Here is a 227,339-nt window from a genome sequence, read left to right on the forward strand (position 1 = left end):
CGGCCTCGTGCGCGCCGCAGCCGAAACCACCCAATCCACCGACCAAATCGTCGGCACCGTCGCTTACCTCTCGCCCGAGCAGGTCGACGGCGGCGCACTGACCGCGGCCTCCGACGTCTACTCCGCCGGGATCGTGCTCTTCGAGCTACTCACCGGCCGCACCCCATTCGGCGGCGAGACTCCCCTGGCCCACGCCTACGCCAGGTTGCGCGATGATGTACCCGCGCCGTCGTCGTTGATCGCGGGGGTGCCAAAGCTTTTCGACGAGCTCGTGGCCACCGCCACCGCCCGCAACCCACACGACCGGTTCCACGACGCCGCAGAATTCTTGGCGGCGCTGGACGACGTGGCCAGCGAACTGCGACTGCCCGCCTACACCGTGCCGGCGCCGCGCAACTCCGCCGCACACCGCGCCGCCGAGCACCCGACCAATTTTGGGCTGGCCGCCGAGGTTGGCGGTGGTGCTGGCGGTGCCGTCCCGAGCGCTCCGGGCGCCCAGAGCGCCGCCCACCAGCGCCTTTTCCCCGGCGACGACGCCCCCACCCGAGTCTCCCCGTTTCCCGCCAAGCCGGCCCAGCCAGCACCCGGCCCGGCGCGCGGCCAGTGGCCCACGGCGGGTACGGCAGCTGGTCCGACAGTAAGTCCCGCACCTGTTCAGAGACCTGACCCGAGACAGCTCTCCCCTAACGGCCCGGATATTCCTCCCACCCGCGAGCCCGCTTCCCAGCGTCCCTCCGTTAAACCCGTGTCGAACCGTTCCCCGTTCGGCGTGGCCCTGTACACCGTCTTCGTCATCATCGCGATCGTCGCCGTGGCGCTGGGGGCTTGGTGGTTCGGCTCCGGCATGTACGGCGAAATCCCCGAGATCATCGTGCCCCAGGCTTAGCCGGGCGACTTCGGCTATGCAGCTGCATAGTGTTACTGGGTCAACGGGTGGAAACAAGCCATCAACCAACTAGCCGTGGCATACCCCGACCGATTCGCGGACTACTCGGAAACCAAGCCCCCGCACACAAACAATCGGACACTCTCTCTTCTGCGGTTACAGCGGTTCCATATCTATAGGCTATGCGAAGTTTCCATAGCCAGAAATGGTGCTCACCCATAAGAACGCTGTTACGACGAAAGCCGCGGCGAATGTGAAGGCAAAAGCACGCCATGATCGGTCGCTAAGCCGATCCTTTTTCAACATGTAGACAGACATGGCTGATACACCCAACGCCACCAATGAAGGTAGAGGTAGCCCATAGAAGACGAAAGGTATTGGAAGCCATGTGGACAGGAGCACTCCGCCATAAAGGATTGCGACACCCAAGACAATTCCAAAAAGCATTCCCGGAATGATCGTTCTTTCTTTCACAACAAATTCCTTAGGTGAAGACCAACTATTGGCACCGGCCGAATAGTCCGCAATGCAGAGCCCGCACCCAACAACCCATTACTATGCAGCTGCATAGTGCTACTGGATCCGGGCCAATTATTGGAGCCGGCTGAATTGTCCACAAAGTGAAGTCCGCAAACGCCCCTTCGGCCCGGGAACCCCGGCTTCTCGTAAGATTTGACGACCGCCTTACATTTCCGCAGGTCACGGAGCGCGAAACTCGGCAAACTGTCAACTTTTGCGAGAGCGGCCACCGCCAACCACTATGCAGCTGCATAGTGGTACTGGGTGCGGACCAACTATTGGCGCCAGCCGAATAGTCCGCAATGCGGAGACCGCAAGCGACCCCGCCGTTTTACGAATGGGCAAACGCCACCGCGGGCGACGCCAACAACTAGTAGCGCAGCATCTCCGCCACGAGGAAGGACAGCTCGAGGGCCTGCTCGGTGTTGAGTCGGGGGTCGCAGGCGGACTCGTAGCGGCCCGGCAGGTCGACATCGGTGATGTCCTGGGCGCCACCGAGGCATTCGGTGACGTTCTCGCCGGTGAGCTCAATGTGGATGCCGCCCGGGTGGGTACCCAGTTCGCGGTGGACCTCGAAGAAGCCCTGCACCTCGTCGATGATTTTGTCGAAGTGGCGGGTCTTGTAGCCGTTCGAGGAGGTGAAGGTGTTGCCGTGCATCGGGTCGGACTGCCAGACCACTTTGTGGCCGGAAGCCTCGACGGCCTTGACGATGCCCGGCAGCACCTCGCGGACCTTGTCCTGGCCCATGCGGATGACCATGGTCAACCGGCCCGGCACGCGTTCCGGATCGAGCTTGTCGGCGTAGGCGACGGCCTCCTCGGGGGTGGTGGTCGGGCCGAGCTTGATGCCAATCGGATTAGAGATCAGGGCGGCGAAGTTCACGTGGAAATCGTCGATGCCGCGGGTGCGCTCGCCGATCCAGAGCTGGTGGGCGGACAGGTCGTAGAGCCTGGTATCGCCGTTGGAGTCGGCGGCCAGGCGCAGCATAGCGCGCTCGTAATCCACCAGCAGCGCCTCGTGCGAGGCGTAGACGTTGGAGGTGCGCAGGTTGTCGTCGCGCACGCCGCAGGCGTCCATGAAGGCCAGAGACCGGGAGATCTCGCGGCCGAGCGCTTCGTAGCGAGCCCCCGCTGGGGAGTTGGTGACGAACTCGCGGTTCCAGTCGTTGATGTGGTGCAGGTCGGCGGTGCCGGACGCGGTCAGGGCGCGGACCAGGTTCATCGCCGCGGACGAGTTGGCGTATGCGCGGACCATGCGGGCCGGGTCGTGGCGGCGGGCCTCCTCGGTGGGCTCAACGCCGTTGACGATGTCGCCGCGGTAGTTGGGTAGGCCATTCGCGTCCAGGTCTGAGGAGCGCGGCTTGGCGTATTGGCCGGCGATGCGGGCCAGTTTCACCACCGGCATAGACGCGCCGTAGGTCAGCACCGCGGCCATCTGCAGCAGGGTGCGGACGTTGGCGCGGATGTGGGGCTCAGTGTTGGACTCGAAGGTCTCTGCGCAATCGCCGCCCTGCAGCATGAACGCCTTGCCGTTAGCGACATCCGCGAGCTGGGTCTTCAGCTCCTCCACCTCGGGCCCGAGCACAACAGGGGGCACAGACTCGAGGATCTTGCGCACATACTGCGCCTGGGTGGGGTCCCAGGAGGGTTGCTGCTTCGCGTCGCGGGAGAGTGCGTCCTGGAACTGCTCGTTCAGGTCGCCCGGCAGCGGGGGCAGGTCCGGCAGTACGTCTTTGGGGATGTCAATTGTCCAACTCACCTATTCAGTAGTAGCACGAATCCCCTCGCGCTACAACCGTTTTCACCTGCAATTTCCCAATATATGAAGAACGCATCTCACTATTTGGACACGGAGCCGGAGGCGTCGATAGGCAATGTCTCCATGCACACGCGGAATTTACGCAGGTTGTGGCGCGCATCCACGAGCGCGTCATGGCTGCCGTCCGGCACCTTGGGCAGCCGCGGGCGCCCCGCCATCTGCCAGTACTGCTTCAGCTCGCGCGTGTAGCGCGGCAGGTCCTTTGGCAAGCCGGCCATGTCACCCCAGAGCTGGGCGAACACGACGTGATCGTAAGCGCCGACCCAGGCCCACAGCTCCGGCTTGCCGCGGCCGGCGGTGAGAAACGCGTGGGCCTCGTCGCGGATCTGCTGCAGCGGCTTCCACGCCGGGTGCGAAGCGCGCGGCAGCTTGTTCAGCACGTTCTCCCGCACCCATTCGTTGGCGTTGGAGGCATTAAACTCCGTGCTCACGGCGTAATATTCGCGTCCGTCTTCGGCGACGATGCCGATGGAGACAAGCTCGATGGTGGAGCCGTCCTCGATAAATTCAGTGTCGTAGAAATACCGCATCTACTTGCGCTGCTCCGACCGGATGTCGTCGAGAAGCTCGCGTCTCGACGGCCCCTTCGGCCCGCCGCCGCCGCGGGGCCAGAACATCACCGCGGCCACCGCCAATACGGCAAGAGGCCCGGCCAGTTTCGGGTACCAGCCGGCCTCGGAGGCGACCAGGTAGATCGCCACCACAACCGCTACCAGCGCAAATCGGATAATCAGGGGTTTATTCACGGGCGTGCCTCCTCCGGGTATTCCCCCGTCTCGGCCAAGGACTTCTTCACGTCCGAGGCGTAGACATCCACGTAGTCCTCCCCCACCATGTCCGCGAGGCGGCGCATGCAGTAGTCCGTGAACGGCCGCATGACCTCGCGCGAGTCGGGGTCGAAGCCGTTCTCGGCGGCCCAGGCGTGCGGGTGGATCTGTTCAGAGACCTTGATGCGCACCCTCACCGGCCGCGGGATTGTGGTGCCGATCGGGTTGGCCTTCCCGGAGCCGATCATGCCGATAAGCACGATGGGTGCGCCGGTAGCCATGGCCACGCGCGCGATGCCGGTGCGGCCTTTGTACACGCGCCCGTCCGGGGACCTGGTGCCCTCCGGGTAAATGCCGAACAGGTCGCCCTTGGACAGCACGCTTTCGGCCGCGTTCTGCAGCGCGTCGCCAGCGTCCTTTGCTCCGCGGTCCACGGGGATTTGGCCCACCGAAGAGAAGAAGAACTTCTGGATGCGCCCGGACAGGCCCGGCGAGGTGAAGTACTCCTTCTTGGCGGGGAAGGTGATCTGTCGCTTCACCAGAAGCGGCAGGTAGAACGAATCAAGCACGGCTTGGTGGTTGGACACCAAAATCGCGGCGCCTTCGTCGGGGATGTTTTCCGCGCCCTCGATGGTGGGGCGGTTCCACACGAGTAGCGGCGGCCCGAGAATAACCTTGAACAGGGAATACCACTTGTTGTTCATCGTTTACTCGCCTTCTACAGCAGTTCACGGGCCAGATCAGCGACCCCGATCATACCCGCCCGTGACCCCATCTCAGCGCACAGGATCTCCGGTTGCGGGCGGTAGCCAGCGCCGACGATGTTGGCCTCCATGGACGCGCGGGCGTCGTCGAGGTACAGGTCCGCGTCCTCGCTCACGCCGCCGCCGAGGACGATGTGCGCGGGGTCCAGCACGTCGGCGACGATTGCCAGCCCTCGGCCCAGCCAGGTGGAGAAGCTGTCCAGGGCGGCCTGCCCCAGGGGGTCGCCGGCGCGGGCTGCGGCCATGATGTCGTGTCCGCTCGCCCGCTTCTCGACGACCGCCCGGTATACCGCCGAGTCCCGAAAACTCCCCTTGGTGGCGATTTCAATCGCACAGTCCACCAGCGACGTGCCTGAGGCGTAGCGTTCCAAGCACCCCTGCTTGCCGCAGGAGCACACTCGTCCGCCGGGCACGACGGTGATGTGGCCGAACTCGGGCGCGGTGCCGAACGCGCCACGGTAGATCTCACCGTGGTGCATCAGTGTCGCACCGATGCCGGTGCCGACGGCGAGAAACACCCAGGTGTCCAGCTCGCGTCCCGCGCCGTAGCGGTACTCGCCCCAGGCAGCGGAGTTCGCGTCGTGCTCCAGTCGAACCGGCAGGCCCAGCGCCTGCTCGAGATCGCGGCGCACAGGTTGGTCGTCGCGCCAGGCCAGGTGCGGTGCGAAGCGCACGATCTCGCAGTCCGGGTCCAAAAATCCCGCCACGGCCACTCCTACCGCCCCGATGTCGTGGGATGCGCGCAGCTCGTCGACCATCTTCACGATCGTGCGGGTAAGCCCCTCCGTGTCGTGCGGCGTGTGGGTGCCGAGCGAATCGACGATCACCCCGTCAGCGTCCACCACTGCTGCGCGTGCGTTCGTGCCGCCGATGTCGAATCCGACGGTCATCGGTGAGTGAGCAACCATGGGAACGCAGTCTAGTCCCGCCGCGTTTCAGCGCCGCATAGCGCAGCCAACCGCGCCCCGAGCACCTCCCAGGAGAAGTGCTCGGCCACATGCGTGCGTCCGGCTCGGCCCATACGTGTGCGCCTTTGGTCGTCGAGAAGCAGCTGCGAAATCGCCCTGGCGACGGCACCGGCGTCGCCGCCGTCCACCACCACCCCGGTTTCCGCGGTGACTGTCTCGGGCGCGCCGCCGGACTCGCCCGCGACGACGGGCACGCCGCACGCCTGCGCCTCCAGGTAGACGATGCCCAAGCCCTCGACGTCGAGACCGCCCAAGCGGGTGCGCGCGGGCATGGCGAACACGTCCGCGGCCGCGACGATGTCGCGCAACCGCTCCCCCGGCACCGCACCCGTGAATGCGACGCCTTCGCCCGCCATCGCCCGCAACTTCCGCCCGTACGGCCCGGAGCCGACGATGATCAACCGGGCGCTTTTTGCTTGTCGACGAACCTCCGGCCACGCCCGAATCAGCACATCTTGCCCTTTCCTGGCCACCAGCCGCGAGGAGCAGACCACCAACGGGGCGTCGCCGACGCCGAGACTCTGGCGAGTGGCTGCGCGCTGGGACACGCTGGCGGGGCGGAAGAACTCGGTGTCGACGCCGGAAGGCAACGCCACAAACCGGGGCCTTGCGCCGAATGCCGTCAGCCGCCGGCGGGTGTAGTCGGAGATGTAGGTGACCGTGTCGGCGCTGCGGCCGATGGTGCTCAAGACCCGGCGGGCGACGGGCAGCATGCCCCAGCCAACTTCGTGTCCGTGGGTAGTGGCGATGACGTTGGTGGCTCCCGCGCGTTTCGCGGCAGCGCCCATCAGCGCCAGCGGTGCTGCGGCGCCGAACCACACCGTGCCAATGCCATGCACGCGGATCAGGCGCTGCATCTCCCGCGCCGTGGCCGGGGTGGGAAGCATGACGCGGCGCGGCCAGCGCACGACCGTGTAGGGCACGGAGGCATCCCACTGGTGTGCAGCGTCGGCGTCCTGCGTGGAGGCGAACACCACGAGGTTTTCCGGGCCTACACGTTTTGCAAGTTCTGCGGCGAAGTCCCGCAGATACGACTGAATCCCGCCCACGGTGGGCGGGAAGTCGTTGGTGACCAGCAGCGTCCTAATAGCGGACTGCACCTTGGACCGGCATGGAGTTCAGCGGCACCACCTGGATCGGGATGCCGTAGTCCGAAGAATGGACCACCATGCCGTCGCCGATGTACATGCCGACGTGCGTCACACCCGGGTAGTAGCCGATGATGTCGCCGGGCTGCAGGGCGTCCATGGACACCGGGGTACCGCCTGCGAGCTGCGCCTGAGAGGTGCGCGGAATGCCAATGCCGTTCTGGGCGTAGGCCCACACCATCAGACCCGAGCAGTCGAACGCGTCCGGACCGGCAGAGCCCCAGCCGTACGGCTTACCCAACTGCGCCATGGCAGCGGCGACGATGCCGGAGTCCACGCCCGGAAGGGACGCGGAGTCCACCGGGTTGTCCTTGTTCACCCAACGCTGGCGATCCGCCTCGTTCAGGCTGTCCACGCGGCGTTCGATGTCGGCGACGCGCAGATCGAGCTCCTCACGCTCCCCCTCGAGCTTCTTGCGCTTGCCGTCCAGCTCGTTGCGGGCGTGCTGCGCCTCCGCCACCGCAATGCTGGCCACACTTGCGCGCTCGCCGGCAGCGCGGTTGGCGTCCTCCAGCTCCGTCAGCGCACGCTGCGAGTTACGCCCCAGAGCAGCCAGGTACGCCGAGCGGTCGATCGCCTCCTGCGGATTGCCGGAATCCAGGGTGGTCAAAATCGCGTCGGACTTCGGGATGCGGTAGCGGGACTGCGCGATGTCGCCGACATTCTTGCGCTGCGCATTGGAGACGCCGCGGAGCGATTCCAGCTGCGACTTGGCCTCAGACGCGCGGGCGTTCGCCGACCGCAGCTTCGCCTCGGACTGGGCGATCTCGTCTTCCAGCTCCTTGATCTCCTCCGCCTTCGCCGTGGCGTCGTGGGAGACGGACTCCATTTCCTCGATCAACGCGTCAACGTCGTCCGCGTGCGCAACGGGAGACACCGTTGTGGCGATGACGCCACCAGCGACGGCGGCCGCGAATGCCGCGCGGGGGCGGTTGGAGTGCAGCGAGTGTTTACCCACGTTGGACACCTCTTCAGATTTCGGCGAGAACGTACAAACTATAGCTGTTCCAGAGGCCGCGGCCAAGCAAAATGCTCAACGTGTGACTTGAGTGATTACTGAGTTAAAAGAGAAAAATGCCCCGCCCGCACGATGCGGAACGGGGCAAAAAGTCTGCTGTTAGAAACGGACCACGGAGTGGATCGGCATCATGTGCAGATCACGGTAGCCGACAGGGATACCGGAGTTCAGCGCGTCGATGATCTGGCCGTTGCCGGCGTAGATAGCGACGTGGGACGCGCCACCGTAGTAGGCAACGATGTCACCCGGCTGAATATCGCTCAAAGCGACCTGCTGGCCGGCGGAAGCCTGAGCCTGGGAGGTACGCGGGATGGACTTGCCAGCCTGAGCGTAAACCCAGGAGGTGAAGCCGGAGCAGTCGAAGGCGTTCGGGCCGGAAGCGCCGTAGACGTACGGGGAGCCGATCTTGGACTGCGCGATGGAAACGATGCGCTCGCCAATCGACGGCTGCGGAGCCGGTGCCGGAGCGGCAACCGGTGCGGAGTAGGTCTGCTTGACCGGAGCCGGAGCTGCCGGGCGGACCTGCTGCTCAACGTTTGCAAGGAACTGGCTGAATCCCGGAACGTTAGCGACTCCCGGCATTGCCTTCACGGAAGCGATTGCGTTCTGGACGTTGCCGCTTGCAGGTGCGCCTGCGAGCGACGGGATCCAGGCGTCGATGCCCGGAATGGAAGCGATACCCGGGACATTTTCAATGCCCGGAACCTGGACGGAAACCGGAGTGTTGGGAACACGGACCTCTGCTGCGGAGGCTGCGGCCGGCGCGACCAGTGCAGCGCCTGCTGCGACGGCTGCGGTAGCCGCTGCTGCGCGTGCTGCGGTGTTGTTCTGGCGACGGTGCTTTGCCACGATAGTTTTCTCCATATCTTCTCTTCGCCAACCGGGTTAGCTGTCGGGCGGGGTGCTGAGAAATGGCCCTGCGCCCCAAGGGAGCATCTGACTTCCCTTTGGTTCCCCGGTCCCCGTGGCGCGCGTTCCGCGGGTGCGGACCGCCGCTTCGGGTTACGGCTCATATGTTGTTTTCGGTACATGCTGCCAACGGCTGTTGTCGCAATGTCTCGAACAGGTTACGAAACGGCAACAACGGTGTCCACCCGCCACGCCGTTACAGTTCCGTTACCAAGAAAAAATGCGTGTGACGTGTCCGCATCTTAGCTTCGTTCACCTGACACCCAGGCAGCCAGAAATACCCTATTTACCCCAGTTACGCTGCATGTTTAACCCACCACGATGCCGGCCATACGAGTGCGCAAAACTTGCACGCAGACACAACCTGAAAATCTCTGTGGTCTTTGTCACATGGCCTTGTTTACGGGTTTGTAACCAAGAAAAAGCCCCTTTCCCGGAGCCGGGAAAGGGGCTAAATCGCGACCGCTAATGCGTTACAGCTACTCCGCGCTCTCGTTGGTGGCGTCGCGGTCGGAACGGTCCTTCGTGGCCTCGAGGGCGCGCAGCGTCTCGACGGCCTCGTGGTGGTTCTGCTCCTCTGCGTCGCGCACACGCTCGGTGACGCCGAGCTCTGCCGGGGAGAACTTGCCGATGGTGTCGGAGTCTGCAAAACCGAGCTGGTTCATCTGCTTCGGCACGCGGGCACCGGCGTACTCCAGCGGCACCGGGTGGCCGTGCTCGTCCACCGGACCCAGCGGCTGGTGGATCTCCACGAACGCACCGTTAGGCAGGCGCTTGATCACGCCGGTCTCGATGCCGTGCTCCAGAACCTCACGGTCCGAGCGCTGCAGACCGATGCACAGGCGGTAGGTGATGAAGAAGGCCAGCGGCGGCAGAACGATCAGGCCGATGCGGCCGACCCAGGTCATCGCGTTGAGCGAGATCTGGAAGAAGTGCGCCACGTGGTCGTTACCACCGGAGATGGTCAGCAGCAGGAAGAAGGTCAGGCCCATGACACCGACACCGGTGCGTACAGGAACGTCACGCGGACGCTGCAGCAGGTTGTGGTGGGCGGTGTCGCCGGTGACCTTCTGCTCGATGAACGGGTAGGTGATCAGCAGGACAACCATCAGGCCGCAGAGCAGGGCCACCCAGAACGCGCCCGGGATGGTGTAGTTGCCTAAGTAGAGCTCCCACGCCGGCATGACACGGGCAGCGCCGTCAGTCCACAGCATGTAGATATCCGGCTGGGAACCAGCGGAGACCTGGGACGGGTTATAGGGGCCCAAGTTCCAGATTGCGTTGATGGAGGTCAGACCAGCCATAGCGGCCAGGACCGCGAACACGACCATCATGTAACCGATTGCCTCGGTGGCGAACACCGGCATGATGCGCACGCCGACAACGTTGTTCTCGGTGCGGCCCGGACCCGGGAACTGGGTGTGCTTCTGGAACCAGACAAGTGCGAGGTGAGCCGCAACCAGGGCGAGAATGATGCCCGGCAGGATCAGCACGTGGAGGATGTAGAAGCGGTCCAGCATCAGGTCCGACGGGAAGTCGCCGCCGAAGATCGCCCAGTGAATCCAGGTGCCGATGATCGGCAGGCCAAGGATGATTGCGGACATGATTCGCAGGCCGACGCCGGAGAGCAGGTCGTCCGGCAGGGAGTAGCCCATGAAGCCCTCGATCATGCCCAGCAGCACGAGGGTGACACCGATGAGCCAGTTGGCCTCACGCGGGCGACGGAAGGCGCCGGTGAAGAACACGCGCATCATGTGGGCGAACATCGCCATCATGAACATCAGTGCGGCCCAGTGGTGCATCTGGCGGACAAACAGACCGCCGCGCACGTCGAAGGAAATATCCAGCGCGGTTGCGTACGCGCGGGACATCTCGACGCCATTGAGCGGCAGGTACGCACCGTCGTAGATGACCTTGGTGATGGACGGGTCAAAGAACAGTGCCAGGTAGATACCGGTCAGCAGCAGGATGATGAAGCTGTACAGCGCCATCTCGCCGAGCATGAAGGACCAGTGGGTCGGGAAGACCTTGTTCAGCTGCGGGCGCAGGACGCCCGAGATTGTGTAGCGCGAATCAACGTTGTCCGCGGCTTGCTCAAGTTTAGTGCTCATTAGGACTGACGCTCCCAGAATGCCGGGCCGACGGGCTCGATGAAGTTCCCGTTGGCGATGAGGTAACCGTCTTCGTCAACAGTCACAGGCAGCTGCGGCAGTGCACGGGCGGCCGGGCCGAAGACCGGCTTGCCGTACTGCAAAGCATCGAACTGCGACTGGTGGCACGGGCACAGGATGCGGTTGGTCTGAGCCTCGTAGAGAGAGGTCGGGCAACCGATGTGCGTGCAGATCTTGGAGTAGGCGTAGTAGTCGCCGTAGTGGAAGTCCTCCTGGCCCTCACGCTCGATCGCCTTCTTCGCGTCCTGAGAACGCAGACGGATGAGCATGACAGCGTTGCGCGGGCCGTGGATGGAGTGCATGTGGTGCTCGTAGACGTCGCGCTCCGGGTCGAAATCCTTGCCGTCGTTGACGTCCTCCGAGTAGAGCGGGAACACCGTCTCCATTGCACCGGCCGCGAGGTCCTCCGGGCGCATACGCACGAGGCGGGACACACCAGCGGTGGTGTAGTGGGAACCGGTCACGCCCTCGTGCAGCTCGGCGATAGCGCCGGTGTCGCGGCCGAGGTAGACCTTCACGCCCTTGTCCTGGATGGTCCAGCCGTGGGTCCACAGGGTGCCGTCGCCGTGGTAATCCAGCTCGTGGCGGACCTTCCACGGGTTCTTGATCATGCCGGCGAGCGGGGCAATGACCATCAGACCGGCCAGAACACCCGCGGTGCCCAGCAGGCCCTTCAGGGCCGAGCGGCGGCCCAGGGTCGAGGTCTCCCACGCGTCGTTCAGCAGCGCCGTGGTGGTGCGACGGTCCAGCTCGCTGGAGCGGCCGTCGTGGCGGCGCTGCACCGCGATCTCTTCCGGCACGAACTTCTTCACGTACTGGATGATTGCGACGCCGAGACCGCAGAACGCCAGAGCGGCGGTCAGGCCGAGCAGCGGCGTGTAGAGGGTGTAAATAAACAGGCCCTCATCGCCGTGGAACTTCGGCTCCCACGGCCAGAACAGGTAAACGCCGAGGAAGGCCAGCGCGGAGATGATCGAGATGGTCAGCCAGATACCAATGCCGGTGGCAGCGGACTTCTCGCGCGGGTCGCCCTCGACCGGGAAGCGCTCCTTGCGGTACGCCACCGTGACGTCGTCGAGCTCGGTGCCCAGGGCGGCCAGCTCCGCATTGCTCATGCGGTCCAGCTCTTCCTTCGTGTAATTCTTCTTCACATCACTCATGAGCGAGATCCAATCCACATAGCAGCGGCAGCGACCAGGGTCACGCCGATGATCCACATCGCCATACCTTCAGAAACCGGGCCGAGGCCACCGAGGGCGTAGCCGCCCGGGGACGGGGTTTCCTTGGTGGACTTGATGAAGGCGATGATGTCCTTCTTCTCGTCAGCGGAGAGCTGACGGTCAGAGAACTTCGGCATGTTCTGCGGTCCGGTGAGCATTGCCTGGTAGATCTCCTGCTCGTTGGCCGGATCCAGCTCAGGTGCGTACTTACCGGACGACAGCGCGCCGCCGCGACCGGTGAAGCTGTGGCAGGACGCGCAGTTCAGGCGGAACAGCTCGCCGCCGCGGGCGACGTCTGCTTCCTGGATCTTGCCGTCGTAGTCCTTGCCGCGCAGCTCGTCCATAGCCAGCGAGCCGTCCTCGTTGTACACCAGCTCCGGACCGCCGCCGTTCGCCGCAACGTAGGCGGCGAGGGCGAGAGCCTGCTCTTCGGTGTAGCGCGGACGCTTGCGCTCAGCCTGAGCGTCGTTGGACATCATCGGCATACGGCCGGAGTTGACCTGGAAGTACACGGCGCCTTCGCCGGTACCGATGAGCGACGGACCGCGGTCCTCAACGCCCTGCAGGTTCGCGCCGTGGCAGGTGATGCAGGCGACGTCGTAGAGGTCCTTGCCCTCCTGGATCAGCGCCTGATCATCACGGGCCGCCGTCGCCACCTGTGCGTTCGGGGTGAGAGCAGATGCGAGCAGACCCGCACCAGTCAACCCCAGCGTCAGGGCCGCTGCGCCAGCGAGCGTGCGCTGCGTCTTGCGTCCCTGGCGCTTCTTCTTGGGTGTGTTTTCCATTGTGTTCCCTTTATCGACTTTTCAGAACTTTTCCGCTCCCCCAGGCAATCGCCTGGAAGCGCACTACTGAACGAGGTAGATGGTGATGAACACGCCGATCCAGATGGCATCGACGAAGTGCCAGTAGTAGGAAACTGCCATTGCGGCGGTTGCCTGAGCCGGGGTGAACTTCGACTTGGCCACGCGCAGCAGCACCACGATGAACGCGAGGATGCCGGCAGTCACGTGGGCCATGTGGAAGCCGGTGATGATGTACACCACCGAACCGAATACGGAAGACTGCGGCGTTACGCCGGCTGCCACCAACTCGGACCACTCGTAGGCCACCAGGCCGAGGAAGATGACGCCCAGCACAATGGTCACAGTGAACCACTTGCGCAGGCCGAACACGTCACCCCTCTCGGCGGCGAAAACGCCGAACTGGGAGGTGAAGGAGGACGCGATCAGCACGACGGTGATGATGCCGCCGAACAAAACGTTGATGTGATCGGTCTGGGTGCTCCAGTCACCATTAGCGAGGCCGTTTGCACGCGACGTGAAGTACATCGCGAACAAACCGGCAAAGAACATGAGCTCTTGGGCGAGGAACGCAATCGTGCCCACGCTGACCATGTTCGGACGGTTCAGCGCTGGGACGCGATTCTGCGGCGTCGCCATATCTTGGTTTGTCATTGCGGTCGTCACGGGTGAGATTATCCCCTATTTCGTCCTGATATTCATCTCACTCACCCCCGAAATTTCCCTGTGAAGTCGTGCGCAACCAGCGCCTTTTAGATACACGCGTATGACGGAAAAACTTTTTCATTTTTTCGGGAACTTTTCTGCCCCAAATCCGACTAGATCAATGCTGGTCATCGCGTCAGGCGGCGATCCCCCTCCCCCACCGAGAGGTTTCATCTCAATTTTTCGCGCAGTTTTCGGCGGACGGTAAAGTTCCCGAGTGTGCCTGATCTCACACCCACAGCGGTCCGTCCCGGCGGGCTAAATGGGGGACAAACTTTCGGATGATCGGGAGATGAACTGCACCATAACGACAGAAAATTCCCCCGTCGCGACTACTCGCGGCGGGGGAATTTCTGTTTCAGCGTTTAGTGCTTCTCACGCGGAATGCCGTACTGCAGGCTCAGCATGGTGGTGGCCCAAATCAGGAACACTGCGCCAAGGGCGAGCAGCCACAGTTGCCAGAAGGCAATACCCAGGCCGAGCACGCAGATGGCCATAGCCATCGTGAACGGCCAGATGGAGCTCGGGGAGAAGAAGCCGAGCACACCAGCGCCGTCCTCGATCTCCGCCTCTTCCCAGTCCTCCGGAACGATGTCCATGCGGCGCTCGGTGATGTCGAGGTAGCCGGCGAGCATGAAGGACATGACAGCAGCCAGCACGAGGCCGACAGCGCCGACCCACTCCACGCCGAAGAGGTACGCGTCCTCACCGATCCAGGCGGTGGCGAGGATGTAGAACACGGCCATCAAAGCAAGGAAGGTGCCGATGGCGTAGAAAACCTTTGATCCAGTTCCCATGGCTTCGCTCTCTCTTTCTTAAACGTTCGCGTTCGGGTCGACAGTGTTGTTGCCGCCGCGGGTGTCAGTGCGGCCCGTGACGAACGGACGGGTGGAGGTGGCGTACGGGTCCTCGCCGATGGACTTCAGCGCCTCGGAGTTCGGGGCACCCGGGTTGTCGCGGCGGAACTGGATGTACTGCTCGAACTTCTCCGGGCTCACGGCACGGACCTCGAAGTTCATCATTGCGTGGTAGGTACCGCACATCTCGGCACAGCGGCCGACGAAGGCGCCCTCTTCCTCAATGCGCTCGATCTGGAACGCGCGCTGCTGCTGGTTGTTCTCCGGGTGCGCGTAGACGTCGCGCTTGAACAGGAACTCCGGAACCCAGAACGCGTGGTTCACGTCGCCGGACGCGAGGCGGAACTCAATCGCCGTGTCGGTCGGCAGCACCAGCACCGGCACCTCTTCGGTGGAGCCGATGGTCTCGATCTCGTTGAAGTTGAGGTAGGACTGGTCGCCCATGGACGTGCCGTGGATCGGGTTCGCGTTGTGCATGTCCTCCGGGTCGTACTTGGTCTCCTCGGCGAGCGCCTGACGCTCAGCGTCCAGACCGTCGTAGTCCTGGCCGTCCGCGGTCAGCTCTCCGGCAACGTTGGCGTAGCCGAACTTCCAGTTCCACTGGTAGCCGGTGACGTCCACGGTCACCTTCGGATCCTTGTCCAGGGCGGTGGTCTTCGTCTGCGCCTGGACGGTGAAGAAGAACAGCACCATCACGATGATGATCGGCAGGACGGTCAGCCCCAGCTCGAGGCCGATGTTGTACTGCGTCTGGCGCGGGAACTCGCCGGCGCCGCTCTTCGCGCGGGCCTTAGAGTTCCAGCGGACGATGGCCATGATGAACAGCCCCCACATGATGATGCCGATAATCCAGGCGGCAACCCAGGTCCAGACCCAGAAGTTGTACATCTGGGTGCCCTCCGGGGTGACCGGGTCCGGCCAGCCCATGTCGAGGATGTTTGCGACCGCCTCCGGCGCAGCGACGTCACAGCCAGCGAGCCCGAAGCTGCCGAGCAGGAGTGCTGCCGCGACGCCGGCCTTCTTGGCGAAACCGCGGTTTACTTCCTTATCCACGTGTGTCTGCCTTCCTGTCCACACTAAAAACACTGAATGCCCATGTTCGTGACAGAACATTCCTACGGGGTCAGAATAGTTCATCCGGCCTGGCCCGTCGGAATCTTGAAAGTGGGGGTTGCGGTGAGGGCCGGAGGCTCGTCGATAAGCAAGTGCTTAGCGACGATAATGCTTCGCTAAGCAAACGAGACCGCGAAAAAGTTCATCCTTAAGTTGGCCCCCTTATGGGGCACGGCGAAAGTTGGGCGGTTCCGGTTCACGAAAACGGGGTGCAAAACCTTATTGTTGAGGGGACTTCCCGCCGCGTGAAAACGGCGCACCTTATATATACGGAGAGGTTTGAGTATGTGTGGCCTTCTTGCCCTGCTAACCGCGGACGCAAACGCAGCCAAGTTCGTTGATTCTGTCGAGCGCGCCCTGCCGTGCATGTACCACCGCGGCCCGGACGCGGCCGGCACCTGGAACGACGACTCGGCCGTGTTCGGGTTTAACCGCCTGGCCATCATTGACCTCGAGCACTCCCACCAGCCGCTGCGTTGGGGCCCGGCAGACAACCCGGAGCGCTACGCGCTGACCTTCAACGGCGAGATTTACAACTACATCGAGCTGCGCGAAGAACTGCAGGCCGCCGGCCACACCTTCAACACGTCCGGCGACGGCGAGCCGATCGTGGTGGGCTTCCACCACTGGGGCGCGAACGTGGTGGAGCACCTGCGCGGCATGTTCGCCTTCGTCATCTGGGACACCGAGACGCAGACGATGTTCGCGGCGCGCGACCAGTTCGGCATCAAGCCGCTGTTCTACGCCACCACCGACAAGGGCACGGTCTTCGCCTCCGAGAAGAAGTCCATCCTGGAGATGGCGCCGGAGCTCGGTCTAGGACTCGACCTTGACCGCCGCGCGATCGAGCACTACGTGGACCTGCAGTACGTGCCCGAGCCGGAGAGCCTGCACAAGGAGATCCGCCGCGTCGAGTCCGGCTGCACCGTCACCTTGAAGCCGGGCGGCAAGGTGCACTCGGACCGCTACTTCAAGCCGCACTTTAGGTCCCAGCCGGTGCCGAAGGGCAAGGAGCAGGACCTCTACGACCGCATCGCGCGTGCGCTGGAGAACTCCGTGGAAAAGCACATGCGTGCCGACGTCACCGTGGGTTCCTTCCTCTCCGGCGGCATCGACTCCACCGCGATTGCCACCCTGGCGAAGCGCCACAACCCGAACCTGCTCACCTTCACCACCGGTTTTGAGCGCGAGGGCTACTCCGAGGTGGATGTGGCCGCCGAGTCCGCCGAGGCGATCGGTGTGGAGCACATCGTGAAGATTGTCTCCCCGGAGGAGTACGCCGACGCCATCCCGAAGATCATGTGGTACCTGGACGACCCGGTGGCGGACCCGTCCCTGGTGCCGCTGTTCTTCGTGGCGCAGGAGGCACGCAAGCACGTCAAGGTGGTGCTCTCCGGCGAGGGCGCCGACGAGCTGTTCGGCGGCTACACTATTTACAAGGAGCCGCTGTCGCTCGCGCCGTTTGAGAAGCTGCCGAGCGCGCTGAACAAGGGCCTGAACCGTTTGAGCCGCGTGCTGCCGGAGGGGATGAAGGGTAAGAGCCTGCTCGAGCGCGGCACCACCCCGATCGAGGACCGCTACTACGGCAACGCCCGCTCCTTCAACTTCGACCAGCTCAGCCGCGTGCTGCCGTGGGCGAAGCGCGAGTGGGACCACCGCGAGGTCACCGCCCCGATCTACGCCGCCTCCACCGAGATGGACCCCGTGGCGCGCATGCAGAACCTGGACCTGTTTACCTGGATGCGCGGCGACATCCTGGTCAAGGCCGACAAGATGAACATGGCCAACTCCCTGGAGCTGCGCGTTCCCTTCCTGGACAAAGAAGTTTTCGAGGTCGCACAGACCATCCCGTTCGACCAGAAAATCGCCAACGGCACCACCAAGTACGCACTGCGAAAGGCGATGGAGCAGATCGTGCCGCCGCACGTTTTGCACCGCAAGAAGCTGGGCTTCCCGGTGCCGATGCGCCACTGGCTCGCGGGCGACGAGCTCTATGGCTGGGCGCAGGACACCATTCGCGAGTCCCAGACCGACGACATCTTTGCTAAGGACCAAGTCCTGGAGATGCTCAAGGAGCACCGCGACGGTGTCTCCGACCACTCCCGCCGACTGTGGACGGTGCTGGCGTTCATGGTCTGGCACGGCATCTTTGTCGAGCACCGCATCGACCCGCAGATCGAACACAAGGACTACCCGATCCAGCTCTAACGCAGCCATTTTCCGACGGATCCGGCTGCCTACAGCACGGCTGCCTGGTTGAATAGGTTGCATGTCAACTGCACGGAAAGTCCTCATCGCAGTAGGCGGTGTCCTCGCCGCGCTCATGCTTGTCGCCGTCGCCGTCGCGTTCGTCTACGGCCCCACCATGACCGCGAAGGTTTCGGGAACCGCGCGATTCTGGGGCACAGACACGCCAAGCCGCTACGCAAAGACAGTGTTGGATCTGTCGGAGGAAGGCATCTACGGCGACTCCGCGGAGTTCCGGGCCGCGCGCGCCGCAGCTGAAGATGCGGTTCAGGGGGCATCTTCGCGTGACGACGTCCGCTCCGCCCTCGACGATGCCGTGGAGGCTGCCGGCGGCAAGCACTCCAAGCTCATCGAGCCTGGTGCCGAGCAGGACAACGCAAGTGAAGCGGACACCCGCTCCCCGTCTGTGAATGTCAGAGACGGCGTGGCCTGGGCGACGGTGCCCGGTGTGGACCGTCACGACGACGGCCAGCACTACGCCGACACGCTTGCCAAGGGGTTGACTGCCGCTCGCGACGGCGGTGCCTGCGGCGCGGTGGTGGACCTCCGCGGAAACGACGGAGGCGACATGGGGCCGATGCTCGCCGGGGTCTCTCCCCTGCTACCGGACGGCACGGCGCTGGAGTTTGTCTCCAACGCATACTCCAGCCCCGTAACGATCGAGGGCAACGGGGTGCGCGGCGGCGGTAGTCCGACGACTACCTCCGGCGGCAAGTGGGACGCGCCGGTCGCAGTGCTTGTCGACGGCGACACCGCATCCTCCGCCGAAGCGACCATGCTCGCGTTCCGAGGCTTGGACAACTCGAGGAGTTTCGGGGCCCCGACAGCCGGCTACGCCTCAGCCAACATGGTCTACGACTTCCCCGATGGCAGCGCACTGATGCTGACCATTGCGAAAGATAAGGCACGCACCGGCGAAATTTTCTCCGAGGACCCGGTTCAGCCCGATGAGCCCGGCGACGAAGACGCAGCCCTCGCGTGGCTCGCCGAGGAACACGGCTGCAGCTAAGGCGTGAAAAAACTCCGCACTGTTTGACGGTGCGGAGCTTTAGTCGTCGATAAGCAGGGAGTGCTTAGTTGAAGCTGTCGCCGCAGGCGCATGCGGAACCGGCATTCGGGTTATCGATGGTGAAGCCCTGCTGCTCGATGGTGTCCGCGAAATCGATGGTGGCGCCCATGAGGTAGGGCACGCTCATCTTGTCCACGACCAGGCGCACGCCGCCGACCTCGTCGGCCTTGTCGCCGTCCAGGTCACGGTCGTCGAAGTAGAGCTGGTAGCGCAGGCCGGCGCAGCCGCCCGGCTGGACAGCGATACGCAAGGACAGGTCGTTGCGACCCTCCTGGTCAAGCAGCGCCTTCGCCTTCGCTGCGGCGGCCTCGGTCAGGTTCACGCCGGTGGTAGAAGTGGGGGCAGTCATTGCAGTCTCCTTCGTGCGTCGACTTCAAGCTTCGATTTGGAGTGTGCGCCCATGCTACGCGCCACTCGCTACAGACTGTGCAACCGCCCGCCCCGCCGGTCTATTCCACTTGGGCTCGCGCGCCTTGTAGCCTAAAGAGCGTGAAACTTCCCTGGCAGAAATCCGAGCACAACGCCGGCGCAGCGAGCGCGGCGGGCTCCACGAAGGTTGAATTGCCCGACGCGAAGCCTGAGGCAGAGCAGGCGGAAAAGAAGCTCCCCAAGGGCTACACCCCGCCGAAGGGCCGCCCGACACCGAAGCGCATCGACCAAGAGATCAAGCGCGGCGTGGTGCGCGACCCCAACGCCGCCACCCCAGCGCAGATCCGTCAGCGCGAAAAAGAGCTGAAAAAGACCATGTCCAAAGAGGAGTGGAAGGCGCACAAGAAGAAGGTGCGGGAGGAAAACCGCGCCCGCAACCGCGAGATCCAGGCCCGCATGGACGCCGGCGACGAGCGCTACCTCACCGAACGCGACCGCGGCGAGGTGCGCGGGTTCGTGCGCGACTGGGTGGACTCCAAGCGCTTCTTCAACAACTACGTCATGCCGGCGGCGCTCGTGCTGCTGCTGATCATGCTGATTGGCACCTGGTTGCCGCGCGTGTCCGCCGTGCTGTCGCTGCTCAGTCTGCTGTTCATGCTGACTATCTTCATCGAGGGTGTCATCATCGGCATCCGGGCCAACCGCGCAGTGCGCGAGAAGTTCCCTGAGGCCAACACCGGCTTCGGCCTGGGCATGTACGCCTTCTCCCGCGCCACCCAGCCGCGCAACTGGCGCACCCCGAAGCCGCGCGTCGCCGTGGGAGCAAAGGTCTAGGCCATGCAGTTTCCGCCGGTTGAAGCCCCGAAGCAGTCCCACGGCCACGCCGTCGCCGACGCGTTGGCGGGCTCTGCCGCAGGGCTGGCGCTGGGCAGGCTCGGCTCGCTGGCGTCCTGGACCGCCTCCGTGCAGGGCAAGGACATCCCCGCCCCGTTCGTCCGCCCGCGCGTTGTGGTGGTGGCGGGCAAGCACGGCGTCGCCGCACGCGAGGTGTCTGCGTGGACGCAGGACGCGGGCGACGCCCAGGCGCAGCAGCTGTGCGCAGGCGGCGGCCCGGCCCATGCCGCGGCACGCCTGGCGGGAGCGACGGTGAGGTTCATCGACGACTACCTCGACGCCCCCACCGGCGCCATCGATGTGGAAGCCGCCACGTCCCCCGAGGTGTTCGACGCCGCGCTTGCCGCCGGCGCGGAGGTGGCCGACAACGAGATCGATTCGGGCGCGGACCTGATCATCCCCGGCGACATCGGGGTAGGCAACACCACCGTCGCCGCGGCCGCCTACGGCGTGTTCACCCGCACCGAGCCGGTCAAGGCCATCGGCCGCGGCTCCGGCATCAACGACAAGGTGTGGAAGGTCAAAGTCACCGCGGTGCGCGACGCGATGTTCCGCGTGCGCGGCTTCCGCGAGGACACTGAGCGCGTCTGCGCCGAACTCACCGGCCCGGACTTCGCCTTCCTAGTGGGCCTGATCGCCCAATCGGCGGCGCGGCGCACCCCGGTGCTGCTCGGCGAGGCCTACCCCACCCTCGCCGCCTACGTGGCCGAGCGCCTCGCCCCCGGCACGAAGGACTGGCTCATCGCCGGCCAGTCCACCGCGGAACCGGCCCACGCCGGCTGCCTAGAGGCGCTCGGCCTCACGCCGGTGTTGGCGCTGGAAATGAAAACGGGCCAGGGCGCAGGGGCCCTGGCCGCGCTCGGACAGCTCAACCTCGCGGCGGAGTTGGCGGGTGAGGTGCTGGCCGAAGGGGCGTCGACTAGCGACTAGCCCTCAATGAGCACGGTGTTCCAGCCGTGGGTGTCCTCGACGTCGCCGGTCTGGATGCCGCGCAGGCGCTCGCGCATAGCCATGGTGATCTCTCCGGCCTCGTTGTTGTTCACCGTGAATTCGCCCTCGTTGGATTTCACGGTGCCGACCGGGGTGATCACGGCTGCGGTGCCGCACGCCATGGTCTCGGTGATGGTGCCGTCTTCCACGCCTGAGCGCCACTGCTCGACGGTGATCCGGCGCTCCTCCGCCTCGTAGCCTAAGTCCTTCGCCACCTGCAGCAGCGACTTGCGGGTGATGCCCGGCAGCAGCGAACCAGTCAGCTCAGGGGTGATGATCTTCGCGTCCTCGCCGGAGCCCTCGACGAACATGAGGTTCATGCCGCCCATCTCCTCGATGTACTTGCGCTCAATCGCATCCAGCCAAACCACCTGGTCGCAGCCCTTCTCCGCGGCCTGCTGCTGCGCGAGCAGGGACGCGGCGTAGTTGCCGGCGAACTTCGCGTCACCGGTGCCGCCGGGGGCCGCGCGGACGTAATCCTCGGAGATCCACACGCTGACCGGCTTGATACCGCCTGAGAAGTACGCGCCGGCCGGGGAGGCGATGATGTGGAAGCTGTAGCTCGACGACGGCTTCACGCCCAGCGTCTTTTCCGTGCCGATCATGAACGGGCGCAGGTACAGCGACGCCTCGCCGCCGGCCTCCGGAACCCAGTCCTTATCAATGTCCACGATCTGGCGCACCGCCTCCAGGAAGACCTCCTCCGGCAGTTCCGGCATCGCCATGCGCTCGGCGGAGTTGTTCAGGCGCTTCGCGTTCTGCTCCGGGCGGAACGCGGTGATGCTGCCGTCAGTGTGGCGGTAGGCCTTCAGGCCCTCGAAGATGGCCTGGCCATAGTGGAACACGTTGGACGCGGGGTCTAGCGAGATCGGCTCATAGGCGCGCACCTGCGCGTTGTGCCAGCCCTCGTCCTCGGTCCACTCGATGGAGACCATGTGGTCCGTGAACTGCTGGCCGAATGCCGGGTCCTCGAGGATCTTCGCGCGTTCCGCGTCGGGGGTGGGATTCGCAGTGGGGGTGATTGTGAATTCGATCTCAGACATGGGGCCCAGGGTACTCCCTATTTCAGTACGCTCACAGGGTGTAATTGCCCGCACAACGAAAGGACATCCATGGCCTTCGACATCAGCCTCCCCGCCCGCGGCACCACGGTGCGCACAACCCTCGGCGAAAGCGCCCCGTCCGGCGCGGCGCTGCTCATCCCCGTCGCTCACGGCGAGGATGGCATCGAGGTTCCCGTCACCGCTCTCGCCCCGAAGGGCCTGCTGGAGGCGCTGGTTGCGGTCGGTGCCAAGGGCACCGAGGGCGAGGTGACGCGTCTGCTTATCGACGACCACGTGGTCACCGCATTCGGCCTCGGCGACGCCTCCGAGATCGACGACGAAGCTGTCCGCCGCGGCGTGGGCGCGGCCGCTCGCACCTTGAACGACGTGGAGCGCGCCGCCATCTCCGCCGAGTTCGGCGTCGCCCCCGTGGTAGAGGGCCTGCTGCTGGGCGGCTACACCTACACCGGTCTGAAGTCCCAGACCGAGGTCGATAACGACGAGAACTCCGATGCCGAGACGCCGCAGACCACCGAGGTCACCGTCGTCCGCGCCGACGAGGCCGAGTACAACGCCGCGGTGATTGTCGCCGAGTCCGTGAACCTGGCGCGCGACCTGGTCAACACCCCTGCGAACTACCTCTACCCGGAGTCCTACGCCGGCGTCATGGGCGAGGTCGCCTCGACGGCCGGCCTGGACATCGAGGTGCTGGACGACACCGCGCTGGAAGAGCAGGGCTTCGGCGGCATCCTGTCCGTGGGCCGCGGATCCTCGCGCGCGCCGCGCCTGGTGCACCTGACCTGGGCACCGTCAGATGCATCGACGAAGGTCGCGCTGGTTGGCAAGGGCATCACTTTCGACACCGGCGGCATCTCGCTCAAGCCCGGCTCCGGCATGGAGGACATGATCTCGGATATGGGCGGCTCCGCAGCACAGCTCGCCGTCATCGCCGCGGCCGCGCGCCTGGAGCTGCCGGTGCGCGTCGACGCCTGGCTGCCCCTGGCGGAGAACATGCCGTCCGGCACCGCCACCCGCCCGGGTGATGTGATCACCCACTATGGCGGCATCACCAGCGAGGTCATCAACACCGACGCCGAGGGACGCCTCGTGCTTGCCGACGCCGTCGCCCGTGCCTGCGAGGACGCCCCCGCCTACCTCATCGAAACGGCGACGCTCACCGGCGCGCAGCTGGTGGCGCTGGGCAACCGCACCGCAGGCGTGATGGGCTCCGATAAGTTGCGCGACCTCATCGCCGAGACCGGCCGTGGCGTGGGCGAGCAGGCCTGGGCCATGCCGCTGCTGGAGGAGCAGGAGGACGAACTGAAGTCCCCCATCGCCGACATCCGCAACACCCACAACGCGCGTACCGGCGGCATGTTGTTCGCGGGCCTGTACCTGTCCCGCTTCGTGCCGGAAGACATCGAGTGGGCGCACATCGACATCGCCGGCCCCGCCTGGAACGGCGTCGCTCCCTACGGATACACCCCGAAGCGTGCCACTGGCGCGCCTGTGCGGACGATTGTGGAGACGTTGTCGCGCCTCGTCGATAAGCAATAGCGCTCTCGCAAAAGTTGACATGCGCGCCCGGCAATAAGCCCCTGACCTGCAGGTGAAGATCTGCTAGTTCGGGGCTTTTGTCAGATTTTGCGAGTTTCGTTTACCTGCTGGGGTCGCCGTAGGGATTCTCGCCGCGCTCGAACCGGGCGCGGCGCTGCCTTTGTTCCTCGCGCTTGCGCAGGATGCGCTCCTGCTCGATTTTACGGCGCATGCGGTCGGGGTAGCCGGTCTCCTCGACGTCGTAGAGCATGATGCCCAGCATGTCGGCCACCTGGTCGATGCCCTTGGGCCCGCCGATGCGGCGGCGGGTGTAGTTGCCTTTCTCGTCCACGAGGACGACGGACATCTCGTTGACCATCGTTTCCGGCTCGACAAAGCCCTCGACGTACGCACGGCCGGTGACCCAGTCGCGCAGGTACTGCGCATCGTCCGGACGGATCGTCTCCCCCGGCGCGCGGGGCGGTTTAAACGTCGTGGACTTCTTGCCTTTGCCGAACAGGTTGAACACGTCCCACATCATACGGTGCACCTCGGGCAGGAAAGGTCACCCCTTGGGCAACGTGCGGGGCGTGTTACAGGTACGCTTTGTGCCTGTATAGCTTCCAACGTTTCAATGAGGAGACTTAAGAAATGGCGCACTCAGTTGAGATGCCCGAGCTGGGCGAATCGGTCACCGAAGGCACGATCACCACGTGGCTGAAGGAAGTCGGCGACACGGTCGAGGTGGACGAGCCGCTGCTCGAGGTCTCCACCGACAAGGTCGACACCGAGATCCCGTCCCCGGTCGCAGGCGTGATCCTGGAGATCAAGGCCGAGGAGGACGACACCGTTGAGATCGGCGACGTGATCGCCGTCATCGGCGAGGAGGGCGAGGAAGCAGACTCCTCCTCCGACAAGAAGGAAGACAAGGAAGAGGCTGAGGAGCCGGCCGAGGAGAAGGCTGAGGCGCCGAAGAAGGAAGAAAAGCCCGCCAAGAAGGCCTCCGGCGACGCCACCGACGTGGAGATGCCGGAGCTGGGCGAGTCCGTCACCGAGGGCACCATCACCACCTGGCTGAAGGAAGTCGGCGACGAGGTCGAGGTCGACGAGCCGCTGCTCGAGGTCTCCACCGACAAGGTCGACACCGAGATCCCGTCCCCGGTCGCGGGCACCCTGATCGAGATCCTGGCTGAGGAGGACGACACCGTCGAGGTCGGCGATGTCATCGCCCGCGTCGGCGACGCTGATGCCGCCGGCTCCTCCGATGACGAGGATGAGGACGACGGCGCTGCCGAGGAGAACGTCGCAGACGAGGACGAGAAGGTCGAAGAGGACAACTCGGCCGAGGGCGAGGGCGACAACCCGGAGGACGCCCCGAAGAAGGACGAGAAGAAGTCCTCCCCGAAGAACAAGAAGGGCTCCGGTGAGGGCACCAAGGTGGAGATGCCGGAGCTCGGCGAGTCCGTCACCGAGGGCACCATCACCACCTGGCTGAAGGAAGTCGGCGACATGGTCGAGGTCGACGAGCCGCTGCTCGAGGTCTCCACCGACAAGGTCGACACCGAGATCCCGTCCCCGGTTGAGGGCACCATCCTGGAGATCCTCGCCGAGGAGGACGACACCGTCGAGGTCGGCGATGTCATCGTGATCATCGGCGACGCTGAGGCTGCTGCGGAGGCCGACGACACCGACGAGCCTGAAGAGGCTGAGGAGCCGGCCGAGGAGAAGGCTGAAGAGAAGCCGGAACCGAAGGAAGAGAAGAAGCCGGAGCCGAAGAAGGAAGAGCCGAAGGCTGAGAAGACTGAGAAGGCCGAGTCCAAGAACGCTTCCGCGAAGGTGAACAACGGCGACAACGTCCCGTACGTCACCCCGCTGGTGCGCAAGCTCGCCGACAAGCACGGCGTTGACCTGAACTCGGTTGAGGGCACTGGTGTCGGCGGTCGCATCCGCAAGCAGGACGTCCTGGCGGCTGCCGAAGGCAGCAAGCCCGAGGGCACATCCGCTTCCTCGTCTGCGACGAAGGGCGACGAGAAGGCGGCACCGAAGGGCGAGCGCGCCAACTGGTCCACCAAGTCTGTGGATCCGGCGAAGGCGGAGCTCATCGGCACCACCCAGCGTGTGAACCGCATCCGCGAGATCACCGCAGCGAAGATGGTGGAGTCCCTGCAGACCACCGCGCAGCTGACCCATGTGCAGGAAGTCGACGTGACCCGCGTTGCGGAGCTGCGCAAGAAGGTCAAGCCGGCATTCGTCGAGAAGCATGGCGCAAACATCACCTACCTCGCCTTCTTCATCAAGGCCACGGCCGAGGCGCTGGTCTCCCACCCGAACGTCAACGCTTCTTACGACGCTGACGCGAAGGAGATCACCTACCACTCCGACGTCAACATCGGCATCGCCGTGGATACCCCGATGGGTCTGCTGGTTCCGGTGATCAAGAAGGCGCAGGACATGAACCTGGCCGAAATCGCGAAGGCGATCACCGACCTGGCGTCCCGCGCACGCGACAAGAAGCTGCGTCCGGACGACCTGTCCGGTGCTACCTTCACCGTGACCAACATCGGTTCCGAGGGCGCGCTGCTGGACACCCCGGTGCTGACCCCGCCGCAGGCCGGCATCCTGGGCACCGCCGCGATTGAGAAGCGCCCGGTCATCGTGACCGAGGACGGCATCGACTCCATCGCGATCCGCCAGATGTGCTACCTGCCGTTCACCTACGATCACCAGCTGATCGACGGTGCGGACGCGGGCCGTTTCGTCACCACTATCAAGGACCGCATCGAGGAGGGCGATTTCGAGGCTGACCTCGACATCTAACCCCTGAACGCGCTGAACCCGGCACCGTTTTTCGGTGCCGGGTTTCGTCGTTTTTTGGCATACAGTGGTGGTATGCCTGACACGTTCAAATCATTTCGTAACGCCACCGACCACTTCATGCGGGAGGCCCTCGGCGGCCTTGTCGCCGCGCACCCGTGCGCGCAGTGGCACGACGAGGGCTTCGTGGGGCTTTTGCTTGACGACGCCACCAAAGGCGAACAACGAGTAGCCGTCATCTCCGGCGGCGGGTCCGGCCACGAGCCGATGCACGCCGGCTTCATCGGCTCCGGCATGCTGGATGCGGCCTGCCCGGGCCTGTTGTTCACCTCCCCCAACGCGGTGCAGATCGGCGCTGCCACCGAGTGGGCGGACCGCGGCAAAGGCGTGGTGCACGTGGTGAAGAACTACACCGGCGACGTGATGAACTTCACCGTGGCGGCCAACCACGCCGACGTCGAGGTGGCGCAGGTGCTGGTGGACGACGACGTTGCAACAGAGATCGACAACGATGATTCGCCGGGCCGCCGCGGCACCGGAGCGACGGTGATTGTGGAGAAGATCGCCGGCGCGGCCGCCGCGCGCGGCGACGACCTGCAGGCGGTGGCGGAGGTAGCCCAGCGCGCGGCGGATCAGTCCCGCAGCATGGCGGTGGCGCTGCAGCCAGGCCACTCCCCGACCTCGGACCGCGCCACGTTCGACTTGGCGGACGGCCAGATCGAAATCGGCGTGGGCATCCACGGCGAGCCGGGCGTGGAGCGCCGCGACATCGCCGGCGCGCAGCCCACCGCGGCGGCTCTCGTGGAAGAGCTGCTGGACGGCATCCTCTCATCACTCGGCAACCCCAGCGGCGAGGTGATGCTCTTCGTCAACGGTCTCGGCGGCACGAGCCAGCTGGAGCAGGACTTGATCTTCGGCGAGGCGCTCAAGCGGCTGACGGACCGCGGGCTGAAGGTGCGCCGCGGCATGCGCGGCACGCTGGTGACCTCGCTGAACATGGCGGGCATCTCGCTCACGCTCACCGTGCTCGACGACGAGCTCATCGAGCTTATCGACGCCTCTACCGCCGCCCCCGCCTGGCCCGGCACCGTCAACAACCCGGAGTATGCCGAGGCGATCCTGGTGGACAACGAGACCCAGCCGGACAGCGGCGAGGAGAACGCGTGGCTGACGCGCTTTGTCGAGCGCCTGGGCGCCAGCTACGACGACCTGACTGCCCTGGACCGCGAGGCCGGCGACGGCGACTTCGGCCAGAATATGGAGGCGGCCTTTGGTGACGTCGACACGCCTGTGCGCGGCGCGGACGCGGACGTGTTGAACTTTTTCGCCCACCGCATGCTGGTGCGCGCCGGCGGCACCTCGGGTGCGGTGCTGGGCACCTTCTTCCGCCAGATGGCCGACGCGTTCGAGGGCGTGGATTCGCGCGACGCGGACGGCAGCGCATTCGCCAAGGCGCTCGCGGAGGGGCTTGAGCGCGGGGTGGACGCCATCACGCAGCTCGGCGGCGCGAAGGAGGGCGACAACACGCTCGTCGACGCCCTCGCCCCCGCCGCACGCGCCGCGAAGGACGCCTCCGGCAGCGTCGACGAGGTGCTCGCACAGGTCTTCGCCCCGGCGGTCGAAGGTGCGAAGGCGACCCGCGGCATGCAGGCGACAAAGGGCCGCGCGTCGTATCTCGGCGAGAGCGCGAAACACGTGCCGGATCCGGGTGCGATCGCGGTGACGTGGCTGTTCGGTGAAGCGGGTGTGGACGAGTTCTAAAACGGGCTTTCGGCAGCTGAGAAACAGCTAAGCTGTCGCGTGGTTGTACGACCCGATTTTTCAAGGAGCCCTCTTTTGGATTACATCTCCCGTCATATCGGCCCAGACCCGGCAGAACAGCAGAAAATGCTGGATACGCTGGGCTACGATTCCATCGATGCGCTGATCACCGCGGCGGTGCCCTCCGGCATCCTGGCGGACAAGCCGCTCGACCTGCCGGAGGCGTTGACGGAATACGAGGCCCAGGACCGCCTGCGCGAACTCGCTGACAAGAACACTGTGCTGCGCGCGTTTTACGGTCAGGGGTTCTCCTCCACCCTGACCCCGCCCGTGATCCGCCGCGGCGTGGTGGAGGACGCCGGCTGGTACACGGCCTACACGCCGTACCAGGCCGAGATTTCGCAGGGCCGCCTCGAGGCGCTGCTGAACTTCCAGACCATGGTGCAAGATCTCACCGGTCTGGACATCGCGAACGCATCGCTTCTCGACGAAGCATCCGCCGCCGCCGAGGCAGTCGGGCTGATGTCCCGCGTGGTGAAGAAGGGCCGCCGGGTACTTCTGGATTCGCGTCTGCACCCGCAGGTGATCAAGGTCGCCTCCGAGCGTGCCCGCGCGATCGACCTGGAGGTCGAGGTGGCCAACCTGGCTGAGGGCGTGGTCGGCGAGGACCTCGTCGGTGCAGTTTTCGCCTACCCGGGCACCGAGGGCGACATCGTGGACCCGCGCCCGGTGATTGAGGCGATCCACGAGCGCGGCGGCCTGGTCGCCGTCGACGCCGACATCCTGGCTCTGACGCTTCTTGAGTCCCCCGGCGAGTTCGGCGCGGACATCGCAATCGGCACCACCCAGCGCTTCGGCGTGCCGCTGTTCTACGGCGGCCCGCACGCGGCCTACATGGCGGTGCGCGAGAAGCTGCAGCGCCAGATGCCGGGCCGCCTGGTGGGCGTGTCCAAGGACACCGAGGGCTACCCGGCCTACCGCCTGGCCCTGCAGACCCGCGAGCAGCACATCCGCCGCGAGCGCGCCACCTCCAACATCTGCACCGCCCAGGCGCTTTTGGCGGTGACCGCATCCATGTACGCCGTCTACCACGGCCCTGAAGGCTTGAAGGACATCGCGCACGCCGTGCACCAGCGCGCCGCGGACTTCGCGGCGTCGCTTGAGGCCGCCGGCGTAACAGTCAAGCACGCCGAGTTCTTCGACACGGTGGCGGTTGAGGTTGCGGGGGCACCGGAGGTCGTCGCAAAGCTGGCGGATGCTGGGTACCTGGTCCGCGCAATCGACGAGACCACCGTCGGCGTGTCCTTCGGCGAGGACACCACCGACGCCGACGTCGAGGCGCTGCTGGCGGGCTTCGGCGCTTCCGTCGCCGAGGGCGCCGCTCGCATCCCGGCGGCGCTCGAGCGCACCACCGAGTTCCTCACCCACGAGACGTTCAACCGCATCCACTCCGAGACGCAGATGATGCGCTACATCCGCACGCTCGGCGACAAGGACCTCGCGCTGGACCGCACGATGATCCCGCTGGGCTCGTGCACCATGAAACTCAACCCCACCGCCGGCCTGGAGGCGATCACCTGGCCGGGGTTCGCCAACGTGCACCCCTACACCCCCGACGAGTACACCGAAGGCTGGCGCGAGCTTATCGACGAAATCCGCGCCTGGCTGGTGGCAATCACCGGCTACGCCGAGGTGTCAGTGCAGCCGAACTCCGGCGCGACCGGCGAGCTGGCCGGCCTGCTGGCCATCCGCGCGTACCACGTGGCCAACGGCGACGCCGAGCGCGACATCTGCCTCATTCCGGCCTCCGCGCACGGCACGAACGCGGCGTCGGCGACGCTGGCGAACCTGCGCGTCGTGGTGGTGAAAACCGCGGACGACGGCTCCATCGACCTGGCGGACCTGGACGCGAAGCTGGAAAAGCACGCCGACTCCGTGGCCGCGATCATGCTCACCTACCCCTCCACCCACGGCGTCTACGAGGAAGACGTGCGCGTGGTTTGCGACAAGGTGCACGCGGCCGGCGGGCAGGTCTACATCGACGGCGCGAACATGAACGCTTTGACCGGCATCGCCCGCCCGGGCGACTTCGGCGGCGACGTCAGCCACCTGAATCTGCACAAAACGTTCACCATCCCGCACGGCGGCGGCGGCCCAGGCGTGGGCCCGATCGGCGTGGGCGAGCACCTGATCCCGTTCCTGCCCGGCGACCCGACCGCAGCTGACGGCGAGGGCGGCGTGCCGGTGACCTCCACCCTGTACGGCTCCGCTGGTGTGCTGCCGATTTCCTGGTCGTACATCGCCATGTCCGGTGCCGCGGGACTGCGCAGCGCCACCGAGCACGCCGTTTTGGGCGCGAACTACATCGCGCGCGAGCTGAACGATTCTTACCCAGTGCTCTACACCGGCAACGACGGCCTGGTCGGCCACGAGTGCATCCTGGACCTGCGCGAACTCACTGACGCCTCCGGGGTCACCGCAGCGGATGTGGCCAAGCGCCTGATCGACTACGGCTTCCACGCACCCACCCTCGCCTTCCCGGTCGCCGGCACGCTGATGGTGGAGCCGACCGAGTCCGAGGATGTAGCCGAGCTGGACCGCTTCGTCGAGGCGATGCGCGCCATCCGTGCGGAGATCCAGGAGATCATCGACGGCGAAGTAGAGTACGAAAACTCCGTCGTGCACAACGCGCCCTACACCGCCGAGAGCGTGATCCGCTCCGAGTGGCCGTACGAGTTCACCCGCGAGAAGGCCGCCTACCCGGTGGATTCGCTGGTGCACGCGAAGTACTTCCCGCCGGTGCGGCGTATCGACGAAGCCTTCGGCGACCGCAACTTCCAATGCTCCTGCCCGCCGCCGGAAGCCTTCGACACCGAAACCGAATCCTAAGGAGGAACACACATGCCACAGACCCCGCTGCACGCCACGCACGAAAAGCTCGGTTCGAGCTTCACCGATTTCGGCGGCTGGGAGATGCCGCTGAAGTACGGCTCGGAGCTGGAGGAGCACCGCGCGGTACGCACCGACGTGGGCATCTTCGACCTGTCCCACATGGGCGAGATCACCATCCAGGGCCCCGACGCCGCCGCGTTTTTGGACTACGCGCTGATCTCCAACTTCACCGCGCTCAAGGACGGCAAGGCGAAGTACTCCATGATCGTCGCCGAGGACGGCGGCATCATCGACGACCTGATCACCTACCGCTTCAGCAAGAACCACTTCATGGTCGTGCCCAACGCCGCGAACACCAACGCGGTGTGGGCGGCGTTTGAGGCGCGCCAGGGCGACTTCGAGGTGCAGCTCAGCAACAATTCCGAGGCGTTCGCGCTGGTTGCGGTCCAGGGCCCGCGTGCCCTCGAGGTGTTGGAACCTTTGCTTAGCGACGACGCCTCCGCCCTTTCCTACTACTCCGGCGCGTGGATGACCCTCGACGGCGTAGAAACGTTCGTCGCCCGCACCGGCTACACCGGCGAGGACGGCTTCGAGCTGTTCTGCGCCCGCGAGGACGCGCAGAAGGTGTGGGACGCCGTGATCGGCTCCGGCACCCCGTGCGGCCTGGCGGCGCGCGACTCGCTGCGCCTGGAGGCCTCAATGCCGCTCTACGGCCACGAGCTGACCGCCGAGATCACCCCGGTGGAGGCCGGCATGGGCCGCGCCTTTGCCAAAAAGGAGGCGGACTTCGTGGGCAAGGACGCGCTAACCGGCCGCGAGCCGAGCGTGGTCATCGCGGGCCTTACCTCCGAGCAGCGCCGCGCCGCCCGCGAGGGCGCCGAGGTCTTCCTCGCAGGCTCGGACGAGAACATCGGCGTGGTCACCTCCGGCCAGCCGTCGCCGACGCTGGGCCACCCGGTTGCGCTCGCGCACCTGGACCCGGCGCATGCTGAAGAGGGCACGGAAGTGGAAATCGACATCCGCGGACGCCGTTACCCGTTTACTATTGCACCGACCCCGTTTTACTCCCGAAAGGACGCATAACCATGGAGCTGAAGCAGGACTTCTACTACTCCGAGGACCACGAGTGGATCAACTCCACCCCGGACGAGGCCGCCGGCAAGACCGTGCGCGTGGGCATCACCCACGTCGCCGCTGACCGCCTCGGCGAGGTTGTCTTCGCGGAGCTTCCGCAGGTGGGCGACACCGTCACCGCCGGCGAGACCTGCGGCGAGATCGAGTCCACCAAGTCCGTCTCCGACCTGTACTCCCCGGTCACCGGCACGGTCACCGCGGTCAACGAGGACATCGACGGCGCCTACGAAGCCATCAACAACGACCCGTACGGCGAAGGCTGGCTCTTCGAGGTGGAGGTCGAGGAAGTCGGCCCGCTGATGACCGCCGACGAGTACGCCTCCTCCAACGGCGTGTAGTTCCCGCCGGGGACTAGGGTTGGAGGGCATGACTGCCCCGCGCGACCCGTTTTTCCCCGCCGACAAATCCATCCGAGCCTCAGCCGCGCCCATTGATGTGCGCGAGCTGGGGCTCGTGGACTATCAGGAGGCCTGGGATCTCCAAGCAGACATTGCTTCTCGACGGGCCAAAGGCGAACTGCCCGACACCGTGCTGGTCCTCCAGCACCCCTCCACCTTCACCGCCGGCAAGCGCACGCAGCCGGAAGACATGCCCGACCCCGCCTACCCCGTGCCCGTGGTGCCGGTGGACCGCGGCGGGCGCATCACCTGGCACGGCGAGGGCCAGCTGGTGGTCTACCCGATTATCAAGCTCGCGGAGCCGGTGGACGTGGTCGACTACGTGCGCCGCTTAGAGGAGGCGCTCATCCAGGTCGTGCGCGACGCGGGCGTGGCCACGGCGGGCCGGGTCGACGGCCGCTCCGGGGTCTGGGTGCCGGAGGAGACGAAGGCGGTGGCCCCGGAGGCGTCGACACGCGAGCGCAAAATTGCTGCCCTGGGCATCCGCATCACCCGCGGCGTGACCATGCACGGCCTCGCCTTGAACTGCAACAACACCCTCGAGCACTACGAGCACATTGTCGCCTGCGGCATCGACGACGCCGACGTGACCACCCTGTCACTCGAGCTCGGCCGCGACATCACCCCGGCCGATATGGCCGCGCCGATGGTGCGCGAACTGGAGCGGGCGCTGTCCGGCGAACTGGTCGTGGCGGACCACACATTCGCCACCCGACCGGACCCCTCGAAGGGTTTGACACGGAAGGTACGGTAAGTGGCGTGACTGTAGCACCAGAAGGCCGCAAGCTCTTGCGCGTTGAGGCGCGCAATTCCGAAACACCGATTGAGAAGAAGCCGCGGTGGATCCGCAACTCCGTCAAGACCGGTCCCGAATACGAGGACATGAAACAAAAGGTCAAGGGCGCGGGTCTGCACACCGTGTGCCAAGAGGCGGGCTGCCCCAACATCCACGAGTGCTGGGAATCGCGTGAGGCGACCTTCCTCATCGGCGGGTCCCGCTGCTCCCGCCGCTGCGACTTCTGCGACATCGCCTCCGGCCGCCCGGACCCCCTGGACCGCGACGAGCCGCGCCGCGTGGCAGAAGAGGTGCAGAACCTCGAGCTGAACTACTCCACCATCACCGGTGTCACCCGCGACGACCTCGACGACGAGGGCGCCTGGCTCTACGCCGAGGTCGTGCGCAAGATCCACGAGCTCAACCCGCACACCGGCGTGGAAAACCTCACCCCGGACTTCTCCGGCAAGCCGGACCTGCTCCAGGAGGTCTTCGAGGCCCGCCCCGAGGTCTTCGCGCACAACGTGGAGACTGTCCCGCGCATCTTCAAGCGCATCCGCCCGGCGTTTCGCTACGAGCGCTCCCTCGACGTCATCCGCCAGGCCCGCGACTTCGGGCTGATCACTAAGTCCAACCTGATCCTCGGCATGGGCGAGACCCGCGAGGAAGTCCTCGAGGCACTGCACGACCTGGTGGACGCAGGCTGCGACATCATCACCATTACCCAGTACCTGCGCCCCGGCCCGACCTACCACCCGATCGACCGCTGGGTGAAGCCGGAAGAGTTCATCGAGTACCGCGACGCCGCCTACGAAATGGGCTTCGGCGCCGTCATGTCCGGCCCGCTGGTGCGCTCCTCCTACCGCGCCGGCAAGCTCTACGTCGAGGCGATGGCGCACCGTGGTCTCGAGCTGCCGGAGAACCTGAAGCACTTGGCGGAAACGTCGCAAGGCGACACTGCGCAAGAAGCCTCCACCCTGCTGAAGAAGTACGGCGCATCTGCCGACCACCCAGTGGAGACCCGCTAGGGTCTTTGGCCCGCGTCTTAGCTGTGGCATACAGTTATGTCCATGGCTAAGACGCAGGACAAGGAAGCGGCGAAAGCCGCCAAGAAAGAACAGCGCGCCGCGAAGCGCGCCAAGGGCAAAGCAACCCGCTCGCAGCTCAAGCAGGCGTTTGACATCCAGCGCAAGCGCGACAAGGCGCTCATCCCCATCATGCTCGCCTGCGTGCTGGGTGGCGGGCTGCTGTTCTTCCTCCTCGGCCTGTGGTGGGGCGCGAAGTGGTTCTGGCTGATCATGGGCCTGATCCTGGGTGCCGTGCTGGCGATGTTCATCTTCTCCCGCCGCCTGGAAAAGTCCATGTACGACGAGGTCGGCGACACCCCCGGCGCCGCAGGCTGGACGCTGGAGAACATGCGCAACACGATGGGCATCGTGTGGCAGACAAAAACCGGCGTACAAGCCAACACCCATATGGACACCGTGCACCGCGTGGTGGGCAACCCGGGTGTCGTGCTCGTCGGCGAAGGCAACCCGAACCGCCTTAAGTCGCTGATGAGCAAGGAGCACAAGCGCGTGGAGCGCTTGCTTGCGGGCGTGCCCGTCTACGAGGTCTACGCCGGCGAGGGCGAAGGCCAGGTGCGCAACCGCGACCTGCAGAAGCACCTGCTCAAGTTGCCGAAGAACTACCAGAAGAACGAGGTGTACAGCCTCGCCGCGAAGCTTGACGCGATGGATTCCCGCGGCCGCGGCGCCCAGGCCGCTGGTCTGCCGGGCGGCCCCCTGCCGAAGCAGGCACAGAACATGGCGGGCATGAACCGCAAGATGCGCCGCATGCAGGAGCGCAAGGGCGGAAAGTGATCGAGCACAACCCCGGCATGGACGCCGAAGCGAACACCTGTCTTCGCTTCGGCGTCTTGTTGTTGTCCGCCGGCGCGTCCGGCTACCGCGTGATCCGCGCGGTGAAGCGCTGCGCGCGCTCGGTGGGCTTCGACGACGCCGACGTCATCGTCGGCTTCAACACCATCAGCTGCACGTTCCACCGCGGCCAGCAGTTCCGCACCGCCGTATCCGACGTGCCGCTGCCGGGTGTCAACGCCTCGCGCATCGAGGCGTTGGAGACCGCGGCACACTCGCTTCTGCAGAGCTACCGCACGCCCGAGGTCATCGATGCGGTACTCGACGAGATCGAGCGCATCCCATCTCCACGCTGGGGCCTTTGCCTATCGACGTTCGCCGCCGGACTCGCCTGCGCCGGATTCGCAGTACTGAACCAGTTCGGGCTCGCCACCGCCGCGCTGGTGTGCGTCGCGGCGATGCTGGGCCAGCTGGTGCGGGCGTTTTTGCACAAGGCGCACTTCAACCTCATCGGCATTACGATGGCTGCGTCGTTTGTGGCATCGTCAGCGTTCTTGCTGCTTGACCGGGTTTTGCCGCTTGCGAGCGTGGCCTCCCCCGGTTTCATCGCCGCGGTGCTGTTTCTCATCCCCGGCTTCCCGCTGTTCACCTCGTTTGTGGACCTCGCCCGCTTCGACTTCACCGCCGGGATCCCGAGGCTGTTTTTCGCCCTCGAGATCATCGTGGTGATCATGCTGACCGTCTCCGTGGTCGCGATGCTCTCCGGCACCCCGGAGCTGCCGTCGGCGGCGGTGCCGAGGTCGGCGGAATTCATGGCCGCAGGGGCGCTCGCCAGCTTCGTCAGTGTGGGCTGCTTTGCGTTGCTGTTCAACTCGTCGAGACGCATGGCGCTCATCGCCGCCACCCTCGGGATGGCGGCCAACGTCGCACGGCTCGCCCTGCTTGCGGATGGGGTGCGCTCGTATCTGGCCGCCTTCGTCGCCGCCCTGATCATCGGCGTCGCCGGCGGGCTTTTGGGCCGGGTGGCGAAGGTGCCCCGCACCACCGTGACCATCCCGGCGGCGGTGGTGATGATCCCCGGCCCCGTCATCTACGCCGCAGTGCACAACTTCGCCGACGGCGACATCCTCAACGCGCTGTCGAAGTTCACCGAGGTGTCGTTCGTGGTGCTGTTCATCGCCGGCGGGCTCGCCGTGGCGCGCATGCTCACCGACCCGAACTGGGCGATGTACCGCTACATCGACTTCGACCACGAACTCGTCGGCGAGGAACGCCCCATCAACAACTAGGTGCGGATGACCGTCGTGGTGGTCGCGCGGTCGTGCATGCCGCGCCCGTCGGCGTCCACAAGCGCCGCCGGCAGCACAAAACCGGTGAGGATTGTGCGCACGGCCGCGCGCCACAGCCCCACCGGGGCCTCCTTGTCCACGCGCGCCACACCCATGCCCAGCGCCGCCATGCCCGGCGTGCGGGAGAACAACCAGCCGCACACGATGCCCAAAACGATCCACAGCAGGTACGTCGCGGTGTAACGGTCCCCCAGCGCCGACGTGTTCGCCGTGATCAGCGACGCAGCCACCGCGCACAACGCCCAGTCGATGAACACCCCGCCCATACGGCGCAGCACCGACGCCTGCGAGCCCGTCCCCTCCTTCGGCATCCCTAAAAACTGCCCCGGGTACTCAGGCAAGGTGTCCTTGCCGGAGAATTGGTTCGGGATTTCGGGGCCGTCGTGCCAGTTTTGTCGTCGAGAAGCAGCCATGCCTTCCGAGCGTAGTGTCACGCGCGCGTAGACTTGAAACCGTTATGTCCGACACACAACGAGGAGTACCACCCGTGTCCTTCGACAACATCGAAGATGTCAAAAAATTCATCGCTGACGAGGAGGTGGAATTCGTCGACGTGCGCTTCACCGACGTGCCCGGCATCGAGCACCACTTCTCCATCCCGGCATCGATGTTCGACGAAGACGTGATGGAAGAAGGCCTCGCCTTCGACGGCTCCTCCATCCGCGGCTTCACCACCATCGAAGAATCCGACATGACCCTCATGCCGGACCTCGCCACCGCCAAGCTCGACCAATTCCGCGGCTCCAAGACCCTGAACGTGAAGTTCTTCGTCAACGACCCGTTCACCCACGAGCCGTTCTCCCGCGACCCGCGCAACGTGGCCAAGAAGGCGGAGGAATACCTGCGCTCCACTGGCATCGCCGACACCTGCTCTATCGGCGCCGAAGCGGAGTTCTACCTGTTCGACTCCATCCGCTACGAGGTGGAGGGCCACTCCGCGTTCTACGAAATCGACGCCGAAGAAGGCTGGTGGAACCGCGGCAACGAAGTCGAAGCCGACGGCTCGCCGAACCTCGGCTACAAGAACCGCTGGAAGGGCGGCTACTTCCCCGTCGCCCCGCACGACAAGACCGTCGCGGTGCGCGACGCGATGGTGCGCAACCTCGCCACCGCCGGCTTCGACATCGAGCGCTTCCACCGCGAGGTGGGCAACGGCGGCCAGCAGGAAATCAACTACCGCTTCAACACCCTGCTGCACGCGGCCGACGACCTGCAGGACTTCAAGTACATCATCAAAAACACCGCCACGCTGTACGACAAGACCGTCACATTCATGCCCAAGCCGCTCGCCGGCGACAACGGCTCCGGCATGCACGCCCACCAGTCGCTGTGGAAGGACGGCGAGCCGCTGTTCTACGACGAGTCCGGCTACGGCGGCCTGTCCGACATCGCCCGCTGGTACATCGGCGGCCTGCTCGAGCACGCCGGCGCGGTGCTGGCGTTTACCAACCCGACGCTGAACTCCTACCACCGCCTCGTGCCGGGCTTCGAGGCGCCGATCAACCTGGTGTACTCCCAGCGCAACCGCTCCGCCGCGATCCGCATCCCGATCACCGGCGCGAACCCGAAGGCCAAGCGCATCGAGTTCCGCGCACCGGACCCGTCGGGCAACCCGTACCTCGGTTTCGCGGCGATGCTCATGGCGGGCATCGACGGCATCAAAAACCGCATCGAGCCGCACGCCCCGGTGGACAAGGACCTCTACGAGCTGCCGCCGGAGGAAGCCAAGGACATCCCGCAGGCACCGACCTCGCTGGAGGCCGCGCTGAAGGCCCTGGAGGAGGACCACGACTTCCTCACCGAAGGCGACGTGTTCACCGAGGACCTCATCGAGACCTACATCAAGCTCAAGTACGACAACGAGATCACCCCGGTGCGCCTGCGTCCTACCCCGCAGGAGTTCGAGATGTACTTCGACTGCTAGGTTTGCATAGCCTGACCTGCACTAAGGCAGGCCGAACTTCCTTGCGGGGGTGCCCCGGCGGGGTGATGATTGGATCATGACTGATCTGATGAACCGTCCTCACCCCGACTGCCCCGGGGATTGTCCGGGGACGGCGGAACGGGGCGTCGATAGGCATGAGCCCGGCACCGGCGAGCGGCTGAACCGCCTGCGCGCCGCTGTGTTGGGCGCGAACGACGGCATCGTCTCCACCGCCGCCGTTGTCGTCGGCGTGGCGGGTGCGACGTCCGATGCGACCACGATCGCGATGTCCGGCCTGGCCGCGGTGATCGGCGGCGCGGTGTCGATGGCGCTGGGCGAGTACGTCTCGGTCTCTTCACAGCGCGACTCCGAGCGGGCCATCGGGCTCGCTGAGGAGATGCAGGTCAACCCGTGGTCCGCAGCCATCGCGTCGTTCCTGTCGTTCCTGCTCGGTGCCGCACTGCCCTTTGCGACGGCGCTGCTCGCCCCCGCATCGTGGCGCATCGCCGCGATCTTCGTGCTGACCCTGGTGGCACTCGCGTTGACGGGCGCGCTGTCCGCGAAACTCGGCGAGGCCCCGGTCGCACGCTCGGTTACCCGCATCGTGGTCGGCGGCACCATGGCACTGGCGGCCACATTCGCCATCGGCTCGCTGTTCGGGGCGAACGTGGGTTAGAAACACACCGCGGTCCAACAGTGACCTGCCCAACCAGCTCCCGGCCTCATCGGTGCAAAACCGCAGGTCGGGTTTTGTGCGTCCGGGGGTTGTTTCGGTACAACGGGGCCCGCCTGGTGAGCCGCGCAAGCACCTTTGCCAAAAAGGGATTACCATGCGCTGAGTGACTGACAAGTTCCGCCAACTGCCCCCGCCCGGCCCCGCATGGGGCGGCAGCCTCATGGGCACCTCAATCGTGTCGCGACTGCTCGTGGAGATGGACCACCAGTTCTTCGCCGCCGTCTTCGCCGCGATCGCATGCTTCATTCTCGTTGTGCTCGTGTTCGGGTTCGCGCGCTACCGCCACCCCAGCTTCGAGCGCACCACCATGGCGGAATGGTCGATGTTCTTCATCGGCATCCTCGCACTCGGCGCGGCGCTTTCCGGGCTTACCGACGAGGGCGTCTACCGCCTCATCGGCTTCTGGATCGGCGCCCCCGTCACCACCATCACCTGGGCCATCCAACTCAGCCGCTTCGAAGGCGCGCCGAAGTTCACCTGGGGCCTGCCGTTGGTCGGCCCGATGATTTCCGCGTCGGTGGCCGGCTGGCTCGCCCGCGACTACGGGCAGTTCTACCACGTGCTCGGCACCGTGTTCTTCCTCATGTCCCTGTTCACCGCGGTGCCGACGTTCGCCCGCGTGTACTGGGCGGCGTGGCACGGCAAGGTGGACCTTTCGGGGCCGCTCTCGGCGACAGCTTGGGTGCCCCTGGGCGTGATCGGGCAATCCACCACCGCGATGCAGATTCTCTACCCGGGCAAGGTCTCGATCTACTACGGCTACGTCGCGCTCGTGCTGGCCATCCCGCTGGGTATTTGGGCGATGTGGAACTTCTACCCCAATGTCGCGCGCTGGGTGGAGTACACACCTGCCTGGTGGGCGTGCACCTTCCCGCCCGGCACGGTGAGCATGGGCGGACACCAGGTGGCGCTTGTCAACGGTTCGCACTGGCTCGACGTGGTGGCGCTGACTCTCCCGTTCTTGCTCATCGTGCACTGGTCGCTGTGCTCCGGTCGTTTCATCAGCTGGGTGCTTGAGGGGCGGCGCTAAAAACGGCATGCCGGTATGTCCCGCCGCGTGGGGCGGGGTGTCTGGGGTGCGGTTTAGTCGAAGAGCAGCTCCATCGCGCCTGGGGTGGTCATGGGGACTCGTGTGCCGTTGGGTGCGACCCAGTGGATGCGGGCGTTGGGGTTGTCGATGTAGCCGAACGGGCCGTTTTTGTTGTCGGCGTTGACCCCGTTGTGGAAGGGGCACAGCTCGGCGAGGTTGTCCATGTTGGTCATTCCCCCGTAGCGCCACGCGTTGATGTGGTGCGTTTGTGTGGTTTCGGCGGAGTGTTTGCAGTCGGGAAACGCACAGGCCGGGCAGAGTAGTTTCGACATGGTTTTTTGTTTGGGGTTGGCGCAGCGCTTTGTGTGGTAGAGGTTGACGGGTCCTTCTTGTGGGTGGAACGCGGCGACTTCGAGTATGTCGCCGAATTCGTGCTCCATGTATTCGGCACCGGTCATGGTGGTGCCGTCGGTGCAGATAAGCGTGACTTCGTCTGCGTGGCCGGATTGGATGCGGGCCCAGTCGGCGATCGGCACTAGGATGATCGGCCGGAAGTTCGCCTTCGGTATGCCTTTGCCGTTGCGGAGGATCCCGATGAGGGTGTGGGCCATTTGGGCGGCTGGGTCGTCGGCGTCGATGAGTTTGCGCATCAGGTGCTCAAGATCGGCCAGGTCGCGCTCGTTATAGGTCAGGATCATGGTGCGCATGCCCGCCTTCGAGCGGGAGAACTTACACGAGGGTGGGGCTGGTTTGACGGGTTGTTTGATCAACCGTTTGATGCGCTTGGTCAGTGCCCTATACGAGCCGCGGTGGCGCACCAGGTCGAGGCGGATGCGCCAGCGTTCGGCGGCTCCTTCGACGTGTAAGAGCTTTTTCTCGATGTGCACGAGTTGGTCGACCGGCAGACCATGAGCAGCCTCGAGTGCGTCGCGTTGTTTGCGGGTGAACTGGGTCGGACCAAAGTAGGTGTGGTGCACCCGCGCCAAATCGCGCACCCGCCCGGTGGACAGGCCGGCGGCCATAGCTACATCGCGGTCGAAGTCGGCGAGCGTCGAGACGCCTGCGGAAACAAAGTCGGTGAAGTTCATGGCCCGAAAGCTAGGGCAGCGCAACCCCCAAAACTAGACCCGCGGCGAATTGTGGATAACTCAACCTGTGAAATTCACAATGCGCAGGTCAGCGCGACAAATTTAAATCGACGTCCACCCCGTCGACGCGCCCGCGGGAGGTGAACTGCCACACCGTGGGCTCTGGGAAGCCGAGGGGGCGCGGCCAATCCCCCAGCTCCGGCAATGCAGAAACGTCCACGGCCGGGTTGGTGCCCCACTGGGCGAGCCACAGCGAGCCGAACTCGGACACGGAAGCAAACAGCATGTGCCGGCGCCAGTACCAGGCGGACGTGTAGATCCCCGCCACCTCGACGCCTGCGGAGGTGAAGGCGTGGTGGGCGGAGTGGACGTCGAGAAGCGAAAGCCCCGCGGGGGACTCGACGTCGAGCCACATAGGCAGGCGGCAATCCCCTAAAACCTCGAGCGAGGCGGCAACTTGCGAGGCGACGGACGTGCCTTCGGACGGGGCGCGCAGGTAGTGGTACGCCGCCGTCGCATGCGGGGCGAACGACGAAAACGCGGCGTCCTGGTACGTGCCGTCGGTGGTGCGGGCGATGACGAAGTCGAAGCCGGAAACGTCCAGCCCGGCCTGGTGCTCGGAGACGTCGAGCCCCAGCCTCACCGCTTGGTCAGTCCCATGCGCGGCGCGAAGCTGCCTGGGTGGCGGCGCTGCGAGGCGGCGTCGGCGATGGCCAGACGCCATTTCGGGTCGCGCACCGGCATCTGGGAGATGGGGAACCAGCCGGCCTCGGTGTTTTCGTCGTCGCCGACAACAGGGTCCACGGTGGGGTCGAGCGGTTCGCAGCGCAGCTGCACCGTCATGTAGCTGGCCTTGTCCCCGTTCGCGTGAGTGACCGGGCCGTGCGCGCCGACGCCCAAAATCGCGGCGGCGGTCACGCGCACGCCGGTTTCCTCCAGCACCTCGCGCACAGCCGCGACGTGCGGTTCTTCGCCCGGGTCCGCGATGCCGGTCACGGGGGTCCACTCGCCGTTGTCGGCGCGGCGCACAAGCAGCACTTCGGGGACGGCCCACGGGGAGGCAACGGTGGCGTCGCGAAGCACGACGGCGCACACGGCCGGCACCCACATCAGGTCGGTGCCGATCTTCTTGCGGGTTTCCACGATGAACTCCGGGATAGGCATGGTGGCAAGTGTACAATCCCCAGAGTTATGAGCACCGCCGTTTCCGACACGCAGCCCTGGGTCAGACGCGTCCCCGCTCCCCTGTTCGTCGCGGTGTACGGCGCGCTGGTCATCCTGGTGATTTTCGGGGTGGTGATGGCGGCGAGCCGCACCACGGCGAGCACCCCAGCGGACGCGGAGCTGCCGCAACCGGAGCGCCCGTTCAACCCGGCGCCGGCGGATCCGGGCAACGTCGCGGCGAGCATCCGCCCCCACCTGATCGAGAACGTGCGCGTGGGCGAGACGAACACGGGCGCGATGATGCGCGGCGACGTCGTGGTCGGAGCCCTGGACGACACCACCGAGATCGCGGGCCACCTGTCGCGTCTGCTGGAGCAGAATTGTTTGGATACGGTGACGTTGACGTCGAAAAGCGGTATGCGCTTTAACTTCTGGGGCTTTTGCTTCTCGACGCTGCCTCCGGAGACCATCGCCCAGTTCATCGATTTCGGCGTGGCTGAGGGCGCCGATTCCGTGTCATTTATCGACTACGCCTCGCACGACCACTTCCGCTTGATCACCCTGAACTGGCTTGATGTAGACGACGCCGACGCGATGTCCGAGCGCTGGCTGGACGTAGAGCGCCCCGACGAGATCGACCGCGTGACGTTCAACGGCTACACCGACGACGAAGTCGTGGTGGTGGACAACGACAAGGAAACCGGCGAGCAACTCAAGCGTTGGCCGCTGCTCACCAACGCTGAGGAATAAACTCCGCGTCCGGCACGGCGTGCCGGATCACGGCCATGACCTGCTTGACGTTGGAGTAGCTCATCAGGTGCGGATCCTCCATGTCCTCGTAGCACTCCTCGCCCGCACGGCCGGCTTCGGTGCCGGAGACGACGCCGATGACGGTGGCGCGGCCGCCCACGTCCGCGAACACGGGCCCGCCCGAATCGCCGGAGGCGGCGCATACGGCGGCGATGTCGCCGAACGTTTCGTCCTCCACGCCGGGGTCGAGGTTGACTATCTGCACCCGCTCGGTGGCCTCGAAGGTGCCGCAGGTGTAGCCGGTGGTCGCCCCCGTTTTGCATAGCCTATCGACGGGCCCAAGGCCCTCCCCGATCCCAGTCGGAATCGGCGCACCGACCACGTCCATGAACCGGTCGGGGTCTGTGATCTCGATGATCCCCACGTCGGTGCCCTCCGTGGCCGGGGTGTGCTGCGAGTACAGCCCGGAGAAGATGAAGTGGCCGACCTCGGAGGCGTAGTCGATGGCCGTGGACGCGTTGGTGGGCCACACCAGGTCGCCCTCGCGGCCGCAGTGCCCGGCGGTCACCGCGTAGGCGCGCCCGTCCTTGCCGGTGAACGAGAACGCCGCGGTGCACGACTGCGCCGTGAAGTGCTCGCCGGGCGCCGGGCGGTGGTCCGTGGTCTGGATCTTCGTGCCCGGCGCCCATGGGGCGAACGCGGGCACGAGCACGTTGTTTTCGCTGTCCGGCGCGGGTGAGGCGTCGCCAGGCGTTTGCACCTCGGACAGTGCCTCGCGCTCCTCCACGGTGCCGGTGGGCACCCTGGATGCATTCAGGCCCAGCCACACCACGATGCCCACAATCATCGAGGTGGCGACGATGACGGTGATCCATCCGCCCGTTTGCAGCCCGCTGCGGCGCGCGCGGGCCGTGGAGGCCGGCTGCGGCATTTCGGGGAACTTCAGCGGGTGCTGCGGGTACTGCTGCTGGGTTTTTTGCGCAGGCTCACCCGGCATGTCTGGGAAGCGCCACTGCTGCCCTTGCTCGGGCTGGTAGCGCTTGGCCGAGCTGGGCCGGTGTGGCTGGTTACTCGGAGGCGTCAACCGCCGAGCCCTCGTCGCCGGACTCGCCGTCCTTTGCTTGGTCCTTTTCTTCGGCCATGATCTTCATGTCCCGGATGAACTTCTCCGGGTCGAAGTCGGTGTAGTGCTCCGGGCCTGCGAACTGCTCCTGTGCCATTTTCGCGCGCTCCTTTCTGTCGCCCTAGACGTTAGTGCCCTCGATGGCCTCGGCGATAAACGCCTTGACGGCCTCGGCGTCGTTGGGCAGGTCGGTCACGTGGCGCTCGGCGTCCATGATGCCCGCGAACCGCTCCGGCACCTCGGGAGCCTCACCGATCGCCTCGGTAATAGTGTCGGCGAACTTCACCGGCAGCGCGGTCTCCAGCACCACGATCGGGGTGTCCACCTCGCCCGCGAGCTGCTCGGCCACGTACACGCCGTCGGCGGTGTGAGGGTCCACCAGCACGCCGAACTCGTCGCTCATGCGCTTGATGGTGGCAACGCGGTCGGCGTGAGTGGAGGTGCCGGAGGCGAAGCCGAACTCGCCGCGAATGCGCTCCATCACCTCTGCCCTACCCAGGTCGGAGGCAGCGAAGCCTCCGTTTTTCACCCTGTTAGCGAACAGCTCGGAGGTGAGATCGGAGTCGCGCAACGTGGCGTCGAAAAGCATCCGCTCAAAGTTGGACGCCTTGGAGATGTCCATGGACGGCGAGGACGTCGCGTGGGTCTCCGCGGCGGAGCGGGGGCGGTACTCGCCGTTGACGAAGAAGTCGTGCAGCACGTCGTTTTCGTTGGTGGCCACGATGAGGCGGTCGATGGGCAGTCCCATCTGCTTCGCAATGTGCCCCGCGCACACGTTGCCGAAGTTGCCCGTGGGCACGCAGAACGAGACGCGCTCGTCGTTCGTCTCGGTGACTTTCAGGTAGGTGGCGATGTAGTACACCACCTGCGCGAGCAGGCGCGCGAAGTTGATGGAGTTCACCGCGCCGATGGAGTACTTCGACTTGAACGCCGCGTCCGCGCTGACGGCCTTGACCACGTCCTGACAGTCGTCGAACACGCCGGCAAGCGCGATGTTGAAGATGTTCGGATCGTCCAGTCCGAACATCTGCGCCTGCTGGAACGGGGTCATGCGCCCGGCCGGGGTGAGCATGAACACCCGGATGCCATCGCGCCCGCGCATCGCGTACTCGGCCGACGACCCAGTGTCGCCCGAGGTCGCGCCCAAGATGTTGAGCTCCTCGCCGCGGCGGGCCAGCTCGTACTCGAACAGCTCGCCGAGCAGCTGCATCGCCATGTCCTTGAACGCGGCGGTCGGACCCTCGGACAGGTGGCCGATGTGCAGCGTGTCATTCAGGCGGGTCACCGGCACGATCTCTTCGTCGGCGAAGACGGGCGTGCGGTACGCCCGGCGCGCGATCGCCTCGAGGTCCGCCTCGGGGATGTCGTCGACGTAGAGCTTCAGTACTTCGGCGGCGAGGGCTGCGTAGCCGTCGTCAAGCAAAAGCTCGCGCCACTCGCCCAAAAGTTCCGGGGTGATGGACGGGTACACCGCCGGCATGAACAAGCCGCCGTCGGGGCTTAAGCCTGTGAGCAGGATGTCTGTGAAGGAGCGCGACTGCGCCGATGCGTCGCGAGTTGAGATGTAGTCCACCCCGCGAAGTCTACGGCATGGGCGCCTCTGCCCGGCCTGTTCCGGGGATTTACTTACATTCCCGGCTGGCCTCCTCTCCGAGCGAGAACTCAATCCGCCAATCCGAGCTCGTTTTCTAGCTCCTCGAGGGAGATAGTTGGAAGCTCGCCACGCCGAATCGCATCGGCTTCCGCTTCAAGTTCGTCGACATACTCCAGCTCCGCGCTTAGTGCTTCGCGCGCGTAATCAGAGGTCGGGCTACCTGATCTGCTCATGTGTATATCCGGAAGCCCCTACCGGCGGGGCGGTTCCTGTCGACCGGTCAAAATATCCACCACCGAGCGAATCGCGGCGTCGCCGAGCGGCGGCACGGTGCGCTCCTTCTCGGGCGCGTGCTCGCGCGCGGGCGTGCGGGTAGTCGGTTCGACGGTGATGCTCAGCGTCTCGGCGTCGAGCTCCAGGGCGGTCTTCGGGTCAACGCCGGCCACGCGCGCGGCGTCCACCAGCGCGACAAGGTCCGCGAAGGTGGCGTTGTTCAGGTCGATGGTCATGTTCACTGCCATGGGCTCGAGCATATTGCCTATCGACGCCACTCCGCCTCCCCGTCCCCTCTTTGCCAGCGCCCGCGCCCGGCCTTTCCGCGCCCCCATCCGCGGATCCAGCTAGTCGCACCTCGTTTTTCGCCCCCCTGGGGGCGTTTAGCTGGCTCCTGATAGCTGGATCCGCGCAACGGGCCGGGCCGCCCTCCCCTGCCCTAGTCGAACTCGAGCGACGGCACCTCACCCCAGAACGCCTCCTCCACCACCTGGTGGGCGTGGCGGGTGATGCGCAGGTAGTCCTCCAGGAACTCCTGCTGGTCGTCGGGGTCGTAGCCGGCGGAGCCCGCCACCTGCGCGAGCTGCGGGCCCGGCGCGGGCAGCTGATCGGTGCGTTTGCCGGCGACCAGCACGATGGCGTTGCGGGCGCGGGTGGCCGTCAGCCACGCGGTGCGCAGCACCTCGGCATCCGAGCCGCGGATGACGGACGGGTCGTCGAGCTCGGCGAGGAAATCCAGCGCGTCCAGGGTCGAGGGGGTGCGCAGTTCCTCGTGGGTGTCGGCGTGCTGCATGGTCAAAAGCTGCACGGTCCACTCCACGTCCGCGAGCGCGCCGCGGCCGAGCTTGGTGTGGGTGGCGCGGTCGGCGCCGCGGGGCAGGCGCTCGTTGTCGACGCGGGCTTTGATGCGGCGGATTTCCCGGATGTCCGCGGGCTTGGCGCCGCCGACCGGGTAGCGGAAGGCGTCGATGGCCTCCAGGAACGCATCCCCCACGCCGCGGTCGCCGGCGACGACTGCGGCGCGCAGCAGCGCCTGGCGTTCCCAGACTTCGCCCCACTGGCGGTAGTAGCGCTCGTAGCTGGCGATGGTGCGCACCACCGGGCCGGAGCGGCCCTCGGGGCGCAGTCCCAGATCCACCTCGAGCGGTGGGTCGCCGGAGGGTTTGGACAGCCGCGCGCGCATCTGGTCGACGATCTTCGCCGCCCAGGCGATGGCGCTGGCTTCGTCGGCTTCCTCGCTCGGCTCGGCGACGATCATCACGTCGGCGTCCGAGCCATAGCCGAGTTCGGCGCCGCCGAGGCGGCCCATGCCGATGACGGCGATGCGGGCCGGCGGCTCGTCGTGAGGCGAGGATGCGAGATCCGCGTGCACCTCGGCGCGAAGCGCCGCCTCGAGGACGGCCTCCCACACGTAGGTCAGTTCGAGGCAGACCTGGCGCGGCTCCATCAGGCCGAGCAGGTCGGCGCTCGCGATGCGGGCGAGCTCCGCGCGGCGCAGGGAGCGCGCCACGGCGACGGCTTTGTCGGGGTCCGCCTGGTGGCGCTTGGCGGAGGCGATGATGGCTTTATGCACTTGGTCTGGGGCGGCGTCGAGCAGCCGGGGACCGTTGGAGCCGTCGCCGAGGAGTTTGACCACGTCGGGCGCGGAGATGATCAGGTCGGAGGCGTACGGCGAGGTGCCCAGGATGTGCATGAGGCGTTGCGACGCCACGCCCTCGTCGCGCAGCATGCGGAGAAACCAGCTGCGGTCGACGGCGGCGTCGGAAAGCTTGCGGTAGTTCAGCAAGCCCTGGCCGGGGTCGGCGGTGTCCGCGAGCCAGTGCATCAGGCTCGGCAGCAGGATCGCCTGCAGCTTGGCCTTGCGCGAGGTGCCCTTGACCAGCGCGGAGAGGTGGTCGAAGGCGCGCGCCGGGTGGCGGTAGCCAAGCGCGGCCAGCTGTGCTTTCACCGCGTCGGCGGAGAGGGTGGCCTCGCCGACGGACATGTCGGCCACCGCGCCGAGCAGCGGGCGGTAGAACAGCCGCTCGTGCAGGTCGGAGACGTCGCGGCGCACGCGTTTGAGCTCGCGGTACATCGCGTCCGGGGCGGTGCCGCGGTGGTTCGCAGTGAACCCGGCGGCGCGGGCGAGCCAGCGGTTGCGCTTCTCGTCGTCCGGCTCGGGCAGCTGGTGGGTGCGCTTGAAGCGCTGCAGCTGCAGCCGGTGCTCCAACAGGCGCAAAAACTCGTAGGCCTCGGTGAGCACCCGCGCGTCTTCGCGCCCCACGTAGCCGGCCTTAGCCAGGGCAGCGAGTGCCTCCAAAGTGTTGCGGGCGCGAAGGGTGTCGTCGATGCGCCCGTGCACGAGTTGCAGAAGCTGCACAGCGAACTCGACGTCGCGAAGCCCGCCGGGGCCGAGTTTGAGCTCGCGGCGTCGCACCTCGGCCGGCACGTTTTCCAACACGCGCCGGCGCATGGCTTGAACGTCCTCGACGAAGGAGTCGCGCTGGGAAGCCTCCCACACCAGCGGCGCGATCGCCTCGGAGTACGCCCGCCCCAACTCCATCGTCCCGGTCTGCGGACGCGCCTTCAGAAGCGCCTGGAACTCCCAGGTCTCGGCCCATTTCCGGTAGTACGCCTGGTGCGATTCCAAGGTGCGCACCAACGCGCCCGAGGCGCCTTCCGGCCGCAGGTTCGCGTCCACGTCGAAGAAGCACGCGGAGCCGATGCGCATCATCTCCGCGGCCACGCGCGTAATCTTCGGCGAGGCGGGCTCGGCCACGAACACCACGTCCACGTCGGAGATGTAGTTCAACTCGCCGGCGCCGCACTTGCCCATGGCGATCACGGCGAGCTGCGCGTCCGGTTCCTCGTCGCCGTAGACGTCGCGCACCGCCACCGCGAGCGCTGCTGTCAGTGCCGCGTCCGCGAGCCAGGTGAGCCGCTCGGTGGTGTAGCTGTAGCTCATGGATTCGCCTTCGCCGTAGCCCTTCACCGCAGCGAACGTGCCGGCGAGGTCGGCGGCGGCGATGCGCATTACAAGGTCGCGGTGGGTGGCGCGGAGCTTTTGCTTAGCGACGTCAACGTCACCCTCCCCCGCCGTGTACAGCCCCGGGCCGTCAGCGTCGACCCCCACGGCGGCGAGCATGGTGCGGTAGAGCTCAGCCTCATCCGGCAGGTCCTCGAGCAGCAGCCGCCACTGCTGCGGGTGCGCGATCAGGTGGTCTGACAGCGCGGTGGAACCGCCCAGCAGGGCGAAGAACCGGGTGCGGAATACGGGAAAGTCGCGCAGTGCGGCGAGCAGCTCCGCCCAGCCGTCGCCTAAGGCGTCGAAGAGCCGGTGGGCGTTGTTGAGCGCCAGGTCCGGGTCGCTTGCGCCGGCGAGGGTGTAGAGCGAAGCTTCGTCGATAAGCGAAAGCTCCTCGATGTCCTCGGCGGCGCGCGGGCTGGTCAGTCCGAGCTTGGCGGGTGAAATCACAGGTCAATCCCCGTATCGATCTCCCAGGGGGTGATCTGGGCGGTGTAGTCGTGCCACTCGGCCCACTTGGCGCGCAGGAAGAACTCGAAGACCTGCTCGCCTAGGACCTCGGCCATGAACTCGGAGCGCTCCATCTGGCGCAGCGCCTGGTCAAGTGAGTTGGGCAGGTCGCGGTAGCCCATCGCGCGGCGCTCGCGGCGGGTCAGGGCGAAGACGTCGTCGCGGGCGGGCTCGTCCAGCTCGTAGCCCTCCTCGATGCCCTTCAGGCCTGCGGCAAGGATCGCTGAAAACGCCAGGTAGGGGTTGCAGGCCGAGTCCAGCGAGCGCACCTCCGCCCGGCGCGAATCCGCCTTGTGCAGGCGGTAGGTGGGCACGCGCACCATGGCGGAGCGGTTGGAGATGCCCCAGGTGGCGGCGGTGGGCGCCTCGGAGCCGAACTGCAGGCGCTTGTAGGAATTGACCCACTGGTTGGTCACCGCGGAGATCTCGCCCGCGTGCTCGATGATGCCGGCGATGAACTGGCGGCCGGTTTTGGACAAGCTGATTTCGTCGTCCGGGTCGTGGAAGGCGTTGGTGTCGCCCTCGAACAGGGAGAAGTGGGTGTGCATCGCCGAGCCCTCGAGGTCCTTGAACGGCTTGGGCATGAACGTGGCGTGCACGCCGTTCATTTCCGCGACCGTTTTCACGATGTAGCGGAAGGTGACGATGTTGTCGGCCATGGTCAGCGCGTCGGTGTGGCGCAGGTCGATCTCCTGCTGGCCCGGCGAGCCCTCGTGGTGGGAGAACTCGGTGACAATGCCCATGTACTCCAGCGCGGAGACCGCCATGCGGCGCAGCTTCGGCGCCTCGTTGCGTTTGGCCTGGTCGAAGTAGCCGCCCTTGTCCGCTGGGGTGGGCGGCTGGTCGCCCTGGCCGGGTTTGACCACGTAGAACTCGATCTCCGGGCTGGCCACGAACTCGAAGCCCATGTCGCGGGCGTTGGTGATCTGGCGGCGCAGCACCTGGCGCGGGTCGGCGTAAAGCGGGTCGCCGTCGGGCATGGTGATGTCGCAGAACATGCGCGCGGTTTGCAGGCCCGCCTCTTCGTCGAACGGCAGCGGCTGGTACGTCGACGGGTCGGGCCGCAGCAGGGTGTCCGACTCGGAGACGCGGGAAAACCCCTCGATGGAGGAGCCGTCGAAGCCCACGCCCTCCTCGAAGGCGCTTTCCAGCTCCGCCGGCGACATCATCACGGTTTTCAGCGAGCCGAAGATGTCGGTGAACCAGAGGCGGATAAAGGCGATGTCCTGCTGCTCCACCATTCGCAGCACGTTGTCGGTTTGGGCGCTCATGCTCCTCAACTGTAGCGGCCTTTGGGCGTCGGAAAGCAGGCTAAGCTTGGGGGTGACTAACCATTGAAGGAGGACAACGATCATGGCTGCACAAGCACCCGAGCAGTTCCTCGAGGTGGAGATCAAACTCGCCGTGGACGAGGGCACCGGCATGCCGGACCTGACGCAACTGCCCGGCGTGGAGGAGATCGCGAGCATGCGCGAGCACAACCTCTCCGCCGTGTACTACGACACGAAGGATCTGCGCCTGACGCGTTCCAAGATCACGCTGCGCCGCCGCACCGGCGGTGCGGATGACGGCTGGCACCTGAAGTTGCCGAAGGAGGGCGGCCGCAACGAGGTGCGCATGCCTCTCGACGACCCTTCGGCCGTGCCCGAGGAACTTTTGGCCCAGGTCCGCTCGATCGTGCGCACCGAGGAGCTGATTCCGGTGGCGCAGGTGGATAACCGCCGCGTGGAGATCGCCCTGGCAGGCGACGAGGGGCAGGTCGCGGAGTTTTGCGACGACCACGTCACCGCCTGGTCGCTGCTGCCCGGCGGCGAGCGCACCAACTGGCGCGAGTGGGAGCTCGAGCTTGCTGACGCGCTGGCCGGCACCGACGAGGGCAACACGCTGATCAACCAGGGCACCAGCTTTTTGATCTCGGCGGGCGCGCGCAAGTCGTCCTCGCCGTCGAAGCTGGCCACCGCGTTGGGCGATTCCGTCAAAACCGCTCCCCTGCCGCCGCACATGCAGGCTGAGCTCGAGGAGGACTCCCCGGCGGCGGCTGTGGTGGATTCCCTGCGCAAGCAGCGCGACGCCATCGTCGCCTGGGAACCGCGCGTGCGCGCCGACGAGTTCGACTCGGTGCACCAGCTGCGTGTGGCCACCCGCGAGATGCGCTCCCTGCTGGAGACCTTCGAGGGCATCTTGGAGGGCGAGCAGCTCACCGCGCTTGAAGACGAGCTGAAGCACGCCGCCGGGGTTTTGGGCGTGGCCCGCGACGCCGAGGTGGTGGAAGAGCGCTTCCTGGAGCTGTTGGATTCTGACGAGTCCGGGCTCGTGGACGACGCCGCCCGCGCGCACATCGCCGGCGACATGCGCCGCGACTACAACGAGGCCCACGCCGAGATCGTGGCCATGCTCGACTCAGAGCGCTTCATGGAGCTGCTGGACGAGATTGATGGGTTGTTGGCGCAACCGCCCGTCGCAAAGCAGGAGGCTTCTGAGGAGGCCCCGGCGGAGTCGAAGGAGGTCCTCTACGACCACCTCAAGCGCGGCTACAAGAAGCTGAAGAAGCGCCACGACAAGGTCGACGAGCACTACCACGACACCGACCTGCCGCTGCACGAGCGCGAAGACTACGTCCACGACGTGCGCAAGGCCGCGAAGAAGCTGCGCTACTCCGCCAACGCCGCGGCCGACGCGGGTTTGAAGGCGCGGCGTTTGGCCAAGGCCTGCAAGGCGCTGCAGTCCAAGCTGGGCGACTTCCAGGACGCCGTGACCTCGCGCGACCGCATCCAGCGCCTGGCCGAAGAGGCCCGCGAGCGCGGCGAGGACACCTTCGCCTACGGCATGCTCTACCAGCGCGAACTCGACCGCGGCGAGCAGGCCTTAAGCGGCTACGACAAGGCCGTGCGCGAGGTGCGCAAGGCGTTTAAGAAGATCAAGCCGTAAGCGGGTTTACTTCTCCCAGGACGGGGCCTCGCCCCAGTTGTCGTCCGCCTCGTCCTGGTTGTCGGCGCTCTTGTTGCGCTGCGCGGCAATCTGCAGCGCGGACTCCGCCTCCTCGCGGGTGGCGTACGGGCCCATGCGGTTGTCCCAGGCGGCCTCCTTGCCCTGGGTGACCTCGCCGGTGGACGGGTTGTAGTAGTACTGCTCGTCTGCCATTTTCGTTCCTTTCGGGTGTTGTTTACCCGTCCGACTGTACCGGGGCGGTTGGTAGTGTGGGTGCGGTTAAAAGGAGCGTGACATGGCATTGTTTGAAACCCCCTCGAAGTCGCCTGTGGAGCGCGTCCGCGCAGCGTCCGGGCGTGTCGCATCCGCGCCCGGCACGTGGGTGCTCATCGGCGAAAACGTCGACCACTTCGGCGGCGTGACGCTGGCGGGAACGTCGTCGCTGCGCGCCGCGGCGGCGGTGTCCCCGCGCACGGACGGCGTGATCTCCATTGCGGCCCGCGGCCCGCTCGGCCAGGAGTTCTCGGAGCAGTTGCCTTACAGCGACGAACCTGCCGACGGGCTTGCCCGCCGCTGGTGGGGGCTGGTGCACACACTCGTGCAGCGCCAGGTCCTCTCCCGCGACACGTCCGGGATGGACATCACCGTGGAGTCGGACGTGCCGGTCGGCGCGGGCCTCGGCGCGCTCTACGCCGCGGACGCCGCGATCGCGCTGGCCCTGGCCGGCGAGCACGACGACGTGGACACCGCCCCGTTTCGGGCCCGGCTGGCGGAGATCTGCTCGCACGCCGTGGCCACCTACTCGTCGCTGCCGGTGCTGCGCGCCCGCCACTCGGTGGCCCTGCGTGGGGCCGAGGGCGTGTCGGTGGTGGATTACGCCGACGGCTCGCTGACCCAGGCGCCGCACCCCTCGCGCCACGGCGTGCGAGTGTTTTCCGTGTCCCAAGAGCTGGGCACGCCGTTTACGCAGTCCCGCGAGGCGATCGCTGAGCGCCGCGCGTTCATCGACGCCGCCTGCTCCAACTTCGGCGTCTCCTCGCTGCGCCAGCTTCCCGACGCCTCCGGCCGCGCCGTCCAATGGGTCGAGGCACGCCGCGCCGCCGGCGACACGAACGCGCCGGAGCCCGAGGCCGCGCGGCGCTGGGTAACGTTCTGCGAATCGGAGACGTTGCGCTCGCTTGCCGCAGCGAAGGCCCTGCGTTCGCGCCGCGCCAACGAGCTGTTCACTCTGCTCAACTCGCCTTCCGAGTCCCACGACCTGGCCTCCCCCGACGCCCTGGTCGCCCTGGCCCGCAAGCGCGGCGCCGTCGCCGCCCGGCCTGCCGCCATCGGCACTTCCGATGCGGTGATCGCGTTCGTGCCGGTGCAGGAGGCGGACTCGTTCGCGGCCGCGATGGCGCGTGAGTTCGAGGTGGTGGAGGTAGCCGCCGGCGAACCCGCCCGCCTCGAGGGGTAGGTGCCGCCGTTCGGCCTAGTCCGCGGGCCAGGCGAAGCCGACCTCGCGGGCGCCAGGGTCCGCCCGCACGAGGGAGAACTTCGTCTCCGCACCTTCCTCCGGCGCGCCTGCGGACGGCGCGAGCACCGGCGGGTCCACGATGAACACGCGCGCGGCGTCCTCCCCGCTCTTTAAGGTCACGCCGTCGAAGTTGTGGCCCACCCACGGCTCGAGCACCGTCGCCTCCGTTAAGTGCAGGCAGGCCTTCTCCACGGTGTTGGCGAGCTGCGAGGACCGGCCCATCGTCTTGATCACGCGCGGGGCGTCGCGCTCGACCCACTCCGGCACGTCCTCGCCTGCGCAGATGGCGAGGCAGACTTCGGTAGCGTAGCGGTCGATCAGCCGCCGCAAGGGTGCGGTGACGTGCGAGTAGAACCCGCCGATACCGGCGTGCACCTCGGCCTGCTTTTCGGATAGGTCCACGTAGCCGGATCCGCGCAGGAGTTTCTGCGCCTCGCGCATCACCGCCATGCCGCGCGGGGTGTCGGCGTCCACGCCGGCGAGGAACTCGCCGATGTCGCCGGCTACTTCGTAGCCCAGGTTGCGTGCTTCTCGACGAAACTCCGCCTCCCCCTCCTCATCCGCCGGGCCCAACGTGCGCAAGAAGCCCACCCCGGCGTCGACCATCATCCGGCCCGCCACCATGCCGGTGAGCAGCGAGATTTCCGAGTTGTAGTCCATGACCGGGTGGCGCGGCTCGATGACCAGCTCGAACGTGTCGCCGTCGCCGACCACGCGCACCGAGGGCAGGCGCAGGTTGATCGCGTGCCTGCGCAACGAGGACTGCTGCCGCAGCTGCCCCACTTCCTCCAGCAGCGCAATCGACGGGTGCACTGACCCTGACTGCATGTCTTTGTGCACGCCCTCGTAGTCCAGCCGCGCCACGGAGCGCACCAGCGCGCGCTCCACGTGCGCCGAGTCGACCTCGCCGCGCTCATCCAGCTCGAATGTCCAGAGCACTGCGGGGCGGTCCACGTCGGGAAGCAGCGAGGCGGAGCCTTCCGAAAGCTCCTCCGGGTGCAGGCGTGCGGGCTCGTCGGGCAGGTAGATGGTCTGGCCGCGCTCCAGCGATTCGTCCGCTACCGCAGAATCCGGGTCCACGAACGCCGCCACATCCGCGATGGCGTAGCGCACCACGTAGCCGCCGCCAGAGCGGGCCTCGATGTGCACCGCCTGGTCCAGGTCTTTTGAGCCGGCGGGATCGATGGTGACGAGGGGCACGGAGCGGGCGTCGATACGCGACTGCGAAAAGCGGTCCTGAAGCTGCGAGGCTTCCGTGTGGAGCTCCGGCGCGAAGGTTGTGCGCACGTCGAATTCGCGCGCAATCGAGCGGAAGTTTAAAGGCGCGGCGTAGAGCTTCATAAGCAGCCATCGTGCCACGAAAAGGGCGAATGAGTCGGCCTATGAGCCGGATTCTGTTCCCCTTGCGAGGCGGCGACCATCCATCTGGACCACCCATCGCTGGGGGCCTCAAGCAGCTACCTTCGGACTGGGCGGGCAGCCTACATCCGACGACCTCCGCCTTGCGGCGGGGGCTCTTGCCTTGCTCCCGGTGGGGTTTACCTGGCCACCTACGTCACCGCAGATGCCGGTGCGCTCTTACCGCACCCTTTCACCCTGACCTCGTTGCCGAGGCGGTCTACTTTCTGTTGCACTTTCCCGCGGATCGCTCCGGGTTGCTGTTAGCAACCACCGTGCCCTGTGGAGTCCGGACTTTCCTCGACCCGCGCCTGCCCCAAGGTTGGGGTGGTTCGCGGCGCCGCGGCCGCCCGGCCGACTCATTCGCGAGGTACAGCATACGCTTTTCGCCGGTCGGAACGGAACTGCCGGGCATCGTTCGAGGATGCTTACCCCAGGATGCTTATTCCTCGAGAGGGTTGCCGAGCATTTCTCGCGGCCACTCGAGAAGTAAGCTTCCTGGGTTAAGCATCCTCCCCCGGTAAGCATCCTGGGGTAAGCATCTAGCGCCGGAACCTACCCGCGGTGGTGTGCGACGTCGTTGACGCAGCGCACCACGCCGAAGTCGCCGTAGTAGTCCACGACGCTGATGCTCGCCAGGTCCAAAAACACGTGCTTGAACAGCACAGGCCCGGCGCCGAGGGCCTGGCGCAGGAACGACTTCACCGGCGTCATGTGCGTGACCACCAGCACTGTTTGCCCCTCGTAGCGCTCCTGCAGCTTCTCCCGCGTCCGCGACACCCGCCGGTGCAGCGCGGTCAGGGACTCGCCAGACGGGGGCGCGTTGTTCGGCGAGGACTGCCACGTCTCAAACGCCTCCGCGTCGCGCGCCACGGCTTCCTCGCGGGTGAGTCCCTCGAAGTCGCCGAAGTCGAGCTCGCGCAGCCCCTCGTCCACCACCACGTCGAGCCCCAGCGCGCCGGCGGCGATGCGGGCGGTGCCCTGCGCGCGGGCCTGAGGCGAGGCGACGAGGGCGTCGATGTGCCCGAATTTGCGCAGCGCATCGGCGGACCGGCGCGCCTGGTCGCGGCCGGTGTCGGTCAGCTCCGGATCGGACGTGCCGGAGAAGCGCTGCTCGGCGGAGTGCTGGGTCTGCCCGTGGCGCAACAGGATGAACCGGGTGCGCGGGGCGTCGGAGCCGGCCCAGTGCGCGGGGCTGGCGGTCTGGTGCGAGGATTTATCGACGTCCTCCGGTTCCCCGGCCTTCTCCCCCACCCACACGCCGGTGCCTTTGACGATGCCGGGGGCGTCGCCGCGGGCGGCCGCGTCCATGGCAACATTCGACAGCTCGTCGGCCTTTTTGTTCTTGGCGCGCGGTACCCAGGTGTAGGTGACCTTTTCAAACGACGACGCGAGGTCGCGCGCCTCGCGCGCCAGTTTCTGCATGTCGGGGTGTTTGATTTTCCATCGGCCGGTCATCTGCTCGACAACCAGCTTGGAGTCCATGAACACGTCCACGTGTGTGGCCCCGACCTCGCGGCACGCCTCCAGGCCGCGCACCAGGCCGTAGTACTCGGCGACGTTGTTGGTGGACTTTTTGCCCACGACGTAGGCGATCTCGCCCAAGGTCTCCCCGGAAGCGTCGTAGACCACGGAGCCAGATCCGGCAACACCCGGGTTACCGCGGGAGCCGCCGTCGCAGTACATCGATACCTGCATCGGCTACTCCGCCGGAGAAACCCGCACCAGCAGCGTGCCGCAGTTCGGGCAGGTGGGCAGTTCGTCTTCCGGCTCGCCGAGCACCTCGGCGCGCTCGGCCGGCGGCAGCTGGATGAAACAACCGCCGCAGGCGCGGCCGTTGAACTTGGCGGCGCCGATGTCGTCGTATCCGCTCAACACGTCGGCGGGCAGCTTCGCGCGTAGCGCATCCACGTCCACGTCATCTTCCTCCGGCAGCGCGTCGACGGTGCGCTGGGCGGCCTCGACCTTGCGGTTGGCCTCGTCGACGCGGGCGGCGTGCACATCGCGGTTGTTGCGCAGCGCAGCGATCTCGTTGTGCGCCTCCTTCAGCTCGGACAAAAGGTCCGCGATGCGGGACTTCGCGGCGTAGCGGTCGTGCTCGAGGTCCTTGCGGCGCTCCGGGTCGGTCTCGGCGGACAGCTGGCGCTTGTCGTCCAGCTCGCGCTTCTTCAGCTTCCGCTCGTCTTCCTGGATGCGCAGGATTTCCAGCTCCATGTCGTCGACTGCGAGTTGGGCAGCGGCGGAGGCGTCGGTCAGGCGCTTGCGCTCGTCGATAAGCTTTTTCAGCTCCTGCTCCTCGGGGCGCACGCGCGGCTGGGAAGACGCGGCGTCTGCCTGCGCGAGCTGCAGGAGGACGGGCTGCAGGTCTTTGGAAAGGTGCATCGTTTCTCCTTACTCGGGGTGCGCGGAGATGGTCCACGGGTCCGTGCGGATGTGCAGGATCTCGGTGTCCACGCTCAACGGAGCCACGATACTCTCCGCCTGCTCGGTCCAGGGAAACTCGCTGGCCCAGTGGGCAGTGTCGATCACGGCCGGCCCGCCGGCGCGCAGGTGCTCGTCCACCGGGTGGTGGCGCAGGTCGGAGGTGACGTAGACATCCACGCCGAGCTTCGCCACATCCGACAGGAAGCTGTCGCCAGAGCCCGAGGACACCGCGACGCGTCGCACCATCTGCTCCGGGTCGCCCGCGGCGCGCACGCCCCACGCGGTTTCCGGCAGCGCGTTTGCCACCTGCTGGGTGAACTCGCGCAGCGTCATCGGCTCCTCCAGCTCGCCGATGCGCCCCAGGCCGGTCGCTGTTTCAAGGTCGCGGGTGTCGGCCATCTGCACCACATCGAACGCGGGTTGTTCGTAGGGGTGCACCTCGCGCAGCTTCTCGACGATCCTCCGGCGGTCCGCCGCCCTCGCTACAAACTCGACGCGGATCTCGTCCGCTGTGTAGTGCGCCCCCACGGCCCCGTCGGTGGGGTTCGCGCCCTCGACGGGGGTGAATTCGCCGGTGCCCTCGAAGGAGAAGGCGCACTCGCGGTAATCCCCGATTGCGCCGGCGCCTGCTTCGAACAAGGCGCGTTTCAGGTCCGCGGCGGCTGCCGGCGGGACGTGCACGCCCCAGCGATCGGTGGCGTCCAGGGTGACGGGTTTGATCGGGCGGCCGGGCGTGATGCCGACGAGCTCCGCCAGCTTGTCCGAGACACCCGGGCGGGCCGAATCGGCGTTGGTGTGCGCGGCGAACAGCGCGCAACCGCCGGCCAGCAGAGTGTGGATGACCTTGCCCTTCGGCGTGTTCGCCGCCACCGAGTGCACGCCGCGAAGCAGCAGCGGGTGGTGCACGACCAGCAGCTGGGCACCTGCGGCGACGGCGCGCTCGGCCACCTCCTGGGTGCAGTCGAGCGCGAAGGCCACCTTGGTCACCTTCGCGTCCGGGTCGCCGCAGATCAGCCCCACCTGGTCCCAGCTTTCCGCCAGCGCAGGCGGGTAGGCCGCCTCGAGCGCGTCAACAACTGTCTGCACTGTTACGTCTGTCATGGCAGCCAGCCTACAAATTTGGAACAGTGGGCAGGTGTGAACGCCACTTTGCTTTTCGACGTCGACGGCACGCTGATCGATTCCTTCCCCGGCATCAGGCACGGCTTTCTCGTCGGGCTGGAGGCCGTGGGGTGGGACGCGCCCGATGAGGACTTCATCCGCCGCATCCCCGGCCCGCCGATGCCCGAGACGATGCGCTCGCTCGGCATGACTGCCGCGCAGGTAGATCAGGCCATGCGCGCTTACTCGGACTACATGTCCAACGAGGGGTGGCAGCGCTTCGAGGTTTACCCCGGCATGGATGCGCTGGTGCAGCGGCTGGCTGGGGAGGGCTACCGCGTGTGCACGGCGACGTCGAAAAGCGAACGCTTCGCCCGCGCCGCCCTTGAGCGCGCGGGGCTGTTGGAGCACATCGACTTCCTTGGCGCGGCGTCCAACGACGGGGTACGCGCGAAGAAGGTCGACGTGATCCGGCACGTGCTGGACAATGTTGCGCCCGAGCGCCCGCTGATGGTCGGCGATCGGCTGCACGACTTCGAGGGAGCGAACGAGTTTGGCATCCCGAGCGTGGCCATGACCTGGGGCTACGGCGCTGACCAAGAGTGGGAATTGGCCGACTGGGTGGCGCGCGACGCCGACGAGCTAGAAAGGATCATCCGTGAGTTCTAAATTGCATATCGACTTTGTGTGCACCGGCAACATCTGCCGCTCCCCAATGGCGGAGGTGATTGTGCGGGAGAAATTGGCGCAGGAGGGGCTTGCGGACGCGGTCACGGTGACGTCGTCAGGCATCGGCGGCTGGCACGTCGGACAGAAGGCGGACGAGCGGGCGCGACGCGAGCTGGCAGCCCACGGCTACGACGGCGAGGCGCACCGCGCGCAACAGTTCGGGTTCGAGCAGGAACAGGCGGACCTCATCGTCGCGCTGGACACGAACCACGTCTCCGAACTCGTCGCGCGTGGCGTGGACGAGGACAAGGTGCGCCTCATCCGTTCGTTCGACCCCGCTGCTGAGGAAGGCGCCGGCGTGGCCGATCCCTACTACGGCGGGCCGGAAGGCTTTGCGGTGGTGCGCGAGCAGATCGAGTCCGCAGCTGACGGCATTATTGCTTGGGTGCGCAAGCGACTAGACTGACCCGGCGTGAGCGCCAAGAATCAAACGTCGAAACCGTGGTGGCGGCAGATGCTTACCCCCGGCTGGGTCATCGCGGCGCTGTTGATCGGGGTGTTCTCCTACTACGCGTTTACGTTCCTGGCGCCGTGGCAGCTGGGCAAAAACGAGGCGCTGGTGGAGCGCAACGAGCACATCTCCGCCGCCTTCGAGCACGACCCGGAGCCGTTGTCGTCTCGCGTCGGCGCCGACGGTTCCCTGGGGGCGGACGCCGAGTGGTCCCGCGTGGTCGCCACCGGCCACTACACCGGCTCCGACGTGCTGCTGCGCCTGCGGCCCGTCGACGGCACACCCGCCTTCCAGATCCTCACCCCGTTTGTGCTGGACGACGGGCGCGCGATCGTCGTCCACCGCGGCTGGGTGAAAGCCGAAAACTCCACCCAGGTACCCGCCGTGGAGCCTGCGCCTTCCGGCGAGGTCACCATCACCGGCCTGCTGCGCGCCGACGAAGGCGAGCACCCCAACCCGCCCATGCACGAGCAGGGCTACGACATGGTTTACTCCATCAGCCCCGCGCAAGTCGGCTCGCTGACCGGCACCGATGTGGTCTCGCCATACTTGCAGCTCCTCGGCGGCGAAGCGGGCGTGCTCGACCCCATCCCGCTGCCGCAGCTCGAAACGGGCAACCACCTCTCCTACGGGCTGCAGTGGATCCTGTTCGGCCTCGCCGCCCCCGCCGGCCTGATCTACTTCCTCTACTCCGACTCCCGCGAGCGGCGCCGCTTCGAGGCCGAGCAGGAGCAATTGCTTCTCGACGACTCCCCCGCCGGTAGCCCCGACCCTTCTGGCGAGGCTGCCTCGGCCGCCTCGGCTCCGGCGGCCCCGGCTGCGCCGGCTTCCCGGTCTCGGCAGCGCTACGGCTCCTCCCGCGCCAACCCGTGGGCCAAGGCCTACGATAAGGAAGAAGAACGCTAGCTTCGCCCGCCTGAAAGGGGACGGTTGACCGTGATTGATGCCGAACAGCTCCACTCCGCCCTGTTCACGCTGGAAACCGCAGGTGTTGGTTTGGCGGACGGCATCGAAACCGATGACATCGACGACGCCGTCGCCGACCACCCGGCCTTGTTCCCCACCCGCCCGTTCGCGGTGTTGTCCCAGGTGGCGCTGCTCGCCGAGTCCGCCGACGACGAGGCACTGTTCTCCCTCGCCCGCCCCGGCTCCCTGGAAACCCGCGCCGCCCGCGCCTGCTCCGCCGCCGGCGTCGAGCTTTGGGACCTCGCCGTCGTCCCCGACGCCAAAGGCTCCGTGGCAGGCTCCGCCCGGGTGAGGTTTTCCGAATGGGACGTCGCCGACGTGCCCTTGGACGGCCCCTCCCCCTGCTTCGAGCTGGCCATCCTCGCCGCCGTCGAGTCCCGCCCCTTCGCCTGACCGGTCTCCCCTCTCAAAAATAACGCAAACCCTGGGCACCAAACCCTGGGTTCGCGCAAAAATCGACCGATACCAGGGTCTGGCTCCCAGGGTCTGTGGGCTGTCGGCCCCTTCCCAGGGTCTGCGGTCGCCAAAGCCCCGCCCCGTGCTAGATGCTTACTCCTAAACGCTTACTTCTCGACGAACCCGCGGCCGAGCCCGTTACTGCACTCGAGAAGTAAGCATCCTGGGGTAAGCATCTAGACCGGGTAAGCATCCTGGGGTAAGCATCTAGACCGGGTAAGCATCCTGGGGTAAGCATCCTCGGCCGAGATGGGTTGAGTTACCCAGCCAACAGCAGTTTTCGCTTCCCACACAGGCTCTGCTACTCTGCTTGCTACGCGCGCCGTTAGCTCAGCTGGAAGAGCAACTGGTTTACACCCAGTAGGTCGGCGGTTCGAGCCCGTCATGGCGCACCAAATCAATGGTCCCGATCCGGCATTCCGGAACGGGACCATTCGCATTGCTGCCTAGCCCGGCGACGCCGCCGGCGCTGGCCCAAACCAGCGGCCCGCGGCCGGCAGACCCCGAAACCGGCTAGCGGTTGCGCGGCGTGAGGCAGGAGGCCTGCCAGGCACCGAAGCGTTCCGCCTTCGTCTGGGTGAAGCCGGCGAGCTGGGCGGACTCGGCGATTTCGCTGGGCGGGACCACCCCGGCGGAGGCGGCGGAGCCAGCCCCGGGGGTCATCAGCCAGATGCGACCGCCGGGGCCGAGGCCGCGGGAGACGTCGACAAGATCATCGACGAGGTCGCCGTCCCCGTCGCGGAACCAGAGGAGGATGGTGTCGCAGGGTTCGTCCACGTCTTCGTCGAGAAGCTCGGCCCCGATGGCGTCCTCGATGGCCTCCGAGATGGCGGAATCCGCGTCCTCGTCCCAGCCGATCTCCTGCACAACATCACCCGGTTTTACCCCCAGGCGGGATGCGTAGGTGTCCACTCCTGTGGCACTCAAAACTCCATGTCCTCCGTTTTTATCAAGATGTGGTTTGGGCGATAGCTTAACGTCGAGAAGCGAAGAATGCTCGCAAACCCGTGATTAGTCTCACCAAAGAGTACCCACTGTAAGACCGCACGCGCGCGAGCACGTATTCTGGGGAGCGTATTGCCCGACTGAAGCCAGGAGGTTGAAGTGGCCCAGAAAGAGACCAACATGGAAGACGCTCGCGCGAAGACCGCGTCCGAGGTTGACACCAACATTCTCTCGCTGCGCGAAGGCGTGGCGTCCTACCTGCATGATGCGGACCCCGAGGAAACCCAGGAATGGATGGACTCCCTCGACGGGCTGCTCGAAGAATCCGATCCGGAGCGCGCACGCTACCTCATGCTGCGCCTGATCGAGCGCGCCAACGCAAAGCGTGTGCCGCTGCCGGCGCTGTCCTCGACCGACCTGGTCAACACCATCCCCACCAAGCTCGAGCCGGAATTCCCGGGCGACGAGCAGATTGAGAAGCGCTACCGCCGCTGGATGCGCTGGAACGCCGCAGTGATGGTGCACCGCGCGCAGCGCCCCGGCATCGCAGTCGGCGGCCACATCTCCACCTACGCCTCCGCGGCGGCGCTGTACGAGGTCGGCTTCAACCACTTCTTCAAGGGCAAGGACGCGCCGCAGGGCGGCGACCAGGTCTTCTTCCAGGGCCACGCCTCCCCCGGCATGTACGCCCGCGCCTTCATGGAAGGCCGCCTGAGCGAAGACGACCTGGATGGCTTCCGCCAGGAGCACTCCCGCAAGCAGGGCGGCCTGCCGTCCTACCCGCACCCGCACGGCATGCCGGAGTTCTGGGAATTCCCCACCGTGTCCATGGGCCTCGGCCCGATGAACGCCATCTACCAGGCACGCTTTAACAAGTACCTGCAGGACCGCGGCATCAAGGACACCGACCAGCAGCACGTCTGGGCGTTCCTCGGCGACGGCGAGATGGACGAGCCGGAATCCCGCGGCCTGATCCAGATGGCCTCCCTGTACGGCCTGGACAACCTCACCTTCGTGATCAACTGCAACCTGCAGCGTCTCGACGGCCCGGTGCGCGGCAACGGCCAGATCGTCCAGGAGCTGGAGAGCTTCTTCGTCGGCGCCGGCTGGAACGTGATCAAGGTCGTGTGGGGCCGCGAGTGGGACGAACTGCTGGAAAAGGATGAGGACGGCGCGCTCGTCCACATCATGAACACCACCAAGGACGGCGACTACCAGACCTTCAAGGCCAACGACGGTGCCTACGTCCGCGAACACTTCTTCGGCCGCGACGAGCGCACCAAGAAGCTCGTCGAGGACATGACCGACGAGGAGATCTGGAACCTGCGCCGCGGCGGCCACGACTACCGCAAGGTCTATGCCGCCTACAAGCGCGCCCTGGAGACCAAGGGCAAGCCGACCGTCATCCTCGCCCACACCGTCAAGGGCTACGGCCTCGGCCACAACTTCGAGGGCCGCAACGCCACCCACCAGATGAAGAAGCTGGCCCTGGAGGACCTCAAGCTCTTCCGCGACAAGCAGCAGATCCCCATCTCCGACGAGGAGCTGGAGAAGGATCCGTTCATGCCGCCGTACTACCACCCCGGCGAGGACGCCGAGGAGATCAAGTACCTGAAGAAGCGCCGCGAGGAGCTCGGCGGCTACCTGCCGGAGCGCCGCCAGGACTACTCCCCGGTCGAGCTTCCGGAGTTTGAAAAGACCTTCAAGGCGCTGTTCAAGGACTCCGGCAAGCAGGAAGTCGCCTCCACCATGGCGCTCGTGCGCACCTTCAAGGCGCTCATGCGCGACAAGGAGCTGGGCAAGCGCATCGTCCCGATCATCCCGGACGAGGCCCGCACCTTCGGCCTGGACTCCTGGTTCCCGACGCTGAAGATCTACAACCCGCACGGCCAGAACTACGTGCCGGTGGACCACGACCTGCAGCTGTCCTACAAGGAGGCCACCGACGGCCAGATCCTGCACGAGGGCATCAACGAGGACGGCTCGTCGGCCTCCTTCATCGCCGCAGCGACGTCCTACGCCACCCACGGTGAGCCGATGATCCCGATGTACATCTTCTACTCGATGTTCGGCTTCCAGCGCACCGGCGACAACTTCTGGGCCGCCGGCGACCAGATGGGCCGCGGCTTCATCATCGGCGCCACCGCCGGCCGCACCACCCTGTTCGGTGAGGGCCTGCAGCACATGGACGGCCACTCCCCGATCCTGGCGTCCACCAACCCGGCCGTCATCCCGTACGACCCGGCGTTCGCCTACGAGATGCCCTATATCATCTCCAAGGGCATCGAGCGCATGTACGGCCAGGGCGCCGGCAAGGACGAGAACGTGATGTACTACATCACCGTCTACAACCAGCCCCACCACCAGCCGGCACGCCCGGAGAACCTGGACGTGGAGGGCCTGCACAAGGGCATCTACCTTTACGACGAAGGCAAGGATCTGGACAACAAGGTCTCCCTCCTCGCCTCCGGCGTGGGCATGCAGCAGGCGCTGCGCGCCCAGGAGATCCTGCAGGAGAAGTACAACGTCGGCGCCGCGATCTACTCCGTGACCTCCTGGACCGAGCTCGCCCGCGAGGGCCAGGCCAAGGCCGCCGAGCAGCTGCTCAACCCGGGTGAAGAGGTCGAGGAGGCGTTTGCCACCAAGCAGCTGAAGCAGACCTCCGGCCCGTACATCGCGACCTCGGACTTCGCGTCCGACCTGCAGGAGCAGATCCGCGCCTACGTCCCGGGCCAGTACATCGTGCTCGGTGCCGACGGCTTCGGCTTCGCCGACACCCGCGAAGGCGCCCGCCGCTTCTTCAACATCGACGCCGAGTCCATGACCGTCGCCGCCCTGCTCGGCCTGGCCAACGAAGGCAAGATCGACCGCTCCGTGGCTGCCCAGGCGGCCAAGGACCTGAAGATCGACGACCCGACCGCCACCGCCGCCGACGAGGACGGCGAGGACGTCGGCCCGGAGAACGCCGCCGAGTAGTTCTTTGGGGCTCTGGGCTTAGCGCCTAGCGACGAAGGGGCGTTCCCGGTTGCGGAACGCCCCTTTTGTTGTGCCTTTTTGGGGTTCGGCAGGGGTGCCTGACAGATTACAGCGGACACTTGCGCCGACCTGGGCCGATGCGGGCCCGCTGACAGATTCCGCCGCGATCCGTCATGGAGTGCCGTCCAAACGGCTGGTTTGGCGGCCCGGTGCAAATTTGTTCACGGCGTGGTGAATGATCCCGCACCATTCGAGCATCCGACCTGGGCAGAGTGAACAAATTGCACGGGGAAAGAAGATTCGTTCACTGGATCGCAGAACCCGGGTGAACAAATTTGCGGCAAGCCCCGGCGTCCGCCGCTACTGCAACGGTCCCCTACATCTTGGGCAGGAACTGTTGCAGCTGCGGCCACGTGAAGGCGGCTGCGCCAACCAAAAGTGCGAGGACGCCGAAGATGAGGCCGAGCTTCTGTGCCGTGGACGAGCCCGTTTCTGCCTCGGGCGCAGGAGCCGGCTTCGATGGCTCAGGCTGCAGCGCCGGGTCCTCGGGCAGCGTCACGCCTTGCCCGGAGTTGTCGATGGCTGTCCATGTCCTGCGCTCGCTCCCGTCCTCGAACACGGTGACGACCTCGAAGTTTGCGTCGCTGTAGGAGTCGGTCGGCACTTTCGCTGTGATGGTTCCGGTCGCCTGGTCCACGCTCCAGTCCCAGCCATCGCCGCCGGTGACTTTCCACTCCGCATTCGTCGGTAGGTCTAGGTGGAACTGATTCTCTGGCGTCAGCGTCAGGGTCTGGCCGGGATCGGCGGGGACACGGGCGTCGTAAACCGGGTTGTAGTAGAACGCATCATCGGAGGTCAGCTTGATCTTCTGCGGGTACAGCTCATGCGACCCGTCTGGGAACTTCACGCGGATCGCGAATTCGATGACGTTCTCCCCCGGCTGCGGAGGCGCTTCCCTGGTGTAGTTGTTTAACCGGACGGCAAGGGGCTGGCTCACATACTCGCGCTCTCCGTTAAACAGCTGCGCCTTGTTACGCAGCGTGTCTTCGCCGGTCTGCTTCCATACCGTCCCCTCCGGCACGCCGAGAAGCTCGTACTCGGTGGTCTCGGTGTAGCCATCGCTCGGTTTGAAATGCACGTGCCGCGGCGCGGGGTCGAAGTGCGGCGTGTACTCGTCGGCCATCGCGGCGGAGGCGGCGGGCGCGATCAGGCCGGCGGCGACGACAACCACGGCCGGGAGTGCGAAGCGTTGCATGCGCTTATCATAACGGCATGGAACTTTCGCAGCGGTTGGACCTTGGCGGCTTGCTCGCCGACGACTCGGACGCCCAAGAGCAGGCGGAGGCGCGGGGCACGTTCGCGCGCATCGCGGAGCTCGTGGAGGACGTCTCCGGCGTCGAGCTTGAACCGGAAACAACGATTGACGGGAGCGGGATTTCGTCGTTAAGCCGTATTGAGCTCGCCGTTCGCATCGAGGAGGAGTTCGCAGTGCCTATCGACGAGCACGTCTACGCCCAATGCACCACCGCCCAAGACCTCGCCGACTATGTGGAGGAACACCAGTGATTTCGTATTTGACCGACATGGATGGTGTCCTGCACCGCGAGGGCGAGATCATCCCCGGCGCCAAGGAGTTCGTCGGCGCGCTGCGCAGCGAAGACATCGATTTTATGGTGCTGACCAACAACTCGATCCAGACCCCACGCGATCTGTCCGCAAAGCTGATGCGCATGGGCCTTGACATCGAACCGGAGCGCATCTGGACCTCCGCCACGGCGACCGCGAAGTTTTTGTCGCAACAGGCAGGCGAGGCCTCCGCGTACGTCATCGGGGAAGCTGGCTTGACGACGGCTTTGCACGAAATCGGCTGGATCCTCACCGACACGGACCCCGACTTCGTCGTGCTGGGCGAAACCCGCACCTACTCCTTCGAAGCGCTGACCACCGCGTCGAACCTGATCCGCAACGGCTCGCGGTTCATCGCCACCAACCCGGATCTGACCGGCCCGGGGCCCGCAGGCGTGGTGCCGGCGACCGGGTCCGTGGCCACCATGATCACCGCCGTGACCGGCATGGAGCCCTACTACGTGGGCAAACCGAACCCGGTGATGATGCGCTCGGCGCTGAACAACATCGGCGCGCACTCCGAGAACACGGTGATGATCGGCGACCGCATGGACACCGACGTCAAGGCCGGCCTCGAGGCGGGTATGCGCACCGTGCTCGTGCGCTCGGGTATCGCCGACGACTCCGAGATAGCCAAGTACCCCTTCCGCCCCACCGCGGTGCTGGATTCAGTGGCGGACCTGGTGGAGCGGATCTGGGATCCGTTCGGCGACGGGTTCTACACCGGAAGCGGCAGCGAGTAGTCGCAGTCGACGGCGCGAGTTGGCGCGCCCTATTGACGAGCTTCACTGACAGCCTCGAAGTCTGTTTAACCTGCACTTCGCTAAGGCCGACGTCGCTGTAATTGGCCATCGTCTTCTTTTGCAGCACCGTGTTCAAGGCCTTCGCGGCATCCTTTTCACCAGCCAATTCGAGCATGCGCACCGCCTCGAAGTGATCGGCAGATCGGTTGTATTCACCGGTCAGCGCTCCGCAGATCACATCACCGGCTCCGATCGCTGCGTTGATGTAGCTCGAGATCACAGCGTTTGCCCCGAACTCGCCCTCCGCGAATTGCGCCAACTCCAGGTGCTCTTCTACGCGGAGCATCCGCTTGCGCAAGACAGCGTTGCTAGCTTGCGCGGTCTTGCCCTTGCCCGCTCGTGGTGCCACGAATCCCCCTCAGAATCCCCCGAACTTCTTGCGGGTCACCGTATATGGTCTTGCCCTCGCCCGCTATGTTGTCGACGATCGCGCCCGGGTTTTCCTGGCCGCGCGTCCACACGACAACGTTGACGGGCACCCCTGTCCAGGCTTCTACCTGCCGGGATAGCTCGTACGCTCCGTTTTCCGCCTGCACCGCCGCCGATTCGCTGTCCACCAGAATGAGCAAATCAATGTCGCTGGAATCCCCCATCTCGCCCCGGGCCGCCGAGCCGAAAAGTACGCACCCCGACACGCTCACGGGCCAAGCATCCAGGGACTGCGCGATGCGGGAGTACAGCTCCTCGGTCGCGTGAGCGATTTCCCGGATCGGGGCGGCGAGCAGGTGTTGTTGATTCAGCGAGTAGCCCCTCGCTTGCCCCAGCATCCGCTCAAGAACAACCCCGCTCCGGGCGAGCCGTTCCAAACTACGGCGCACGCTGGACAGCGACGGACCCGCCACCAGGCCGTAAACCTGCTGAGCAGTGAGCTCCACGGGCGCCCGGCCAAGTGCGAGCAGCACCGCTGCATCTGCGTCGGAGCAGATGGCAGTAAACGGGTTCTGAAGCTTCACAGTGTCAATTTTGACACGTGAGTGTCATTTTTGAAACACCTGCGTCAAAATTGACACGGCCAAGCAGGCCCCGGGCCACCAGGCCCCCGAGTTACACCGCCGAGTCGGAGCCGGCGACGTAGAAGCGCTGGTGGTTGACAAACTCGTCCATGCCCAGGGGCCCGAGCTCGCGGCCCAGGCCGGATGCCTTCACGCCGCCGAACGGCAGCTCGGCGCCGCGCGCCTGCGGGATGTTCACGTGGATCATGCCGGTGTCGACCTTCGCGGCGACCTTCTTGGCGCGCTCGGCGTCTTCGGACATCACCGCGCCGCCGAGGCCGTAGCGGGAATCGTTGGCCAGCTCGATCGCCTCCTCCTCGGAGGAAACCTTGTACACCTCGGCCACGGGCCCGAAGAACTCCTCGTAGTAGGAGTCGGAGCCGACCGGGATGTCGGTGATCACGGCCGGGGTGATGTAGGCGCCCTTGCCGGTGACCTCGCCGCCGACGCGCAGGTTCGCGCCCTCCTCCACGGCCAGGCGCAGCTGCTGCGCGAGTAGCTCGGCGGCGTCGCGGGAGGACAGCGGGTAGAACTCGTTGCCCTCGCCGGGGTTGAGCGGGTCGCCTTCGCTATACGACGACGCCAGGTCCACCAACGCCTGCACAAACTCGTCGTAAATGTCCTCCATGACGATCATGCGCTTGTTGGACGTGCAGGCCTGGCCTACGTTGCCGATGCGCTTGTTCCACGCGGTCTCGGCGGCCTTAGCCACGTCGGAAGAATCCAGCACGACGTACGCGTCGGTGCCGCCGAGCTCGAGCACGCACTTCTTCAGCGCCTGGCCGGCCTGGGAGGCGATGGTGCGCCCGGCGCGCTCGGAGCCGGTCAGGGACACGCCCTGGACGCGGTCGTCGTTGATCAGCGTGGAGACCTGCGAGTGCTTGGCGTACAGGTTCGTGTACAGGCCCTTCGGCGCGCCCGCCTCGTCGAAGATCTTCTCAATCGCGGCGGCGGAGCAGGGGCAGATCTCGGCGTGCTTGACCATCACCACGTTGCCGGCCATCAGCGCCGGTGCTGCGAAGCGGGCGACCTGGTAGTACGGGAAGTTCCACGGCATGATGCCCAGGATCACGCCGAGCGGGACCTTGCGCATGACGGAGGTGCCGCCGCGCTCGTTCGGGATCTCCTCGTCGGCGCCGAACTCCGCGCCGTTGTCGGCGTAGTAGTTGAAGATCTCGACGACGTCGTTGATCTCGCCGTCGCCTTCCTTGACCGATTTGCCCATCTCTTCTGCGATGATGCGGGTGAGCTCGGCGCGTTGCTCGTCGAAAAGCTTCGCGACCTTGCGCAGCACCTCGGCGCGCTCCTCGAAGCTCTTCTCGCGCCACTGCTTGAACGTGTCGTTTGCGGTGGCCAGCGCGGTTTCGAGCTCGTCGTCGGTGATGAAGTCGAAGGACTCGACGATCTCGTTGTTCTTCGGGTTTTGTACGCGGTATTTAGTAGACATGCGGCCCATCGTAGGAGCGTGGCGTGAGGCTCGCCACAAAATTTTTCTCGCGTGAAAGCCGGTCCATGGCCTGCGCAAACGGCTCGATCTCCTCTTGCGTGGCCAGGATTGTTTCGCGGCACGAGTACGTGCGGTCCGCGCGCCGCTGCCAGCGGGTGAACCAGATTTCGCCGGGCGCGCCGTCGGGAAGCAAAAGCATCTGCTTCTCGACGCTCCGTCGCTCCCGCACCGGCATCCCCTCAACGCAGAATGTCCACGCGAGTCGGGTGCGCGGGGCGCGGCAGGTGGGTGCGGCCAGTGTTGTCGTCATTGGTGGGGACCCTTCTTGCGGGCGCCTTTTGGGCGTGACCGCATCGATGGCGGCACACTCCATCCCCGGTGACTAGGCGGGAGTGCCGCGGCGGGTGACTAGTCCGCGCGGCGGAGTGTGAGACGAGAGGTTCGTCTTCCCCAACGGCCTCTGATTTCTCTCGGCCGATACTGCTTCACACCAGTTGACTCGAGCAACCCTCAACCGCTGGTTGATCCCCCTATTTGCTCGAGCTTTGGTTGAGGTTGAGGGGCCTAGAGCAGCCGCACCGCCAGCACGCCAAGGAAGATCACCACTAGGCCCGCCAGGCGCGTCGCGGTCAGCGGATTCTTCCGCGCCCCGAACGCCCCGCGCGCCTCCAGCGCCTGGCCGGCGGCGATGGTGCCCGCGTTGAACGCGATCACGGTCGTGGCGGTACCAAGCAGCGGTGCCAGGGTCGCGCCCGAGATCACGAACGTCGCGCCGACCAGGCCGCCGAGCCACATCCACCACGGCCCGCGCTCCGGCCGCCGCACCAGCTGGCGCGGGCTGGTCACCAGCGCCGCCACCAGCAGCAACACCGCACCAACGGCCAGGTTGATCTCGCCGGCGTGCATGGAGGAGCCCGCGATCGTGCCCAGGTAGCCGTTCACCGCCGTCTGCACCGCGGAGCCCACGCCCACCAGCACGCCGAGTGCCCGGAACAGCCACAGCTCCAGCCCCTCCGCGTCGCCCTCCGCGGCTGGCCGTTTCCCGGCGCGCAGCACCATCACAATCCCGGCCAGCACCACCACCGCACCGAGCACGCGCATGAACGACACGGAGAGCACCGGCGCGCCGAACAGGCCGAAACGGTCGATGGCCAGCCCCATGATCACCTGGCCCAGAATCGGCAGGACCACGGTCTGCACAGCGCCGAGGCGCGGGAACAGCAGGATGTTGCCCAGCACGAAGCACACCCCCATCGCGCCGCCGAGCCACACCCACCAGGGCGCACTCACGCCGTCCGCGAACTGCGGCACGGGGTTGCCCTGCAGCACGGCCGTCGCAATTACGGCCACCAGCAGCGCCACAGTGAACGAGATCAGTGCCGAGACCACCGGCTTATTGCCCACGCTCAAGCGGAGTCGCGAGTTGGCCGCGGTCTGGATCGGAATCAGCCCGCCTACCGCGAGCGCAATGAGAAGAAGCACGGGCCTATGGTTTCACACTCGCCCGGCGGCTACTTCAGCCCGTAGGCGCGGTACAGCGCGGCGATGAACTCGTCGTGGGTGATGTCGCCGTCGATGGCGGCGAGCTCGTCGCGCACGTCCTTGCGCGTCGGGGCGGAAATCAGGGTGGGGTTGGCGGCGCGCTGCCGGTACGACACGGGCGGAAGCTTGTCGCCGACCCGGTGCTTTACCCGGGTGAAATAGCTGTCGACGGGCGCGAGCGCCTCCACCCCCGGCACCGACCAATCCAGCCAGTACGCGGCCACACCCAGCGCAATGCCGAGCAGCGCGGAAACAGCCAGGCCGACCGACTGCCAGCCGAGGTCGTAGAAGAGCTGCACGCTTATCGACGACACTATCGCCGGGACCACGTACAACTGGCGGTCAACGAGAATGTTGGGAATCTGCCCGATCATCATCTCGCGGATGACCATCCCGCCGGTGGCGGTGAGCACGCCCATGAGGATGCAGCCGAACCACGTGACGTCGGCACGCAGCGCTGTGACCGTGCCCGTGACCGCCCACACGCCGACGATGACCATGTCGCCGTGGAAGCGGAACAGCTCCCACGCGCGGCCGCCGATGGACAGCGCAAACGCCACTAGCGAACCGACGAGCGCCGTGCCGATGTACCACGGATTCTGCAGCGCGCCCGCCGGTGTGGCACCGATCAGGGCGTCGCGGATCATGCCGCCGGCCATGCCGGAGATGATGGAGATGAGCATGAAACCGACGGCGTCGAAACGCATCCGCCTGGCCACAAGCCCGCCCATCAACGCGTTGAGGAACACGCCGATCAGATCCATCACGGCAAACGAGAAACCCACGGGGGTGAGCACGTTGTCGAAGTACATGCGCGCCATCGTAAAGGGGTTGGCGCGGCTTCGGGGCGGGTTTCTGGTTTAGCTTTTCGCCTCCGTGCTCTCCCGCACCTCGTTTTGCAGCATCACCCGCAGCGCCTGGACCAGCTGCTCGTCCGAGGCGCTCTCAAGCGCGTTGCGCACCTCCTTGCCGGACTCGGCCGGGCGTCGCGAGTCAGTGTCCACGCCCAACGCCTCACCGATCTTCTCTTCAAGCGGGCGCTCGAGACGCTTGGTCTGGAGCCCCAACAGCTTGTCGCCGCCGAAGTACACCGCCAACGCAAACAGCGGCGCGGCGATCGCGGCGGCCAACATGCCCTCCCACACTAGGTCGAAGCGGTTGAGCACCAACATGATCACCGACGCGATGATCGCCGGGAACACCGTCATCTTCTCGCTGGTAAACAGCGCCGGGATCTGCCGCAGCACAACGTCCCGGGCGAGCGTGCCGCCGGTTGCGGTGATCACGGCCAGCAGCACGCACGGCACCCAGCTCAGCTCGGCGTTGAGCCCCTTGATCGTGCCGCCGACCGCCCACACACCGATGGTGACCACGTCCGCGTAGAACCGGAAGTTCTCCCACAGTTTGCCGCGCAGGGGCGCAAAGTACGCGATCAGCCCGCCGATCGTGGCGGTGATCAGGTAGCCGGGGTTGGTCATGGCGGCGGCGGGGCCGTCGTTAAGTATGGCGTCGCGCATGAGGCCACCGCTCAACGACGAAATCAGCGCCACGAACGCGAACCCCACAATGTCGAAGTTCATCCGCTTGGCCACGGTCCCGCCGATCGTGGCCGCCAACAACACACCGGTGTACTCGAGGACAAAGTAAAGAGTGCCCACATCATCAGAAAAGTCCATGGGCGCCAAGGCTAGCGGTCGGGGCAGGTGCGCGGCTGGGTGGTCGGTGTGGGAGTTGCTCCACATGCCATAAACCGGCTACCCACAACCGGTTACCAGCCGAATTTTCGCAGGGTAACCGGTTCTAGGTAGCCGGTTTTGTTGGAAAGCGGGTGCTTGGCCGAGCAAACCGCACAGATGGTGAAAGGCAGATGGTGAATCCGCGCCAATTTTGCGCACATTCACCATCTGCCTTTCACCATTTGCGGGAAGGGGCCGGAGGCGCGCCTCAGCCCAGGCGCTCGACGGCGTCGACGACGAGGTCCCAGAATCGGTCCACGTCCAGGCGCGTCGCCACCGAGGTGTTGCAGGACGGGTCTACGGCGGACTCAGCAGCGCCCCCGCCCGGAACGCCCGAGGCGAGCGCCGCGCCGAACGCGCGCAGGTCCGCCACGGTGCGCCCGCGCGTCAAGGCACCCGAAAGCTCCACCGAAACAGGCACGGAAACGGTCTCGACCACGGTCGGGTCGATGACGTACGCCACCGCGCACGGGTCGTGGACCGGCGGGTTGTCAAAGCCCTGGGCGTTTTTGTAGTTGGAACGGAACGCGTCCACAAGCGCGGCCAGGAAGTCGCCGCTCGGCGTGCCCAAATCCCGAAAACGGTCCTGCACTTCAGGAGTGGCAAGCGCCTGGTGCGTCAGGTCCAGCCCGACCATGACCACGGGCCAGTCCTCGCCGAACACGATCGCGGCGGCCTCCGGGTCGACGGCGATGTTGAACTCCGCGGACGGCGAGAAGTTGCCGGCCCCGTACGCGCCGCCCATCAGCACGACCTCGCGCACCCGCGAGACGATCCGCGGCTCCAGGCGCGCGGCCAGCGCGATGTTGGTCAGCGGCCCGGTGGGCACCAGGGTCACGGTCCCCGGCTCTTCGCGCATAAGCGTATCGACGATCCACTGCACCGCCCCCGTCTCCCCCACCTCAACAGCAGGTTCGGGCAGGTCGAAGCCGTGGATCTCCATGCCAGTGTTGCCGTGGATGTCTTCGGCGGTGATAACGTCGTTAAGCAAAGGGCGCGTCACCCCGCGGAAGACGGGGACATCGCGCAGACCGGCGACCATAAGCACCTGCTGCGCGTTGCGCGTGACGTGGTCGATGGTGTGGTTGCCGCCGACGGTGGTCAGGCCGAGCAGCTCGATGTCCGGGTTGCCGGCGGCGAGCAGGATCGCGACGGCGTCGTCGTGGCCGGGGTCGCAGTCCAGGATGATCTTACGCACGGGCAGCCAGGTCCTCTGCGGCGATCGTGTCCGGAACGGTCTCCGGCTTCGGGATGAGGAAGGACGCCGCGAACGCGCAGCCCAGCAGGATCGCACCGGCGATCATGCCCGCGCGGTAGCTGCCGCCGGTGGCGGTGAACACGGCGAAGATGATGGTGAACGACAGGCCGGCGCCCAGGTTGAACGCGCCGCCGTTGAGCCCCGGCAGATAGCCCTGGTTGTGCTTCGGCGCAAGCACAACGCCGAGCGAGCCGAGCATGATGTTGGCCATGCCGGCGTACGTGATGCCGGCCAGCAACGACATCGCCAGCAGCATGCCGTGGGTGGCGTTGCCCACGACGACCAGGCCAAACAGCACGGACAGCGCAGCACCCGCGATGCCGATCTGCAGGATGATCTTGTAGCCCACGCGACCCGCGAGCCAGCCGGAGATCGGGCCCATGGCCAGGCCGGCCAGGGCGTACGGGGTCAGCGTCCACCAGGACACGACGCCGGCGGACATGCCCGGGCCCGCTGCCGGGTCCTGCGCGAGGTTGGGCACCAGGCCGTTCATCACGGCGAACACGCCGGTCATGGTCAGGGTGGTGGTCAAAAGCAGCGCCCAGGTGCGGCGCTGGGACAGCAGGTCGGTGGACATCAGCGGGTGCGGGCTGGACTTCTCGGTGCGCCAGAACCACACCAGCGACGCGCCGCCGATGACCAGCAGGAGGATCACCATGAACCAGTTCGCCGCGGCCAGCTCGCCGGCCATGTTCAGGGCGGTCAGGACCAGGCCGACGCCGACGACCAGGCCGACAACGCCCTTCCAGTCCATCGGCTGGAGCTGGTCGGACTTGGTCTCTTCCACGCCGTACTGCACTGCGAACACGGCGATCAGCGCGGCGGCGCCGATGACCCAGAAGAGGGAGCGGAAACCGAAGGCGTCGGTAAGCCAGCCGCCCAAAATCGCGTCAATGCCGGCGATACCGCCGTTGACGGAGGTGAGGATGCCCACCAGGAACGCGAACTGCTTCTCCTCACGCACCGCCTGGCGCAGCATCACCGACGTCAGCGCCACGGTCGGGCCGGACACACCCTGGATCACGCGACCGATGAACAGCATGGTCACGTTGGTGGCCAGCGCAGCGACAACCGAGCCGATGACCGTGCCGATCATCATCCACACCAGCACCTTGCGACGCCCAATCAGATCACCCCAGCGCGGCATGAACAGCGCAAACACAGCCGCCGCGGTGAAGAACGCCGTCTGCGTCATGCCGATCTGCGCGGTGGTGGCGTTAAGCTCGATCTCCATCGTGTGCAGCGCCGGCGCGAGCATGGAGGCGTTGAGCTGGAACGCGAAGACGGCGACCAGCAGCGCCGTCATCAGTGGCACGACCTGGTTGGTCGGCAGCTTCTGCCCCGCTGCTGGTAGCGGGGTGTTTGTCGTAGTCATGCGTGCAGTTTAAAACACTGCGCGCCGCGCGCCTACACGAAAAAGGCGGCGGATACACCCGAAATGCGGGGGCATTTTGCCTATCGACGCCCACCTCACCGGCCCCCACTCCCCCCATCGAGGATCGCCGCCTACCCCAGTGCCTCCCACAGTGCCGTGTTGGTCTCCTGCCACAGCGGCTTGGCCCAGTCGCCAAACTCGCGGTCCGTGAGCACCACGCACGCCTGCCCACCCGCGACCCACAGGTAGGTCCCCGCCATGCCGAAGTGGCCGACGGTGTCCGCGGGCATGCCGTCGCCGGTCCAGTGCGGGGATTTCTCCCCCTTGATCTCAAAACCCAGGCCCCACTGGCAGGGTTTTTGCATGCCGTAGCCGGGGACGACGCCGCGCAGGTCGCCGAACTGGTTGGAAAAGGCCTCGCTAAGCGTCGACGGGTCCAGAAGACGTGGCGAGAGGAGCTCGGCGGAAAACGCAGCAAGGTCGCCGACGGTGGAACGCCCGCCGTGGCCGGCCGAGCCGTAGATCTCGGTGGAGTCCATACCGAGGGGCTCGAACACCCCCTCGCGTGCGTAGTCCGCAAACGCGATGCCGGTGGTTTCCTTGACGTGGTCGGCCAGGATCTCGTAGCCGGCCGAGGAGTAGATGCGCCGCTCCCCCGGCGTCTTCTGCGGCTCGCGGGAATCGAAGCCCACACCGGAGGCGTGCGCGAGGAGGTGGCGGACGGTTGCGCCGTCGGGCCCGGCGGCGTCGTCAAGCTCGAATGCCCCCTCCTCCACCGCAAGAAGCACCGCGTACGCGGATAGCAGCTTGGTCACGCTGGCGAGCTCGAAGACTTTGTCCTCGTCGCCGAGCGCGGCTTCCGTGTCGCCGACGAGGGCCGCCGCAACGTTGTCCACCGGCCAGTTGCTGAAAAACTTCTCGAGCTCCATAAGGCCCACCCTACGTGCGCAGCGCGGGGACCGGTGGCGTGCGCCCCCACCCGCAGACCCCGAGTAAGCCCTCCTGAGTATGCCCATTTTTCGGCCATACTCAGGAGGGCTTACTCGGGGTTTGTGTCACTAGAACGGCAGCGCCGGGAGTGTGAGCCCCGGGATCATGCCCGCGAACGCCGCGCCAACCCCGAGCACCGCCAACACCGCGGCAACGATGCCCACGATTGCGCCCGGCGCGACCGTCGAGCCCAAGCTCGATGGCTGCGTGGGCTCGGTGCGGTTGATGTCCTTGCCGCAGTCCTGGAAGCGCTGCGCAGTGTAGGAGGCGGCCGACTTGAAGTAGGCAACCTCGCCAGCAGTGAACGGGGTGTCAAAGGTGGACGGCGCGCCGGTCTTGGAACTGCCCAGGTCGTCGGCGATCACGGAGCTGGTGGTGTGCTCTTCAACGGGCCAGAGAGAGTCTTTGTCGATATCTTTCAGCGCACCCCAGCCGTTTTCGCCCAGTCCGGCGCGCAGCTCGTCCTGCTTCTTCGTCCACAACGCGAGCGCGTCGGCGCGGGAACCGGAGTGGTAGAGGATGTCGTCGGCGTTGAGGCCGGCGGCCAGGGCGGGCACCTGGTCGGCGTTGTACTCGACGGCGCAGACGCGGGAGAAGCCCGGGTCCACCGGGGCATCAGCGGCATCAGCAGCGGAAGCGGCGGAAGCGGCAGGGGCAACGACGGCAACGGCGCAGACAACGGCGCCCACAGCAAGATTTTTACGCATGCAAAAAGACTACCGCGCGCGGCGCTATCGCACCTGGATTCGCCGGTTCGGGCACAGACCCCTAGTAAGCGAGCCCTAGTAAGCCCCATTTTCGGCCATACTCGGGTGGGCTTACTAGGGGTTTGCGGGATCTGGCGAGCGGAGGGCAAAAGAAGCGCGCCCGAAAAGCGCACCCCCTACCCCCTACCGCGTCTGCGAAACGCGCACCTCGTAGTCCTCCATGTCCGTCCCGGCCACCAGCGCCGTCACGTGCGCACGCGCGAGCTCCTCGGCGTGCTGCCCGGCGCGGTCGAGAAGCCCGGACGCGATGGCCTTCTCCCGCGCGTCGGCCTCCCGGTCGGCGATGAACCCGGTGACGTCCTCGACGCGGAGTTGGTTGATGGGGTTCATGGTTTGGTCGTACACCTTGACGCTGTCGGCGTCGATGTGGGATTCGAGCACCTCCACGTTCGGCAGTGAAATTTCGATGGCATCGTCGGCCAGGTGGACGTCGATAAGCGAGGCGTCTTTGATGCCGGCGGTGACGCGCCCGTCGTAGGTGACCAGGAAGTTCCGCCCGGTAAACGGCACGCGCACGCCGAGCACCTCGAGGCCTTCCTGGTCGAATTTGCCCACGTCGGAGAAGACGTATTCCTCCACAGAAAGCTCAGCAATATCGCCTAACGACGCCCCAATGGTCGTCGACGTCACCTCCCCCTCCCTCCAATTGAGCAGCGCCGGGCGGGTCAGCGCCAAGACGAGCGCCACGATGGCGACCACTGCTATGACCGAGGCCAGCGCACCGAAGCAGCCGGTTGGTCGGGTGTCGCGCGGGGAAATCTGCAATTTCGTGCTCACTTCGTTTACCTTACTTCGCCGAGAAAATGTAAGGTGGCTCTCACCTTTTCACGACGAATTATCGCCGACCAGGAAGACCCACCATGACTGGATCAACCAAAGTAGAAAAAGGCCTGGAAGATCGCCCGGCCCCGGAGCACAACGCGGACCGCAAGGACAACAACCAGCAACAGGAGGGCATGTCCGGCTTCCTGGGCTGGATTGAAAAAGTCGGCAACAAGCTGCCGGACCCATTCTGGCTGTTTGTGATCCTCGCCGGCGTAGTGGCGGTGTCGTCCTGGCTGGCCAGCAAGGCGGGCTTGTCCGCCACCGACCCGGCCTCCGGCGAGGAAATCCACGTCGAATCGCTGCTCACCGGCGAGAACATCTCGCGGATGGTCACCGACGCGGTGGAGAACTTCATCGCCTTCCCGCCGCTCGGCGTGATTCTGGCGGTGATGCTGGGCGTGGCCGTGGCGGAGCAGACGGGCTTGCTCGCGGCGATGGTCCGCTCGATGGTGGACAAGGTCAGCCCGAAGATGCTCACCTTCATGGTCGCGCTGGCTGGCGTGACCGGCTCGGTGGCCTCGGACGCCATCTACGTGATCATCATCCCGCTGGGTGCGATGGCCTTCCACGCGGTGGGCCGCTCGCCGGTGGTGGGCGCGATGGTGGCGTTCGCGGCGTCGTCGGCAGGCTTTAACTCCTCGCTCATCCTCAACATCACCGACCTGCTGCTCGCCGGCATCTCCACCTCCGCCGCGCAGCTTGTGGACCAAGCCTACGAAGTCTCCCCGCTCGCCAACATCTTCTTTGTCATCCCGTCCGCGGTGGTGCTGTCGCTGATCATCACGGCGGTGACCGAGCTGTTTGTGGACAAGAAAGCCGAGAACCTTGTCGACCACGACCACATCGACGAGGACGAACTGCAACTCGACGAGTCCAACCAGCCCAACGACTCCCACCTCACCGACGATGACGACCTGTCGCTGACCCCACTCGAGCGCAAGGGCCTGGCCTGGGCCGGCATCACCCTCCTCGTTGCCCTGGTGGCCTACTTCGCCCTGCTGTTCATCCCGGGCTCGCCGTTCGCGCGGCCCGAGGAGGGCTTCATGGAGTCGCCGCTGATCCGCGCCATCGCCGTGCCGATCACCCTGATCTTCTTCGCCACCGGCCTGGTCTACGGCCTGGTCGTGGGCACGATCGACAACGCCGCAGACATCCCGAAATTCATGGCCAAGGGCCTGGAGTCGCTCCTGCCGATCCTCGTGCTGTTCTTCGCCGTCTCCCAGTTCCTGGCGTGGTTCCAGTGGTCCAACCTCGGCCCCTGGACCGCCATCAAGGGCGCGGAGCTGCTGCAGTCCTGGGACCTGCCGAACGTGATCCTCTTCGCCGCGTTCGTGCTGATGGTGACGCTGATCAACCTGTTCATCACCTCCGGCTCCGCGCAGTGGGCACTAATGGCGCCGGTGGTGGTGCCGATGATGATGTACGTCGACGTCTCCCCCGAGGTCACCCAGATGCTCTACCGCATCGGCGACTCGCCGTCGAACATCATCACCCCGATGTCGCCCTACTTCGCCCTCGCGCTGACCTTCCTGCAGAAGTACTACAAGAAGGCCGGCGTGGGCACCCTAATGTCGCTGGCGCTGCCGTACGCAGTGTCCATGCTGGTGGGCTGGTTCATCTTCTTCATGATCTGGTACGCCCTGGGCATCCCCCTCGGCCCCGGCTCGCCAATGGGGTACCAGGTGTAGCTCGTTGGCGGTGAAGGCCCGGTTGCGTTTGCGCAGCCGGGCCTTTTGCTTATCGACGAACCTTCGGTCAGAACGCTTGTTCTAATCGCAGACGGGAATGTCCACACCGTGCGCTACTTTCAGGCCCAAACCCGACGAGGCCGGAAGGAGCCACCATGACGACGCCGTCCCCCTTCGAAAACACAACGATCATCCCACCCAACGAAGCCAAAGGTTACCTCGCAAAACGCGACATCGACGCAGAATATCTAGCCATTGCCCTCACCGAAGGTCTAGCGCAGCGACGAAACTGCGAGGTCTACCATCCCGTGACTGCTCCCGGGTTCTACCAGTGGTCCGAGACCAACTTCGCTATCCGAAAGTTCCACTGCAAGAGCAACAACTGGAAGATGGCAAATCCGGACAACCGACCGCTCCTTGTCCACGTTGATAACCAAACGAGTTTCGTCGCAGCCGCCGGCAATTCAGCTACTGGACTCCGAAAAGCTGCACCGGGTTTGGCGCGGAGAAAAGGGGTTTCCACCATCCAATCCGTCAACGCCTCTAACCAGCTGCAGATTGGGCTTGGTGTTTTTACACCTGCAGCTCATTCGCCTGACGCCCGCCACACTCCCCCGCCAGGTGAATGGCTGCTTCTGTACTTTTATGATGAGGAGCACGAGGAGCTCCGTAGCGAGTTCTCGCGCCCAGCCTCCATCTCCGAGGACGGAGAAGTCGAGGCGTGGGACGTTAGAGTTCTGCTCAAACCGATTCATCCGGAATTCGCTATGGCCCAGCCAGACCTTTTCGGGACCAAGGACGATGACATTGACTTCACAATCTCACGAGCGAGCGGAAACTAGCTTCGCCCGCATCTCGCCGTCCCGTATTACTGTCGCGCGGCTTCGCCGCGGCCTCACCAAAGCGGAGCTCGCCGCAAATCTCGACATCGCTCCAGCAACGTTGTCTCGTTGGGAGGACGAGGGACCGCCACCTTCCCGCACCGAGTCGCTCATCGAGCAGCTCGAGGCTGCACTTGGGTTTACCGCGGGTTACTTCATCTCCGAAGAGCTCGAAGTCCCCTCGATGGATTCCACCCTCTTTCGGGCTGGCAGCCGCGCGACTCAACGCCAGAAGAGCGTTGCGGTCGCATCCGGGGCAAACGCCAGCACACTTTTGGCCTGGCTTCGACGCAATTTCAACTTCCCGGAGCCTGACCTCCCTGATTTTTCTGGGTTTACGCCTTCGGAGGCAGCCCGCCATGCGCGCACGATCTGGCAGCTCGGCGACAGGCCAGTTCCAAACTCGGTCCAGCTCGCCGAATCCCTCGGCATCGCCGTCATGGGCCTGCCGCCCGCAGCCTCTGCGGTGGACGCGTTTTCCATGTGGGACGGCCAGCAGCCGCTCATTTTCTTGGCCCGTCGCCGCACCCCCGAAGGCACTCGTTTCGACCTCGCGCACGAGTTGGGGCACCTGCTACTTCACAGTTCCGACGATCCACACAACGGAGCACGCGAGGAAAGCGAGGCCAACCAGTTCGCCGCCGACTTCCTTATCCCGCCCGGCATAGTTCGCGCACACCTTCGCCTGCACGCGAGCCTCGAAGACATCCTCCGGCTCAAGACCGCGTTGAAGGTGTCAGCCACGGCCATGCTTCGCGCCGCTTACCACCACGGCAAACTCAGCGAGCGGGAATACCACTCCCACCTGACCGCCCTCTCCGCGCGCGGTTTCCGCACCGACGAGCCCGGCAGCGCACAGCAATACGAACGCTCACGCATCTTCGACTACGTGCTTTCCCCCGATGGTGGCGCCAGCATCTCAAACATCGCCGATGAAACAAAGCTCCCGCCACGAGACCTGCACGCGCTCATGCTCAGCGCCCAACCTCACACGGTCTCGAGCGCTGCCCGGACAACAAGCGCCCCAGCCCGCCCGGCGCTCCGCGTGGTGCGCTGAAATCCTGGCTCATTTCTGACTTCTACCAAGTGGGCGACCCCTCACGCCTTCGTAGAAGCATGCTCTCGCCTATCGACGACCATCCGGCAGCATCGGTACGACAGAATTCACCCCATCGAAACACAACCATTTCTGTGCAGGACTGACATCCCACCGAAAACGATTGCACAGGCGCCTCAAAGGGGTTTAAATGGCAATGTCCAGTTTCCCGTCCCCGAAGGATTTTCATGTACGACTTCAGAGACATCAACAAGCTTCTCAACAACGTTGAGAAGCTAATCCCGCAAATCGTTGGCGCAATCGTCGCGCTGACTGCGCTGATCGGCACTATCGCCGGCCTGGCTCAGAATGGCAGCAGCGTCAATCCGAATAACGGTGGCAACTCCGTTGTTGGCAATGCACCGTCCGATAACGCCGGCTCAAACCCGAACCTGAACCCGACCCCGAAGCTGGCCAAGGAAAAGCTCTTGATTCCGGACGGCCGCAAGGGGATTGAGTACCGAAATTTTGACCAGGGAGTTGAGGTCAAGTTTGGCGACAAGGTATTTACCGACTCTGCTCGGGCCAACCATACCTACGCCGACACCAACATCACCCGCTTCCTCGACAAGGAGTTCCGACGCGCTACGTTCACTGCGGTTTGGGACGAAAACGTCCTTAACGAGAAGAAAGAAGCGACTGTACGTATTTACGTGAACGGCAACCTCACGCAGTCGAAGATTGTCCAAAAAGGCACCACTGTTAATTTCGACGTTCCCGTCGCGAACATCGATACGCTAAAAATCGAAGTTGACGATTATAGTGGCGGCCTCTCGATTGTGAACGGCGTTCTTTACCGCTAGGCAAGCCCGCCGAAGAATAATGCCCCACCTCAACCCGAGGTGGGGCACTTTCGTATCTGCAGAAGTACTACTTCCTAATCTCTGCCGGTGTGTGAATCGAAGCCTGGCGCGTGAACCTCTCCGGAGCACCCTGCTCGCGCAGAGTCAGACCGTTGTAGCACCCGCGCTGCTTCGTGTCGGCGGTCGGGATCGCGGCCCAATTGCCGTCGCATTTGACCTGAATTAGACGGTGAGATTCCGCCACATTAACCACATGCGCCAGCCTGAGCGGCCTCCGCCTACCCTGAATTCAGGTTTTCGCTAAAACCCTGAATTGGGCAACACGCGTTGCGCAGCCACAGGAATGCGACCAGCGAGTTAACGAAGAGCGAAGACAGCCTCCCCCGCCGACGAATTCAGGCTTTCGCCTATACGCCAAAATCGCGCAACACTGACCCACTGCGATCCCAAAGAAAAGCCGGCAGCGACACAACCCGCTCCCGGCTCAACTCCCCCTCAGCGCCCTAAGCGCCCCGAAGAACTACTTCCCAATCTCCGCCGGCGTGCAAATCGGCGCCTGGCGGATGAACTCCTCCGGCGCGCCCTGCTCGCGCAGAGTCAGACCGTTGTAGCACCCGCGCTGCATCCCGGTCTGCTTCGTGCCGGCAGTCGGGATCACGGCCCACTTGCCATTCGAGTTCTTGAAGTACAGAATCCAGTCCGTCTGGTTCGCACCCGCGATGGCCCACTTACCGTCGCAGAAAATCACGTCAGTGCCGGTGAAGTGCGGCCACTCCGGCACCACCGCGTCAAACGCCTGCGGCGCGCAAGAGCCACCAGCAGCCGCGCCATTGTCCTTCTTGGTCAGCCCCGGGATCGCGAGCGCCGGCACCAGCGAGGACAGTCCCGCGGCCGCCGCCGGGTCCAGCCCCTCGGGCAGCTCCAGCCCCTCGGGCAGCTCCAGCCAGCCCTGCTGCACCGCGAAGTACCCGCCGGCGCCCACCGCGGCCAGCACGCCGAGCGTGATGCCGATAATTGCGCCCGTGCTTAACGACGAACCTTCGGCCTCCCCCGAATCCGCAGAGGAACCCGTTTCGGTAGTGTTCGCGCCCTCTTCAGCAAAGGTCGCAGGCGCAATGACGGCGGAGGTGGTGACGGCGGCGGCGACGCCGAGTGCAAGCATCGGTTTCTTCATGCCCGCCACTTTATCGCGTTATACCCGTCACTTCGAGGGGAACAACGCAATTCCCCACACCCCGAGCGCGACAGCAGCGGCAACCAAAACCCACCACAGCACCCCGCGCGGCCGCGAGAACCACTTGTCAGCAGCCAGCCAAACGACGCTCGGAACGACCAGCGCCAGCCCCAAAAACGTCAGCGCCCGCCAATCCGCCAGCCGGTTCGCCGACAACAGGCACACCACGCCAAAGCCCGCGAGCCCCCACGCGACAGCGTTTGTTCGGAATCCACCTATCGGAATCAACATGCCCGAAACCCTACCTCAAAACCCGACCACATAACCACGGCCGAAAACACCGCCCAACCTGCCGATTTGGGCATCACAACCAACCCACGCTATTGTTACATCTCGTTGCACAGCGAGAGCAACGGCAACATATTCCTCCATAGCTCAGTTGGCAGAGCATTCGACTGTTAATCGAAGGGTCACTGGTTCGAGCCCAGTTGGAGGAGCAAAACGAAGGAGCCCGCAAGGGCTCCGTTTCGCATTTCCACCCCCTTGTTTCCACTCCCCGAATAGGGGCAAACCCAATTCAGCCCCATTGCACTTACAAGTGAAATCCAATACGCTTCAACCTCCACGGCAAAAGGAGGCTCAAATGACTGCCACCCTATCTTCCTCAAGCGCCATTGTTCTGAGCACTGAAGATACGGCTGCATTCGAAGCCCTGCAGATGCCCGAGGACGCTGACATCGCAGTTCTTGACAAGGATGGCAACCAGGTCGACCTCCCCGAGCGTGTGCAAGCAACCGTACTTGCAGCGATTAAAGCTCTCACGGAGTCTGGCGAAGTCGCGATCACCCGAATGCCGGAACAGCTGACAAGCACTTCTGCCGCGGACGTGCTGGGAATCTCGCGACCGACCTTGATGAAGTGGGCAAGGGCCGGCAGGATCGACAGCTTTAAAGTCGGAACGCATACCCGTTTTCACCGAGACGACGTACTTTCCCTCAAAAGCCAACTAGCAAGAGAGCAGGATGAGGCTCTCGAAAGCCTCCGGTCATTTGAGCTTGAATCTTTCGGTCCACTAGCCGACTAACCACCATGTTGCTGTTCCATACATAAGGTCGTAGTCGTGACACAACGGGTGCTCGTCGATGCCAATGTTTTGGCCAGTCGGATTCTGACAGACTGGCTCTTTCATTTACGCAAATGCAACCGTGGCATGTTTTCAATCCTGTGGACCCGCGACATCCAAGCTGAAGCGATACGCGCCATGCGTAAGAGGCATCCCGAGTGGTCCGGGTCTGCGATCGAGCGTCGATTCAAAATGATGGAGGCTCTTATCGACGACACGGTTGTCGCACCAGATGGCGACTACGGCTTCAGTGGAGCTGATTCGGGGGATTTCCACGTTCATGCGGCTGCAGTGGCGGGAAACGTGCATTACATCCTCACCAACAACCGGCCGGATGATTTCACCTCGCGCCCCGACGAGGAACAATACGAAATCGTCAATAGCGACGATTTCTTCAACCTCGTCGCCGACTCCAACCAACCAGGATTCATCGACGCGGTCGCGAGCCAATTTGAGTATTACTCGCGGCCGGGCGTCGTGAAAGACCCGCTCCATGTTGCACTGCAGCGTGCAGGGTGCCCCAGTTTCGCAGACCGGGTGAAGCTGGCGTTGGGGCAGATTGCCCTTCAGCAGTAGCTGCCCACCCGCCGCGCCGCATCCAGCCCCGCGTGTCCACCGTGCGCGCCCCACGGCAAACACGGTCGCATCAGAGCGCAATTATCCAGTGGCGCCGCAGTCTTGAAGACACTGTAAATCAGGAATAGCAACAGCCCTCTCGACGTTCCACCCGATGTTCCGGCAAAGACCGTACATACAAAGAACACCGACGAAGGAGCACAGCGTGACTGCAGCGAAGCAATGGGTCCTGGCCTCCCGCCCGGAGGGCGCACCGACAAGCGAGAACTTCCGGCTCGAGGAGGTGGAGCTGCCGGAGCTTTCCGACGGCCAGATCCTCGTCGAGAACACCTTCTCCAGCGTCGACCCCTACATGCGCGGGCGGATGAACGACGTGGAGTCCTACATCGAGCCGTTCCAGATCGATGAACCGCTCAACGGCACCGCGATCGGCACAGTCACGGAGTCCCGCTCCAGCAAGTTCAAAGCGGGCGACACGGTCCGGCACTTCGCCGGGTGGCGCACACACGCCGTCCTGAACGAGGACGAGGTCGAGCAGATCGATACCACCATCGCCCCCGCAGAGGCGTACCTGGGCATCCTCGGCCTGACGGGGCTTACCGCCTACGTCGGGTTGACCGCTGTTGGCGAGATGAAAGAGGGCGACGTCGTGTTTATCTCGGGCGCGGCAGGTGCTGTGGGCTCGGCCGCAGGACAGATTGCGAAGCACCTCGGCGCGGCGAAGGTGATCGGGTCCGCAGGCTCCGCGGAGAAAATCGAATACCTCAAAAGCATCGGCTTCGACGAGGCGTTCAACTACAAGGACGGCGACGTGAGCGGCCAGCTCGCCAAGGCGGCGCCGGCGGGCATCGACGTTTACTTCGACAACGTCGGCGGGGACCACCTCGAGGCTGCGATCCAGAACGCGAACACGTTCGGCCGCATCGCCATGTGCGGGGCCATTGCACAATACAACGACACGGAACCGGCGCCGGGGCCGCGAAATCTGGGCCTTTCCATCGGCAAGTGCCTCACGCTGCGCGGGTTCGTAGTGGGCCAGTACTCCCACCTTGCCAAGGAGTTCCAGGAGAAGATCGCCCCGCTGGTTGTCGATGGCTCGATCACGTTCGAGACCACGGTGCGCGAGGGCATCGACAACATGCCGGCCGCATTCCTCGAGCTGTTCGAGGGCGGCAACACCGGCAAGATGATCGTCAAGTTTTAGGAGGACACAATGACCAAGGTTCTTATGGTCGTTACGGCAGCTAAACACTGGACGCTTAACGACGGCACACCCGCCCCCACCGGCTTCTGGGCCGAAGAACTGGTCACGCCCTAGAGCACGCCGGTGGGCTCGCCGACAAGGCGCCGTGGCTGCTCGAGGACCGGCTCGTCGCCCTCGGCGCGTGAGTACGAGAAGGCGCCGGAGCCGTGGGCGTCCTACGTCACTGTCGACGGCAACCTGTACACCGGGCAGAACCCGACTTCGTCGCGTGAGCTCGCGCAGCGCCTGGTCAAGGATCTCGGCTAAGCCTCACTAAGACCCCGTTTGGACCTGGCCGGCGACAACCCTCGCCACCGCCAGGTCCTCCCATGGCATCCCGACGGTCTTAAACACCACCCGCCGCGCCGGATCCAGCGCCACCTCCCCGCGCACAACCTCAGCCATCGTCACCACATCATCCCACGCAAGCGCCCCCTTCTCCACCGCGATCGCCACATCACCGGCCTCCCGCCGCGCAGCCCCCACATCCTCCACAATCACCTGCGCGCCCCGCAGCACATCCTCATGCAACTCCCGCGTGTCCACCGTGTGCGCCCCCACAGCAAGCACGGTCGCATCAGGTCGCAATTGCCTATCGACGACCACAGGTTCCCCCGCAGAAGTCGCCACCACAACCAACCCGGCCCGCCCCAACACCTCATCGGCCTCGGCACTGCCCGACTCCACCCACGGGTGCGGCAGATCCGCCGGCTTGCTTCTCGACACAAACGTCACCGACACCTCCCGCACCCCCTCCAGCACGTCCACCACCGTGCGCGCATGCGCCCGCCCCTGCACACCCGCACCAACGATGACGCACTCCAACGGCTCACTCGACGCCCGCAACCGGTCCAGCGCCCCCGCCACCGCAACCGCCGGCGTACGAATCTCCGTAAGCGCCGCAGCATCCATCACGACCTCCGGCGTGAGCGTCTCACCTCCCATGAGCAGGTAGGAGCCCTGCACCAGCGGCACATCGACAACTGACCCCGCCGGCTGAATCCCCAGCACCTTCACCCCGACCGCACCATCGAGCGCCGACGGCAGCAGATGCATCTCCCCGTGCGGCAGCGCCACCTTCTGCCGGTGCGGGTCCGTGGCGGGATCGAACCTGCCCGTCAGCACCTCCCGCAACGCATCGACGGCATCGCGTGGTGTGACCGCAGACAGAACCTCGTCATAACCCAAATTGCGCATGCGGCCGAGCATATAAAAAGTGGACGCGGCGCAACGCAGCCGCATCCACTCGTATGGGAGCCAGGTTTACGGGAGCATGTCGAGGAACTGCTCGAAGTACTCCTGCAAGTTAATGCTCATGCAATCGAGCAACGCGGCAATCAGACCGACCGCACCCAGCGCACCGAGCAGGGACAGCAGGATGCCCCGCTACGTAACTCCTACGATATTCTTTCAAACATCAACCCTAGGGGCACTCGTTGATACAAGGAGTTCGCACAGAAAACTAACCGGCACTTCCCCCACCCGTTGGAGTCAGCCTTAAACGACTAATAGCAACACAAATGAGTGCGATAAAGTAGCTAGCATGACAGGAAGCTTCCTCGGCCATACTAGATTCAGTCTCTACGAACCATCTTCACCGTCGTGGAGATTGTCACGAAATGCGGGAAGAGAAAATCCCGAGGAATATTTTTCCCGGCTATACGCGGCTAGCAGGATGGATGACCGAGTAACCATATTTTTCGATCACACACTTCCGCTACTCGAAGAGTCACGCCGAGATTTCGACCTGCATCACGTTGTTAGTTATTCCGCCGAACTTCCAGACAGATATAAGCACCACCTTACAACGGCGGCGACCACCTACGACTGGCTGCATCTTGACCGCAGAGACGCGCATAATCGAAAGGGGAAGGAGCTCAACGCTTGGGCTCGTGACAAGTTCGCCAAGGGGACAGTTTATGCTGAGTACCGTCTAGATGATGATGACCTCCTAGCTTCGACATACTTTCAGTCACTCTCCTCCTATCTTGATCATCGATTCGTTGGATTCTACGTTTCCCACGGATATGGGGTACAAGCATATTTCGACAATGGGGTCTTCAAAGATCCGCGGATCGAACATCGCCCAAAAATAGCTATCGGCCTAGCTAGGATCTGCCAGCTTACTGAGGCGGGAGAAGTCATCGGCCCCCGAAGGGTAGCTCACACCCAGATCGATAGACACTCTCCGGTTATCGTAGACAGCAAGAGCATCCAGTTCCTGCACTCTATACACCTCAGCCAGGATTCTGGAGTGGCAAAACCTGACGACGACCTCGGCAAGCGCTTTCGAAATTATTTAAATCAGCCCTCAGTCAATCAATTGGCGGACCTCCACAAACTATTCTCGGGCGTTCGTTTCAAGGATTCCATTGACGACAAAACTAGGATTCGAGCCCTAATTGACACACACGCGAATATCCCATCGATCGCCGCGGCCATAAAGTCCCTGCGAAATCGATTCAAAAGCCTTCCACGTTATCTGAGATGATTGGTCGACAGAGTGAAAGCAATAAACACCCACGAAGACGTGGCAACGTCAGCACACGAAAGGCAACGGAGCGATTAAGGTTAAACACAAAATAATTGCCAAGTAGCACCCACTCAACTCCGATCCTCCTTGGCGGGCATAATCAGTGCGTGATAGCACCGTCTAGCGCCGAGAAGCACGAAGCCCAATCAGCATGATGCCCAATGCGAAAACCTAATTCGTCCCTATTTCTCACGCAGAATAGGGCCGCCGATGTCAACTTCGATTACTACGGATCAAGGAAGTCCATGGAAAACTTCACCCCCGCGCCCCCTATCCCGACCCCAGACACGCTTCCACAGTTAAGGGCTCTTGGCCACAAAGTCGGTTACTTTCAGCGATGCCTAACAGATCACGATATTGAAATTGTCACTCGCATAAAGGACACCAACAAGACGAACCCGTTATGGGGCGCGCGACTCAACAGTGAGATCGTTACATTTCGTTCTGTCATGTCCTCAGATGCCGGATATGGGACTTTTCGCGCAGTAGGAGACAAAGCTTGGACAAAAACGAGGCTTCGAGACGCTGGCATTAACACCCCAATGGGCACGCTGGTCAATAAAGAACGACTCCATGAGAGCTTTGAAGCCGCCGCACAAGTTGGGCTTCCGTGCGTCGTAAAACCTAAAGCCGGGTCACACGGCAAGGGAGTTACCCTAAACGTGAACACCTTCCACGATTTTAAGCGCGCAGTCGATCAATTGGATCGCGAAGTAATTGTAGAGAAGGAAATCACTGGGCAAGACTATCGTGTTGTCACCATTGGAGGGAAAGTGGTCGCCGGCACCCTCAGAAAACCAGCGAACGTCGTCGGCGACGGAAAACGCACGGTCACCCAGCTCGTCGAGGAGAAAAACCAACAACGTGCGGCAAACCCCTCACTGTGCAGAAATTTAATAAACATTGACGACGAATCGACTGCCTTGCTTCGGGAACAAGGTTTACTAGCGTCAGACACACCCGAACGTGGCCAGGCTATCAGGCTGAAGCGGGTTGCCAACATAGGATCCGGCGGGGACAGTATAGACGTTACGGACCTAATCCACCCCGGATTTGCAGACATTTGCGCGAGGATACCAGCGCTTTTCAACTCTCCGGAAATTCTTGGCATCGACATTCTTGCCTCCGATATCTCTCTACCACCCGATAATCAGGATTGGGTTGTGCTCGAGTTGAATGCAAATCCGGATATCGATATCCACAGGTGGCCTCACAAAGGGACCAGACGCGACATAGGATCACTGCTGGTTAGGCACTATTTTCCGCATGCCGAGAAGGCGACGCCCAAGTCGGTTGAATTGACCTTCAAACGGTCTAAGAACGATGAGAAGTTCAGAAGTTCACTGCGGTCGCGCGCTATTGAATTCGGTGTTTGGGGCACCGGTTTCGTTACTAACGAGGAATATTTCCTGCGTCTCGAAGGTACTACAGCTGCACTAGACCGGTTAACCAATTGGATTCTAGCCAATGGCTCGACCGCACGCTTGACAGCCACCGCCCCATCGCCGGAATCTGATCCGGTAAAGCATCTGACAATCCGGCCACTCGAAATGTAGCCCGGGGAACAAACAGAAATACCAGCCCGCTAGCCTGTTCAATACCCCGGCATCAATTCCGTTCGTTCTTGGGTCCCAACGTCCCATAGCGGCTTAATGACTACCAGCGAGTTTCCCTCCCTCAGAGTTGTTTCACAATCCTTTCAAATTCGCAGGATTTATTGGAAGTTCCAGTAGGCGCGGGTCGACCAGAGTTATAAGCCTCAGGAAGACGGATAAATCATACTGGTCTAACTTTGACACCGAAATTAACGGTTCGATAATGCTACGAGAATTAAATGGATTCAGCGGTTCACCGTAGAAATCTTTTTCGACCGTGTTAGGGCCATGCCAAGTCCCCATTCTGATATTCCAATAATATTCATCAAATGGGTCGAGAAGCTCGGTGTTGCCTCCGGTTTCGTCGATCATTCGCTGGAAATACGCGGTGACTTCTCCCATATACCGCTGATGACCGTAATTGCGGACCTGATCCTTCGCTCTCTTAGACAGCTTCCGAAAATAGACAAAAGCCATCTGCTCAGCAGTCCGCGGTTCTTCCGCGCCAGCATTCCAATCTAACTTGCGGAAATTGCTTTGCCCGATCTCTAGGATGTTCGCAGTAAAGACTGCTGCTTCAGGGTTTCCGATAGCCGCGCGCAGGGGACCTACCGCGGACCAGTGGTGATCCCAGTAATGGCTATTCGACAGTGCCTCCCTGAGATCTTTGTTTGGTTTCGCAGTAGGAAGCTCCCTATGCGTAAAATCGAACTGTCTAGCTAGCATTTTAGCAATTTCGCGGTCGACGAGTGTTCCCGCATTCTGCCCGTAAGTGAAAGCCGTGAAATCGACCCCTGCATTCAACGCAACGGCGAGTAGCACGCGCGAATCCAAACCCGCTGTCACCGCCATCCAACTAATCCGATCTCGAGCTAAGACGGAAATAGATCGCGTCGAGAGGGTCAGTACTTGATGGGCGGCCTTCTCAACAGATCGAGGTTCAATCGCTTGCCGCGGCCAAAAACGCTCGAGTGCTCCTGTCTCGAAGTCAAGTACGAAATTTGGTAAGAGAATCCTAATACCCTTGTACGGGGTAAAGTTTGCCGGAAATGAGCTCGCGAACGGCAGTGTGTCGGCCTTGCCCTCCGAATCCGCGAGCAATTTCGCATGCGAGGCGATCGCCCCTCCGCCTTCAGAGAAGAAAACCGGACGCATAGCCGTCGCATCGGTGACTACTCGCAGCACGCCCCCCTCCCGATAAATGACCACGAACCTGCCGACCAGGGCGTCCAATGCATTAAAAAAACCCTTGGACGAACTTGCAGACAGCTCCCTTAGGAGGCGAGGAGCTACGTCACTTGGGTCGCCGTTGAGCGACCTGCAAGTGCCGATCACAATCACAGCGTTTTTGGAATGAGCGTCATGTGCAGATCTAATCTCATTAAGTGGATCAACAAAGAGACCAGGAAGTAAGGTCGACTCGACAAACCCAGCAGGGCGGGATGAGGGATTCCCTCCAAGAACAAAGCCCCTCGGATAATTTTCTTCTGCCATAGTTAAAAACCTTCCTTGAAAACCGGTCAATCTGAAAACGATACACGCGAGACAGGGAAGCGCCGCTGTACCGAAATGTTGCTAAATGGAAGCACGCACCGCTAAGTCGTCCGAAAGAAGGAGGGTTAATGGGAAGGGTTAGACCGCTTCTACACGAACACTGCTTTTATCGGCGGACTAGGATGAAGGATCATGTTTACTAGCGGTATACAAAAATCGCCTACCCGCAGTTATAACGGCGCCAGCTAGCTACGTTAGCGTTGCATCAAACCGATCAAGCGTCCTATTAATTCGAATACGCGTTTCTTTCCTGCTCAGAGCCCGGTGTCCACCCTCGGGATCCCAGTACCCCTCGAAAGTTACGGAATTCTTGCCCGGAACAAGTCCATTCATGGCACGTATAAAAGGGATGAATTGAAGATCAAAGTCTCTGCTTGAATTCACATTCGTAACAATTTCAAGGGGGGGGAACATACCCCTGTTTGCGGAACATCTCCACACATTTAAGACGCCAAGGAGTATCTACCAGGGTCTGGGTACCTTTAGGGTCATCCTGAAAAATATTCTGGTATAGCCTTGCCTGGTGACCCGGCCAATATTTGGTAATATCTGTTTGGGGATTGTTGGCGAGGCAACGACTGCCCCTATCTAGGGCCGCAGTCATAATGGCTTGATGACCGCCGGCGGAACTTCCGTAGTGGAGTGTGCGGTCCGCAGTTGGAAGTAACAGAGCCTTCCTCAACTCGTTTAGTATATCGACATACACTTCGATCCCCCAGCGCTCCTTAGACAGTTGTCCCCAGCCAATCGACATATCGGGAAACTCGAGGATCGTGGGATCCGCGAAATGCACACGGGTCGCGTTAAAATCATCAACCCAGGATGACCGCTGGAAAACTAAGCCCGATTTCGATCGCTCGCGGTCAACCGCCCCATTATACATAACGAGCAGGCGGGAATTGTATCTCTTGCTGACGCGGATGAGCACCGGAAACCAAACCCCCTCCGACTCGATTAATAGTTTTCGGTCAGCCCCAAACCCTATTTCCGCGCCAAGGGGAGTGCTAGCTATATCGGCTAGATTGATATGTAAAAAGTCATCAAATACCATCGAATTCCTTATCCATTTTGTGCTTTACGTCATCAAAGTGTCGGTTAGACACAATATACGTTCGCGGATTGGCTTAAGAGACAGAATAAGCCGTTTCTGACTCGCTCAGAAGCATCTGAATTTTGCTTACGTGCGCTTCGTGGGTGAAGTTCTTCGCCAAGACATCTCTCGACTTGTCTACTTGCGCGAAGTATTTATCAGCATTTTGCCTATAATAGTTAATAACTTCCTTGACCTCGGTGGGTGCGCAGTAGACAGCTGCTTCGCCAAAAACTTCTTCGTAATGAGGCGGCAAGATCACTACCAAGTCAGATGCGATCGCCTCAAGAATGGACCTACCAAAAGCCTCGATCGCACTCGAGTGTTGGTAGAAAACATAAAAGTCTAACGAATGCAGGAAAGACCTAACATCTTCTTCATCGCGTTGCAGCAGTTCCCAGTTATCAGGAGTTTTCTTTCTGCCTAGGATTTTGAAAACCGTATTCCATCCGCCCATCGCGCGTACTTTAACTGTGCCATCGGCTGGATACGCCGCCAGTATGTCCTCACGAGACTCTGGCCACTTCATACGATCATCACGGGAATGGCGGCCGATGACAGGAACCTTTTGACCATTGAAATTGATGGAGGACTTTGCCCATTCCTCCGGATCAACGATTCCGGGGAGATCGAAATTACATAGTTCTGAATCGTTTAGGTACGGTTCAATCGCTTTGCGGACTTGGGGGCCTTGAGGTGCCCACAAGACTTCAGAGCGAAACATAAACCGAGCGTTTTTTAGACAATCCGGCACCAGGTATCTAATGTCGGACCCGTCCTTCTCCGACGGTGCCTGATTTGCTAGAACTACCATCCTTTCAACCTCCAATTTCGATGCTTCGTTCGGAGGGAACTGTAGGATCGGCGGATAGCGCAGTACAAGTAGTTTCACTGAAGCCACCTCGTCATAGAAGACCTGCTCGACTACGCCCTCGTTCAAAAGCGTTTGAATCGGCTCATTCAAATCCGCTGATCGAGTGCTCATAAAGCGAGCAGCTTCCAGATGCAGGATGCCCACGCTGTACCCTGCCCCGGTAAGAGCTTTTAGCTCCTCTAGCATAGATTTTTGAGGGCCACCGTACTTTTTCCAATCGCCAGCCAGTACAACGTCATAGGTAGTTTCAGTATCACCGACCGCACCACGAATGCGACGTGGGGCAAACACCGGGACAGACTGCTGGCCTTCAGTATTCAGTCGTAATTGCTGCTTTTCTGCCGTTGAGTGCCACAGATTATAGGCCGACTTGTAGCTGTCTCGGGTTGGATGACTCCAACCCGCTGCAAAATCACTCCTCGAAAGAGAATCCTCCAGGATACGCACAATGCTAAGTGGCTTGTTGATCGTGGCCACCGCGTTGCCAGTCTCGATCTCGATTCGCTTCGCGAGTTCCGTATCCGCCGCCTTTCGAACAGGCATAAACCCACCCAAGCGGCGCATAAGCTCAACTCGAGCCATAAGTGAAGATGCGTTAGCGGAACGATAGTTGTAGCCAAGGAATACTCGTCCGAGATTCTCACCGCAGCGAACTGCACTTACTTTGCAAGCAGGCACACTGGGGTTATCCATCATGAAACGAAGCTGGTGCTCTAGGCGTTGCGGATGTGACCAATCATCATCGTCTTGCCCAGTGTAAAACTCCCCGCTAGCGAGTGAAAGGCCGTGATTACGGCAAGCGTAAGTTCCCCCATTCTCGGGCATCCGCACTAAACGAATTCGATCGTCCCAAGTAGCAACTTCTTCAAATAACTGGTCATAATCGGGCCCCGACGCATCATCAACGATGATTAGCTCAAGATCGGAAATTGTCTGGTTTAAAATTGAACGAACTGAAGTTTCAAGCTCATCGCGATTTGGCTGGTATGAAGTCATAACCACCGTAACTAATGGTTTCGACTTTGCTACCTCCACGTGAGCCTTTTCAGCTCTTGCAAAGAGCCGGTCGAAAGGCTTCTTTTCAGATAAGGCGAGTTCTACCGGTGCCACCCCATCGGCCGAGAATCGCCGATTGAAATTATTCAGCCATTCGTCCAAATCTCCAGTTGGATTTGGTCTCCCATTCCCAAATCTGAACGGGTTCTTCAGTTCAGCTCTGAGGTACCCTCTTTCGAATTTATCGGTCTCCTTCCATTTATTTAAGAGGGCAAGTGCCTCGTTGTCTCTTTCGCGAAGAATTAGAGCTTGGACACAATTACGCCGCCACTTTTGTACCGAGCGATCAAACGGCAGAACCTCTAGAGTCGCACGAAGAATTGCGAGGCCGACCCTTCTTTCATCTTCGTCTGTACTAGCAAGAAGGAGATAGTTTCCCAATTCAGCTATAACGACCGGTTTAAGCTTCCGCCGGATGAGGGAGCTGATCCTGCCCATTCCACCTTCAGTGAATGCACGCAAAAGATCACCGCGCAACCGAGACCAAGTAGTGGGCTGGCCTGTCGCTTCAGTAGCCAAAATATCGAGGTAGCTGTCCGCTTGCGCCCTCCTCGCAGTAGCAATTGCAGCGCCTCGGCGCCTAGAGGAAATTTTCGCGTAGTCGAGCAACAGGTTGTCTTTGTTCAATCTGGCTGAGGCTACGGAGCGCTCGTCTATCCAAGTTAATTTGTCTACCACGACTACTTCTCCCTCAGGTTTTTGATGTAACCCTCAAATTCGGACTCAGACCAAAGTTCAGGCAGATATTGTGTTCCACGTTCTTGCTGAAGCTTGTACAGTTCTGGGAAGTCAACTATCCGCCGAACCACAGACTGGACTGCATCCGGCTTGACGTAGAGCACAGCGTCCCCGTAAAGCGCTTCAGAACCTGGTCGAACCATTACGACAATTCCTGTGGCTAGTGCTGCAAGCACTTCCACAGATTGCTCGGAGTGTGCCGGCCCCATATCAACCCAAAAATCAATCTTCTCGGCAAAATCAACGAAATCGAACGTATCACCAGACACAAAGTCAGCGCCCTGCCGCAGCGTCTTTTCAATCCTAGAGCTCGATTGATCAAAATTGTCGACTAGAACAACATCGTAAACCTCGTTACCCGCATATGCAGACTTGATCTCCGATGCCTTGCTGGGCCACTGCTTTGATGAAGGCGCGGGTCCTCGCCCAACAGTAGGCTTCGCGTCCGTACTCAAAGAATGCGTTTGACTCGAGTTAAACGGCGCGAGCCCGTTCCAGTCGTTCAATAGGAGAATCTCCGATTCCCGCTTACCGAGAACTTGGCAGAGACCATCCAGTGCACTTCTCGCGAGCCTCTCTTGGATAGGAGATTTCGAGCTTGCCGCAGCCGAAACCACCGCCACAGTATTTGCAGTTACGTTGCTAGTGGTATCTTCGGCAAATTCGAAAGCTCTTGGATCGCGAATGATTAAGTGATCGAAATGCGCAGCGTTCTGGAACGAAAGGAACTGCACCCCCGTTTTCTCGAGAAGTTCCAATACTCGTGGGTTCACGAGAGGGGCGGTCGCACCATCAAAACTATGGTGGTGCACGAGGGCAACTCGGTAGCCCATCTCATCTAGACGCTGCAACTCTGCAAGCGCAGTGGCTTGGTTAAAATCGCTGGCCTTAGCGTCAAGAACGTAGCCAAAGTCGAATGTTCCAAGGTGGGCGCCTCGCTTGCCTCGCTCCATATCCGCGGGCAACGCTTTGACATTTGGATTCATGTATTCCGCACTTAGCTCATTGTGCACCGCAGTGAATGCGGAATGGTATAGCATCCGAGACGGGTGTTGGAATCCCCGAAGAATTTCTCCAGATGTCAGTGAACGGTCGTGGGTACGTGTGAACGATAGCGGGATGTCCGAGCAACACCCAATCTTCTTCCCAGTAGCTTTTTGCAATCGAAGCGTGAATTCTTCGTCAGCCCCGCGGTTCACCTCATGCCAGCCGCCCAAAGCCCGGGCATCCTCCGTACGCAGCAACAGAGAAGACATATTGTTCTGTGCGAACTCGGGGCGCCGGTTAATTCGAGTGAATCTGAGATCCTCCGTCACTCGGGCGTGTTTAGATGTAGTGCCTACCAGGTCGGGGTTTTCTATGAGGTGCCCAACCTGTGAAGCGATCTTTTGAGGGTGGGACCAATCGTCGTCATCATGAACAGTGAAGTACTCCCCTTTAGCTAGACGAAGCCCGGCATTCCTGGCTGCGTAGGCGCCACCGTTCTCTTCTAAGAGCACCAACTTCGCAATCGGGTAATCCGCGACGATCTCTTTTAATGCAGAGATGTTTTCGTCGCTGGAGCCATCATCAACTACAAGGATCTCAAGGTTCTCCCACGATTGAGAGACGAGAGAATTCAGTGCAGTCCTAATACGCGAAGCGCCTTCATAAGTAGGCATAATAACGCTCACCAACGACTGGGAATGCGCCTCTACACGTAACTTCAAAGACTCCGCTTGAAGCTGATCAAGGTCAGTCGTGTCGCACTGTCCAAAGGTGACCTGGCTAAGACCGTTAGTTCGAAAGACCTCGTTGACTGGCTCTAGCCACTCGCTTGCTCGTCCGTGAACGCCAGCAAACTGGTTCGCTAAAGTAAAATGATACTGCACCGAGTTGCTCCTATTGAGCCCCAGCGCTTCGAGAATGTAAGCTGCGGTCTCCCAGTCGCCGCACTCGCCTACAATCTCCGACAAGAGGAGTCGATCCTCTCGGGATAGCTTGTTCTCTCCAAACACAGCTGCTACAACAACGAGAATTGTCCGCGCATCGTCTAGGTCAGATTCGGTCAACCTCTGGTTGCCTAAGACTTGCGCCAGGGCAAGAAGGACATCCGCGTCCCAGCTTTTAACCGTTTCAAAATCTGTGAGGCCATCTTCCCTCAATCGCCGCAGAATCGAAATCAGTTGCTCGTACGAATAGAAGTATCCAGAGGCCGCACGCGCAAAAGAATTGCGTACGCGCTGGCTTTTTACTTTTAGCGCAAAGCGTGAGGCAGACTTTGGATCTCTATTAATCGCTCGCGCGACTGCCACTTCTCTATCGTTCTCAGACATCATCGGCGATCGCAGTGGCGGTGCAGCCGATGAAGTTTCCCGGACTGGCGCTTCCTTCTTTGCGGGCGCAGCCTTTTCTCGACCGGAACTCTTCGGACTTTCCTGAGGCGTCACCGGACGTTTTTGCTCCGCAGTCCTTGTGCTTGCTTCAGAAAGGATAACGCTGTTTAGCTCACTCTGTTCCTCTATAAGCTTCCGGACTTTTTCAAACTGCCGGTTAGTAGCTGCCCGCGTGCTCACCAAGTATCGGTGAATGACTGCCGTAATAAAAATCAGTATCAGCAACGCAGCAGATAGGAAGAGAAGCGTACCTGTTAGTTTCCCAAACGCTGCCAAGACACTCGCAGAAAGGGCGAATACGACACCAACAAGCGTAATCAGCTGAGTCCGGCCAAATTTTTTGAACAATTCTCGCACCCTTTAAAGTTAATATCGCTCTAAAACAGCTTCAACTTCTTCAGCTCCGTTGCTCAATCCAGCATCGAACAACGCACGGGAAATCGTCACACGAATATCCTTCTTTCCTAACTCAATTACAGAGGTTTCGATTTCATTCACGGTGGTTGCAATCATGCCAAGGCCCTTATCGGCCATTCCCTTCGCTCTTCGCACTTGGTCATCGGTCTTTGTATGAAGATTAGGAACAAATATCGCCGGCAACTCTGATACGACGCTCTCTTGTACGGAGTTGTAGCCCGCAGCAAGAATTGCGGCGTCGAAAGCTTTAAGGTATTTGAGGACTGGATATGCGCTAAACGTCAGCACATCATGTCGCTCTAATTCGAAGTCCTTTTTTAAAGGGTTTGCAACTAGAACTGGTTCCCATTCCGCGCCCAGTCCCCGAACAGCAGCGATCGCAGAGGCTTTCAAATGGTTAGTGTCGTTCAAAACACCGGCACCAACCTGCACTAAGAAGAGTCGCTTATCTTGTGGTAGGCCCAACTGGCGCCGAGCCTCGACTCGATCTAGCAACTCATCTCGCCCAAGAAGCGTTACCGGATTCACATAGCAGGGTTCCAATGCTCCCTGCCTGTCCCCTTCGGGCTCCCGACAGCCGTAGTCACGAGGCACTACGATTCCATCGACGTAACTCTCGGGATTCTGCCGTTGCACGCTTTTTCTTAGCACGTTGGGCTGCCAACAGCCTCTCTGCAGCCATATAAGTGGCACACCCGCCTGACGTGCCACAGCGGTAACGCCCCGGTAAACATAGGTACCGTCGAAAATGATTATATCCGGCCGGAACCCCTTAATTACCGCTCCCAAATGAGCTTTCATCAAAGGGTTCCAAACCGCCCCATCGATCCCAATATCGCCATAGGAAGGGAAATAGACAATCTCCTTTGAGCTCTTGCCTAACACGTGATAGGCGCTCGAAAGTGTATATATAAGACTCTGCCCATTTAGGAAGCGGGAGATCGCCGCGAGGCGAGTTAGATGCCCCAAACCGGCGCCATTACTACTAATCAACAGCACTCGACGATCTGAGGAATAGTGTTCTCCCTGACTGTTCTGCTCAACGCGCCGAGTCATCTCCCTAAAGTCAGCTTCGCTAACCTTTCCTCTCGTTGCGTGGAGACGGGATCGTATCTTTGACCATCTCAAAGGACAACCTCACTTTCTTACGCAGAATGTCTAATACGCGTAGTTTCTCAGCTGCTGCTACCAAAAGTGTGAACTTCGGGTTGCCCAAATTCTGCGATAGTGCGATCCATCAAAGCGTCCGCCTCGTCGATTCGCTTTCGCGCCCGCAGCTTGTTCCACTTCTCGTAGATTGGTGCAATTTCTCCGACAGCGCCGTCTGCCACCATTACCCCACTGTTGATCCAAATAACTCGGTCGCATTGTTTCCGAATCGTAGAGGCTGAGTGGGAAACGACTATTACAGTTCCGCTATCACCGAGAAAATTTGCCATCCGCTCCCGAGCCTTTATCGCGAAAGTGGAGTCACCCGTGGAAAGAGCCTCATCGACCATCAAGATCTCAGAGGCTGTCTCGGTTGCAATTGCAAACTTTAATCGTGCCTTCATTCCTGAAGAGTAGGTCTTGAGTGGTCTGTCGAAAGCTTCGCCTAGCTCTGTCCATTCACCAATATCCTCCGCGCGGCGCCTGCTTTCCTGCCTAGTCATTCCCTGAGCTAATAATCCTAGGCGGGCATTGACCCTCCCGGTTAGGTCCCCTTGCAGTGCAGCAGAAACACTGAGCAGCGAAGGCGTAGACGAGACAAAAACTTCGCCGAAAGTTGCCGCAATCTGCCCAGACAAAATGGACAATAGGGAAGATTTGCCCGACCCATTTCTACCTAATATCCCGACGGATTCACCGCGGCGGATGACGAAGCTCACGCCCTTAAGGGCCTCAACGTCTACACCTTTTCCAAAGAACGGCAGCAGATACGCTGAACCGCTATTACTCAGCCTATAAGTCAGACCAACACCATCGGCCACAATCACCGGCCTATCTGAGAGTTGCATATCGACCTTCCGCTGCCCAGAAATATAAGAATCCTAGAATGGTCAAGCCGAAGCTCCAACCAGCCATATATAGCCATGTGAAACTAGTCGGGATCGTACCGTCGAGGACGGACACCCTTACTGCGGTGAGAAACTGATGCACCGGGTTGAGTTTCATTAGCAATTCGAGCGTGGGGTGATTCACAAATCTCTCGATGGAGAAAAACACGCCAGATAGGAAGAATAGGCCACGATTTACGAGACTCACCAAAGACTTTAAATCCGGCACAAAGGCACAAGCGCGGGCAACAACAAAGCTGCAGCCGAGACAGAAGAACTGCGCCAGAATATATACTGGGACAACCATAATCACAGTCCAGTGAACGGGCTGGTCCAATTGCCACAGGATTGCGAGCACAATCGCTACTATTGCGGGTACGATCCCGTCGATCGCGTTTTTCAATGTTTCGCCAATGACAACCGCACCGCGCGGAAAGTTAAACGACGACATCATCGCGCGAGATCTTCTAACCAGATTTCCTCCCGAAGTAATTCCTCGAGTGGTGATTCGGAAGAAGACAACACCAATTGCTAGGAAGCCTGGAAAGTTGTCCATGCCTTTCGACACCTGCAAGATCACTCCGAAGATGAAGCCGTAAAAGGCAGTCTGTAAGAGAGGATCTAGCAGCACCCAGATGCGCCCCAGAAATGTATCTCGACCATTTCTATTCGCGCTGGTTCGGGCGTTTAGCAGCGTGAAATTTCTGGTGCGCCAAATATCTCGGAGGTACTCTCCGATTGGTGGCCGAGACTGGAGACGCTTCAATCCACTTATGTTGACGTGAATAGTTTCACTCACAATACTCCAGCCTTTTGCCAATCGAGATCGCAGAATGCGACCGCTTCTACGATCGCACTCCAACTCGTGTTAGAGACGATGAGCCTGATCGCCCTCAGTAATACCCACAGTGTCGAAGAACATATCTGCCCTATTGACAAGGTCTTCGATGTCGTAGTCAGCATGAGGCTGCAACAGAATTACGATGTCCGCTTCTTCGACCGCGCTATTTAGGTCATCAACCCTGCCGAGTTTGATCTCGTCATCATTCGGATCGTCAGAGACGTTCCACGTTTCGACGAATGGGTCATGGTAATGCAGGTCAGCGCCAAGAGACAACAGCCTCTGAGCGACTGGAACCGCCGGAGACTGTCGCTGGTCAGCGATATTCGGCTTGTACGTGATACCCAATAGCAGCACATTCGAACTGTTTAGCGATTTCTTTTCGGTGTTAAGCAGACGCACGGCACGATCGACTACGTACGTAGGCATCGAGTTATTGATTTCTTGCGCAAGCTCGACGAACCTGAACGGGTAACCGAGCTCCTTACGCACCTCATACGAGAGGTAGTTGGGGTCAATCGGGATGCAGTGCCCACCGACTCCCGGCCCGGGATTGAAACGCATGAATCCGAACGGCTTAGTGGACGCGCCGCGGATTACCTCCCAAATGTTAATGCCGAGCTCATTGCAGAACTGCGCCATTTCATTAACGAGAGCGATGTTGACGTGACGGAAGGTGTTTTCCAGTAGCTTTGCCGTCTCAGCTTCCTTGGTTCCTTCAATGTCAACGACGGTGTCGATGAAGCTTCCGTAGAACTCTTTCGCCTTTGCACTGGATTCCGCATCCAATCCACCCACTAACTTCGGGGTATTCACAATGCCGAATTTCTTGGAGCCCGGGTCAACACGCTCCGGGCTATAAGCGACGTGGAAGTCTTTGCCCGCAACGAATTTTGAGTGCCCCTCCAGCAAGGGGATGCAGACATTATCGGTAGTACCAGGGTAAGTGGTGGACTCGAGAATGTAGGTGCTGCCTTTGCGCAGGTGCCGACCGACAGTGGATGTAGCAGCTTCGACCGCTCGCAGGTCGGGTGAGCCAGCGTCTCCCAGCGGCGTAGGAACGCAAACGACTACAACCTGGCTATTCGCAATGCAGGTCGGGTCCACAGTGGCTTCGTAGCCGAGGGAGATCATTTCGGCGATCTCGTCGTCAGACAGGTCGTCGACGTGAGACTTGCCATTGTTGAGGGCTTCAACGGTCTTCGCGTTGGTGTCCAAGCCCCAGATCTTCCAACCCGCCTTTGCTGCTGCTTGTGCGAGAGGCAGGCCAACGTAGCCCTGTCCCACAATCGTCGCTGTTCTTTCCACAATTCCTCCCAGTCGGGTTGATCATTTACCGTCGGTGATCTCGAGCGAGCCGCAGCCTATCCGTAGATCAATGCATTAACTATACGTTTTACTCGTGGGGTCACGCACATTTAGAACATATTCCGGGTATCCACAACGATTGCTTCCCCGAAATCTGCAGTCCTGATTGACCTAAAGTCATCGTGTGCAACGAGCCCAACAACAACATCGAAGTCCTGGAAAACACCGGGGACCTCGGCACTGAACCGCACGTTTGTAGCTGCTCTCAAACAATCCGGAAGCTCAGCCGCCATCGGATCAACCACGAGAATCTGACTGCTAGGTAGTTCCCGCGCAAGCGCTGAAACAACTTTGACGGCGGGAGACTCCCTGACATCGTCGACGTTTTCTTTAAACGTGATTCCGAGCACAAGTATTGAAACGACAGCGTCGGGTTCAATGGCGCCAACGACGCGGCTTACGACCTGCCCGGGCTTCGCATCATTGACCATCCTCGCTGCCTCAATCACCGGAGTAGAGGACGCCGAAGCGGCCGCCAAGAACCACGGATCAACTGCGATACAGTGCCCGCCAACTCCCGGGCCAGGTTTCAAAATGTTCACACGGGGGTGTTGATTTGCCAGAGAAATCACCTCCCATGCATCGGTCCCCAAATCCCGAGATATAGTTTCGAGTTCATTTGCAAACGCGATGTTGATATCGCGGAAAGTGTTCTCTGCAAGTTTTGTAATTTCTGCAGTTGTCGCATCCGTAAGATGAATCGTTCCGCGGCAGAACGATTCATACAACGCGTTTGCCCGCTCAGCAGCTGCCCCCGTAAGTCCGCCTACAATCCGGTCATTCTCGGTAATTTCGAAAAGTATATTACCTGGTAAAACCCGCTCGGGGCAGTAAGCGAATTGGATAGAATCACTTTCAATTTGACTGCTGAGATCAGGACGAGCCTCAAGAACCCAACTTCGGACCTTCTGAGTCGTGCCAGGTGGACAGGTTGATTCAATCACGATCAGCTCATCGCCTTGCAGGCGTCTACTAACGTTCTCGATCGCTGAATTCAAATACGCCAAATCGACATTCTTGTCCCCATCAATCGGCGTTGGTACCGCCACGATGAAGCAGTTCGCCTCAGGGAGCGTCTCCGCGACTGTGAGGGAGCTGGCTTCAAGTACTTCTTGAAGTGCTGTATCCAGGCCTTTTTCCTTAAACGGCGCCCGCCCGCCGAGAATGACTTGACGTTTTTCATCATCGATCTCGTAGCCGACAACGTTCCCAGTAGCTTTCGCCAACACAACCGCTGTTGGCAAGCCGATATAACCGAGCCCGACGACGCAAACGGAAGCTCGGCTGTTTCCTTCACTCACAGTGACTCGCTTTCTAAGTCGCCCGCGACCTCTTGGTAGAAGGCCACAATATTCGCTGCATTTTTCGGCCAAGTCCTATTTCGGGCCCAAGCCCTCGCATTGGAAGGATCTTCGCCAGTTGCTCGGCAATCTATTATGACACTTGCCAGTTCTTTGGGGTTATCCGCTGCAAAATATGTTGCGTGACCACCAGTCACCTCCCTGAGCGCCGGTAGGTCCGAGGTGACGACTGGAATACCCAAGGCTAACGCTGCTAGCGGTTTGATCGGTGTCACTGTTCTACAGACCGGTAAGTCCTTCCGCGGGACAACAAAGACATCCAAGGCCCGGTACCACTGAAGTGCTTGTGCTTGAGGCTGTCTTCCCGCAAAGCGGACGCGGGAAGACACACCCAAGTTTTTCGCCACCTGTTTCAACCGGTTGAGATCTTCCCCATCACCGACGATCAGAGCCTGGTACGTGATCGGAAGCAGAGGGAGAGCGCGGATCAGAGTCTCTAAACCCTCGTAGTGGACCACCGATGTGACAGTACCGATTGTTGTCTTCTCCGGGTCCACCCCGGCTCGTTGCTTAGCTTCCTGCGCTGACAACCCATAGGAGAAAACTGATTCCTCCACTGCGTTGGGAGCAACTAATATTTTCTCCGGTTCGACTCCTCGCGTAATGAGATCGTCACGGGCGATTTCGCTCAGCACTACCACCCCAGCTGCGCGCTTAGCTGCCTCGAGTTCTTTTTCCCGCCAACGCCGGTAATGCTCCGATCCTTCAGAACGAAGCTCTCCGCTCTTAGTTGGAGCAGAAAGCCAGGTTTTTTCGATCTCACCCCGCATCTCGTAAATCCATGGCAGACCTGTATCCCGTGCAGCTCGAGATACGACTACTGCGTTAGGAAAACCAGTGGTCGTATGAAGAATCATGGGATTGGCTTGGTTTGCTCGTTTCTGGATTCCGCGAGCACTGCGTCGAATGTATCGCGTCACAGTCGTAGGTTGAACAGCTGCAACATCCCGGAAGTAGTCGACCCCATCAATGCGGTTCTGCATTCGAAATACCGGTTGGCCGATCTCAGCGGGATAGTTCAAACGCGTTTGAGCGGCGACTGGAAAACCTGTTTGCACTATTGCGCTCAGAAGCGCATGTGTGCGCTTGGAGTAGCCGGAGTTCGTGTATGGCAGTGAGTTACCACAGACATATAGCACCCCATTTTTACGGTGCCGACTCCTCGTTGCAGCGTTATCAACTGTCTGCTGAATCGGAGCGGCAAACCATGCCAATCGTTGCCGGCATCGAATTCGAACTAGCAGATTCTTCCATGTTTCCAGAGGTCGCAATACAAAAAGGTTCGCTTTCTGAATTGCTAGAGAGTACTCGCCTAAGTCCTCCAGCCGTTCGGCCTCGGTCAGGTGTGCATGACAGTGATTTCTAAACCCCAGTTTTCGACGCACCTTTGAAGCAAGTTCACGAGGGTCCAGTAAGACCTGCTGGCCGATATATGTCGCAAAGGCGCTTAAAGCACGTAGGGAACTTAGCATCTCTCACCTCCCAGTAGCTTTATCCAAGATCATTCTTAAGGTATCCGGTACTACTATGCTCTCTTCGTAATGAAGGGCTTTGGCAGGACCATCCCCGACCGCAAGACGTGTACGGTCTCGGCTAAGCTCGCACCAAAGCTCGGCCAGTGCTTCGGGGTCATTTGGTGGTACAACATCCCCCGCTTTTAGCTTTCGAATAATATCTGCTGTTTCACCTTGGATTGCACCGCTAATATGAATCCCTAGCTGAATCAACTCAAAGGTTTTGCTAGGGACAGCAGCTTTGAGTGGCTCCCAGTCCGCCAGATGAACCAGTGCGGTATCCGCCCACTCGTAATGGTCTGCCATTTCCTCAGCACCCAGACGTTGATAAATCCGAACAGGCAGCTCTGTTCCCCTGATCATCGTCCGCAGCGCCGCACTAGTGGCGCCAGCCCCCACAAGGTGCAGTTCCACGGCGCACCCTCTAGCTTTCGCAATGCGAACAGCTTCGATTGCATTGGATAGTTGCTGTGCGCGGCCAAGCGTCCCCGCATAGAGAACCCGAAGTTTGTCTCCAGTAGTCTTCGCTTCTTTTATCTCCGGAGTGGACCGCGGAGGAAATACATTGCGAATCGTCGCTAGATCGGGTTTCGGATCTAACCCGTTGCCGTCCATTCGCTCCGATAACCGCTGTTTAAGGTAATCAGACGTCAAAATCATCGCGGTGCTGTGCTCATAGCAAAACTGCAACGAAAGGTGCGTCAACTTGCTTACAAGCTGAAGCGGCCCCCACCGAAGCACTCGTTCACGCAACGATTTCCGTCCTGTTCCGGCATTCCACGACGAGCTATAATCAAGTAGGTCAGGCCAAGCGTCTCTCAAATCAATAATGTAGGGCCGATTGAAAATACACCCCACTAAGTAAGCTGCCATCGCGGTGGGCAACGCAGGCACAGTCCCGATGACTAGGTCCGGTCTAAAGCCATCTGACCGTCGCTGCCGAAAACTTGTTATCACTGTGCTGATCGCCACGTACCCCTGATTTAACGCGCGGTAAGTTAACGATTTACTAGAGGGCAAATACCCACAGCGCCATATTTTTTCGCCATCGGGGCCAACTTCGTAAACGGACTGTCGATCAAAGATCGAGTTGACGTAGTCCCTGAAGCTAAGTTCTCGGTTGTAGTGAGGGGGAGGTGCAACTACCACTACTTCGTGACCGAGATCTTTTAGATGGTTTGTCAGCCACGACCAACGTCGCTGAGGCACGCCATTTTCCGGCCACCAATACTGTGAAAGTACCAAAATACGCAAGTGTATTGTCCTTCCAGTATTGGTGCGCAGGAACCACTGTGGGGCCAGCGGGGCTCGAACCCGCGACCAACGGATTATGAGTCCGTAGCTCTAACCGACTGAGCTATAGCCCCTCGCTTGCGGGAAAGTATAGCCATGTGATTCTTCCCGTGATGAAATGCCCCCTTGACCTACTTGCCGGAGGAGTCTCTAACTATTCGCTATGAGCAAATTGTGGAGAGCGTCAGCAACCCGGTAGGAAGCTCTTCCTTCTCCATATGGGCTTGAAACGACAGACATCGACGCCCGCTCTTCCTCGTCATCCAGAATTCGAGTAGCTGCCTCGACAATTCGGGTCGCGTCGGTACCTACTAAACGGACAGACCCAGACTGGAGCACTTCATGCCGTTCAGTCTTATCTCGCATAAGCAAGACCGGGATGCCTAATGCCGGCGCTTCTTCCTGCACCCCACCCGAGTCCGTAATCACCATCCAGCTTCGTCTCAACAGCGCTGTAAATTCCGGGTAGGGCAACGCATCGATCAGAAACACATTATCTTTGAGGGCGAGTTTTTGTTGAAACGTTTCTTTGATCAGCGGGTTGGCGTGAAGCGGAACCACAAAAGAGACGTTACTGAATGTTTCGGCAAGTTGGTCTATTGCAGCGGCAATCTCCCCAAGTTTACCCAAATTTTCCCTTCTATGGGCCGTCACCAAGACGAATCTGGCGTCCTGATCAACGAGGTCCTTAACGCGGTCATCAGAAAATTCGACGTCCCATTCCGCAACTTCATAGAGGGCATCGATAACCGTATTTCCCGTTATAACGATTTTTTCCTTGGGGATGCCTTCCGCAAGCAAGTTCTGTGCGGCATCTCCAGACGGTGCACAGTGTAGTTCAGCGGTCTGGCTAATTAACCGGCGGTTTGCTTCTTCAGGGAAAGGTGCACGAATATCCCCGGTTCGCAGCCCAGCTTCAAGGTGTACCACCTTTACTCCCCTGTTGAACGCCGCTAATGCGGAGGCGAAGGCAGTCGTTGTATCCCCTTGGACGAGAGCCAGTTGAGGTTCGACTTCCGCAAGGATGGAGTCAAGGCCACTAATCGTCGATGCCAAAAGTTGATTGAGCGTCCTCCCCGCAGGCATTGCTGGAAGTTCATGGTCAGCGTGAATGCCAAACCTCTCGACTATCGACGCAAGCAACTGCTGGTGCTGCGCCGTCGACACCACGACTACATCTAAATCGTCGTAGGACTTCAGCCGACGGATGACCGGTGCAAGTTTGATGGCTTCTGGCCGTGTCCCATACACCACCATCACCTTCGGGTTTTCACTTACCATTCCTCGTCCAAGCTTTTCTTTCTCCGCTCAAAACCAATTGATTTCAAGCTGCCGGTGACTTCTTTGAACACTACCGGTAGTTGTGAAGTCAATGCGAACTTCCACTCCTAGATACACTAGCCACCATGTACCAATACGTTGTCGGGGCCGCCGCCGGGTATGTGCTCGGCACGAAAGCCGGCCGGAAGCGCTACCATCAGATCGTCAACGCCGCGCAGGCTGTCGCTAACTCGCCGGTGACCAAGCAGGTCACGGCCTCTACTCGCCGAGCGATCGCGAACAAGATTGATCCGGAGCCACGCATGCGCGAGGTCAAAGACCTGCGCAAGGGCAAGAAGCTCCGCGGCAAGTCCGACAAGCAGATCGAGGACACGATCTACGAGCCGGATCAGGACTAGAGGCACCCACCCCTAGTCCTGAGCAAGGCCTGCGACAATGCCGTCGAGGATGTCCTTTTCACTGACGACGAAGCTGGTGGCGCCGGCTTCGCGCTCGAAGGCGTCTATGAGCTGCTCCACCACGGTGGAGCCGGAACCGATCACGTCGGCGCGGCCCGGGTGGACCACCGGGTTCTCACGACGTTGCGCTGCGGTCTTGGCGCGCAGGTCCGCGGTCACCTTGCGCAGCCGGTCGAAGGGGATCTCCGACATGTGGATGCGCTCGGGGTCGTAGGATTCCAGCCCCTGCGCTAGTGCGGAGAGTGTGGTGAAGGTGCCAGCGCAGCCAACGAATATTTGCGCATCTGCAAAAGGGACGGTGGACGCGGCCTCGGCGATTTTCTCGTCGATAAATTTTCTTGCCTCGGCGGTCTCCTCCGCCGTGGGCGGGTCGGTGCGCATGATGCGCTCGGTAATGCGCACACACCCCATTTGGGTGGAGATGGCGTGGCCCTCCATGACAAACTCCGTCGAGCCGCCGCCGAGATCGATCACGCAGAATGGGCCCCGGGCCGAGTCGATGTCCGCGGTGGCGCCGGCGAACGACAGCGCCGCTTCCTCCTCGCCGGTGATGACCTCCGCGACTGCATTTGGCTGGATCTGGCCGAGCAGCTCGCGGGTCATGGCGAAAAACTCCTCGCGGTTGGCGGCGTCGCGCGTCGCGGAAGTGGTCACCATGCGCACGCGGGTGACGTTTTCGCGCTGCATCTCCTCGACATAGTCGGCAAGTGCCGCGCGGGTGCGCTCGATAGCCTCTGGCGCGAACTGGCCGGTCTCGTCGACACCCTGCCCAAGACGGACGATTGTATTGCGACGAGAGACCTCGCCGGTGTCGGTGTCGTGGATGAGTAGGCGGATGGAGTTTGTGCCGCAGTCCACGGCAGCCACGCGCGTCATGCCAGCCCCTCCCCTGCTTCAGCGAGGGTGATGCCGAGGTCGTCGAGCGTGGGCCAGTCGGCAGGGATGGCGGTCCCACGCAGGTCGCCGTGCTCGGCGGCCAGGGCCACGGCTTCCGTGCCGAAACGGACGCGCTCCGGGCCTTCCGCAAGCGCGTAGGCGATGAGCACGTGGAGGCACTTCACACGCTCCGGCATACCGCCGCCGGAGAAGTCGGTGCCCAGGTCCTCAATGGCGTTGCGCTCGACGAGGAAGTGCTCGTGAGCGGCGAGGTAGTCGGCACGCAGGTCTTCCCCTTCGTCGCTGTCGGCGTTGAGGCGGTTTTCCATCCACTTCATCACCTGGGCGACCTCGAGGCGGGAAGCCTCGGCGGTCAGGCGGGGGTCTGTGAGGTAGTAGAGGGTGGGGAAAGGGGTGCCGTCGTCGAGTTTGGGCGCGGTTTTCACCACTGCGGGCTGGTTGTCCGGGGTGGTGTACGCGATGGCGAGCACGCCGCGCGGGGTGCGTCCGAGCTGCTCGGCAACGATCGCGAGTTGTTCGTCAGAGGGAGGAGTGTGCATGCGGGCCATTGTCCCACATGCCGCCTACTGCGCTGGCGCGGGAGCTTCCGGTGCCGGCGCTTCGGGCGCAGGCACCTCGGGTGCGGGCCCCTCCGGAGCAGGGACTTCTGGCGCTGGTGCTTCGGGGGCGGGGGCGGGCGGAGCGTCGTCGATAGGCAGAAGCTCCTCGGCCGGGACCTCGCGCAGGGAATCCCACATCACTTCCGGCCAGGTGCGGGTGTCGGGGATGTCGTCCTTGCCGGTGGTGATGGCCTCGGGGGCGGTCATGCGGGGGTCGATGATGCGCCAGGCGGTCTCGCCCTCCTCCATCACGCCGAGGCGGCGGCGGGCTTCCTGTTTGAGGAAGGCGTCGTCGTCGTACATGGCGATGTCGTCCTCGAGTGCCTTTTTCTGGGCCTCGAGGCGGGCGATGGATTCGTTGGCGCGGGCGATCTCGGCGCGGCCCTCGTAGAAGTTACGCAGCGGAGCCGCGATGGCCAGCAGCACGAGGATCAGCACAGCGATGAGGATGACCACGCTCGCCATGTCCTGCTTCGGGAATGCGATGGCCCTGCCGCGCTGCTTGCGGCGCGCGGCGCGCTCGGCGTTTTCCCGGTCGCGGCTGGCAACGGGGACCGTGCTGGGGCGGCGGGTGCGGGAGCGCTTCGTCATAATCAGCAGATGATACGCCAGAGGCGAGATACGTTCGGGGATCTCACGGATAGTGGTGCGGCCGGCGTAGCGGGAGCGCAGGTCCTCCACCAGTTCGTTGAAGCGGGCCCGGGCGTTCGCGTCGTCGACGACGAACTTGCGGATGCTCCGCAGCTCCGCCTCGAGGCATGATCCGCGGTCAGTTGATCATAAATAAATCGGATAGACACACGCTCAACTTTGTGCGCTTTCGCCCCAACACTGCCCACTCGGATTCCAATAAGATTCGCCGAGATCACCGGATAGCGCCGGATCCAGCACCTCGGAAACATACGACATCGCTGCCGGGAAGCTGCGGTATGCCTCGGGTAAACCGAAATAGGTCGCGGCGTGCGCAGAGTAGTTCTTCTCCCACGACGGTGGTGCCCACATCTCCGTCGGGGTCTCAATTCCCCTTCGCCGCGCTTCGTGCCGGCAAGCGCTTCCCAGCTTTTCCGCCGATATCGATTGTGTGAGCAAAATAGCGATGATGTCCGCCAGGTCGTGGTAACGGTTGCTATCCCCACTGCGGTGTTCTTCCCTCATCGCGCAGATTTTGTCCGCGAGCTGCGATTCAATCGCAGTGGCGTAAACCGCAAACGGTTTAAGGCGCTCCGATGAGAGTTTGCCCAGCGTCGGATCAACTTCTACCCGTTCATGTGGTTCCTGCGTATGCCGCTGTTCGGTGAGGTCCAGGCTAAAGGCCTGGAACACAACGGCCCCCATCATGGCGTCGAGCGAGACTTCGTAAGTTGGCCCTCTGTAGCCATCGTCACTACCTGTTCGCTTCTGCCGCACACTTCTCACCCTGTAACTCAGAGAACCCTGTCCGGGCCGTCGAGCAATCTCGTGCATCTCGGCTTCGATGCTCTCAAGCGGACCAAGCCGAGGAATGCGGGCCAAATCAACATCGGTGGTCGTACGTCCCTCACCATTTCGCATCAGCAGTGACGCCCCTCCTTTGAGCACCCACTCATCGGTTCCCGTCTGAAAGACTCGCTCCAGGAAACCCTCAAACGCGATCTGGTAGCGAATCAAATCGCTCGGCAGACCGCGATGCTTCGCTCTCTTCGCGATAGCTTGGTTGATCTTTCTCTGTCTTTCCTTGCTCTCGCGCCTACTTATCACCATTGGGACGCCATTCCACAATCTCTTTCAGACGCTTTTCTAGAGGGTCCGACATGCGTTCCAAGTATGTAGCAATTGCCACAATGTTCTCTTGGAATGCCTTCAACGTGCCCGCGTCGTAAAGCTCGTCCACCGTCAACCCGGTGCCGTGGACGAACCGGTTTCTCCGCTCGACGATATCTTCCACGGAAGACGCTTCGGCGCTGAGTTCGGAGACTAGCTGCATGCCCGTTTTCGCCCCGTAGGAACGAGCGGCCGGAGTCAGTTTCTCGGCGAGGTCGTCGATACGCACGTTTTCCTTCCGCAGAGCGTCCGCAACAAGGTCGGCCAGGTATCCCCTTTCGATCTTTTGTTCAGCCAGGTCGCCGACCGTCCTGGTAACACTTGTCACTGGCAGACCGTTTACTGAGACGATGTCTGCCTCTGCAAGCTCCCGGCGAGTGTAGATACGGATCCCCTGCTGCCGCGTCTGCTTCGTGCCACCCGTTGAGAACGTGAGTTTCGGCGGAATCAAACGCCCAATGCCGTGGATGCGCGCCGCAGACTCGTGAGAGACCACGACGGGCCACTCATCCTCCCAGCGCTCGTCGATGAATTTCTTCGGCTCGAGCGACAACCACGCAGCACGAATTTCATCCTCGGGCCCAGCCTGGTGAGAAGGCAGCAGGTACACGCCATGTCGCGCTCGATCAAGGTCACCCTTCTCTGCCAACCGCGACAGTTGCAGCCTTTCCACGCCCTCCCGGCCCGCCTGCGCCGTAGTCACGATCCCCCACTGGTCAGAGGCGACCGTTTCCAAGGTCGCCAGCACCTCCGCTTGCTTCATATGCCCCTCCGTCACTTTGTATCGTTTTCAGCTGACGATTGTATCACCTAGGACGATACAATCGTTAGTCTAAATTGATACAAACGTCAAGTAGTGCGACCAAAAGAAGGCCCCGCGCCGAAAACGGGCGGGGCCGAAGGTACGTCGATAGGCAGGTGCTTACTTGAAGCGCGGGAACGCAGAGCGGCCCGCGTACTCGGCGGCCGGGCCGAGCTCCTCCTCGATGCGCAGAAGGCGGTTGTACTTGGCCACGCGCTCGGAGCGGGCCGGCGCACCGGTCTTGATCTGGCCGCAGGACAGCGCCACGGCCAGGTCGGCGATGGTGGTGTCCTCGGTCTCGCCGGAGCGGTGGGACATCATGGTGCGGTAACCGTTGCGGTGGGCCAGCTCCACAGCGTCGAAGGTCTCGGTCAGGGTGCCAATCTGGTTGACCTTGACCAACAGCGCGTTCGCGGCATTTTTCTCAATGCCCTCGGCCAGGCGCTTCGGGTTGGTGACGAAGAAGTCGTCGCCGACGATCTGCACCTTGTCGCCCAGCTGCTCGGTCAGGGTCACGTAGCCGTCCCAGTCGTTTTCATCCAGCGGGTCCTCGATAGAGACGATCGGGTACTGCTCCACCAGGTCGGCGTAGACCTTGATCATCTCCTCGGCGGAGTGCTTGCCGCCCTCGAAGTTGTAGGCGCCGTCCTCGAAGAACTCGGAGGATGCGACGTCCAGGGCGAGCGCGACATCGTCGCCAAGCTTGTAGCCGGCCTTCTCAATGGCCTCCACGATCAGGTCCAGGGCCTCCTTGGTGGAGCCGACGGACGGGGCGAAGCCGCCCTCGTCGCCAAGACCCGTGGACAGGTCCTTGGACTTCAGCACGCTCTTGAGCGCGTGGTAGACCTCAGCGCCCATGCGCAGCGCCTCCGTGAAGGTATCCGCGCCGACCGGGGCGATCATGAACTCCTGGACGTCCACACCCGAATCCGCATGCGCGCCGCCGTTGAGGATGTTCATCATCGGCACCGGCAGCACGTGCGCGTTCGGGCCGCCGATGTAGCGGTACAGCGGCAGCGCAGCCGAATCCGCCGCGGCCTTCGCCACAGCCATGGACACGCCCAAAAGGGCGTTCGCGCCCAGCTTCTTCTTGTTGTCGGTGCCATCGAGCTCGAGCATAAGCGTATCGACGATCCGCTGGTCGTCCGCCTCAATCCCCGCCAACTCGTCCGCAATGGTCTCGTTGACGTTCTCGACGGCCTTCAGCACACCCTTGCCGGCGTAGCGCTCGTCACCGTCGCGAAGCTCGTGCGCCTCGTGCTCGCCCGTGGACGCGCCGGACGGCACGCCAGCGCGGCCGTGGGAGCCGTCCGCGAGCAGCGCCTCCACCTCCACAGTCGGGTTGCCTCGGGAATCCAGGATCTCGCGGGCGAAGATGTGCATGATGTCGGCCATGGTGACTCCTTGCGTGGGTCGAGTGCTGTCTTACCGCGTACTAGCTTAGCCCGGGGTTGGCTAGCGGTGCGCCGGTTGGTTCATGGCGTAGTTCGCCGCGGCGTCGCGGACTTTGGCCACGTAGTCGTTGGACTGGTTGTAGGCGAAAATGGCCTGGCGCCAGCCCTCCTCCGTGGCCAAGTCGCGCGTGGCGCCGCCGGAGTTGCACAGCAGGTTCGCGGCGCCGAGGGCGGCGTCGTCGATCTGCTGCGGGTCCGGGTGGCCGTCGCCGTTGGCGTCGCGACCGTAGCGCGCCCACGACTCGGGAATGAACTGCATCGGGCCCACGGCGCGGTCGAACTCGGGGTCGTTATCGAAGGCGCCTTGGTCGGTGTCGGTGACGTGGGCGAAGCCGTCGCCGTCGAGCTTCGGGCCAATGATCGGCGGCTCCGGGTAGCCGTCCTGGTTTAACTGGGAGTTGTTGAAGTGGCCCGTGTACGTGCCGTGGCGCGTTTCCACCCAACCGATGCCGGCGAGCGTGTTCCACTGCAGGTTGCAGGCAGGCCAGGACTCGGCGGCGATCAGGGCGGCGTTGGCGTATGCGCGGATGGCCTGGCCGGGGACGTTGGTGGCGTTGCCGATATCCTGCGACCAGTCAAAGAGCAGGTCGGAGGTGCGGCCGGGGCCGTGGACGTCGATAGGCGGGGGCGCCGCGGCTGCCGGCGGCGGCATGGTGGTGGGCACCGGCTGCAGCGGCTCGTGGCGGTCCGGGGAGGAAAACGCGGCGATGAGCCACGCCACCAGCGCGACCACCATCACCACGGCGGCGGCCGCGACGAGCACACCCGCGCAGCCGCACCCGCGCGCTACTCGCCTGGCTGCTGACATGACCGGAGAGTGTACCGCGCGGATGCCCGCGAATGGCTAACACGCCGGTGGCACATACCCGCGTTGGGTTTTGTCGCAGTTAGCCTGAATTCAGCGGGTGTTTTGGGGCGGGCGGTGGTTGGTCGAGCTGGGGTTTCGCGCGGTCGTTTTTGGGTTTTCATCTACGCGAGTCAATCCGCATATGTCCACCCCAGCCGGCGAGCTGATTTCTAGCTACTTTGGACACTTTTGCCACACGTGTCACTTGCCTAACATGTATGATTCTCCGCGACCTAGTTTCTTCCCCGAAAGGACCCCTCCCAATGCGCCGTATCGCAACCCTTGCCGCCGCTGGCCTGATGGCCGCGGCCGCCATCGCCTCCCCCGCCACTGCCCAGGCTCAGACGCAGTCGCTCGAGCTGATCAAGCTGCTCAACGGCAACATCGCCACCGCCAACTGCGACGCCCTGCGCGTTGGCCTGACCTCCACCAACATGGTCGGCCCGGACACCACCCGCTCCCAGCTCGTTTCCAACGTGAACAACGTCGTGGGCACAGACGCCACCCTGCGCCTCGTGTCCGCATCCACGGTCGGCGCGCTTGCGGACCGCGCTTTGGAGTGCGGCATCGTCAAACCCGACCCGGCCACCCCGATGGACAAGTTCTTCGAGATGAGCTCCCAGATGTCCTCCCAGGCCAACCTGCCGGAGATCCGCAACTACATCGGCGCGCTGCGCTAATTCAGCTCCGCGGCTAGCGCTTCTCGGCGGCCTTGCCTTCCTCCCACAACCGGTCCTGGGTGGCTTTGTCCACGGGGCCGGTTGAACCGTCGAAAAGATAGGGCGCGCGGCGGCGCATCTTCTGCACAAACGCGTCGGCCACGTCACCGAAGTCGAACGCGCCGGACTCCGACGCGATCTCGGAGTGGAACAGGATTTGGAGCAGCAGGTCGGACAGTTCGGACTTTAGATCGTCGATAGGCAATTTGTGCTCGATTGCCTGCGCGACCTCCTCAGCCTCCTCCCGCAGAAACGGCAGGAGGCTTTCGTGCGTCATCGCCTGCTCCCACTCGCCGCGGCGGCGCGCGGCGTGCATCGTGCGGGTGGCCTCGAAGACAGGGTCGTCGAGACTGGCGACGCGTTCCGTGGCCGCGCCGTCTTCCTGCCAGCGCAGGACCTCCGGGTCGTCCGGGTCGGTGGAAATCAGCCACTTCTCCGGGCCGCCTTCGACGTTGAGGGCCCAGCGGACGTCGACAGGCACCTCAGGCGTGAAGGCGACATCGCCCCTGATGTGGCCGGCGAGGTTCAGGGGGATGAGGGAGGGCCAGCGGGGGTCGAGAAGCAGGACGGTTGCGGTCATGGTGGGCAAGTCTAAGGGCTCTAAGATGGAGCGCATGACTCAGATTGCTCAAGCCCTCGAGACCGTCAAGCCCACCGCGCAGGACGTGCTGGGCGACTCCGTGACCTTCTCCCCCATCCGCTGGAAAACCGGCTGGCCACACCACCTGCGCCGCGTGCCGCCGTTCCGCGACGACGCCACCGCCTCCATCACCCGCTCCGAAGTCTTCGCGTTCGGCGCGGACGTGCGTGAGTCGGGTTTTGCGCGCGAGCAGATCATCGACTTTTTGGGCGCCTGCTTCGCCTACGTTGCCGGCCAGTCCAACCAGGTGATGCAGATGCAGGCGTTTTTGCGCAACAAGGGGAAGGCGGCTCAGCTTCTGGCGGCGGTGCGGAAGTTGGACGGCGTCGGCGCCGTTGACGCTTACGGTGCTTTGGTCGCGACTGGGCTGCCACCGAAGTTCGCGTCCGCTGTGGCGTACTTCCTGGCCGGCGAGCAGGAGGCCGGGGAGGCGTCGAAGCCGGTGATCATCTGCTCTAACCGTGCGCGCGTCGCCGGTTTGTCGTCGGAGGGTGACTGGTCTGCCGAGGAGTACGGCGAGTACCTCGAGGCGTTGAAGGCGGCGCGCGACGCTTACGACGCCGAGCTGCCGCTGGATGCCGTCGAGTGGTCACTGCGGGAGTTCGCCCGCCGCTCCTAGTAGGGGGAATGTGTGCGATCCGGCGAGCTCAGGGAAAACCTGAATTCGCCGGGTTTTTGTTTTAGCGATATCCCACCATGCGAAGACAACCGAGCAGGAACTCACCATCAAAGAAGGCGGAAGCCACACACGCATATGGGTCGGTGGCCGCTACACGACTGTTCCCAGGCATCGAGAAATTCCCGATCTCGCCGCCCAAAAGATTTATAAGCAGATTGGACTGAAATAACGATGAACTGTTTTACCGCGACTGTCCAACGTGACTCCGGCTGGTGGGTCGGCCAACTCGATCAAGCCCCTGGTGTCATTGTCCAAGCACGTCGCCTTGATCAGATTGAAGACGAATTCAAAGATGCCCTTGGACTTTTTCCCGAGTTGACCCACGATGCAGAGTCCGCCCAGATCGAACTCGCCATCGGTGGCGAAGCGGAAAAGGCGGCGCTTTCAGCACGAGACGAGCTCGAAGAGCTGCGTCGGCAAGAACACGATCAACTGGGGAAAATCGCCCAGCACGCGAAAGAACTCTCTGAACGCGGTTACAACTACCGTGACATCGCCTACCTTCTGGGCATCAGCTACGGCCGAGTCGGGCAGATTCTCAAACAGCACTCCGCAGCGTAAGGCCAATGATTGACCCGGTTTCGGGGGTTTCGCCCGACCTGCCGCGGCCGCACGCAAACCGGCTACCCACAACCGGCTACCAGCAGTTTTTCTGCATGGTAGCCGGTTGTAGGTAACCGGTTTCCTCATGTGGGCCGGCTCCTTGCGAAGGGCCCACCCAATTTTTTCGTCCGGCACCACTCGCACACGGATGGTGTGTTTTTGGAATGTGGCAAATATTTGCCACATTCCAATTTCGGTATAACCGCGCCCCTACCGGTTGCCGCGGAAGGCGCGGTCATTGAGGTCGCGACGGGCCTGCTCCAGTGCGACGAGGTCGGAAAACAGGGCGTTGTAGGCCTCTTCGTCGTCGGAAGGCCGCATGCGCTGGAGCTGCGACTTCAGCTGCGCGATCTGCTGGCCCACGCGGGTTTCCTGCAGGCGAGACAGCACGGAGTCGGCGTATTCGTACAGGTCGTCGGCGTGGATGGGTTCGACGGCCAGCTCGGAGACGAAGTTGCGGCCAGCGTAATCGCGCATCTCGCCGGCGACCGCGGCGAGGAAGTTCGAGGCGTCGGGGGCGGCGTCATCGGCGCCGTCGGCACTAGCGGCACCACCGCCGCCACTAGCGCCCGCCGCTGCTGCCGCCGCCCCGGCGCGGGCGCAGCCGCCGGCGGCGGTGATGGCATCGCGGACCTGGTGGTACGCGTCGTGGGTGAAGGCGTCCGGGTTAATGCCGTCGAAGTAGTTGCCGGCCGCGGCCGGGTGCTGCAGGGCCAGCTTTAACGCTTCGCGCTGGGGCCACAGCACCGGGTCGTCGGGACGCGGCGGGATGAGGATCTCGGACTGAGCGCCGGAGCTGTCCGGGCCGACGCCGCCACCGGCGGCGGCACCAGCAGACGCAGCCGGGTCCTTCGGCGCGCGCTTCTGCTTCTTCGGCTTCTTGGCCTCGGCGCGGACCTGCTCCAGCACCTCGTCCGGGTTCGGCCAGCCGACCCAGCCGGCGAGGCGGCGGGCGTACTCCTGTTGGAGCACTTTGTCGGAGATGGTGGCGACGACGGGGACGGTGCGTCGTAAGGCTTGCACTCGCCCTTCGGCGGAATCCAACGAGTAGTCCTTTAATAGCGACTCGATGACGAACTCGTACACCGGCACGCGGGAGGCCACGAGGTCGCGCAGGGCCCCGTCGCCACGCGCGAGGCGCAGGTCGCAGGGGTCCATGCCGTCCGGGGCGACTGCGACGAAGGACTGGGCGCCGAACTCCGCGTCCGTCTCAAAGGCGCGCATGGCGGCCTTGCGGCCGGCCTCGTCGCCGTCGAAGGTGTAGATCAGCTCGCCGCGGAAGAAACTGTCGTCGAGCATGAGGCGGCGGATCAGGCTCATGTGGTCGCCGCCGAACGCGGTGCCGCAGGTGGCCACCGCCGTATCCACGCCCGCGGCGTGCATGGCCATCACGTCCGTGTAGCCCTCCACCACCACCGTCTGGTGCTTTTCCGCGATGTTCTTCTTCGCCTTATCGATGCCGAAGAGCACTTTAGACTTGTGGTACAGCAGCGTGTCCTGGGTGTTGATGTACTTGCCCAGGCGGTCGTCCTCGAACAGCTTGCGGGCGCCGAAGCCGATGACGTTGCCGGCGGTGTCCTTGATCGGCCAGATCAAACGGCCGCGGAACTTATCGATCGGCCCGCGTTTGCCCATCGAGGACAGGCCGGCGTCGATAAGCTCTTGCACCTCAAAGCCCTTGCGCAACAGGCGCTTCGTCATCGGGTCCCACGCGTAGGGGGCGTAGCCGCATTCGAAGTCGTAGATCAGCTCGCGGGAAAAACCGCGCTTGAGCAGCATCTCGCGCGCAGGGGCGGCGTCTTCCGTTTCCAGCTGCTCGCGGAAAAACTCGTGCGCAGCCTTGTTCGCCGCCAAAAGCCGCTGTCGCGTGCCGCGGTCCACCTTGCGGGCGCCGGTGGATCCGCCCTGGTAATTGATGTGGTAGCCGATGTGATCCGCCACCGCCTCCACGGCCTCGGGGAAGCTCAGCTGCTCCATCTCCATGAGGAAGCTGAAGACGTCGCCACCCTTGCCCGTGGAAAAGCAGTGGTAGTAGCCGTGCGCGGGGCGGACGTGGAAGCTCGGGGTGCGCTCGTCCTTGAACGGGCTCAAACCCTTCAACGAGTCGTGACCGGCAGGTTTGAGCTGCACGTACTCGCCGACAATCTCGTCGAGCGGCGCGCGCTGACGGATAGCCTCAATATCGCTATCCGGAATTCTGCCCCTAGCCATGGCGCTCACTCTAGCGCGTGGCACGATATTGCCCATGAAGCGCCTATCCGTCCTGCTCGCGTGCCTGTTTTTGAGCAGTTGCCTATCGACGCCACCTCCGGCCCCTCCTGAGTCATCGGCTGAGTCAGCTTCCGGGCTGCCCTCGTGCGGCTCGCTTCCTAGCGAAGCCTGGGACACCGTCGACCTCATCGAAGCCGGCGGCCCCTTCCCCCACCCGGACAACGACGACCGCCGCTTCGGCAACTACGAACGCATCCTCCCCGAGCAGCCGCGCGACTACTACCGCGAGTACACCGTGGACACCCCGGGCGTGAACCACCGCGGCGCGCGCCGCATCGTCACCGGCGGCGGCTCGGACGGCCACGTCGACGAGTGGTTCTACACCGCCGACCACTACGAATCCTTCTGCGAAATGGAGGTCAACTAATGCCCGCTGTTTTTGTGATGCGCCCGGTGCGCTCGATCGAGGACCTCGGCGCCGCCATCATCGCCGCCGTCTACGGCGCGGGCGCGGCTACGTCCCCCGACGGTGCGTCCCCAGACGCCCGCCCGGTGCCGCGCAACCTCGACGCCCTGGCCGACCTGTTGCGCGAGACCCGCGTGAAACGTGTGGTGGTGACGGATTGGGGGATTCCGGAGGCGTCGATAGGCGGGCTGCTCGAAGTGCTTGCCGACGAAGGCGTCGAGCTTTCCCGCTAGACCCCTAGTAAGAAACCCCTATTAAGGCCCAAAATGGCGCATACTCGGGCTCTGTTACTAGGGGTTTGCGGGCGGGAGGGGCTACTTCGTCTCGTTCGGGTGGCTGGTGTGCACGGCCTCGAGGAAGACCGTGCGGCCATCGACGTAGAACCAGATCCGCGCCGAGCCCTTCAGCGTCAGTTTGTGTTGCCACCGCTCGAACGACTGCCCGCCGCGCTGCACAGTCCCAAGCTCCCCCTTCAGCCGGTAATTGGTGGGAGTGGTTGCCGTCGGGGTCCTGGTGAGGAAATCCCATGCGTCGGCCATCGGGTTCCGCATGGTCGCCACCAGGTCGCGCCATCCCTTCTTCGCCCCAACCGAGGCGAAGCGGATGTCGTACTCGACCTTCTTTGAGGGCCGCGGGACCAGCTCCCCCCTCCTCCCGGCCGCCATCGTCAGGGCCGCTCCACCGGCTCATTGTCGTCGAGCCAGTCGGTTTCGACATCCCCGAGTCCTGCCGCGATGGCGGTCGCAGTTTCCTTCCACGCGGTGAACTCGGCGAGGGCGAGGTGTGGTTGTTCGGTGGCGAAGGAGGCGCGTGCTGCGTCGATAAGCTCTTGCGCACATAATTCCCTGTCCGCCTGAGACAGCGCCAACATCCAGGGGAACGCGCGGGCCATTCGCTCGCTGAGGCTGCCGGCGCCTTCCGTTGCCACGGTGATGAGTTGGGCCGCGAGTTCCAGCAACTGCGCCCGCCGTTGCGCCTCCCGCGCGGACATGAGCACCAGCGACTCCCCGTCGCGGCGCGTGACCGTGACCGGGTGTTGTTCCGCTTCGGCGAACACCTCGGCGGACCGCTTGCTCAGATCAGAGGAGCGGCGGGAATGCGGTGGAGTTCCTGCTGCGAGTGTCATAGCCCTAAGGGTATTCGGAATGTATTCGGAAGTCGAGGGCTCACGGCCTGCGGAGCATGTCGACGGCTTCCTGCAGGTCCGGCGGCAGCGCCACGTTGCGCCCCGGGCCGATCGGCGTGTAGCCCTTCGGCTTCACCTGCACGGGAAGCAGGCCCCGGGCAGCCGGCCACGCGTTGCGGATGCGTTGGATCAAATCGTCTTCGTCGCCCCAGAAGTCGCTGGTGTAGAAGTGCAAGACTTTGTATCCGCGCTCGGCGAGCCAGTCGTCACGCACACGCTGCTTGCGCAGGACATCATGGGGGACCTCCTCGTATTTTTCCCACCCGTCGACCTCCACGACAAGGTTGTCGCCGATGAGGAAGTCAACCCGGTACGGTCCGATCACCGCCTGGGTGCGGTACGGGACCCCGTGGGCATCGAGGATCAGGCGCAAGAGGGATTCATAGGGCGAATCCGAAAGTCTGCTGGCCAGCGGCAACGCTTTCCGGGCGTTGGCGATCCCCTTCGTGCCGGCCAGACGGGCGATGGTGGCGCGGAACTGGTACAGAAGCTCCTGGTACAGGTGGTCGCCGTGGCCGGAGAGCACGCTGTCTATCGCTATGACGCCTTCGCGCACGCCGCGTTCGCGCGCGATGTCGATGGCGGTGCGAATCGCGTTGGTGTAGCGCACGGGCCCGTCATGGATGATGTCGGCTTCCGGGATCTGCCGGTAGCGGTACTCGTACCCGGTCCAGCCGCCTTTGGTGGAGGCCGGGCGCCCATTCGGCACCGCAAGCGTGACTGGTTCGTTGTGTGCGATGGTCCACACGCCGTTCAGCCTGGCGGCCGAGCAGTCGACGAGCACGGCTTTCCTGCTTTGGCACCCTGCTGCGTAGCACCGCAAAAACGCCCGCTGGTACTCCTTGAGCTTTTTCCACGTCTCGGCGCAGAAGTAGATCGACTTGGTCAGCTGCACCATCTCGCCGTCGCTGATGCGCCGGTGCGTTTCGGTGTCCACGGACGACACCCTCCGCACGTCGACGAGCTTTTCCCGCAGCTCTTTCTTCCGCGTGTCTTTCATTAGTCCCCCCTTGACTAATTACCCCGCTGCGGAGACTACCGGAGGCGCGTTGTTCCTGCCGGGTATTGGGCCCGGCCGGCGGGCCCGGCTGGCCGGCCCGGTTCCCGGCGCCCGCAGGCATGTCCCCCTTCCCGACTCCGCAGACCCCTAGCAACAAACCCCTAGTAAGGCCGATAAACGGGCATTCTCAGGAGGGCTTACTAGGGGTTTGTGGGAATGAGCGCGGCCTTCTTCGATGCTGGCGCCCGCACACGCCGTACCAACGACGCCGAAGAATTAAAACCCCCTGAGAAACACCCGGGAAAGTGTCGTGTGCCATAATCCCAACCAATGTGACACAGACCATGTGAACCACGACACGATCGGAGAAGACCCATGAGCTCGCTCATCCTGGTGCTCGTCGGCCTGGCGATGATGGCGGCCGGCTACCTGCTGTACTCCAGATTCCTGAGCCAGCGCGTCTACCAGCTCTCGGACGCCTACACCACCCCGGCGCACACGATGGAAGACGGCGTGGATTTCGTCCCCACGAACAAGTACGTCCTGTGGGGCCACCACTTCACTTCCGTGGCGGGCGCGGCACCGATCATTGGCCCGGCCGTCGCGGTGATTTGGGGCTGGGTGCCGGCGTTTTTGTGGGTCACGCTCGGCACCGTGTTCTTTGCGGGGATGCATGACTTGGGGGCGCTGTGGGCGTCGCAAAGGCATCGCGGACAGTCGATCGGCACGCTGTCCGGCCGCTACATCGGCGCGCGCGGGCGCAACCTGTTCCTCGTGGTGATTTTCCTGCTGCTGCTCATGGTCAACACGGCGTTCGCGGTGGTCATCTCCAACCTGCTCATCTCCACGCCGACGGCGGTGATCCCGACGTGGGGCGCGATCGTCGTGGCGCTGTTGATCGGCCAGGCCATTTACCGCTTCAACTGGAACCTGCCGCTGGTCTCCATCGTGGGTGTGGCGGCGCTGTACGGGCTGATGATCCTCGGCGATCAATTCCCGATCTCCCTGCCAGAGACGATGCTGGGGATCCCGGACCGCGGCTGGTGGATCCTCTTCCTGTTCACCTACGCCTTCATCGCCTCGCTGCTGCCGGTGTGGGTGCTGCTGCAGCCGCGCGATTACATCAACGGCCTGCAACTGTTCGTGGGCCTGATCATCCTCTACGGCTCGTTTTTCATCGTGCGGCCGGAGGTTGTCGCACCCTCGCTTCGCGACGCCGTCCCGTCCGGCACCCCCGGCATCTTCCCGCTGCTCTTCGTCACCATCGCCTGCGGCGCGATCTCCGGCTTCCACGGCGTCGTCGCCTCGGGCACGTCGTCGAAGCAGTTGGACAAGGAGACGGACGCGCGCTTCGTCGGCTACTTCGGCGCGGTCGGCGAGGGCCTGCTCGCCCTTGGCACGATCGTGGCCACCACCGCCGGCTTCAAGTCGCTGGCGACGTGGGAGGAGATCTACAACGAGTGGAACGCCGGCGGCGTCGACGCGTTCATCCAAGGCGGCGGCGACCTCATGAACGAAGGCCTGGGCATCCCCACCTCCCTGTCCGCGACCATCCTGGCCACCATGGCCGTGCTGTTCGCCGCCACCACCATGGACTCCGGCATCCGCCTGCAGCGCCTCGTGGTCGCGGAGATGGCGGAGCTGGCCGGTGTGAAGCTCTCCGGCGCGGTGGCCACCATCATCGCGGTGGGCTGCGCGCTGGGCCTGACGTTCTCCATGGGCCTGGACGGCTCCGGCGGCATGCTGATCTGGCCGCTGTTCGGCACCACCAACCAGCTCATGGCGGGCCTGACGCTGTCTGTCGTCGTGATCATTCTGACGCAGCTGCGCCGTCCGACCTGGCCGGTGCTGATCCCGCTGGTGTTCGTGACCTTCATGTCGCTGTGGGCGGCGGTGCTGCAGCTGCGCACGTTCCTCGAGGCGGGCAACTGGCTGCTGCTGGTGCTGGACGTCATCATCATCTGCTGCGCCATCTGGGTCATCGTGGAGGCGTTCACGGCGATCTCGAAGGCGCGCAAGGAACCGGCTGTGACCTGGCGCGACGATGAGACGATTCCGGGTGAATTGGCGGATGCGCGAACGTCTTAAAGCAATTGCCCGCGGCTTAGACGAGTTCTACAAAGCCCCGTACCGCCGCGAGTTCGCCCGCGCCGCGCGCGAGGAGGACGACCTGTTCACCCTCCTCGTCGCCTCGGAGACACTCGGCATTCCCAACCCCGCAAGCTTCTACACACTCGAGCTGATGCCATTGCTTTACGACGAATTCCACGCCTGGCACACCCGCATGGGCATGGAGCGCTCCCCGTTGGATGGCGTGCGATGCTGCTAGAGGCCGCGCCCGTGATGTTCTTCGGCGGCAAAGGCGGGGTGGGCAAAACCACCGTCTCGGCCGCCACGGCGGTGCGCCTGGCCGAGGCGGGCCGACGCGTGCTTTTGGTGTCCACGGACCCGGCGCACAACCTGGGCCACATCTGGGATACGCGCCTGTCAGCCGAGCCGACCGCCCTCGAGCCCGGCCTGGACGTGGCGGAGCTCGACCCCGCCGCGACCACCGAGCGCCACCTCGCCGAGGTGGAGCGCTCCATGCGGGCGATGATGCCGGAGCGCATGCACCCCGAGATCCGCCGCCACCTGGACCTGGCGCGCAACTCCCCGGGTATGCATGAGGCGGCGATGTTGGAGGCGGTGGCGGAGCTCGTCGACAAGCCTGGCTACGACCACATCATCTTCGACACCGCCCCCTCCGGCCACACCTCCCGCCTGCTCGCGCTGCCGGAGCTGATGGCCGCATACACCGGCGGGCTGATGCAGCGGCGCGAACAGTCCGACAAATTCTCGCGCGCCGTGCGCGGCTTGGGCGGGACTGTCGACGACCCGGTGGAGCGCCGCAACCAGGAAATCCGCGCCACCTTGCTGCGCCGCCGCCGCAAGTTCGAGCGGCTGCGCGACATCCTCACCGACCCCGCGGCCTGCACATTTCACATCGTGCTCACCGCCGAGCGCCTACCGGTCCTTGAGAGCTGCGAGCTTTACGACGACCTCACGTCCAACAGCATCCGAGTCGGCTCGTTGGTGATCAACCGCCGCAGCCCTCTCGAGGCCGGCGAGTTCATGGCCTCGCGCCGTGCGGTGGAAGACGACGCGCTTGAGCTGCTGGACGCGAAACTCCCCGACGTCCCCCGCGTCGAGCTGCCCTGGCTGCCCGGCGAGATCGGCACCCGCGAATCGCTGGCCGCCATCGCTGGGCGGTTGTAGCGCTCTGCGCCGCCCTAGAAGTACCCCTCGAAGGCGGCGGCCTTCTTCGCGGTGCGCTCCAGGCGCGACTCGGTCATGGACGCGATCTGGTCCACGATCACGCGCCCGCGCTCCAGGTCCGTCTCGGCGGCGTTGAACCACGCCTGGAACATCGTGTCCAGGGTGCCCGGCGCGCCGGCGCGGAGGTACTCGTGGACCCGGTAGATGCGGTCGCGCTGCCGGTCCTGGCGCGCCTGGTGCGACGGCTGGTCCATGACGTAGAGCACCGCGACGGTCTTCAGCAGGCGGACCTCGGCCTCCACGTCCGGCGGGACCACCAGGCGCCCGTGCTGCCGGCCCAGGCCGAGGCCAGGCGCGCCGGAGGTCGCAGCGCCAGAAGCGTCCGCGAGGGCACGGTTGCCGTCGTCCTCGCGGGTGGCGCGGGTGACGGCGCCGACGTAGCGGCCCACCAGCTGCGACGTCAACGCTTTCAGCCCCGTCCACGCGCCGAGGGAGTAGTCGAACTCGCTCGCGGCGGCGATGGCGGGTAGGGAGCGCAGGCGGTCGGCGGCGTCGACAAGCGAGTCCGCGTCGCCGCCGAACGCCGCCGCGCCCTTCTCCGCCAAAGCTGCCAGCTCCACGAAGTCCCACAGCACGCGCAGCGACACGCGCCCGGAGACGATGCCGTCCTCGACGTCGTGGACGGAGTAGGCGATGTCGTCGGAGAAATCCATCACCTGCGCCTCCATCGGCGGCGCCCCGTCGACGTGCCCCGCGCGCACCCACTCCAGCACGGCGGCGTCCTCGTCGTAGGCCGAGTACTTCCGGTTCACAGAACCGTCCGCGTTCGTGCGCGTCAGCGGATACTTCACGGCCGCGTCGAGGGAGGCGCGGGTGAGGTTGAGGCCGAATGACGTGCCGTCGATAAGCACTTTGGGCTCCAGGCGCGCAAGGATCCGCAACGTCTGCGCATTGCCCTCGAAGCCGCACGGCGCGACCTCGTTGAGCGCGACCTCGCCGTTGTGGCCGTACGGCGGGTGCCCGATGTCGTGGGTCAGCCCCGCCATCTCGCACAGGTCGGGGCTTAAGCCCAGGCCTTCGCCGATGCCGCGGGAGATCTGCGCGACCTCCAGCGAGTGCGTCAGGCGCGTGCGCGGGGTGTCGCCGTCGCGCGGGCCGACCACCTGCGTTTTGTCCGCGAGCCTGCGCAGCGCCGCGGAATGCAGCACGCGGGCGCGGTCGCGGGCGAAATCCCCGCGCGAATCCGGAGCGAGTTGCGCGCCCTTCGGCGCCTCGTCGGCGCGGCGCAGGGTATCGGCGGCGTTGTAAACGTACACGTCGCGCTACCCTAGTCGGCATGACTAGCCGTTACTTGCGCATCCTCGCCGTGTCCGGCGGCCTTTTCGTCGCCACCGCACCCGCACTCAGCTTTGCGACGGAAGCTCCGCCCGCCCACATCCAGGCCCAAGCCACCGCCACGAAGGCGTCGCTCGAGCCAGGCCGGCTAACGCAACCAGTGACCGACGACGCCGCGGTGCTCTCGCCTGCCGAGCTCTCCGAGATCGAAGACGCGATCCAGAACGTCAGCAAGACTCAGGGCAAGTCCGTGCGCGTGGTGTTCTTACGCTCGTTCGGGCAGTACGCCCCGTCGGAATGGGTGGACAAGGCCGTGGCGGCGAACGGCTCCAACACCGCCGTGGTGGCGATCTCGCCGGACGAGCGCCTCTACAACGTCGGCGGCGGCGAAGAGTGGACGCAGTCCGAGATCGACCGCATGAACTCCGCCGCCCACGCGCAGCTGTCCGAGATGAACTGGTCTTCGGCCGCGTTGAATGCGGTGAATGCGGTGGCGGGCGGGGGCTCGTCGTCAGGCGATGGCGCAGGCGGCGGCGCTGGCTGGCTCGCGGGAGGCCTGGGTATCGCCGCGCTGGCGGGCGGCGGCGTGTACGCGGCGACGCGCAAGGGATCGAAGAAGCAGCAGGCCAAGCAGATCGAGTCCGCCAAAGCACTCGACCCGGCGGACACCGACTCGCTGGGGCGTCTGCCCACGCCGACGCTGGAGGAGGTCGCGCGCGACGCGCTGGTCTCCGCCGACGAGTCCATCACCCAGGGCAAGCAGGAGCTCGAGCTTGCCACCGCCGAGTTCGGCGCGGACCGCGTGCGCCCGTTCACCTCCGCGATGAACGAGGCCACCACCACCCTGCAGCGCGCGTTTGCAACGCACCAGAAGCTTTACGACGCCATCCCGGAAACCGAACCCGAAAAGCGCGCCATGCTGGTGGACATCATCTCCTCGTCCGGACGCGCGGAGCAGGCGCTGCGCGACAAGACCACCGAGTTCAACGAGATGCGCGGCGTGCTCATGCGCGCGCCCGAAGAGGTGGAGAAGGTCCTCGCGCGCACCGTGGACATCCGGGCGCGCCTGGAGCCCGCGCGAGCGACGCTGGCGCAGCTGCAGGGCGAGTACCCGGCGCAGATCCTGGAATCCATCGTGGACAACGTGGACCTGGCCGAAGCGTCGCTGGACGAGGCGGAAAAGGCCCTCGGCGAAGCACGCACACTTGCCGACAAGCCGGCCGGGCACCAGGGCGCGCTTTTGGACACGCTGGCCGCCGCCACCCGCGCCGTCAACGTCTCCGACACCAACCTCGCCGCCATCGAGCACGCCGAGGACAACATCCGCGCCGCGAAGGCCAACCTGCCCGCGCTGATCTCCGAAATCCGCGACGAGTTGCGCGAGATCGAGCAGGTCAAGGGTGCGCGTGCGCAGGGCGCGCCTATCGACATCGCTTCGCTCGATGCCGTCGCCTCCAAGGCCCAACGCATGCTGAGCGAGATCGGCGACCGCGACGAGTCCGACCCGCTGGCGCTGTACCAGGAGCTGACCAGCATGGACGCCGACATCGACGCCGCGCTGGACCGCGCGAAGGGCATCGCCGGCGACCAGTCCCGCGCGCTGCAGCTTTTCGACCAGCAAATGCAGGTCGCCGGCGCCCAAATCCAGCGCGCCGAAGACCTGATCCTCTCGCGCGGCCGCATCATCGGCTCGCACGCGCGCACACTTTTGGCGGAGGCGAAGCGCCAGTACGCGCAGGCCCACCAGCTGCGCGTGCGCGACACCCGCACGGGCATCGACGCCGCACGCGCCGCCACCGACACCGCGCGCCGCGCCGAGGCCGCCGCGAACGACGACCTGCGCCGCTACCAGGCCCAGCGCAACCGCCAGACCGCAGACTCGCTGGCCAGCGCCGTGCTGTGGGGCACGATGCTCTCCGGCGGCTTCGGCGGGGGCGGTGGCTTTGGCGGCGGTGGCTTCGGGGGCGGAGGCGGGTTCTCCGGCGGGCGCCCCTCCAACCGCGGCGGCACCTTCTAGGCATCTCGGGGCCGCCTGCTCCAGCACCGCTCCCCCGCCCCACCCGACAAACCCAGAGCAACAAACCCAGAGTATGGCCCAAAAACGGCCATACTCTGGGTCGCTTAATAGGGGTTTGCGCGGTGGAGGGGCGGACCGCGCCGCAGGAGTGCGCTGCGGCGCCGCGCGAGGCTCAGTAGCGCGTGCGGCGCGCCGGCGCGTCGACGAAGGTCAGCGCCCACGTCATGAAGGCGAGGTCCACCAGCTGGATCTCGTCGAACCCGTCGGCGCGAAGGGTCGGCTCCGCCACGTCGACGCCCAGCTCGCCGGAGGGGAAGCCCCGGGTCACGGCGATGAGTTCACCGCCGCCATCGCGGATTTCGCGCTTCGGGGTGATCGCGCCCGACAGCAGGTCGAAGCCCGAACGGTTCAGGGTGTAGCGGCGGCCAGCGCAATCCGCGGCGTAGCGCGACACCGTGAACCCGGCTTTGCGCAGCAGGTACTCCTCGTTGGTCGCCACGTCGAAGGCGCGGAACTTCGCCGGATTATCGGACGTGACGCGCAAAACGGTCTCGCCCACCGTGACGGTGTCGGGGGTGGAATGGGCGACGGACCTTTGGTCGTCGATAAGCGAGGCTCCTTGCCAAATCACAGCACAGCCACCACCACGACAAACAGCGACAGGAACACCAGCGTGGCAATCAACGCGGTGGAATTGGCCATCTTGCGCGCCTCCAGCACGCTGCGCGTCAGCCACGCCAGGCCGGCAACATGCACGGGCGGCAGCTGCGTCTCCCCCTCGAACTCGAGGATGGCTTTGCGCACCCCGTTGTGGTCTTGGGTGAACTGGGCGACCTTCTCGCCGTCCGGGCCCTCGACCACCCAGTTCTTGGACGTCTCCGGGATCAGCGCGTACGGGGTGCCGTCCACGACCGCGTCGATGCGCTTCGCGCGCTTCAAACTGTCGGAGGTGCGCACGATCTCCTCACCGCCGCACGTGGCCAGCGCGCCCGACTCGGCGTGCGCCGTCAGATCCCAGCTCTGGCCGCACACAATCGCGCGGTCGTGCTCGAACACGCCGAGGACGTCCGGGCCGTCCTCCGCCAAAAGCTTCGGCGCGTCCCGGTTCGAGCGGTCCCAGCTCACATAATGCATGAGCGAAAATCTAGCAGCCGATCAGGCGGGCGGCCAGGTAAGACTCCAGCTCCGCCAGCGGCACGCGCTCCTGCTCCATCGTGTCGCGCTCGCGCACGGTGACGGCCTGGTCCTCCAGGGTGTCGAAGTCGTAGGTGACGCAGAACGGGGTGCCCGTCTCATCCTGACGACGGTACCGGCGGCCAATCGCGCCGGAGGTGTCGTAGTCGACGTTCCAGTGCTGGCGCAGCTTCGCGGCGAGCTCCTCGGCCGGGCCGGACAGCTCCGGCTTCTTCGACAGCGGCAGCACGGCCACCTTCACCGGCGCAAGGCGGCGGTCCAGGCGCAGCACCACGCGGGTGTCGGTGCCGCCCTTGGCGTTGGGGGCCTCCTCCTCGTCGTAGGCGTCGATGAGGAAGGCCATCATGGCGCGGCCGAGACCCGCGGCCGGCTCGATGCAGTACGGAATCCAGCGCTCGTTGTTCTCCTGGTCGAAGTAGCTCAAGTCCTCGCCGGAGGCCTCAGCGTGGGTCTTCAGGTCGTAGTCGGTGCGGTTGGCCACGCCCTCGAGCTCGCCCCACTTGGAGCCGGTGAAGCCGAAGGCATACTCGATGTCCACGGTGCGCTTGGAGTAGTGGCTGAGCTTTTCTTCCGGGTGCTCGTAGAGGCGCAGGTTGTCCGGGTTGATGCCCAGGTCGACGTACCAGTTGTAGCGGTTGTCAATCCAGTACTCGTGCCACTTCTCGTCCTCGCCGGGTTTGACGAAGAATTCCATCTCCATCTGCTCGAACTCGCGGGTGCGGAAGATGAAGTTGCCCGGGGTGATCTCGTTGCGGAAGCTCTTGCCGGTGTTCGCGATGCCGAACGGGGGCTTCATGCGCGCCGACGTCATGACGTTTTTGAAGTTGACGAAGATGCCCTGCGCGGTCTCCGGGCGCAGGTAGTGCAGGCCTTCCTTGTCGTCCACCGGGCCCAGGTAGGTCTTCATCAGACCGGAAAACGCCTTCGGCTCGGTCCAGTTGCCGGGCTGGCCGGTTTCCGGGTCGTTGATGTCCGCCAGGCCGTTTGCCGGCGGGTGGCCGTGCTTTTCCTCGTAGGCTTCCAGCAGGTGGTCGGCGCGGTAGCGCTTGTGGGTGTACAGCGACTCAACGAGCGGGTCGGTGAACACTTCGACGTGGCCGGAGGCTTCCCACACGCGCGTGGGAAGGATGACGGAGGTGTCAACGCCAACGGTGTCGCGGCGGGATTGCACCATGTGCTTCCACCACTGGCGCTTGAGGTTTTCTTTCAGCTCCACGCCGAGCGGGCCGTAGTCCCACGCGGAGCGGGTTCCGCCGTAAATCTCGCCTGCGGGGTACACCAGTCCGCGGCGCTTGCACAGGTTAACGACGGTCTCAATCTTTGATGCGGGCATCAACATCTCCTGGTGGGAAAGTGCGTGCAAAATTACGGTCAACAGCATAGCCCGCCTTACGACGCCTCCGGTCACCCGCCCAGTTTGGACATAAGTCCCACTCCCTTAAGACTGTCTTGTATTCTGATGAAATAGATTGCGCCTTGGCACCGAGGAAAGGGGACGCCGTGAGCGAACGCTTCCCGTTGACAGACTTTCCAAAGCTTGCGGACGAAGACATAGACCGCACCGCTGCGCTAGTGAAGGTGCTGGATTCGAAGACCCGGCTGGAGATCCTGCTGCTGTTGGCCGAGGAAGAGATGGTGGTGCACCAGCTGGTCACCGAGTTGGAGAAGTCGCAGCCGCTGATTTCCCAGCATCTGCGGGTGCTGCGTTCGGCCGGGTTGGTCTCCGCGTCGCGCAAAGGCCGCGAGGTGCTCTACGCGCTGGACCAGCCGGACATCATCGGCATCATCCACGAGCTGGCGTCGCTGGAAAAACTCACCGAGGCCCAGGACGAGCTGGCCGAACTGCGCAAGCGCAAGCGCAACCGCGACATCGGTCACGCCAGCGGCTCCAGCGGCGCGGCAATCGTGGACCCGCCTGCCGCCGTGCGCCCCGAAACGGATCCCGGCCTGGCCCCGCAGACGCCAAAGCCTGTGCGCGACTAGGTAGACTGCAACCGTATGACGCAAACGAACCGCCGAGCGCAATCGCGCCCCGTGCCCAAGCTGGGCCCGCGAATGACGCGCCAGCGCGCCGCCGTCGTGGAGACGCTGCGGGGGCTGGACAAGTTCGCGTCCGCGAAAACAATCCATGAGCAATTGCTTGCCGACGGCGCGTCCGTCGGCCTCACCACCGTCTACCGCACACTGCAATCGCTTGCCGAGGTCAAAGCCGTGGACGTGCTGCAGTCCCCCGACGGCGAAACCCTCTACCGCGATTGCCTCACCGGCCACCACCATCACCACCTGGTGTGTGCCGAGTGCGGCCGCAGCGAGGAAATCGAAGGCGGGCCCGTGGAGAAGTGGGCCGAGGTCGTCGCCTCGCACTACGGCTACGAGCTGGTCGGCCACGACGCCGAAATCTACGGCGTGTGCCGCGCCTGCCAGGCCAAGCGCTAATTATTTATCCGCGAACTTGTCCACCGCGCCGCCGAAGCGGCGGTCGCGCTTCGCGTACTCAAGCACCGCGTCCCACAGGTCTTCCTTGGTGAAGTCCGGAAACAGCACGTCCTGGTACACCATCTCCGCATACGCGGACTGCCAGAGCAGGAAGTTCGACGTGCGCTGCTCGCCCGACGGGCGCAAAAACAGGTCCACGTCCGGCATGTCCGCGCGGTACAGGTAGCGGGCGATGGTTTTTTCGTCGACGGTGGACACGTGAGCGTCGATAAGCTTTTGCACCGCATCTGTGATCTCCGCGCGCCCGCCGTAGTTGACGCACATGGCAAGCGTGAGGCCCGTGTTGTTTTTGGTCAGCTCCTCGGCGACCTCGAGTTCCTCGATGACGCTGCCCCACAGCTTCGGGCGGCGCCCGCACCACACCACGCGCACGTTTTTGGCGTGCAGCTCGTCGCGTTGGCGGCGCAGCACCTCGCGCGTGAAGTTCATGAGAAAGTGCACCTCGGAAGGCGAACGCTTCCAGTTTTCGGTGGAAAACGCGTACGCCGAAAGCCATTCAACGCCGCCGAGCTCAATGCACGCGTCGACGGCGTCCATGAGCTTCTCCTCGCCCACCTTGTGTCCCTCGGTGCGCTTCAGGCCGCGCTTTTGCGCCCAGCGGCCGTTGCCGTCCATCACCAGCGCGATGTGCTTCGGGATGAACTTCTTGTCAATATTCGGTGCGCCCATGGGTGCCAATTATGCCTGCTCCATAATCTTGAAGCTTTTCAACCCGGCCTCCAGGTTGAATTGCAGGTGCGCCACCGTTGCGCGGTGAATCTGCGCCACGCGTATCGACGGCACGCTGCCGCCCCGCTCCATCAACCACATCTCGTGCAACGTTTCAGGGTGCACATCCATGGAGCCCGGCGGGCGGCAGTTGTTGCACACCGCCCCGCCTTGGCTCGCGTTGAACGCCTTGTGCGGGCCGGGCGCGCCGCAGTTCGCGCAGTCGAACAGGCTTAACCCCCAGCCGGCGTGCTTGGTGGCCTTCAGGATGAACGCGTCGAGGACCATCGTCGGGTGCTGGTCCGTCTGCAGGTTTTTCAGCGCGTCTTGGACCAGGGCGAACAGGGCGGGGTCGGCTTCGTCGAAGCTGAGTTTCTCCGCCGTTTCCATCACCGCGCAGGCGGCGGCGTAGCGGTCGAAGTCGTCGATGATGCGGGCACCGAAGTAGGTCACGGTGTCGGCGGATGCGATCGTCGATAGGCCTCGGCCCGGGTAGATCAGCGCGTCGACCTCCACGAACGGCTGCAGCCTTGACCCGAAGCGGCTCTTCGCCTTGCGCACGCCCTTGGCCACCCCGCGCACCAGTCCGTGGTTCTTGGTGAGCAGGACGACCACCCGGTCCGCCTCGCCGAAGTCGTAGGTGCGCACCACGAACGCGCGGTCGCGCCAGTTCGGGCGCGGTGCTTTAGAAGCCAAGCCGGCCCAGCGCCTTCGGGTCCTGCTGCCAGTTCTTCAGCACTTTGACGCGCACGTCCAGGTAGACGTTTTGCCCGGTCAGCTCGATGATCTGCTTGCGGGCGCGGTGCACGATGCCGCTCAGGCGCCGCCCGTCCGGGCCCTCGATGATGCGTTTTTGGCCCGGGCGCTCCAGGTAGAGCACCGCGTAGATCATGGTGCGCTGCGGGTTGTCCGGGTCCGGGTGCATCTCGTCGATTTGGACGGCGACGGAGTGCGGCAGCTCGTCGCGAAGCCCCTGCAGCGCCTCCTCGCGGATGAGCTCCGCGATGCGCGTCTCCATGTCCTCGTCGGTGGTGTGGTCCTCCGGGTAGAAGCGCGGGCCCTCCGGGAGCTTATCGACGAGCACGTCGAGCAGCACGTCGATCTGCACCTGCTCCGTGGCCGAGACCGGAACCAACTCCGCGTCCGCGCCCAACAGCTCGTGCAGCTCCAGCAGGCGCTCGCCGACGGTGTCCTTGGTGGTTTTGTCCAGCTTGGTCACGATGCCCACGATCGGCGTGTTCGGCTTCGTCTCCCGGATCTGCTCCAGGATGTAACGGTCGCCGGGGCCGATCTTCTCGTCCGCAGGCACCGTGAACCCGATGACGTCCACGTCGGCGAAGGTGTCTTTGACCACGTCGTTGAGACGCTCGCCCAGCAGCGTGCGCGGGCGGTGAATGCCCGGGGTGTCCACGACGATGACCTGCGCGTCGTCGCGGTTGACCACGCCGCGGATCGGGTGGCGCGTGGTTTCCGGCTGGTCCGCCATAATCGCGATCTTCTCCCCCACCAGCGCGTTCGTCAGCGTGGACTTGCCGGTGTTCGGGCGGCCCACAAAGCTGACGAACCCCGACCTGAAGCCCTCCGGGGTGTTGGTGAAACCGCCGGCGTCGGCGCGTTCGAAATCGTTCGCGCTTGCGTCTGCGGGCAGATCGTCCGGGAAATCGGGGAAGTCGTTCATGGCCTGGGATTCTACCTGTCCAGCCCTGATTGGTTTAGCTGTGGACAACCGTCTTGTGGCGGCGGCTTTTGGCGGGGGTTATCCACAGATTTTGATTTGGGTCTTGTTCGGGTTGCGTGGCCGCCATAGCTTTCAGGCCATGAACTTCACCGACTTCGTCACCGCAGGCGTGGGCATGCTCGCCGACTTCGACCGCGACATAGCCATGGCCGCCGGCCTGTCCACCAGCCGGGTCCGCGACCTGGCGCGGGTGCACCACACCTACTACGGGCCGACCCAGTTCACCCGCAAACAACGCGAAGCTTTAGCCGCCGCCGACGGTTTGCCGGTGGACCAGCTGGTGCATATCGAGAAAAAGTTGCTCGCTGTCGAAGGGGCTGCCGAACGCTGGCGCATTAGGTTGGATTTGGTGCGCCACCGCGGCTCGTATCGGGCACTGACCAAGCGCATCAAACGGTTAATCAAACAACCCGTCAAACCCGCCCCACCCTCGTGCAGGTTTTCCCGCTCGAAAGCGGGCATGCGCACCATGATCCTGACCTACAACGAGCGCGACCTCGCCGACCTTGAGCACCTGCTGCGACAACTCATCGACGCAGACGACCCAGCCGCCGCCCAAATGGCCCACACCCTCATCAGCATCCTGCGCGACGGCAAAGGAGTCCCACAGGCGAATTTTCGGCCGATCATCCTGGTGCCGATCGCCGACTGGGCCCGCATCCAATCCGGCACCGGCGATGAGGTCACGCTGATCTGCACCGACGGCACCACCATGACCGGTGCCGAATACATGGAGCACGAATTCGGCGACATACTCGAAGTCGCCGCGTTCCACCCCCAAGAAGGACCCGTCAACCTCTACCACGCAAAGCGCTGCGCCAACCCAAAACAGAAAACCATGTCGAAGCTGCTCTGCCCGTCGTGCGCGTTCCCGGACTGCAAACATTCGGCGGAGACCACACAAACGCACCACATCAACGCCTGGCGCTACGGCGGGATGACCAACATGGACAACCTCGCCGAGCTGTGCCCGTTCCACAACGGGGTCAACGCCGACAACAAAAACGGCCCGTTCGGCTACATCGACAACCCCAACGCGCGGATCCACTGGGTCGCCCCCAACGGCGTCAAAGTTCCCATGACCACCCCAGGCGCGATGGAGCTGCTCTTCGACTGAACCGCACCCCGGACACCCCGCCCCACCAGGCGGGGCAATAGGTACGCCCAAAAGGAGCATACACGCATGCCCAAAAACGGCTAGAGGGCCTCGACCTCGAATTGGAGCTGCGGGTTGGCGTAGAAGTCCTGCGCCTCGACCAGCTTGAGCTCCGGCGAGTCGGCCTCGAGGGTCACGCGTAGCAGGTCGTAGACCGACGACGCCGTCTTGGCCAGCGCGTCCTTCGCGTCTCGGCCGCGGAGGTAGTGGCCGGTAAACAGCGCGGCGGTGACGTCGCCGGAGCCGTTGCGCTTGAACGGCAGGCGCGGGGTGCGCACGATCCACTTGCCGTTATCGTCGACGGCGATCATCTCCACTGCGTCCTCGGGCGTCTCCGGGCGCTTTACCGAAGTGACCAGCACGGTGGACGGGCCCATCTCGCGGGCGGCGTCGACGGCGGCGAGGGTGGAATCGAGGTCGGTGACGTCGCGCTCGGTCAGATACCCCAGCTCGAACTGGTTCGGGGTGATGATGTCCGCCGCCGGCACGATCGTCGAGCGGAACAACGGCGGGATCGTGTCGGCGACGAAGCAGCCGGACGTCGCCGAACCCATCACCGGGTCGCAGGTGTAGATGGCGTCGGGGTTTTCCGCCTTGATGTCGCGCACGGTGCCGACGATCACGTCGGCGATTTCGGGGGATGCCTGGTAGCCGGTGAGGATGCCGTCGATAAGCGGGAATGCGTCGCGGTCCTTGATGCCTTCGAGCACCGCGGCGACGTCATCGGCGGGGATGATCGGCCCGCCCCACGCGCCGTAACCGGTGTGGTTGGAGTAGTTCACGGTGTACACCGGCCAGACTTCGTGGCCGATGCGCTGCAAAGGAAAGACCGCTGCCGAGTTGCCGACATGGCCATACGCGACAGCGGACTGGATGGAGAGAATGTTGCTCATACGAGCATTTTAGAGCTCCGGGGACACCAGGATCTTCACGGCGGTCTCGTTGCGGTTGATCAGGGTGTCGAAGCCCTCGTCGACGACGCCGTCGAAGCCGATCTTACCGGTGATGAACGGCTTGAGGTCGACCTTGCCCTCCTCGACGAGCTTGATGGTCTGCTCGTGGTCGTGGGCGTAGCCGATGATGCCGCGGATGGTCAGCTCCTTCATCACCACGGCGTGGATGTCCAGCTCGGCCTTCTTGGACCAGATGGACTCGACGACCAGGGTGCCCTTGAGCTTCAAGCAATCGACGAGCTGGTCAAGCACGACGTTGACGGAGGTGCACTCGAAGGCAGCGTCGACGCCCTTGCCGTCGGTGATCTTCTGCACCTCTTCCTTGAGGTCCTGCTTGGACGGGTCGATGGCGTGGTCGGCGACACCGGCGTCGAGGGCCTTCTGGCGGCGCAACTCGGACAGCTCGGAGACGATCACGGTGCAGCCGTATGCCTTAGCGACGGCAGCCGTGAGCACGCCGATCGGGCCCGCACCGCCGATGAGAACCACGTCGCCCTCGCCGGCCTCGGAGGCGACGAATGCGTGGTGGCCGACGGACAGCGGCTCGATGAGCGCGGCCTCGTCCAGCGGCACGTCGTTGCTGATCGGGTGGACCCAGCGGCGCTGCACCGCGACCTTCTCGGACAGGCCGCCGCCACCACCGGCAAGGCCGATGAAGTTCACGTCCGGGTGGAGGTTGTACGGGCCCGGCTCCTTCGGGTCGACGTCGTCCGGAAGCACGTACGGCTCGACGACGACATGCTGGCCGACCTCAAGATCGTCCACGCCCTCGCCCAGCGCAGCGACGACGCCGGAGAACTCGTGGCCGAGCGTGACCGGCGGCTCCTCGCCGGTGATCGGGTGCGGGTGGCCCGGCTTCGGGCAGAAGATCGGGCCTTCCAGGTACTCGTGAAGGTCGGTGCCACAGATGCCGCACCAGGCGACGTCGATGAGCACCTCGCCCTTGCCTGCCTCCGGTGCGTCGATCTCCTCGACGCGGATGTCCTTCTGGCCGTAGTAACGTACAGCGCGCATGTGAAGCTCCTCTCGGTAGAACAACCTGCTTACGTGCACAATTCTACCGAAAAGTAGGACTATTCGCTGGGCAGCGGCTCCGCAGGCTCGGCGACGGAGACCAGCACGGTGCGGGTCTTCACCCGGCCGCGGCGGTCGCGGCCGCCCTCGGCGGTGTAGCGCACCCCGTCGCGGAGAATGGAGGCGCCCGGCAGCGGCACGCGCCCCAGCTCATACGACAACAGCCCCGCCACCGTGTCGACGTTGTCGATAACGTCCTCGGCGTACTCCAACTCGTAGTCGAGGTTGTCGGCGAGGTAGTCCACCAGGTCGTCCAGCGGCAGGCGCGCCTGGACGCGGAACAGGCGCGGCTCCACCTCGGTCACCGGGGCTTCCTCGTCCTCGTCGTATTCGTCGGTGATTTCGCCGACGATTTCTTCCAAAAGGTCCTCCATGGTGAGAAGGCCGGCGACGGTGCCGTATTCGTCGATAAGCATCGCGATGTGCGTGTTCGACTGCTGCATCTCTTTGAGCAGCACGTCCAGCGGCTTCGAGTCCGGGAGGAACAGCGGCTCGCGCATGAACTCGGTGATTTCGGTGGCGGGGTCGAGCGGGGTGCCGCGGTCGTCGAACATATCCTTCAGGTACGCCACGCCGATGATCTCGTCGACGCTCTCCCCGATCACCGGCACGCGCGAATGCCCAGAGCGCACCATGAGCGCGGTGGCTTGGCGGGCGGTTTTCTCGCCCTCGATCCACACCATCTCCGGGCGCGGCACCATGACCTGGCGCGCATAGCTGGACGCGAGGTCGAAGATGTTTTGGATCATGCGGCCCTCGGTGGTTTCCACCACGCCCTTTTCTTGGGCGACCTCGACCATCTCGCGCAGCTCGACCTCGGTGGCATACGGCCCGTCGCGGAAGTCTTCGCCGGGGTGGAACAGGTTGCCAACCCAGATCAACAGCTTTGCGACGGGCCCGAGCACCGCCTGGAACACCCCCAGGCCCTGGGCCGCCTTCAGCGAAATGGTGTAGGGGTTGCGCTTGCCCGCGGTGCGCGCGAACACCCCGACGATGGAAAATTGCAGCAGCGTGACGACGACCACGGCCACCGCAATCGCCCACCCATCGGAGTCCAGCAGGTCCATGGCGAGCATCGCGCCGGTGACGGACGCGAGGACGTCCAGGACCGTTTTGACCAGGACAAGCGTGTTGACGTGGTTCGCGCGGTGGTCCACCACCCGCAGAAGCGCCTCGGCGCCCGGGGTGTCGTCTTTGACCATGCCCTCGACGCGGGCGCGCGAGATCGGGGCGAGCGCCGATTCGATCGAGCCGAGCAGGCCGGACAAAAGCAGCGCGGCGATGGTGATGGCCGCGTAGACGAAGGTCAGCGTCACTCGGCGCCGCCAATATTGCGCTGCATCAGCTTGTCCAGCTCGTCGCGATCCGCGGCCGACGGGAAGGCGTGTGCGCCGGTCGGCTTCGGCTGGTACTCCACGCCGCGGCGTTTCAGGTCGTCGTACCAGTCCGCCAGGATCTCGTTTTGCAGGGCGAACATCTCGCGCTCGTCCTTCGGCTCGATGTGGTCGTAGCCCAAAAGGTGCAGCACGCCGTGGACGGTGAGCAACGCCATCTCGTGCGCCAGGTCGTGGCCGGCCATCTCCGCCTGCTTCCGGTCGTAGGCCGGGCACAGGATGATGTCACCGAGCATCGCCGGCCCCGGCATGTCCGCGTCGGGGCGGCCGCCGCCGGGGGTCAGCTCGTCCATGGGAAAGCTCATCACGTCCGTGGGGCCCTCCAGGTCCATCCAGCGCACGTGCAGATCTGCCATCGTGGCTTCGTCCACGAGCGTGATGGTGGCTTCGGTTTCCGGGTGGACGTCCATGGAGCGCATGGCGAACGACGCGACGTCGATAAGCATTTGCTCATTGACCTCCGCCTCGCCGGACTCATTCAAGACTTCAATGCTCACTGGTTCGCCTCCGCTTCCCGCTCGGCCTCGATCGCCTGCTGGCGCTTCTCGTAGCGCAGGGCATTCTGCGCGTCGTGGCGGTCGTACGCCGCGACGATGCGTGAAATCAGGTGGTGGCGCACCACGTCGCCGGCGCCGAGCTCCTGGAACGAAATGTCGTCGATGTCCGCGAGGATGCGGCGCGCCACGCGCAAGCCCGAGACAGTGCCGCGCGGCAAATCCACCTGGGAGGTGTCGCCCGTGACCACCATCTTCGAGCCGAAGCCGAGGCGGGTGAGGAACATCTTCATCTGCGCGCCGGTGGTGTTTTGCGCCTCATCCAGGATGACAAACGCGTCCGACAGGGTGCGCCCGCGCATGTAGGCCAGGGGCGCGACCTCGATGATGCCGGCCTCGATGAGCTTCGGGATGGCCTCCGGGTCCATCATGTCGCGCAGCGAGTCGTACAACGGGCGCAGGTACGGGTCGATCTTGTCCGAGAGCGTGCCGGGCAAAAAGCCGAGCTTCTCGCCCGCCTCCACCGCCGGGCGGGTGAGGATGATGCGCTTGACCTCTTTGTTCTGCAGCGCCTGGACCGCCTTCGCCACCGCGAGGTACGTCTTGCCGGAGCCGGCGGGTCCGATGCCGAAGGTGATGGTGTTGTCGTCGATCGCGTCGACGTAGGCGCGCTGGCCGGCCGTTTTCGGGCGGATGACTTTGCCGCGGCGCGAGATGATCTCCTCGCCGAGGATGTCGGTCACGGACCCGGGCGCCTCGGCCTCCATGATGCGCACCGCCTGGATCACCGTGTCCACCCCCAGCGGCACGCCGCGGCGCGCCATGGACTCAAGCTCCTCGACGACACGCAGCGCGTGCGCCGCCTGCTCCGCGTGCCCCTTGACGGTCAGCTCGGTGCCGCGGGCGTGGAAGCCCACCCCGAGCTGGTCCTCTAGAACCCGCAGGTTGTCGTCGTTGATCCCCAGGACGGACTGTGCGTACGCCGAGTCGAGTTCGACCTTGCGCGTCACCATTTCTTCCATGGGGGCCAACCCTACCAGCGGGATGTCAACGCCCCGATGGCGCAAAGCCCCGCAAACGCCGCCGAGGCGGTGCGCAGCACCTCGGGCCCGAGCTTGACCGGGCGCGCGCTGAGGACCTCCAGTTCGTCTTCGCCGATGCCGCCTTCGGGCCCGACGATCAACCACACGTCTTCGCCGAATTCGACGTCGCGGATGGAGTCCGCGGCGTCCTCGTGCAGCACCAGCGCGCTTCCTGCCGGAAGCGCGCCGATCAGAGCGGACAGCTGGTTCGTTGTCACCGGGTCGCGCACCTCCGGCACCCACGCCCGGCGCGCCTGCTTCGCGCTGGCCAACGCCTGCGCGCGCCACTTCCCCACCTGCTTGGCCTGCTTGTTCGCCGGCCACCGCGCGATGGTGCGGTGCGAAATCCACGGCACGATCCGGTCGGCCCCGGCCTGCACCGCCAGGTCCACGGCCAGCTCGGCGCGCTCGCCTTTCGGCACCGCCTGCACCACCGTCACGCGCGGCGTGGGCTGCGGCACGAACTGCTGCTTCTCGACGACTCCGTCAACCCGACCAGACCCCACCGACGTGACGCGGGTGACGGCGGTGGTCCCTTGGCCGTCGATAAGCATGATGTGCTCGCCGGGCTGGATGCGCTTGACGTGGGCGTGCTTGGCCTCCGCGCCGGTGAGCACCCCGGCGGCCGGGTCGTCGGTGAAAAAATACGGCAGGCTCATCGGCGGAAGCGGTCGCGCATGCGGGAGAAGAAGCCCTCGCCGTGCTCGTCGGACTCGACGTGGACCTCCGGGTTGTCCGGGTGGCCGTCGCGCAGATCGGTCAAGGCGGCGCGCTCGTCGTTGCTCAAGGCGGTGGGCACGGTGACCTGGACGTGGGCGATCATGTCGCCGGCGCCCTCGGCGCGCAGCCGCGGCATGCCCTCGCCGGGCAGGTGGATCGTGTCGCCGGGCTGGGTGCCGCCGGGCACGTCGATGGTGGTCTGCTCACCGGCGAGGTTGTCCACGGTCAGCTCAGTGCCGAGCGCGGCGTCGTACATCGGCACGGTCAGGCGCACGTGCAGGTCGTTGTTCTCGCGCACGAACACCGGGTGCGGTTTGACCTGCACCTCCACGTAAAGGTCGCCGGCGGGGCCGCCGCCGTGGCCGACCTCGCCTTGGTCCGCCATGCGGATGCGCATGCCCGAGTTGATGCCCGCGGGAATGTTCACAGTCAGATCGCGGGTGGCGCGCACGCGGCCGTCGCCGGCGCACTGGGTGCACGGGTCCTTGATCACTTCGCCGTAGCCGTGGCAGGTGGGGCACTCGCGGGTGGTCATGACGTTGCCCAAGAACGACTGCTGCATCTCCTGGACCTGGCCCGCGCCGCCGCAGGTGCCGCAGGGCACCGGCTTCGCCTCGGTTTTGGAGCCGGTGCCGTGGCACTTGTCGCACAGCACGGCGGTGTCCACGGTGACGTCCTTCTTCACACCCGCGAAGGCCTCTTCGAGCGTGATGGCGGTGCGCAGCAGCGCGTCGTTGCCCGGCTGCACGCGCGAGCGGGGCTGGCGGGCACCGCCGCCGCCGAAGAACGCCTCGAAGATGTCGCCGAGTCCCCCGCCGCCGAAACCGGCCGCGCCACCCATGCCGCCGCCGGCCTCCATCGGGTCGCCGCCGCGGTCCACGATCGCGCGCTTCTGCGGATCCAGCAGCACCTCCTGGGCGGCCGCGATCTCCGCGAACTTCTCTGCCGCCTCCTCGGACGGGTTGACGTCCGGGTGGTACTTGCGCGCCAGTTTGCGGTACGCCTTCTTAATCTCCTGCTCGGTGGCTTCCTGGTCCACGCCGAGGATGCCGTAGTAATCGCGAGCCATATCTTCCCTTCTATTCGCCCCGCAAGATGCGGCTGATGTAGCGGGCCACGGTGGCAACCTTTTGCATGGTACCGGGGTAGTCCATGTGGGTCGGACCCACTACCCCGAGGCCGCCGAGTGCTTCGTCGCCCGAGCCGTACGCTGTTGTAACAATCGAGGCGTGCGAAAATTCCTCGTCCTCGTTTTCGCGCCCGATGCGCACGCTCACCCGCTCGAGTTCCTGCGCGCCGGCCAGCAGCTTCAGCACCACCACCTGCTGCTCAAGCGCGTCAATTACGCCCTGCAAGCCTCCCGACGGCACGACCAGGTTCGACGAGCCCGCAATGATCAGCCGGTCCGGCGCCTCGTCCACCAGCGTGGTGATCAGCACTTCTGCGGCGCGTGAGGTGGGGTCGGCGAGGTGGGGCGGAGCTTTCGTCGATAAGCGAGAAAGCGCATCGGAGGCGTCGCGCATGGTTTGGCCCACCAGGGCCTCGTTGAGCAGGTCGCGCAAAAGCCGCACCCCCTCCGGCCCGATCGGCGCCGAAAGCTCCACGTTGCGCTGATCGACCCGCCCGGCGTCGGTGATCAGCACGAGCAAAAGGCGCGTCGGGGTGAGCTCCACCACCTCGCAGTGCTTCACGCGCGAGATCGTCAGCGTGGGCAGCTGCACCACCGCCGCCTGGTTGGTCAGCTGGGCGAGCAGCTGCACGGAGCGGCGCAGCACGTCCTCCAAATCCACGCCGTTTTCCAAAAAGTCCAAAATGGCGTGGCGCTCGGCGGCGCTCAACGGCTTAACGTCGTGCAGCGCGTCCACGAACGCGCGGTAGCCCGCCTCAGTCGGGATGCGGCCGGACGAGGCGTGGGTCTGCGAGATGTAGCCCTGCTGCTCCAGCACCGCCATGTCGTTGCGGATCGTGGCCGAGGACACCCCCATCTTGTGCCGCTCCACCAGGGATTTCGACCCCACCGGCTCCTGGCTGGCAATGTAGTCCGCCACGATCGCGCGCAGCACCGCTTGGCGCCGCTGGTCCGCAGTACCCATTACGCCTCCTTACTCGGCTGCCAGGATATCGGTGATGATGCCGTCTGCAAGCAGCCGGCCGCTGTCTGTCAGCCGCAGCCTGTCGCTGTGCTCCAGCAGCCCCGCGCGCACATGCCTATCGACGACATCCTGCGCCCCCGACCCGATCCACCCCGAGGGGATCCCTTCCTTCAGCCGCAGGCCGAGCATGACCGCCTCGGTGTGGGCCTCTTCGTCGGTGATCGTTTCGCGGTCCTGGATGGGCAGCGTGGCGTCGGAAAGCAATTGTGCATACCGCTCGGGGCGCTTGACGTTGAAGAAACGCTCGGCGTCGATGAAGCTGTGCGCGCCCGGGCCCGCGCCCCACCACTGCTGGTTGCGCCAGTAGATGAGGTTGTGGCGGCACTGCCCGCCAGGCTTCGCCCAGTTGGAGACCTCGTACCAGTCGTAGCCGTGGGCGGCGAGCGTGTCGGCGATGATCTCGTAGCGGTCCGCGTAGACGTCCTCCTGGGGTGCGGGCAGCTCGCCGCGGCGGATCTTGCGGGCCATGGCCGTGCCGTCTTCGACAATGAGTGAATACGCGCTGACGTGGTCGACGTCCGTGTCCAGGATGGCGTCGAGGGTGCGGCGGACGTCGTCGTCGGTTTCGGTGGGCGTGCCGTAGATCATGTCCAGGTTCACGTGCGCGAAACCGGCGTCGCGGGCCTCGCGGGCGGCGGCGACGGCGCGGCCCGGGGTGTGCTGGCGGTCCAGCACCTTGAGCACCGGCGTGGAGGCGGACTGCATGCCCAGGGAGACGCGGGTGAAGCCGGCGTCGAGCAGGCCCGCGAAGTAGCCGGGGCTGGTGGATTCTGGGTTGGACTCGGTGGTCACCTCCGCGTTTGCTGTGAGTCCGAACGTGTTGCGGACGGCGGTGAGGATGCGCCCGAGCCCGTCCGCGCCGAGCAGGCTCGGGGTGCCGCCGCCGATGAACACGGTGTCGGCTTGGGGCGTACCGCGCGCGGCGGCGAGCTCGAGTTCTTTCTCGAGCGCGTCCAAGTACTGGGCGTGGGAGGAGTCCACCTCGGTGGGTGTGTAGGTGTTGAAGTCGCAGTACCCGCAGCGCGTGGCGCAAAACGGGACGTGGACGTAAACGCCGAATGAATCCATGGCCTTAAGGCTAGGCGCCGCGGCGGGAACGCTTCGCGGCGACCTTGGCCACGATCCGGTCGATGCGGGCGCGCTCCTCCAAAAACTCCGGCGGGTTGGACCCGCGCATGGTGCGCACGAACGCCGGGTGGTCCAGGCAGACGGTCTCCACCCAGCCCACCACGGCCTCCTCGACGATCTCGCCGACACGGGCGTACATCTGCGGCAGCGACACCACGCCGAGCTCGCGGGCGACCATGTCGGTCTGCTCCAGGCAGTAGGACACGATCTCGCCTAAGTGCTGCACCACCAAGTCAGTGCGGCCGGTCAGCGCATCCTGCATCGTCTGCACCGAGAACGGGGCTTGCAGGGGGAAGAGGTCTTGCAAGCCGGAGGCGTCGAGAAGCTCGGGCTCCGGGATACGCTCCTCCGGTTTCGCGCCCGCGGACAGGTGGCCGGCGGCGCGGCCCGAGGTCAGCGCCTGGCGCAAACCGATCAGCTCCGCCACCACGCGGCGGGCGTCCTGGCGGGCATCGTCGACGATTTCCACGAACTCGGCGAGGCAGTCTTCGGTGAGCTCGCCGTCGTAATCCGAGATGGCCTCAGCGAGGTGCTCGGTGTACTCCGCCACCTCGTCGCCGATGTTGTAAATCTCCTGCGTGAGCTCGCGGTGCCGCAGCACGGCGGCGGTCTTGTGCATCGCAAGCCCTCCTTGGAAACGCCTGTGGGAAGTGACAAATTGGCATGCTATGCCACAGCCTCCAAGGAGGAAGGAAGGCGCGCCGAACTAGCGCTGATACAGCTTGTCAATGTCCTCCTGGAAGCGCTGGAACACCACGTTGCGCTTGACCTTCATCGTCGGGGTCATCTCGTCGTGCTGCTCGGACAGGTCGCGGTCCAGGATGCGGAACTTCTTAATCGCCTCGGTGCGCGAGACGGTGGCGTTGGCCAGGTTCACCGCGTCCTGGACCTCCGCGCGCAGCGCCGGGTCCTGGGCGAGCTCGGAGACCTTCTTGTTCGCCGGGATGTTGTGGTTGGCCTTCCAGCGCTTGAGCTCTTCCTCGTCCAGGGTGACCAGCACGCCGACGAACGGCTTGCCGTCGCCGACCACCAGCGCGTTCGAGATCAGCGGGTCCTGGCGGATGATCTCCTCCATCGGGCCGGGCGAGATGTTCTTGCCGCCGGCGGTGACGATCAGGTCCTTCTTGCGGCCGGTGATGGACACGTAGCCTTCGTCGTCCACCTCGCCGAGGTCGCCGGTGTTGAACCAGCCGTCCGTGAGCGCCTCCTCGGTGGCGGCCGGGTTCTTCCAGTACTTGTCAAACACGCCGGGGCCTTTGAACTCGATCTCGCCGTCGTCGTTGATGCGCACCGAGTAGCCGTTGACCGGCCGACCCACCGTGCCGATCTTGTTGCCGTTGGCGTTGTTCACGCACGCCGCCGCGCACGTTTCGGTCAGGCCGTAGCCCTCGTAGATGGGCACGCCCATGCCGCGGAAGAAGTGCGACAGATCCGCGCTCATGGCGGACCCGCCAGTAATGCCGTACCAGACGGAGCCGCCCATGGCCTCCTTGATCTTGCCGTAGACGACCTTGTCGTACACCGCGCGCTTCGCCTTCTGCACCCGCGACGGGCCTTCGTCGGTCTCCAGCGCTTTCGAGTACTCGATGGCGGCCTTTTCGGCCTCCAAGAACATGCGCTTGCCAATCGCGGAGCCGTCCGCGGCCTTGTTGTAGGCGCCCTCGCGCACCTTCTCAAACACACGCGGCACGCCCACGACCAGGTTCGGGCGCACGCGTTGCAGCTCCACCATCAGCGTCGACGTGTCGGACCAGTGCGACTGCGTCGCGCCCGAGATCGTCCACGCCAGCGACACCGCGCGCGCCAGCACGTGCGCCAGCGGCAAAAACGTCACCATGCGCTGGCCAGGGAAAGACACCGAGCCGATCTCGTTTTCCAGCAGCGCCCAGCACTGGTACGCCCAGTTGCCGTGGGAAATCTCCACGCCTTTCGGCCGGCCGGTGGTGCCGGAGGTGTAGACGATGGAGCCGAGGGTTTCGTGGCGGATGGCGGCGACGCGTTCGTCGATAAGCGATTGCTCGACGTCGCGCCCCTCAAACTTCAGCGTCTCCACGCCCGCGGCGTTGAACTCGTAGATGCGCTCGAGCTTTGATGGGGAGTCCGCGAACTTCGGCTTGCCCGTCTCGTCCAGCAGGAACGGGCTCATCAGCTGGGTGTGGTCGCGCGTTTCGGTGAACGCGATCTTCGCGCCGGAGTCCTCCAGGATCCACTGGATCTGGTGCATCGAGGACGACGGGTAGATCGGCACCGAGGCGGCACCGGCGGCCCAGATGGCGAAGTCCACCAGCGACCACTCGTAGCGCGTCGACGACAAAATGGCCACGCGGTCCCCCGGCTGGATTCCGGCGGCGACGAGCCCCTTGGCGACCTCGTAGACCTCCTCCAAGAACTCCGCCGCCGTGACCGAGACCCACTCGTAGTTGCGCGGCCGGTAGTACAGCACCAGGTGAGGGCTCTGCTCGCAGGTGCGAATCAGCCGGCTGAGGCACGTGTCCGTGTCTGCGAGCGTAAATCCAAGTTCCGTGGTGTGCGCGTTTGAAGGCATGGTGCCCAACACTACCCCAGCGTGCTTGCCCCAGCTTTGGCACAATGCGTGGCGTGACCAACGTTGCCCTGCTTCACGCCCTCGCCGAGTCCTATGGCTTCGGCACGTCCTACCGCGCCTCGAACGGGCTGGTCACCGAGCCGCCCGCCGAGTCGTTTATCAAGCTGCTGCGGGCCTTGGGGCTTTCGCTTCACGACGACCCGTCGGACGAAGAACTCCAATTCCACCTCGATGCCCGCCGTGAATTTTGGGCGACCAGGCCCATGCCGCCGTGCGTGGTGGCCACCGAGGGCACGGAGAAACACTTCAACGTGCACGTCCACGACGGGCACTACGCGCACTGCTGGATCCGGCTGGAAGACGGCTCGTCGCGCGACGCGTACCAGGACGAGAACTGGGCCCCGCCGTTCACCGCCGCCGACGGCACCGTGTGGGGCGAGGCCACCTTCCACGTGCCGGGCGACCTTCCGGCCGGCTACCACGAGCTGCACTTGGAATCCGACAATTTGGACGAGGTCTGCCCGCTGATCGTGGCGCCGGCTTCCTTGTCCACCAACGCCGAGGTGGTGCGCGAGCCGGTGTGGGGCGTGATGGCGCAGCTGTACTCTGTGCGCTCGCTGGAGTCCTGGGGCATAGGCGACTTCCACGACCTCGGCGCGATCGCCGAGGCGGTGGCCGCCGAGGGCGCGGACTACCTGTTGATCAACCCGGTGCACGCCGCCGAGCCCGTCCCGCCGATCGAGGACTCGCCGTACCTGCCCACCTCCCGCCGGTTTGTCAACCCGATCTACATCGCGGTGGAGCAGGTTCCGGAGTTTGGGCTGTTGGACGAGGGGGACCGGGAGGACGTCGCAAAGCTTGCTGCGGAGTTCAAGGCGATGAACCACACCGCGGAGCCGCTGGAGCGCGACCGGATTTTCGCCGCGAAGCTGGCGGCACTGCGCACGCTGTTTTACCTCGCGGCGGCGGACGAGGCGCGCACGCGGGACTTCGAGCTGTTTTGCGAGGTTGAAGGCGAGGGGCTGCGGCAGTTCGCCGAGTGGTGCGCGGCGCAGGCCAGCGAGTCGGAGCACCACGGCGCGCCGCGGCATGCGGGCGAGGACCCGCAGGAGCTGGTGCAGTTTTACATGTGGCTGCAGTTCATCGCCGACGAGCAGCGCCGCGTGGCGCAGGAGCGGGCGGTGGCGGCAGGCATGCGGCTGGGCATTATGACCGACCTGGCGGTGGGCATCCACCCCGGCGGTGCCGATGCGGCGACGTTGCACGAGGTGCTGGTGCCGGATGCGTCAGTGGGCGCGCCGCCGGACCAGTACTCGCAGCAGGGCCAGGACTGGTCACAGCCGCCGTGGAACCCGCAGCAGCTGGCGGAAGCCGGCTACGGGCCGTGGCGCGATCTGCTGCGCACCGTGCTGCGCCACTCCGGCGGCATCCGCGTCGACCACGTGCTGGGGCTGTTCCGCCTGTTCTGGCTGCCGCGCATGGACACCCCGATGCACGGCGCATACATGAACTACGACTTCGAAGCCATGGTCGGCGTGTTAGTGCTCGAGGCGCAGCGCGCCGGCGCCGTGATGGTGGGCGAAGACCTGGGCACGTTCGAGCCGTGGGTGCAGGACGTGCTTCGCGACAAGGGCATCCTCGGCACCTCCGTGCTGTGGTTCGAGTCCGTGCCGCCGGAGGCGCCGCGGCCGTCGCAGCAGTACCGCAACCTGGCGCTGACCGCGGTGGGCACCCACGACCTGCCGCCCACCGCCGGGTATTTGGAGGGCGCGCACAACGCGCTGCGCCACAAGCTCGGGCTGGTCAAAGAGTCGCTGGAGGAGCTCAACGCCACCGATGCGGTGTGGATCTCGCAGGTGCTCGCCGCCGCCCAGGCGGAGGGGGCGTTCGACGGCACACCGCTGGCCGACGTGGACTTTCTCGACCGGGACCTTGGCGAGTACGACGACGTGGACACCCTCGTCGAGGGGCTGACCCGCTTTGTCGCCTCCACCCCGTCCGCAATGACGTGCACGAACCTGGTGGACATGGTGGGCGACACCCGCATTCAAAACCAGCCGGGCACCAACCGCGAGATGTACTCCAACTGGTGCATCCCGCTTTGCGACGCCTCCGGCACCCCCGTCCTCATCGAAGACCTCCCCGACGTCGCGCTGTTCACGCGCATCGCCGAAGCGAGCGCGCGCTAGCACTCGCTCCGCTCGCGCTAGAGGGCGCTGACGATCGCCGCGACGACTACGAGCGCGATGAGTACCCACATCACCTGGGTCACCCGCGACTGCGGGTACTTGCGCTGCGGCTTGGGCAGCTTCTGATCCTGCTTGCGCAGCTCTTCCGGGTTGGCCATGGTGTGTAAGCCTAGCGCCGCAAGCTAGCGGCGGGAAACCAGGCGGGCCGCGGCACGCGCGACGCCATCGACGATGCGCAGCAGCGCGTAGCCAGCCGCGGCGCACAAAGGCGCGGCGGCGGCGAGGATCACGGGCACCTGCAGCCAGGGGCTTAAGCCCATCACCCAGCCGAGCAACACGCTGCTCATCAGATCAGGCCCATCATGTAGGCGATCGCCGGCGCGAGCGCCGCCACGGTGGCCACGACGCCGAGGGTGATCAGCAGTGCGTTGGCGGCGCTGCGGTCGCGGGTCTCCTCCGCGGCGTCCTCGCTGCTTGGCTCCTGCTCCCCCGCCTGCACCTCAGGCGTGACCACGGGCGGCTCACTCGGCACACTCGACGGCGTGGCCGCGCCGACCGGGATCGGCGCCTGCATCGTCGCGGCCGGGACCACCACCGACCGCTTCGTCGGCCCAGCAATGTGGATGGTGTTGCCGGACACCGACGTCACCGCGGGCGCCGGCTCGCGGGTGGGCTGCGGCGACGCCCCCGGCGCTCCCGGGGCTTCAGAGACAGGCGCGGGCTCGCGCGTGATCTCCGCAACGGGGGTCACCACCGTGCTGCGCACCGGGGACGGCGCCGCCGGCGCTTTCCTGCTCGGCGAAGGTGGCGTTGTCGTCGCGGCGAAGTGGGAGCGGAGGAAGGCGTCGATGCGTGCGTCGTCGTATAGCGCGCCGCTTTGCAGGGAGCTTGCGCGCTCAAAGCCGACGACCTCCTCGCCGCTTTCGTCCACGAGCGCGTTCGCCCCGGACATCACACCGACGAGCCCGCGGCCCGGCGCGTAGACGGGCCCGCCGGAGTCGCCGTAGTCGGGCATCCCAGGGGCGTCGAAGTAGATGGTTTTCTCAATCATGCCCACAAACGGCCCGCAGGCGGCTTCGGTGGTGCCGCCGTGGGAGGCGTAGCCGTGGTAGCACAGGGTCTCGCCGGGTTCGAGGTCCTGGATGGGCATGTACTCGCCGCCGTAAGGGTTCGCGCCGACTTCGACGCCGTTGAACCAGTAGATCACCGCCCAGTCGTTGGCGTTGGAGGCGCCGTAGTAGGCGGCGGCCGGATAGATCATGCCGGCAGGGGTGGACATCTCGCGGCCCTTGCTGTCGGCGAGGTAGACCAGCGAGCCGGTTTGCCAGGCCCTGTCGGCCCTGTCGGCGCAGTGCCCGGCGGTGTAACTGCGGCGCTGCTCAGGGTCGTTGTAGCCGATGGTGCAGGCGGTGAGGCTGTCGTTTCCAATGTTGTCCACGAACATGCGGGCACCTTGCTTGACCACGAGACGCTCCGCCGCCGGCGCCTCCGCCCCAACCACAAGACCGGAGGCTGCCAGCGCGGACGCCGCGGCGAGCGCGGCGAAGCGTGCGCCCACGCGGGGGCGTCGCACAGTTGCGTCCGCCATACAGCTTTCCTTGTCTTGTTTTTTAACGGTGGATTGACTCCGAGAACTGTACCCACCAAATTGCGGAAACGGTAGACGAGAGCAGCTACCCGCCGCTAGGCATCGGTGCCGGCGAGCCCGCGGCGCTCGAGCAGCGGGCGGGTGTCCTTGTCGCGGCCGCGGAATGCACGGTAGGCCTCCGCGTAGTCGCGCGAGGAGCCCTTGGACAGGATCGTCTCGCGGAACTTCGCGCCGGTTTCCCGGTTGATGCCCTCCTCGGCGACGAGCTGGTAGCCGTCCGCATCTAGCGCCTCGGCCCACAGGTAGGAGTAGTAGCCCGCGGAGTAGCCGCCGGCGAAGATGTGGTTGAACCAGGTGGAGCGGTAGCGCGGCTCCAACCCCTCGACGTCCAGGCCGAGATCGCGCAGGACGTCTGCTTCGAAGGCGTCGATGTCCGAAGGGATGTCGTCGGTAAGCGAGTGCCATGCAAGGTCGATCGCTGATGCCGCGAGGTACTCGGCGGTGGTAAAGCCCTGGCCGAACTGGCGCGAGGCCTCCATCGCCTCCAGCAGCGGCGTCGGGATGACTTCGCCGGTGTCCACGTGGCGGGCGTAGTTGCGGGCGATCTCCGGGGCGAAGGCGTAGTTCTCGTTGATCTGGGAGGGAAACTCCACCCAGTCGCGCGGGACGTTGGTGCCGGAGTGCGAGGGATAGCGCACGTCGGAGAGCAGGCCGTGCAGGGCATGGCCGAACTCGTGGAACAGGGTGGTCACCTCGTCGATGGTGAGCAGGTTGGAGCTAATCGACATGACGTTGACCACCACCGGCTTCGTCCCGGCGAGGTGGGACTGGTCCACAAACGAGCTCATCCACGCGCCGCCGCGCTTGGACGGGCGGGCGTTGTAGTCGGTGAGCAGCAGCCCGATGCCGGTGCCGTCTTCTTCCTTGACCTCCCACACGTCCACGTCGTCGCGGTAGCCGGCCAAATCCTCGCGCTTTTGCACCGTGATGCCGTACAGCAGGTTAGCGGCATAAAAGACGCCGTCGGTGAGCACCTGCTCGAGCGGGAAGTACTTGCGCAGCTCCGCCTCGTCGATGCCGAGCTCCTCCTCGCGGCGCTTGGCCTGCCAGTACGGCCAATCCGCGCCGCCGAGCTCCTCGCCGGCCAGCTCGCCGGCGAGTTTGCGCTCGGCCTCGGCGTTCGCGGCCGCCGCCGGCGCCAGGTCGGCGATGAGCTGGCGCGCTGCCGCGGCGGTGCCGGCGGTCTCCTCCGCGATGACGTAGTCGGCGTGCGTGTCAAAGCCGAGCAGCTTCGCGCGCTCCTGGCGCAGACGCACCGATTCCAGCACGATGTCCGGGTTGGTGTCCTTGCCGCGGGCACGGGAGGCGTCGAAAAGCTTGTGGCGCGCAGAGGACTCCTCGAGCTCCGATTGCAGCGCCTGGGTGGTGGGCAGCTCGATCGGCACCACGTAGCGCCCGCCGTCCTCGTAGGCGGCGAGCTGGTCGTCGGAGAGCCCCGCGAGTTCGTCGCGGGTGAGCTCCACCGCGAGCTTCTTCGTGTCCGCCAGCAGGTTGCGGCCGAAGCGCTCGGACAGCTCGCTCAAGCGCTGGTTGATCTCCTGCAGGCGCGACTTGCCGGCGGCGTCCAGGTCGGCGCCGCGGCGGGTGAAGCGGCGCAGCAGCTCGTCGTGCAGCCTGCGCGATTCGGCGTCTTCCGGCACGTCGATGCCCTTGATGCGCTGGTAGAGCGCGTCGTTCTGGTAGATCGAGTCCACGTGCGCCGACAACTTCGGCACGATGCGGTCCGCCACCGCGTCGAATTCGTCGGTGGAGTCGGTGCCCTGCAGGTTGAAGAACCAGGACATCACCCGGTCCAGGTCTTGCCCGGCCAGCTCGAAGGCTTCGACGGTGTTTTCCCACGTCGGGGTGTCTGCCGTGGTGATGTCGGCGATTTCCGCGGCGTGGCGCTTCAGCGCTTCTTCAAACGCGGGCTCCACGTGCTCCAGCCGGATCGCGGCGAAGTCCGGCAGGTTGTACGGCAGGGTCGAGGGGGTCAGAAGCGGGTTTGTCATGGCGGTCAGTGTATGCGGATACGATCTGCCGCATGGGTGAAACGGAAATCACATGCGCGGCCGGCACCATCGTGGGCACTGCCCGCGGCGGCAAACGCGTCTTCGACGCCATCCCCTACCTCGCCGAAGCGCGCCCCTTCGACGACCCGGCGCCCATGGAGCAGGGATTGCTTATCGACGCCACCGCGCCGAACCCCAACGCACTTGCCATCAGCACCCCGGTTAGCGCGCGGCCCGGCACGGACTGCCCCGTGGTGGTGTGGCTGTCACAACCGGTCGAGCTGGGCGATGGATTCGTCGAGGTGCACGTGCCCCACCGCCGCGGTTTCGAAGGCTTCCTCCCCTTTGCCGCGGACGCCATCGGGCACTTCCGCGGCGTCGCGGACGTCAAGCTCGCCCTGCGCTGGGTCCAGCAAAACATCGAGGCGTTCGGCGGCGACCCCACCAACATCACCGTCGTCGGCGCCGGCGAGGAGGCCGCGGTGGCGCTGTGGCTGTGCCGGCGCGACCACTACGCCGGCGAGTTCCGCCGGGTGTGGGCCGCGGATCCGGTGTTCCCGCGCGCGCCGTACGAGAAACGCAAGTGGATCGTGCGCTACCTGCTGTCCGCGCCGCTGACGCGTGCGAAGCTCAACGAGTTGGCGGAAAATCGGCCGGCGAGGATTGGGCGGAGCTATCGTCGATACGCAAAGTTCTTCGGACCCATGGGCCCGCAGCCTTACGACGCTGCCGAGCTCGCCGACCTCGCAACCGTGCGCGTTAAAGAAGCGCTGGACCCGCACGCGATCGCCGAGTTCGCCCGCTAGTTGTTCAGGTTGCCCTTGAAGGTGACGTTGCCGATGGTGAACTCCGCGTCCCACAGGTTGCCGGTGGACACGTCGAAGGGGTATTTCGCGTTCACGGTCGCGCCGGGACCCAGCGGGCGGTCCAGGCCCACGATGTCCACGCCGGCCTCCTCCGCAATGGGCATGAACTTCGCGTCCTTCATGTCCGGGTTCGAGGTGGAGTTGACGTTGTAGCGCAACTTCGGCTCGAGGGCGTCTTCCGGGAGTGGCGCGTCCGACTCGTTGGTGATTGCCACCACCACGACCGAGCCGCCGTTCGGCGCATACGAGGAGCCCTGCCACTTGTACGACAGCTCCATCGCCGGGTCCTTCACCCGTTCGCCGTTGACTTCGTCGCTGACCAGCGGGGACATGTGCGCCTCTTCTTTTGTCGCGGTGGGAAGCTTTGCTGCACCACTTTACAGCCCTAGTAGGGTGTCGAAATTATGCAGTCTTTGATGCGCGTTGTCCGCAGCGCTTCCGCCCTCTGGCCTTTCTATATCGCGGTTGTCGCGGTGTCGACGCTGGTGGCTGGTCTGGGGTTGGTCACCCCGTTTCTGCTGAGGGAGGCGACGGACACGATCGTGGCCAAACTTGGCGACGCCTCCCTGCCCGACCCCACCCAAACCGTCATCTGGCTCGCCGTGGCGCTGTTCGCCGCCGAGGCCATGGCTTCGGTGCTGCGCAACGTCTCCGGCTACTTGGGCGACGTGATGGTCGCGCGGATCCGCCAGATCCTGTCCACGCGGTATTTTGCCAAGCTGCTGGCACTGCCGCAGCGCTACTACGACAACCAGGTCACCGGCACCATCATCGCCCGGCTGGACCGCTCAATCGCCAACGTCACGCAGTTCATCCAGTCGTTCACCAACAACTTCTTGCCCATGCTGATGCAGGTGGCGGCGATTTTGGTCATCACCGCCTACTACTACTGGCCGTTGACGGTGCTGCTGGCACTGTTGTTCCCGCTGTACACCTGGCTCACCGCGCTGACGTCGAAGCGCTGGCAGGTGTTTGAGAAGAACAAAAACGCCAACATCGACGAAGGCAACGGCCGCTTCGCCGAGGTTGTCGGCCAGGTGAAGGTGACCAAGTCCTACGGCGCAGAAGTGCGCGAGCTGGAAAAATTCGGCCGCCACTACGCCAACACCGTGGACATCACCCGCCCCCAGTCGCGCTGGTGGCACTCCATGGACACCCTGCGCGGCGTGGCCATGAACCTAATCTTTTTGGGCATCTACCTCATCTTGTTCACCCGCACCCTGCACGGGCACTTCACAGTCGGCGAGATGGTCATGCTCATCCAGATGGTCACCATGGCGCGCCAGCCGGTGACGATGATGAGCTGGATCGTGGATTCCGCGCAGCGCGCCATCGCCGGCTCGCGCGACTACTTCAAGGTGATGGACGAGCCGGTCGAGCCGACCGCCAACCGGCAGCTCGTCGCGGCGACGAAGGCGTCGGGTATGCCGGAGGTCGTCGCTAAGCAGCAGGCTCCCCTGCAAGTGCGCGAGCCGGTTATCGCCTTCGAGGACGTCACCTTCGAGTACATGGAGGGCGAGCCGGTGCTTCACGACGTCAACTTCACCGCCCACGAAGGCGAAACCATCGCGCTCGTCGGTGAATCCGGCGGCGGCAAATCCACCATTGTGAACCTGCTGCTGGGGCTGTACCCCATCACCCGCGGCCGGCTGCGCGTGTGCAGCGAAGAACTATCCGAGTTGGACGTGGAGAAGCTGCGCGCCACCACCGGCGTGGTGTTCCAGGAGGCCGCGCTGTTTTCCGGGTCGGTGTTTGAAAACATCGCCTACGGCAAGCCGGACGCCACGCTCGAGGAAGTTGTGGAGGTGGCGAAGCGGGCGAACGCCCACGAGTTCATCATGAAGTTCGCGGACGGCTACGACACCGTCATCGGCGAGCGCGGCCTGCGCCTTTCCGGCGGGCAGCGCCAGCGCGTGGCCGTGGCGCGCGCCATGCTCAAAGACGCGCCGATTTTGATCCTGGACGAGGCCACCTCCGCCCTGGACACCAAAGCCGAGCGCGCCGTGCAGGCCGGCCTGGACCAGCTGATGCAGGGCCGCACCACCATCATGATCGCGCACCGGTTGTCCACCATCGCGGGGGTAGACACGATCATCACACTTCGCGACGGCCACGTGGACGAGATCGGCTCCCCGGAAGAGCTGGCTGTCTCCGGCGGCATCTACTCCGAGCTGTTGCGCCTGACCGCGTCCTCGTCCGCCGCGGACCGGAAGCGCCTCAAGGCGTTCGGGTTCCACGTCGACGGCGGGGACGGCGAGGACGAGGCAGATGGCGACGAGGCGTAGCGCGCTGACTAGATTGCGACTATCCGGATCAGCTCTTCGAGACCCCGAAAATCAGCTGGGTTGCGAGTGTAAAGGTCGAGGCCCTCCGCCATCGCGCAACTCGCGATCAACAGATCGAATGCTCGGCGTGCCGGTTTCCTACCCGACTGGATCACCGCAGCGTAAATGACTGCATATGCGTGAGCAGCGCGTGCATCAAAAGGAATGCAGTCGACGAGTTCGCTAATTACATGCGCTTGATTCGCCCGCCTCGCTACTTCAACGGGATCCTTCGCTGCTGCCGGCCCAGCTTGAATTTCCGCCAACGTGATAGCTGAGATGGACCACGAGTCTGGGAGCTCATCCGGATCTATCTCGTCGAGGGAAAACAGCACAGACGTATCAAGTAAGCCGTTACTACCCACGAGGCTCAATTCCTTGGTCTACGTACGCGTCTATGTCCTCTCGGAACTCTTTGAAGTCCACCTTCTGAGCCCCTTCGAGGGCAGCAATCAGGTCGTCTTTCCTCGCGAATCTCGGCTTCTTCAGTGGCCGCAGCTCCCCCACAGGATGCGAATTACTAGTAATCACGAATGTCTCCCCCTGAACTAACGCACGCATGATCCGCCCACTGTCGTTTCTCAACTCTCGCTGGCTGATCATCTCTGTCATGATCCGACCGTAGCACCGTGTGCCACCATGAGGAAGGGGTAGCCCCGAATCAAACTGTCGAGTCCTTCCCACCCCGGCGCTACCGTGGGCCCCATGCAATTCCCCGATCTTCACACTCTGCAAGCCCGCGGCACGAGGAAGTGGACGCAGTTCAATCCTGACGTGCTGCCGCTGTTTATCGCGGAGAGCGATTTTCCCACCGCGCCCGCTGTGAAGCAGGCGATTGTGGATGCTGCCGAGCGCGAGATGTTCGGCTACACGCCCGCCCCGCACGCGCACCGCCTGGGCGAGGCGGTCGCCGGCTTCTACGCGGACCGTTACGGCTGGCGCCCTGACGCGGAGAAGATCTTCCCGGTCGCGGACGTGGTGCGCGGCGTGATGCTGGCCATCCAGTACTTCACCGAGGGCGATGTGGTGGTCCCGGTTCCCGCCTACTTCCCGTTTTTGGATGTTGCGGAGGTCGCGGGGCGCAAGCGTATCGACGTCAGCTCCGCCGGCGGCCTCGATCTGGCGGAAGTGGAAACCGCGTTCCAAAACGGCGCGGGCAGCATCATCGTGACCAACCCGTTCAACCCGGGCGGCTACGTGTTCACCGAGGAGCAACTCGACGAGGTCTGCGCGTTGGCGCGCAAGTACGGCGCCCGGGTGATTGTGGACGAGATTCACGCCCCGCTGGTCTACGACGGCACTCACGTCTGCGCCGCGGCGAACAACCCGGACGTGTGCATCACGGTCACCGCCACCTCCAAGGCGTGGAACGTCGCGGGCCTGAAGTGCGCGCAGATAATTTTTTCCAACGACGAGGACGCAAAGACCTGGAACGCGATGTCGGGCGTGGCGAAGGACGGTGTGGGCACCCTGGGCATCGTCGCGGCGGAGGCCTGTTACGACCACGGCCGCGAGTTTCTGGACGAGGAGATCGCCCAGCTCAAGGCCAACCGCGACTGGCTGGTGGAGCACCTGCCGAAGGCAGTGCCGGGTATTGAGATTGAGGTGCCGGCGGCGACGTATCTGATGTTTTTGAATTTCAAGAACACCAAGCTTGTCGACGAAAAACCCGCCGCGTGGCTGCGCCGCCACGCCAAGGTGGCCATGAACGAGGGAATGGACTTCGGCCCCGGCGGCGAGCACCGCGCGCGGATGAACTTCGCCACCTCCCCGGAGATCCTGGAGGAGGCGGTGCGGCGGATTGGCGGAGCCGTCGCAAAGCTTTAGCGTTTCACTTTATGGAACCCTATTCCCATCTGGCGGTCGGTTGGTTTAGACTCTAGGGAACTTCAACCCAACTAGAGAGGAACGACCATGGGTTCCACAGTGGTGTCACAGCCTGAAGGTGGCTCGAAACGCTCCGCCAGCGCGATCGTTGTCACCAGCCTCGCGCTGTTTTCGATGTTCTTCGGCGCGGGCAACCTCATCTTCCCGCCCATGCTGGCCGTGGAAGCCGGCGACAACTTCTGGCCGGCGCTGATCGGCTTCCTCGCCACCGCTTCCCTGCTTCCGGTGCTGGCCGTGATCGCCATTGCGCTGTCCGGCTCGAACCTCCGCGACCTGGCGCAGCGCGCCGGCTCCATCTTCGGCGTTGTCTTCCCGGTGCTGGCGTACCTGTCCATCGGTGCCTTTTACGCGCTGCCGCGCACCGGCGCCGTCTCCTTTGAAACGGCGATCACCCCGCTGTTCGGCCTCGAATCGTTTGCCGCCTCCGGCATCTTCAACGTGCTGTTCTTCGGCATCGCGCTCGCGCTGTCCTGGAACCCCACCACCATCATGGAGAAGCTGGGCAAGTTCCTCACCCCGGCGCTTCTGGTGCTGTTGATCGTGATGATCTCGGTGGCCGCGTTCCGCTGGAGCGCCGAACCGGCCGCGCCGAACGAGCCCTACGACGACGGCCCGCTGACCGCCGGCTTGCTCGAGGGTTACCTCACCATGGATTCCATCGCCGCACTGGCGTTTTCCATCGTGGTCATCTCCACCCTGCGCCACCGCGGCTTCAGCGAGGGCAAGCCGCTTGTCAACGGCACCATCACCGCCGGTGTGGGCGCCGGCCTGATGCTGGGCCTGGTCTACATCGGCCTGGGTCTGATCGGCCGCGTCATGCCGAACGCCGCAGAGTTCGACAACGGTGCCGGACTGCTCGCTGAGGCCGCCAACCTGACCATGGGCGGCGCCGGCCAGGCCGTGTTCTCCGCCATCGTGCTGCTGGCCTGCCTGACCACCGCGGTGGGCCTGATCACCGCAACTGGAGAGTACTTCTCCGAGCAATTCGCCGGCTCCTACCGCCTCTGGGCCGTGATCTTCGCGGTCACCTCCATGGTGATCGCTACCCAGGGCCTGGAGTTCGTCATGGCCATTGCCGCACCGGTGATTGGCTTCCTCTACCCGCCGGCGATCACCTTGATCGTGCTGACGCTCATCGAGCCGGCCTTCCGCGCCCGCACCCGTTTTAGCTGGGCGTTCTTCCTGCCGCTGTGGACGGCCGTGGTGTGGTCCGCCATCGAGACGTTGATCTCTCTGGAGTGGGCCGCAGATGCCCTGACCCCGATTGTGCAGTGGGCGCCGATGTTCGACGCCGGGCTCGGCTGGGTTGTGCCGGTGCTCGTCGCCTTCGCCATCGGCCTCGTCGTGGACTTCGCCCGCCCCAAGCCCGCCATGATCCCGGGCACCATGGAATCCGTCGAGGGCGAGGACCTGTCCGCGGAGGGCGACGCTGTCCCCGTCCTGCAAGCTAAGGACTAGTACGGTGGGGCGGCATGAACGCTCCACTTTCTCTCATTGATTTCTGCACCCGCTACCCCGGCGAATCCGTCGGCGAAGCGACGCAGCGCTCCGTGGCCTTCGCCCAGCAGGCGGAGGCCTTGGGCTATTCGCGCATCTGGTACGCGGAGCACCACAACATGTCCAGCATCGTCTCCTCGTCTCCGGCGGTGCTGATCAGCCACATCGGCGCGAAGACCAGCCGCATCCGCCTCGGCGCCGGCGGCGTGATGCTGCCGAACCACTCCCCGTACGTGATCGCCGAGCAGTTCGGCATGCTGGAGGAGCTCTACCCCGGCCGCATCGATCTGGGTCTCGGCCGCGCGCCGGGCACCGACCAGCAGACCCTGGGCCGGGCGCTGCGCCGGGACCCCCGCGCAGCCGAGAACTTCCCGCAGGACGTCCAGGAGCTGCAGGCGTGGCTGTCCAACACCTCGCCGCTTCCCGGTGTGACCGCGATGCCGGGCTTTAACACCAACGTGCCGCTGATCATCTTGGGCTCGTCCATGTTCGGCGCTTCTTTGGCAGCGCAGCTGGGTCTGCCGTACGCGTTCGCGTCCCACTTCGCCCCGCAGCACCTGGAGCAGGCCACCGCCTACTACCGCGACAACTACCAGCCCTCCGAGCGCCACCCGGAGCCGTACTGCATCGCCGCAGTCAACGTCACCGCCGCCGAGACCGAAGAGGACGCGAAGCGCCAGACGAAGGTGGTACACCGCAACCGCGTGCGCGCATTTATGGGCCGGCAGGGCAAGCAGCTTTCCGACGACCAGCTGGACACCGTGGTCAACTCTTACCAGGGCCGCCAGATCATCGACATGCTGCGCTACACCGCAGAGGGCACCGGCGAGCAGGTCGCCGAGTACCTGGAGGCGTTCCGGAAAACCGCCCAGGCCAACGAGCTGATGATCTCCCTGCAGTCCGCCAGCCACGACGAGGTGAGCCGGTCCATGGAGATCCTCGCCGAAGCCTGGGGCTAAGCAGGAAAACACCTCGGGGTTTGTGGGACAGTCCTCCAACTAATAGGAGTTACGCGATGGCTGGTTTAGTATCAGGTGTCGTTACATTCCAGGTTGTCTAAAAAGGACGTGATTCCGCCCATGGCGCAACTGCCCACCGGCCCGCTTCGCCGCCCGCAGCAGCACGAGGAGATCGCGGACTACCTGCGCGACGAAATCTTCGCGGGCCACATCCCGGCCGGCGAGTCGCTGCCCAGCGAGGTAGAGCTGTGCGAGCAGTTCAACACCTCCCGCGGGCCGGTGCGCCAGGCGGTGGCCACGTTGCGCGCCGAGGGGCTGTTGTCCTCCGGCCGCGGCCGCCGCTCGTTGGTGCTGTCCAACACGCGCACCGAGACGTTCGAGGAGATTTTGTCCAACACCTCCTGGCTGTTCCGCATGGGCAAAGACCCCAGCGAGGACATGGAGCAGTTCGGCATGGACACCGCCAGCGAGGAATTGGCGGAGTACATGGGCATTAACCCGGGCGACGAGGTCTTCGTGGTCCGCCGCGTGCGCAGCGCCGACGGTGAGCCGGCGGTGATTGAGCGGATGGCGTTTTTGCCGTCGCTCGCAGAGGTCATTGAAACGGTGGACACGTCCGAGCAGTCGATCCACCGCGAGCTCATCCGCGCGGGCGCCGACTTCAACAACATCTCGCGCGCTTTCACCATCGAGCAGGCGGACGCGGATACCGCCTCCAAGCTGGGCATTGCCGAAAATGCGCCGGTGCTGCGTGTGAAGATCAAGGCGCTGACCCACAACGGCGACGTACTCGAAGCCGCCGAGCACATCTTCCGCGTGGATAACCTCTCCTTCGGTCTGAACAACGTGCGCGGGCACTCCTCCCCGATCTGGTTCCAGACTGAATCCGAGATCCACTAACCTTTCCCTCATGCATCCAAGGACTCTGGTGGCCGCGGCCGCCTTGGCCCTCCCGTTGGCAGCGTGCGGTGATTCCGCACCGCGCGACAACGTGGTGGTGGCGGCGTCGGCGGCCCCTGCGGGGTTGGACTTCACCACCACCGGCGGAGCGGCCGCACCCCAGGCGCTGGTGGGAAACGTGTACGAAACGCTGGTGCGTATCGACGCCACCGGCACCCCCGTGCCCCACCTCGCCGAACGCGTCGAGCGAGACGGCGGCGTATTTACATTCCACCTGCGCGACGGCGTGACGTTTGCAGACGGCACACCGTTTACCGCCGACGACGCAGCCTTTTCCATCCGCTACGTGCAAAACGAGTGGACCAACGGGCTGAAAGCCCAGATGGACCCGGTCACACACGTCGAGGTGGTAGACGAGCACACACTGCGCGTGACCGTCGAAGGCGGCGAGGCTGCCGAAGACGCATGGCTGTGGACCATGGGCACGCTGACGGGGGCGATGATGACACCGGCAGGCGTCGATAAGCTTGCGACTGCTCCCCTGGGCACCGGGCCGTACACCGTGAAACGCTTCGACGTCGGCGAAGCAATCGAGCTCGACGCGCGCGAGGATTACTGGGGCGGCGATGTCGCGCACGACGGGCTGATCCGCTACTTCGACGACCCGGTCTCCGCCGTCAACGCGCTGCGCGTGGGCGACGCTGACGTGGTGTGGGGCATGCAGGCGCCACAACTGATCGACACCCTGCCGGAGGACATCCGCGTCGAGGTCGGCACCACCAACGGCGAGGTGCTGCTTTCAATGAACAACACCCGCGCCCCCTTCGACGACCCGGATGTGCGCCGCGCCGTGGCCTACGCGGTGGACCGGGCGGCGGTCAACGAGGTGGTCTACAACGGCCTGGGCACCGACACCGGAGGCGCGCCCGTGCCGCCGACGGACCCCTGGTACCCGGGCCGCGACTTCTACCCCTTCGACCCGGACAAGGCCCGCGAGCTGCTCGCCGGGCGCACCCCGGACATCACCATCACCGTGCCCAACCGCCCCTACGCGCAAGAGGCAAGCGAGCTCATTTACTCGCAGCTTCAGGACGTCGGCTTCCGCGTGCGCCTCGAGACCGTCGAGTTCCCCGCGGTCTGGTTGAACCAGGTGCTCAAAGGCCACGACTACCAGGCATCGCTCGTCTCCCACGTGGAGCCGCGCGACGTGCCCATGCTGTTTGGCAACCCGGAGTACTACCTGGGCTACGACAACGCGGTGGTGCGCGAGCGCATCGCCGCCGGCGACATGGCCGGGGCGGTGGAGCAGATCATGGACGACGCCGCGGCGCTGACCCTGACCAACGCGCCGAACATCGTGCTCTACGCCCCCGGGGTTTCCGGCCTTAACCCGAACGTGGTCACCGACTCGCTGCCGTTGAACGAGGTGGAGAAATGATCCGCACCATCGGCAACCACATCCTGCGCTTCGTCCTGCTGCTCGCCGCGGCGAGCGTGGTCATTTTCACCTTGCTGCGCGCGGTACCCGGCGACCCGGCGCGCGTGGCACTTGGTGTCTCGGCCACCGAGGAGGCCGTCGCGGAGCTGTCCACGCGCCTCGGGCTGGATAAGCCGCTGCCGGCGCAGTACTTCGATTGGGTTTCCGGTCTGCTCACCGGCGACTTCGGCATCTCCATGGCCTCGGGCAAGGACATCACCGACACGGTGATCGAGCGCGCCGGGGTCTCGCTGACACTCACCCTGGTGGCCATGGCGGTGTCCCTTGCCGTGGCGGTGCCGGTGGGTGTCTACCTGGCCCGGCGCGCCCACGCCCCCGGCGGCGTGCTCGTCGGCGCGCTGTCGCAGGTGGGCATCATCGTGCCGTCGTTTTTAGTCGGCATCGCCCTGGTCGCCCTGTTTTCGGTGCGGCTGGGCTGGCTGCCCGCCAACGGCTGGGGCACGCCTGCGCATGCGGTGCTGCCGGTGGCCTCGCTCGCACTGGTGCAGGCCTCGATCCTCACGCGCTACGTCGCCGCTTCCGTGCGCGAGGAGATGGGCAAGGATTATGTGAGGACGGGCAGGGCCCTTGGTGCGTCGATAGGCAATGTGCTTTTCACCTCGGCGCTTCGAAACGCCGCGCTGCCGGTGATCACGGTCGTCGGCGTGCAGCTGGCGTCGCTGGTGGTGGGCGCTGTGGTGATCGAGCGCGTGTTCACGATTCCTGGTTTGGGCACCATGCTTCTCGACGCAGTAGGCAACCGCGACCTGGCCACCGTGCAAACCGTGATGATGGTCATCGTGGCATTCACCCTGGTGGTGAACCTGATCGTGGACCTGACGTACTCGGTTGTGGACCCGCGGATTCGGAGGCAGGCATGAGCTGGCAGCGCAAAGCAGGCGCGGTGATCGTCGCGCTGGTCGCCCTGGCGGCCGTGGTGTCGCTCGTGTGGACGCCCTACGACCCGCTGCAGACCGAAGTCGCCGCGCGGTTGCAGGGCACGTCCGCGGCGCACTGGATGGGTACCGACCAGTTCGGCCGCGACATCCTCTCGCGCGTGATGGACGGCGCACGGCTGACGCTGACCGTGGCCGTGGGTGCGGTCGCATTATCCGGGCTGATCGGCGTACCGCTGGGAATCTGGGCCGGCATGCGGCGCGGCGCGTCGAGGTTTGTCATGGCCGGCGCCGACCTGCTGCTCGCCTTCCCCGCGCTGCTTTTGGCGATCGTGTTCACCGCCGTGTTCGGCGCCTCCATCTGGATTGTGGTGCTGGCCATCGGCATCGCCGGCATCCCCGCCTTCGTGCGCGTGGCGCGCGCCGGGACCATGCAGGTGATGCAGCGCGACTACATCCTGGCCGCGCGCATCGCCAAGGTCTCCGGGCCTGCGATCGCGTGGCGGCACGTGCTGCCGAACATCTGGCCGCTCGTGCTCACCCAGGTCTCCGTCGCGGTCGCGCTGGCCATCCTGGCGGAGGCCGGCTTGTCCTTCCTCGGCCTCGGCGCGCCAGCGCCCTACGCCTCCTGGGGCCGCATGCTGCAGGCCTCCCAGCCGTACCTGGCCACCTCCCCGCACCTGGCGCTGTGGCCCGGCGCCGCAATCGCGCTGACCGTGCTGGGCTTCAACCTTCTGGGACACGCTGATGATCGACGTTAAGCACTTATCCATCCCCGGCATCCTGGACGACATCACCTTTTCCGTCGCGCCCGGCGAGCGCGTGGGCATCATCGGCGAGTCCGGCTCCGGCAAGTCCGTCACCGCGCTTTCCATCATGGGCTTAAGCGACCTGCCGGCGGAGGGCTCCGTCACCGTCGACGGCACCGAGATGGTGGGCACCCCGGACCGCATGCGCCGGCGCGTGCGCGGCAGGAAAGTCGCGATGGTGTTCCAGGAGCCGATGACGGCGCTGGACCCGCTGAAAAAGATCGGCAAACTCGTCTCCCGCGAGCTTCTGCGCGAGGTCGGCGTGGACCGCCCCGGCGCCTACCCGCACGAGCTGTCCGGCGGGCAGCGCCAGCGAGTGCTGATCGCGCTGGCGCTGTCGCAAAACCCGGACGTGCTCATTTGCGACGAACCCACCACCGCCTTAGACGCCATCGTGCAGGCGGAAATCCTGGAGCTTTTGGACCGCCTCGTGCGCGAGCGCGGCATGGCGCTGCTGTTCATCTCCCATGACCTCGCCGTGGTGCGCCGCATGACCGACCGTGTGCTCGTGTTCAAGGGCGGGCGCATGATGGCGCCGGACTCCGACTACGCCAAGGCGCTTGCCGCCGCAGCCGAGCCCGGCCCGCCCGCCGAGGCGATCGCGCTCGGCGAGCCGGTGGTGACCCTGGACGGCGTCTCGCTGCGGCGCGGGCACACCCTCGCCGTCGACGACGTGGACCTCACCGTGCGCGCCGGCGAGCGCCTCGCCATCGTCGGCGGGTCCGGCTCTGGCAAGACGTCGCTGTTGCACCTCATCGCGGGCCTGCGCGAGCCGACCTCCGGCACCGTGCGCGTGCAAGGTGACGTGCAGATGGTCTTCCAGGACCCGTACTCGTCGCTGGATCCGCGGATGGCCGTGAGGACGTCGATACGCGAGGCGGGCGTCGATGCCGCCCGCGCCGACGACGTGCTCGCGCGCGTGGGGCTCGAAGGCGCCGGCGACCGCACGCCACGTCAGTTCTCGGGCGGGCAGCGCCAGCGCATCTCGATCGCGCGCGCCGCGGCACCACGCCCGAGCATTTTGCTTGCCGACGAGCCCGTCTCCGCCCTCGACGCCACCATCCAAGACCAGGTGCTGGATCTGCTGCGTGACACCGTCGGCAAGCACACGCTCATCTTTGTCACCCACGACCTGAAGGTCGCCCGCGAGCTGTGCCCCACTGTGGCGGTGATGCGGCACGGGCGCATCGTGGAGCAAGGGGAAACCGAAAAGATCTGGGCGGCACCTGAGCACCCATACACGCGCGAGCTACTCGACGCAGTGTTGTAAGTGGGTGCTGTAAATTGACGGCCATGAGTATGTGCGTCGTCGGATCCATCAACGCCGACCTGACCGTCAACGTCGAGCGCCACCCCACCCCGGGCGAGACCCTGCTGGGCGCAGGCGGCGGCATCACCGCCGGGGGCAAAGGCGCGAACCAGGCCGTCGCCGCGGCGAAGCTGGGCACCCCGGTCGTGCTCGTCGGCGCGACCGGCACCGACGCCAACGCCGACCCCGCCACCGCGATCCTCCGCGAGGCCGGCGTGGACATGCGCCACGTCGAAGAAGTTGAGGCAGTCACCGGCCTGGCCGTGATCACCGTCGCGGCCAACGGCGAGAACACCGTCCTCGTGGTGCCGGGGGCGAACGCGCTGGTGGACGCGGCATTCGTAGACAGGCACGCAGACGCTGTGGAGAGCGCCGAGCTGGTGCTGCTGCAAGGCGAGATCCCCGCCGACGGGTTTGCGCGCGCTGTGGAGTTGGCGCGGGGGCGCGTGGTGGTCAACCTCGCACCCGTCGTCGACGTGCCGCGCGAGGCGCTGCTTGCCGCCGATCCCCTCATGGCCAACGAGCACGAAGCCGGCCTGATCCTGGAGCAGCTCGGCCTCGACGGCGCGGGCACGCCGGAGGAGCTGGCGCGGCGCCTGCTGGACGCCGGGTTCGCCTCCGTGGTGCTCACCTTGGGCTCCGCGGGCGCGCTGGTGGCCACCGCCGAGGAGCTCACCCACATCGACTCGCCCAAGGTAGAGGCGGTGGACACCGTCGGCGCGGGCGACTCGTTCGCGGGCGCGTTCTGCCACCGCATCCTCGAAGGCGACAGGATGGCCGACGCCGCGGCGTTCGCCTGCCGCGTCGGCGCGTTCTCGGTCACCCGGCCCGGCGCGCAGCCGTCCTACCCGTCCGTGGGAGACGCGCTGCCAGAGATCTAGATGTACTGACCGGACACGTTGATCGACTACATGCCGTGAGGTCACTTCCTGGTTGGTGCCACTTGTTATACTTGTTATACTTGTGGCACCAACCAGGAGGTCAGCATGGACATGGATCAAACGCCCCCACCGGGCAAGTACGCCGCGACGGTCAAGGTCGGCCCCAAGGGACAGGTCGTCATCCCCAAGGGCGCGCGGGAGCTCTTCGATATTCACCCGGGCGACACCCTGCTCCTGCTCGCTGACGCGAACCAAGGGATCGCTTTGATGCGCCAGGAGACGCTCGATCAGATCGTCATGCAGGCGATGCCTAGCCATCAGGCCCCCGTGGACTCCGAGGGTGATGAGGGATGAAGAATGTCGTGAGCTGTGCGGCTGTCAGCCGCAACTTCGGCAGCTTCACTGCCCTCGAAGACGTCTCCTTCAAGGTCCGCGAAGGAGAGATCTTCGGGGTCGTGGGCCCGAATGGTGCTGGTAAGACGACCCTGTTGAACTGCCTGGAAGGACTGGACCGCCCCTCGTCTGGGCACGTCGAGGTGCTCGGCTGCGACCCCATCAAGGACCAGCACTTGTTGGCTCAGCAAATTGGGGTCCAGCTGCAAAGCGCGGCCCTGCCACCTCGTCTCACTGTGCAGGACGCCCTCGAGCTCTACTCCGCCCTCTACGAGCGTCCGCGGCCTTGGCGCGAACTGCTGAAGGATCTGGGGATCAAGGACAAGGCCAACGCCCGCGTTGACAGGCTCTCGGGTGGGGAGCGTCAACGAGTGTTCGTCGCCCTCGCCTTGATCAACCGTCCCCAGCTCGCTTTCTTGGACGAGCTCACCACCGCTCTCGATCCTCAGTCACGTCGAAACATGTGGGACACCGTCGAGCACGTCCGCGATAGCGGTGCAACGGTCGTTCTCACAACCCACTACATGGAGGAGGCCGAACGGCTATGCGACCGTGTAGCCATCATCGACCACGGCCGGTTGGTTGCTTTGGACACAGTGGCTTCCCTCATCCAGCAACACGCCGGCGAAACCACGGCGAAGCTCATCCTGTCGGCGTCGCCTAGCGCAGAGTTCGACCTCAACGGAGTTCCTGGCGTGACCAGCGCTCGAACAGAGGGACGGGAACTGACCATCCGTGGCGCTGCGGACGGGCTGCAGGGCGTCCTTGCTGCACTGGCGGCACACCGCATCACCGTAACGAGCATGAGCACGACGACCCCCGGCCTTGAAGACGTCTTTCTGGCCCTCACCGGTCGCCACATCACCACCGAGGAGCAGGCGGCATGAACGCATATCGAGCCCTTCTCAAAGCCCTATGGCGCTCCCAGCGCCGCGACCCTGTAGGCCTGTTCTTCTCTTTCGGTTTCGCGCCGGTTTTGGTGCTGGCCTTGGGTGTGATCTTCGGTAACGATCCGCGACCGGAGTTCGGTGGACGGGGATTCCTCGATGCGACCCTGCCCGCCTTCGCCTCTCTTGTTCTCGCCATGATCGGGGTCCTCCAAGTGCCCGTGGCGATGCTGACCCTTCGTGACACGGGCGCACTCCGACGCCTGAGTCTTACGCCGCTGCGTCGTTCCACCTTCATCGCAGCGAGCCTCACCGTGCACTTCGTCGTAGGTATTGCGGGCATGCTCACCGCTTTGGCGATTGGGATCGGGGTTTTCGGGGTGCCCATGCCTAGCCACGTCCCAGGTGTCCTGGCCGTGTGCCTCATCGGGCTCAGCACCTTCCTCGCAGTGGGTTGCGCGCTTGCGGCGCTCTATCCGTCCGCCACTGCCGCTACGGGCATAGGGAACGTGCTCATGATCCTGCTCATGCTCACATCCGGAGCCTTTACGCCATTGGCGGCGATGCCGTCGGCGATTCAGCAGATCGTTAAGTATTCACCCGTCCGTTGGTTCGTCGAAGCCGCTCAACACGCGTGGGACGGCGACCCACTAGCCGCCATGATCATGCCGGTGTTTCTTCTGTGCGTTGTACTCGCTGTCGCTGCTCTCGTTGGCCGGTGGCGCTTCCAGTGGGAGCCGGTCCGATGACGACGCACGCGAACGCCGCTCTCACACCTCGCCACCGACTCAAGGTCGCCCGCCTCGTCGTCGACGAAGGATGGCCGATCAGCGAGATCGCAGCCCGGTTCCAGGTGTCGTGGCCCACCGTGAAGCGTTGGGTCGACCGCTATCTGTCCGGCGAGTCCATGCAGGACAGGTCCTCGCGCCCGAAGAACTCACCGACCAAGACATCGCTCGCGGTCACGAAGCGCTGTATCAGCCTGCGAATGAGGCTGCGAGAAGGACCGGTTCAGCTCGCCGTGCGCGTCGGTGTCGCTCCATCGACCGTGCACCGCATCCTGCGCTCGGCTCGATTGAACCGACTTGCTTACCTCGACCGCGCCACTGGCGAGCTAGTTCGCCGGTACGAACACCGCTACCCTGGCTCCCTCGTCCATGTAGACGTGAAGAAGTTCGGGAACATCCCCGATGGCGGTGGCTGGCGCTACGTGGGCCGCCGCCAAGGAGAGAAGAACCGTTCCGCCACCCCCGACAAGCCGAAGAACAAGTGGCGCGATCCCAAGCTCGGGTACGCCTTCATCCACACCGTGATCGACGATCACTCACGAGTGGCGTACTCCGAGGCCCACGACGACGAGACCGCCACCACTGCGGTCGCTGTGCTGCACCGTGCGGTCGAGTGGTTCACCGATCGTGGTGTCACTGTCGAACGAGTCTTATCAGACAATGGCGGTGCCTACCGCTCGCACCTGTGGCGCGGCACCTGCGAGGAGCTGTCCATCACCCCGAAGCGGACCCGCCCCTACCGGCCGCAAACCAACGGCAAGGTCGAACGCTTCCATCGCACAATGGCCGACGGATGGGCTTACGCTCGCTGCTACACCAGCGAGCAGGAGCGTCGCGACGCACTCGCTGACTGGCTCCACCACTACAACCACCACCGGCCGCACACGGCCTGCGACTACCAGCCGCCCATCTCCCGATTGACCAACGTCCCCGGTCAGTACATCTAGACCCCCTACTCTAGGCCCCAGCCATGTCCAGCAGGCGGCCCAGCACCGCCTCGCCGTGGCGGCGCAGCCCGTCGTGCTGGTAGTTGTCCGTTTCAAAGACCTGCGCGCCGATCGCGGAGGCGGTTTCCAGCGACAGCTCGCGCGGGACGAAGATGTCGTCGGCGTAGACCGCCGCGTAGGCGTCGTAGCCGCCGGAAAGCCCCGCGTACAGGTTGGGCCAGTCGTCTTTCGCCGCCAGCTCGTGCGCGACCTGTGTAAACGGGCGCAGCGCCGGGTCCTCGTCGAATTGGAACGGGAAGATGTGCTCGCCGGTGAGGTAGAACTCCGCGTCGTCCGGGCTGGCGTCCGGCGCAAACCCGTCCAGCTCGCGGGACGCCCGCTCGGCCGCCCAGTTGGTCGCGCCCGGCACCGTCCCGCCGTAGATGCTCTCGTGCACCGCGGCGTACAGCGGGCCTTTGGCGAAGCTGACGCGCTCGCACACCTCCGCCAGAAAATCGGTGCGCAGCCGCCCGTTTTGGTGGAACGGCGCCTCGAACAGCCGCGCCAGCGACTCGAAGCCGCCCTCTCGACCCAGCTCAATGCCTACAGTGCGCAGCCGGCGCGCGCTCAGGCGCTCCCCCGTCGGCAGCAGCTCCTCCTGCGCCTCGAGGTGGCGGCACACCTCGCGCACCATCCGTTCGGCGGCCGGGTATTGCTCGTTGAACTGCAGGTGGCGGTGCTTCAGCTTGGCAAAGGTCGCGCGGTACACCTCGTCTGCGCCCCTGCCTATCGACGGCACACCCCCGGTAAACAACGCCCTGCCCACACCCTCCGGGCGCGCGGCCAGGTAGTGCATGAGGCAGAACCCGCCGAAGGACTGCCCCAGCACATCCCACCGTTTCAGACCCATCTCCTGCCGTAGCGCCTCGGCGTCCTCGACGATGTGGTTGGCGCGGAGTTGGGTGAGCACTTTAGCGTCGATAAGCGAAGGTGTTGCGGCGTCGATGCGGGTGGAGCGGCCGGTGCCGCGCTGGTCTAAGAGCACCACCTGGTAGCCACGGGACAGCGCGTGGGTGATCCACGCGAAGCGCTGGCGCGGCGCAGGAAACCCCGGACCGCCCTGCAGGTACAGCAGCGCGGGAGCTGCCGGGTCGCCGATAACGCGGGCGAAGACGGTTAATCCGCCGCGGGTGATTTCGATCTCGTGCATCAGTCCAGCCTTTCAAACAGGCCGCGGGCAACCTCGGCGCCATGCGCCCAGATGCCGTCGTGGAACCACTCGGAGTGCGCCCACACCTGCAAGTTCAGGGTCTTGCGGGCGGATTGGATGGTCAGCTCGTACGGGATGAACACGTCCTTTTCGTACAGGATCGCCGCGGCCGGAACCGTGTTTGCGGACATGTCCTGCGCCTGCGCCTTTAGGTCCGTGCGGTGATGCACCTGGTCCACCGCATCGTAGAAGGGGATCAGCGCCGGGTCTTCCTCGAAGTGGGTGCGGAAGAAGTGGTTGCCAAGCAGGGGCAGATCATAGAACTCCTCGCGCCAGATGCGGTCCGCGGACCAGTTCACGGCGTGGCCGGGACGTGCCATCACGGTCTCGTGGATCACGGCCCACAGCGGCATGGTCTCCAGCGAGATGATGCTGCCGAGCTTCGCCAGGAAGTCACCGCGCAGGCGCTTCTCCCCGCCGCGGGTGGTAAACGGCGCCTCGAACAGGTTGGCCAGCCGGGCGAAGTCGTCGTCCTCGCCCAGCAGCACGCCGGCCATCTTCATCCTGGTTGCGGACAGGCGCTCCCCGGTGGGCATGCGCTCGTCGTGGTTGTCCAGGTGGTCCGCAACTTCTTCGACTCTGCCCTTGATCCACGGGATCGCGTCGAAAAGCTGCTGCTGCCTAGCCGCGAGCAACTGGAACGTCAGCCGGTTGAACGCGTCGACGTCCATCTCCGGCTCCGGCACCGCGCCCGCCAAGTGCACGCGGCGCAGACCTGACGGGAAGTAGGACAAGTACGAGCCCGCGCACGCGGCGCCGAAGGAATTGCCCAGCAGGTCCCACTGCTCAAGGCCCAAGTGCTGGCGCATCGCCTCGGCGTCCGCGGCCACATCCGGCGGGCGCAGGTGCGCGAGCATGTCCGCGGTGATGCGCTCGGGCGTGGTGCGGTCGATCTTGTGGGAGCGGCCCGTGCCGCGCTCGTCCATCAAAAACACGCGGTAGCGCTTCAACGCCTCCGGGATCCAGTCCATCAGCATCCGCGGCCCGGGCTTGCCGGGCCCACCCTGGAAATACGCGATTGCGGGCAGCGAGTCGTCGACAGAAAGCTCGCGACAGAAGACGCTTATGTTGCCTAGCGACGCATCCTCACGGCTCACCGGCACCTCAACCTCGTGCTCGCGCACGGCGACATCCGGCAAGAAAACGGTGGAGCCCATGGGATACCCTCCAACTATGAAAGTGCGTTCTTACCAGGACATCGGACACGATTTCCTCGTCCCGGAATCGTTCAGTGCAACGATGCTACCGGAGTGGCGGTTGGCGTCCTTTTCTCTGGTGCTGCCCATCCCCGAAGCCGCGAGCCTGACTCGCGACGGCGCACCGTTCGACCTGGGTACACGCGGCTGGGCCTACGGCCGCGACAAGGGGCTGCGCACCATTGAAAACCCCATGTGGGACCCGGAAGAAGGTGTCTTCCGCAAGCCCGACGAGCGCGAGGGCTACTACGGCGACGTCATCGTCGAAGGCGGCCGGCCCTACTACAACGACGTACGCAACCGGTTCCTGGAGCCGGTGCACGACGCCGTGGGCGCGGGCTCCGTCGACGCAGACGTGAAACGCACCGCGGACACCCGCCCGCACGCGAACCGGGAGGTGTTCGACCACTCGGAGTTGGATGAGGTGGTTGAGGCTAACCGGAGGCGTCGCCAAGCAAACGCCCCTGCCACCGAAGAGATGGAGCTGGCTGGCACGGGCTGGGACCCCGCGATCGCCGCGCACCACATCGTCTTCGACGAAGTCCCCAACGAAACCGCCTTCGAACTGGTCAACTACGACCATCAGGTGGCGTGGGAGGACCAGGTTCGCGGCACGCGCGACAGCCACGGCACTGCGACGCTGCGGCTGCTGTCGGCGGAGGTGCTGCAGTTCCACGACCTGCACCTGACCAACTTGGCCGCCAAGGTGCCTGAGCCGGCGCACGTGGTCAGCGACTTTCTGGTGCTCAACGTGGTGGCGGAGAACCTCTCCTCGGCCACACTGGGGTTCTTGAGCGCCGCGCTGACCAAGCCACGCAACTCGGTGCAGTTCTACGACCGCGCCGGCGACTACGACTACAGCCCGCCGCAGCTGTACGCCCTAACCAAGTTCGTCAACATTGCCGTGCGCGAAATCGATTCTGCGCTCGGGCGCGAGACCTCGATGAAGCTGTCCACCAGCGGCGGGCTCGTGGCCACCTGCGAAGGCGAGCGCTCGAGCACATTCACGTTGCCCGCCCCGCAGCGCGTGGCCATGGCCATTCCCAACCCCGCGAAGCCGGAATCGGTGCTGGACACCTTGAGCGAGGGCAACAACGGCTCGGTGCCTTCGCGTATCGACGCTCCGTTGGTGCTCGACGACCCAGACAGCACCTGGAAGTGGCACGAGCAGTGGGCCTGGCAGATCCTCACCGGGGCGGACTCCTACCCCGAGCAGGTGCCGCTGCAAACGCCCGAGGCGCTAAGCGGGTTTGTGGCGGCGAAGCTGTCGTCCTGGACCGTGATGACGTCCGAATCCGGCGTGGGCATGGTGCGCAGCAAATCCGCCAGCCGCGAAGGCATGCGCTACTGGTCTTTGGCCAACACCCGGTTCGTGGACCTGGTGATGCTGCAGATGCGCGCCCAGGCGGGCGAGACGCACCTGCGCAAGTCGTTGAAGATCATCGGAGACTCCGCGGCGCACACCAGCCGTGCAGATGGCGCCGCTGGCACGGAGCAGGTGCAGCGCCAAGCGTTGCAGGCGGACCTGGAGCGCCTGGAGAAGCTGCAGCTGGACCACATTGAGATCCGCGACAAGCTGTGGTTTAGGCGCGTGCCGGGCCGCGACATCGACACCCGCGTGCTCAAGGGGCTGCAGCGCGCCACCGGCTTCGACCAGCTACGCGACGACTTCGACACCAAGGTCAAGTCCCGCCAAGGCGTGATCCGTACCCAGTTCGAGCAGGTCTCGGGCGAAATCGCCGAGGCGGAGGCGAAGCGCTCCGAGGCAATGAACCTGATTTTAGGTTTCGTCGCCGCGGCCATCGGTGCCCCGGACTGGGCCGAGGCCGCCGGCTGGGAGGGCCTGTGGGGCAACCTCGCCATGGGGCTGATTATCTTCGTGCTGATGTTCGCACTGGTGTGGGCCCTGCAGGCGATGTTCAGGAAGGCCACGAAGCAGGGACGCCACCTCCGCTTCGTGGAGGAGTAGCTACTCCTCGCCGTCGGTGGACAGCGCCGCCACGAACGCCTCCTGCGGCACGGTGACCGAGCCGATGTTCTTCATGCGCTTCTTACCGGCCTTCTGCTTCTCCAGCAGCTTGCGCTTGCGGGAGATGTCGCCGCCGTAGCACTTGGACAGCACGTCCTTGCGCAGCGCGCGGATGTTTTCGCGGGCGATGATCTTCGAGCCGATGGCGGCCTGAACCGGCACCTCGAACTGTTGGCGCGGGATGAGCTCCTTGAGCTTTTTGGTCATCTTGTTGCCGTACCACTGCGCCGAGTCCTTGTGCACGATGGCGGAGAAGGCATCCACCGGCTCGCCTTGGAGCAGGATGTCCACCTTGACCAGGTCCGCGAGCTGCTCGCCAGCCTCCTCGTAGTTGAGCGAGGCGTAGCCCTTGGTACGGGATTTCAGCATGTCGAAGAAATCGAAGATGATCTCGCCGAGCGGCATGATGTAGCGCAGCTCCACGCGGTCCTCGGAGAGGTACTCCATGTTCTTCATCTGCCCGCGCTTGGACTGGCACAGCTCCATGGTGGAGCCGACGAACTCCTGGGGCACGATGATGGTCATGTTCACGATCGGCTCGTAGACCTCGGGGATCTTGCCGCTGGGCCAGTCCGAGGGGTTGTGCACGAGCTGTTCGGTGCCGTCCTCGGAGACCACGCGGTAGGTCACACTCGGCGCGGTGGAGATCAGGTCCAGGTCGAACTCGCGCTCCAGGCGGGTGCGGGTGATCTCCATGTGCAACAGGCCCAAGAATCCGCAGCGGAAGCCGAAGCCCAGCGCGACGGAGGTTTCCGGCTCCCAGGTCAGAGAGGCGTCGTTAAGCTGCAGCTTCTCCAAGCTCTCGCGCAGCGTGGGAAAGTCCTCCTGGCTGACCGGGAACAGGCCCGAGTACACCATGGGCTTGACCTCTTCGAAGCCCTCGAGCGGTTCCTCAGCGCCCTTGGAAGCCCAGGTGACGGTGTCGCCGACGCGGGTGTCGCGCACGTCTTTCACGCCGGTGATGAGGTACCCCACCTCGCCGGGGCCTAGCCCCTTGGTCTTTTTCATCGTGGGCGAGACGACGCCGATCTCGAGGATCTCGAGTGTCTTGCCGGTGTTCATCATCAGCACCTTCTGGTTCGGCTCGAGCTTGCCGTCCATCATGCGGATGTAGGTGACCACGCCGCGGTAGGTGTCGTAGACCGAATCGAAAATCAACGCACGCGCCGGCGCGTCGGCGTCAGGCTCCGCCGCGCCCGACGGGGCAGAAGGAGCCGGAACGAGGTCCACCACGCGGTCCAGAAGCTCCGGCACGCCCTCGCCGGTTTTGCCGGAGACTCGCAGCACATCCTCCGGTTCGCAGCCGATGATGTTGGCGATCTCCAGGGCGTACTTCTCCGGGTCCGCCGCCGGCAGGTCGATCTTGTTCAGAACCGGGATGATCTCGAGGTCGTTGTCGATGGCCATGTACAGGTTGGCCAGGGTTTGCGCCTCGATGCCCTGGGCTGCGTCGACAAGCAAAATTGCCCCCTCGCAGGCGTCCAAGCTGCGGGCGACCTCGTAGGAGAAGTCGACGTGGCCCGGGGTGTCGATCATCTGCAGCACCATCTGCTCGCCGACGTGATCGCCGGTCTTGGGCACCCACGGCAGGCGCACGTTTTGCGCCTTGATGGTGATGCCGCGTTCGCGCTCGATGTCCATGTTGTCGAGGTATTGGTCGCGCATCTCGCGCTCGTCGACGACGTTTGACAGCTGCAAGATGCGGTCTGCCAGCGTGGACTTGCCGTGGTCGATGTGCGCGATGATGCAGAAGTTGCGGATCCGGGCGGGGTCCGTGAACGTTTCCTCTGCAAAGTTTGTCGATTTGGCGGCCATAGTTGCCACATCCTACTTTGCGTATCCTCGCGCTACGGTATGCACCATGCCTTACCACCGTCTCGGACTCGCTGATCGCACCCGGCCCGCCGCGTGGTGGCGGGCGCTGATTGAACTTCTGGCGCTGATGGGGTTGGTCATCGCCTTCGTGGCTATCTCCTCGCTGCTCCTCGGGCTGGCGGCGGGCCTGAGCGGGCGGAACTATTTGGACCTGCTGTCGGGCACGACGGATCCGCTTACCCCGCTGGTCCAGGTGCTGCTCATCGCCGCGATCCTGCCGGCGCCGTTTCTCACAGCACTTATCGCCGGCCGCCGCCCGCGTGCGCTGCACAGCACTGCATTACGGCTGCGGTGGGGTGTGCTGGGGCGCTCGCTCGCGGTGGTGGGTGCGGTGTACGCAGTATCTTTGCTTATCGACGTCCTCCGGGGCGCCGCCGCCGAAGCCACCTTCAACCCGTTCCGGTTGACCCTGATCGCGGCCCTGTTGATCGCCGTGCCGTTGCAGTCCGCGGCCGAGGAGTACGTCTTCCGCGGCGCGCTGCCGCAGATCCTCGGGCAGTGGCGCGCGCCGGCGTGGCTCGCCTACGCGCTGCCGGGCGTGCTGTTTGTCGCCAGCCACACCTACAACTGGATCGGGCTGACCGATATCGCTGTCTTTGCCGTGTGCACCGCGGTGCTGACGTGGCGCACCGGCGGGCTCGAGGCCGGGATCGCGCTACACGCCATCGGCAATACCGTGTTCTTCTGCTCCGGCGCGGTAGACATGCTCGACCCGAACGCCACGGAGATCGGGTTGCAGCAGATGCTCGGGGCCTCCCTGATGACCATCGCGTGCACCATCCTGCTGCTGTGGGCGTTCAAAGGAGTTTCAGCAGATCAGCAGAAACCTCTTGTCCCAGCAGGCGAGACAGCTTAAGGTTGCAGGTAACTGCAATGTGGAGGTGCCAACGTGGCGTTCGAGCGATTTAAGCGCAAAAGTGCGCGACCCCGCACGGCATCGCTCGACCAGGGCCTGGCTCTGCTGCACGACCGGGTGGCCAACCAGATTGAGATACGCCGCAAGCGCGCCTCGCGCATGGACGTGCGCCCCACCGGCTCGGTGCCCCGCAACGTCTACTACGCCCCCGACATGGACGGCGGCGCCGAACCCGGCGAGGTGGTGTGGGTGACCGTGCCGTCGCACCCGCCGAAAGAGCGCTCGATGCTGGTGGTCGGCCGGGAGCACAGCGACATCTTGGGCCTGCTCATCTCCCCGGAGGAAGGCCACGCGGAAGACGACCGCTGGTTTGAAATCGGCCCCGGCGACTGGGACGCATCCGGCCAACCCTGCTGGGTGCGCCTGGACAAGACCCTCGTTGTGCCGGAGGCCGACGTGCACCGGCGCGGCACAACCGTGCCGCAGCGCCGCTTCGAGCGTGTGGCGAACACGTTGCGCGAGCGCTTCCAGTGGCTCTAAAGGCCAGTTTGTCCCGGTAGAGACGGGATGTTATCCTGCTCAAGTTGACCGTCTCCGGCCACTTTCGGGTGCGTGCTGCTACGCGGGCAGGACCTTGGGTTCGCGTTCATAGCCAAAGCAGTGCGCGTTTTCGCCCGGCTGGGGCGACGACATCCGTGTTCGATTGAGAAACCAAGAGGTATTTCATAATGGCTAACATCAAGCAGCAGAAGAAGCGCGTTCTCACTAACGAGAAGCGTCGTCAGCGCAACAAGTCCGTCCGTTCCGCCACCCGCACGGAGATCCGCAAGTTCCGCGAGGCTGTGGAGTCCGGCGACAAGGCTGCCGCTGAGGCGCAGCTGCGCGTGGCTTCCCGCAAGCTGGACAAGGCTGTGACCAAGGGCGTGTTCCACCGCAACTCCGCGGCGAACAAGAAGTCCAACATGGCTCGCGCCCTGAACAAGATGGATTAATTCCATCGTGTTTCGCCCCGTGCATCGCTCAACTGGTGCACGGGGCGTTTCGTGTGTAAACCCCTTTGAACCAAGAATCGATGTACCCGCTGTGAAACACTCCCGCCGCGCGCTCGCAGCTGCGCTTGCCACCTCCCTGTCGTTGTCGTTGCCGGTCGCGCCGGCCGAGGCGCAGCAGTTAAGCTCCTCCCCCGAGTTTGAGGCGCTGCTGGCCCGCTACGCCCCGGGCGTGGACCCGGATCAGGTGCGCGCGCTCGGGGTGCTGGCGGCGCTGGTGGCCAGCATCGCCATCGCAATTCCGATGGTGAAAAACGGCAAGGTCACCTCGCCTTCGCGCGAGCACACCCACACGCTGCAGGTTGACGGGCGCAACCGCACCTACGACGTGGTGCTGCCGCGCGGCTTCGACTCGGAGAAGTCCTACCCGGTGGTGCTTGGCTTCGGCGGCTGGCACCACACGTCTGCCAACATGCACGACTACTCCAACCTGGAAAGCCAGTTCCCGGACGCGATCGTGGTCTACGGCCAGGGCGTGGACAACGCCTGGGGCGGCGCGCCGTACGCGGACACCAGCATCGAAGAGGATGTCGCGTACACAAAAGCCGTGCTTAACGACGTTGCTTCGCGCTACAACGCCGACACCTCCCGCACCGTCGCCGTGGGCTTGTCCAACGGCGGCGGCATGGTCGCCGCGCTGGCTTGCCGCGCCCCGGAGACGGTGCGCGGCGTTGCGTCGGTGGCGGGCGCGTTCTACTCCCCCACCGTTACCGGCTGCACAAGCGGTGAAGTGCCGACGATGATCATGCACGGCACCAACGACGGCGTGGTGCGCTACGACGGCGGTACCCGCCACGGCGCTTCCTACGAGTCGGTGGAGGATGTGGCGCGCATGTTCGCCCGCAAGAACGACTGCTACCTTTTGACCACGCAGTCCCGTTCCGCCGGGGTGACCACCTTCGACTTCGTCGGTTGTGCTGAGCCTGTGCGCATCGAGCGCGTCGAGGGCGGCGGCCACACCTGGTTCGACTCGCCTAGCGCGACGCGCCAGACGGCGCAGTTTTTACGCCGCTACCTCTAGACCACGCCGGCCAGCCCGCGGGCGATGAGCAGGGCGCCGACCACCATGAAAAACGCGCCGGCGACGATGTCGATGTAGGGCCCGGCGCGGAGGAACTTCCGGCGCACACGTTCTGCCGAGGTGATCTGCGCGACCGCCCCGAACAGGGCGAACGAGCTGAGCCAGAGCGCGGCGATGACAATCACCGCGGTTGCCAGTGAGGGGTTCGCGGGCAAAAGTGGCGCGATCATGGCGGTCAGCGCGACCACAATTTTGGGGTTGGCCAGGTTGGTGGCCACGCCTCGTCGATAGGCAGCTTGCACCGAGCCCAACCGCTGCATCGCTTCCTCCAGATCCGCGGGTGGATCGTGCCTGTCGCGCAGCCCGCCGCGCAGGTTGTGCTGGCCCATCCAAATCAGCGCCGCACCACCGAGTATCTGGATGGCGGCGACGGCCTGCGGCACCGCGTGCAACAGCGCCGCCGCGCCCACGACGGTGAGCGTGAACCACAGCGCGGCGCCGGTGTGGATGCCCAGGTTGGTCGCCCAGGCGTGCTTCCGCGAGCGGGTTGCCGTGCGCATGAGCAGGACCATGTCCGGGCCTGGGGCGGCAGCACCGACCAGGTTGAGCCCGACGATGACCGCGAGATCGCCCGGCGCGATCATGCCAGCTCCGCGATGCGTCGCACCGCGTTTTCGAGGGCGAACTCCGGGTCGCCGCCTTGGCCTTTCACCTCGGCGTCGAGGTCAGAGACGATGATCACGGCGTGGGACACCGCATCCCCGCTCCACTGGCGCGCCACCTGCATGGTCTTTTTCGCCACGTACGGGTGCATGCCGACGGTGCGCGCCAACTGGTCCGGGTTGCCGCGCACGCCGTGCAGTTTGGCGATGTCGCCGACCTTGCGTGCGAGCGCCGCCGCGATGGACACCGGGCTGGTGCCCAGCTGCAGCGCGCGGCGCGTGGAGGCGAGCGCCCGGTCCGCGCGTCCCGCCACCGCCTGGTCCGCGATGTCGAAGCCGGCGACCTCAGCCACGCCCACGTAATAGGCACGCACGGACTCGACGGTGAGCTCGCCCTCAGTGTCGCTGACCAGCTGGCTGACGGCGGAGGCAAGCTCGCGCAGGTCCGAGCCGACCGATTCCAGCACCGCGGCGGCCACGTCCGGGGTGGGGCGCACACCGTGGCTGCGGAACTCCTCCATCAGCCAGGAGCGGCGTTCGTTGTCTTTCAGCGCATCAGCCTTGTGCACCTCGGCGACCTTGGCAAACTTCTTCACCATCGCCTTTTGGCGTCCGCCGCCGGTGTGCTCGACGATAAGCGTGATGCCCGGCGCGGGGTTCACACACGCCTGCAGGAGGATCTCGGTGGGTTCCTTGCCTGCGAGTTCCGCGTGCTTGACCACCACTACGCGGTCCTCCGCGAACAGCGACGGGCTGGTGGCCATAGCGATCTCGCCCTCGGAGACATCGCCGGCGCGCAAGGTGGTCACCTCCACGCCCTCGCCGGTTTGGGCGACGATGGCTTTGGTTGCGCGTTCGGCGAGGAAATCGTCCTCGCCGAGCACCAGGTGCACGGGGTTGAGCATGCGCGCCATCTTACGTCCTGCACCCACTTCCCACAGAGCGACTCCGCACCGGGGTATTCCCCACAACCCACAGGGTTTTTAGTCCCCGTAAAACCCTGGCAATGTTTTTAGTATCCGTAAAACCCTGGCAATTTCCGCAGTGAGTCTTCATACTTGAATTGGAGACTGCGCAAAGCGTCACCGCCCGCGAGCATCCGCGCGCCAGTACCGGACCGGCACAACACAACAGAAGGACCCCCTTTTGAGCACGCACCTGACGTCCCGTCGACGCGGCACCTCCATCGCTGCCGCCGCACTTGCCCTCGCCACCGTTGCCCCGCTTACACATGCGGTGGCCTCCCCCGACACTGCCCCAGAAGCTGAGGCTGTGACCAACAGCAGCCCGGCCGACTCGAAGTGGTCTGCACCGGCTGGAACCATCGACGCAGACGCCATCAAAAACGGCTACGTCAACAGCGCCACCGACCTCACTAACGCCGGGAGCCTGCTCTCCGGGCGCGTCGGCGTCATGGAATCAACCGCGCCGTCGAGCATCAGCGACTCCATGGGTCTCAACGGTGTCACGGTGTTCATGCAGTTCCGCGACTCCGACGGCACGCTTTCCCCCGTCTACGCGGCTCAGTCCCAGGCCCTGGCGGGGCAGGCCGCCGGCGCCTACGCTTTCGACCTGCGCATGCGCGACGCAAACGGCAACCTGGTCAAGGATAAAAAGGGCAACTACGTTTCCTTCTACGACGCCAACGGTAAACCGCACCTGTTCAACGCCTCCGGCGTGGGCAACGGCCAGCAGGCGTACCGCCTGTGGGTGGCGGAAAAAGACCTGGTCAACCCGGATACGGGCAACCAGTACGTCTACACCCGCCAATCCGGCGGCATCGTGCCCAACTCCTGGGTCGGCGTGGCGCCGGGCTCTGGCCAGTACCCCGCGGACGCGTCCGGCATGTTCCAGCTGGTTGGCCAGAATATCCAGCGCACCGGCATTTTCCTCACCGAGGTGGTAGACCCCGCCAAAAGCTACATGTCCGCCCCCAACGTCAAGGTCGATCCCCTTGGCCCGCTGAACAACCCGGCGACCACGCTTTCTGTCACTGACACCATCTCCGGTTTCGTGTGGATGGACACGCTCAAGGGCGACCGCAAGGTCGGCCCGCCAACCCGCAACACGGGCGACGGCGACACCAACCTCGAGGGCTACAACGTCTTCGCTTCGGTGCTGACCCCCGAAGCCCAAAAGCGCGTCGAGGCCATTGAAAAAGATTCCAAGATCACGCTGGCGCAGCGAGCGGGCGCTATCAAGGCCATGCTCGAGGAAATGCGGGCTGCTGGCAAGGAACCGATCGCGGTGACCGTCACCGGAAAGACCGACAAAAACGGCCAGTACACCCTGCGCACCGGCTACAAGGAACTCTCCGGCAACTCGCGCATGTACATGTGGATCACGGACCAGAACGGCCAGCAGGTCAACGCGTATTCTCCTTTCCCCACTCCGGTGTTCCAGGAGTACAACGACAACGCCGGCGAGGCTCCCCACCCCGCCGCGGCCATCGTGCCGGGCATGAACCCCGCGCCGGACAACTTCTACAACTTCGGCTTCGCGGTCGTGCCCTACGGGCCGGTGAAGTTGGACATTCCCAACTACGACCAGCTGCTGAACCCGTCGCCGCTGAACGGCACGGCGCAGCTCAATGTCACGGGCACGCTGCCGCCGGTGCCGGGCAACCGCATCGTCTGGCGCAACGAAACCACAGGCGAGGTAGTCAAGGAGTGCCCGGTGTCCTCGCTTTCGGACGCGAACGCGTGCACCTTCCCGGTGTCCACGGATCCCACTGCCGCCGCCGGAACCGTGTACTCGGCGACCCTCTACAGCGGCATCGACGACCTGCTCGCGTCTGACTCCTTTATCGTGGCCAAGGGCCAAAACGCAGTGAGCCAGCCGGCCTACCGTGCCAAGGAAACCTTCCCCGGCAAGGCCGTCACACTGAACCAGACGGACACGTCCGTTCCGGCGGACACGAAGTTCACCTTCGGCACGCCTGCCGACGCCTCCGGTGCCCCCGTTTCCGGCTGGACCACGCAAGCAGCTTCGGATGCAGGCACCGGCGGGTTCACCGCCAACCCGCCCGCAGGCACCGCGCCCGGCGAGTACACAATCCCCGTGCAGGTGGTTTACCCGGACGGCTCGCAGGAGACGGTCTTCGCCAAAGTCACCGTCACGCCACCCCAGCAGGCGGAGGAGTTCACCCCGCAGGGCCAAACCACCGAGGCCATCGTGGGCACCTCTGTGCCGGAGGCGCGCTCCGCCATCGCCAACGTGGTGGACCTGCCGGCGGACGCGACCTACAGCTGGGAAACACCGCCGTCCACCGACAAGGAGGGCGACTTCCCCGCGGTAGTCCTGGTCACCTACCCCGACGGCTCGGTGGACCGCGTGGAGGTGACGGTGCGCATCACCCCGGCGCCCGCGAAGCCGCTGAACCAGACCAACGATCCGGCCGGTCAGGACCAGACGGTCAACCTGGGCGATACCCCAAATGCCCACGCAGCCATCGCCAACGCGGACGAGATGCCGGCCGGCACGTTCTACCGCTTCGAGTCGCCGGTGGACACCTCCACGTCCGGCGACAAGCAGGCCTACGTCATTGTCACCTACCCCGACGACACCGTGGACCGCGTGCCGGTGACGGTGCACGTGCGCACGCAGGCGGAGCAGTTCGACCCGTCCGGGACGCAGCAGACGGTGGACAATGGGGCTGAGGTGGACCCGGAGGCGTCGATAAGCAACGCAAGCGAGCTGCCGGAGGGCACCACCTTCGAGTTTGAGAAGGCGCCGGACACCACGACGCCGGGCACCAAGGATGTCGTTGTGGTGGTGACCTACCCGGACGGCAGCGTGGACAAGGTCCCCGTGAAGGTCACGGTCACCCCGCAAAACGAGCAGTACGCCCCGCAGCCCGCGGCACAGGTGGTGGACCAGAACACGACACTCGCCCCGGAGCTGTCCCTGCTGCCGAACCAGCAACTTCCCGACGGCACCCGCATCGAATGGGCCACCACCCCGGACACCTCCACGCCGGGCACCAAAGACGGCGTCGTGCGCGTGACCTACCCCGACGGCACGACCGACGAAGTCAAGGTGCAAGTGGAGGTCCGCACCCAGGCGGACCAGTACGCCCCGGCGGCGAAGACGCAGACCGTGGACAACGGCGCCACCCCGAAGGCGGAAGACTCCATCGCCGACATCGCATCGCTGCCGAAGGGCACCACGTTCGAATGGGAGGAAGTGCCCGACACCTCCTCGCCGGGGTCAAAGGACGCCGTTGTGGTGGTCACCTACCCCGACGGGTCCACCGAAAAGATCCCGGTGAGCGTTGTTGTGCGCACGCAGGCCGACGCGCTCACCCCCGAGAGCCAGGACCACACCGTGGACAACGGCAGCACGTTGGACCCGAAGGACTCCATCACCAACGCGGGCGACCTGCCGGAGGGCACCAAGTTCGCCTTTGAGACGCAGCCTTCGACCAACAAACCAGGCACGTACACCACCAACGTCATCGTCACCTACCCCGACGGCAGCGTGGACACAGTGCCGGTGAAGGTCACCGTGCGCCCGCTTTCGGACACCACTGACCCGAAGGGCGCCGACATCACCGTCGACAACGGCCAAGCAGTCACCCCGGAAGACGTGCTGACAAACGAGGCCGACTTGCCGGAAGGCACCACGCTCGCGCTGGAGAACCCGGTGGACACCTCGAAGCCGGGCAAGCAAGAGGTCACCGTGGTTGTCACCTACCCGGACGGCTCCACCGAGAAGGTCACCACAACCGTCACGGTGCGCCCGCAGGCGGACAGCAACTCCCCCGTGGGCCAGGACATCGACGTGGTCGAAGGCGCCGAGGCGTACCCCGAGTCGGCGATCACCAACAACGGCGACCTGCCCGCCGGCACCACCTTTACCTGGGCCACCGAGCCGGACACCAGCGCAACCGGCACCCAGGACGCGGTCGTGCGCGTGACCTACCCGGACGGCTCCACCGAGGACGTGCCGGTTAAGGTCAACGTCACACCGAAGCCCGCCGAGCCGATGAACACGACCAACGATCCGGCTGGCCAGGATGTCACCGTCAAGGCCACCAGCGCGCTGAACGCCCGCGATGCCGTGGCAGACGCGGACTCGCTGCCGGCTGGCACGCACTTCGAGTTTGTCAACCCGCCGTCGACGGACAAGCCCGGCACGTTCGACAACGTCGAAGTGCGCGTGGTGTACCCGGACGACACGGTCGACACCATCACCGTGACGGTCACCGTCACCCAGCTTGCAGACGACTACGCCCCCGCCGCCGCGGAACAGACCGTGGACAACGGCGCCACCCCGGACGCCGCCGCATCCATCGGCAACCTTTCGGACCTGCCGGCCGGCACGAAGGTGGAATGGGACAGCACGCCTGACACCTCCTCCCCCGGCGACAAGACCGGCACCGTGAAGGTGACCTACCCCGACGGCTCCACCGACACCGTCGAGGTCACCGTCACCGTGCGGCCGCAGGCCGACACCTCCACGCCCGCACCCAAGGTGCGCACCGTGGAAAACGGCGCCAAGGACCTGCGCCCGGAGGACTCCATCGCCAACACCGACGACCTGCCCGGCGCGACCTACACCTGGCAGACGCCACCAGATACCAGCAAGCCCGGCGTCCAGGACGTCTCCATCACCGTCACCTACCCGGACGGCTCCTCCGAGGAGGTCACAACCCAGATCGTTGTGAGCCCACTTGCAGACGCGAACGAGCCGACTGGCCAGCCGCAGACGGTGGATAGGGATGCTGCGGTGGACCCGAAGGCGTCGATAAGCAACGCAAACGACCTGCCCGAAGGCACCACCTTTACCTTCGAATCCCACGTAGACACCGCGACCTCCGGCACCAAGGACGCGGTGGTGCTGGTGACCTACCCGGACGGCTCCGTCGACCGCGTCAGCGTGCAGGTCAACGTACGCACCGACGAGCAGTACTACGCCCCCGCCGGCAGAACGCAGACCGTCAACATCGGCGAAGACCCCGCGCCTGCCGCCTCCATTGTGAACCCGGATTCGCTGCCGGTGGGCACCAAGCTGACGTGGGAGAGCGCACCGGATACCTCGAGCAGCGGTGTGAAGGACGCCGTGGTGCGCGTGGAGTACCCCGACGGGACCAGCGAAACCGTGAGCGTGACCGTTAGCGTCCGCTCCAACGAGCAGCAGTACACCCCGCACGCGGGGCTGCAGGTGGTGGACAAGGGCGCGCAGCCGCAGGCCGCCGACTCCGTGGACAACGCCGGCGAGCTTCCCGACGGCACCGAGTTCACCTGGGTGTCCACGCCCGACACCTCCTCGCCCGGCCAGAAGACCGGCGAAGTGCTGGTGACCTACCCGGACGGCACCACGGAGACCCTCCCGGTCGTGGTTCAGGTGCGCGACGACGCCGCGATGCACGAGCCCACAGCCACCGACCAGGTGGTCAACCAGGGCGAGGCCGCCGACCCGCGCGCGTCGGTGTCCGGCGACCTGCCGGACGGCACGAACCTCACCTGGGAGCAGCCGGTGGACACCTCGACATCCGGCGTGAAGGACGCCGTTGTCGTGGTGACCTACCCGGACGGCTCCGTTGACCGCGTGCCGACGAAGGTCATCGTGCGCACCCACACCGACCAGCACGACGCTGCCGGCCAGGACATCACCGCTGTCGAAGGCGCCGACGCGCCGCCGGCGCGCACCGCCATCGCCAACGTGGCGGAGCTGCCGGCCGATGCCGTCTACACGTGGTCGGTCGCGCCGGATACCTCTGCAACCGGCGACGTCCCGGCCGTCGTGCTGGTGACCTACCCGGACGGCACGGTGGACCGCGTCCCGGTCACCGTCCACGTTGTCGCGGCGCCGAAGACCCCGATGAACGAGCAGCACACCCCGAGCGCTGGCGAGCAGACCGTCAACGTCGGCGACAGCGTCGTGCCGCGCGCTTCCGTGGGCAACGTGGACGACCTGCCGGCTGGCACCCACTTCGAGTTCACTCAGCCGGTGGACACCTCCACCCCGGGCAATAAGGACGCCGAGGTGCTGGTGACCTACCCCGACGGCACGACCGACACTGTGAAGGTCACCGTTGCCGTGCGCTCCCAGGCCGACCAGTTCTCCCCGGAGGGCCAGCCGCAGAGCACCAACAACGGACAAGTGCCGGCGGCCACCGGCTCGATTGCCAACGCCTCCGAGCTGCCTGCCGGCACCACGGTGACCTGGAAGACCGAGCCGGACGTCTCCGCCCCGGGCGACAAAGACGCCGAGGTGCTTGTGACCTACCCCGACGGTTCCACTGAGACCGTGAAGGTGAAGGTCAGCGTCCGCGAGCAGTCCGAGCAGTTCAACCCGGCCGGTAAGGACCAGTCCGTGAAGGAGGGCGATGCCCCTGAGGCGTCCGCGTCTATTGCCAACCCGGAGCTGCTCCCCGAGGGCACCACGATTACTTGGGAGGACGCGCCGGACACCTCTACCCCGGGCACGAAGGATGCCACGGTGGTGGTGACCTACCCGGACGGCACCACCGACAAGGTCAACGTCCACGTTGCCGTAGGTTCCATGAACGACCAGCACGACCCGGTTGGAAAGGACCAGAGCGTCACCAGCGGCGATGTGCCGCAGGCCGGAAACTCCGTGGCGAACGTGGCCGACCTGCCCGCGGGGACCACATTCGGCTGGGAAACCGCCCCGGACACCTCTACTCCGGGCGCAAAGCAGGCCACGGTGGTGGTGACCTACCCGGACGGCTCCATCGACACCGTGGATGTCACCGTTGACGTGGCAAGCCAGGCCGACACGCACGACCCGCAGGGCCAGGGCATCCAGGCCGTGGTGGACACTCCTGCGCCGAACGCCGCCACCGCTATCGCCAACGCGTCCGACCTGCCGGCCGGCACCACCATCACCTGGGACAGCGAGCCCGACACCTCCACACCTGGCACCACTACCGCGACTGTGGTGGTGACCTACCCGGACAAGACCGAGGACCGGGTGCCGGTGGAGGTCACCGTCATCGAGGCACCTTCGACTCCGATGAACGAGTCCCACCAGCCTGTCACCCGCCCGGTATTTACGCAGCAGCTTGTCGACGCCCCTTCGGCCACCACCGCCGTCGTCAACGCCGACACCTTCCCGCCGGGCACCCACATCAAGTGGACCACCGAGCCGGACACCTCCGTGCCCGGCGAGCAGACAGCGTCGATCACCGTGACCTACCCGGACGGCACCAAGGACGTCGTGGAGACCACCCTGACCGTGGGTGAATCGCTGTCCACCACGCACACCCCGTTCTGGAACCAGACCCACGCCCAGCCAGGCGCCAAGGTGACCTTGCCGCAGGTCGGCGACCACGCCATGCCGGAGGGCACCACCTTCACCGTGGATAACCCGGAGTTCGTCATCGCCGACGACGGCACCGCCTACGTCACCCTGCCTGCGGATGCGGCACCGGGCGATGTCTTTACCACCACCGTGACCATCCGCTACCCGGACGGCTCGTACGAGACGGAGGAAATCCGGGTCACCGCCGAGATGCCCTACAACCCGGGCTACGGCGACCCCGTCGCCGCCGCGCTCGGCGGTTCCGGCACGGCGCTTTTGACCTTCGAGGTCGCTCCGGATGTCTCCGAGGCTCACATCACCGCTACGCACGACCACAACGGGCTGTGGCAGATCTCCGACCCGGACACCCGCGGCAACATCACCGCAGTGGGTCCGACGCTGGAGGCGCTGGCGAAGCTGTACACCGGCAAGGAGTCGGTCGCGGAGCTCGCATCGCTTTTCGACGCCTCCGCCGACGTCACCGTCACCTACCGCCCAGGCGTGCCCGCCGACGAGGACGTCACCGCCCGGTTTACTCTCGTGGCGGTCGACGGCACGCCGATGGCGCAGGTCTCCGACTGGGACGGCGACGGTGTGTCCAACGAGGACGAGGTGAACAAGGGCACCAACCCGTTCGACCCGGCATCTGTGCCGGCCGAGCCCGCTCCCGTGCCTGAAGATCCCACCGACGTCTACCCACCGGAGGTGACCGTCACCCCGGGCGGCACCACTGAGATCCCGGCGCCGGCACTGCCAGATGACGCCACCGTCACCCCGGCACCCAGCGTGCCCGACTGGGTCGACGTCAAACCCGACGGCAACGTCATCGTCACCCCGCCGGAAGACGTCAAGCCGGGCACCTACCCCGTCGAGGTCGAAATCACCCGCCCCGACAAGGACCCGAGCAAGGCCACCATCGACGTCACCGTCACCGAGCCCGAAAAGCCCACCGACGTCTACCCGCCGGAGGTGACCGTTACCCCGGGCGGCACCACTGAGATCCCGGCGCCGGCACTGCCTGACGACGCCACCGTCACCCCGGCACCCAGCGTGCCCGACTGGGTCGACGTCAAACCCGACGGCAACGTCATCGTCACCCCGCCGGAAGACGTCAAGCCGGGCACCTACCCCGTCGAGGTCGAAATCACCCGCCCCGACAAGGACCCGAGCAACGCGGTCATCGACGTCACCGTCACCGAGCCCGCTCCGGTGCCCGAAAAGCCCACCGACACGGCCCCTGCGCCGTCTGGGTCCTCGGCACTGACGGAGGAGGAGCGCGGTCGCTGCATCGCCACCGGCGTCGGGTTCGGGCTGCCGCTGCTCGCACTGATCCCGATCGCGATCGGCTCGCAGGTCAGTTTGCCGTGGGTCGACGAGTTCTCGCAGCAGGCAAGCGCAGCGCTGCAGGACTTCAACACCCAGCTGCAGCAGAAGACGGGCTTGTACAACCCGGATGTTGCGCAACAGGTGGACAGCATCAACCGCCAGTTGCAGGCGTTCGGCCGCGAGCACGAGACAGTGATCAGCGGCGCCGGCGCGGTCGCCGTGGCAGCGCTCGTTGTCACGCTGCTGTGGAAGAACTGCACCCCGGGCGAGAAACTGAGCTCCGAGTCCAGCAGCCAGAAGTAGCTGCGTTTGCTTAGTCGTTGGGGAAGATGACGGGGACGCCCTCCCGCGTGGCTACCGGGCGGCCGCGCGGTGGGCCGCCTTCCACAACGACGACGATCTGGGCCCACTCCGGCACCGGCTCCACCGCATCGATGGTGTCCACCACGTGGGCGCGCAGCCCGGACGGATCCACAGGCGCGGGGTTTTCGGGTGTCGCGAACACCACCAGGCAGGCGGCCGCCGCGCACACGGTGGCGCGGGGGCGGCCCGCCAAAAACCCGGCGAGCACCCACCCGTAGGCCACCAAGGCCGCAAGCGGGGTCGCCGACACCGTCGCGCCGGGCAGTCCCGCGCCGATGCGTGCGACCGTGTGCACCCACCACGCCATCGGCTCCACGCACCACAGCACCGGCACCTCCAGGCCGCCAGGCAGCAGTGAGCAGACCGCGGCAACGAGGCCGAGCACCGTCACCGGCCCGACCACGGGTGCCACCAGCACGTTGGCGCCGACGGAGACCAGCGAGACTCTGTCCGCCATCAGCGCCACAATCGGCATGGTGGCCAGGTCCGCCGCCACGGCCACGGCCAGTGCCCGCACAAGGACGTCCGGCCAGGCGGTCACCGCCAGCGCGCGGTAAAGCAGTGGGTAGAGCGCCACGATGCCCGCCGTCGCCGCCACCGACAGGGCGAACCCGTAGTGCACCGCAAGGTCCGAATCCACCAGCACCAACCCGACGACGGATAGGCACAGCGCGTGGATGGGCTCGGCTTGCCGGGAGGCAAGCACCGCCACCAGCCCCACCAGGCCGGACACTGAGGCGCGCAGCACGCTCGGCTCCGGCCCCACCAGCGCGGCGTAGATCAAAAGCGCCACCGCCGAGGCGGCGATCCTGCCGCGCAGCCCCGCGCCTATCGCGGCCGCCGCCACCGTGGCAAAGGTGGCCACAATCGCGATATTCGCCCCAGATACCGCCGACAAATGGGATAGACCGGTGTCGATGTACGTCTGTTGTTCGGCGGCGGGTTGCAGGGAGACGTCGCCAAGCACCATGCCCGGGATGAGCCCGCGCGCACCTTCGCCCACCTGCGCCTCCACCGCCGCGGCGAAGGTGGAGCGCACGTGGTGCGCGAACGCCGCCAAACCTTCAGGCGGGCCGAGGACCTCGACGTGGCCGTCGAGCACGAAAGGGTTCACACCCGGCACGCCGGACTCCTTGGACACACCACGGCCCACCACCTGCGCGCCGGAAACCGCGCCGTCCGGCAGCTCGTCGGCGAACACCGGCATCGTCGACGGCTTGCCCGGCACTCGCACACGCACCAGGTAGGCGCCCGTGTCCGTCTGCTTCGGGGTGCCGCTGATCGTGCCCACGACCTCGGAGGCGGGGGCGCTTGCGCGGGCGCGCACCGCAGCTGTCAGCGTTGCCGCCGCGCCGAGGCCTGCGGTGAGCACAGCCTGGCCCGGCTCGCGCGCGGTCAGACAAAACACGGCGAGGACCCCGGCGACGAGAAGCGCCGCCCAGACTCCGAAGAGGATGCAGCACGCCGCCGCGGCCCACACCGCCAGCGCCGCCGGCACCAGCCGCAGCTCCGACACCGCTTACAGCCCCACCATGTCGCGCATGGCCTCGAACTTCGCAGGCCCGATGCCGCGGACATCCGTGAGCTGCTCCACCGCGGTAAACGGCCCGTTGGCCTCCCGGTGGGCCACGATCGCCGCCGCGGTCGCCTCCCCCACCCCGGGCAGCACGGTCAGCTCGGAGGCGGACGCGTTATTCAGCGACACCGTTCCAGTGTCAGGCGCGGCCGCTCCTCCGCCGCCTGCCGGGGGCGCCGCGCCGACGGCCTGGACGTGGATCTGCTGGCCGTCCACAAGCAGCTGCGCCTGGTTGTGCGCCAACAAATCCGCGTGCGGCAGCGGCTGCGCGATCTGCAGGGCGTCGGCGATACGGGAGCCCTGGTTCAGCGTCATCAGCCCCGGGTTGGCCACCTCCCCCACCACGGCCACGACTACCACCCCGCTGACCTCCGTCGGCGAGGCCACCTGCTCCCACGAAACGTCCTCATCCGACCCGCCGCCGCCACGCAGCAGCGCCCACGCACCCACTACAACCAGCAGCGCGACCACCGCCGCGGCGGCCGGCTTCACCGGCACGGACACACGCGGCGCGGGATAGCGCACGGCAAGCAGGTCCTCCTCCCCGGTTGGCCGGGTGAGTTCCTGGAGACGGTCGATGGCGTTCATGCCCGGCACGCTAAGCCCGACAGCCGCGCGCCGGAAGCCCCCAACCGAAAACCTGTGGATAACGTTGTTGCAACGTCACCGATTAGGGCGGGTTATCCACACCTACTGGGCAGATTCCCGAGAAGAAAAGACAACCGACAGGCCGATGGCGCCGGGGCCAGTGTGGACCGCGAGGACGTCGACAAGCGGCTCGCACATCACCCGCGAGCCCTCCGGCAGCTGGGACTCAAGCGATGACGCCAGCTGGTCAGCGGCCTCCTCGGCGTCCGCGTGCTGGATCGCCGCGAAGACCGGCTGGCCGCCGGCGCGCTCCACCACCAGCTCCGTGAGCTTGGCAAACGCCTTCGACTGTGTGCGGGTCTTGCCGGCGAGTTCGAGCTTGCCGTCGTGGATGCGCAAAATCGGCTTGTTGGCCAGAAGCGCTGCGGACAGCACGGCGGTGCCGGTGGGCAGGCGGCCGGACTTGCGCAGGTCGTCGAGCTGGTGCAGGTACACCCACGTCTCGGAGCGGGCGAGTGTGGACTTCGCCATCTCCTCGCACGCGGCCAAATCCCCGCCCTCCTGCGCCACGGTGGCGGCAGCCATGGCAGCCGCGCCGATAGTCATCCCGGCGGCGTCCGTCTCCACCACTTTCACCGTGCCGGGAAACACCGCAGACGCGGCCACCGCCGCCGACCACGTGGACGACAGCGCCTTGGACAAGTGCAGGGCGATCACGCCGTCATCGCCGCCGCGCTCCAGCTGGCGCGCGTAGCAGGCCGCAAGCTCCAGCGAGGACAGCCCGGAGGTGCCCCTGTCTTCGCCGTTGCCGGTGACGTGCATGTCGGCGACGGTGATATCCAGCTCACGGACGACCTCAGCGGGCAGCCCCGCCGAAGAATCCACCACGACGCGCACCGCCATCTAGTTCAGCCCCCGGTTCCAGGCTTCGAGGTACCAGCGGATCTGCGTCGGCTCGTCCAGGCGCGGCATTGCCACGAGCCGCGCCGTGTTCGCGTTGCCCAGGCCCTTGATCGCCGGGTACTGCGCCACCACGAAGCCCAGCAGCGACGCGGTCAGCGCGGCGATGGTGCCGCCGTGGGAAACCAGCAGAACAGCGGAGTTGTCCCACTCGTCGTAGTCGCGCATCAGCTCGTCCACCACGGCCTGCGCGCGCGCCGCAACCTCGAGGCGGCTTTCCCCGCGCGGGGGCGCCCATGTCGCGTCCGTGCGCCACACCGCGCGTGCGCCTTCGTGCTCGGTGTCCACTTCGGTGTGGGTTTTGCCTTGCCAGTCGCCCAGGTGCGTCTCGCGCAGACGCTTATCGACGTCTACAGCCAACCCCAAATCCGCCGCCACCACGTCAGCAGTATTCTTCGCGCGCACGAGGTCGGAGGAGATGATCTTCGAGATGCCCAGGTCGCGCAGCTCTTCGGCCGCGGCGTGCGCCTGGCTGATGCCGCGCTCGGACAGGGTCGTGTCCAGCTGGCCCTGCATGCGGGAGGTGGCGTTGTAGTTCGTTTCGCCGTGGCGCAGCAGGATTAAACGACGTTGCATGGCCTAGAACTCGTCGTCGGCGGCTGCCGGGCCCTCGCCCGCCAGCGGCAGGTCCTCGATGTTCTGTGCCTCGCGCATCTCGGCTTCGTTGCCGAAGGTGGCGGGGCGCTCGTAGGGCTCCAGGCCCTCGACCTCGATGGCAGGGCAGTCCGCGTACAGGCGGTCCAGGCCGTAGAACTCGCGCTCGGCGTCGCGCTGGATGTGCACGACGAAGTTGCCGTAGTCCAAAAGCACCCAGCGGTTTTCGCGGTTGCCCTCGCGGCGCTTCGGCTCCACGCCTGCGTCCGTCAGGTCGCCTTCGACCTCTTGGACGATGGCGGCGACCTGGCGCTCGTTGTCGGCGGAGACGATCACGAACACGTCCGTGATGGCCATAACGTTGGACACGTCGATGACAGCGATGTTCTTGCCAAGTTTCTCGTCGGCCGCCTTAGCGGCAATCTTGGCCCGGTCGATGGAGATCTGCGGAGCGGTCAAGTGGGAACCCTTCGTTGGTTGGACAGACTCCGCCATTGTCCCACGACGGGACCTAAGAGTGCTACTTAGGCGTACAGGGCGTTTTTGGTGATGTACTGCACCACCCCGTCCGGCACCAGGTACCACACGGGCCGGTCCTCGGCGGCACGAGCGCGGCAGTCGGTCGACGAGATGGCCATCGCGGGGATTTCCACCAGGTGCACGCGCTTTTGGATGTCCGCCGGCAGCATGTCTTCGCGCAGGTCGTAACCGGGGCGGGTCACGCCGACAAATTCGGCGAGCTGGAACATCTCCTCCCAGTCGTGCCAGGACATGATGGAGGCCAGCGCGTCGGCGCCGGTGATGAAGTACAACGCCTCGTCCGGGAACTGTTGGCGCAGATCCCGCAGGGTGTCGATGGTGTAGGTCGGACCGTTTCGGTCAATGTCCACCCGGGAGACGGAAAAGCGCGGGTTGGAGGCGGTGGCGATCACCGTCATCAGGTAGCGGTCCTCCGCCGGGCTGATGGTCTTGCCCGCCTTCTGCCAGGGCTGGCCGGTGGGCACGAAGATGACCTCGTCCAGGTTGAACCGGTCCGCTACCTCGCTCGCGGCAACCAGGTGGCCGTGGTGGATGGGGTCGAACGTGCCGCCCATTACCCCGATGCGCCGCGCCTCATCCAAAGAGGCGGCGTAGTGCTCAGTCATGCGCATCTACCTCGCCGGCGGCAGCATGGTGATGTTCACGGACTCGATGAACAGCAAACCGCCGCCGAGCACCAGCGCGAGCAGCGCGCCAACGACGCCGACGATGGCGCCGATGCGCAGCTCATCGGTGGTGTCGTCCGCCCACTTGGTGGCGCTGCTGCTGGAGCCGCCAGCGACCTTCTTCTCCTCGCACACCTGCTTTCCGTCCTTGTCGGTGACGGGGATCGGGTTGCCGTCTGCGTCGATGATCGGCTTGCCCTTCTCGTCCACCTTCATCTTGCAGGTTTTTTCCACCGTCAGGCGCTCCTGAGTGTCGCGCGTGATGGTTTCCGCGTCTGCAGGCGTAACCGAAAGCGCGACGGCGCAGGCGGTCGCGGCGGCGACGGAACGGATACGACGTCTCATTAGCCGTACCGTACCTGATCCACGAACCGGCCGAACGAGTCAGAGACCTGATTGTCCCAGCGGGAGTGCCAGCGGAAGTAGCGGGCGTGGTTGCCGCCGGTGGGGCGCGAGGCTTCCAGGGTCTGGCGCGACAGGTCGCACACGGCGTCGAGCGGCAGGCAGTAGTTCACGCGGTTACGGGTCGCGGCCGCGGTCTTGGTGTTAAACGGCAGCGCGCCCAGGATGCCGCCTGCGCCGCCACCGCGCACGCCCACGGTGGACCAGTCGCCCGGGGCGGTATTCGGGTTGCCAAAGTAGACCACGCCGGCGAGCTGGCCGCGGCGGGCCAGCTCACGCTCGTGCTCGAGCAGGATCATCGCGCCCTGCGAGTAGCCGGACAGGATGTACTTCGGGCGGCAGCCGGTGGCGCGCTCGTAGTCGTTGACCATTTGCATCACACCACCGCGGCCGATCTTCACCGAGTCCAGGAACTGGTTCGCGGCGGTGCGCGCCATCATGAACATCGGGCTGGCCCACTGGATGGCAAGACCGACCGCCTGCAGCAGCGTTGACGGCACGGCGACCTCAGGCACGTCGTACTCCGGGAAGGTTGCCGGGTAGTAGCGCGGCTCCAGGCCGATGACTTCGACGTCCTTCATCAGGGAATTACCGCCGTGGGTGGCGGCGTAGCGGCGCTCCGCGTGCTGCAGGAAGGCGCGAATGGTTTCCGCCTCCCAGCCGTTGGAGGTCCAGGCCGCCCCGCCCGAGTAGCGCGTGGGGTAGATCTGGCTGTTTTGGCCGGAGCCGCGAGCGGCGATGACGGCGACGGCCGGGCAGCGTGTCTGCGCATCGGCTTCTTCAACAGGTGCGACGGGGGAAACGGTAGCTGTCACGGCGGTGGCGACAGCGGTGGCGAACAGGCCGATACGGGCGCGCCAGGAGGAACGGGATTTTTGCACGCAGCTAGACTAGCGCACCTGGCCTGCACCTTCCAGGATCCATTTGGTGGTGGTCAGCTCCGGCAGCGCCATCGGGCCGCGGGCGTGCAGTTTCTGGGTGGAGATGCCGATTTCGGCCCCCATGCCGTACTGCTCCCCGTCCGTGAAAGCGGTCGATGCGTTCAGGACGACAGCTGCGGCGTCGACGGCGTCAGCGAATCGTCGTAAAGCATTGGCGTCCTGGGCCGCAATTGCCTCGGTGTGGCCGCTGGAGTAGCGCGCGATGTGGGCGATCGCCCCGTCCACGCCGTCCACGACGGCGCTCGCGATGTCCATGCTGAGGTACTCCTCTGCGAAATCAGCCTCCGTCGCGGGCACAACATCCGCACCAAACGCAGCATGCTTTGCGACGTCTCCGTGCACCTCAACCCCCGCCGCCTGCAACGCAGCAACGACCGCACGTTTGTCCTCGTCCGCGAGGCGGGCGTCTATCAGCACCGTTTCCGTCGCGTTGCACACGCTGACCCGGCGCGTCTTGCCGTTGATAAGCATCGCGATGGCCTTGTCCAGGTCCGCAGACGCGTCAATGTAGAAGTGGCAGTTGCCGGTGCCCGTCTCGATGGTGGGCACGGTCGCGCCGGTGACCACCGCCTCGATCAGGCGGGCGCTGCCGCGGGGAATCACCACGTCGACAAGCCCGCGCGCGGTGATGAGGTCCTGCACCGAACCGTGGGTTTCACACGGGAGCAGCTGCACCGCTTCGCGCGGCAGGTCGTGGGCGGCGAGGGTGTCCTGCAACACCTCGACCAAGGCGGCGTTGGATTCCCGCGCCGTCTTCGAACCGCGCAACAGCGCCACGTTGCCGGATTTGAGCGCTAGCCCGAACGCGTCGACGGTGACGTTTGGGCGGGCTTCATAGACCATGCCCATCACGCCGAGCGGGACGCGCACCTTTTTCATCTGGATGCCGTTGGGCAGCGTGCGGCCGGTGAGCACCTCCCCCACCGGGTCCTGCAACCCGGCAACCTGGCGCAGCCCGCCGGCGATGCCGTTGATGCGGTCTTCGTCCAGCGCGAGCCGGTCCAGCACGGACTCCGCCAGACCGTTGCCGCGGCCGTGCTCCAGGTCGCGGGCGTTGGCGCCCAGGATCTCCCCCGCACGCCCGGTCAGCGCAGCGGCGGCCGCGAGCAGCACCTCGTCCTTTGCCGGGGTGGGCAGCGCCGCGATCACCGGCGCCACCTCTTTCGCACGGCGCGCCTTCGCGAGCACCTCCTCGCGCTCGGCCTGTCTTTGCTGGTCAGTCTGCTGCGCACTCATGCGGCAATCCTAGCGTTAGACGAGTACCAAAACTCTTGACACTGGCGCGGGGGTGGCCCACTATTTCGGTATGACCGATTTGCAGCTCTTCAACGTCCCGGAAAAGCTGGTGCGCGCCCTTGAAGCACAGGCCCAGCTTCGGAACACGTCCGTGTCCGACGTCGCTGTTGACGAGCTGACAATCGCGCTCAACCGTCGCAAGCGTTCCGCGGCCCTGGATCGACTCGCCAATCTTCCCCGGGTGAGCACGAAGGGCGAATCCATCGCCGATGCTGTTCGCGGCGAACGGGACGCCCTGGTCATTTAATACCCCGCGTCGATGTCGACTTCGGTGGCCATCTTCTCGCCCGCGGTAAACAGCTCCCAGTTCTTCGCGGCCAGGCCGCCGATGCGGCGCTCCATAAACCGCGGGATGTTAGCTACGTGCGGGGTGATCACGCAGTTGTCCAGGCCCCACAGCTCGTGGTCGGCGGGCAGTGGCTCGGGCTCTGTCACGTCGAGGCCGGCGCCGCGCAGGTGGCCGTCGGCAAGCGCTTGCGTGAGCGCCTCCGTATCGATCAGCGGACCGCGCCCAACATTCACAATCACGGCACTGTCCCGCATCTTCCCGATGGTCTCCGCGTTGACCATGTGGCGGGTTTCCTCGGTGAGCGGGGCGAGGAGGACGAAGTAGTCGTGGTTGGCCCAGACATCGTCGGAAAGCGTCACGGTGTTATCCGCGCCTTCGACGGGGTTGCCGGAGCGGTTCACCGCCGTGATCTCCATGCCGAACGGCTCGAGGAAGCGGATGAGCGTTTTGCCGATGCCACCGGCGCCAATGATCGCGAGCTTCTTGTTGTCGAAGAGGTACTCCTTCTCCTTGAACAGCTGCGTGTTGTTCCACTCGCGGTCCACGGCCTTCATGCGGTGCTCCACCGCGAGAAGCAGGGCGAGGGTGGACTCGGCGACGGTGTCGTCGTACAGCCCTCCGGCGTTGGCGAAACGCACGCCGTTTGCCGCGTGCTTGGCAAAGACGTCCTGTAGGTTCTCCACGCCGGCGTACTGGATCTGCACGACCTTGACGGAATCGGGCAGCTGGTCCGGGAAGTCGCCCGGGCCGCCGCCGAAGAGGATCATGTCCGGGTTGTCCTCCAAGGCCACATGCTGGTGGCCTTCCGCCTCCAACGCGGCAATCGGCTCGTCTTTGGGCTTGGGCAAAAACGTGAACTTCATGCCCGCCCAGACTAGCTACTACAGTCGCGAGGCGTAGTTGGACAAGTAATCCGCGTGCACCACGGCCCTGCGCTGGTGGGCGGGCAGCTCGTCGGTGTGTCGGCCGAGCATCGTGGCCAGCTCCGCGGCGTCGTAGGCGACTTCGCCGCGGCCCACGGCTTCAGAATCGGGGCCCAGGATTTCCACGATGTCGCCGGCGTGGAACTCGCCCTCGATGTTGGTGATGCCCACCGCAAGCAGGCTGGTGCCGCCGCGGGTGACCGCCTCGACCGCACCCTCGTCCAGGCGCAGCACGCCCTCCGCGTCCGCCGCGTAGAGGGCCCAGAACTTCCAGGCGTTGAGCTTGCTTTCCGGGCGCGTGTGGAACACGGTTCCCACCTGCGCGTTCTCGAGCGCGTCCTCGATCTTTTCCGTGGCGGTGAGCAGCACCGGCACGCCGCCGCGGGTGGCCAGGCGCGCGGCCGAGACCTTCGCCGCCATGCCGCCGGTGCCGAAGACGCCCCCGTCGCCGGCTTCGACGTCGGCGAGGTCGTTGCCGGAGCGGACTTCGTCGAGAAGCTTGGCGCTCGGGTCTGATGGATTTTTGTTGTAAAGGCCGTCCACATCCGACAGCAGCACCAGCGCGTCCGCGGACACCAGGGTGGCCACGATGGCGGAGAGGCGGTCGTTGTCGCCGAAGCGCATCTCGGAAGTGGCCACCGTGTCGTTCTCGTTGACGATCGGCACCGCGCCCATCTGACGCAGCCGGTCGATGGTGCGCTGCGCGTTGCGGGCGCGCTCGCGGGACCCGGCGTCGCTTTGCGTGAGCAGCACCTGGCCAACCGTCCGGCCGTAGCGCGCAAACGAGGCGCCCCACACCTGCGCGAGGTGGATCTGCCCCACCGACGCGGCCGCCTGCTTGGTGGCCAGATCGCGCGGGCGCGCCTTCAACCCCAGCGGCCCCATGCCCGCCGCGATCGCACCCGAGGAAACCACGACCACTTCGGAACCGCGCGCGATGCGGTGTTCGATAGCGTCCACGATGCCGTCGATCTTCGCCGGATCCAGCTCGCCTGAGGCGTTGACCAGGGAACTTGTGCCCAGCTTGACCACGATGCGGCGGGCGGCGGCGATCTCTTCGCGGAGGGAAGTCATGCGTTTGGAGTCTACGCGGCCCTAGCCCTGCCAGCGCTCGCGGTCGGCTTCTTCGCCGGTGCCGTAGTCGTACTCGTCGATCAGTCCGCGGCGGGCCTGGGAAGCGCGCTTGCGCTCTGCCGCCGACGTGCGGTCCGTGCCGCCCAGGCGAGCGTCCTGGCCGCGGCCGGCCAGCGTCGGGTCGCCGCCGATGCTTGGCTCCCAGTCGAAAGAGATCTCGCCGATGGTGACCGTGTCGCCCTCGTGGGCGCCGGCCTTGCGAAGCATGTCTTCCACGCCTGCCTTGTTCAGGCGGTCCGACAGGTAGCCGACGGCTTCGTCGTTTTCGAAGTCCGTCTGGCGCACCCAGCGCTCCACCTTCTCGCCGGTAACGAGCCAGCCTTCCGGGTACATGGGGTCGCGCACGACCTCCACGCCGCCGTCCTCGCCGCGTCGGCTGAGGGCTTTGGGGCGGATGACCTGTGGTTCGTCGATAGGCACAGTGCGACGCTTTTTGCGGGTGCGCTTGACGATGTCCCACAGCGCCCACTTCAGCTCGTCCAGCCCCTCGCGGGTGGCGGTGGAGATCATGTACACCGGCCAGCCGAACTTCTCCTCGATGTCCGCGCGGAGAAACTCGGCGAGCTCCTTCGCCTCCGGGATGTCCATCTTATTCAGCACCACGAGGCGCGGGCGCTCGCGCAGGTCGCCCAGGCCGGAGTCCATGTCGAGGGCGTCGGCGTAGGTGTCCAGCTCGTGTTCGAGGGCCTCAATGTCGGAGATCGGGTCGCGGCCCGGTTCCATCGTGGCCACATCCACGATGTGCGCAAGCACCGCGGTGCGCTCAATGTGGCGCAAAAAGTCCAGGCCGAGGCCTTTGCCCTCGCTCGCGCCCGGGATCAGGCCGGGCACGTCCGCGATGGTGAAAGTGTCGTGGCCGACGTTGACCACACCCAGGTTCGGCGCGAGCGTGGTAAACGGGTAGTCCGCGATCTTCGGCTTCGCCGCGGACACCACAGAAATAAGCGAGGATTTGCCTGCCGACGGAAACCCGACCAGGCCCACATCCGCCACCGATTTCAGCTCCAGGATCAGGTCGTGCGCCTCGCCTGGCTCGCCTTTCAGGGAGAAACCGGGGGCTTTGCGCTTCGCCGTCGCCAAGGCTGCGTTGCCCAAGCCTCCGAAGCCGCCCTCCGCGGCGATGAAGCGGGTGCCCGGCACGGTCAGGTCCGCGAGCACCTCGCCGTCCTCGCTGCGCACCACGGTGCCCACCGGCACCTCCAGCACGAGGTCCTCGCCGCGCGCGCCGTTGCGCCAATCGCCCGCGCCGTTCGCGCCGCGTTGCGCCTTGATGTGCGGGCGGTATTGGAAGTCCAGCAGCGTGTGCACCTGGGTGGACACCTCGAGGATGATGTCGCCGCCGTGGCCGCCGTTGCCGCCGTCCGGCCCGCCGAGCGGCTTGAACTTTTCGCGGTGGACGGACGTGCAGCCGTGGCCGCCGTCGCCTGCTTGCAGGTGCAGGGTTGCGCGATCAACGAATTGGGCCATGGTGGTTTGCCGCCTTTCTTTAGGACACGGACGATGATAAGCAAAAAGCGCCGTCGGCCCGAACGGACCGGCGGCGCCTAGGCTTCGCGGTTACGCGGTGGCGGTTGCCTCTTCGGCGGTGCCTTCGTCGACAACGCCTGCTGCCTCAGCCTGCTCGAGAACCTCGGAAGCAACACCCTGGCCGTCGGCCGGGACGATGTTGACGATGCGGCGCTTGCGCTTGATGCCGAACTGGACGGAGCCTGCGGTCAGTGCGAACAGCGTGTCGTCGCCGCCGCGGCCGACGTTGTCGCCCGGGTGGAACTTGGTGCCACGCTGACGGACGAGGATCTCGCCGGCCTTGACCTGCTGGCCACCGAAGCGCTTCACACCGAGGCGCTTGGACTCAGAGTCACGACCGTTCGAGGAGCTGGATGCACCCTTCTTGGTTGCCATTGTTCAAATTCTCCTAGTGGTTACTTAATGCCGGTGATCTTGACGGTGGTCTGCGGCTGGCGGTGGCCCTGGCGGACCTTGTAGCCGGTCTTGTTCTTGTACTTCAGAATGTCGACCTTCTTGCCCTTGCCGTGCTCGACGATCTCTGCGGTCACGTTGACCTTGGACAGTGCGTCGGCACCGGAGGTGACGTCTGCGCCATCTACGAGAAGGATCGGGGTGAGTTCGACCTTGTCGCCTGCTTCACCCTCAAGCTTCTCGACCTTGACGAGGTCGCCCTCGGCAACCTTGTACTGCTTGCCGCCGGTCTTGACGATCGCGTACATAGAGGGTTACCCCTTATCTCTACTCGCCCGCCCCCTGCATGCTCGAGGGCGGAAATGGAACAGTTTGAGCGCTTCGGGGCCTATCGTGGCCTGCCGTGCCCGCATGCGTAGGCAACGAGGCGGCACGCCCCGAAACAGCGACTCGGCAAGACTACACCGGCACCATGCGCTTTACCAAACCGCGTTAGCTGCTGCGGCGTGTGGCGCGCCTGCGTCCGCGCCGCGGGGAAGCCTTTGCTTCTCGACGGCGCTCCGCCTGCCCCTCTTCCTTCTTCGGCCTTTCCTTCTGAGCCGCGCGGGCGTTGGCTGCTGCGGCGGACGTGGCGTTGGACTTGCGCACGGCGCGGCGGCGGCCCCGGCGGCCCGCCGCCGGCTTCGCCTTCGCTGCCGGTTCATCCTTCTCGGCATCCGGGGCAGCTTCCGCGGCGGTGTCCTGGTAGTCCTCGCGGCGCGGGCGGACGTCGGAGCGGGAATTGCCGCGGGTGCGGCGCTTGCGGCGCGGCGAGTTGTCGAACTCCTCCACCGCTTCCTCGAAGCTTTGCCGCGGGGCGTCCTTGTCGCTTTCCGGGCTCTTATCGTTTTCCGGGCGCTCTTCCCGCTTGTCCTGGGTGTCCGGCTGAGGCCCGCGGCCGCGGTTGCCCCCGCGGCGGCCCCGGCGGCGCGAGGAACGGCGGCGCCCCTCGGAAGCATCGTTGTCGCTGTTGTCGCCGCCATCCCTTTCGTCGCCGTCGTCCCTGTCGTCGCTGAAGATCGAGTTGAGCAGGTTGTCCATCTCGTCTTCGTTGAGCTGCTTGCGCTTGGAGCGGCGTGGCCCGCGTGAGGGCTGCTCGCCACCGCGCTCAGTCTCGGTGTGTGAGTCGGCGGGCTTGTTCCGGCCGCGGGAGGAGCGGTGCTCGTCGTCACGCGAACGGCGCTTGGAGCGCTCGTCGCGGCCGCGCTCGGAGTACGGGTCGTGCTCGACGGGGTCGTCGGTGACGATGATGCCGCGGCCGCCGCAGCACTCGCACTCGGTGGAAAACGTCTCCAGCAGGCCGTTGCCCAGGCGTTTGCGGGTCATCTGCACCAGGCCCAGGGAGGTGACCTCAGAGACCTGGTGGCGGGTGCGGTCGCGGCCGAGTGCCTCGTTGAGGCGGCGCAGCACGAGATCCTGGTTTTCGGGGAGGATCATGTCGATGAAGTCGATGATGATCATGCCGCCGATATCGCGCAGGCGGATCTGGCGCACGATCTCTTCAGCGGCCTCCAGGTTGTTGGAGGTGACCGTCTCTTCCAGCGAGCCGCCGGAGCCGGTGAACTTGCCGGTGTTGACATCGATGACGGTCATGGCCTCGGTGCGGTCGATGACCAGGGTGCCGCCGGAGGGCAGCCAGACGGTGCGCGACAGCGCCTTTTGCAGCTGCTCGTCGATGCGGTGGACCTCGAAGGCGTCCTTGCCGTCGTGGCGGGAGCGGTCAAACTTTTCTAGCCGATCCAACAGGTCCGGGGCGACGGACTGCACGTAAGCGTGGACGGTGTTCCACGGCTTGCGGCCGTCCACGATGAGCGAGGTGAAGTCCTCGTTGAACAGGTCGCGCACGACCTTAACCAGGATGTTCGGCTCCTCGTAGAGGGTAACCGGTTTCGCGCCCTTGGAGTTTTTCTCCTTTTCCGCCTGCTCCTGGATCGCGGTCCACTGGTTGTGCAGGCGGTTCACGTCGGCCGCGATGGCTTCTTCCGGCACGTTTTCGGCGGCGGTGCGGATGATCGCCCCGCCCTTGCCGGGCACGACGTTGTTCAGGATTTCTTTCAGGCGCTTGCGCTCCGGCGCCGGCAGCTTGCGGGAAATGCCCGCGCTGCGGCCGCCCGGCACGTACACCAGGTAGCGTCCGGCCAGCGAGATCTGGGTGGTCAGGCGCGCACCTTTGTGGCCGACGGGGTCCTTGGTCACCTGCACCAGCACCTGGTCGCCGGATTTCAGGGCCTGCTCGATGCGGCGCGAGCGCCCGCCCAAACCGGCGGCCTTCCAGTCCACCTCGGAGGCGTAGAGCACGCCGTTGCGGCCCTGCCCAATGTCGATGAACGCGGCCTCCATGCTGGATAGCACGTTCTGCACGCGTCCTAGGTAGATGTTGCCGATCATGGAGGACTGGCTTTCGGCGGTGACGAAGTGCTCCACCAGCAGCCCGTCCTCGAGCACGCCGACCTGGGTGATCTTGCCGTGGCCGTCGTGGCGGTCGCGCTCGCGCACCACCATGTGGCGCTCGACGGACTCGCGGCGCGCCAAGAACTCAGCCTGGCTGACAATGCGCGAGCGCTTGCGCTGCTCTTCGCGCTTTTCTGTGCGGCGGCGGCGCTGCGCTTCCAAACGGGATGAGCCCTTGATCGCCTTCGGCTCTTCGATCACTTCGGGCTCTTGCTTATCCGCGTCCTCCGGCGAAGCCTCGTCGATAGGCTCGGGCTCCTTCTCCTCGCTCGGCGCCGCGGCGCGGGTGGCGCGGCGGCGCTTTCGCTCCGGGGCCTTGAAGACGGGGGCACGGTTGGCGGTCTCCTCCGGCACGGGGGTGATCTCCGGCTCGACGTCGGTCAGTGGGTTGTCGCGCAGGTCCGCCTCGACCTTTTCCTCGATCTGGTGGATCTCGTTTTCCACGTCCTTGCGCACGCGCTGGCGGATCTTCTCGTCCGCGGCGTCGTCTGCGGTCTCATCGTCGTCGGTGGTGGTAGCGGCGGCGTTCGCGAGTGCGTCGAGAAGCTGCTCGCTTTCAGCGCGCGTCAGCGTCGACTGCGCAACCTTGACCACGCCGAGCTCCGACAGCGCGACCACGAGCTCCTTCGACGGCACACCCAGCGCTTTAGCCAGCGCGAACACGCGGGTTTTCTCCGCCAGCTGGGAACGGTCGAACGCGGCGTAAATATTCTCTTCGGATGCCTTGTGACCAGCCAATGTGCGTCACTCTCCAATTTTGCTCAGCCGCACCCCAGCAGGGTGGGCCGGGCGCTGGCAAAACGTTGCCGAAGCGGCCGCACGGCGAACCCCACGGTGCGGTACATGTGAAAGTTTCCTAGCGTCGCCAGGCGACGCTTGCGCTTACCATTGTGGCACAGCGATACCTGGGGTGCGGGGCGAGGATTACTTCTCGGCCAGTCGCAGAAGGTCGGCCACCGCAGCAACGGGGGCGTTCTCGTGGCGTTCAGTCAACGCGGTGCCTACCACGATCTGCAGCACTCGCGCGGCGTTGAAATCCACACCCGCGCGTTGCAAAAGCTCCCCGATGAGGTCTTTGAGCTCGTCCGTGGCTTGGCAGACGTAGTCGCCGACTTCGCCAGGATCGCGCTGGGCCTCGATGAACGCGGCGACCACCGCACGCGCGCGCGACGTCTGCCCGCACGCCACAACGTCGACGACCGCCTCGGCCAGCTGCACCGGGTCCGAAAGCTCGACCCCTTCGCCCTTCGCGCGCTCCATAGCCTCGAGGCGGCCCTGCACCAGTTGCTCGAAGCAGGTGGCCACAAGCTTGTCGCGTGTGGAGTAGTAGTACCCGATGGATCCCACCGGCACCGATGCCGCCGCCGCAACCTGCCGGTGTGTCAGCCCCTTGAGCCCCTCCGCAAGCAACAGGTCAATCGCCGCATCCAGGATCGCAGAGCGCTTCTCCACCGCCCGTGCCTGCTCGCTGCGAGATGCCACCACGGTTCACCTTTCTCACTATGCGGATTACATGCGACTCTATTTATACAACAATTGGTCCGTCGCGACTGAAATTCCCCCGCCCTAGACGTGAAAAACACCGCAGCCGTGGCGGCTGCGGTGTTTGACAACGTGCGCTTAGAGGTTCGGGAACCAGATGCCGATCTCGCGCTCAGCGGACTCCGGCGAGTCGGAGCCGTGGACGACGTTTTCCGCCACGGACAGTGCGAAGTCGCCGCGGATGGTGCCCGGGGTGGCCTTGGCAACCGGGTCGGTGCCGCCGGCCAGCTGGCGCCATGCCTCGATGGCGCGCTCGCCCTCGACGATGCCGGCGACCAGCGGAGCGGAGGTGATGAAGTCCACCAGCTCACCGAAGAACGGCTTGTCCTTGTGCTCGGCGTAGTGCTTCTCAGCGGTCTCGCGGTCTGCAGTGCGCAGGTCCAGCTCCACAAGCTTCAGGCCCTTGCGCTCGATGCGGGAGATGATGTCGCCGACGTGGCCGTTTGCAACACCGTCGGGCTTGATCAGGATCAGAGTACGTTCAGTCATAGCCCAAAATCTTACCCCAAAGTCGTGTTTACGCCTCCCGCACGATGCGCGCTGCGTCTTCCGGTGTGGTGCCCCGGAACCACAGCTGCACCTGCTGCACCGCCAACTGGAAGTTGCCCTCGTTTTTCATGCGCTGCACGGTGGCACGTTGTTCGTCGTCAAGCTCGGGCGCGACGTCTTCCCGGCGCTTGTACTGCTCGTAGAACCCGAGCACCAAAAACAGCCCGGCGGCGACGATCGCCGCGGTGCCCACCCACCCGGGCAGGGTTGTGTACACGGCCACCACAGCGACGATGGAGAACACGGCGGCTAGGGCGAAACTCACGATGCGCATGGGCCATACCGTAGCCTTGTTGCCCATGGTGCACAGCTCTCCCCTGCCGGATGTCGCGCTGCCGAACACTGCGCTCGACCGCCTGGTCCCGCGCGGGGAGCTGCCCGCTATCACGCAGTACGACACAGGCCGCACCGTCACCTACGACGAGCTGTGGGCGGTAGCGGACGCGGCCGCCACCCGCCTGCGCAACCGCGGCGTGGGCCCGGGCAGCGTGGTTGAGCTGCGGCTGCCCAACTCCATCGACTTCGTGGCCGCGCTGCTCGCCGTCTCCCGCACGGGTGCGACGGCGTGCCTGATCGGGCATTCGCTTATCGACGCCGAAGCGTCGCGCCTTTCCGCCCTCGCCGGCGTCACCCACCGAATCGAGCCGGGCGATCTCGCCCCCGGCCCCACCGACGTTTTTGCTCCGGCGGACCCGGGCTCAGTGGCGGTGATCCCGTTTTCCTCCGGCACCACCGGGCTGCCCAAGGGCGTGGAGCTGACCCACCGCTCGATCACCGCCAACGCGGTGCAGTTCAACGCGGCGCTGTCCGCCAGCGGCATCGGCGATGGCACCCGCGTGGCCGCTCCCCTGCCGTTTTCCCACATCTACGGGCTGAACACGCTGTTGCTGTCGTCGCTTGCCGCGGGCCGGCACGTGTTCACCGCGGCGCGCTTCGACCTCGCCGAGTTCGCGCGCGCCCACCGCGCGCACTCCATCGAGCTCAGCTTCATCGCCCCGCCGATCGCGCTGGCGCTGGCGAACACCCCCGCCATCAACCCGGCCGATTTCGCCGCCTGCGCCCACATGGTCTGCGGCGCCGCGCCCTTGGACGAGGCGCTGGCTCGCCGGGTCGAGGACCGCCTCGGCATGGTCATGCTGCAGGGCTACGGCACCACCGAGTCCTCGCCTGTGACGCACGTCGGCATCGCCGGCCGGTCGAATCCGGGCACCATCGGGTACGCCATCCCCAACACCGAGTTCCGCGTGGTGGACTCAGACAGCGGCGCGGAGCTGCCCGACGGCGCCGCCGGCGAGCTGCAGGTCCGCGGCCCCCAGATCATGCGCGGCTACCTGGGCAACCCGGAGGCCACCCGCAACGCCATCGTGGACGGCTGGCTGCGCACCGGCGACATCGCGCGGGTCAACCCGGACGAGACAGTCACGGTGGTGGACCGCTCCAAGGACGTGTTCAAGTACCACGGGTTCCAGATCGCCCCGGCCGAACTCGAGGCACTTTTGCTCACGCACCCGCAGATCAGCGACGTGGCTGTTGCCGAGCGCGGCGGGGTGCCGAAGGCTTTCGTCGTAAAGCGAGGGCCCTTGAGCGAAACCGAGGTGATGGAGTGGGTCGCAGCTAGGGTGACCGCCTACAAAAAGGTGCGCGCCGTGGCGTTTGTGGAGGCGATCCCCCGCAACGCCGCCGGCAAGATCCTGCGCAAGGACCTCTAAGTGCCCAAGTGCTGGGTGGTGAGGTAGCCGCCGCGCATACGCTGGACGATCTCCGAGCGCATGCGGATGACGAAGTACCAGACGATACCGAAGATGATGCCCACCGCCGTGACCGACCAGTGGATGAAGAAGCCAAAGATCAGCGGGATCTGCAGCGCAATGTCGATCCAGAGCGCGGCCGGCTTCTTCTGGAAAAACGCCATGACCACGTGCGCCAGGCCGATCACGGTGATATAGACCCAGTTGAAGGTGGTCCAGTGCTCGCCGTCGTCGACTTTGAGGATGACGGTGAGGATCAGCAGAACCGTGATGGCCTCCATGATCAGCGTGCCGGAGAGCACGCCGGTCAGCCCCGACATCGGGTCTTTGACCGGCTGCTTGCCGGGGCCGAGCGGGCCCATCTGCTGGTTGCTGCGTGTCATTGCGGGTCCTTTCCAAACATCGCGCGGGCCTCGCCGGCGGTGACCACCGAGCCGGTGATGATCACGCCGGAGCCGGACTGCACGCCCACCTCGGCGAGCGCCTCTTCCGCCAGCTCCACGGCGAGCTCGTAGGCGGATGGCAAGTGCTCCTCAACGTGCACGCGCTCGTCGCCGAACACTTCGCGGGCGGTTTCCGCCAGCTCGTAGACGTCCGTGGCGCGCGGGGACGTGTTCTGCGTGATCACAACCTCGGTGAGCACCGGCTCGAGCGCCTCCATGATGCCCCGGGCGTCCTTGTCGCCCAAAATGCCGAGCACGCCGATCAGGCGCGTGAAGTCGAAGTCGCGCTCGAGTGCCGCCGCGAGCGCCTGCGCGCCGTGCGGGTTGTGGGTGGCGTCGATGAACGTCGTGGGGGTGGCGCGCACGCGCTCCAACCGGCCCGGCGAGGTGGTGGCGGCGAACCCCTCGCGCACGGTGTCGGCGTCGAGCGTGCGCTCGGCGGACGCGCCGAGGAACGCCTCCACCGCCGCCAGCGCCACCGATGCGTTGTGCGCCTGGTGCGGGCCGGACAACGGGATGAACACGTCCGCATACTCGCCTGACAGCCCCTTGAGCGTGAGCGTCTGCCCGCCCACGGCCACCTCACTGGCGGCCACGCCGAACTCCTGACCGAACCGCGCCACCGGCGCGCCGACCTCCACGGTGCGCTCCAAGATCACGCGCATCGCGTCCGGGTCCTGCTGGCCGATCACGGCCACGGCGTCCGCGCTGCGGATAATCCCGGCCTTTTCGCCCGCGATCTCGGCGACGGTGTCGCCCAGGTAGTCGGTGTGGTCCAGGCCGACGGGCGCGATCACGTCCACGTCAGCGTCGACCACGTTGGTGGCGTCCCAGCGCCCGCCCATGCCGACTTCGACCACGGCGACGTCGACAGGCGCATCCGCAAAGGCCGCGAACGCGAGGCCGACCATGACCTCGAAGTAGCTCATGGGCACGCCGGTGCGCTCGTCCACCATCTGGATGTACGGCTCGATCTCGCGGTAAATGCGCACGAAATCCGCTGGGTGGATCGGCTCGCCGTCGATGCCGATGCGCTCGGTGACGGACTGCAGGTGCGGACTCGTCGTGCGGCCCACCCGGTTGCCAAACGAGCGCAGCAGCGAATCCACCATCCGCACCGTGGACGTCTTGCCGTTGGTGCCGGCGACGTGGATGACCTTGAAGGACTTCTGCGGCTCACCGAGGAAATCCATGAGCAGCTCGATGCGCTCCAGCGACGGGTCGATGTCCGTCTCCGGCCAGCGGGCGGTGAGCTCGGCTTCCACCTGCGCGAGCGCGGCTAGGTCTTCCTCGCTCACGCCGCGCGGGGCGAGCTGATCGGTCTCGTTGCTCTCCCCCGGCGCGCCGAGGTTGAGTGTCAGGCCGGCGTCGGTCTGCTGGATGTCGTACTGCTCCGGAAGTTCGGGCAGTTCAAACTCTTCGTTAGCCACTTAGGCCTCCGGCAGCTGTTCCAGGCGTGCGGTGACGCGCTCGAACTCTTCCTGCGCGACCTGCTGGCGGACCTTGATCTTTTCCACCACGGCCTCCGGCGCGTTGGCCAGGAACTGCTCATTGGCCAGCTTCGCGCCGGTGGTGTCCAGCTCCTTTTGCGCCGCGGCGAGCTCCTTTTCCAGGCGCTTACGCTCGGCGGCGACGTCGACGGTGCCGGAGGTGTCCAGCGCGACGTCGAGGTTCGCCTTGCTCAGGCGCATTTCAATGCTTGCCGACGCGCTAAAGTCCTCCCCCGGCTTTTCCACCCTGGCAATTTGGCGGACCACGTCCTCCAGCTCCGCCAGGTCCGCGGACGCGAAGTCGACGCGGGCCGGCACCTTCTGCGAGGGCTTTACTCCCTGGTCGGAGCGGAAGCGGCGCAGCTCGGTGATGAGCTTGATGGCGTCCTCGACGCGGGTGCGCGCCTGGGTGTCCGTCTCGGCGCCGCCGTTGGTGTCGTCCGCGGTCGGCCACGGCGCGGTGGTGACGGTTGCCTCGCCGGTGAGCGCCTTCCACAGCACCTCGGTGACAAACGGCATGGTCGGGTGCAGCAGGCGCAGCATGACGTCGAGCACGCGGCCGAGGACGATCTTGGTGTTTTCGCCCTGCTCGGTCTCGCCCTCCCTGGGGATCTGTGTCTTGGCGATCTCCAGGTACCAGTCGCACAGCTCGTCCCACGCGAAGTGGTAGAGCGCCTCGTTGGCCTTGGCAAACTGGTAGTCGTCCAGGTAGGCGTCCACCTTGGCGCGCACTTCCTCGGCGCGGTCCAGGATCCAGCGGTCCGCGTCCGTAAGCGCCTCGCGGGCCGGCAGCTGATCCACGTGCGCGCCGTTCATCAGCGCGAACTTAGTGGCGTTGAACAGCTTGGTGGCGAAGTTGCGGGCAGCGGTTGCGTGGTCCTCGCCGATGGGCAGGTCCACGCCCGGGTTCGCACCGCGGGCCAGGGCGAAGCGCAGCGCGTCCGCGCCGTAGCGCTCCACCCAGTCCATCGGGTCGATGCCGTTGCCCAGGGACTTGGACATCTTGCGGCCCTTTTCGTCGCGCACCAGGCCGTGCAGGTAGAGGTGCTCGAACGGAATCTGCGGACGGCCGCCGGCACCCTTCCCAAGGATTTCAGGGGTTTCCTGGCCGGCGAAGGTGCCGAACATCATCATGCGCGCCACCCAGAAGAACAGGATGTCGTAGGCGGTAACCAAAACCGTGGTCGGGTAGAACTTCTCCAGCTCCGGGGTCTTCTCCGGCCAGCCCATCGTGGAAAACGGCCACAGGGCAGACGAGAACCAGGTGTCCAGCACGTCCGGGTCCTGCTCGTAGCCTGCCGGCGGCTGCTCGTCGGGGCCGACGCAGACCACGTCGCGCTCGCCGTTTTCGTCCTCCGGGCCGTACCAGATCGGGATGCGGTGGCCCCACCACAGCTGGCGCGAGATCGTCCAGTCGTGCATGTTGTCCACCCAGTCGAAGTAGCGCTTCTCCATGGACTCCGGGTGGATGACGGTGTCGCCTTCGCGCACGGCGTCGCCGGACATCTTCGCCAGCTCGTCGACCTTGACAAACCACTGCAGCGAAAGCCGCGGCTCGATCGGCTCGCCGGAGCGCTCCGAGTGGCCCACGGAGTGCACGTACGGGCGTACTTCCTTGACAATGCGGCCCTGCTCCGCCAACGCCTCGCGCACCGCCACGCGAGCCTCTTCGCGGGTCATGCCGTCGAAGCGGGTGCCGGTATCGGCGATGCGGCCCTTCTCGTCCATCACGATCGGCATGTCCAGGTTGTGGCGCAGGCCCATCTCGTAGTCGTTCGGGTCGTGCGCCGGGGTGATCTTCACCGCACCGGTGCCCAGCTCCATGTCCACGTAATCGTCCGCGATGACCTCAAGCTTCAAATCCTCGCGCAGCGGGTGCTCGAAGACCTCGCCGATGAGGTGCGCGTAGCGCTCGTCTTCCGGGTGCACGGCGATAGCGACGTCGCCAAGCATTGTCTCCACACGGGTGGTGGCAACGATCAGGTGCGGCTCGTCGTCGTTCAGCGAGCCGTAGCGGATGGAGACGAACTCGCCCTCGACGTCCTTGTACACCACCTCGATGTCGGACACGGCAGTCTCCAGCACCGGCGACCAGTTGACCAGGCGGTAGTCGCGGTAGACCAGGCCGCGGTCGTAGAGCTGCTTGAAGATGGTCTGCACGGCGCGCGAGAGGCCGTCGTCAAGCGTGAAGCGCTCGCGCGACCAGTCCACCGAGTCGCCGATGGCGCGCATCTGCGTGCTGATGGTGCCGCCGTACTGATGCTTCCACTCCCAGACGCGCTCGATAAATTCCTCGCGCCCGTAGTCGTAGCGGTCCTTGCCCTCTTCCGCCTTGAGCTTGGCCTCCACCTTGGTCTGGGTGGCGATTCCGGCGTGGTCCATGCCCGGCAGCCACAGCACCTCGAAGCCCTGCATGCGCTTGCGGCGCACCAAAGAATCCATCAGCGTGTGGTCGAGGGCGTGGCCCATGTGCAGCTGGCCGGTCACGTTCGGCGGCGGCAGCACGATCGAGTACGCGGGCTTGTCCGACTGCGGATCCGCCGTGAAATACCCGGCGTCGACCCAGCCTTCGTACAGGTCGCGTTCGTGGGCGCTGGGCTCCCACGACTTGGGCAGTTGGTTCGCGCGGTTCAGATCGTTCGTCTCAGTCACGCGCCCTATCTTAACCAGCGCGCTAAAACAGCTTGTCGGCGACGGCGGCTTCCTTCCGCAGGGCCTCGATGTTGGCGTCGAGGCGTGCCCTTTGGTCGTCGTTAAGCTCGAGCCCCTCAACGACTTGCCAGCCGCCGTCGCTTACGGCCGGGAAGCCGAAGACCAGGCCATCGTCGACGCCGTATTCGCCTGTCGACGGCAACGCCACCGTCGCCCACCGCCCATCCGTGCCCTGGACCCAGTCGCGCATGTGGTCCACCGACGCCGAGGCCGCGGAAGCCGCGGAGGACTTGCCGCGCACCTCGATGATCTCCGCGCCACGCTTAGCCACGCGCGGGATGAACTCCTCGGTGTACCAGTCGCGCTCCACCTCCACCGGCGCGCCGTCGGCGCTGGCGTAGGTGACATCCGGGAACTGCGTGTCCGAGTGGTTGCCCCACACCACGAGGCGCTCAATGCTTCTCGACGGCACGGACAGCCGGTCCGCCAACATCGACTGCGCCCGGTTGTGGTCCAGGCGCATCAACGCGTTGAAGCGGTCCTTCGGCACGTCCGGCGCCGCCTTGGACGCGATATAGGCGTTGGTGTTGGCGGGGTTGCCCACCACCAGGACGCGGATGCCGTCGGCGGCGCCGTTGTTGATGGCCTCGCCCTGGCGTTTGAAGATCTGGCCGTTGGCAACGAGCATGTCCGAGCGGGACTCGCCCTTGCCGCGCGGCTTCGCGCCAACCAGGAAGGCGGCCTCCGCCCCGTCAAAGGCCTTCGCGGCATCGTCGGTGACCTCGATGTTGCCCACCAACGGCAGCGCGGAATCCGCAAGCTCCATCGCCGTGCCCTCCGCGGCGCGGACCGCGTCCGGGATTTCTAGCAGGGTCAGATCCACCGCCTCGTCGCCGAATACGTCGCCGGCGGCGATGCGCCACAGCAGGGAGTAGGCGATGTTGCCGGCGGCGCCGGTAACCACGATCTTTGCCATATGTCTTTCTCCTCTTCTCGTACGTCGTGTGCGTTGACTCACAGACAACCTACCCCCGGCCGGGGCAGAATTTCACGGCTATACGCCCGAGAGTGGGCATCTGGTGCACGATTGAGGGGTATTTCAAACGAAAGGGGACGGACGTGACCGACGGTGCCGACGCGACCTCCCCTGCCGCCGTTGTCTACGCCGCACTGGCCGCGTTCGCCCGCAAAGGCTACACCGGCGCGAAAGTGGAAACGCTGGCCAAGAAAACCGGCATGACCAAGCGGATGATCCACTACCACTTCGGCGACAAGCGCGGCCTCTACGCCGCGGCACTGCGCCTCGCACTGGAACAGCTCGCGCCGCCGGAAAACATCCTCAACCGCTCGCACGCCGTACCGGTAGAAGGGATGCGCCGCTTCGTCGACGCGCTCTACCACGCCTTTTTGCACAACCCCGACGCCGTGCTCCTGATCCTGCGGGAAAACCTGGACCCGGCTGTATCGGCCGAAGACGCCGCGGCACTTGCCGGCGTGCGTGACGTCACCCTCCACGCCGAGCGGCTCCTGCTCGCCGGCCAGGACGCCGGCGCGTTCCGCCCCGGCATCACCGCGGTGGACCTGCTCACCCTGATCTCGTCGTTGTGCCTCTACCGCGTCGGCAACGCCGCCACCGCCAAACACGTCTTCGGCGTCGACGTCGAAAGCCGCCGCAACATCGACGGCATGCGCCGCATGGTCATCGACACCGTGCTGGCGTTTCTGACCTCAAACATCTCGTACTCCGGCTACGAGTCCTACCTCGAAGCCACCCCGGCGCCTACCGAGGATGCGGAGCCGGACGAACTGTTCGACATCTACGGCGACGAGGGCCGGATCGTCTAGCGGCCCGTAGGTGCGCTCCTAAGCAGACTGCTGCTCCTCGGCCTCGATGTACTTCGGCTCCCCCTCGCCGAGGGCCGCAGCCTCATCGACGACAACCTCCGCGACATTCTCGCGGTCCGGCAACTCGTACATGATGGGAACGAGCAGCTCCTCCATAATCGCGCGCAGACCGCGCGCGCCCGTCTTGCGCTCCGCTGCCTTATCGGCGATCACGCCGAGCGCCCCGTCCGTGACGGTCAGCTCCGCGCCGTCCATGGCGAACAGGCGCTGGTACTGCTTTACCAGCGAGTTCTTCGGCTCCGTGAGCACGCGCTTCATCGAATCGCGGTCCAAGTCGTTCACGTGCGCGAGGATCGGCAGACGGCCGATGAACTCCGGGATCAGACCGAACTTCACCAGATCGCCCGGCTGCACCTGGGCGAGCAGGTCCGCCTCGTCGCGCTGTTCCTTCGAGTCAATCTCCGCGCCGAATCCGATGCCCTTCTTGCCCACACGCTCCGCGACCACCTTGTCCAGCCCTGCAAAGGCGCCCGCGACGATGAACAAGATGTTCGTGGTGTCCACCTGGATGAACTCCTGGTTCGGGTGCTTGCGCCCGCCCTGCGGCGGCACCGACGCGGTGGTGCCCTCCAGGATCTTCAGCAACGCCTGCTGCACACCCTCGCCGGAGACGTCGCGGGTAATGGACGGGTTCTCGGACTTGCGCGAGATCTTGTCCACCTCGTCGACGTAGATGATGCCCTGTTGCGCGCGGTTGACGTCGAAATCCGCCGCCTGCAAAAGCTTCAGCAGGATATTCTCCACGTCCTCGCCCACGTAGCCCGCCTCGGTGAGGCTGGTGGCGTCCGCGATGGCGAACGGCACATTCAGCATTCGCGCAAGCGTCTGCGCCAGGTAGGTCTTGCCCGAGCCAGTGGGGCCGAGCAGGAGGATATTGGACTTGGCGATTTCCACGTCCTCGTCCCGCTTGCGGCTGGACACTTTGGAGCTTTCCGCCTTAATCCGCTTGTAGTGGTTGTACACCGCCACCGCGAGCGTCCGCTTCGCGGTGTCTTGACCAATGACGTACTCGTCCAGAAACGCCGTGATCTCGCTCGGGCGCGGCAAGCGGTCTGGGTCGTCCGCGCCCTTATTATTCTGCGCGCCGGCGAGCTCCTCCTCGATGATCTCGTTGCACAGCTCGATGCACTCGTCGCAGATGTAGACGCCGCCGCCGGCGATGAGCTTGCGCACCTGTTGCTGGCTCTTCCCGCAAAAAGAGCACTTGAGCAGGTTCGCGCTGTCGTGCGTAGTTGCCATATGCGCCTATCTACTCCCGTCTTCGGTCAATCCCAACCGAGTGTAATCGTTGCGTCAAACCGTACCCGCCGCACCGACACAACCGGTGCGCGCGTGCGAAAATGGGCCCATGACGCTTCTTCACACGCAAGAATTTGGCACCCCCGACGGCGAAGCGGTGGTGCTGCTCAGCTCCATCGCCACCACCTCCGAGGCGTGGTCCGAAGTGATCCCCGCGCTTGGCGGCTACCGCGTGATCACCGTCGACCACCGCGGCCACGGCGGCTCCGGGGTTCCGTCGGAGCGCCCCACTGAGGTGGGCACGCTCGGCCGCGACGTCCTCGCCGCACTCGACGAGCTCGGCGTGGAGCGCTTCAGCGTCGTCGGCGTCTCCCTCGGCGGCGCGATCGCGCAGTGGCTCGCCGCAAACAGCGGCCGCGTGGACAAGGCCGTCTTCGCCGCCACCGCCACCTACCTCGGCGGCAAGCAAGCTTGGGAGCAAAAGATCAGCACTGCGCTTCACGACGGCACCTCCGGCCTGACCTCCACCCTGATGGGCAACTGGTTCACAGAATCCTTCCGCGCGGAGCACCCGGATGCGGTGCAGCGCGTGGCCGACATGATCGATTCCGTCGACGACGAGGGCTACGCCCACAACGGAACCGCGCTCGCCACCTGGGATTTCGCCAGCGAGCTGGGGAAGATCACCTGTCCGGTGCTCACCATCGCGGGCGCATCCGACCCGACCTGCCCGCCCGAGAAGCTGGCCGAGATCGCCGAAGGCGTGGCCGGCTCGTCCCAGTCCGTGGTGGTGGACCCGGCCGCCCACCAAGTGGCCATAGAGAACCCGGAAGAATTCAACTCCGCACTGACGCGGTTCCTTGGAAGCTAATCCGCTAGCCTGTACACGTTAAACAATCGTGCCCACCGGTGCCCCAACGCTGAGCACCCCGAAAGGAACCGATCCGTGAATCGCAGCCGCACTTTCTCTGTCTTCGCCGCAGCCGCCCTCGCCGCGTCGCTGCTGGCCGGTTGCTCGGACTCAAACGCGGACGTAGAACCCCTGGCGGAACCCGTGCTGGACTTCCCACAGACCAGCACCACCCCCACCCCGACGCCGACGGCCACCAAGTCCGACGACGATGAGGACGATGAGGAAACGACCACCTCGTCCTCCACCACCAAGAAGTCCTCGACAAGCTCGTCCACCAAGTCGTCCACGCGCACCTCCACAAAATCCAGCTCGAAGCGCTCCGAGTCTCGCAGCTCGAACAACTCCGATAACGAGGCACGCGAGCCGGCGCCGGTGCGCGAAACCATCGTCGACGACCGCCCGGGCGCCACCTGCGCCTGGCCCACCCAGGGTGAGGCCAGCGGAAGCCAGGAGTACAGCACCTTCTGCGACCGCGAATGGGCCCGCACCGTCACCTCCGACGGCCAGGACTACTACTGGGCAGCCAAGGGCCAGGGGTGGGTCTCCGTCGACCCGACCACCACCGACGACGGCGATATCTGCTGGGCACGCGAGGACTTCGAAGCTGCGCCGGAGGCCATCCGCAACGCCGTGGCGTTCTGCGACCCGGCATCCGGGGATCAGGCGGAGTAGCCGAAGGTTTCGTCGCAAAGCAAAACGCGCCCGGAGCGAACCGGGCGCGTTTTTCATGTGCTTTAGCCGTTAAGCTTGCGGTAATCAAAGACCTGGTCGATGATGCCGTAGTCCACGGCCTCAGAAGCGGTCAGGATCTTATCGCGGTCGGTATCGATGCGGACCTGCTCGGAGGTGCGGCCGGTGTGGTGCGCGAGCGTGTCCTCCATGAGACGGCGCATGCGCTCAATCTCCGCGGCCTGAATCTCCAGGTCAGACACCTGGCCCTGGGTGCCCTGGGTAGCCGGCTGGTGGATCAGCACACGCGAATTCGGCAGCGCGGCGCGCTTACCCGGCGCACCGGCGGCGAGGATCACCGCGGCGGCCGACGCGGCCTGGCCGAGGCAGACAGTCTGCACGTCCGGGCGGACGTACTGCATCGTGTCGTAGATAGCCATCAGCGCGGTGAACGAACCACCCGGGGAGTTGATGTACATCGTGATGTCACGGTCCGGGTCCTGGGACTCCAGCACCAGAAGCTGCGCCATAATGTCGTTCGCCGATGTGTCATCCACCTGAGTGCCCAGGAAGACGATGCGCTCCTCGAACAACTTGCCGTACGGGTCGATCTGCTTCGTGCCAAAGCTCGTTTCCTCCAGGAACTGCGGCAGCACGTAGCGGGAGTTGGGCATCTGGAAAGTCATAGTCGGTGTCTCCTTAATTCCTCGTGTGCCTTAGTTGTTCCCGATGGCGTGCTCGCCAGCCTGGGCGGCGCTATCGATCACGTGGTCCACGATGCCGTACTCCTTCGCCTGCACGGCGTTGAACCAGCGGTCGCGGTCCGAATCCTTCGTGATCTGCTCGAACGTCTGGCCCGTGTGCTCCGCGATGAGCTGCGCCATCTCGCGCTTCGTCTCTGCGAACTGCTCCGCCTGAATGGCGATGTCGGCCGCGGTGCCGCCGACGCCCGCGGACGGCTGGTGCATCATAATGCGCGCGTGCGGCAGGGCGTAACGCTTGCCCTTCGTACCGCCCGAAAGCAGGAACTGGCCCATCGACGCCGCCAGGCCCATGCCGTAGGTGGCGATGTCGCACGGGGAGTACTTCATCGTGTCGTAAATCGCCATACCGGCGGTGACAGAGCCGCCCGGCGAGTTGATGTACAGGTTGATATCGCGCGTCGGATCCTCCGCCGACAGCAGCAGAATCTGGGCGCACAGCTTGTTGGCGATCTCGTCGTCCACCTGCTGGCCCAGGAAAATAATGCGCTCCCGGAGGAGACGCTCATAAACGGAGTCTCCCAGGTTCATGCCTTGGGTCGGGGAAGTCATGTAAGACGCTCCTTTGCTAGTTCATCCGGTAACGCCACTACCCTACTCGGGTGATTCTGTAACTCCGAGCCTGTTCGCTACCGGCGTACGGGTCGGGTTTTAGGGTGGAGGTTGGGGTCGGGGTTGGCGATTCCTGACAGATTCCGGCAGCCATTTGTGCCGAACTGGGCGTTTGAGGCCCGCCTGACAGATTCCGCCGCGAAGTGTCGGGGCCGGGGTTCCGCGGGGAGATTTGTTCACTGCGCCGTGAATCAACCGGGTTCCGGGCTTTTGCCACCTGGGGAAAGTGAACAAACCATCCGACTAAAACGGAATTCATTCACCGGCACGGTCCGTGGGAGTGAACAAATCTGACGAAGGGCCTCAGAAAACGCAAAAGCGGCCGGGGCAGATACGCCCCGGCCGCTCGCTAGCGCGAGAAGTTCCTACTTCTCGTCAGCCTCGGTGGTCTCGGCCTCGGCGGACTCCTCGTCCTCTTCGATCTCGCCGAAGTACTCGTTCGGGTCGACCTTGTTGCCGGCCTCGTCCTCGACCTGGGTGCGGGAGATAGCGATGGCCAGGGCCTTGCCGCGGCGCACGTCGGAGAACAGGTTGGCAATCTGGCCGGACTGCTGCAGCTGGGCCACGAACTGGTTCGGGTCCATGCCGTAGGACTGCGCAGTGAACAGGATGTGGTCGGTCAGCTCCTGCTGGGAGACCTCCGGCTGCTCCTGGTCGGCCACAGCGTCGAGGAACAGCTGGGTGCGCACGGACTCTTCGGCCTGCTCGCGGGACTGCTTGTCAAACTCCTCGCGGGTCGTGCCCTGAGCCTCGAGCAGCTGCGCGAGCGCGTTCTCGTCGTGCGCCATCTGGCCCAGCAGCTGGTGCAGCTGGTTGTGCACCTGCTCGTCCACCACGGACTCCGGCAGGGCAAACTTGGACTCCGCCAGGGCAGCCTTGAGCACCTCGTCGCGGATGTCCGCGGCCTGCTTCGCCTTGGCGTTCTCCTCGACCTGCTCGCGGGTGGAGTTGCGCAGCTCCTCGACGGTGTCGAACTCGGACGCCATCTGAGCGAAGTCGTCGTCAAGCTCCGGAAGCTTGCGCTCCTTCGTCTGCTGGACGTGGACCTTCACGGTCGCCTTCTCGCCCTTGTGCTCGCCGTACTTGATCTCGGACTCGAACTCGTTGTCCTCGCCGGTCTTCAGGCCGCGCAGCGCGGTGTCCAGGCCCTTCATCAGGTCGTCGGCACCGACGCGGTAGGTCAGGCCCTCGGAGGAAGCATCGCCGAGCTTCTCGCCGTCGACGGTCGCTTCAAGGTCGATGATCGCGTAGTCGTCGGTCTTCAGCTTGCGCTTGGTGTCCTTGAGCTCACCAAAGCGCTCACGGAGGGTATCCAGCTCGGCGTCGACTGCTTCGTCGTCAAGCTTGAGCTCCGGAACCTTCACGGAAATCTTGGAGAAATCCGGCACCTCGATCTCGGGGCGGACATCGACCTCAGCGGTGAATTCGACAACGTCGTTGTCCTCGATCTTGGTAACGTCGATCTCCGGCTGGCCCAGCGGGTTAATCCCGTTTTCCGCAAGTGCCTGCTCGTAGCGGGTCGGCAGCATGTCGTTGACAACCTGCTCCAGGATCGGGCCGCGGCCGAAGCGAGCGTCGATGAGCTGGCGCGGAGCCTTGCCACGACGGAAGCCCGGGATGTTGACCTGCTGGGCGATGGCCTTGTAAGCCTGGTCGATTTCCTTGCCCAGCTCGTCGAACGGCACGCTGACGTTGAGCTTCACGCGGGTGTCGCTGAGCTTGTCGACGGAAGTCTTCACGGATTTCTCCTGTACTAGATCGAAACAACGTTTGTCAGATGTCTATATGTGGCGGGCCCGTGAATCCACGGGCCCGCCTTGGTCGGGGCGACAGGATTTGAACCTGCGACCCCCTGCTCCCAAAGCAGGTGCGCTACCAAGCTGCGCCACGCCCCGTTGCGGTAAAACCGCACGGTATGAACCACATTCGTAGAACGTGTGCGGTTCAGGACAGTCATTGTAGCGGTGCTTGAATAACTGTCCGCATTGAGGGCACAAAAACACCGGCCCCGCAACCGGAACCGGTGTCTTGTGTGGAGGGAATGACGGGAATCGAACCCGCGTCTTCAGCTTGGAAGGCTGAGGTATTAGCCACTATACGACATTCCCATACGCCAAAAGCGCTGTTGGGAATGTTAGCGCAGCCGGTACGGTTGAACCAAAAACGTGACCAGACACGCGAAGGAGCCACTGTGTTCGGACTACTTTTTCTGCTGTTCATCCTTGCCCCCATCCTGTTTTTGCCGATGATGGGCGGGCAACGCCAGGTGCAGCCGTCGCGCCGCCAGGTGGCGCAGCAACAGCAGTTGTCTTTCGACGACGCATACGCCGACGCCAAACGGTGGACCGACCGTCTCGGCTCGCAGGTGCTGAACCTCTCCGGCAACGACACTGCGTCGCAGCAGGCGATGGCCGACGCCTCGGAACGCTTCAACGCGGCATCCGCCGGGCTGAGCGACGCACGCTCCGTGAAGCAGGCGATGCTGGCCCGCGAATCCGCGCTGGAGGGCCTGCACTACGTCAACGCGGCCCGCGAGATCATGGGCCTGCCCGCCGGCCCGCAGCTGCCGGAGCTGGAGGGCCAGCGCCAGGCAGGGCGCGTGACCGAGCAGCGCACCGTGACCCAACAGGACGGCACGCAGGTCATGGCATCGCCGCACGCCACTGCGCAGACGCCGCACTACTACCCGGGCGGCGCCGTTGCGGGCCGCCCTGTGCCGGCCGGCTGGTACTCCACCGCGTGGTGGGGCCCGGCGATGATGACCGGCGTGTGGGCCGCCAGCTCCATGATGTTCTACTCCACCATGTTCGCCGGCATGTCCGGCGTGGCGTCCGCGGAGGCGTTTGAGGCCGGCGGGCTCGGTGAAGGAATGGACGGCGCCGGCGACATGAGTGATATGGGCGACATGGGTGACATGGGCGACGCCGGCGGCGGAGACTTCGGGGACTTCGGCGGCTTCGGCGACGGCGGCGGCTTCGACTTCGGGGGATTCGACTTTTAGCCGTGCGTTACACTGCACAGCGATCGCGAACCCCAGAAAGCTCGAGAGCAAGGAGTGGCCGTGCGCATTGCAGTGCTGCTGAAAGAAGTGCCGGACACGTACAGTGACCGCGAAATGAACCTTCAGACAGGTTTGACGGACCGCTCCGGCGACGTCGTCGCCGACGAGGTCAGCGAACGCGCCGTCGAAGCCGCGCTGCGCATCGCCGAAGCGGGCGAAGACGTCGAGGTGGAGATCTTAAGCGTCGGCCCGGAGTCCTCCGCCGATTCGGTGCGCCGCGGCATCGCTATGGGCGCGAGCGAGGCCTATATCGTCTCCGACGACGCACTCGCAGGCGCGGATGCGACGTTGACTGGTGAGGTGTTGGCGAAGCTCGTCGATAAGCAGGGCTACGACCTTGTCATCGCAGGCGCCGAGTCTTCCGACGGCGGCACCGGCGTCATCGCCCCCTTCATGGCCGAGCTGTTGGACTGGCCGGTGCTGACCAACCTCACCGAGCTAACGCTCGAGGGCGACACCGTGCGTGCCACCCAGGCTTCCGACGCCGCCACCGCCCAGCTTGAGGCCCAGCTGCCGGCCGTGGTGTCCGTGGCCGACGAGTTCGCGGACCCGCGCTTCCCCAACTTCAAGGGCCTGATGGCCGCGAAGAAGAAGGAGCTGCGCACCGTCACCCTCGCCGAGCTCGGCGTGGACCCGGAGGACTTCACGCATCCGCGCGCCATCATGACCAGCATCGAGCGCCGCCCGGAGCGCGAGCGCGGCGAGATCATCGACGGCAATTCCACCGCCGCGGCCCGCCTGGTGGACTTCCTCGAATCCAAAAACCTCATCTAAGGAGCAGCCATGACCCAGATTCTTGTTGTCCCGGACCGCTCCTTCGATGGTGCGGTCAGCCCCGATGCGGCCGAGCTCATCGGCGCCGCGTCCGCCGTCGGCACCCCGGTCGTGCTGGCGCAGGACCGCGCGCACGCCGAGGAGCTGGGTGCCGTCGGCGCCGCAGTCGTGCTCGTGTCCGATGCCCCGCTTATCGACGCAGCTGCCGCCGCCTTCGACGAACTCTTCCCGGCAGCCGTCCTGTTCGCCCACACCGTGCGCGGACGCGAAGCCGCCGGCCGGTTCGCGGCGCGCAAGGGCAAGACTCTGCTTACCGACGCCACGGCCGTCACCCACGACGACCAAGGCATCGTCACCGAGCACCAGAACTTCGGTGGCGTCTACACCGCTTCCGCCGCGTCGACGCACTCTGCGCCGGTGATCACCCTGCGCAAGGGTGCGGTGGAAACGCGCGCAGACGCGACCACGCCTGAGGTGCGGGAGTTGGAGGTGGCGCCGTCGGGGCGTCGAGAGGCAAAGGTGCTCTCCGTGACCCCCGTGGAGCGCACCTCCGACCGCCCCGACCTGCTCACCGCCGACAAGGTGGTCGCAGGCGGCGTGTCCTTGGGCGACGAGGACATGTTCGAAGACCTCGTCGGCGGGCTCGCCGACGCGCTCGGGGCCGCCGTGGGCGCCACCCGCTCCGCCGTCGACGAAGGCCAGGTCGCATACGAGGCGCAAATCGGGCAAACCGGTGTGATGGTCAGCCCGAAGCTCTACATCGGTGTCGGCATCTCCGGCGCCGTGCAGCACCTGGTGGGCATGCAGACCGCCGACACCATCGTGGCGATCAACTCCGACGAGGACGCCCCCATCTTCGACATCGCCGACTTCGGCATCATCGGCGACCTTTTCGACCTGGTGCCGGACATCATCTCCGAGATTGAGGCGCGCAAGTAATGCAGGTAGAACTCCGCCGAGGACTGCCCCGCGTGCCGGGCGGCGAGCCGTGGCCGCCGGCCGGCACCGTCGACGTTGCCGACGCGCCGGTTGCCGATGCTCCAGTTGAGGCCGCGCCGGTTGAGGCCGCGTCGGCGCCTGTCCCCGCCGACACCGTTGAGGTGCCGTTGCGCCGGGGCTTGCCGCGCGTCGAGGGCGGCGAGCCGTGGCCTCCCGCCGGGACCGTGAAGGTTGCCGCGCCCGCCGCTGCCACGGCAACCGTCGTTACCGCAGAAACCGCCGCCGTCGACGACGCAGAGCCAGCGCACACCGTCGAGGTACCGCTGCGCCAAGGCCTGCCGCGCGTCGAGGGCGGCGAACCGTGGCCGTCCGCAGGCACCGTGCGCGTCGCCGCACCAGCGCCGGAAGCTGAGCCCGAACCGCAGCCGGAAGCCGAGACAGCACCCGCGGCGCCTGTGGCGGCGACGGTGGTCGACGACGCTGTCGCCAAGACGGCGCCCGAACCGGCCCCGAAACCGGCCCAGCAGCCAACCCCGAAACCAGCCCCGAAACCGGCCCCGCGGCCGGCTGGGGTGGAGTCGGCGGGGAAACCGGAGGGCGTCGCAAAGCAATGGCTCCCCTGGGCGATTGGTGCCCTCCTGCTGCTGGCCGCGGCCGTGTTCGGCGCGCGCTGGTACGTGGGCACCGAAGCGGGCGCCGACTTCATCGCCCGCTACAACGGCGTCCAGCCGCTGCCGGACAACGCCCCCATTGGGCTGCCCGGATGGCTGAACTGGGCGCACTTTTTCAACATGTTCCTCATGGCGCTGATCATCAAGACAGGCCTCGACGTGCGCCGCGAGAAACGCCCCGCCGCCTACTGGCAGCCGAAGAAGGGCGGCAAGAAGATTTCGGTGACGCTGTGGCTGCACCAGGCGCTCGACATCGCGTGGGTCGTCCTCGGCGTGGTGTTCTTCGTGCTGCTGTTTACCACCGGCCAATGGATGCGCATCGTGCCCACCAGCTGGGAGGTTTTCCCGCACGCGGTGTCGGCGGGCCTGCAGTACCTCTCGCTGGACTGGCCGACGGAGAACCCCTGGCTGTACTACAACGCGCTGCAGGAGTTGTCGTACTTCGTCACCGTGTTTATCGCCTCGCCGCTGGCCATCGTGTCTGGTTTCCGCATGAGCAGCATGTGGCCGGCATCGTGGAAGGCCGTGCCGATGTCGTGGGCGCGCGCGGTGCACTTCCCCACCATGATTTACTTCGTGGCGTTTGTGGTGGTGCATGTGTTCCTCGTGCTCACCACCGGTGTGCGCGGCAACATGAACGCGATGTTCGCCGCGCGCGAGGACGCCACCAGCTGGATCGGCGTGGTGTTGTTCCTGGTCGCGGCTGGTGTCACGGCGTTGGGCTGGTTCTTTGCGCGCGCCTCGGTGGTCGCGCCGGTGGCGGGCAAGACCGGCAAGGTGTCCAAGCGCTAAAACTTCGCAACGTATACCGCGGTGGCGTGCTTGCGCCACCGCGTTTTGCGTTGCTGTGGACAGCTGTGTTGCGGCGTCAACAACCGGCGGCGGTTATCCACAGATTTTGATTTGGGTCTTGTTCGGGTTGCGTGGCCGCCATAGCTTTCGGGCCATGAA

General features: G+C 64.7%; 213 protein-coding genes, 5 tRNA genes, 1 other RNA gene, 1 pseudogene and 1 riboswitch (2 of these 221 only partly in view). Of the genes and pseudogenes, 86 read left to right on the forward strand and 134 right to left on the reverse strand.

The genetic code is table 11. The annotated features are described in order from the left end of the window. Positions 1-886 carry the 3' portion of a protein kinase domain-containing protein gene (locus CAFEL_RS07525; protein WP_194559565.1) on the forward strand. It extends 467 nt beyond the left edge of the window, so 886 of the gene's 1,353 nt are visible here — the last part of the coding sequence; the start codon falls outside the window, past its left edge; the stop codon is at positions 884-886. A 180-nt stretch (positions 887-1,066) separates the two neighbouring features. On the opposite strand, the gene CAFEL_RS07530 is transcribed toward CAFEL_RS07525, so the two are convergent. From CAFEL_RS07530 to ctaC, 15 genes are all read right to left on the reverse strand, one after another. Next, on the reverse strand, positions 1,067-1,360 hold the full coding sequence (locus tag CAFEL_RS07530) for a hypothetical protein (RefSeq protein WP_194559566.1): 294 nt from the start codon (positions 1,358-1,360) through the stop codon (positions 1,067-1,069). 415 nt (positions 1,361-1,775) lie between these two features. Next, positions 1,776-3,164 carry a class II 3-deoxy-7-phosphoheptulonate synthase gene (locus CAFEL_RS07535; protein ID WP_194559567.1) on the reverse strand — a complete coding sequence of 463 codons (1,389 nt, stop codon included), beginning with the start codon at positions 3,162-3,164 and terminating at the stop codon, positions 1,776-1,778. 80 nt (positions 3,165-3,244) lie between these two features. Then, entirely contained in the window at positions 3,245-3,754 is a 510-nt protein-coding gene (locus CAFEL_RS07540; RefSeq protein WP_194559568.1) for a polyadenylate-specific 3'-exoribonuclease AS, read from the reverse strand. Then, the gene (locus CAFEL_RS07545) at positions 3,755-3,970 is read right to left on the reverse strand and encodes a hypothetical protein (protein ID WP_194559569.1); all 216 of its coding nucleotides are present in this window, start codon (positions 3,968-3,970) and stop codon (positions 3,755-3,757) included. Then, positions 3,967-4,695 (reverse strand): lysophospholipid acyltransferase family protein, encoded by a 729-nt coding sequence (locus CAFEL_RS07550; RefSeq protein ID WP_194559570.1) that lies wholly within the window; start codon positions 4,693-4,695, stop codon positions 3,967-3,969. The genes CAFEL_RS07545 and CAFEL_RS07550 overlap by 4 nt, the downstream gene beginning before the upstream one ends. A gap of 14 nt (positions 4,696-4,709) precedes the next feature. After that, the gene (locus CAFEL_RS07555) at positions 4,710-5,663 is read right to left on the reverse strand and encodes an ROK family protein (RefSeq protein ID WP_194559571.1); all 954 of its coding nucleotides are present in this window, start codon (positions 5,661-5,663) and stop codon (positions 4,710-4,712) included. A gap of 11 nt (positions 5,664-5,674) precedes the next feature. Further along, positions 5,675-6,823 carry a glycosyltransferase family 4 protein gene (locus CAFEL_RS07560; protein WP_394354783.1) on the reverse strand — a complete coding sequence of 383 codons (1,149 nt, stop codon included), beginning with the start codon at positions 6,821-6,823 and terminating at the stop codon, positions 5,675-5,677. Then, positions 6,807-7,829, reverse strand: a complete 1,023-nt coding sequence (locus CAFEL_RS07565) for a C40 family peptidase (RefSeq protein WP_290171982.1) — start codon at positions 7,827-7,829, stop codon at positions 6,807-6,809. Before CAFEL_RS07565 ends, CAFEL_RS07560 begins: the two co-directional genes overlap by 17 nt. Before the next feature lie 159 nt (positions 7,830-7,988). Next, entirely contained in the window at positions 7,989-8,738 is a 750-nt protein-coding gene (locus tag CAFEL_RS07570; RefSeq protein WP_194559847.1) for a C40 family peptidase, read from the reverse strand. Between the two features lie 13 nt (positions 8,739-8,751). Continuing rightward, positions 8,752-8,880, reverse strand: a riboswitch (cyclic di-AMP (ydaO/yuaA leader). Positions 8,881-9,277: 397 nt separating this feature from the next. Next, positions 9,278-10,909: a cytochrome bc1 complex cytochrome b subunit gene (gene qcrB, locus CAFEL_RS07575; protein WP_194559572.1), complete on the reverse strand. Its 1,632-nt coding sequence runs from the start codon at positions 10,907-10,909 to the stop codon at positions 9,278-9,280. After that, positions 10,909-12,129 (reverse strand): cytochrome bc1 complex Rieske iron-sulfur subunit, encoded by a 1,221-nt coding sequence (gene qcrA / locus CAFEL_RS07580; RefSeq protein WP_194559573.1) that lies wholly within the window; start codon positions 12,127-12,129, stop codon positions 10,909-10,911. The genes qcrB and qcrA overlap by 1 nt, the downstream gene beginning before the upstream one ends. Beyond that, positions 12,126-12,974: a cytochrome bc1 complex diheme cytochrome c subunit gene (gene qcrC, locus CAFEL_RS07585; RefSeq protein ID WP_194559574.1), complete on the reverse strand. Its 849-nt coding sequence runs from the start codon at positions 12,972-12,974 to the stop codon at positions 12,126-12,128. The genes qcrA and qcrC overlap by 4 nt, the downstream gene beginning before the upstream one ends. Before the next feature lie 63 nt (positions 12,975-13,037). Continuing rightward, complete coding sequence (gene ctaE, locus CAFEL_RS07590) at positions 13,038-13,658, reverse strand: aa3-type cytochrome oxidase subunit III (RefSeq protein ID WP_194559575.1); 621 nt, start codon at positions 13,656-13,658, stop codon at positions 13,038-13,040. Between the two features lie 404 nt (positions 13,659-14,062). Then, on the reverse strand, positions 14,063-14,494 hold the full coding sequence (gene ctaF / locus CAFEL_RS07595; protein ID WP_194559576.1) for an aa3-type cytochrome oxidase subunit IV: 432 nt from the start codon (positions 14,492-14,494) through the stop codon (positions 14,063-14,065). A gap of 18 nt (positions 14,495-14,512) precedes the next feature. Then, positions 14,513-15,607 carry an aa3-type cytochrome oxidase subunit II gene (gene ctaC, locus CAFEL_RS07600; protein ID WP_194559577.1) on the reverse strand — a complete coding sequence of 365 codons (1,095 nt, stop codon included), beginning with the start codon at positions 15,605-15,607 and terminating at the stop codon, positions 14,513-14,515. A 345-nt stretch (positions 15,608-15,952) separates the two neighbouring features. Here ctaC and asnB point away from each other — a divergent pair, with 345 nt between their 5' ends. Beyond that, complete coding sequence (asnB, locus tag CAFEL_RS07605; RefSeq protein WP_194559578.1) at positions 15,953-17,875, forward strand: asparagine synthase (glutamine-hydrolyzing); 1,923 nt, start codon at positions 15,953-15,955, stop codon at positions 17,873-17,875. A gap of 61 nt (positions 17,876-17,936) precedes the next feature. Beyond that, positions 17,937-18,923 (forward strand): S41 family peptidase, encoded by a 987-nt coding sequence (locus tag CAFEL_RS07610; RefSeq protein WP_194559579.1) that lies wholly within the window; start codon positions 17,937-17,939, stop codon positions 18,921-18,923. Between the two features lie 64 nt (positions 18,924-18,987). Here the strand turns inward: CAFEL_RS07610 and CAFEL_RS07615 are convergent, their stop codons facing one another. Then, positions 18,988-19,332 (reverse strand): HesB/IscA family protein, encoded by a 345-nt coding sequence (locus tag CAFEL_RS07615; protein ID WP_034998489.1) that lies wholly within the window; start codon positions 19,330-19,332, stop codon positions 18,988-18,990. Between the two features lie 140 nt (positions 19,333-19,472). Between CAFEL_RS07615 and CAFEL_RS07620 the strand changes: the two genes are divergently transcribed. Further along, positions 19,473-20,186 (forward strand): DUF3043 domain-containing protein, encoded by a 714-nt coding sequence (locus CAFEL_RS07620; RefSeq protein ID WP_194559580.1) that lies wholly within the window; start codon positions 19,473-19,475, stop codon positions 20,184-20,186. Between the two features lie 3 nt (positions 20,187-20,189). Further along, positions 20,190-21,176: a nicotinate-nucleotide--dimethylbenzimidazole phosphoribosyltransferase gene (locus CAFEL_RS07625; RefSeq protein WP_194559581.1), complete on the forward strand. Its 987-nt coding sequence runs from the start codon at positions 20,190-20,192 to the stop codon at positions 21,174-21,176. Here the strand turns inward: CAFEL_RS07625 and CAFEL_RS07630 are convergent. Then, positions 21,173-22,279 carry a branched-chain amino acid aminotransferase gene (locus CAFEL_RS07630; protein WP_194559582.1) on the reverse strand — a complete coding sequence of 369 codons (1,107 nt, stop codon included), beginning with the start codon at positions 22,277-22,279 and terminating at the stop codon, positions 21,173-21,175. The genes CAFEL_RS07625 and CAFEL_RS07630 overlap by 4 nt on opposite strands. A 69-nt stretch (positions 22,280-22,348) precedes the next feature. On the opposite strand from CAFEL_RS07630, the gene CAFEL_RS07635 reads away from it, so the two are divergent. Continuing rightward, on the forward strand, positions 22,349-23,836 hold the full coding sequence (locus CAFEL_RS07635; protein WP_194559583.1) for a leucyl aminopeptidase: 1,488 nt from the start codon (positions 22,349-22,351) through the stop codon (positions 23,834-23,836). Between the two features lie 100 nt (positions 23,837-23,936). Here CAFEL_RS07635 and CAFEL_RS07640 read toward each other — a convergent pair whose 3' ends face one another. Then, a complete protein-coding gene (locus CAFEL_RS07640) occupies positions 23,937-24,344 on the reverse strand; it encodes an oxidoreductase (RefSeq protein WP_194559848.1) in 408 nt (135 codons plus the stop codon). 122 nt (positions 24,345-24,466) lie between these two features. On the opposite strand from CAFEL_RS07640, the gene sucB reads away from it, so the two are divergent. The 9 genes from sucB to CAFEL_RS07685 all read left to right on the forward strand — a co-directional run bounded on the left by sucB (position 24,467) and on the right by CAFEL_RS07685 (position 36,737). Next, positions 24,467-26,632, forward strand: a complete 2,166-nt coding sequence (sucB, locus tag CAFEL_RS07645) for a 2-oxoglutarate dehydrogenase, E2 component, dihydrolipoamide succinyltransferase (protein WP_194559584.1) — start codon at positions 24,467-24,469, stop codon at positions 26,630-26,632. 72 nt (positions 26,633-26,704) lie between these two features. Continuing rightward, positions 26,705-28,390: a dihydroxyacetone kinase family protein gene (locus tag CAFEL_RS07650; protein WP_194559585.1), complete on the forward strand. Its 1,686-nt coding sequence runs from the start codon at positions 26,705-26,707 to the stop codon at positions 28,388-28,390. A 75-nt stretch (positions 28,391-28,465) separates the two neighbouring features. After that, the gene (gcvP, locus tag CAFEL_RS07655) at positions 28,466-31,279 is read left to right on the forward strand and encodes an aminomethyl-transferring glycine dehydrogenase (protein ID WP_194559586.1); all 2,814 of its coding nucleotides are present in this window, start codon (positions 28,466-28,468) and stop codon (positions 31,277-31,279) included. Between the two features lie 12 nt (positions 31,280-31,291). Beyond that, positions 31,292-32,365: a glycine cleavage system aminomethyltransferase GcvT gene (gene gcvT, locus CAFEL_RS07660; RefSeq protein WP_194559587.1), complete on the forward strand. Its 1,074-nt coding sequence runs from the start codon at positions 31,292-31,294 to the stop codon at positions 32,363-32,365. Between the two features lie 2 nt (positions 32,366-32,367). Then, the gene (gene gcvH, locus CAFEL_RS07665) at positions 32,368-32,754 is read left to right on the forward strand and encodes a glycine cleavage system protein GcvH (protein WP_194559588.1); all 387 of its coding nucleotides are present in this window, start codon (positions 32,368-32,370) and stop codon (positions 32,752-32,754) included. A 28-nt stretch (positions 32,755-32,782) separates the two neighbouring features. Beyond that, a complete protein-coding gene (gene lipB / locus CAFEL_RS07670; protein WP_194559589.1) occupies positions 32,783-33,568 on the forward strand; it encodes a lipoyl(octanoyl) transferase LipB in 786 nt (261 codons plus the stop codon). A gap of 5 nt (positions 33,569-33,573) precedes the next feature. Continuing rightward, positions 33,574-34,617 carry a lipoyl synthase gene (lipA, locus tag CAFEL_RS07675; protein ID WP_194559590.1) on the forward strand — a complete coding sequence of 348 codons (1,044 nt, stop codon included), beginning with the start codon at positions 33,574-33,576 and terminating at the stop codon, positions 34,615-34,617. Between the two features lie 42 nt (positions 34,618-34,659). Continuing rightward, positions 34,660-35,451 (forward strand): DUF4191 domain-containing protein, encoded by a 792-nt coding sequence (locus CAFEL_RS07680; protein ID WP_194559591.1) that lies wholly within the window; start codon positions 34,660-34,662, stop codon positions 35,449-35,451. Next, entirely contained in the window at positions 35,448-36,737 is a 1,290-nt protein-coding gene (locus CAFEL_RS07685) for a threonine/serine exporter family protein (protein ID WP_194559592.1), read from the forward strand. The genes CAFEL_RS07680 and CAFEL_RS07685 overlap by 4 nt, the downstream gene beginning before the upstream one ends. Here CAFEL_RS07685 and CAFEL_RS07690 read toward each other — a convergent pair. Continuing rightward, complete coding sequence (locus tag CAFEL_RS07690) at positions 36,734-37,210, reverse strand: RDD family protein (RefSeq protein WP_194559593.1); 477 nt, start codon at positions 37,208-37,210, stop codon at positions 36,734-36,736. The two genes, CAFEL_RS07685 and CAFEL_RS07690, sit on opposite strands and share 4 nt — an antisense overlap. Before the next feature lie 44 nt (positions 37,211-37,254). Here CAFEL_RS07690 and glnA (CAFEL_RS07695) point away from each other — a divergent pair, with 44 nt between their 5' ends. The 3 genes from glnA (CAFEL_RS07695) to CAFEL_RS07705 all read left to right on the forward strand — a co-directional run bounded on the left by glnA (CAFEL_RS07695) (position 37,255) and on the right by CAFEL_RS07705 (position 40,487). After that, positions 37,255-38,721 carry a type I glutamate--ammonia ligase gene (gene glnA, locus CAFEL_RS07695; RefSeq protein ID WP_228496184.1) on the forward strand — a complete coding sequence of 489 codons (1,467 nt, stop codon included), beginning with the start codon at positions 37,255-37,257 and terminating at the stop codon, positions 38,719-38,721. Between the two features lie 76 nt (positions 38,722-38,797). Further along, the gene (locus tag CAFEL_RS07700) at positions 38,798-39,397 is read left to right on the forward strand and encodes a VIT1/CCC1 transporter family protein (RefSeq protein WP_228496185.1); all 600 of its coding nucleotides are present in this window, start codon (positions 38,798-38,800) and stop codon (positions 39,395-39,397) included. Positions 39,398-39,560: 163 nt separating this feature from the next. Then, a complete protein-coding gene (locus CAFEL_RS07705; protein WP_194559595.1) occupies positions 39,561-40,487 on the forward strand; it encodes a TDT family transporter in 927 nt (308 codons plus the stop codon). Between the two features lie 53 nt (positions 40,488-40,540). Here CAFEL_RS07705 and CAFEL_RS07710 read toward each other — a convergent pair whose 3' ends face one another. The 3 genes from CAFEL_RS07710 to CAFEL_RS07720 form a co-directional block, all read right to left on the reverse strand. Next, positions 40,541-41,575, reverse strand: coding sequence for an HNH endonuclease signature motif containing protein (locus CAFEL_RS07710; protein ID WP_194559596.1), 1,035 nt, complete (start codon positions 41,573-41,575; stop codon positions 40,541-40,543). A gap of 88 nt (positions 41,576-41,663) precedes the next feature. Next, complete coding sequence (locus CAFEL_RS07715) at positions 41,664-42,218, reverse strand: glycoside hydrolase family 25 protein (protein ID WP_194559597.1); 555 nt, start codon at positions 42,216-42,218, stop codon at positions 41,664-41,666. Further along, a complete protein-coding gene (locus CAFEL_RS07720; RefSeq protein WP_194559598.1) occupies positions 42,215-42,739 on the reverse strand; it encodes an NUDIX hydrolase in 525 nt (174 codons plus the stop codon). The genes CAFEL_RS07715 and CAFEL_RS07720 overlap by 4 nt, the downstream gene beginning before the upstream one ends. 27 nt (positions 42,740-42,766) lie before the next feature. Here CAFEL_RS07720 and CAFEL_RS07725 point away from each other — a divergent pair, with 27 nt between their 5' ends. Next, the gene (locus CAFEL_RS07725; RefSeq protein ID WP_194559599.1) at positions 42,767-43,489 is read left to right on the forward strand and encodes a hypothetical protein; all 723 of its coding nucleotides are present in this window, start codon (positions 42,767-42,769) and stop codon (positions 43,487-43,489) included. Here CAFEL_RS07725 and CAFEL_RS07730 read toward each other — a convergent pair. From CAFEL_RS07730 to glnA (CAFEL_RS07760), 7 genes are all read right to left on the reverse strand, one after another. After that, entirely contained in the window at positions 43,470-44,573 is a 1,104-nt protein-coding gene (locus tag CAFEL_RS07730) for a S1 family peptidase (RefSeq protein WP_228496186.1), read from the reverse strand. The genes CAFEL_RS07725 and CAFEL_RS07730 overlap by 20 nt on opposite strands. Beyond that, a complete protein-coding gene (locus CAFEL_RS07735) occupies positions 44,557-44,709 on the reverse strand; it encodes a hypothetical protein (RefSeq protein WP_194559600.1) in 153 nt (50 codons plus the stop codon). Before CAFEL_RS07735 ends, CAFEL_RS07730 begins: the two co-directional genes overlap by 17 nt. 24 nt (positions 44,710-44,733) lie before the next feature. Then, positions 44,734-46,185, reverse strand: a complete 1,452-nt coding sequence (gene thrC, locus CAFEL_RS07740) for a threonine synthase (RefSeq protein WP_194559601.1) — start codon at positions 46,183-46,185, stop codon at positions 44,734-44,736. A gap of 89 nt (positions 46,186-46,274) precedes the next feature. Next, on the reverse strand, positions 46,275-46,439 hold the full coding sequence (locus CAFEL_RS07745; RefSeq protein ID WP_194559602.1) for a CopG family transcriptional regulator: 165 nt from the start codon (positions 46,437-46,439) through the stop codon (positions 46,275-46,277). An 18-nt stretch (positions 46,440-46,457) separates the two neighbouring features. Beyond that, positions 46,458-46,727, reverse strand: a complete 270-nt coding sequence (locus tag CAFEL_RS07750) for a hypothetical protein (protein WP_228496187.1) — start codon at positions 46,725-46,727, stop codon at positions 46,458-46,460. Between the two features lie 191 nt (positions 46,728-46,918). Continuing rightward, complete coding sequence (locus CAFEL_RS07755) at positions 46,919-49,933, reverse strand: bifunctional [glutamine synthetase] adenylyltransferase/[glutamine synthetase]-adenylyl-L-tyrosine phosphorylase (RefSeq protein WP_194559603.1); 3,015 nt, start codon at positions 49,931-49,933, stop codon at positions 46,919-46,921. Further along, entirely contained in the window at positions 49,930-51,264 is a 1,335-nt protein-coding gene (gene glnA / locus CAFEL_RS07760) for a type I glutamate--ammonia ligase (protein ID WP_194559604.1), read from the reverse strand. Before glnA (CAFEL_RS07760) ends, CAFEL_RS07755 begins: the two co-directional genes overlap by 4 nt. An 82-nt stretch (positions 51,265-51,346) precedes the next feature. Here glnA (CAFEL_RS07760) and CAFEL_RS07765 point away from each other — a divergent pair, with 82 nt between their 5' ends. Further along, on the forward strand, positions 51,347-52,921 hold the full coding sequence (locus CAFEL_RS07765; RefSeq protein WP_194559605.1) for a CYTH and CHAD domain-containing protein: 1,575 nt from the start codon (positions 51,347-51,349) through the stop codon (positions 52,919-52,921). A 6-nt stretch (positions 52,922-52,927) separates the two neighbouring features. Here CAFEL_RS07765 and CAFEL_RS07770 read toward each other — a convergent pair whose 3' ends face one another. Next, positions 52,928-53,134 (reverse strand): hypothetical protein, encoded by a 207-nt coding sequence (locus tag CAFEL_RS07770; protein WP_034998455.1) that lies wholly within the window; start codon positions 53,132-53,134, stop codon positions 52,928-52,930. Positions 53,135-53,216: 82 nt separating this feature from the next. On the opposite strand from CAFEL_RS07770, the gene CAFEL_RS07775 reads away from it, so the two are divergent. Beyond that, on the forward strand, positions 53,217-54,377 hold the full coding sequence (locus tag CAFEL_RS07775) for a galactokinase family protein (protein ID WP_194559606.1): 1,161 nt from the start codon (positions 53,217-53,219) through the stop codon (positions 54,375-54,377). A gap of 15 nt (positions 54,378-54,392) precedes the next feature. On the opposite strand, the gene CAFEL_RS07780 is transcribed toward CAFEL_RS07775, so the two are convergent. The 5 genes from CAFEL_RS07780 to CAFEL_RS07800 all read right to left on the reverse strand — a co-directional run bounded on the left by CAFEL_RS07780 (position 54,393) and on the right by CAFEL_RS07800 (position 59,360). Beyond that, positions 54,393-55,778, reverse strand: a complete 1,386-nt coding sequence (locus CAFEL_RS07780; RefSeq protein WP_194559607.1) for an RNB domain-containing ribonuclease — start codon at positions 55,776-55,778, stop codon at positions 54,393-54,395. A 26-nt stretch (positions 55,779-55,804) separates the two neighbouring features. Beyond that, positions 55,805-56,197: RNase P RNA component class A (rnpB, locus tag CAFEL_RS07785), an RNA gene on the reverse strand. Positions 56,198-56,390: 193 nt separating this feature from the next. Next, positions 56,391-57,533 carry a bifunctional RNase H/acid phosphatase gene (locus CAFEL_RS07790; protein WP_194559608.1) on the reverse strand — a complete coding sequence of 381 codons (1,143 nt, stop codon included), beginning with the start codon at positions 57,531-57,533 and terminating at the stop codon, positions 56,391-56,393. A 3-nt stretch (positions 57,534-57,536) separates the two neighbouring features. Further along, positions 57,537-58,217, reverse strand: coding sequence for a zinc ribbon domain-containing protein (locus CAFEL_RS07795; RefSeq protein WP_194559609.1), 681 nt, complete (start codon positions 58,215-58,217; stop codon positions 57,537-57,539). 9 nt (positions 58,218-58,226) lie between these two features. Continuing rightward, positions 58,227-59,360 (reverse strand): Nif3-like dinuclear metal center hexameric protein, encoded by a 1,134-nt coding sequence (locus CAFEL_RS07800; RefSeq protein ID WP_194559610.1) that lies wholly within the window; start codon positions 59,358-59,360, stop codon positions 58,227-58,229. 36 nt (positions 59,361-59,396) lie between these two features. On the opposite strand from CAFEL_RS07800, the gene CAFEL_RS07805 reads away from it, so the two are divergent. From CAFEL_RS07805 to CAFEL_RS07825, 5 genes are all read left to right on the forward strand, one after another. Next, entirely contained in the window at positions 59,397-60,029 is a 633-nt protein-coding gene (locus tag CAFEL_RS07805; RefSeq protein WP_194559611.1) for an HAD-IA family hydrolase, read from the forward strand. After that, positions 60,019-60,495 (forward strand): low molecular weight protein-tyrosine-phosphatase, encoded by a 477-nt coding sequence (locus CAFEL_RS07810; protein ID WP_194559612.1) that lies wholly within the window; start codon positions 60,019-60,021, stop codon positions 60,493-60,495. Before CAFEL_RS07805 ends, CAFEL_RS07810 begins: the two co-directional genes overlap by 11 nt. Positions 60,496-60,501: 6 nt before the next feature. Continuing rightward, positions 60,502-61,446, forward strand: coding sequence for an SURF1 family cytochrome oxidase biogenesis protein (locus CAFEL_RS07815; RefSeq protein WP_290171984.1), 945 nt, complete (start codon positions 60,502-60,504; stop codon positions 61,444-61,446). Positions 61,447-61,476: 30 nt separating this feature from the next. Then, on the forward strand, positions 61,477-61,899 hold the full coding sequence (locus CAFEL_RS07820) for a hypothetical protein (RefSeq protein ID WP_194559613.1): 423 nt from the start codon (positions 61,477-61,479) through the stop codon (positions 61,897-61,899). A 382-nt stretch (positions 61,900-62,281) separates the two neighbouring features. Continuing rightward, positions 62,282-62,357 (forward strand) — tRNA-Val (locus tag CAFEL_RS07825). 118 nt (positions 62,358-62,475) lie between these two features. Here CAFEL_RS07825 and CAFEL_RS07830 read toward each other — a convergent pair. After that, complete coding sequence (locus CAFEL_RS07830) at positions 62,476-62,889, reverse strand: DUF3052 domain-containing protein (RefSeq protein WP_194559614.1); 414 nt, start codon at positions 62,887-62,889, stop codon at positions 62,476-62,478. Positions 62,890-63,087: 198 nt separating this feature from the next. Between CAFEL_RS07830 and aceE the strand changes: the two genes are divergently transcribed. Beyond that, the gene (gene aceE / locus CAFEL_RS07835) at positions 63,088-65,883 is read left to right on the forward strand and encodes a pyruvate dehydrogenase (acetyl-transferring), homodimeric type (RefSeq protein ID WP_194559615.1); all 2,796 of its coding nucleotides are present in this window, start codon (positions 63,088-63,090) and stop codon (positions 65,881-65,883) included. A 376-nt stretch (positions 65,884-66,259) separates the two neighbouring features. Here the strand turns inward: aceE and CAFEL_RS07840 are convergent, their stop codons facing one another. Continuing rightward, complete coding sequence (locus tag CAFEL_RS07840; protein WP_194559616.1) at positions 66,260-67,138, reverse strand: Rib/alpha-like domain-containing protein; 879 nt, start codon at positions 67,136-67,138, stop codon at positions 66,260-66,262. Positions 67,139-67,155: 17 nt separating this feature from the next. Here CAFEL_RS07840 and CAFEL_RS07845 point away from each other — a divergent pair, with 17 nt between their 5' ends. Both CAFEL_RS07845 and CAFEL_RS07850 read left to right on the forward strand, forming a co-directional pair. After that, complete coding sequence (locus CAFEL_RS07845; RefSeq protein ID WP_194559617.1) at positions 67,156-67,449, forward strand: acyl carrier protein; 294 nt, start codon at positions 67,156-67,158, stop codon at positions 67,447-67,449. Continuing rightward, the gene (locus CAFEL_RS07850; protein ID WP_194559618.1) at positions 67,401-68,252 is read left to right on the forward strand and encodes an HAD-IIA family hydrolase; all 852 of its coding nucleotides are present in this window, start codon (positions 67,401-67,403) and stop codon (positions 68,250-68,252) included. The genes CAFEL_RS07845 and CAFEL_RS07850 overlap by 49 nt, the downstream gene beginning before the upstream one ends. Before the next feature lie 368 nt (positions 68,253-68,620). Here CAFEL_RS07850 and CAFEL_RS07855 read toward each other — a convergent pair whose 3' ends face one another. The 11 genes from CAFEL_RS07855 to CAFEL_RS07905 form a co-directional block, all read right to left on the reverse strand. Further along, entirely contained in the window at positions 68,621-69,265 is a 645-nt protein-coding gene (locus CAFEL_RS07855; RefSeq protein ID WP_194559619.1) for a nucleotidyltransferase domain-containing protein, read from the reverse strand. Positions 69,266-69,356: 91 nt separating this feature from the next. Beyond that, positions 69,357-70,751 (reverse strand): NAD-dependent succinate-semialdehyde dehydrogenase, encoded by a 1,395-nt coding sequence (locus CAFEL_RS07860; protein ID WP_194559620.1) that lies wholly within the window; start codon positions 70,749-70,751, stop codon positions 69,357-69,359. Then, entirely contained in the window at positions 70,741-71,061 is a 321-nt protein-coding gene (locus CAFEL_RS07865; RefSeq protein WP_194559621.1) for a hypothetical protein, read from the reverse strand. Before CAFEL_RS07865 ends, CAFEL_RS07860 begins: the two co-directional genes overlap by 11 nt. 254 nt (positions 71,062-71,315) lie before the next feature. After that, positions 71,316-72,233 carry a DMT family transporter gene (locus CAFEL_RS07870; RefSeq protein WP_194559622.1) on the reverse strand — a complete coding sequence of 306 codons (918 nt, stop codon included), beginning with the start codon at positions 72,231-72,233 and terminating at the stop codon, positions 71,316-71,318. 29 nt (positions 72,234-72,262) lie between these two features. After that, positions 72,263-73,105 carry a trimeric intracellular cation channel family protein gene (locus CAFEL_RS07875; RefSeq protein ID WP_194559623.1) on the reverse strand — a complete coding sequence of 281 codons (843 nt, stop codon included), beginning with the start codon at positions 73,103-73,105 and terminating at the stop codon, positions 72,263-72,265. A gap of 48 nt (positions 73,106-73,153) precedes the next feature. After that, on the reverse strand, positions 73,154-73,969 hold the full coding sequence (locus CAFEL_RS07880) for a trimeric intracellular cation channel family protein (protein WP_194559624.1): 816 nt from the start codon (positions 73,967-73,969) through the stop codon (positions 73,154-73,156). Positions 73,970-74,237: 268 nt separating this feature from the next. After that, the gene (gene uriH, locus CAFEL_RS07885; RefSeq protein ID WP_194559625.1) at positions 74,238-75,227 is read right to left on the reverse strand and encodes a uridine-preferring nucleoside hydrolase UriH; all 990 of its coding nucleotides are present in this window, start codon (positions 75,225-75,227) and stop codon (positions 74,238-74,240) included. Continuing rightward, the gene (uriT, locus tag CAFEL_RS07890; RefSeq protein ID WP_194559626.1) at positions 75,220-76,662 is read right to left on the reverse strand and encodes a uridine transporter UriT; all 1,443 of its coding nucleotides are present in this window, start codon (positions 76,660-76,662) and stop codon (positions 75,220-75,222) included. Before uriT ends, uriH begins: the two co-directional genes overlap by 8 nt. Before the next feature lie 131 nt (positions 76,663-76,793). Continuing rightward, positions 76,794-77,591: a serine hydrolase domain-containing protein gene (locus tag CAFEL_RS07895; protein ID WP_194559627.1), complete on the reverse strand. Its 798-nt coding sequence runs from the start codon at positions 77,589-77,591 to the stop codon at positions 76,794-76,796. 129 nt (positions 77,592-77,720) lie between these two features. Continuing rightward, positions 77,721-78,359: a hypothetical protein gene (locus CAFEL_RS07900; protein WP_194559628.1), complete on the reverse strand. Its 639-nt coding sequence runs from the start codon at positions 78,357-78,359 to the stop codon at positions 77,721-77,723. 183 nt (positions 78,360-78,542) lie between these two features. After that, positions 78,543-79,196, reverse strand: a complete 654-nt coding sequence (locus tag CAFEL_RS07905; RefSeq protein WP_290171985.1) for a DUF4230 domain-containing protein — start codon at positions 79,194-79,196, stop codon at positions 78,543-78,545. Positions 79,197-79,279: 83 nt separating this feature from the next. Here CAFEL_RS07905 and CAFEL_RS07910 point away from each other — a divergent pair, with 83 nt between their 5' ends. The 4 genes from CAFEL_RS07910 to CAFEL_RS07925 all read left to right on the forward strand — a co-directional run bounded on the left by CAFEL_RS07910 (position 79,280) and on the right by CAFEL_RS07925 (position 83,712). Further along, complete coding sequence (locus CAFEL_RS07910; RefSeq protein ID WP_394354785.1) at positions 79,280-80,932, forward strand: AbgT family transporter; 1,653 nt, start codon at positions 79,280-79,282, stop codon at positions 80,930-80,932. A gap of 155 nt (positions 80,933-81,087) precedes the next feature. Beyond that, positions 81,088-81,774, forward strand: coding sequence for a hypothetical protein (locus CAFEL_RS07915; RefSeq protein ID WP_194559629.1), 687 nt, complete (start codon positions 81,088-81,090; stop codon positions 81,772-81,774). Next, positions 81,740-82,870 carry an XRE family transcriptional regulator gene (locus CAFEL_RS07920; protein ID WP_194559630.1) on the forward strand — a complete coding sequence of 377 codons (1,131 nt, stop codon included), beginning with the start codon at positions 81,740-81,742 and terminating at the stop codon, positions 82,868-82,870. The genes CAFEL_RS07915 and CAFEL_RS07920 overlap by 35 nt, the downstream gene beginning before the upstream one ends. 227 nt (positions 82,871-83,097) lie before the next feature. After that, positions 83,098-83,712 carry a hypothetical protein gene (locus CAFEL_RS07925; RefSeq protein WP_194559631.1) on the forward strand — a complete coding sequence of 205 codons (615 nt, stop codon included), beginning with the start codon at positions 83,098-83,100 and terminating at the stop codon, positions 83,710-83,712. 520 nt (positions 83,713-84,232) lie between these two features. Here CAFEL_RS07925 and CAFEL_RS07930 read toward each other — a convergent pair. Together CAFEL_RS07930 and CAFEL_RS07935 are read right to left on the reverse strand one after the other, a co-directional pair. Further along, positions 84,233-84,886, reverse strand: a complete 654-nt coding sequence (locus CAFEL_RS07930) for a hypothetical protein (protein ID WP_194559632.1) — start codon at positions 84,884-84,886, stop codon at positions 84,233-84,235. A gap of 27 nt (positions 84,887-84,913) precedes the next feature. Next, positions 84,914-85,177 carry a hypothetical protein gene (locus tag CAFEL_RS07935; RefSeq protein ID WP_194559633.1) on the reverse strand — a complete coding sequence of 88 codons (264 nt, stop codon included), beginning with the start codon at positions 85,175-85,177 and terminating at the stop codon, positions 84,914-84,916. 133 nt (positions 85,178-85,310) lie between these two features. Here CAFEL_RS07935 and CAFEL_RS07940 point away from each other — a divergent pair. The 6 genes and pseudogenes from CAFEL_RS07940 to CAFEL_RS07965 all read left to right on the forward strand — a co-directional run bounded on the left by CAFEL_RS07940 (position 85,311) and on the right by CAFEL_RS07965 (position 88,095). Then, positions 85,311-85,383 (forward strand) — tRNA-Asn (locus CAFEL_RS07940). A 146-nt stretch (positions 85,384-85,529) separates the two neighbouring features. Next, positions 85,530-85,970, forward strand: a complete 441-nt coding sequence (locus CAFEL_RS07945; protein ID WP_194559634.1) for a helix-turn-helix domain-containing protein — start codon at positions 85,530-85,532, stop codon at positions 85,968-85,970. 36 nt (positions 85,971-86,006) lie between these two features. After that, positions 86,007-86,585 (forward strand): PIN domain-containing protein, encoded by a 579-nt coding sequence (locus tag CAFEL_RS07950; RefSeq protein ID WP_194559635.1) that lies wholly within the window; start codon positions 86,007-86,009, stop codon positions 86,583-86,585. A 205-nt stretch (positions 86,586-86,790) separates the two neighbouring features. Next, positions 86,791-87,789: an NADP-dependent oxidoreductase gene (locus CAFEL_RS07955; RefSeq protein ID WP_194559636.1), complete on the forward strand. Its 999-nt coding sequence runs from the start codon at positions 86,791-86,793 to the stop codon at positions 87,787-87,789. Between the two features lie 9 nt (positions 87,790-87,798). After that, positions 87,799-87,900, forward strand: a pseudogene (locus CAFEL_RS07960) (type 1 glutamine amidotransferase domain-containing protein); the annotation flags it as partial. Positions 87,901-87,912: 12 nt separating this feature from the next. Continuing rightward, positions 87,913-88,095, forward strand: coding sequence for a hypothetical protein (locus CAFEL_RS07965; RefSeq protein ID WP_394354786.1), 183 nt, complete (start codon positions 87,913-87,915; stop codon positions 88,093-88,095). 6 nt (positions 88,096-88,101) lie between these two features. Here the strand turns inward: CAFEL_RS07965 and CAFEL_RS07970 are convergent, their stop codons facing one another. Next, positions 88,102-89,025 carry an ornithine cyclodeaminase family protein gene (locus CAFEL_RS07970; RefSeq protein WP_194559637.1) on the reverse strand — a complete coding sequence of 308 codons (924 nt, stop codon included), beginning with the start codon at positions 89,023-89,025 and terminating at the stop codon, positions 88,102-88,104. 346 nt (positions 89,026-89,371) lie between these two features. Between CAFEL_RS07970 and CAFEL_RS07975 the strand changes: the two genes are divergently transcribed. Then, positions 89,372-90,319, forward strand: coding sequence for a glycosyltransferase (locus tag CAFEL_RS07975; RefSeq protein WP_194559638.1), 948 nt, complete (start codon positions 89,372-89,374; stop codon positions 90,317-90,319). Positions 90,320-90,606: 287 nt separating this feature from the next. Further along, on the forward strand, positions 90,607-91,917 hold the full coding sequence (locus CAFEL_RS07980; RefSeq protein ID WP_194559639.1) for an ATP-grasp domain-containing protein: 1,311 nt from the start codon (positions 90,607-90,609) through the stop codon (positions 91,915-91,917). A gap of 132 nt (positions 91,918-92,049) precedes the next feature. Here the strand turns inward: CAFEL_RS07980 and CAFEL_RS07985 are convergent, their stop codons facing one another. The 13 genes from CAFEL_RS07985 to wecB form a co-directional block, all read right to left on the reverse strand. Then, positions 92,050-93,450, reverse strand: a complete 1,401-nt coding sequence (locus tag CAFEL_RS07985; protein ID WP_194559640.1) for an asparagine synthetase B family protein — start codon at positions 93,448-93,450, stop codon at positions 92,050-92,052. Between the two features lie 457 nt (positions 93,451-93,907). After that, positions 93,908-94,561, reverse strand: a complete 654-nt coding sequence (locus CAFEL_RS07990) for a hypothetical protein (protein ID WP_194559641.1) — start codon at positions 94,559-94,561, stop codon at positions 93,908-93,910. Between the two features lie 73 nt (positions 94,562-94,634). Next, the gene (locus CAFEL_RS07995) at positions 94,635-97,157 is read right to left on the reverse strand and encodes a glycosyltransferase (RefSeq protein WP_194559642.1); all 2,523 of its coding nucleotides are present in this window, start codon (positions 97,155-97,157) and stop codon (positions 94,635-94,637) included. Positions 97,158-97,210: 53 nt separating this feature from the next. Beyond that, positions 97,211-100,000: a glycosyltransferase family 2 protein gene (locus CAFEL_RS08000; RefSeq protein WP_194559643.1), complete on the reverse strand. Its 2,790-nt coding sequence runs from the start codon at positions 99,998-100,000 to the stop codon at positions 97,211-97,213. Positions 100,001-100,009: 9 nt separating this feature from the next. Further along, a complete protein-coding gene (locus CAFEL_RS08005; RefSeq protein WP_194559644.1) occupies positions 100,010-101,116 on the reverse strand; it encodes a glycosyltransferase in 1,107 nt (368 codons plus the stop codon). A gap of 119 nt (positions 101,117-101,235) precedes the next feature. Further along, positions 101,236-102,057 (reverse strand): ABC transporter ATP-binding protein, encoded by an 822-nt coding sequence (locus tag CAFEL_RS08010; protein WP_194559645.1) that lies wholly within the window; start codon positions 102,055-102,057, stop codon positions 101,236-101,238. Further along, positions 102,041-102,895 (reverse strand): ABC transporter permease, encoded by an 855-nt coding sequence (locus tag CAFEL_RS08015; RefSeq protein WP_194559646.1) that lies wholly within the window; start codon positions 102,893-102,895, stop codon positions 102,041-102,043. Before CAFEL_RS08015 ends, CAFEL_RS08010 begins: the two co-directional genes overlap by 17 nt. A 69-nt stretch (positions 102,896-102,964) precedes the next feature. Beyond that, on the reverse strand, positions 102,965-104,245 hold the full coding sequence (locus CAFEL_RS08020) for a nucleotide sugar dehydrogenase (RefSeq protein WP_290171986.1): 1,281 nt from the start codon (positions 104,243-104,245) through the stop codon (positions 102,965-102,967). 110 nt (positions 104,246-104,355) lie between these two features. After that, the gene (locus CAFEL_RS08025) at positions 104,356-105,606 is read right to left on the reverse strand and encodes a nucleotide sugar dehydrogenase (protein ID WP_194559647.1); all 1,251 of its coding nucleotides are present in this window, start codon (positions 105,604-105,606) and stop codon (positions 104,356-104,358) included. Further along, complete coding sequence (locus tag CAFEL_RS08030; RefSeq protein ID WP_194559648.1) at positions 105,603-107,138, reverse strand: glycosyltransferase family 4 protein; 1,536 nt, start codon at positions 107,136-107,138, stop codon at positions 105,603-105,605. The genes CAFEL_RS08025 and CAFEL_RS08030 overlap by 4 nt, the downstream gene beginning before the upstream one ends. Positions 107,139-107,141: 3 nt before the next feature. Next, entirely contained in the window at positions 107,142-108,434 is a 1,293-nt protein-coding gene (locus tag CAFEL_RS08035; RefSeq protein WP_194559649.1) for a glycosyltransferase family 4 protein, read from the reverse strand. 39 nt (positions 108,435-108,473) lie between these two features. Beyond that, positions 108,474-108,547, reverse strand: a tRNA-Ile gene (locus CAFEL_RS08040). A 76-nt stretch (positions 108,548-108,623) separates the two neighbouring features. Further along, the gene (gene wecB, locus CAFEL_RS08045; protein WP_194559650.1) at positions 108,624-109,754 is read right to left on the reverse strand and encodes a non-hydrolyzing UDP-N-acetylglucosamine 2-epimerase; all 1,131 of its coding nucleotides are present in this window, start codon (positions 109,752-109,754) and stop codon (positions 108,624-108,626) included. A gap of 125 nt (positions 109,755-109,879) precedes the next feature. Between wecB and CAFEL_RS08050 the strand changes: the two genes are divergently transcribed. After that, the gene (locus CAFEL_RS08050; protein ID WP_194559651.1) at positions 109,880-110,152 is read left to right on the forward strand and encodes a hypothetical protein; all 273 of its coding nucleotides are present in this window, start codon (positions 109,880-109,882) and stop codon (positions 110,150-110,152) included. Between the two features lie 12 nt (positions 110,153-110,164). On the opposite strand, the gene CAFEL_RS08055 is transcribed toward CAFEL_RS08050, so the two are convergent. The 7 genes from CAFEL_RS08055 to CAFEL_RS08085 all read right to left on the reverse strand — a co-directional run bounded on the left by CAFEL_RS08055 (position 110,165) and on the right by CAFEL_RS08085 (position 116,572). Then, a complete protein-coding gene (locus tag CAFEL_RS08055; protein ID WP_194559652.1) occupies positions 110,165-111,088 on the reverse strand; it encodes a Ppx/GppA phosphatase family protein in 924 nt (307 codons plus the stop codon). After that, the gene (locus CAFEL_RS08060; RefSeq protein ID WP_194559653.1) at positions 111,085-111,648 is read right to left on the reverse strand and encodes a DUF501 domain-containing protein; all 564 of its coding nucleotides are present in this window, start codon (positions 111,646-111,648) and stop codon (positions 111,085-111,087) included. Before CAFEL_RS08060 ends, CAFEL_RS08055 begins: the two co-directional genes overlap by 4 nt. Positions 111,649-111,672: 24 nt before the next feature. Continuing rightward, on the reverse strand, positions 111,673-112,389 hold the full coding sequence (locus CAFEL_RS08065) for a septum formation initiator family protein (protein ID WP_290171987.1): 717 nt from the start codon (positions 112,387-112,389) through the stop codon (positions 111,673-111,675). Between the two features lie 123 nt (positions 112,390-112,512). After that, positions 112,513-113,448 (reverse strand): nucleotidyl transferase AbiEii/AbiGii toxin family protein, encoded by a 936-nt coding sequence (locus CAFEL_RS08070; protein WP_194559654.1) that lies wholly within the window; start codon positions 113,446-113,448, stop codon positions 112,513-112,515. Continuing rightward, positions 113,435-114,271 carry a type IV toxin-antitoxin system AbiEi family antitoxin domain-containing protein gene (locus CAFEL_RS08075; protein ID WP_194559655.1) on the reverse strand — a complete coding sequence of 279 codons (837 nt, stop codon included), beginning with the start codon at positions 114,269-114,271 and terminating at the stop codon, positions 113,435-113,437. The genes CAFEL_RS08070 and CAFEL_RS08075 overlap by 14 nt, the downstream gene beginning before the upstream one ends. A 159-nt stretch (positions 114,272-114,430) precedes the next feature. Next, the gene (gene eno / locus CAFEL_RS08080) at positions 114,431-115,705 is read right to left on the reverse strand and encodes a phosphopyruvate hydratase (protein ID WP_194559656.1); all 1,275 of its coding nucleotides are present in this window, start codon (positions 115,703-115,705) and stop codon (positions 114,431-114,433) included. Between the two features lie 60 nt (positions 115,706-115,765). Further along, positions 115,766-116,572: a lytic transglycosylase domain-containing protein gene (locus tag CAFEL_RS08085; RefSeq protein WP_194559657.1), complete on the reverse strand. Its 807-nt coding sequence runs from the start codon at positions 116,570-116,572 to the stop codon at positions 115,766-115,768. Between the two features lie 302 nt (positions 116,573-116,874). Here CAFEL_RS08085 and CAFEL_RS08090 point away from each other — a divergent pair, with 302 nt between their 5' ends. After that, positions 116,875-117,291: a hypothetical protein gene (locus CAFEL_RS08090; RefSeq protein ID WP_194559658.1), complete on the forward strand. Its 417-nt coding sequence runs from the start codon at positions 116,875-116,877 to the stop codon at positions 117,289-117,291. A 13-nt stretch (positions 117,292-117,304) separates the two neighbouring features. Here CAFEL_RS08090 and CAFEL_RS08095 read toward each other — a convergent pair whose 3' ends face one another. Continuing rightward, a complete protein-coding gene (locus CAFEL_RS08095) occupies positions 117,305-117,910 on the reverse strand; it encodes a MazG nucleotide pyrophosphohydrolase domain-containing protein (protein WP_194559659.1) in 606 nt (201 codons plus the stop codon). A 34-nt stretch (positions 117,911-117,944) separates the two neighbouring features. Between CAFEL_RS08095 and CAFEL_RS08100 the strand changes: the two genes are divergently transcribed. After that, positions 117,945-118,589, forward strand: coding sequence for an 8-oxoguanine DNA glycosylase OGG fold protein (locus CAFEL_RS08100; protein ID WP_194559660.1), 645 nt, complete (start codon positions 117,945-117,947; stop codon positions 118,587-118,589). 231 nt (positions 118,590-118,820) lie between these two features. Continuing rightward, positions 118,821-119,210, forward strand: coding sequence for a hypothetical protein (locus tag CAFEL_RS08105; protein ID WP_194559661.1), 390 nt, complete (start codon positions 118,821-118,823; stop codon positions 119,208-119,210). 252 nt (positions 119,211-119,462) lie between these two features. Here the strand turns inward: CAFEL_RS08105 and dnaG are convergent, their stop codons facing one another. Then, complete coding sequence (gene dnaG, locus CAFEL_RS08110) at positions 119,463-121,463, reverse strand: DNA primase (protein ID WP_194559662.1); 2,001 nt, start codon at positions 121,461-121,463, stop codon at positions 119,463-119,465. A gap of 34 nt (positions 121,464-121,497) precedes the next feature. Between dnaG and CAFEL_RS08115 the strand changes: the two genes are divergently transcribed. Beyond that, positions 121,498-121,890 carry a guanyl-specific ribonuclease gene (locus CAFEL_RS08115; RefSeq protein WP_194559663.1) on the forward strand — a complete coding sequence of 131 codons (393 nt, stop codon included), beginning with the start codon at positions 121,498-121,500 and terminating at the stop codon, positions 121,888-121,890. Next, positions 121,890-122,162: a hypothetical protein gene (locus tag CAFEL_RS08120; RefSeq protein ID WP_194559664.1), complete on the forward strand. Its 273-nt coding sequence runs from the start codon at positions 121,890-121,892 to the stop codon at positions 122,160-122,162. The genes CAFEL_RS08115 and CAFEL_RS08120 overlap by 1 nt, the downstream gene beginning before the upstream one ends. Positions 122,163-122,243: 81 nt before the next feature. On the opposite strand, the gene CAFEL_RS08125 is transcribed toward CAFEL_RS08120, so the two are convergent. The 3 genes from CAFEL_RS08125 to CAFEL_RS08135 all read right to left on the reverse strand — a co-directional run bounded on the left by CAFEL_RS08125 (position 122,244) and on the right by CAFEL_RS08135 (position 124,115). Beyond that, a complete protein-coding gene (locus tag CAFEL_RS08125) occupies positions 122,244-122,480 on the reverse strand; it encodes a hypothetical protein (RefSeq protein WP_228496190.1) in 237 nt (78 codons plus the stop codon). A 116-nt stretch (positions 122,481-122,596) separates the two neighbouring features. Continuing rightward, entirely contained in the window at positions 122,597-123,055 is a 459-nt protein-coding gene (locus CAFEL_RS08130) for a prevent-host-death protein (protein WP_194559666.1), read from the reverse strand. 40 nt (positions 123,056-123,095) lie between these two features. Beyond that, complete coding sequence (locus tag CAFEL_RS08135) at positions 123,096-124,115, reverse strand: DUF559 domain-containing protein (protein WP_194559667.1); 1,020 nt, start codon at positions 124,113-124,115, stop codon at positions 123,096-123,098. A gap of 375 nt (positions 124,116-124,490) precedes the next feature. Here CAFEL_RS08135 and CAFEL_RS08140 point away from each other — a divergent pair, with 375 nt between their 5' ends. From CAFEL_RS08140 to CAFEL_RS08150, 3 genes are read left to right on the forward strand one after another with little or no spacing between them, the layout of a single operon-like run. Then, on the forward strand, positions 124,491-126,203 hold the full coding sequence (locus tag CAFEL_RS08140; RefSeq protein ID WP_194559668.1) for a carbon starvation CstA family protein: 1,713 nt from the start codon (positions 124,491-124,493) through the stop codon (positions 126,201-126,203). Next, positions 126,187-126,444, forward strand: a complete 258-nt coding sequence (locus tag CAFEL_RS08145) for a cory-CC-star protein (RefSeq protein ID WP_034998339.1) — start codon at positions 126,187-126,189, stop codon at positions 126,442-126,444. Before CAFEL_RS08140 ends, CAFEL_RS08145 begins: the two co-directional genes overlap by 17 nt. Continuing rightward, entirely contained in the window at positions 126,435-127,370 is a 936-nt protein-coding gene (locus CAFEL_RS08150) for an ArsA family ATPase (RefSeq protein ID WP_194559669.1), read from the forward strand. Before CAFEL_RS08145 ends, CAFEL_RS08150 begins: the two co-directional genes overlap by 10 nt. 14 nt (positions 127,371-127,384) lie before the next feature. Here CAFEL_RS08150 and CAFEL_RS08155 read toward each other — a convergent pair whose 3' ends face one another. Continuing rightward, entirely contained in the window at positions 127,385-128,686 is a 1,302-nt protein-coding gene (locus tag CAFEL_RS08155) for a deoxyguanosinetriphosphate triphosphohydrolase (RefSeq protein WP_194559670.1), read from the reverse strand. Positions 128,687-128,706: 20 nt separating this feature from the next. Here CAFEL_RS08155 and CAFEL_RS08160 point away from each other — a divergent pair, with 20 nt between their 5' ends. Continuing rightward, complete coding sequence (locus CAFEL_RS08160; RefSeq protein WP_194559671.1) at positions 128,707-130,722, forward strand: TPM domain-containing protein; 2,016 nt, start codon at positions 128,707-128,709, stop codon at positions 130,720-130,722. A 172-nt stretch (positions 130,723-130,894) separates the two neighbouring features. Here the strand turns inward: CAFEL_RS08160 and CAFEL_RS08165 are convergent, their stop codons facing one another. The 3 genes from CAFEL_RS08165 to CAFEL_RS08175 are packed head-to-tail and all read right to left on the reverse strand — an operon-like array spanning position 130,895 to position 133,249. Further along, positions 130,895-131,353, reverse strand: a complete 459-nt coding sequence (locus CAFEL_RS08165; protein WP_194559672.1) for a hypothetical protein — start codon at positions 131,351-131,353, stop codon at positions 130,895-130,897. Next, complete coding sequence (locus CAFEL_RS08170; RefSeq protein WP_194559673.1) at positions 131,350-131,856, reverse strand: hypothetical protein; 507 nt, start codon at positions 131,854-131,856, stop codon at positions 131,350-131,352. Before CAFEL_RS08170 ends, CAFEL_RS08165 begins: the two co-directional genes overlap by 4 nt. A 10-nt stretch (positions 131,857-131,866) precedes the next feature. Next, complete coding sequence (locus CAFEL_RS08175; protein ID WP_194559674.1) at positions 131,867-133,249, reverse strand: glycine--tRNA ligase; 1,383 nt, start codon at positions 133,247-133,249, stop codon at positions 131,867-131,869. Between the two features lie 167 nt (positions 133,250-133,416). Here CAFEL_RS08175 and CAFEL_RS08180 point away from each other — a divergent pair, with 167 nt between their 5' ends. Both CAFEL_RS08180 and CAFEL_RS08185 read left to right on the forward strand, forming a co-directional pair. After that, positions 133,417-133,899 carry an ArsR/SmtB family transcription factor gene (locus tag CAFEL_RS08180; protein WP_290171988.1) on the forward strand — a complete coding sequence of 161 codons (483 nt, stop codon included), beginning with the start codon at positions 133,417-133,419 and terminating at the stop codon, positions 133,897-133,899. A 15-nt stretch (positions 133,900-133,914) separates the two neighbouring features. Beyond that, complete coding sequence (locus tag CAFEL_RS08185) at positions 133,915-134,352, forward strand: Fur family transcriptional regulator (protein WP_194559675.1); 438 nt, start codon at positions 133,915-133,917, stop codon at positions 134,350-134,352. Here the strand turns inward: CAFEL_RS08185 and CAFEL_RS08190 are convergent, their stop codons facing one another. The 3 genes from CAFEL_RS08190 to era are packed head-to-tail and all read right to left on the reverse strand — an operon-like array spanning position 134,353 to position 136,798. Continuing rightward, positions 134,353-135,081, reverse strand: coding sequence for an isoprenyl transferase (locus CAFEL_RS08190; protein ID WP_194559676.1), 729 nt, complete (start codon positions 135,079-135,081; stop codon positions 134,353-134,355). Between the two features lie 9 nt (positions 135,082-135,090). Continuing rightward, positions 135,091-135,816, reverse strand: coding sequence for a DNA repair protein RecO (gene recO, locus CAFEL_RS08195; protein ID WP_194559677.1), 726 nt, complete (start codon positions 135,814-135,816; stop codon positions 135,091-135,093). Beyond that, positions 135,806-136,798 carry a GTPase Era gene (gene era, locus CAFEL_RS08200; protein ID WP_194559678.1) on the reverse strand — a complete coding sequence of 331 codons (993 nt, stop codon included), beginning with the start codon at positions 136,796-136,798 and terminating at the stop codon, positions 135,806-135,808. The genes recO and era overlap by 11 nt, the downstream gene beginning before the upstream one ends. Positions 136,799-136,937: 139 nt before the next feature. Here era and CAFEL_RS08205 point away from each other — a divergent pair, with 139 nt between their 5' ends. Continuing rightward, on the forward strand, positions 136,938-137,975 hold the full coding sequence (locus CAFEL_RS08205; protein WP_194559679.1) for an HNH endonuclease signature motif containing protein: 1,038 nt from the start codon (positions 136,938-136,940) through the stop codon (positions 137,973-137,975). An 80-nt stretch (positions 137,976-138,055) separates the two neighbouring features. Here CAFEL_RS08205 and pdxY read toward each other — a convergent pair whose 3' ends face one another. The 11 genes from pdxY to CAFEL_RS08260 form a co-directional block, all read right to left on the reverse strand. Then, the gene (gene pdxY / locus CAFEL_RS08210; protein ID WP_194559680.1) at positions 138,056-138,907 is read right to left on the reverse strand and encodes a pyridoxal kinase PdxY; all 852 of its coding nucleotides are present in this window, start codon (positions 138,905-138,907) and stop codon (positions 138,056-138,058) included. Positions 138,908-138,916: 9 nt separating this feature from the next. After that, complete coding sequence (locus CAFEL_RS08215) at positions 138,917-139,981, reverse strand: 2,3-butanediol dehydrogenase (RefSeq protein WP_126857871.1); 1,065 nt, start codon at positions 139,979-139,981, stop codon at positions 138,917-138,919. Positions 139,982-140,040: 59 nt separating this feature from the next. Continuing rightward, positions 140,041-141,357: a hemolysin family protein gene (locus CAFEL_RS08220; protein WP_194559681.1), complete on the reverse strand. Its 1,317-nt coding sequence runs from the start codon at positions 141,355-141,357 to the stop codon at positions 140,041-140,043. Continuing rightward, on the reverse strand, positions 141,354-141,932 hold the full coding sequence (gene ybeY / locus CAFEL_RS08225) for an rRNA maturation RNase YbeY (RefSeq protein ID WP_194559682.1): 579 nt from the start codon (positions 141,930-141,932) through the stop codon (positions 141,354-141,356). Before ybeY ends, CAFEL_RS08220 begins: the two co-directional genes overlap by 4 nt. After that, positions 141,929-142,951, reverse strand: coding sequence for a PhoH family protein (locus CAFEL_RS08230; protein WP_034998303.1), 1,023 nt, complete (start codon positions 142,949-142,951; stop codon positions 141,929-141,931). The genes ybeY and CAFEL_RS08230 overlap by 4 nt, the downstream gene beginning before the upstream one ends. Positions 142,952-142,962: 11 nt before the next feature. Next, on the reverse strand, positions 142,963-143,670 hold the full coding sequence (locus tag CAFEL_RS08235; RefSeq protein ID WP_194559683.1) for a 16S rRNA (uracil(1498)-N(3))-methyltransferase: 708 nt from the start codon (positions 143,668-143,670) through the stop codon (positions 142,963-142,965). Further along, entirely contained in the window at positions 143,667-144,800 is a 1,134-nt protein-coding gene (gene dnaJ / locus CAFEL_RS08240; protein WP_194559684.1) for a molecular chaperone DnaJ, read from the reverse strand. The genes CAFEL_RS08235 and dnaJ overlap by 4 nt, the downstream gene beginning before the upstream one ends. A 10-nt stretch (positions 144,801-144,810) precedes the next feature. Next, positions 144,811-145,824 carry a heat-inducible transcriptional repressor HrcA gene (gene hrcA, locus CAFEL_RS08245; protein ID WP_194559685.1) on the reverse strand — a complete coding sequence of 338 codons (1,014 nt, stop codon included), beginning with the start codon at positions 145,822-145,824 and terminating at the stop codon, positions 144,811-144,813. 9 nt (positions 145,825-145,833) lie between these two features. Beyond that, positions 145,834-146,952, reverse strand: a complete 1,119-nt coding sequence (gene hemW / locus CAFEL_RS08250) for a radical SAM family heme chaperone HemW (RefSeq protein ID WP_194559686.1) — start codon at positions 146,950-146,952, stop codon at positions 145,834-145,836. A 10-nt stretch (positions 146,953-146,962) separates the two neighbouring features. Continuing rightward, positions 146,963-147,631, reverse strand: a complete 669-nt coding sequence (locus CAFEL_RS08255; RefSeq protein WP_194559687.1) for a hypothetical protein — start codon at positions 147,629-147,631, stop codon at positions 146,963-146,965. Between the two features lie 87 nt (positions 147,632-147,718). After that, complete coding sequence (locus CAFEL_RS08260) at positions 147,719-149,557, reverse strand: AMP-dependent synthetase/ligase (protein ID WP_194559688.1); 1,839 nt, start codon at positions 149,555-149,557, stop codon at positions 147,719-147,721. 44 nt (positions 149,558-149,601) lie between these two features. Between CAFEL_RS08260 and malQ the strand changes: the two genes are divergently transcribed. After that, complete coding sequence (gene malQ, locus CAFEL_RS08265; protein ID WP_228496191.1) at positions 149,602-151,746, forward strand: 4-alpha-glucanotransferase; 2,145 nt, start codon at positions 149,602-149,604, stop codon at positions 151,744-151,746. A 17-nt stretch (positions 151,747-151,763) separates the two neighbouring features. Here the strand turns inward: malQ and CAFEL_RS08270 are convergent, their stop codons facing one another. The 4 genes from CAFEL_RS08270 to CAFEL_RS08285 form a co-directional block, all read right to left on the reverse strand. Next, positions 151,764-151,904, reverse strand: a complete 141-nt coding sequence (locus CAFEL_RS08270) for a hypothetical protein (protein WP_181888890.1) — start codon at positions 151,902-151,904, stop codon at positions 151,764-151,766. Positions 151,905-151,928: 24 nt separating this feature from the next. Beyond that, on the reverse strand, positions 151,929-152,093 hold the full coding sequence (locus CAFEL_RS08275; RefSeq protein ID WP_194559690.1) for a hypothetical protein: 165 nt from the start codon (positions 152,091-152,093) through the stop codon (positions 151,929-151,931). Continuing rightward, positions 152,093-153,334, reverse strand: a complete 1,242-nt coding sequence (locus CAFEL_RS08280) for a chymotrypsin family serine protease (RefSeq protein ID WP_194559691.1) — start codon at positions 153,332-153,334, stop codon at positions 152,093-152,095. The genes CAFEL_RS08275 and CAFEL_RS08280 overlap by 1 nt, the downstream gene beginning before the upstream one ends. A gap of 95 nt (positions 153,335-153,429) precedes the next feature. Next, positions 153,430-155,385: a M3 family metallopeptidase gene (locus CAFEL_RS08285; protein WP_194559692.1), complete on the reverse strand. Its 1,956-nt coding sequence runs from the start codon at positions 155,383-155,385 to the stop codon at positions 153,430-153,432. 32 nt (positions 155,386-155,417) lie between these two features. Here CAFEL_RS08285 and CAFEL_RS08290 point away from each other — a divergent pair, with 32 nt between their 5' ends. After that, positions 155,418-156,191, forward strand: coding sequence for a carboxylesterase family protein (locus CAFEL_RS08290; protein ID WP_194559693.1), 774 nt, complete (start codon positions 155,418-155,420; stop codon positions 156,189-156,191). Here CAFEL_RS08290 and CAFEL_RS08295 read toward each other — a convergent pair. Then, entirely contained in the window at positions 156,188-156,583 is a 396-nt protein-coding gene (locus CAFEL_RS08295; protein WP_194559694.1) for a hypothetical protein, read from the reverse strand. The two genes, CAFEL_RS08290 and CAFEL_RS08295, sit on opposite strands and share 4 nt — an antisense overlap. A 72-nt stretch (positions 156,584-156,655) precedes the next feature. On the opposite strand from CAFEL_RS08295, the gene CAFEL_RS08300 reads away from it, so the two are divergent. Beyond that, positions 156,656-158,536 (forward strand): ABC transporter ATP-binding protein, encoded by a 1,881-nt coding sequence (locus CAFEL_RS08300; protein WP_194559695.1) that lies wholly within the window; start codon positions 156,656-156,658, stop codon positions 158,534-158,536. 8 nt (positions 158,537-158,544) lie between these two features. Here the strand turns inward: CAFEL_RS08300 and CAFEL_RS11255 are convergent, their stop codons facing one another. Beyond that, positions 158,545-158,940, reverse strand: a complete 396-nt coding sequence (locus tag CAFEL_RS11255) for a type II toxin-antitoxin system VapC family toxin (RefSeq protein ID WP_353959466.1) — start codon at positions 158,938-158,940, stop codon at positions 158,545-158,547. Beyond that, the gene (locus tag CAFEL_RS08305) at positions 158,933-159,187 is read right to left on the reverse strand and encodes a type II toxin-antitoxin system Phd/YefM family antitoxin (protein WP_194559696.1); all 255 of its coding nucleotides are present in this window, start codon (positions 159,185-159,187) and stop codon (positions 158,933-158,935) included. The genes CAFEL_RS11255 and CAFEL_RS08305 overlap by 8 nt, the downstream gene beginning before the upstream one ends. 93 nt (positions 159,188-159,280) lie before the next feature. Here CAFEL_RS08305 and CAFEL_RS08310 point away from each other — a divergent pair, with 93 nt between their 5' ends. The 13 genes from CAFEL_RS08310 to CAFEL_RS08370 all read left to right on the forward strand — a co-directional run bounded on the left by CAFEL_RS08310 (position 159,281) and on the right by CAFEL_RS08370 (position 172,205). Then, positions 159,281-160,402 carry a MalY/PatB family protein gene (locus CAFEL_RS08310; RefSeq protein ID WP_194559697.1) on the forward strand — a complete coding sequence of 374 codons (1,122 nt, stop codon included), beginning with the start codon at positions 159,281-159,283 and terminating at the stop codon, positions 160,400-160,402. Positions 160,403-160,489: 87 nt separating this feature from the next. After that, complete coding sequence (gene brnQ, locus CAFEL_RS08315; RefSeq protein ID WP_194559698.1) at positions 160,490-161,920, forward strand: branched-chain amino acid transport system II carrier protein; 1,431 nt, start codon at positions 160,490-160,492, stop codon at positions 161,918-161,920. 14 nt (positions 161,921-161,934) lie between these two features. After that, positions 161,935-162,918 (forward strand): LLM class flavin-dependent oxidoreductase, encoded by a 984-nt coding sequence (locus CAFEL_RS08320; RefSeq protein WP_194559699.1) that lies wholly within the window; start codon positions 161,935-161,937, stop codon positions 162,916-162,918. Between the two features lie 120 nt (positions 162,919-163,038). Further along, positions 163,039-163,818, forward strand: a complete 780-nt coding sequence (locus CAFEL_RS08325; protein WP_194559700.1) for a GntR family transcriptional regulator — start codon at positions 163,039-163,041, stop codon at positions 163,816-163,818. Positions 163,819-163,828: 10 nt separating this feature from the next. Beyond that, entirely contained in the window at positions 163,829-165,256 is a 1,428-nt protein-coding gene (locus CAFEL_RS08330; protein WP_194559701.1) for an ABC transporter substrate-binding protein, read from the forward strand. Then, the gene (locus CAFEL_RS08335) at positions 165,253-166,176 is read left to right on the forward strand and encodes an ABC transporter permease (protein ID WP_194559702.1); all 924 of its coding nucleotides are present in this window, start codon (positions 165,253-165,255) and stop codon (positions 166,174-166,176) included. The genes CAFEL_RS08330 and CAFEL_RS08335 overlap by 4 nt, the downstream gene beginning before the upstream one ends. Next, positions 166,173-166,952: an ABC transporter permease gene (locus tag CAFEL_RS08340; protein ID WP_194559703.1), complete on the forward strand. Its 780-nt coding sequence runs from the start codon at positions 166,173-166,175 to the stop codon at positions 166,950-166,952. The genes CAFEL_RS08335 and CAFEL_RS08340 overlap by 4 nt, the downstream gene beginning before the upstream one ends. Next, on the forward strand, positions 166,939-168,270 hold the full coding sequence (locus CAFEL_RS08345; RefSeq protein ID WP_194559704.1) for an ATP-binding cassette domain-containing protein: 1,332 nt from the start codon (positions 166,939-166,941) through the stop codon (positions 168,268-168,270). The genes CAFEL_RS08340 and CAFEL_RS08345 overlap by 14 nt, the downstream gene beginning before the upstream one ends. Before the next feature lie 23 nt (positions 168,271-168,293). After that, the gene (locus CAFEL_RS08350; RefSeq protein WP_194559705.1) at positions 168,294-169,190 is read left to right on the forward strand and encodes a ribokinase; all 897 of its coding nucleotides are present in this window, start codon (positions 168,294-168,296) and stop codon (positions 169,188-169,190) included. 105 nt (positions 169,191-169,295) lie between these two features. Next, positions 169,296-169,544, forward strand: coding sequence for an AbrB/MazE/SpoVT family DNA-binding domain-containing protein (locus CAFEL_RS08355; RefSeq protein ID WP_018021349.1), 249 nt, complete (start codon positions 169,296-169,298; stop codon positions 169,542-169,544). Next, on the forward strand, positions 169,541-170,470 hold the full coding sequence (locus CAFEL_RS08360) for an ABC transporter ATP-binding protein (RefSeq protein WP_194559706.1): 930 nt from the start codon (positions 169,541-169,543) through the stop codon (positions 170,468-170,470). The genes CAFEL_RS08355 and CAFEL_RS08360 overlap by 4 nt, the downstream gene beginning before the upstream one ends. Next, on the forward strand, positions 170,467-171,219 hold the full coding sequence (locus CAFEL_RS08365) for an ABC transporter permease (protein WP_194559707.1): 753 nt from the start codon (positions 170,467-170,469) through the stop codon (positions 171,217-171,219). Before CAFEL_RS08360 ends, CAFEL_RS08365 begins: the two co-directional genes overlap by 4 nt. Then, the gene (locus tag CAFEL_RS08370; RefSeq protein WP_194559708.1) at positions 171,216-172,205 is read left to right on the forward strand and encodes an IS481 family transposase; all 990 of its coding nucleotides are present in this window, start codon (positions 171,216-171,218) and stop codon (positions 172,203-172,205) included. Before CAFEL_RS08365 ends, CAFEL_RS08370 begins: the two co-directional genes overlap by 4 nt. Before the next feature lie 10 nt (positions 172,206-172,215). Here the strand turns inward: CAFEL_RS08370 and CAFEL_RS08375 are convergent, their stop codons facing one another. Further along, entirely contained in the window at positions 172,216-173,394 is a 1,179-nt protein-coding gene (locus CAFEL_RS08375; RefSeq protein ID WP_228496192.1) for an alpha/beta fold hydrolase, read from the reverse strand. After that, complete coding sequence (locus CAFEL_RS08380; RefSeq protein ID WP_194559709.1) at positions 173,394-174,611, reverse strand: alpha/beta fold hydrolase; 1,218 nt, start codon at positions 174,609-174,611, stop codon at positions 173,394-173,396. The genes CAFEL_RS08375 and CAFEL_RS08380 overlap by 1 nt, the downstream gene beginning before the upstream one ends. Positions 174,612-174,627: 16 nt before the next feature. On the opposite strand from CAFEL_RS08380, the gene CAFEL_RS08385 reads away from it, so the two are divergent. After that, positions 174,628-176,619 carry a hypothetical protein gene (locus CAFEL_RS08385; RefSeq protein WP_194559710.1) on the forward strand — a complete coding sequence of 664 codons (1,992 nt, stop codon included), beginning with the start codon at positions 174,628-174,630 and terminating at the stop codon, positions 176,617-176,619. On the opposite strand, the gene lepA is transcribed toward CAFEL_RS08385, so the two are convergent. Beyond that, positions 176,620-178,494, reverse strand: a complete 1,875-nt coding sequence (gene lepA / locus CAFEL_RS08390) for a translation elongation factor 4 (protein ID WP_194559711.1) — start codon at positions 178,492-178,494, stop codon at positions 176,620-176,622. Positions 178,495-178,540: 46 nt separating this feature from the next. Here lepA and CAFEL_RS08395 point away from each other — a divergent pair, with 46 nt between their 5' ends. The 4 genes from CAFEL_RS08395 (at position 178,541) to CAFEL_RS08410 (ending at position 181,480) form a co-directional block, all read left to right on the forward strand. After that, positions 178,541-179,410 carry a CPBP family intramembrane glutamic endopeptidase gene (locus CAFEL_RS08395; RefSeq protein WP_194559712.1) on the forward strand — a complete coding sequence of 290 codons (870 nt, stop codon included), beginning with the start codon at positions 178,541-178,543 and terminating at the stop codon, positions 179,408-179,410. 33 nt (positions 179,411-179,443) lie between these two features. Next, positions 179,444-179,950: a type II toxin-antitoxin system PemK/MazF family toxin gene (locus CAFEL_RS08400; RefSeq protein ID WP_290171989.1), complete on the forward strand. Its 507-nt coding sequence runs from the start codon at positions 179,444-179,446 to the stop codon at positions 179,948-179,950. 188 nt (positions 179,951-180,138) lie between these two features. Further along, the gene (gene rpsT / locus CAFEL_RS08405; protein WP_034998260.1) at positions 180,139-180,402 is read left to right on the forward strand and encodes a 30S ribosomal protein S20; all 264 of its coding nucleotides are present in this window, start codon (positions 180,139-180,141) and stop codon (positions 180,400-180,402) included. 91 nt (positions 180,403-180,493) lie between these two features. Next, entirely contained in the window at positions 180,494-181,480 is a 987-nt protein-coding gene (locus CAFEL_RS08410; protein ID WP_194559713.1) for a CE1 family esterase, read from the forward strand. Here CAFEL_RS08410 and CAFEL_RS08415 read toward each other — a convergent pair. Together CAFEL_RS08415 and holA are read right to left on the reverse strand one after the other, a co-directional pair. Beyond that, on the reverse strand, positions 181,477-182,124 hold the full coding sequence (locus tag CAFEL_RS08415) for a LysE family translocator (RefSeq protein ID WP_194559714.1): 648 nt from the start codon (positions 182,122-182,124) through the stop codon (positions 181,477-181,479). The genes CAFEL_RS08410 and CAFEL_RS08415 overlap by 4 nt on opposite strands. Further along, on the reverse strand, positions 182,121-183,056 hold the full coding sequence (holA, locus tag CAFEL_RS08420) for a DNA polymerase III subunit delta (RefSeq protein ID WP_194559860.1): 936 nt from the start codon (positions 183,054-183,056) through the stop codon (positions 182,121-182,123). The genes CAFEL_RS08415 and holA overlap by 4 nt, the downstream gene beginning before the upstream one ends. A 232-nt stretch (positions 183,057-183,288) precedes the next feature. Here holA and CAFEL_RS08425 point away from each other — a divergent pair, with 232 nt between their 5' ends. Beyond that, positions 183,289-192,042, forward strand: a complete 8,754-nt coding sequence (locus CAFEL_RS08425) for a Rib/alpha-like domain-containing protein (protein WP_194559715.1) — start codon at positions 183,289-183,291, stop codon at positions 192,040-192,042. A 10-nt stretch (positions 192,043-192,052) separates the two neighbouring features. Here CAFEL_RS08425 and CAFEL_RS08430 read toward each other — a convergent pair whose 3' ends face one another. The 9 genes from CAFEL_RS08430 to CAFEL_RS08470 form a co-directional block, all read right to left on the reverse strand. Then, a complete protein-coding gene (locus CAFEL_RS08430; protein WP_194559716.1) occupies positions 192,053-193,618 on the reverse strand; it encodes a ComEC/Rec2 family competence protein in 1,566 nt (521 codons plus the stop codon). A 3-nt stretch (positions 193,619-193,621) separates the two neighbouring features. Further along, complete coding sequence (locus CAFEL_RS08435; RefSeq protein ID WP_194559717.1) at positions 193,622-194,266, reverse strand: ComEA family DNA-binding protein; 645 nt, start codon at positions 194,264-194,266, stop codon at positions 193,622-193,624. 102 nt (positions 194,267-194,368) lie between these two features. Then, positions 194,369-195,169: a DegV family protein gene (locus tag CAFEL_RS08440; RefSeq protein ID WP_194559718.1), complete on the reverse strand. Its 801-nt coding sequence runs from the start codon at positions 195,167-195,169 to the stop codon at positions 194,369-194,371. After that, positions 195,170-195,802: a histidine phosphatase family protein gene (locus CAFEL_RS08445; RefSeq protein ID WP_194559719.1), complete on the reverse strand. Its 633-nt coding sequence runs from the start codon at positions 195,800-195,802 to the stop codon at positions 195,170-195,172. It lies immediately after the preceding gene. 3 nt (positions 195,803-195,805) lie between these two features. Further along, positions 195,806-196,279: a ribosome silencing factor gene (gene rsfS, locus CAFEL_RS08450; protein ID WP_034998223.1), complete on the reverse strand. Its 474-nt coding sequence runs from the start codon at positions 196,277-196,279 to the stop codon at positions 195,806-195,808. Positions 196,280-196,344: 65 nt separating this feature from the next. After that, positions 196,345-196,965: a nicotinate-nucleotide adenylyltransferase gene (gene nadD / locus CAFEL_RS08455; protein WP_194559720.1), complete on the reverse strand. Its 621-nt coding sequence runs from the start codon at positions 196,963-196,965 to the stop codon at positions 196,345-196,347. A gap of 6 nt (positions 196,966-196,971) precedes the next feature. Next, positions 196,972-197,370: a hypothetical protein gene (locus CAFEL_RS08460; RefSeq protein WP_194559721.1), complete on the reverse strand. Its 399-nt coding sequence runs from the start codon at positions 197,368-197,370 to the stop codon at positions 196,972-196,974. Then, positions 197,370-198,308 carry a hypothetical protein gene (locus CAFEL_RS08465; RefSeq protein ID WP_194559722.1) on the reverse strand — a complete coding sequence of 313 codons (939 nt, stop codon included), beginning with the start codon at positions 198,306-198,308 and terminating at the stop codon, positions 197,370-197,372. Before CAFEL_RS08465 ends, CAFEL_RS08460 begins: the two co-directional genes overlap by 1 nt. A gap of 9 nt (positions 198,309-198,317) precedes the next feature. Then, positions 198,318-199,604, reverse strand: a complete 1,287-nt coding sequence (locus CAFEL_RS08470; protein WP_194559723.1) for a glutamate-5-semialdehyde dehydrogenase — start codon at positions 199,602-199,604, stop codon at positions 198,318-198,320. Positions 199,605-199,674: 70 nt separating this feature from the next. Here CAFEL_RS08470 and CAFEL_RS08475 point away from each other — a divergent pair, with 70 nt between their 5' ends. Further along, positions 199,675-199,911 carry a hypothetical protein gene (locus CAFEL_RS08475; protein ID WP_194559724.1) on the forward strand — a complete coding sequence of 79 codons (237 nt, stop codon included), beginning with the start codon at positions 199,675-199,677 and terminating at the stop codon, positions 199,909-199,911. On the opposite strand, the gene CAFEL_RS08480 is transcribed toward CAFEL_RS08475, so the two are convergent. The 9 genes from CAFEL_RS08480 to CAFEL_RS08520 form a co-directional block, all read right to left on the reverse strand. Beyond that, the gene (locus CAFEL_RS08480; protein ID WP_194559725.1) at positions 199,908-200,816 is read right to left on the reverse strand and encodes a D-isomer specific 2-hydroxyacid dehydrogenase family protein; all 909 of its coding nucleotides are present in this window, start codon (positions 200,814-200,816) and stop codon (positions 199,908-199,910) included. The two genes, CAFEL_RS08475 and CAFEL_RS08480, sit on opposite strands and share 4 nt — an antisense overlap. An 18-nt stretch (positions 200,817-200,834) precedes the next feature. Continuing rightward, the gene (gene proB / locus CAFEL_RS08485) at positions 200,835-201,950 is read right to left on the reverse strand and encodes a glutamate 5-kinase (RefSeq protein ID WP_194559726.1); all 1,116 of its coding nucleotides are present in this window, start codon (positions 201,948-201,950) and stop codon (positions 200,835-200,837) included. 21 nt (positions 201,951-201,971) lie between these two features. After that, entirely contained in the window at positions 201,972-203,477 is a 1,506-nt protein-coding gene (gene obgE, locus CAFEL_RS08490; RefSeq protein WP_194559727.1) for a GTPase ObgE, read from the reverse strand. A 90-nt stretch (positions 203,478-203,567) separates the two neighbouring features. Next, a complete protein-coding gene (gene rpmA / locus CAFEL_RS08495; protein ID WP_070473701.1) occupies positions 203,568-203,912 on the reverse strand; it encodes a 50S ribosomal protein L27 in 345 nt (114 codons plus the stop codon). Between the two features lie 20 nt (positions 203,913-203,932). Beyond that, positions 203,933-204,238, reverse strand: coding sequence for a 50S ribosomal protein L21 (gene rplU / locus CAFEL_RS08500; RefSeq protein ID WP_181192663.1), 306 nt, complete (start codon positions 204,236-204,238; stop codon positions 203,933-203,935). A gap of 184 nt (positions 204,239-204,422) precedes the next feature. Next, entirely contained in the window at positions 204,423-207,158 is a 2,736-nt protein-coding gene (locus CAFEL_RS08505) for a translation initiation factor IF-2 N-terminal domain-containing protein (protein ID WP_194559728.1), read from the reverse strand. Positions 207,159-207,344: 186 nt separating this feature from the next. Beyond that, positions 207,345-207,902, reverse strand: a complete 558-nt coding sequence (locus tag CAFEL_RS08510; RefSeq protein ID WP_194559729.1) for a TetR/AcrR family transcriptional regulator — start codon at positions 207,900-207,902, stop codon at positions 207,345-207,347. Positions 207,903-208,040: 138 nt separating this feature from the next. Beyond that, positions 208,041-208,451 (reverse strand): nucleoside-diphosphate kinase, encoded by a 411-nt coding sequence (gene ndk, locus CAFEL_RS08515; protein ID WP_034998207.1) that lies wholly within the window; start codon positions 208,449-208,451, stop codon positions 208,041-208,043. A 28-nt stretch (positions 208,452-208,479) separates the two neighbouring features. After that, entirely contained in the window at positions 208,480-208,785 is a 306-nt protein-coding gene (locus CAFEL_RS08520) for a hypothetical protein (protein WP_194559730.1), read from the reverse strand. 25 nt (positions 208,786-208,810) lie between these two features. Between CAFEL_RS08520 and CAFEL_RS08525 the strand changes: the two genes are divergently transcribed. Beyond that, positions 208,811-210,220 (forward strand): AMP-binding protein, encoded by a 1,410-nt coding sequence (locus tag CAFEL_RS08525; RefSeq protein WP_194559731.1) that lies wholly within the window; start codon positions 208,811-208,813, stop codon positions 210,218-210,220. On the opposite strand, the gene CAFEL_RS08530 is transcribed toward CAFEL_RS08525, so the two are convergent. From CAFEL_RS08530 to CAFEL_RS08545, 4 genes are read right to left on the reverse strand one after another with little or no spacing between them, the layout of a single operon-like run. Continuing rightward, complete coding sequence (locus tag CAFEL_RS08530) at positions 210,217-210,642, reverse strand: DUF4233 domain-containing protein (protein WP_194559732.1); 426 nt, start codon at positions 210,640-210,642, stop codon at positions 210,217-210,219. The two genes, CAFEL_RS08525 and CAFEL_RS08530, sit on opposite strands and share 4 nt — an antisense overlap. Further along, positions 210,639-212,132, reverse strand: a complete 1,494-nt coding sequence (gene folC / locus CAFEL_RS08535; protein WP_290171990.1) for a bifunctional tetrahydrofolate synthase/dihydrofolate synthase — start codon at positions 212,130-212,132, stop codon at positions 210,639-210,641. The genes CAFEL_RS08530 and folC overlap by 4 nt, the downstream gene beginning before the upstream one ends. Further along, positions 212,133-214,844 (reverse strand): valine--tRNA ligase, encoded by a 2,712-nt coding sequence (locus CAFEL_RS08540; RefSeq protein WP_194559733.1) that lies wholly within the window; start codon positions 214,842-214,844, stop codon positions 212,133-212,135. It lies immediately after the preceding gene. A gap of 22 nt (positions 214,845-214,866) precedes the next feature. Beyond that, positions 214,867-215,820 (reverse strand): malate dehydrogenase, encoded by a 954-nt coding sequence (locus CAFEL_RS08545; protein WP_194559734.1) that lies wholly within the window; start codon positions 215,818-215,820, stop codon positions 214,867-214,869. Between the two features lie 143 nt (positions 215,821-215,963). On the opposite strand from CAFEL_RS08545, the gene CAFEL_RS08550 reads away from it, so the two are divergent. Next, positions 215,964-216,689 carry a TetR family transcriptional regulator gene (locus CAFEL_RS08550; RefSeq protein WP_194559735.1) on the forward strand — a complete coding sequence of 242 codons (726 nt, stop codon included), beginning with the start codon at positions 215,964-215,966 and terminating at the stop codon, positions 216,687-216,689. Positions 216,690-216,707: 18 nt separating this feature from the next. On the opposite strand, the gene clpX is transcribed toward CAFEL_RS08550, so the two are convergent. Continuing rightward, entirely contained in the window at positions 216,708-217,988 is a 1,281-nt protein-coding gene (gene clpX / locus CAFEL_RS08555) for an ATP-dependent Clp protease ATP-binding subunit ClpX (protein WP_194559736.1), read from the reverse strand. 109 nt (positions 217,989-218,097) lie between these two features. On the opposite strand from clpX, the gene CAFEL_RS08560 reads away from it, so the two are divergent. After that, positions 218,098-218,859 carry an alpha/beta fold hydrolase gene (locus CAFEL_RS08560; protein WP_194559737.1) on the forward strand — a complete coding sequence of 254 codons (762 nt, stop codon included), beginning with the start codon at positions 218,098-218,100 and terminating at the stop codon, positions 218,857-218,859. A gap of 75 nt (positions 218,860-218,934) precedes the next feature. Continuing rightward, positions 218,935-219,573 carry a hypothetical protein gene (locus CAFEL_RS08565; protein ID WP_194559738.1) on the forward strand — a complete coding sequence of 213 codons (639 nt, stop codon included), beginning with the start codon at positions 218,935-218,937 and terminating at the stop codon, positions 219,571-219,573. A gap of 62 nt (positions 219,574-219,635) precedes the next feature. Here the strand turns inward: CAFEL_RS08565 and CAFEL_RS08570 are convergent, their stop codons facing one another. The 5 genes from CAFEL_RS08570 to CAFEL_RS08590 all read right to left on the reverse strand — a co-directional run bounded on the left by CAFEL_RS08570 (position 219,636) and on the right by CAFEL_RS08590 (position 223,051). Continuing rightward, positions 219,636-220,256 carry an ATP-dependent Clp protease proteolytic subunit gene (locus tag CAFEL_RS08570; protein ID WP_034998194.1) on the reverse strand — a complete coding sequence of 207 codons (621 nt, stop codon included), beginning with the start codon at positions 220,254-220,256 and terminating at the stop codon, positions 219,636-219,638. Between the two features lie 30 nt (positions 220,257-220,286). Beyond that, positions 220,287-220,883, reverse strand: a complete 597-nt coding sequence (locus CAFEL_RS08575; protein WP_194559739.1) for an ATP-dependent Clp protease proteolytic subunit — start codon at positions 220,881-220,883, stop codon at positions 220,287-220,289. A 425-nt stretch (positions 220,884-221,308) separates the two neighbouring features. After that, positions 221,309-222,682 (reverse strand): trigger factor, encoded by a 1,374-nt coding sequence (gene tig, locus CAFEL_RS08580; protein ID WP_194559740.1) that lies wholly within the window; start codon positions 222,680-222,682, stop codon positions 221,309-221,311. A 79-nt stretch (positions 222,683-222,761) separates the two neighbouring features. Continuing rightward, positions 222,762-222,838 (reverse strand) — tRNA-Pro (locus CAFEL_RS08585). Positions 222,839-222,976: 138 nt separating this feature from the next. Then, positions 222,977-223,051 (reverse strand) — tRNA-Gly (locus CAFEL_RS08590). 140 nt (positions 223,052-223,191) lie between these two features. Between CAFEL_RS08590 and CAFEL_RS08595 the strand changes: the two genes are divergently transcribed. The 5 genes from CAFEL_RS08595 to CAFEL_RS08615 form a co-directional block, all read left to right on the forward strand. Next, positions 223,192-223,944: a DUF1542 domain-containing protein gene (locus CAFEL_RS08595; protein WP_228496294.1), complete on the forward strand. Its 753-nt coding sequence runs from the start codon at positions 223,192-223,194 to the stop codon at positions 223,942-223,944. Positions 223,945-224,004: 60 nt separating this feature from the next. Then, entirely contained in the window at positions 224,005-224,778 is a 774-nt protein-coding gene (locus CAFEL_RS08600) for an electron transfer flavoprotein subunit beta/FixA family protein (protein ID WP_194559741.1), read from the forward strand. A gap of 9 nt (positions 224,779-224,787) precedes the next feature. Next, positions 224,788-225,717, forward strand: coding sequence for an electron transfer flavoprotein subunit alpha/FixB family protein (locus CAFEL_RS08605; RefSeq protein WP_194559742.1), 930 nt, complete (start codon positions 224,788-224,790; stop codon positions 225,715-225,717). Further along, on the forward strand, positions 225,717-227,180 hold the full coding sequence (locus CAFEL_RS08610) for a cytochrome b/b6 domain-containing protein (RefSeq protein ID WP_194559743.1): 1,464 nt from the start codon (positions 225,717-225,719) through the stop codon (positions 227,178-227,180). The genes CAFEL_RS08605 and CAFEL_RS08610 overlap by 1 nt, the downstream gene beginning before the upstream one ends. A 154-nt stretch (positions 227,181-227,334) precedes the next feature. Then, on the forward strand, positions 227,335-227,339 hold the start of the coding sequence (locus CAFEL_RS08615) for an HNH endonuclease signature motif containing protein (RefSeq protein WP_194559744.1). 1,033 nt of this gene lie beyond the right edge of the window; the window shows 5 of its 1,038 coding nt (coding positions 1-5); the start codon lies at positions 227,335-227,337; its stop codon lies beyond the right edge, outside the window.

This window comes from Corynebacterium afermentans subsp. lipophilum, from assembly GCF_030408375.1.
In the GTDB taxonomy this organism is placed as follows: Bacteria; Actinomycetota; Actinomycetes; order Mycobacteriales; family Mycobacteriaceae; genus Corynebacterium; species Corynebacterium lipophilum.

Excerpts from the sequence above, each read along its gene's own strand:
- clpX (WP_194559736.1), bottom strand. The coding sequence starts at position 217,988 with ATGGCAACTACGCACGACAGCGCGAACCTGCTCAAGTGCTCTTTTTGC.
- lipB (WP_194559589.1), top strand. The coding sequence starts at position 32,783 with ATGACTGCCCCGCGCGACCCGTTTTTCCCCGCCGACAAATCCATCCGA.
- hrcA (WP_194559685.1), bottom strand. The coding sequence starts at position 145,824 with ATGGGTACTGCGGACCAGCGGCGCCAAGCGGTGCTGCGCGCGATCGTG.
- qcrB (WP_194559572.1), bottom strand. The coding sequence starts at position 10,909 with ATGAGCACTAAACTTGAGCAAGCCGCGGACAACGTTGATTCGCGCTAC.
- CAFEL_RS08350 (WP_194559705.1), top strand. The coding sequence starts at position 168,294 with ATGAGTATGTGCGTCGTCGGATCCATCAACGCCGACCTGACCGTCAAC.
- CAFEL_RS08570 (WP_034998194.1), bottom strand. The coding sequence starts at position 220,256 with ATGACTTTCCAGATGCCCAACTCCCGCTACGTGCTGCCGCAGTTCCTG.
- CAFEL_RS08380 (WP_194559709.1), bottom strand. The coding sequence starts at position 174,611 with ATGGGCTCCACCGTTTTCTTGCCGGATGTCGCCGTGCGCGAGCACGAG.
- CAFEL_RS07795 (WP_194559609.1), bottom strand. The coding sequence starts at position 58,217 with ATGCACCTTTCCAAAGACCTGCAGCCCGTCCTCCTGCAGCTCGCGCAG.
- CAFEL_RS07975 (WP_194559638.1), top strand. The coding sequence starts at position 89,372 with ATGACAGGAAGCTTCCTCGGCCATACTAGATTCAGTCTCTACGAACCA.
- CAFEL_RS08075 (WP_194559655.1), bottom strand. The coding sequence starts at position 114,271 with ATGAAGCAAGCGGAGGTGCTGGCGACCTTGGAAACGGTCGCCTCTGAC.
- CAFEL_RS08530 (WP_194559732.1), bottom strand. The coding sequence starts at position 210,642 with ATGACACGCAGCAACCAGCAGATGGGCCCGCTCGGCCCCGGCAAGCAG.
- CAFEL_RS08520 (WP_194559730.1), bottom strand. The coding sequence starts at position 208,785 with ATGCGCATCGTGAGTTTCGCCCTAGCCGCCGTGTTCTCCATCGTCGCT.
- CAFEL_RS08005 (WP_194559644.1), bottom strand. The coding sequence starts at position 101,116 with ATGACTCGGCGCGTTGAGCAGAACAGTCAGGGAGAACACTATTCCTCA.
- obgE (WP_194559727.1), bottom strand. The coding sequence starts at position 203,477 with ATGGCCCAATTCGTTGATCGCGCAACCCTGCACCTGCAAGCAGGCGAC.
- CAFEL_RS08475 (WP_194559724.1), top strand. The coding sequence starts at position 199,675 with ATGACCGATTTGCAGCTCTTCAACGTCCCGGAAAAGCTGGTGCGCGCC.
- CAFEL_RS08105 (WP_194559661.1), top strand. The coding sequence starts at position 118,821 with ATGAACTGTTTTACCGCGACTGTCCAACGTGACTCCGGCTGGTGGGTC.
- CAFEL_RS08255 (WP_194559687.1), bottom strand. The coding sequence starts at position 147,631 with ATGCACAAGACCGCCGCCGTGCTGCGGCACCGCGAGCTCACGCAGGAG.
- brnQ (WP_194559698.1), top strand. The coding sequence starts at position 160,490 with ATGGGTTCCACAGTGGTGTCACAGCCTGAAGGTGGCTCGAAACGCTCC.
- CAFEL_RS08360 (WP_194559706.1), top strand. The coding sequence starts at position 169,541 with ATGAAGAATGTCGTGAGCTGTGCGGCTGTCAGCCGCAACTTCGGCAGC.
- CAFEL_RS08160 (WP_194559671.1), top strand. The coding sequence starts at position 128,707 with ATGACTAGCCGTTACTTGCGCATCCTCGCCGTGTCCGGCGGCCTTTTC.
- CAFEL_RS07680 (WP_194559591.1), top strand. The coding sequence starts at position 34,660 with ATGGCTAAGACGCAGGACAAGGAAGCGGCGAAAGCCGCCAAGAAAGAA.
- CAFEL_RS08325 (WP_194559700.1), top strand. The coding sequence starts at position 163,039 with ATGGCGCAACTGCCCACCGGCCCGCTTCGCCGCCCGCAGCAGCACGAG.
- CAFEL_RS08345 (WP_194559704.1), top strand. The coding sequence starts at position 166,939 with ATGATCGACGTTAAGCACTTATCCATCCCCGGCATCCTGGACGACATC.
- CAFEL_RS08095 (WP_194559659.1), bottom strand. The coding sequence starts at position 117,910 with ATGACCGCAACCGTCCTGCTTCTCGACCCCCGCTGGCCCTCCCTCATC.
- CAFEL_RS08215 (WP_126857871.1), bottom strand. The coding sequence starts at position 139,981 with ATGCGCGCTGTACGTTACTACGGCCAGAAGGACATCCGCGTCGAGGAG.
- CAFEL_RS07980 (WP_194559639.1), top strand. The coding sequence starts at position 90,607 with ATGGAAAACTTCACCCCCGCGCCCCCTATCCCGACCCCAGACACGCTT.
- CAFEL_RS07780 (WP_194559607.1), bottom strand. The coding sequence starts at position 55,778 with ATGAAGCTCTACGCCGCGCCTTTAAACTTCCGCTCGATTGCGCGCGAA.
- rpmA (WP_070473701.1), bottom strand. The coding sequence starts at position 203,912 with ATGGCAACCAAGAAGGGTGCATCCAGCTCCTCGAACGGTCGTGACTCT.
- CAFEL_RS08445 (WP_194559719.1), bottom strand. The coding sequence starts at position 195,802 with ATGCAACGTCGTTTAATCCTGCTGCGCCACGGCGAAACGAACTACAAC.
- CAFEL_RS07790 (WP_194559608.1), bottom strand. The coding sequence starts at position 57,533 with ATGCAGGTATCGATGTACTGCGACGGCGGCTCCCGCGGTAACCCGGGT.
- CAFEL_RS07735 (WP_194559600.1), bottom strand. The coding sequence starts at position 44,709 with ATGGCACAGGAGCAGTTCGCAGGCCCGGAGCACTACACCGACTTCGAC.
- CAFEL_RS07615 (WP_034998489.1), bottom strand. The coding sequence starts at position 19,332 with ATGACTGCCCCCACTTCTACCACCGGCGTGAACCTGACCGAGGCCGCC.
- CAFEL_RS08275 (WP_194559690.1), bottom strand. The coding sequence starts at position 152,093 with ATGAGCAGCGTGTTGCTCGGCTGGGTGATGGGCTTAAGCCCCTGGCTG.
- CAFEL_RS08290 (WP_194559693.1), top strand. The coding sequence starts at position 155,418 with ATGGGTGAAACGGAAATCACATGCGCGGCCGGCACCATCGTGGGCACT.
- CAFEL_RS07895 (WP_194559627.1), bottom strand. The coding sequence starts at position 77,591 with ATGGAGCTCGAGAAGTTTTTCAGCAACTGGCCGGTGGACAACGTTGCG.
- CAFEL_RS07845 (WP_194559617.1), top strand. The coding sequence starts at position 67,156 with ATGGAACTTTCGCAGCGGTTGGACCTTGGCGGCTTGCTCGCCGACGAC.
- CAFEL_RS07970 (WP_194559637.1), bottom strand. The coding sequence starts at position 89,025 with ATGCGCAATTTGGGTTATGACGAGGTTCTGTCTGCGGTCACACCACGC.
- CAFEL_RS08135 (WP_194559667.1), bottom strand. The coding sequence starts at position 124,115 with ATGAAAGACACGCGGAAGAAAGAGCTGCGGGAAAAGCTCGTCGACGTG.
- CAFEL_RS08435 (WP_194559717.1), bottom strand. The coding sequence starts at position 194,266 with ATGAACGCCATCGACCGTCTCCAGGAACTCACCCGGCCAACCGGGGAG.
- CAFEL_RS08440 (WP_194559718.1), bottom strand. The coding sequence starts at position 195,169 with ATGGCGGTGCGCGTCGTGGTGGATTCTTCGGCGGGGCTGCCCGCTGAG.
- rpsT (WP_034998260.1), top strand. The coding sequence starts at position 180,139 with ATGGCTAACATCAAGCAGCAGAAGAAGCGCGTTCTCACTAACGAGAAG.
- CAFEL_RS07625 (WP_194559581.1), top strand. The coding sequence starts at position 20,190 with ATGCAGTTTCCGCCGGTTGAAGCCCCGAAGCAGTCCCACGGCCACGCC.
- hemW (WP_194559686.1), bottom strand. The coding sequence starts at position 146,952 with ATGGATTCATTCGGCGTTTACGTCCACGTCCCGTTTTGCGCCACGCGC.
- CAFEL_RS07635 (WP_194559583.1), top strand. The coding sequence starts at position 22,349 with ATGGCCTTCGACATCAGCCTCCCCGCCCGCGGCACCACGGTGCGCACA.
- dnaJ (WP_194559684.1), bottom strand. The coding sequence starts at position 144,800 with ATGGCTCGCGATTACTACGGCATCCTCGGCGTGGACCAGGAAGCCACC.
- CAFEL_RS07880 (WP_194559624.1), bottom strand. The coding sequence starts at position 73,969 with ATGGACTTTTCTGATGATGTGGGCACTCTTTACTTTGTCCTCGAGTAC.
- CAFEL_RS07865 (WP_194559621.1), bottom strand. The coding sequence starts at position 71,061 with ATGACGACAACACTGGCCGCACCCACCTGCCGCGCCCCGCGCACCCGA.
- CAFEL_RS08190 (WP_194559676.1), bottom strand. The coding sequence starts at position 135,081 with ATGGGCGCACCGAATATTGACAAGAAGTTCATCCCGAAGCACATCGCG.
- CAFEL_RS07800 (WP_194559610.1), bottom strand. The coding sequence starts at position 59,360 with ATGACAGACGTAACAGTGCAGACAGTTGTTGACGCGCTCGAGGCGGCC.
- CAFEL_RS07630 (WP_194559582.1), bottom strand. The coding sequence starts at position 22,279 with ATGTCTGAGATCGAATTCACAATCACCCCCACTGCGAATCCCACCCCC.
- CAFEL_RS08385 (WP_194559710.1), top strand. The coding sequence starts at position 174,628 with ATGAAAGTGCGTTCTTACCAGGACATCGGACACGATTTCCTCGTCCCG.
- sucB (WP_194559584.1), top strand. The coding sequence starts at position 24,467 with ATGGCGCACTCAGTTGAGATGCCCGAGCTGGGCGAATCGGTCACCGAA.
- CAFEL_RS08175 (WP_194559674.1), bottom strand. The coding sequence starts at position 133,249 with ATGCCCGCATCAAAGATTGAGACCGTCGTTAACCTGTGCAAGCGCCGC.
- CAFEL_RS08060 (WP_194559653.1), bottom strand. The coding sequence starts at position 111,648 with ATGCACACTCCTCCCTCTGACGAACAACTCGCGATCGTTGCCGAGCAG.
- CAFEL_RS08140 (WP_194559668.1), top strand. The coding sequence starts at position 124,491 with ATGAGCTCGCTCATCCTGGTGCTCGTCGGCCTGGCGATGATGGCGGCC.
- CAFEL_RS08395 (WP_194559712.1), top strand. The coding sequence starts at position 178,541 with ATGCCTTACCACCGTCTCGGACTCGCTGATCGCACCCGGCCCGCCGCG.
- CAFEL_RS08355 (WP_018021349.1), top strand. The coding sequence starts at position 169,296 with ATGGACATGGATCAAACGCCCCCACCGGGCAAGTACGCCGCGACGGTC.
- CAFEL_RS08470 (WP_194559723.1), bottom strand. The coding sequence starts at position 199,604 with ATGAGTGCGCAGCAGACTGACCAGCAAAGACAGGCCGAGCGCGAGGAG.
- CAFEL_RS08480 (WP_194559725.1), bottom strand. The coding sequence starts at position 200,816 with ATGAAGTTCACGTTTTTGCCCAAGCCCAAAGACGAGCCGATTGCCGCG.
- dnaG (WP_194559662.1), bottom strand. The coding sequence starts at position 121,463 with ATGGCTAGGGGCAGAATTCCGGATAGCGATATTGAGGCTATCCGTCAG.
- CAFEL_RS08260 (WP_194559688.1), bottom strand. The coding sequence starts at position 149,557 with ATGCCTTCAAACGCGCACACCACGGAACTTGGATTTACGCTCGCAGAC.
- CAFEL_RS08295 (WP_194559694.1), bottom strand. The coding sequence starts at position 156,583 with ATGTCCCCGCTGGTCAGCGACGAAGTCAACGGCGAACGGGTGAAGGAC.
- CAFEL_RS07900 (WP_194559628.1), bottom strand. The coding sequence starts at position 78,359 with ATGCGTAAAAATCTTGCTGTGGGCGCCGTTGTCTGCGCCGTTGCCGTC.
- CAFEL_RS07860 (WP_194559620.1), bottom strand. The coding sequence starts at position 70,751 with ATGTCTACTAAATACCGCGTACAAAACCCGAAGAACAACGAGATCGTC.
- asnB (WP_194559578.1), top strand. The coding sequence starts at position 15,953 with ATGTGTGGCCTTCTTGCCCTGCTAACCGCGGACGCAAACGCAGCCAAG.
- ctaF (WP_194559576.1), bottom strand. The coding sequence starts at position 14,494 with ATGGGAACTGGATCAAAGGTTTTCTACGCCATCGGCACCTTCCTTGCT.
- era (WP_194559678.1), bottom strand. The coding sequence starts at position 136,798 with ATGAACGACTTCCCCGATTTCCCGGACGATCTGCCCGCAGACGCAAGC.
- gcvT (WP_194559587.1), top strand. The coding sequence starts at position 31,292 with ATGCCACAGACCCCGCTGCACGCCACGCACGAAAAGCTCGGTTCGAGC.
- CAFEL_RS08230 (WP_034998303.1), bottom strand. The coding sequence starts at position 142,951 with ATGGAAGAAATGGTGACGCGCAAGGTCGAACTCGACTCGGCGTACGCA.
- holA (WP_194559860.1), bottom strand. The coding sequence starts at position 183,056 with ATGGCGCGCATGCTCAACCCCGTGCACCTGGTGCTCGGCGAGGACGAT.
- CAFEL_RS08320 (WP_194559699.1), top strand. The coding sequence starts at position 161,935 with ATGAACGCTCCACTTTCTCTCATTGATTTCTGCACCCGCTACCCCGGC.
- CAFEL_RS08605 (WP_194559742.1), top strand. The coding sequence starts at position 224,788 with ATGACCCAGATTCTTGTTGTCCCGGACCGCTCCTTCGATGGTGCGGTC.
- CAFEL_RS08150 (WP_194559669.1), top strand. The coding sequence starts at position 126,435 with ATGCTGCTAGAGGCCGCGCCCGTGATGTTCTTCGGCGGCAAAGGCGGG.
- CAFEL_RS07935 (WP_194559633.1), bottom strand. The coding sequence starts at position 85,177 with ATGTTGATTCCGATAGGTGGATTCCGAACAAACGCTGTCGCGTGGGGG.
- CAFEL_RS08130 (WP_194559666.1), bottom strand. The coding sequence starts at position 123,055 with ATGACACTCGCAGCAGGAACTCCACCGCATTCCCGCCGCTCCTCTGAT.
- CAFEL_RS08270 (WP_181888890.1), bottom strand. The coding sequence starts at position 151,904 with ATGGCCAACCCGGAAGAGCTGCGCAAGCAGGATCAGAAGCTGCCCAAG.
- CAFEL_RS07725 (WP_194559599.1), top strand. The coding sequence starts at position 42,767 with ATGAGCACCGCCGTTTCCGACACGCAGCCCTGGGTCAGACGCGTCCCC.
- malQ (WP_228496191.1), top strand. The coding sequence starts at position 149,602 with ATGCGTGGCGTGACCAACGTTGCCCTGCTTCACGCCCTCGCCGAGTCC.
- CAFEL_RS08375 (WP_228496192.1), bottom strand. The coding sequence starts at position 173,394 with ATGCACGAGATCGAAATCACCCGCGGCGGATTAACCGTCTTCGCCCGC.
- proB (WP_194559726.1), bottom strand. The coding sequence starts at position 201,950 with ATGACTTCCCTCCGCGAAGAGATCGCCGCCGCCCGCCGCATCGTGGTC.
- CAFEL_RS07690 (WP_194559593.1), bottom strand. The coding sequence starts at position 37,210 with ATGGCTGCTTCTCGACGACAAAACTGGCACGACGGCCCCGAAATCCCG.
- CAFEL_RS08330 (WP_194559701.1), top strand. The coding sequence starts at position 163,829 with ATGCATCCAAGGACTCTGGTGGCCGCGGCCGCCTTGGCCCTCCCGTTG.
- wecB (WP_194559650.1), bottom strand. The coding sequence starts at position 109,754 with ATGGTAAGTGAAAACCCGAAGGTGATGGTGGTGTATGGGACACGGCCA.
- CAFEL_RS08415 (WP_194559714.1), bottom strand. The coding sequence starts at position 182,124 with ATGATCGCGCCGGGCGATCTCGCGGTCATCGTCGGGCTCAACCTGGTC.
- CAFEL_RS07745 (WP_194559602.1), bottom strand. The coding sequence starts at position 46,439 with ATGAGCAGATCAGGTAGCCCGACCTCTGATTACGCGCGCGAAGCACTA.
- CAFEL_RS08365 (WP_194559707.1), top strand. The coding sequence starts at position 170,467 with ATGAACGCATATCGAGCCCTTCTCAAAGCCCTATGGCGCTCCCAGCGC.
- lepA (WP_194559711.1), bottom strand. The coding sequence starts at position 178,494 with ATGGCCGCCAAATCGACAAACTTTGCAGAGGAAACGTTCACGGACCCC.
- CAFEL_RS08120 (WP_194559664.1), top strand. The coding sequence starts at position 121,890 with ATGCCCGCTGTTTTTGTGATGCGCCCGGTGCGCTCGATCGAGGACCTC.
- CAFEL_RS07720 (WP_194559598.1), bottom strand. The coding sequence starts at position 42,739 with ATGCCTATCCCGGAGTTCATCGTGGAAACCCGCAAGAAGATCGGCACC.
- CAFEL_RS07555 (WP_194559571.1), bottom strand. The coding sequence starts at position 5,663 with ATGGTTGCTCACTCACCGATGACCGTCGGATTCGACATCGGCGGCACG.
- aceE (WP_194559615.1), top strand. The coding sequence starts at position 63,088 with ATGGAAGACGCTCGCGCGAAGACCGCGTCCGAGGTTGACACCAACATT.
- CAFEL_RS07765 (WP_194559605.1), top strand. The coding sequence starts at position 51,347 with ATGGCTGCACAAGCACCCGAGCAGTTCCTCGAGGTGGAGATCAAACTC.
- CAFEL_RS08460 (WP_194559721.1), bottom strand. The coding sequence starts at position 197,370 with ATGAGACGTCGTATCCGTTCCGTCGCCGCCGCGACCGCCTGCGCCGTC.
- CAFEL_RS08085 (WP_194559657.1), bottom strand. The coding sequence starts at position 116,572 with ATGTCAGCAGCCAGGCGAGTAGCGCGCGGGTGCGGCTGCGCGGGTGTG.
- CAFEL_RS07750 (WP_228496187.1), bottom strand. The coding sequence starts at position 46,727 with ATGGCAGTGAACATGACCATCGACCTGAACAACGCCACCTTCGCGGAC.
- CAFEL_RS08125 (WP_228496190.1), bottom strand. The coding sequence starts at position 122,480 with ATGCGGAACCCGATGGCCGACGCATGGGATTTCCTCACCAGGACCCCG.
- glnA (WP_228496184.1), top strand. The coding sequence starts at position 37,255 with ATGTCCGACACACAACGAGGAGTACCACCCGTGTCCTTCGACAACATC.
- CAFEL_RS07915 (WP_194559629.1), top strand. The coding sequence starts at position 81,088 with ATGACGACGCCGTCCCCCTTCGAAAACACAACGATCATCCCACCCAAC.
- CAFEL_RS07540 (WP_194559568.1), bottom strand. The coding sequence starts at position 3,754 with ATGCGGTATTTCTACGACACTGAATTTATCGAGGACGGCTCCACCATC.
- CAFEL_RS07700 (WP_228496185.1), top strand. The coding sequence starts at position 38,798 with ATGACTGATCTGATGAACCGTCCTCACCCCGACTGCCCCGGGGATTGT.
- CAFEL_RS07840 (WP_194559616.1), bottom strand. The coding sequence starts at position 67,138 with ATGCAACGCTTCGCACTCCCGGCCGTGGTTGTCGTCGCCGCCGGCCTG.
- CAFEL_RS07985 (WP_194559640.1), bottom strand. The coding sequence starts at position 93,450 with ATGGCAGAAGAAAATTATCCGAGGGGCTTTGTTCTTGGAGGGAATCCC.
- CAFEL_RS07875 (WP_194559623.1), bottom strand. The coding sequence starts at position 73,105 with ATGTACTTCGACAACGTGCTCACCCCCGTGGGTTTCTCGTTTGCCGTG.
- CAFEL_RS08090 (WP_194559658.1), top strand. The coding sequence starts at position 116,875 with ATGCGCCGTATCGCAACCCTTGCCGCCGCTGGCCTGATGGCCGCGGCC.
- CAFEL_RS08010 (WP_194559645.1), bottom strand. The coding sequence starts at position 102,057 with ATGCAACTCTCAGATAGGCCGGTGATTGTGGCCGATGGTGTTGGTCTG.
- CAFEL_RS08115 (WP_194559663.1), top strand. The coding sequence starts at position 121,498 with ATGAAGCGCCTATCCGTCCTGCTCGCGTGCCTGTTTTTGAGCAGTTGC.
- CAFEL_RS07770 (WP_034998455.1), bottom strand. The coding sequence starts at position 53,134 with ATGGCAGACGAGCAGTACTACTACAACCCGTCCACCGGCGAGGTCACC.
- CAFEL_RS08280 (WP_194559691.1), bottom strand. The coding sequence starts at position 153,334 with ATGGCGGACGCAACTGTGCGACGCCCCCGCGTGGGCGCACGCTTCGCC.
- CAFEL_RS07650 (WP_194559585.1), top strand. The coding sequence starts at position 26,705 with ATGCCTGACACGTTCAAATCATTTCGTAACGCCACCGACCACTTCATG.
- glnA (WP_194559604.1), bottom strand. The coding sequence starts at position 51,264 with ATGAGCGCCCAAACCGACAACGTGCTGCGAATGGTGGAGCAGCAGGAC.
- CAFEL_RS08050 (WP_194559651.1), top strand. The coding sequence starts at position 109,880 with ATGTACCAATACGTTGTCGGGGCCGCCGCCGGGTATGTGCTCGGCACG.
- uriT (WP_194559626.1), bottom strand. The coding sequence starts at position 76,662 with ATGACTACGACAAACACCCCGCTACCAGCAGCGGGGCAGAAGCTGCCG.
- CAFEL_RS08575 (WP_194559739.1), bottom strand. The coding sequence starts at position 220,883 with ATGACTTCCCCGACCCAAGGCATGAACCTGGGAGACTCCGTTTATGAG.
- CAFEL_RS08100 (WP_194559660.1), top strand. The coding sequence starts at position 117,945 with ATGACTCAGATTGCTCAAGCCCTCGAGACCGTCAAGCCCACCGCGCAG.
- CAFEL_RS08335 (WP_194559702.1), top strand. The coding sequence starts at position 165,253 with ATGATCCGCACCATCGGCAACCACATCCTGCGCTTCGTCCTGCTGCTC.
- CAFEL_RS08560 (WP_194559737.1), top strand. The coding sequence starts at position 218,098 with ATGACGCTTCTTCACACGCAAGAATTTGGCACCCCCGACGGCGAAGCG.
- CAFEL_RS08300 (WP_194559695.1), top strand. The coding sequence starts at position 156,656 with ATGCAGTCTTTGATGCGCGTTGTCCGCAGCGCTTCCGCCCTCTGGCCT.
- CAFEL_RS07550 (WP_194559570.1), bottom strand. The coding sequence starts at position 4,695 with ATGAACAACAAGTGGTATTCCCTGTTCAAGGTTATTCTCGGGCCGCCG.
- CAFEL_RS07710 (WP_194559596.1), bottom strand. The coding sequence starts at position 41,575 with ATGAACTTCACCGACTTTGTTTCCGCAGGCGTCTCGACGCTCGCCGAC.
- CAFEL_RS08370 (WP_194559708.1), top strand. The coding sequence starts at position 171,216 with ATGACGACGCACGCGAACGCCGCTCTCACACCTCGCCACCGACTCAAG.
- CAFEL_RS08055 (WP_194559652.1), bottom strand. The coding sequence starts at position 111,088 with ATGACGCGCGTGGCTGCCGTGGACTGCGGCACAAACTCCATCCGCCTA.
- eno (WP_194559656.1), bottom strand. The coding sequence starts at position 115,705 with ATGGCCGACATCATGCACATCTTCGCCCGCGAGATCCTGGATTCCCGA.
- nadD (WP_194559720.1), bottom strand. The coding sequence starts at position 196,965 with ATGACTGAGCACTACGCCGCCTCTTTGGATGAGGCGCGGCGCATCGGG.
- CAFEL_RS07850 (WP_194559618.1), top strand. The coding sequence starts at position 67,401 with ATGCACCACCGCCCAAGACCTCGCCGACTATGTGGAGGAACACCAGTG.
- CAFEL_RS07775 (WP_194559606.1), top strand. The coding sequence starts at position 53,217 with ATGGCATTGTTTGAAACCCCCTCGAAGTCGCCTGTGGAGCGCGTCCGC.
- CAFEL_RS08070 (WP_194559654.1), bottom strand. The coding sequence starts at position 113,448 with ATGGTGATAAGTAGGCGCGAGAGCAAGGAAAGACAGAGAAAGATCAAC.
- CAFEL_RS08205 (WP_194559679.1), top strand. The coding sequence starts at position 136,938 with ATGAACTTCACCGACTTCGTCACCGCAGGCGTGGGCATGCTCGCCGAC.
- CAFEL_RS07910 (WP_394354785.1), top strand. The coding sequence starts at position 79,280 with ATGACTGGATCAACCAAAGTAGAAAAAGGCCTGGAAGATCGCCCGGCC.
- CAFEL_RS08185 (WP_194559675.1), top strand. The coding sequence starts at position 133,915 with ATGACGCAAACGAACCGCCGAGCGCAATCGCGCCCCGTGCCCAAGCTG.
- CAFEL_RS08595 (WP_228496294.1), top strand. The coding sequence starts at position 223,192 with ATGGGCGGGCAACGCCAGGTGCAGCCGTCGCGCCGCCAGGTGGCGCAG.
- gcvH (WP_194559588.1), top strand. The coding sequence starts at position 32,368 with ATGGAGCTGAAGCAGGACTTCTACTACTCCGAGGACCACGAGTGGATC.
- CAFEL_RS08030 (WP_194559648.1), bottom strand. The coding sequence starts at position 107,138 with ATGCTAAGTTCCCTACGTGCTTTAAGCGCCTTTGCGACATATATCGGC.
- ndk (WP_034998207.1), bottom strand. The coding sequence starts at position 208,451 with ATGACTGAACGTACTCTGATCCTGATCAAGCCCGACGGTGTTGCAAAC.
- CAFEL_RS08235 (WP_194559683.1), bottom strand. The coding sequence starts at position 143,670 with ATGAGCCTGCCGTATTTTTTCACCGACGACCCGGCCGCCGGGGTGCTC.
- CAFEL_RS08170 (WP_194559673.1), bottom strand. The coding sequence starts at position 131,856 with ATGCATTATGTGAGCTGGGACCGCTCGAACCGGGACGCGCCGAAGCTT.
- qcrA (WP_194559573.1), bottom strand. The coding sequence starts at position 12,129 with ATGAGTGATGTGAAGAAGAATTACACGAAGGAAGAGCTGGACCGCATG.
- CAFEL_RS08285 (WP_194559692.1), bottom strand. The coding sequence starts at position 155,385 with ATGACAAACCCGCTTCTGACCCCCTCGACCCTGCCGTACAACCTGCCG.
- CAFEL_RS08610 (WP_194559743.1), top strand. The coding sequence starts at position 225,717 with ATGCAGGTAGAACTCCGCCGAGGACTGCCCCGCGTGCCGGGCGGCGAG.
- CAFEL_RS07990 (WP_194559641.1), bottom strand. The coding sequence starts at position 94,561 with ATGGTATTTGATGACTTTTTACATATCAATCTAGCCGATATAGCTAGC.
- qcrC (WP_194559574.1), bottom strand. The coding sequence starts at position 12,974 with ATGGAAAACACACCCAAGAAGAAGCGCCAGGGACGCAAGACGCAGCGC.
- pdxY (WP_194559680.1), bottom strand. The coding sequence starts at position 138,907 with ATGAGCAACATTCTCTCCATCCAGTCCGCTGTCGCGTATGGCCATGTC.
- rplU (WP_181192663.1), bottom strand. The coding sequence starts at position 204,238 with ATGTACGCGATCGTCAAGACCGGCGGCAAGCAGTACAAGGTTGCCGAG.
- CAFEL_RS08145 (WP_034998339.1), top strand. The coding sequence starts at position 126,187 with ATGCGCGAACGTCTTAAAGCAATTGCCCGCGGCTTAGACGAGTTCTAC.
- CAFEL_RS08340 (WP_194559703.1), top strand. The coding sequence starts at position 166,173 with ATGAGCTGGCAGCGCAAAGCAGGCGCGGTGATCGTCGCGCTGGTCGCC.
- CAFEL_RS08545 (WP_194559734.1), bottom strand. The coding sequence starts at position 215,820 with ATGGCAAAGATCGTGGTTACCGGCGCCGCCGGCAACATCGCCTACTCC.
- CAFEL_RS07610 (WP_194559579.1), top strand. The coding sequence starts at position 17,937 with ATGTCAACTGCACGGAAAGTCCTCATCGCAGTAGGCGGTGTCCTCGCC.
- CAFEL_RS07925 (WP_194559631.1), top strand. The coding sequence starts at position 83,098 with ATGTACGACTTCAGAGACATCAACAAGCTTCTCAACAACGTTGAGAAG.
- CAFEL_RS07945 (WP_194559634.1), top strand. The coding sequence starts at position 85,530 with ATGACTGCCACCCTATCTTCCTCAAGCGCCATTGTTCTGAGCACTGAA.
- CAFEL_RS08525 (WP_194559731.1), top strand. The coding sequence starts at position 208,811 with ATGGTGCACAGCTCTCCCCTGCCGGATGTCGCGCTGCCGAACACTGCG.
- CAFEL_RS08305 (WP_194559696.1), bottom strand. The coding sequence starts at position 159,187 with ATGACAGAGATGATCAGCCAGCGAGAGTTGAGAAACGACAGTGGGCGG.
- CAFEL_RS08310 (WP_194559697.1), top strand. The coding sequence starts at position 159,281 with ATGCAATTCCCCGATCTTCACACTCTGCAAGCCCGCGGCACGAGGAAG.
- CAFEL_RS07930 (WP_194559632.1), bottom strand. The coding sequence starts at position 84,886 with ATGAAGAAACCGATGCTTGCACTCGGCGTCGCCGCCGCCGTCACCACC.